Raw genomic sequence first — 203,144 nt, forward strand, 5'->3', positions numbered from 1 at the left:
CCAGTACAAACGCCTACGCACCCGCTGGGAACGACGAGCAGACCTGCATCAGGGATTACTGTCCCTGGGCTGCGCGATGATCTGCTACCGACGCCTCTACTCATTCTGACAGGAGCTCTAAAGGAGGGGGCGCTTACCTGCAGGCGATCTCGACTGGAGCGGGCGCAGCGATCGAGAACGGCCGCACAGCCAAAGATGTACTCGGATGGATAGTCGCTGGAGTCACTGGTGCCGCTGTTACTGGCGTTATTGGTAACCGAGTCGACGCTCTCGTTGTGAGCACGTGGACCTGGCTGACTTCCTCATCATCTGGCCAATCTCTCCTCGACTCTCAGATTGATTCGATCATGAGCGCCGGGTCGGGGAATGGGGGATTTCTGGACTCAGTTGTCGATGTGACAGGCCTTAATATCGACTAACGAACAGGTGATCACGTGCTGGGTATCGTGCTCGGCGGAGTTATCTTCACAACATTGCTGAGTGGCCACACCTGGTACGTGGCGGTCCTTCTAGCGATACCTCTGTACCTAGGTGTGAACTTGCTTCTCATTGTCCTATGTAGGGGAGGGCTTCGCCGGCTAATCTTTCTTAGCAGGCTTCGGCGGATGATCGCCGACAGACTTCCTGATGACTCGATCCTGGTGTGCAGCAAAGCCGACGAGGGCAAGAGGGTGCAATTGGTCCACTTCGATCGCACAAAGCAGGCCGAGGTCTTGCTCGATGCATGGAGTGGGCGGATTCTCGTGTGGAACGGCGGCCCTCGCTCAGGGCGGAGAGTCAAGGATAGCGCTCGACGCCAGTTTCGTTTTGGCGTGGCGGTGTTCATCGTGCTCATGATCCCGGCGTTCGCCTTTAGTATTTGGTTCGGGTTTCAGCAGCACTGGGGAGGATTTATATTCGGCGCTTTTGTCCTGCTCACAAACTTCGTCACATATCTTTTACTCCTGCCAGACTATCTAGCCGAGCCGGTTGTCGAAGTTGTCGAGGCAATCCTCGACTGATCATCGTCGCCCAGCGCGCCGTCAGCGCGATCTCCACCGGTGCCCCTGCTGGCAGGTCGGTCTTGGATAAGCGATGATTTGACGCCTTACCGTGTCGTGACCAACGTACGAACATCGGCAAGAGCGGACATTGAGACGCGCGGATCGCGGCAGAAGAGTGCGTTCCCGTTGACGAAGGAACGTCGTTGCAGGTGTGGGCCGGTCGGTCCTAATCGCGCGGTGGAACTCGACCCGGGATACTTCGGTCATCTGTACGAAGGCTTGCTCGCTCACGATGACGGCGTCTGCAGGCGTCGGGCGTATGAAGCCGGGCCGGTGTGCGGGCGCGAGCGCCACAGCACTTTACGACGCCACCGTGGCCACGACCTCGACGCCGTACTTCACCTTCCGTGGCGGGCCCGACCACTGCCGAACGTGGAAGTCTGGGCAGCCCCTGGCGCGGGCGGGACGGGTGAGCGAGACTGCTTCGATGGTTTCCGAATACGTCCAGAGCGACCAATTCCGCGGTGCTCGCATCCACCTGTGCAACCTCGCCGGCCTCGAGATCCGCGATTGCGAGGTGAACGGTCTGAAGATCGTCGACTGCTACGGCAGCGACGTCTACCTCGGTGGGTACTTCGAGCGCCTCGTCGTCAACGACGTCGATGTGACCGCCTATGTCGAGGCCGAGCTCGACCGCAGGCACCCCGCGCGGGTGCTGGCGCGGGATGCGGCTTCTCCCGAGGACTACCGGGCTGCTTGGGACGCCATCGAGGCTTTGTGGGGCGCGACGCTCGATCGGGCGAGGCTGTTGCCCGGGGCCACACTGCACGAGCAGGTCGACGGCGAGTGGTCATTCGTCGAGACACAACGGCATCTGCTGTTCGCCTGCGATGCCTGGCTCGGCAACGCGGTGCTCGAGGAGGAAGCGCCGTACCACCCGTTGGGTTTCCCCGCCGGGGGGACGCCGCCCGAGGAGGCGGTGAAGCTCGGCCTTACTCTCGAAGCCACCCCGACGCTCGAGGAGGTGCTCGCGCCGCGGCTCGCCCGCATGGCCGCGATGCGGCGTGTCGTCGACGGGCTCACCGCGGCCGAGCTCGACCGGGTAAGCGGTCGCAAACCAGCGGACATGTATCCCGAGCAGGAGTACGTCGTGCGCCGCTGCCTCAAGGTGGTGCTGAAGGAAGAAGCCGAGCACCACCGATACGCCGTGCGCGACCTAGCGGTGCTCGAGGCAGGTGTGCCTGAACCGCAGTAGTTCCGCGTGGACCCGACCAAGTGGCGACGCGGTGTAGCCGCGAATGACCGCACACTCATCGGCAAGAGCGGACGTTGGCGGCATGACAATCTGGGCCATGGGGCAATGAGTTAGTCCAGCCGAGTGACATCGGGAAGCCACCTGATAGTCGCCATGCGGCACTCTTGGCTATGTCGCGTCACAGTGCGAGTTGTGTGTCCTCTACCAGGGTGCCAACGTGATCCGCTGGTGAGTCCCGTTCCCATCCTTGGTACTCCGCCGGTGAACCGGACACTCTCGGCGGGTCGATGTGATCGCCGATGTCGGGTCATGGAAGTCGGTGCAGCAAAACGGTTGTAGCGACCGAACGGCCGGTGACCGGCACGGTGCCCTCGGAGGTGCGATGGTGTCGATGGAGTGGGCACAGACAGCGCGGACACCACGAGCGCGGACCCGGTTGACGCAGGCGGTCTGGTGCCGGATTGGTACGCGGATCCGCTGTCACAGGTTGTGTGGATGTGGTGGGGCGGAGTTTGGCGCGTGGCAGTGGTGTGCTGATGCGGCCGCGGCGGTGTTGAGGATGGTGAGGTCGGCGTGGCGGTCGCGGTACCCGGATTCCAGTTGCTCGTAGCGGGCGAAGCGGGCGAGATGCACGTGGAGGGCATGGAGCCAGTGGGCCTGTCCGGCGCGTACACAGGTCGGAACGAAACAGTGTCTGGACCACGGCGCGCCGCACCTGCGTGTCGGCCTGGTGACGCGGCGGCGCTTTCTGAGACTCATGCAGCCAAGAAGAGGGGCCCGCGTGACGTTGCAGATGGGGACCGAGCGCGAGGTCGACGCGGTACGGTTCCCGCAGTGGGGCCGTCTCGGCAGCGACCATGCCACCTGAGCAACGGCCCAAAACTCGCTCTCGGCGGCCAACGCGGCCGCATCGAACACCGCGGCCTGATGCTCGACCTCATGCCTGGCGCGGTAACCACGCTTTCGAACGTACCGAGTCCGTGTTTCGTGCGCTCACAGTCAAGCCGGGACCGGCCCAACCGACCGATAATTGTGGGGTTCCGGCGATTTCGAGTCAGAGGGGCGGCCATGCAGATGAAGATGCTGTACGACACCAGAAACGTTCATCCGCTCGACCGGTACGACTACTACCAGGCGGCCTCCGCCACCGAAGTGGCCCCGGTGGCCGTCAACGGGCGGGCACCCGGCCGCCTTCTCGCCGTGATGTCGATGGCCAGGATCGGCGACCTCGAACTCGAACACGTCACCGTGTCAGCCGACGCCCAGCTCGTGTGCAGGCGGACCCAACGCCTCATCCAGGCCCGCGACCCGGAGTGCTACCGCGTCTTCCTGTGCGCCAGCGGCCTGATTCTCGGTAAACAGGAAGACAGACCGGTCCCGCTCAGAGCCAACGACATGACCCTGTTCGACCTGTCCAAACCCTGCGACAGCACGCATGGCACAGAACCCACGCCGATGCAGGCAATCATGCTCTCCATCCCCCGATCCCAGGTGCCCGTCCCCCGCGCCGCCGTCCGTCCCCTGACCAGCACCCACGTCCCGAGGTCCCTGCCAGGACGAAGCCTGATCACACAGTTCCTCCTGGGGCTCGACCCCACCCTGCCGGCGCCCGATCCCGCACTTGAGGACGTCCTGCGCGAGAGCATCACCGGCCTGATCCAGGTATGGCTGGGCCTGCCGAGCGGAATCAGCCCTCACACGCGCCAGACCCTGCGGATCGCCTACCTCAGCAACCTCATCCGCCGCCACCTCGGCGATCCCGGTCTGAACCTCGAACAGCTCGCCAGGGCCGCACACCTGTCACCGCGGTCCCTGAACCAGCTGTTCCACGACAGCGACCTCACGCCCATGCGCCTGGTCAAACAGCTGCGCCTGCACGAATGCCACCGCAGCCTCATGGACCCGACCACGGCCAACACCCCCATCAAGGACCTCATCACCGCGCACGGCTACCTGCGACCGGACCAGTTCGCCCGCGACTTCAAGCAGCAGTTCGGTATCACCGCAAGCCAAGCCCGCGTCCGGCACACACGGTGAGCGGCATGTGGCCCGTTCTGTTCGGCGACGCCGTCCCATGGGTGGCCGTGATAGCGACCCTGCTCCTGGTTCTCGCCACCACACTGCTGATCATCCACCAAGTCCGCACCAGCGACGGCGACATGTCCGTCCGGCTGCGCTGGCTGGGTCTACACGTGCAGCGCAACACACCATCCCGAACACCACAGACCCCGCTGCTGGCTCCAACTCCGACGGGCCGTGACATCCAGCCCCGGCCCGCCGCACGACGGCGCCAGCCACCCATGTGAGCACACCGATCACATCGTGACCGTGAGCCTAACGACCTCGTGCATGGTTGAGTTGGGCGGAAGGTGGGATGGTTTGGGTGCGTCGGTCTATCGTGTTGCTTGTTCGGCGCGGTCTTGGTGTTGGTGGCCGGACTGCTCTCCGACCACCAACACCAAGACCGCATCGAACCAACAGCGCGGTAGCCCGGCACGCTCGACACACCACCGTCTGCCCGCCCCAACCATGCACGAGGTCTTTAGCGCAGGTTCTCGAAGTATGGCTTCATTGCTGGGTAGTAGTCGTCGAAGGATGGTTGGGGTGTGTTGTTGCGGGAGGCGACGAGCAGGTCTAGGTAGTACTCCCAGCCTGGGCCGACTTCGCCGACGGAGTTGAGGTTTTCCAGGTGGTGTACCAGTTTCAGTTCCGTTGTGCCGTCGGTTTCGGCGAGCAGCAGTTCCAGGTGCCAGTTTCCGGCTTCGTCGTTCATGGACAGTGAGAGCCTGTTGGGGGCGTCGCACGTGTTGATCTGGGCTTCGCACCATGGCTCGCCGTCTTCGAAGCCGAGTTGGACCTTGATTGTGCCGCCGGGTCGGGCGTCGCCCTCCCAGGCGCCGAACCAGCGCGCTGTCCGTTCGGGCTCGGTGACGCTGGCCCACACGTCCTGGGCGGATGCGCGGAAACTGCGGGTGAGAACCAGGTCGGTGCCGTGCAACCTGCCGGTGGGGGTCATGCCGTGTGCTCCTCGGGAAGTTCTGGACTGGTGCGCCGGTCTCGGCGCGTGCGGTGGACCTCGGTCTCCAGGGCGTCGAGGCGTCGTTCCCATGCCGATGGCGTGCCGAACCGTGCGATCCAGTTCGCGATGTCGGCCAGTGGGGCGGTGTCGAGGGCGTAGAGGCGCTGTCTGCCGACAGCGTCGTCGCGCACCAGCCCGCTCTCCCTGAGCACCCGCAGGTGCCGCGACACCGCGGGCCTGCTGATCGCGAAGCGCTCGGCGATCACGCCCGCGGGCATGGGGCCGTGCCGCAACATCTCCAAGATGTTCCGGCGCACGGGGTCGGCGATCGCGCTCGCCACGAGGTCCACGACAGAAGCGTAACTTAGTGGTTACGCTTCATCAAGGGTCCTCTTTGCCGCGCCCGTCACTGCCGAGTTCTGACAGAGGTGTCAGGTCGCGACGAGGATTTGTGCGCCTGCTGCGCGTGAGCGGTCCAGGGCGGGTTTGTTCTGGGCGGAGCCGGTGATCAGGGCGTCGCAATCACCGAGTGTCAGCCATGGGCTGCCGCCCGTTGCCTCGAAGGCGTCTCCGGGGGACACCAGGACGATCCTGCGCGGGTCGGTTGACGCCAGGGTGGCGGTCGCGGCTCGTTGGCGATCCGTCAGGTGGACGCGGCCTCGCGAATCGATTCGGTGGCACGGTAGGAACGCGATGTCGACGGCTTTGGGCGGTCGCTCTGACTCGGCGTCTTCGGGGGGCACTAGCGAACCGTGCTGGAGGACGCCGCCGGGGACGCGGACCGTGAAGCGGTCGACGTGGTTGGCGAACTGCTTGCACGCGGACAGGTCGCCCGTGATGACGGTCAACTCCGTGACGTCGGTCCGCTCCACCAGCGCCGCGGCGAGTCCCGCGGATGCCTCGCCGCACGCCAACAGCACGGTGTCCGAGGCGCGCACCAGCGCGGCGGCCATCAAGAACACCTGGTCCACGGCGGGGCCCGCGGCTGACCGGTCCGTGGAGCCTTCGGCGGGCTTCGCGCCGCCCCACACGCGCCGAAGGCGCCCCGCGGCCTCCAGGTCGCGGAGGTCGCCCTCGACACCTCGAGTTCGCGGCTGAGCTCATCGACGCCGACGTACGCGGAGCGGGCGACGATGTCGAGGACGCGTCCTCGCCGGGCGTTGCGGTCCAGCGGCGTCCAGCCTGACAAGGTGACCTCTTCCCGCGTCTCGACCTCCGACAACGGGCGGCGCCGACGGCCGACGTACCCTGCGGACAGTCCTGCGCCCTCCTGGTCAGGGTGCCTGAGTGGGCATTACACAATGAACAGTAGCCGTTGCGCATTCAACCTTGCTACTTTCGGAAGGATGAACGCGCTATAGGGCGGCTTGCGATTAAAGGTCAGGGATCAGGTGGGAACGGAGAGCGAACCGGATGAGCTCACCCTCGCCGCGCGCCGCGCGCGCATAGTCGAGTTCGTCCGCCGGCACGGTTTCGTGCAGGTGCGGCGCCTGGCCGAGCTGCTCCACGTCTCCGAAGTGACGATCCGCCAAGACCTGCGAGCGCTGGACGAGTCGGGCGACGTCGCGCGGGTGCGCGGCGGGGCGAGGGCCACGCGGCCCAGGTCGGACCAGCGGGAGGAGGGCGCAGGCCCCGGCTCCGCCGTGGGGTTGATGGCCGCCGCGTTCGCCGCTCCGCGTCGCAGGTCTGAGGCTGTTCACCGCGTCATGAGAACGCCGTCCGCGATCAAGACGGGAAACAGACGGCGGGCCAACGATGCCCGCAGGTGCACGGTGGCGTCCGCTGAACTGCGAGTCCCGACGGCCGCCACGACGTGGGAATGATTCTTGGCGCCTGACGCAATGCCACCTCGTCCTGCTTCGGACGAGGGCAGCGGCGAACACATCGACTTCGCGCTCGCTGAAATTGAAGCACGTCTGCAGAGAGGCGAGGCCGAGCACGCTCTGCTGGAAGCACGCGCGCTGCTTCAGCGACTGCGCGACGAGGGCGCGCCCCCGGACGTGACGGTCCGGGCGATGTGCCAACTCGGCGGAGCGGGGCCTACACGCATCTCGGCCACTGCAGTGACGCGGTCGCGTTCCTCGACGCCGCCGCGGGGGAGGCGCGCTCGGCTGGGCTGGAGGCGGAAGTCGTGCGCATGGGGGTGACGGCCGCGGCGGTGCTGGCGGCAGGCGGACAGTCCGACGAGGCGTTGGGCCGGCTGAAATCGATCAAACGCGAACTCGGAACGCTCATGGAGTCCCGGACGACACGACGATGAAGGCGGTCCACAACTTCGCGTTCGTCAGCATGGACCTGTGATTGCACACCGTCGCGGAGACGTGGTTCGAGAGGCTCATCGGGATGCGGGAACATTTCGCGTCGCCGAGGACCGGACTGCATTCCTTGTCAGCCTACGCACGGCTGCGCGTCGAGATGGATCTGGTCGATCGCCACCACCACCGCGACGAGCAGGCGCTTCTGCAGTTCCGCGAAGCCTCGCGGCTCGGCCGCCTCCTGGTCGAGCAATCCGATGACGAGGTGCGCTGAGCGAGGTGAGTGAGAGCGATTCCCCGCCGGTGCGGAAGGCGTTCAGGAGTCTGAACGCCCTTTCCAGCACCGGCTCGCCCAGCAGTTGGCGCTCGCCTTTCACGGTTCGCGACTCCACGCCACACGATCCTGGGGTTCGGGGACCACGTCGGCCCAGACCCCGACGGCGATCTGTCATGCGGCCCTGTCCGCCTCTGCGGCGGCAGTGGCCGTCATGAAGGCGCAGCCGCGCGCCTTCCTTCCGAACTCTAGATGCTTACTTTCGAAATCGTTAAGACGGGCTTCGGATTGCCATGAACCATGGGCGAGCCCACGTACGGGCCCGCGGATGGCCGGCTCGCCCGCGACGCCTGAACCACGGGGTTGCCGGCGCGTCCGACCAGGGCCGGAACTCACCTCACCGGTTGATCCTCGCCTCCAGCGCACCACGGCGGGCGGCCACGTCACCAGGGTCATCGCCGAAGACGAGCAGTTGCAGCGTGGTCCGTCGGATCGGGTTGTCCGTGCGGGTGGAGTCGTGGCCGCCGATGGCGAGCAGGTCGCCCGCCGCCAACGCCGGGCGCAGCTCGGTCAGCAGCTCGGCCATCGGCGCGGAGGTGGTGAGCTTCACCGACTCGGTGGGCTGCTCGAGCGCGTCGGGGCGGACCGAGCGCAGGGCGAGCAGGGGGATCGATCCGCTGGTGATCCGGAAGTTCAGGTCGAGCATCACCAGGCGGTCACCGCGGGTCTGCGCGCAGTCCAGGCTGCACAGACCTCGGTATCCGACGTCGCCCGCCCGCTGGGCGACGGCGAGGCACTCGGCGAGCAGTTCCGCGGGCGGCGCGCTGACCAGCCCGAAGCGCCCGCCCACGTAGACACCGGCCGCGTCGACGCGCTGTTCGGTGACGGCGAGGAGCCGGGCCGTGCCGTCGGCTCCGATGCTGAGCTGGACGCCCCAGTTGCGGACGATGTCGAGGTACTCCTCGATCACGAACTCGCTGAGCAGGCCGGTGAACGCGGGCAGCGTGATCAGCTCGTCCGCCTGGTGCAGGTACACGTCGAGGCTGCCGCCGTGGGCGTCGTCGGTCGCGGCCTTGAGGACCCAGGACTTCTCTACCGGGGTCATCTCGGCGAGGCCGTCGCGCGGCACGACGACGCGGCGGGCTTGGAAGCGCGGGTCGACGAAGGTGCTGATGCTGGCCTTGTTGTTCAGGAAGCCGACGAGCCGCGCGGTCTTGAGCGCGCGTTCGTCGGGGCACAGCGCGGCGGGCTGCGGGTACTCCATGGCGATCAGCAGGCCCTCGTCCAGCGCCTGCGCGACGTGAACGGCGAACTCCGCCTCGCCGCGGAACTCGCGCAGGTCGGTGCCGACCGGCAGGCCGCCCTCGCGCAGCTGGGCCAGCAGTTCCGGGTCCGTGCCGCCCGCGCTGCAGATCACCGGGGTGTCGGCGGCGACGGCGACCGGGCGGGCGGAGAGCGTGTCGCGGCGGTCGCGGCTGGACGACGTGGCGACCTCCAGCGCGGGGCGCGCGCAGAGCGCGACTCCGGGGCCGTACACGTCGGTGAGCGAGCGGGGTGCGCCGACGGACGGCGGCAGGGCGAGGGAAAGGCTGATGGGAACTCCCGATGGGTGGGGAAGCAGCGCGAACGGCGGTGACCGGTCACGAGTGGCGAGCAGGCCGTACTGGGCGACGTCCACTACTGGGTCGGTGCTCGCGAGCCAGATTCGGCGAACCGTGGGCGGACAGCCCGGGGTGCGGGCCGCACCCCACCAGGGTGCCACGGTTTCGCGCCACCCACGGACAGCCATCCGGCTCCGGGGCATCCGCGCAGGTCAGGCCATGGGCAGTCACACACGGTAGCGCAGATCGATGCCCAGCCGGGCTCCCGGAGCCTCGGTCGGCGCTTCCCGGTCCACCTGTTCCAACCGGGGCCGCGGTGTCCACCGCGCCGAGCGACGGTGGGTCAGCAGAGGCAGGTGGGGGTGTCCTGGTCGCTGGGGTGTTCCTTGGCGGGGTTGACCCGGCGTTCGAGGGTGATGGTGTCGTGCCAGGCGTTGTTGTGGTGGGCGATGGCTTCGCGGATGCCGACTGTGCGGTAGCCGGCGGTGTGGTGGAGGGCGATGCTGGGGTGGTTCTCCGTGATTATCGAGGTTTGCAACGTCCAGAGGGCGGGGTCGGTTTCGGCGGCGGTGATCTGTTGGCGTAACAAGGCTTTGCCGATGCCTCGGCCGCGGTGGGTGGTGGTGACGTGGACGGTGGTCTCGGCCACGCCCGAGTAGCAGTCCCGGGTGGACGTGGGGCTGGCGGCGGTCCAGCCGACCACCTCGTCGCCGGTGACGGCGACCCAGCGGTGGTGGGGGAGCCACTTGGCGTCGAGGGCGGCGCGGTTGGGGACGGTGGTCTCGAAGGCGGCCAGGCCGTTGGCGACGCCCTCGGCGTAGATGCGGCGGACGGCGGGCCAGTCGTCGGCGTGCAGGGCGCGGACGGTGACGTCGGCGGGCAGGTCGGCGGGGTGGCACGAGCGGGGGCCGAGGAGGCCCATCACGGCGTCCGCGGCGTGGGGCAGGCCGGTGCAGCACGCGCGGTTGATGGTGACGACGGTGGCGGTGCCTTCCTTGCGGAGGCGGACGAACCCGACGTCGGCGAGCTTGCGCACGTGGAACGACGTGGTGGACTGGCTGATCCCCAGCACCTGGGTGAGAGCGCCGACGGTGAGGCCCCTGGGGGTGGTGGCGACGGCGTGCAGCAGGCGCAGGCGCACCGGCTCGGCGAGGCAGGCGAACCAGTCGGCGTAGGTGGCGGCGGCTTCTGCGGGCAGCGACTGGACCCGGGGCCGTTCAACCGTCATGGCACCCACTGTATCTAGCCGGATCGATGATTGTGAACGAGCGAGATGCCGGGGGCGTGGTCACATCCAGATGTTGGCTATATAGCCGATGGCGAGGGCGCCGAAGAAGCTGACGCCGAGGTAGAGCAGGAAGACCCGGTTGGTGACGATGGCCCGGACGGCGATCATGGCCGGGATGGTGGTGACCGCGCCGCCGAGGAGGAAGGCGACCGCCGCGGCGGGGTCCATGCCCTTCATCATGAGGCCGTCGATGATGGGGATGGCGCCGACTCCGTTGACGTACAACGGAACGCTGGCGGCGGCGGCGATCAGCACGGCGAAGGGGCCTGCGCCGACGATCGCGGAGATGGCGTTCTCCGGCACGTAGTAGACGATCAGGGCGTCGAGGAACAGGGCCAGCAGGAACCACTTGCCGAGGCTGACGGTGTCCTTGCCGATGTCCTTCAGCACCCCGAGGACGCTGGCCTCGCGGAAGTTGCGCTGGACCATGGGCCACCACGGCGTTCCGTCGTCGACCACCTCGGGCACGGTGCCGCAGCTCGACTCCGCCTTCGCCTCCCCGCCGCAGGACGGCTCCGGTTCGACGGGCGCCGACCCGCACGACGGGGCCTCGACGGGGGCGCCCGCCCCCACGGTGGCGGGCTGGGCGCTGCTGCACGCGGGCACCTCGGCCTTCGCCGCCGGGACCGGCCGCAGCACGTTCTTGAGGTACCCCCGCCGCTCCAGGGCCAGCACGACGAATCCGGCCGCCAGGCTCAGCGCCAGCGCCCCGAGCAGCCGGGCCACCGCGACCGGCATGCCCAGCTGGGCTGCGGTGAGGCCGAAGATCTCCGGGTCCATGGACGGCGAGGCCACCCAGAACGCCATGACCGCCGAGAGCGGCACCCCGACCGCCAGGAACCGCCGGATCAGCGGGATGACGGTGAAGGAGCAGAACGGGCTGAAGGCGCCGATCGCCGTCGTCGCGATGATCGCGACAGCGCCTCGGCCCGCGAACGCCCGCCGGGCCAGGATGTCCAGTGCCAGGAGGCTGGCCAGGACGCCAAGGCCGACGGCGAGCATGAACCACGGGACGAGCCCGATGGCCTCGTGCCACATGAACTTCAGGATCGTGACTACGTGGTCCACAACGTCCCCCCACTCGTGCTCGCCGTCCTCACCCGCAGCAGCCCGCGCTCTCGGCGGCGTCGAGCACCGGCGCCTCGGCGGGTTTGACGGCCTGGACGATCGCGCCGTGCATGCCGTCGGCCACCGAGTGCGTCGCGGTCACGGTGACCTCGGTGAACCCGGCGGCGGCCAGCACCGAGCGGTACTCGGCGAAGGACAGCGCCCCGGCGATGCACTCGGCGTGCCCGCCGCGCTCGGCGCGGTCGGCGGGGGTCAGCGCGTCGTCGGCGACCACGTCGCTGATGCCGAGCCTGCCGCCGGGCTTGAGCACCCGGAACAGCTCGGTGAACACCGCGGGCTTGTCCAGCGACAGGTTGATCACGCAGTTGGAGATGGCGACGTCGACGGTGTCCGCGGGCAGGGGCACCGACTCGATCATGCCCCGGAGCAGCTCGACGTTGCCCACCCCGGCCGCCTGGACGTTCTTGCGGGCCAGCAGGAGCATCTCGTCGAGGAAGTCCAGGCCGTAGACCTTGCCGGTCGGGCCGACGCGGCGGGCGCTGAGGATGACGTCCGTGCCGCCGCCGGAGCCCAGGTCGAGCACGGTCTCGCCCGCGTTGAGGGCGGCCACCGCGGTGGGGTTGCCGCAGCCGAGGCTGGCCAGCAGTGCCTCGGCGGGCACCTCGTCCGGACCGATGTCGGCGTACTGGGACGCCCCGAACACCTCGGCGTCGTCCGGCGCGCAACACGCTGAACCCGCCGCGGCGGTCTGCGCCGCCGCCGTGTAGTGCTCGCGGACCTCGGCGAGCAGGTTCTCCTGCGTGCTCACAGTCGCTGTCTCCCCTTGCGTGGTGGTGTCTAGAGGGCTTCGCCGGCCGTCAGCCGGTGGACGGGCGTCGGGTAGCCGGGCTTGAAGGCGGCGCTGTCGGCGGTCTTCGAGCTGGTGCCGTGCGCGGCGTCGGCGTCGGCGACCGCGCGGGCCACGATGGCGTCCAGTTCGACGGGCTCGACGGCCACCCGGGCGTTGACGAACACCCGCGCGCCCGGCTCGGGCGACTCCACCGCCGCGTCCACGGCGGGCTCGGTCCCCGTCCCGGTGATGCTCAGCTTGGTCAGGCCGGTGCCGGAGTCCAGGGTGATCTTGGCATGGCCGACGACCGCGTCGCGCGCGGCGCACTCCTCGCCGATCTGCCGCAGCACGTCGCGTCCCCACACCAGCGGGATGACCCCGCTCGGCCCGGCGTCGAGGTCCAGCGTCAGGTTCAGCCAGCCCAGCTCGGCCTCGGCGGCCGCGTAGCGGTCGTAGTCGACGTCGAGGTCGCGGCCGACCCCAGCCTCGGAGTTCCACTCGCCCAGCACGTCGTCCAGCCCGGCGCCGGTCACCGCGGAGTACTCCACGACCCGGGCGTGCGGGAAGTGCCTGGCGATCGCGTCGCGGGTCGCGGCGAGCTTCTCGGCGGGCACGACGTCGGTCTTGCTGATCGCCACGACCTCGGCGTCCTCCAGCTGCTGGCGGAACAGGTAGGTCATGTCGCTCTCGGGCTCGCCGCGGTCCCACACCCGGCTGAAGGCCAGGAACCGCAACGGGTCCACGATCGTGGTCAGCGGCGCGACGGTGAAGGTGTCGCCGTAGAACTTGCGCAGCGGACGCACGACAGTGGCCTGCAGGTCGGTGCAGCTGCCCACGGCCTCGGCGATGACCACGTCCGGCCGGTGCCGCTCCACGAGGTCGGTGACCACGGAGACGAGGTCCTCGAACTTGCAGCAGAAGCAGCCGCCGGTGACCTCGCCGACGGAGCCGACGCGCTCCTGGGCGAGCCGGGTGTCGACCAGGTCGTCGCTCTGGTCGTTGGTGATGACGGAGACCTTCTTGCCCTCGGCCTCCCACCGCCTCGCCGCGGCGATCATCGAGGTGGTCTTGCCCGCGCCGAGGAACCCGCTCAGGGCCACGAACCGGATCACGGTGAACCTGCCTTTCAGCCGTTGCCGCAGCAGCTGTCGTCTGAGGTGTCGAGCAAATTGACCCCGGCCGCGCTGACGGGTTCCGCGCCGAACACCTCACGCCTGCGCTTGCCGAAGTCGGCCAGCCACGCCGCCGTCCTCGACCTCAGGGCCGGGTCGGTCATGACCAGGCCGGTGGTCACGCCGCGCGGCAGGCACCCGCGCAGCGCCTTGGCCTCGTGCGCGCCCGCGCCGCACTCCAAGTAGCGCAGGCCCTCGGCGTACGCCTCGCGGACGGGGGCGTCCAGGACGAGTCCGAAGTAGACCCCGCTGCGCTCGCCCAAGGAGGAGTAGTCGAACCCGGCCCACTTGATGAACAGGCGGTCGGTCTTGCGGATGGTCACGCAGCTGCCGACGGCGACGCCGTCCTTCATGGCGAGGTGGCAGCGGACGTCGACGCCCGCGTCGAGGAGGGCGTGCAGGTGGGCCTCGATGTGGCTGGGCTCCTCGCCCGCGCCGTTCTTCTCGCGGTTGAGGCAGGTCAGCTTGGCGACGCGGCCGACGTGCCCGCGCAGGTCGGCGCCGGTGACCCGCTCGATCACCACGCCCGCGGCGGCCACCCGGTCGACGTCCTCCTTGACCCGGCGGCGGCGCTTGGCGGGCAGCGCGGCGATGTGGGCGGCGTAGTCGGCGGCGTCGAGGCGCAGGTAGTCCTCGTAGCCCCAGAACGCCGTGCTGCCGCCGACGGCGGAGAACGCGTCCACCAGTTGCTCGTTGCCCGCGCGGTCGGGTATCCACGGCGCGACGACCGACTTGAAGCCCTGGGCGGCCGCGGACTTCACGGCGTGGTCGAGCAGGGCGGGGAACAGCGACTTGGTCCAGAACGTGAACGCCACCTCGCTGCGGTAGCCCAGCGGCGACCCGAGCACCAGGGCGGGGAAGAAGGCGTCAACGCCCAGGGAGTCCACTTCGGACACCGTGTCTGAGCAACTGGTGACCCCGCAGCACACCTCCTCGCCGGAGGAGCCCTGCCAGCCGAGGTAGGTGCGCGGGTCGAAGTCCACCGACGGCGGCGCGTCGAACACGAAACCCGGCAGGTAGGCGACCTCGCCGCGGGCGCGGTGGGCCACGGTGTGCCACGGGCGCGCGCCGTGCAGCGACGTCTCGGTCGCGGACAGCCAGGTCGGCCCGAGGTACGGCCACGCTTCCCTCAGGTCGCCGGACTCGTAGGCCCAGTCGCCCGCGGGCAGCGCGGCGCCCGACTCCACGGTGACGCGGTGCGCTCCACTCATCGCCGTACCCTCCCTCTCGCGGCGGTCAGCACTTCACGCAGCAGCGGACGGCGCCGACGTCCTCGGCGTTCTGCCTGCGCTCGACCCACAGCGCCTCGACCCTGGGGTCGGGGTGCTTCCACTCGACGTAGAAGCCGCGGTCGACGGTCTCGATGCCGTCCATCCACGGCGACCCCAGCAGCGGCGAACCCTTGAACAGCAGCAACCGGGTCTGCAGCGCCGTGGGGTGGGTGGTCTTGGACAGGCCGGTCTCGACCAGGAAGTCCTCGAAGGTCAGCAGTTCGTCGTAGCCGGTCCACGGGGTGAACGGGATGAACGTGGGGTTGATCTCGAACCCGATCCGCGCCGCCTCGGTGATCGCCCGCCGGGTGTCGACCATGTCGATGCCCTTGTCGAAGATCCGCAGGATGCGGTCGGACGGGAACTCCAGCGCCGAGGTCACCCGCCGCAATCCCAGCTCCACCAGGCGTTCCAGCTCGGCGGTGTAGTCGAGGATGTGATCGACGCGGGTGGTCATCTCGAAGGTGCACGGGCCGACCTCGGCCGTGACGCGCTCCACGACCTCGAGACCGAGCTTGCGGGAGTTGAAGAACTCCGCGTCGATGAAGCAGAAGTGCCGCACGCCCTCCTCGGCGAGTTGCAGCGCGTCGGCGACCACGGGCTCGATGTCGATGGGCGCGACGCCGCCGTCGTAGGCCCCGAACACCGAGCAGTAGGTGCACTTGTGGTGGCAGCCCCGGGTGGCCTCGATGTTGCCCATCAAGCCGAACGGCGTGTGGTGCGATCCGTAGTGGACGATCGACGGGAACAGCTCGCGGGCGGGCAGGCTCCACTTCATCCTGCGGTTCGGCGGCTTCGGGTTCAAGCCGTGCCTGCCGAGCAGGGCGGGGACGGCCGACAGCTCGATCGAGCCCGCGGCGGCGGCCACGAGGGCGTCGGCGACCTTCTCCGGCTCGTCGAACAGCACGCCGTCGCACACGGCGGTGAATTCCCCACTGTTCATCTGCGCGTACTGTCCGAACGTCACCACATAGGTGGCCTTGTCCTCGGCGCGCAGGCGTTTCGCCAGCGCCAGGCCGCGCTCCAGGCCCTCGTACTGCCCGACGCCGATCAGGACGAGGTCGAACCGGCCGACCGGCTCGGGCCGCGGGAAGACGTGAGCGTCCCAAGCGGACACTTCGGCGCCCGCGTCGCGCAGGGCGGCCGCGGCGCACGCCGAGACCAGCGGTTGCATCTCGGCCTCGAACGGCGAGACGACCAGGGCTTTTGGTGTCATGGTCAGGTGGCCTTCCCCTCCGACGGCGGCGATCCGCGCACGGTGACGTCAGTCTTCTCATCTTCATAGACCGATGTCAATGGAGTGGAATCACCGCACCCGAAAATGGTGATACTGGGAAGGGGAACCCACTGGTGATCCCACGTTCAGCGCAACAGCCCGGAGGCCATTCGGGTTAGCACCGGCACTTTTCCGCGTTATGCCGTCACTGGACGGCAGGCGGCGCGACGGGCGACCGGGCACTCGGCGCCTCGTGCCGCCTGCGCGCCTGGGCCACCGGGTGAGCCTATTGGACATTGACAGCACCCAATTCAGGACCGCTAATTACGTCCGACCCGCCCGAGCACCCGGCAGGAGGCCCGCATGGCCCGACAGTCGTCCCGCGCGCTCCTGGTCGAGGAAGTCGTTCTCCCGCACCAGCTCGCCCGCGCCCGGTGAACCCGGTGGCCGTTTCCCCCGCGGCGCTGACGTGGGACCAGGCCCAGGACGCGAGCGCCACCTTCAAAGCGCTGGCGCACCCGATCCGGCTGCTGATCGTCGCGCTCATCGCCCGGAGCCCCGGCGGCGAGGCGTGCGTCTGCGCGATCGCCGAGGCGTTCGAGGTCAGCGGTCCCACCGTGAGCCACCACCTCAAGACCCTCCGCGAGGCGGGCGTGCTCACCTCCCGCCGACGGGGCACCTGGCTCTTCTACCGGGTCGTGCCGGACAGCCTCGACTCGGTGATCGCCGTCCTCCCGCCCGTCGGCCCTCCGATCCAAGACCTCCGCTGGGAGTGAGGAAGTCATCGCAGCAGGAGGAAGGTGCACGCCGCGACCGCGCCGGTGATCGGCGGGGTCACCAGCCACGCGGTCGCGAACTGCCCGATCGTCTTGCGGTTGATCCTGCCGACGGACGTGCCCGCGCTGCCCGCGATCGCGCCGGTCGAGACGTGGGTCGTGGACATCGGCAGGCCCGCCGAGGCGCCCAGCCCCACCAGCAGCGCGGTGGTGAGGTTGGCGGTGAACCCCTCCCGGTGGCTCATGGTGACCACGTCCTTGGCCAGGCGTTCGGCGACCCGCATGCCGCCGACGACCGAGCCCAGCGCCATCGCGGCGGCCACGACCAGCACGATGTGCCACGGCTGGAACCCCGCCGGGATCAGGGCGAAAGCGCCGATCGCCACGATCTTCGGTGTGTCGTTGAGCCCGCGGGCGAAGCAGGCGAGGCCGCTGGTGACCCAGTGCGCGCCGCCGATCAGGCGGTCCAGCCGACGGGTGCCCGTCTCCGGGTTCCCGACGGTGTCCGCCCTGGCCGTGCCGGGGCCGTCGGCGCGGGCCTTCGCGCCCCGGCCGCGCATCGCCAGCGCCAGGAGTGCCGACAGCACGTAGGCGGCGAAGACGCTCAGGAGCAGCGGCTGCACGACTTTGAGCAGCAGGGTTTCCCAGCGCACGGACTCGGCCGCGAAAAGCACACCGGCGCCGAGAAGGGAGCCCACAAGGGCGTGCGTCGTGGAAACGGGGAGCCGCAATAACGTCGCCAACGCGACCCACGCGGACGTGCCGACCAGCACGGCGATGGTAAAGGCGGTCGTGGGGTCCGCGGAGACGATCCCTTTGGAGAACAGGGCGGTCATCCGTGAGGCCAGTTGCAGCGAGACCAGGCAGCCCACCAGCGTTGTCACGGTTCCCCAGAGGATGGCGGTCCGGAAGCGGGTGACGCCCGCGCCCGCCAGCGTGGCCACTCCTTTGGGGACGTCATTGCTCCCGTTGACGGCCGCGAGAAATGCGACCAATACCAGAACGACAGCGACGGTCATGATGCCATCCCCTCTGAATTCGAGGGAACCGTAGCATTAACGAAGGGTAAATCCGCAATAGACCGGTGAGCCTATTCTTATTTAGACGTCCGTCAAAGTTGACGCCTTCATGGGGTGTGGTCCGCCCCGACTTCGCTAGGCCGTTCGGGGAAGGGTTGGGCGGATCGGTTGACCTTCGGTGATTCGCCTGCCCCGGGGTGGCGCTGCTGCCACCATCGGCCCCCCACTGGGTCGGGGCTCACCAAGGGAGACAGATGAGACCTGTGCTGGTTAAGGCTGCCCGCGTGGCGGTCGCCCTGGTGGTGGCCGCCACCGGGGTGGTCGCCGTCGCCGCGCCCGCCCAAGCGGAGCAGCAGCCGTCGTACGCGACGGTGGCGCCTGCTGCGTGGGCGACCACGGATTCTCGGCGCCCGACCGAGACGATCACCACCGGCGACGCCGTCGTCGGCTCCTGGGTCGACGCCCGCGACAAGAAGCACACCGCCAAGTCGTACTTCACCTTCGACTTGACCCAGTTCGCGGGCAAGCGCGTCGTCGGGGCCTCCATCGTGGGGGTCGAGACGCACGTCAACAACTGCGCCAAGCCGCGCTCCACCGAGCTGTGGGTGACCAACCAGACCAGCAATCCCACCTGGACCAACCAGCCAGGGGAGACGACCAAGGTCCCCGGCGGCGTCGGCCATGGCTGCAAGTGGGATTACGTCGAGTGGGACGCGGAGCAAGCCGTGCGGCAGGCGGTCGAGGGCGGGAAGCTGACCGTGGCCCTGCGCATCGCCGAGCAGCACCAGGCCGACCCGTCCTACGGCAGGCGCTACAGCAACGAGCTGCAGCTGTTGGTCCAGTACAACACCGCCCCCGGCACGCCGACCGAGCTCACCGTGTCCGGCAAGCCGTGCGGCGACGTGCCACTTTGGGTGAGCCGGTCCTGGGACGGGACCCGGTTGACCGCTTCTGTCGCCGACCCCGACGAGTCCGGTAACCCCGACGTCCGGTTCGCGTGGTGGCCGCGGGACGCGCCTGACCAGCGCACCGAGGTCGTCGCCACCGCCTACGACGGTTCCCCGGCCGGCATGTCCCTGCCCGACGGGCTCACCGACGGCCGCACCTACGCCTTCGCCGCGCGTGGCGAGGACGGCATGGACACCTCGGCGTGGTCGACGACCTGCCTGTTCACCACCGACTACACCCGGCCCGGCCCGCCCGCGGTCGCCTCGGAGGACTTCCCGGCGGTGACCGACCCCGCGAAGGGCCACCAAGGCGTGCCCGGTGAGTTGACGTTCACCGCGGCGGGTGGCACCGACGTCGTCGCCTACAGCTGGGGCGACGGCTTCGGCGAGGAGACCGTCCCCGCCGAGTCGCCCGGCGGGCCTGCCACGGTCACCTACACCCCGGAGGATTACGGCAGGCACCGGCTGGTCGTGTACGCCGTCGACCGCGCGGGCAACCACTCGGAACCGACCTACTACGAGTTCTACGTCCACGAGACCGAGCCGCACATTTCGACCGAGTACCACCCGGAGGTCGGCTCCCCGGTCGACGTCGTGCTGTCCGCCCGACAGCCGGCCGCGGTGACCTTCACCTACACCGTGGGTGGGGGACCGGAAACCACGGTGCCCGTCGACCCGTCCGGTCCCACGACCGTCACCCTGCCGTCCATCGCGTTCCCGGGCCCGGAGATCAGGGCCTGGACCACCAACGCCGCCGGGCAGCGCTCAGGGGTCTCCTCGACCCAGGTCCACGTCAACGGCGTCGCGCCGGAGATCGAGGTGACCCCGCGTACCCAGGTCGCCGGGCTGCCGGTCGAGCTGTCCGCGCGGGCCACCCAGACCGGGGCCGTCACCCTCACGTACTGGCTGCGGGGCGGCCCGCGCACCACCGTGCCGCTCGGGTCCGACGGCACGCTCCACACCACCTTCACCACCGGCCTGACCGGCCCGCTGACGGTGTACGCGACCACGACCAACGCCGCGGGCGTCGAGTCGGCCCCGGCACAGGACTACTTCTCCTCCGACAGCGGCACGCCGACCGTCACCAGCACCGACTACCCGCAGCACCAGGAGGCGGGCGGCCCCGGCATCCCCGGCTCGTTCACCTTCACCTCGCCCCGCCCCGGCGTCACCGCGTTCCGGTACGCCCTGGGCGACGAAGAGCAGGAGGTCGCCGCGGTCGACGGCACCGCGACGGTGCGGATCACCCCGATGAGCCCGGCGCCGTACTACGTCCGAGTGTGGGGAGTTGGCGCGGAAGGGCTGATCACCGGCGAGAAGCTCTACTACATCACCGTGCGCCCGTGGCGCCCGGAGGTCTCCAGCCCGCAGTTCCCGCCGGGCGGGGCGCCCGCCGTGGGCCCCGGCGAGCAGTTCGAGATCGTGGTGACCCCGACCCTGCCGGGCAGCACCGAGGCCGTCCTCAGGTTCGACTGGGACAACCAGGTCGTGGTCCCGGTGGGCCCCGACGGCAAGGCCCGCCACACCCACACCCAGGGGCAGTGGGGGACGTCGGTCCCCATCACCACCCGAACGGCCACCGGGGCGACCTCGGGTGAGGCGCACGGCTACTTCCCGGTCGACTGAGCCGAACCGGACGTGCCCGGCGGAACGCCATCCGCCGGGCACGTCCGGTTCACGCCGCTGAGTTCGGTTTTCCGCGCTGGCTTCTACCTGCGCAGGATCTCCGCCAGTTCTCGGGCCCAGTCGTCGGTTGGCGGTTCTTGGATGTCGTTGCGGAACCGCTGGCTGAACTCGGTGTAGTGCCGGACCGCCGGGCGTGGTCGGGCGGTCGCCAGCGCGTCGCGGACCTTGTCGAGGTGACCGTCCTTGGCATCGCCCTTGGGGCGGTCGTAGACAGAGCCGCGGGTCGGTGCGAACCCACCGATCTCGGACAGGATCAGCTGGCTCTGCGCGCTGGTCAGGAACTCGATGAGCGCTTGGGCGGCGCGGGGCTTGTCGGTGTGCGCCGACACCGCGAGGTTCTGGCCGCCGAGAACGCTCGGGGTGGGTGGGACGGCGGTCTCGAAGGTGATGCCCGCCTTGTTCAGTTCTTCTTGCCGGTCGGTCAGTTGTTTGTAGGCGACCGCCCAGTTCCGCATGGCGAGCACGCGCCCTTTGAGGAACTGGTCGAGAGCTGCGTCGGAGGTCATGTCCTCGGGCCGAGGGGTACCGGGTACCACGTGGGGGTCGGCAATGGCTTCGTTCAGCGCGTCCAGCCCGGCGAGGTCGGGTTTGTCGAAGCGCACCCGGTTCTCGTCGGTGGTGAGCGAGACGTTGCCGTTCTGGTCGACCACGTTGCCCTCGGCCGCCCAGATGGCCTCCAGCAGGGTGACGGTGCCCATCTCGTCGGACATCTGGATCGCGTTCGCCGCGATGCCCGGCCCGGCCGCCTTCGCCCGTGCCGCCGCGTCCGGGCCGAAGAGGGCGTCCCAGCTCGTTGGCGGCTCAGTGATACCCGCCGCGGAGTCGGTCCTGTAGTAGATCAACCCCACGTCGGTGTTGAGCGGCAGCGCCCAGAGCTTGTCGTGCCGCCTACCGGTGCGCAGCACCTTTTCCACGAAATCGTTCAGGTCCGCGTTGGTCAGCGTGCTCCGATCCAACTCGCGGATGTAGCGGTTGTCGACGAACTGCGCCATCCACACGATGTCGAGCACGTAGATGTCGGCCTGGTGGTCGCCGTCCGGTTTCGCGTCGTTGACCATGCGCTCGTTCTGCTCGTCGGTCTCGCCGTGGGCGGTGACGAACTCGGCCTGGTTGTCCGGGTGGATCTTGTTCCACTGCTCGATGAGCGTTGTCCGCGGATCGTCCTGGCCCACGTCCTTGGCCGACATGATGGAGATCCGGCCGGGTTCCCACCGATCGGAGGAGGGCAGCAGGAGATAGCTGCCCACGCCGAGGACCAGGACCGTGACCATGACGCCGGCGATTCTCAACGGACGGCGCACCGCGTCGACGAACCGCGTCGCCCCGCGGGCGAACGGGCCCGTCCAGCGCCAGAGCTCGGTCACCACCCGGGGCAGCGCGTTGACCAGCACACCGGACAGCACGAGCATCACCGCGGTGGCCGACAGGTGGAAGATCCCGCCGGGCCGCCACCACAGGTCCACGTCCGAGGCCAGGCGCGCGGCCACCGAGGTGACCACGGCGGTCACGACCAGGAACACGATGATCAGCGGAACTCGGTACCCGGGCCGCCGCGGACTCGGCGAGTCAGTCATGTCAACCCCCAGCCGATGATCTTAGAGAGATAACAGCGGCCGGGAGGTATGTCAATCAATCCGGGGAACGACGGGGTTTCAGGCTTGCAGTCGGGTGGCGCTGAGGGCTGGGTGGGGTGTGGGGGCCGGGGTGAAACCGGCCTGTCGCAGTTCGTCGGTGAGGAGCGTGGACGGGGTTGGCCAGATGGTGAAGTCCTCGTGTTCTTCGCGGATGAGGGTGCTCGCGCGGTGGACGCGGTAGGTGAAGCGCAGCTGCTGCGTCTGGTCGTGAGGTGTGGAGGTGACGTGGGCGCTGTAGAGGTCGGGCCCGAGCTGGGTGGAGGGCAGGCTCCAGTGCACCTGTCGTCGGGTGGGGTGCTCCGGTGGCGGGTCGAAGAGCAGGAGGCCGCCGGGGGTGAGGGCTTCGGCGAGTGCTCGCCAGGTGGCTTGGCGGTGTTCGGGGGGCAGGCAGGGGATCATGTTGGCGGCGACGGCGAGGTCGGCGGCATCCTGGTGGCCAGGGGCGCGGCGTGCAGGGCCTGCAGAACGGCTCCATCAGCTGCATCGGCCTGCCGGGCGCCGTCCCGGGGGACTGCGCGCGGTGGTGGCCGAGAACCTGATCGCCACCATGGCCGACCTGGAGTGCTCGGCGGGCAACGACCAGGCGTTCTCCCATTCCAAGATGCGCGCCACCGCCCGGTTCCTGCCGCAGCTGCTGGCCGGGGCGGACCTGGTCTGCGGCGGCTACTCCAGCGTCCCCAACGAGGACAACATGTTCGCCGGGTCCAACCTGGACGTGACCGACTACGACGACTGGAACACCGTCCAGCGCCGAGGGATACGGCCAGTGAGTGCCGACGCGTTGTCGGCGGGTCGATCGCAACCGCGTCCTTGCCCGCCGGGCGCACTGATGCGCGATGCGGCGCATGGGACCGTCGCCGCGGTGGTACCCGTGGAGGAGACCGGAAGCGGGAGGGTGGCCATGCGCATCGGCAACAGCAGGGTGGAGTTCCTGGGGGGCCGGGTCGGGTGCCTGACGATGGTGGTGGTCTCGATCGTCTTGTCGGTGCTGCTGACCGTGTTGTTGAACGTGGTGCTCTGACGGTCACTTCCTGGTGTCGAGAGGCCGACTCCCATTCCCAGGCGGCGATCTCGACGCGGTTGCGGGCGTTCAGCCTGCCTGGACCGCGGCCAGGTGCGTTTGACCCGCTGGTCAGGTCCCTCCCCGCGCTGCCCGGTCCGTGGCCCGCCTGAGCCCGACCGGCGCGGTCAGGGCTGCTCGGGGGTGGGGCTGTGTCGGATGGCCAGCAGGGCGATGTCGTCGTTGGCAGGCTGGTCGCCGACCAGGGTCGCCATGATCCGGGCGCAGGCCGTTTCCGGGGCGGCTGGGGCCACGACCTGGCGGAGTTTCTCCAGCTGGCCGTCCAGGTCCTGCCCGCGGCGCTCCACCAGGCCGTCGGTGAACAGGGCGAGCAGCGCGCCGGGGGGCAGGTCGACGCCCGTGCTCTGCCTGCCCTCGCTGCCCAGGTGGTAGCCGATCGGCGGGTCGAGCGCGACGTCGACGAAAACGGTCTCCCGACCCGGCACGGCGAGCGCGGGCGGCGGGTGGCCCGCCAGGGCGATCTCCATGCGCGAGGTCGCCAGGTCGATGACCGCGTAGGCGACGGTGGCCATGGTGTGGGCCTCGAAGTGGCTGGCCTTGCGGCCGAGCTTGAGGAGCACCTCCGCCGGGTCGGGGAACTCCAGGGCGTAGGCGCGCAGCGCGCTGCGCAGCCGCCCCATGACGATCGCGGCGGGCAGCCCGTTGCCCACCACGTCGCCGATCACCAGGCCGATGCGCTGCTCGGGGAGGGGGAACACGTCGTACCAGTCGCCGCCGACACCGCTGTCGGTGCCGGGGACGTAGCGGGCGGCCATCTCCCACCCGTCCGCGGTGGGCAGGTGCCCTGGCAGGAGGCTGTCCTGCAGCATGGTGGCGGCGGCCCGTTCCGAGCGCGACCGGTGCGCGTGGGTCGCTATCGCCAGCCGGTCGGCCACCAGTTGCAGCAGGTCGGCCTCCTCGTCGGTGAACCGGCGGGGCGTGGTGCTGCCGATGTGCAGCACCCCGGTCAGGCCGCCCTGGGCCACCATCGGGACGCCCAACAGCGTTCGCAGACCCCGTTGCCACAGCAGGGGGTTGATCACAGTGGACTCGTCGACCTGGGCGATTTGCATCGGTTCGCGGCGGTACGCCACCTGCCCGGCGAAGCCGGTGCCCACGGGTACCCGCACGCCCTGGAAGACCTCTTCCTCCAGGCCGGAGGCCGCCCTGGCGACCAGGTGCTCGCCCCCCGGCTCGGCCAGCAGGACCGTGACGGTGTCCACCCCGAACAGATTGCGCACCCGCCACAGCAGCACTTCGAAGACCTTGTCCAGGTCGAGCTCGTGGAGCGTGCTGTCGGTGACGGCCTCCAGCACCCGAAGCCGCGTCTCCAGGCCCTCCGGGTCGCTCATCCGTCAATCCCGTCCATGTCCTGCTCACCTACACCGGGCGGACAGCGCGAGCGCGACGGACGCCTTGTGAGTCGGTGTCACCCTAGCCAGGATACCTGGAGCGACCGCGACGCTCGGTCGAGGCAGTCCCAGATCCCGGGACGCGAGCCCGCCGCGGGCAACCGGCTGGACACGATGTCGTGAGTGCCAGACCAGACCTGTGAGCACAGCTCAATTTCGCCGTGCTGGTCGAATTGGATAAACCCGTGGCTTTGGAAGAATCGGCGAGTGGCGAACCCTGAATGGCTCAGCGGCGTCACTCATCCGGCCCTACGTTGACGCACGTCACCTGGCAGAATGTGTCCCCACAGGTGTCATTGAACTCTCGCAGGCGGGCTCCGGAGGGCGGAATGGCGAAAGAGACCTCGTTCATGGATTTCCCGGTCGAGATCCGCGAACGCGCGATGAGCTACCTCAGCCTGCTGCCCCAAGGCAGGCTCCCGGAAGCGTCCACGTTCGGCACCGAGGGCAGCGAGACGTCCGAGCGTTCCGAGAGCAGCGAGAACAGCGAGAGCAGTGAGAACACCGAGCGCAAGGAAGCGGTGGAGAGACCGGTGGGCCTGCTCCGCGGTCCACGCTGACGGGTCGACGGCATGAGCCCGGCGCTGCCGGTGGACGGCGATCCCGGCGATCCCGGCGATCCCGGCGATTTCGGCGAGGAGGGCCCGTTCATCCCCGCCGAGGCGAGGCCCGCGGTCGTCGAGGACCTCGGCAGGGCCGCCTGGCAGGTCGCTGAGGCCCTGCTCCACCTGGAGAACCCGCCGACATGACGATCCTGGTCATCGCCCCGGACGCCGACGAGACGGCGCGGCGCTTTGCCGAGTTCGCCACCGGGAACGGCGTTGCGACGGTGGTGGCGAACGGGTTCGGCCGGGTCGGGATCACGGTGCGCGCGACCCGCGACCGGGCCTGTCGCACGCGGATCACCCTCGACGGTGTCGAGGTGACCGGGGTCCTGGTCCGCGGGGTGGGGGACTGGGGGCGGGAGCCGGACGCCGAGCGGGCGTTCGCCTCCGCCGAGACCTGCGCCGCCTTCTGGTCGGCCCTCGCCCTGTGGCCGGGGCCGGTCGTCAACCGGCCATCCGCCCAGGGGTTCTTCCCGCGCCTGGACCCCCTGGAGCTCGTCGGGTCCGGTGCCGTCGCCCCGCCGCGCACGGTGATCGTCAACGACGGGTCCGCACCGGGCCACGAGGTGTTCCGCCTCCCCGACTGGACGGAGGTGGACCCCGACGCCCCTCGAAGCAGGTTCGACGTCGTGCAGATCACCGACAGCGATCCGACCCGCGCTCGCCGAGTCCTGGTCGCCGGGTCCGAGGTGTTCGAGGTGAGCGGTACCGGGGAGCGGCTCGGCGCGGACCTGGCCTGCCTGGTGGGGCCCGTGCTCGCCTGGCTCCGGCGCAGCGGGATGGAGTTCGCCGCCTTCACCGTGGAGCGGGAGCGCGGCATCCCCCGGCTGTGCGACGTGTCGTGCTGGCCAGGCCACCACCTCTTCCCGCACGTCGAGGACCAGGTCTACGCGGCGCTGCTGGACAGGCTCCGCCCGTGATCCTCTGCCTTGGCCTCGCCGCCGACCCGACCTTCACCGCCGGGGTGCGGGCGCTGAGGCGGGCGGGCGTCGGGTTCCGGTCGGTCGACCTGCCGTCGCTGGCGATGCGCGGCAGTGTGCGGGTCCCCTTGGAGAGCCCCCGTGACACCGAGCTGTCGCTCTCCGGCGAGAGCCACCGCCTCGGCGACTTCTCGGCCGTCTGGTGCCGCCTCGCCGATGTCTCCGCGGCCGCGCCGACGCCGGAGCTGGCCGCGGCCGCGGCGGGCCAGTCCGAGGCGCTGGCGCGAATCCTGGAGTCGGCCCCCCTCAAGGTGATGAGCCCCCCGCTGCGCGAGGCTTCCGGCTCCACCAAGCTCCTGCACGCGGTCACCCTCGGCGAGGTCGGCGGCTGGCGGATTCCCGAGACCTGTCTCACCTCGGACCCCGAGGAGGCGAAGCGGTTCGTCCGGAGCTGCCGCAACGGCGCGATCTTCAAGGGCGCCAGCGCGTGGAAGACCTGGGCGACGGTCTTCGAGGCCCGGCACGAACCCCGGCTGCCCCGCCTCAGGCGCCTGCCGGTGCTCTTCCAGGAGCGCGTCATCGGCCCCGACGTGCGAATCCACGTGGTCGGCGACCAGTCGTTCGGCGAGCTGATCGACTCGCCTGCGCTCGACTACAGGACTGTCCCCGGCGTCAACACCTACAGCCCGCAGGTTCCGCCCCGGGAAGTCGCCGACGGGTGCGCCCGCCTCACCGAGCACTGCGGAGTGCCCCTCCTGGGCGTGGACTTCAAGATCGAGCGCGCGACGGGGGAGTGGTTCTTCCTGGAGGCCAACTCGATGCCGTGCTTCGAGGGGTACGACGAACGCGCGGGCGGCGCCATCTCCCGTGCGATCGTCGACTGGCTCGGCTCGCCGGTTTGAGGACAGGCCCTGGGTCAGGATGAGCTGGGTTTGTCGCGGTCCTGGCGCCGGGACCTGCCGCGGTGGGCGCGCAGGGAGCCGGGGCGGGCCTTGGCGGTGGGGTCGTTCCGGGTCTTGACCAGGCTGGCGATGGTGACGACGGCCAGCACGGAGACGATGACGACGAGGCTGAGCGGGGTGGGGATCTTCGGGATGCTTTCGCTGATGTCGTCGTGCGCCCAGTGGAGGATGAGCTTGACGCCGATGAACGCCAGGATCAGGGCCAGGCCGGTGGAGAGGTAGACCAGGCGGTCGAGCAGGCCCTTGACGAGGAAGAACAGGGCGCGCAGGCCGAGCAGGGCGAAGGCGTTGGCGGTGAAGACGATGTAGGGCTCGTTGGTGACGCCGAAGACCGCGGGGATGGAGTCGAGGGCGAACAGCAGGTCGATGCTGCCGATGGCGAGCAGGACGATGAACAGCGGGGTGACCACGCGCTTGCCGTCGAGGCGGGTGGAGAGCTTCCCGTCGACGTAGTCGTCGGTGATCGGCAGGATTCGGCGGGCCGACTTGACCACCACGTTGTCCTCGACGTCGGGGTCCTCGTCGCGGTGCCGGAACAGCTGCACCGCTGTGTAGATCAGCAGCAGCCCGAACAGCAGGAACATGAAGGAGAACACCGCGATCAACGTCGCGCCGAGCGCGATGAAGGCCGCGCGCATGATCAGGGCGAGCACGATGCCGAAGGTGAGCACCTTGTGCTGGTGCTCCTCCGGCACGGCGAAGGTGGTCATGATGATGACGAAGACGAACAGGTTGTCGACCGACAGGCTCTTCTCGACGATGTAACCGGCGAAGTACTCGGTGCCGAACTCGCTGCCGTGCCGCAGGGTGAGCCAGGCGCCGAACCCGACCGCCACGAGGATGTAGAACACCGACCACGCCGTGGCCTCGCGGAAGCCGACCCGGTGCGGGCGGAGGGAGGCGATGACCAGGTCGGCGGCGAGCAGGGCGACGATCAGGCCGATCGTGACGGTCCACGTCAGTGCGTTGAGGTCGAGCACCGGGTCCCCCTCCGTCGCGGTCCAGCGGTGTCCGTGGCCATGGTCAGCGGGGCGGGTCCGGGTCGCCGCACCCTGGCGCCTCCCACCCGTCGACTGCCTGGGCGGCGGGCGGCGCTCCCACGGCATCATGCCCCGAACACGCGCGTCCCGCCGGTTCCGCGGCACAGGCGGGACTCCGGCCCCGGACGTGACTGCGCCGGTGAACGGCGACAGGGTCGCCGTTCACCGGCATGTCAGGCAGCCGCGGGATCAGCCGATGCGCTTGGTCCACTCGGCGACCGCCCGGTGGTAGCCCGGCGCGTTCGGGGAGAAGTTGAGCGAGTGGCCGTAGCCCGGGACGACGTAGGTGTGCAGGCGGGCCTCGGGGGCGTAGAAGCGGCCCTCCGACCTCCGCAGCGCCTCGCTGGACGAGCAGTCCGCGCCCAGCGGCGGGCCGCAGAAGTTGCTGTCGCCGCCGCCCATGACGACCATGACCGGCACGGTGATCCGCCGCGACACCGGGATGAGCTGGCTGATTAGCACGGTGCCCAGGGTCTCCGTCAGGGTGACCACGTCCTTTGTGGCCTCGTCGAAGTCGAGGGCGCTCCGCTGCGTCGGGCCGGGGGTGTGGAACGAGGAGTACCGCGACCCCGTGACGGTCGTCAGGTAGCCGGGGTCGATGCCGCGCCCCTTCAGCCCGGGGTCGAGCACGGCCGGGATCAGGGTGGTGAACACGGGCACGGCGCCCGGGAGGTTGATCTGGTGGCTGAGCCCGGTGAGCACCACGCCGTCGACGTCGCGGTACCTGGTCGCCTCGATCGTGGCCACCGCCGAGCCGACCGAGTGGCCGACGAGCACGATCTCGTCGAACCGCGGGCGCATCGACGTGACCACCGCGTGCACGGCCTTGGCCTGTAGGGGCACGGTGAGCAGGATGCTGGCGGGCTTGGAGCTGCGCCCGCTGCCGAGCCGGTCGACGGCGATGGTGGCGATCCCGGCCCTGTTCATGGCCTGCCGGTACGACCGGCTCTCCGGGGCGTCGCCGATGTCCCAGTACGCGCCGTTGTACGTGCCGCCGGGCACCAGCACCTGGAGCGTCGTCGCTCCCTGTGGCACGCACAGCCTGCCGTACATCGTGTGCGCCGTCAGGGCGACCCTGACCGGCACCCGCACGTCCTCGCACGTGATCTGCGCGGCGCCCGCCGTGCCTGGCGTGAGGGATATCCCGGCAATCAGCAGCACGAGGGCGGAGAACCGGCGGAAACGCGACCAACCCACGGAGAACAACCTCCAACTCAGTTTCGGGGAACCGCCGTCATCAGCATCCCGCTGGGGTATGCGGCGGAGGTGAACTTGACGCGCACGGGCCTGCCGGGCGCGGGAACCAGCCGCCACCGCGCCGCGACGGTGGCCACGGCGGTGATGATCTCGGTCTGGGCGAATAGGTTCCCGACGCACTGGCGCGCGCCCGCTCCGAACGGGACGAACGCGCCCTTGGGAATCCTGGCGGCGCGTTCCGGCGACCAGCGGTCGGGGTCGAAGCGGTGCGGGTCCTCGAACGACACCGGATCGTGGTGCAGGGCGTGCGGGCTGAAGATCACCTCGGCGCCTTCGGGCAGCGCCGCCTCGCCCAGCTCCACGGGCGCCAGCGCGCGCCGCATCAGGAACCAGACCGGGTACATCCGCAGCACTTCGGTGACGACCTGGTTGAGGTAGAGCAGCCTGCTCACGTCGGCGAAGGTGGGCGTCCGCCCGCCCAGCACCTCGTCGACCTCGGCGTGGACGCGGCGTTCGACCTCCGGGTGCCGGGCGATCTCGTGGAACGTCCAGGCCAGCGCCAGCGCGGTGGTCTCGATGCCGCCGATGAGCAGCGTCATGACCTCGTCGTGGACCTGCTCGTCGGACATGCTCGCGCCGGTGTCGGAGTCCTGGGCCATCAGCAGCACCGACAGCAGGTCGCCGCGGTCGACGCCGTGCTCCCGCCACCCGCGCACGACGTCGAGGACGATCGCGCGCATGCGGGCGATGGCCTCGTCGAACTCGCGGCTGCCGGGTAAGTGCTTCTCGACGAACGACGGCGACAGCGCGCGGACCATGCCGTGCTTGAGCACGGTGAACACCGACCGGCGCACCTCCTCGATCGCGTGCCTGCCCAGCTCGGTCGAGAACAGCGCCTCGCCCACGATGGTGACGGCGAGCGCCTGGGTGTCCTCCTCGACCACGCGCACCTGGCCGGGGCGCCAGGTGGCGGTCAGGTCGGCGGCCGCCCGCGCCATGGTGTTGGCGTACCCGCTGACGCGCCCGCGGTGGAAGGCGGGCTGCACCATCCGGCGCTGGCGCTGGTGGAAAGCGCCGTCAGAGGTGGCCAGGCCGTTGCCAAAGACCGGGCGGAACCTGTCGAACAATGCTCCCTTTTTGAATAACGCCCCCTTCGTGACCAGCAGCTCGTGCACGAGTCGAGGATTTGTCACAAAATAGGTGGGCATCCTTCCGAGGTCGATCCGGACGATGTCGCCGCAATTCCGCAAGGACGCGGTGAACCTGTGCCGCCGGTGCAGCATCGACACGGTGTGACCAAGCAGGGGAAGGCGACCCGGGGCCACCGGGACGGACATATCCGCTCCTCGCCTAGTTATGGGGATGGATCACAATAGAAGCCGTTCGGGTGAGCACGACAGTGCCTGATCGGGTGATCCCGTGTACTCAGGTGGCCTAACAGGGGCACTCGGACGAGTGGTTAGGATGATGCCCCTATGGAAGGGGTGCAGCAGTGACGCAATCGGAGTGGATTCCCCAGAGCGTCGACGTTTCCGTGCCGAGCATGGCTCGCACCTATGATTTCCTGCTCGGCGGCGCCCACAATTTCGCCGTCGACCGCGAACTGGCGGTGCACGTCGAGCGCATCATGCCCGACGCCCGTTCCGCTGCCCGCGTGAACAGGGCTTTCCTCGGCCGGGCCGTCCGGCACATGATCGGGCAGGGCATCACCCAGTTCCTGGACATCGGCTCCGGCATCCCGACCGTGGCCAACGTGCACGAGGTCGCGCAGGCCGAGGACCCGCGGTGCCGGGTGGTGTACGTGGACAAGGACCCGATCGCGGTGGCGCACAGCGAGCTGATGCTGGCCGACAACGACCGCGCCGCCATCGTGCACGCCGACATGCGCGACCCCGACGCGATCCTGGGCCACCCGGAGACCCGCAGGCTGCTCGACTTCGACCAGCCCGTCGGCCTGCTGGTGCTGATGATGCTGCACTGGCTGCCCGACGAGTCCGACCCGTGGCGGCTGGTGGCGACCTACCGCGACGCGCTGGCACCCGGCAGCCACCTGGCGATCACCCACGTCACCGCCGACCACCAGGACCAGCGCCTGAGCGACGTGACCGAGCTGATCAAGGACAGCCGCAGCGCCGACCAGCTCAACGAGCGCTCGCACGAGCAGGTGCTGGCGCTGTTCAGCGGCTTCGACATGGTCGAGCCGGGCCTGGTCGGGTGCGCGGCGTGGCGGACCACGGGGCCGGGCGACATGTCCGAAACCCCGGAGATGAACATGGTGATCTGCGGTGGTGTCGGCCGGAAGCCATGACCTCGCACAGCCCGTCCCGCGGAGTGCTCGACCGCGCGGCGGGCCCTCCCGGTCGAGCCCGCCTCCCGTCGGCGGGCTTCCGCGCACCTGAGCCACCGCAGGACTGAACCGATGTCGCAGCCATGCCCCGCACCCGGCCCCCGGCCGGACTCCCGCGCGCGGGCACTCCTCGCGCGCAAGTGGGCCTACCTCCTGAGCGGCGCCGCCGCCATCCCACTGCCCAAAGAGGACCTGGAACGGGAACTGGGCGGTCAGCTCGACGCGCTGTGCTCGATCGTGGCCCGCGATCCGTTCGACGCCGCGGCGGTCGAGAGGATCGGCGAGCACGTCGTGGCGACCGGGTACGTCGGCGAGGACGGTCTGCGCCGCACGGTCGAGGTGATCGGCAGGGGGCTCACGGCGCTGCCCGAGTTCCAGCCGGTCGACGCGCACGCGGACCGGATCGCCCGCGCGGTCGGCGCGCTGGCCACCGGCTTCTTCACCGCGAACCGGCGGGCGGTGCTGGAGCAGCAGGAGCGGATGCAGCTGTCGCTACTCAAGGCCGTCCGCGATGCCAAGTGGAACCTGAAGGAGAGCGAGGCGCGGTTCGACGAGGTGGTGACGTCGTCGGCGAGCGGCGTCATGATCGTCGGCCTGGACGGGCGGCTCGTCCGGACCAACGGCGCGGTCGCCGACATCCTCGGCCGCACCGCCGCCGAGCTGACCGGCGCGACGCTGTTCGACCTCGTGCACCCCGACACGGTCCAGATGCTGCGCGAGGCCATGAGCGCGGTGGTCGAGGGCACGCAGGACCGCGTCCGGCAGTCGCAGCGCTTGCTGCGCAAGGACGGTGACATCGCGCGGATCTCGCTGACCGCGTCGCTGGTGGGCGACGCGGGCGACGCGTCGAGCCACTTCGTCGTGGTCGTCGAGGACGGCACCGAGCTGATGCTGCTGCAGAGCGAGCTGAACCGCCAAGCGCTGCACGACGTGCTCACCGGCCTGCCGAACCGCCAGTTCTTCAGCACGCACCTGGAAGGCGTGGTCCGGCGGGCCGACCCGGCGCACGGCGTGACGCTGCTGCACCTCGACCTCGACGCGTTCGGCATGGTGTGCGACAGCCTCGGGCGCCGCGCGGGCGAACGGCTCCTCGTGCACGTGGCGCAGCGGCTGAAGTCCGTGCTGGCGCGGGAGAAGGCGATGGTCGCCCGGTTCGACGGCGACGAGTTCGGCGTCCTCGTGGAGAACACGGCCACCACACCGGGCATCGCCACGATCGCCGCCGCCATCAACCGCGAGCTGGTCGAGCCCGTGTACGTCGACGGGCACGGCCTGGCGTTGTCCGCCTCGATCGGCGTGGTGCGCAGCGTCTCGCGCGACCAGGACCCGACCGAGCTGCTGCGCGCGGCCGACCAGGCGTTGCGCCGGGCCAAGGACAAGCGGCGCGGGCAGTGGGAGGTGTTCGACCCGATCCGCGACGTCATGGATCGCTCGGCGCAGGTGCTGGCCGTCGGCATGCCGGGGGCGTGGGAGCGGGGCGAGATCACCGCCCACTACCGGCCCGTGGTGCGGCTGGCGGATGGTGGCGTGGTGGGAGCGGAGGCGGTGCTGCACTGGGAACGGCCGGAGGAGACCGTCGCGCACGAGCGGTGCGTGGAACTCGCCGAGAAGACGGGCCTCATCCTGCCGCTGGGGGAGTGGCTGCTCAGCACCGCCTGCGGCCAGGTCGGCTGGTGGAAGCAGCGCAACGGCTTCGCCTCCACGCTGACCGTGGCCCTGACCGCGCACCAGGCGTCCGACGCCGACCTCGTGCCCCGGGTGGTGCGGGTCCTGAACAGCACCGGCCTGCGGGCGGACAGCGTGGTCATCGGCATGCCGATGGGCGCGGTGGCGGTGCCCGAGGCGGCGGACAACCTCGGCGTGCTGGGCGAGATGGGTGTGCGGACGGCGCTGGAGGACTTCGCCCTGGGCCCGGACGACCTCGCCGCCGCGGCGGACCTCGGGGTGCACTCGGTCCGCGTGGCCAGGCGCCTGGTGGACCTGCGGACCACGTCCGGCTACGCGGGCGCCCTGCTCTCCGCGCTGCGCGAGACCGTCACCGCCATCACCGTCGACGGCATCACCACCGCGGATCAGCTGGCCTGGTGGCGGGACGCGGGCGCGGACCTGGCCACCGGCCCGCACTTCGGGCCCGCCCAGTCGGCCGCGGACTTCCACCCCCGCCTCACGCCGTAGGCCGCGAACCAGCGCTGCGACACCGGCTTTCCCGCCACGGCAACACAGGCGGGCTCGGCGTTGGCCGCGATGATCGTGGTGAGCAGGCGGTGGCGGCACATCAGGGCAGGGCTTTCAGCGAGGTGACAACGGGTTCGCGCGTTGTCACCTCGCTCGTGGGGCCGTGTCGCTACTTGGGGTCGAGCACGAACACCGGGATCTGCCTGGTGGTCTTCTTCTGGTACTCGGCGTAGGACGGGAAGGCGTCGACGGCCCGCTCCCACCACTCGGCCCGTTCGATGCCCTCGACCTCGCGCGCGACGTAGTCCTTCGCCTCGGCGCCGTCCTGCAGCCGGAACTCGGGGTGCGCCTTGATGTTGTGGTACCAGGTGGGGTGCTCGGCGTCGCCGCCCTTGGACGCCACGACGGCGTAGCTGCCGTTGTGCTCCACCCGCATCACCGGGGTGTAGCGCAGCTTGCCGCTCTTGGCGCCGCGCAGCGTCAGCAGCACGACCGGCATCCCCATGACCTCGACGCCCTCGGTGGTCCCGGCGTCCAGGATCTGCTTCGTCTGGTCCCGCACCCACTCCGAGGGGCTGAACTCTACGGTCTCGTGTGACATGTCCAGGCTCAACGCCGCGGTGTCCCGTTTTATTCCCGTTCTCACCCCTTCGTGTCGGTCATCTCCACTCGATCGGGGAAATCGGTCACGCAGCCGGACATCGGTGGCGATAACCGTTACCACTGCCGTGTTCCGGCACCGGTGTTCCTACACTCTCGCGCCATCCGGCTTCTGTGGTTTGCGGCATCGAGCGCGTCGGGAGGATGTGCGCATGCTCGGCTATCTCGAGCTCGTCGCGTGCACGGTCATGTACGGCGCGGGGATCGTGGCGCAGAGCGCGGCGGCCCGGCGGGCGCCGGGCGGGCCGGGCGCCGACCTCGGCCTGCTCGCCCGGCTGGCCGTCGACCGGCTCTACCTGCTGGGCTTCCTCGGCCAGGTGCTCGGCTTCCTGCTCGCCTTCCACGCGCGGGCCTCGCTGCCGCTCTACGTGGTCCAGGCGGGCGCTTCCGCCGCCGTCGGCGTCGCCGTCGTGCTCGGGGCGGTCCTGTTCGGCTGGCGGACCCGGCCCGCGGAGATCGGCGTCCTGCTCGTGATGGCGGCGGGGCTCGTGCTCCTGGTGGGCGCCTCGACCCCGTCGGTCGCCCGGGACCTGTCGGTGGAGCTCGCCGCCGTGCTGGCCGGGGTTGTCGTCGTGGCCGCCCTGCTGGTCCCGGCCGTGGCGCGGGCGGGCAAGGCCGTGCCCCTCGCCGTGCTCGCGGGCGTGCAGTTCTCCGTCGTGGCGATCACGGCGCGATCGATAGCCGACGGGCCGCTGCACCGGCTCCCGCTGGAACCGCTGGCATGGCTGCTGCTCCTCGCCGCGGTCGCGGGCCAGGCATCGCTGATCTTCGCCTTCCGCCGGGGCACCCCGGCGTCCACAGTGGCCTCGATGGACGCCACCACCGCTGTCCTCGCCGCGGTCGCGGGCCTGACGCTGATGGGCGACCAGATCGCGGGCGGGCGGCAGTGGTGGGTGGCGGCCGGGCTCGTCCTCGTCGTCGCCAGCATCCTGGCGTTCGGCGCGCTGGCCAGGAAGACCGCCCTGAACACGATGTCCACCCCGGCCGTGCGGAGTTCGGTGTGAGTGACCTTCCCCCCGCCAGCGTGTCGCTCGACCTGGACAACCTCTGGGCATACCTGCGCACGCACGGCGACTCGTCGTGGACGCGCCAGCCGAGTTTCCTCGACACCGCGGTGCCGCGGCTGCTCGACCTGTTCGGCGAGCACGCGGTGACCACGACCGTCTTCGTCGTCGGCGCCGACGTCGAACGCGAGGACGGGGCGAAAGCGGTGGCCGGGTTCGCCGCCGCCGGGCACGAGATCGCCAACCACTCCTACCGGCACGAGCCGTGGCTGCACGGCTACACCCGCACCCGGCTGGAGGAGGAGCTGGCCAGGACCGAGGAGGCGATCACGGCCGCGGGCGCGCCCCGGCCGACCGGCTTCCGCGGTCCCGGCTTCGGGGTGTCGCGGCCGCTGCTGGAACTGCTCATCGAGCGCGGCTACACCTACGACGCGAGCACCCTGCCCACCTGGGTCGGCCCCCTCGCCCGCGCCTACCACGACCGGGGCAAGCGCTCGCGCACGGAACTGTTCGGCGGCGTCGGCGCGGTGCGCGCGCCCCTGCGCCCGTACTTCTGGGGCGACAGCGACCTCGTCGAGCTGCCGGTCACCACGATGCCGCTGCTGCGCACGCCCATCCACGGTTCCTACCTGCTGTGGCTGGACACGATCTCGCCCTGCGTGGCCCGCGCGTACTTCAGCACCGCGCTGCGCCTCTGCCGCGCTTTCGGCGTCGAACCGTCGCTGCTGCTGCACCCGACCGACGTGCTCGACCGCGCCGAGGCCCCCGGCATGGACTTCTTCCCCGGCATGGCGGTCCCGGGAGCCCGCAAGGCGGCCCTGATCGGCTGGGCGCTCAGGGCCCTGCGCCGCGACCACGAGGTGGTCAACACCGGGGAGCACGTGCGCCGGACCCAGGCGAGCGGACGGCGGCACACCCGCGACCTCGACCGGGCATGACCGATCCGTCCACTCACGACCCCGGCGGCACGCTCCTGAGAGTCTGGGCGTGCCTCACGGTCGCGTCGGCGCCGGTCGAGGGCTACCTGACGGCCGTGCACCCCCACCTGGCCAAGGCGCCCGCGCTCATCCTCGGGATCACCTGGACCGTCGTCCGGGCAGGGCAGCGCCGACCGCCGACACCGCACCCGCTGCACGTGGTGCTCGCGCTGCTGGCCGTCGTCCTGCTCATGACCTCCGCGGCGCACGCGGGCGAGCCGTTCACCGCGCAGTACCTGGTGCGGTGGCTGCCGTTCCTCGCCGTGACCGTGGTCATCGCCGACCTGGCCGCCCGCGAGGTCCCCCTGCGGGACCTGCTCGCCGCGGCGGTGGGCGGCGCGGTGATCGCGGCCGTCGGCGGGCTGGTCGGCATGGTCGAGCAGGGGTGGACGCGGGCGAGCGGCCCCCTGGAAGACCCGAACGACCTGGCCTACTTCCTGGTCGCCGCGCTGCCCCTGGTGATCACGCTGCTGCCCGGGGCGACACCGTCGCGGGGCAGGCGCCTGCTGGTCGGCCTGGCCGCGGGCGTCCTCGTCCTGGGCACCGTCGCGACGCTCTCGCGCGGCGGCGCCCTGGCGCTGGGCGCGGCGGTGCTCTGGCTGCTGCTGCGGCGGGTGCTCCGGGTCCGGGTGCTCGCGGGCGCGGTGCTGGCCTGCGGGGTCCTCGTCGCGGGGCTCGCCATGGACGAGCGCGCCATCGAGGCGCTGCGGGAGAAGGCGTTCATCGCCGGGACCAATGTGGACACCCGCGAGCTGCGGTGGGCGGCGGCGGGCCGGATGCTCGCCGACAGCCCGGTGCTCGGGGTCGGGCCGGGCGGCTTCCGCGGCGCGTACGCGGCCACCTCGCACAACGCGGAGCTGGACGAGCAGGTCCCCGTCGCGCACGAGATGTACCTGGAAGTCGGGGCCGAGTTGGGCGTGGTGGGGCTGGCGCTGTTCCTCGTGCTGATCGGGCTGACCGCCGTGCTGAGCGAACGGGTCCTCCGCGCGGGCGGTGACCGCCGCCTCGTTGTCGCGGTGCAGGCGAGCCTGCTGGCGGTCCTGGTCGCCTCGACGTTCCTGTCCCAGCAGTACTACCTGCCGCTGTGGTTCCTGGCCGCGCTGGTCTGCGCCGCCGACCTGCGTGTCCGGAGTGGACGGAAAGGGGAGGGCCCGTGCGTGTCCTTCAGGTGATCAGCGAGATGGGCACCGGCGGCGCCGAGGCGCTGGTGGTGGAGATGGCCCGCCGCGGCGGCGACTTCGGCTGGACGTCGGCGGTCGCCAGCGCGGGCGGGCACCGCGCCGCCCTGCTGCGCGCCGACGGCGTGCCGACCTACGACGTCCCGGCCGCGCGGCGCAGCGCGGCCGGGGTGGCGACGGCGACGGTGAGGGCGAGGTCGGCGCTGCGGCGGTTCCGGCCGGACGTCGTCGTGGCGCACAACGTGTCCGCGACCGCGGTGGCCCGGCTGGCCGCGGGCCTGACCCGCCGCCCCCGCGTGGTCACCGTCTTCCACGGCGTCGCCGAGGCGGAGTACGCCAAGGCGGCGCGGCTGCTGTCGCTGATGTCGGACCGGCTCGTCGCGGTGGCGGGCACGACCGCGGACCGCCTGCGCGCCGCCGGGGCGGGCGAGGTGCTGGTCATCCCCAACGGGATCACGCCGGTCGAGTCCTCGGGCGACGGCGAGAAGGCACGGGCGGCGCTGGGCCTGCCCGCCGACGTCCCGGTGGCGCTGTGCCTGGCGCGGCTCGAACCGCAGAAGCGGCACGACGTCCTGCTCGACGCGTGGGCACGCGTCGGCGGCGGCGCCGTGCTGCTGCTGGCCGGTGACGGCAGCCTGCGCGCCGAGCTGGAGGGCCGGTGCGCGGCGCTCGGCCTGGCCGACCGCGTCCGCTTCCTCGGCGACCGGACCGACGTCGCCGCCCTGCTGGCCGCCGCGGACCTGACCGTGCTCGCCAGCGACTGGGAGGGCATGCCGATCGCGGTGCTGGAATCCCTGGCCGCCGCCCGCCCGGTCGTGGCGACCGATGTGGACGGTCTCAGGGAGGTCATCGGCCACGGCGGGGGCACCCTGGTGCCCCGGCGGGACCCGGCGGCACTCGCCGCCGCCCTGGACGCGCTGCTGTCCGACGCGGGGGCCCGCTCGGCGGCCGCCGCCGCGGGACTGGCGCACGTGCGGGCCGAGCACGACCCCCACACGCTGATGAAGCGCTACGACCAGCTGCTGCGCGCCGAGCTGACGGGCGAGCGCCGATGATCCGGGCGAGCGCGGTCGTCGCCTTCATCGTCGGGGTGATGACGCTGGTGCTGGTCGGCGTGCGGCCGCCGGTCTACCAGGCCCGCGTCGGCCTGGTCGCGACGGCGGCGCCCGAGGGGGTGTCGGCCGCGCAGTTCGGCGAGGTGGTCTCGCTGACCCTGCCCGCGCTCGCCGAACTCGCGCGCAGCCCCTCGGTGCTGGCCGCGACGGCGGAGAAGGTCGCGGGCGCCCCGCGGGCGGACGAGCTGGCCGGGTGGATCTCGGTGGAGCTGGTGCCCGCCTCGGGGGTGGCCAGGCTCTCCGTGCGCGCCTCGTCCCCGGAGCTGGCGGGCGGGCTGGTTTCCGCGCTGGTCACGACCCTGCGGGAAAGCGACCTGCTCAGCCCGGTCGGCACCCTGCGACCGCTCGACACCAGGCCCGACACCGTGCGGCTGGCGCCGGACTGGCCGCTGGCCATCGGGTTCGCCATCGCCGCCGCCGTGGCCGCCGCGGTGGCGACGGCGACCGGCTGGCGGCTGACCCGGTCCCGGCCGGAGACCGCGGCGGGTGAGGCGCTGGCGTCGGCGGGCGTGCGGGCGGCCGTCCTGCGCGACGGCGACCCCGGTCTGCTCGGGCGGCTCGCCGTGCTGGCGGCGGCGGCCGCGCGGGAGGTCCGCGTCGTCGCCGTGCACCCCGACCTCACCGAGCGGGCGGAGTCCCTCGCCGTGGAACTGGACAAGGAAGGCGTGGGCGACACGACGGCGGGCGTCGGGATCGTGGCGGTGAGCAGGCGGGGCGAGCCCCGGGAGCTGACCGAGGCGGCGGGCGTCCTGCCCGCGACGGCCAAGCTGATCGCGGTGGTGCTGGCATGACGACCCGCCCGCGCCCACTGCGCACCGGGCACGTGGTGGCGGCGGTGGTCGCCGTGCTCGGCCTGGCCGGCGCCTGGCACGCGCTCCAGCCCGCTCTCGGCGTGCCACTGCCGACGGAGGCGAACCAGCCGGAAGAGCGCATGCAGGACTTCCGGGACGCGCTGTACTACCCGATCCGCGAGTTCCTGGCAGGCGGAATCCCGTACGACCCGGCGGCGATGTTCGCCAACTGGCCGGTGCGCCAGGACTTCAACCTCTACCAGCCCTACCACCTGGTCCTGCACCTGCCGTTCGCGCTACCCGGCTACCGGGTGGGCGCCATCGCGTTCGCGGCGGCCTCGCTGGCCCTGCTGGTGGCGCTGGCCGCCATGGCGGGCCGGGAAGTGCGGGTCCGGGTCCCGGGCTCCGCGGTGGTCGCGACGGTGGTGCTCGCGGCCCTGCTGGTGATAAGTCAGGTCGGCAAGGCCCAGCTGTTCGTCGGCCAGGTGAACCCCCTGGTCGCGGTCGGGGCTGCGGCGGCGGTGGCGCTGCGGGTGCGCAACCCGCGCTGGGCGGCCGTGGCGCTCGCGGTGGCCTGGCTCAAACCGCAGTTCGGGCTGCCCCTGGCCGTCCTGCTGGCGGCCCGCGGTTCGCGCGGGGTGGCGCTGCGGGGGACGGCGATCGCGGCGGCGGCGAGCCTGCCGGTGGTCGTCCTGCTGGTGGTGAGGGCGGGCGGGGTCGGGGCGTTCCTCGACATCGTGGCCGCCAACCTCACCCACGCCCGCGGGACCGACTACGGGGCGGTCGACTCCATGACGGCGCAGCGGGTCGACGTCGCCGCCGTGTTCTACCGGGTCACCGGCTGGCTGCCGCCCGCGGCCGAACTGGCCGCCGTGCTCGCCGTCCTCACCGTCACCGCGCTGCTCGCGCGTCGCCTGGACCGCGGCGGCGATCCGGACCGGGCTGATTCGGCCAAGGTTGATTCGGGCCGGCTTGATTCGGACAGGGCCGCGCTCGGCGACCTGCTCGTGCTGGTGGGTGTGGTGGTCGCCGTGGTCCACCAGCCCGGTGACGTGCTGATCGCCTTCCCGGCGATGGCCGCCGCGGCGGCGGTGTGGTGGCGCAACCGGCGTGAGCCGACGGGGCGACCACTGGGGCGGCTACTGGGATGGGCACTGCTCGCGCTCTCCGTCCCGTACGCCCACTTGTACTTTGTGGACAGAGCGGTGGCCGGTCTGCTCGGGGAGCGCTGGGCGGTCACCGTCGACGGGGTGGCCGTCGTCGTGTGCTGGGTCCTGCTCGCCGTGCTCGCCAGGCGCGAGACGGCCTCCGCGGTGGCGCGTTCGTGAGCGGGCTGGCGACCGCGGCGACGCGGGGCTCGGTGTGGCTCGCCGTGGTGAACCTGGTGAGCAAGGGCTGCCAGGCGGTGGTCACGCTGGTGCTCGCCGCGCTGTTCACCGAGGCCGAGTTGGGTGTCGTCGCCCTCGTCGTGGCCGTGGTCAACGTCGGCCAGGTCGTCCAGGCGATGGGTGTCTACGACGTGATCAGCCGGACGGCGCGCGATCCCCGGCGGATGGCGGGCACGGTGCTCGTGCTCAGCGTGGGCGTGGGCGTGGGCATGACCGCGGTGGTCGTGGTCTTCGCCCCGGCGATCGCCGCGCTGCTCGGCGTGCCGTCGGCCGCGTCGCTGCTGCGGCTCGCCGCGCTCAGCCTCCCGTTCACGGCGGTGGGCGGCGTGCAGATGGGCCTGATGCACCGTGACCTCGACTTCCGCAGGCGGCTGGTGCCGGACGCGGGCAGCGCGCTGTTCGGGGCCGCGGTGACGGTTGTGGCCGCGGCGGCGGGTGTCGGTCCTGCCGCGCTGGTGCTGGGGCTGCTGTGCACCGCGGTGGCCCAGCCGCTGCTGGGTGTGTGCGTCGGGACGCGGGTGCGCCCGTGCTGGGACCGGACGGCGGTGGGGGAGGCGACGCGGTGGATCGCGGTCGTCGGTCCGGCCGCGGTGATCGGCACGCTGCTGGTCGTGGTGGGCTACCCGGTGATCGGGCACGTCCTCGGGCCGGACGCCGCCGGGATCTACGCGCTGGCCTACCGGATCGCCTGGATGCCCTACATCATGGCCGCGGTCGTGCTCGGCGCGGTCGCGTTCCCGGTCTTCACCAGGATGCTGCGGGACGGCCAGGGCGAGCGCCTGCCCGCGGTGGTCGCGCGGTTCACCCGGGTGACCGCCCTGGTCGCCGGGGGCGCGTACGTCGGGGCAGCCGTGCTCGCCGACCGCGTGGTGCTGCTCGGCCAGCGCTGGGCGCCCGCGGCGGGGGTGCTCGTCCTGCTGTGCGGCTACGGACTGGCCCTGAGCCTGAACCACATCTGGTGCGAGGCCATCCGGGCGACCGGGCACACCGGCCGGTTCCTGGCGCTGCAGGCGGCGCACCTCGGTGTCCTGGCCGTCGCCCTGCTGGCGCTGACCCCGCACGGTGTCACCGCGGCGGCGGGCGGGCAGGCGGCCGTCGGCGCGGTGATGGTCGTGCTCACCTGGTGCACGCTGGCCGGGCTCGGCCTCGCGCCGGGCGCCCGCGAGACGCTCGGGCTGGTGGCCGGTGTCGGCGTCGTGCTCGTCGGGTCCGCCCTGCCGGTGCTCGCGCTGGACCGGTTCGGGTTCCTGGGCCATCCGCGCTCGTTGTGGGGCGCGGGCGCCGCCGCGGCCGTGTTCCTGGTGTGCCTGGCGGCGGCGACCGCGCTCATCCACCGTCCCCTGCTGACCGAGCTGCGGCGGGCCCTCGCCGGGATCGGAGCGCCTCGATGAGGGTCGTGCACGTCTCCCAGCCCGTCGAGGCGGGGGTGGCGGCGGTGGTGCTGGCGCTGGTGGACGACCAGCGCGCCCGCGGCTGGCAGGTGGACGTCGTGTGCCCCGGCCGGGGGCTTTTGGCCGAGCGGGCCATGGCGGCGGGTGTCGGCGTGCACCCCTGGGAGGCGACCAGGGAACCGGGCGTGCGGTCGCTGCCTGAGACCGTGCGCCTGGCCAGGGTGCTGCGGCGGCTGTCGCCCGACGTCATCCACCTGCACAGCTCCAAGGCGGGCCTCGCGGGGCGGCTGGCGGTGCGCGGGCGCACGGCGACGATCTTCCAGCCGCACCTGTGGTCCTTCCAGTCGGTCGACGGGCTCGCCGGGCGGCTCTGCCGCGGCTGGGAGCGGATCGCCGCCCGGTGGACGCACCACCTGGTGTGCGTCAGCGAGGACGAGCTGGTCGACGGCCGCGCCGCCGGGGTCGCCGCGCCCGCGGAGGTGGTGTGCAACGGCGTGGACACGAGCGTCTTCCGCCCCGCCGACCCGCGCGCGGCACGCCGCCGTCTCGGCCTGCCGACCGACGTCCCCCTCGCCGTGTGCGTGGGCAGGCTCGCCCCGCTCAAGGGGCAGGACCAACTGCTGCGGGCGTGGCCCTCCGTCCTGGCCGAGCTGCCCCGGGCGCACCTCGTCCTGGTCGGCGACGGCCCGATGGGCGCGCTCTGGCGGGCGGACCCGGTCGCGGGCGCGGCGTCGGTGACCTGGCGCGGCCACTCGGCCTCCACAATGGACTACTACGCCGCCGCGGACGTGGTGGTGCTGCCCTCGCGGGCCGAGGGGATGGCGCTGGTGCCGCTGGAGGCGATGGCCTGCGGCAGGCCCGTCGTCGCGTTCGACGTCGGCGGGGTCCGCCAGAGCGTCGGCGACGCGGGCGCGGTCGTGCCCCCGGGCGACCTCGACGCGCTCGCGGCCGCCATCACCGCCCGCCTGTCCGCCCCCGGCCTCGCCGCGCGCGAAGGGCTGCGGGCCCGCAGGCGCGCGGTCGACCTGTTCGACACCAGGCGGGTGGGCGAGCAGATCGCCACGCTCGTCGACAAACTTCACGGCGAAGGACGAGCATGAGGATCGCCTACCTCCTCACCCAGGACCGCGGCGGACCGGTCGACGTCACCCTCCGGCTCGCCGAGGCGCTGCTCGGCACCGGTGAGGCCGACATCCGCGTCTACGGCCCCGAGCCCGCCCGGCCCCGGCCCGCCCTGGCCGGTCGCCACGAGGTGGTGGCGGTGCCCGCCAAGTCCGACGTCCAGGCCGCGCGCCGGATGCGGGCCGCGGTGCGGGCGTGGCGACCCGACGTCGTCCACGCCCAGGACCGCCGCGCTGGGCTGGTGAGCGTCGGTCTCGGCAGCGTCGTGCACACCTACCACGGCGTGCCCGACGACGTCGCCGAGCCGTGGTTCCGCGGCGCCCGAGACGCGAAAGCGCCGTCGGCCTACACCAGGACCGTGCTCGCCGCCGACGCCCTGGTCGCCCGGTCGATCCGCCGCACGGTCGTCCCGGCGGCGTCGATGGGCCGGTTCCTGCGCACCCGGCTGCGCGTTCCCGCCCACAAGGTGACGCACGTGGACAACTGCGTCGACCTGCCTGCCGCCCGGCCGCCCGCGGGGCCGGTGCGCGACCTCATGTTCGTCGGCCTCCTGGTGGAGCGCAAAGGGATTCTGAACCTGCTGGCCGCCCTGGCCGAGCCCGGCGTGCTTCCCCCCGGCGCGACGCTGACCATCGTCGGCGACGGGCCGCAGCGGCCCGCGGCGGAACGGCTGGCGGCACAGCCCTCGCTCGCAGGCCGCGTGCGGCTCCTGGGCTTCCGCCCCGACGCGGCGACCCTGCTCCTGACCGCCGACGCGCTGGTGCTGCCCTCGTCGATGGAGCAGCAGCCGCTGGTGGTCATGGAGGCGATGGCCGCGGGCAAGCCGGTGCTCGCCACCGACACCGGCGGGGTGGCCGACCTGCTCGACGTCCCCGGCGCCCGCCGCCACCTCGCCGCGCCCGGCGACCACGCCGGGCTGGTCGCCGGACTGCGCGCGCTGTTCGCCGACCCCGACCCGGCCGCCACCGGCGCCGCGCTCGCCCGCCACGCCCACGAGCGGTTCGGCCCGGCGGCGTGCGCGGCGCGGCACCTCGACCTGTACCGAGCCCTGCTCAGGTCCCCGGCTTGATCAGGTCCCAGCTTGGTCAGGACAGCGGCTTGATCAGGACCCGGGCTTGTCAGGACCCGACTGATCAGGACCCGACTTGATCAGGACTCTGGCTTGATCAGGACGGCGCCGTCGGCGTTCTCCAGCGTCACCTCGGTCACCGGCGTGCCGTCGAGCGTCGTGAGGCCCGCGGGCGGGATCACCGTCACCGGCACCCCGGTCGGGTTGACCGCCACCCAGCCCTTGGTGAACGGCCGCGTCCACACGCCGTCCGGCCGCTGGAGCGCGACGTCGGTGGCCTCGCCGAGGTCGGTGTCCTGCAGCGGTGACCACTCCGGGTGGAGGTAGGTGTCGGTGGTGGCCGGGGTCCAGCACGACATCGGCCCGGCCAGCAGCGCGGCGCTGGCGTAGCCCGCGCGCTCCTGTTTCGGTTCGGTGACTCGGGTGAGCAGCAGCAGCCACGACTCACCGAGCGCGGCCTGGGCGCGCAGTTCCTTCCACGCGTTGCCCCGGAACGTCAGGAGTTCGCCGTCGCCCTCGTCGCGGAAGCCGAAGATCTCCTCCATGGCCCCGCCGAACCGCTCGTGCGCCGTCCACCGGCCGGGGACCAGCCGGGATTCGGACAGGTTCGGGATCAGCAGCTTGTCCTTCTTCCGCAGCGCCTCACCCGCCTCGGTCAGCAGGCTGTCGAGCCCCTCGCGCAGCAGGCGGTCCGTCTCGGCCGCGTTCTCCGTGCCCTCGATGACGGCCTGGGAGTAGAACCGCAGGGTGTTGAAGTCGTTGTCGGCCAGCACGCCGTCCCAGCCCTGCTCGACGACTTCCTTGGTGACGGCGTCGGTCCAGGCCTGCTGGTAGGCCGGGTCCCACACGGCCATCTGCCAGTGCTTGGGGTAGCCCCGCCACTCGATGCGCGCGCCCGCGGTGTCCACCGCGAACCACCTCGGGTTCTGCCGCTGCGCGGCGTTGTAGCCGATCCCCGAGGGCAGCCACTGCCCGTCCTGGTCGCCGACCACCGCGCCCGGGTAGTTGCGGGTGCTGGCCAGGTCTTTGTAGACGAGCACGGTGATCTCGGGGTTGAGCTGGTGCAGCCGCTTCATCGCCGGGATTTCCTGCGCGTTGAGGACCACCACCCGGTAGCGGTTGGCGGCCTTCTCCAGCTCGGTGTCGGTGGGGGAGTCGCCGATGGCGTACCACCACGCGCACGGGGGCAGGGGTTTCGGCGGGGTCGTCGCGGTGCTGTGCGCGCAGGACACCTGCAGCAGCAGGATGGCCACCAGGGTGAGCCTGCCGACCACGCGGAACCTCATCGCCTGCCACCGCGGACGAGTTCGCCGATGGTCAGCAGGAGGATGCGCAGGTCCAGCCAGAGCGACCAGTTGGCGATGTAGTAATTGTCATAGCGGGCCCGGTCGGCGATCGAGGTGTCGCCGCGCAGCCCGTGCACCTGCGCCAGCCCGGTCAGGCCCGTCGGCACGCGGTGCCGCGCCCAGTACAGCTCGTGGGTCGCGGAGAACTCGCGCACGAACCCGGGCCGCTCCGGCCGCGGGCCGACGAAGGACATGTCGCCGCGCACGATGTTCCACAGCTGCGGCAGCTCGTCCAGGGAGGTGCGCCGCAGGAACCGCCCGACTCGGCCGACCCGCGGGTCAGCGGCCACCGACCAGCAGGTCTGCTCGTCGTTCACGCCGCCGGGCCGCAGGCTGCGCAGCTTGTAGAGGTGGAACGTGCGGCCGTCCATGCCCACCCTGAGCTGGCGGAAGAACACCGGCCTGCCGCTCTCCAGCAGCACCGCGAGCGCGCCCACCGCGATCACCGGCGCGAGCGCGAGCAGCGCCAGCAGCGCGACCACGCGGTCGATCACCAGCTTGAGCCGCCAGCTCGGCCGCATCGTGGGCGTGTTCCGCAGCCGCACCAGCGGGAAGCTGCGAATCCGGTCGATGTCCGGGCCGTCCTGGTACAGCTCGTGCATGCGCGGCACGATCATCGTGGTGCAGCCCGTGCGGTGCGCGGTGACCGCCGCGCTGGCGACGAGCGCGTCGGGGGCGTGGGAGAAGGCGAGGACGACGATGCCGACGCGCAAGCGTTTGATCGCCGAGGCGAGGTCGTCCTCGATCAGGCCGACCGGCAGGGACGCGGGCTGCGGGTGCGGGGTCGGGTCGACGAACCCGAGCGGCCGCAGCCCGAACTCGGGGTGGTCGAGCATGGCGTCGACCAGGCAGACGCCGACCGAGCCCGCGCCGACGACGATCGAGCGCTCACACCGCCCCAGCCGCCGCCGGGCCCACCGGCCGAAGGCGAAGACGAGGAGCCGGGCGGTCTCGGAGGCGACGGTGAACACGAGGAGGGCCCGCTGGGCGGGGGCGAGCACCGAGTCGGCCCCGGCGACCAGGAGCGTCATCGTGATCAGTCCGAACGCGACAGCCGTGGCGCCCAGCGACCTGGGCAGCTCGGCGAGCCACGAGAGCCAGAGCCGCCTGCGGTAGAGCCGGGCGGCTGCCCGCACGCCCAGCAGGGTCGTGACGAAGACGGCGCTCCACAGCAAGGGAAACCCGCCCAGGCGCACCGCCGCGAGCCCGATGGCGATGTCGGTGGCGGTCAGCAGCACCGAGACGCCGTTGATCCGGGCCAGCGCGTCCTCGACCGCCGACACCGCGACCGCGGGCGCGGCGTGCCGCCGCGGGCCGGGCAGGGTGGCCAGCGGTTCGGTGGTGTCCAGGCTAGTCACGGGGTCCTTCCGATCACGCGTTCCGGACGCTGGCTTCGCGAAACCCCGAGGGCAGACAAGGACCTCGGGGAATCTCGACCGGGGAAGCATATCGAAAGGCGGGCAGCCGGAATCGGCGGAACAACGTCCACGATGGAGTTCGCTCGATGTGGTGATCGAGTCGAATTTCCTTTTGCCGAAAGGACTTTTGGGTGCTGTCAACGTGTGCGCGAGTGACATCGTCACCCGATCCGGTACATGACCATGCCGCTCCGCACATATTGGTCGTGATGCCGGATTCGGCGCACTCGCGGCGGGGGCGAGGATTCGCGCAGGACGCTGGCCTGCCCGCGGTACCTCTCGATCGCTGACGAATGGAGTGGCCTTGTCGCTTAAGGAAACCGCGGTGACAGCGGCGCCCGCACAGGCAGCCGACCGCGCGGAGGTGAGCGTCGTCGGGCACGTGGTGCTGCCCGCGTACAACGAGGCCGCGTCGCTCCCCGCGCTGCTCGACCGCATCGCCGCCGTCGCCAAGACCGAGCGGCTCGTGGTCTGGGTGGTCGACGACGGCTCCACCGACGGCACCGCGGACGTCACGCGCGAGGTCACCGGCCTCGACGTGCGCCTGGTGCGCCACCCGGTGAACCTGGGCCTGGGCCACGCGCTGCAGTCCGGCCTGCGGGCGGTGCTGGAGGTGGCCTCGCCTGACGACGTCGTGGTCGTGATGGACGCCGACGACACCCATGACCCGGCCCTGATCCACCGGCTGCGCGCGGCGATCGCCGACGGCGCGGACGTCGCCATCTGTTCGAGGTTCGTGGCGGGCGGCGACGACAGCACGGCCCCACCGCTGCGGCGGCTGCTGTCTCTCGGCGCGTCGACGCTGTTCCACCGCACCCTGCGGGTGGAGGGCGTCCGCGACTTCACCAGCGGCTTCCGCGCCTACCGGGTGAGCCTGCTCGCGCGGGCGAGCACGCACTGGGGCGAGCGGCTGATCGAGGAGCAGGGCTTCGCCTGTATGGTCGAACTCCTGCTGAAACTGCGGCACTGCCGACCGGTGATCACCGAGATCCCGCTGCGGCTGCACTACGACCGCAAGCAGGGCCCGAGCAAGCTGCGGTTGGGGCGGACCATCGCGCAGTACATGAAACTCCTGGCCCGCGACCGCCTTTCCCCTGCCCCGCGCAGGCCGCTCTGAGGACACTGTGGACACCCTCGCACCCCGGCACGTCGCCGTGCTCGGCGGCGGGATCTGCGGACTCGCCGCCGCGCACCGCCTCACCCGCGCCGGGGTCCAGGTCACGCTGCTGGAGGCGACCTCCCAGCTCGGCGGTCTCGGCACCTTCTTCTCCTGGGACGACCGGTGGGTCGAGCGCTTCTACCACTGCGTCATGCCCTCTGACGACCACCTGCTCGCCGTCCTGGGAGAACTCGGGCTGCGCGAGAGCGTGCGGTGGAACAAGACGTCGATGGGGATGGTCGTCGAGGGGGTGCGCTACCCGTTCAACTCGCCGCTCGACCTGCTCCGGTTCAGCGCGCTCGCGCTGCCCCACCGGGTCCGGCTCGGCCTCGGGTCGCTGCTGCTGCGCAGGCACGGGCTGCGCAGGGACCTGGACAACACCCGCACCGAGGACTGGCTCCGCGGCCTCTACGGCGACACGGTGTGGGACCGGGTCCTCGCGCCGATGTTCGGCTCCAAGTTCGGCCCGTCGTGCGGGAACGTCCCGGCGCTGTACCTGTGGCAGCGGCTCGGGCGCGAGAGCAACGTGGCCACCCGCGGGTACCCCGATGGCGGGTACCGGGCGATCATCGAGGCCCTGCGCGAGTCGATCGAGGCGCACGGCGGTGTCATCCGCACCTCGGCGCCGGTGCGGTCGCTGCGCCGCACCCGGCACGGGATGGCCGTGGGCCTGGGCGGTCACGACGTGTACGTCGACCAGGTGATCTCGACGATGCCCCTGGCGCAGCTGTCGCGGGTCGCCGACGCCGACCTCGGCGCCCGGCTGCCCGATCCCGGCCTGGACTACCAGGGCGTGGTCAACGTGCTGTTCTTCCTCCGCAGGCCGCTCACCGGCCACTACTGGACCCCGGTACTGCACTCGGAGACCGAGTTCGACGGCGTGATCGAGATGTCCGCGCTGGCCGGGACCGAGCGGTACGGCGGACACCACCTCGCCTACGTCATGCACTACACCGACCGCGAGTCCTCGCTGTTCAAGGAGGACGACGAGGACATCGCCGCGCGGTGGACCCAGCAGTTGCTGCGCCTGTACGCCGACCTGCCCCTCACCCCCGACGACATCGCCGCGGTCCGCGTGTTCCGGGCGCCGTTCGTGGAGCCGGTCTACCCCCTGGGCTATCTGGAGCGCCGCCCGCCGGTCGCCGTCGAGGGGGCGGCGCTGATGCTGGCGACGACCGCCCACGTGTACCCGGACGTGACCAGCTGGAACTCCAGCGTCCGGCTGGCGGAGGACGTCGTCGCGCGCCTGCTCGCCCGATGAGTGCGTGATCTTCCGATTTGCCCGATCGGTTGATACGCCATTCGAGTTGTCCCCGGGATCGAAAAACGAGTCATCCTCGCCGACGCTTCGTGACTGAATCAAGTGACGTTCAGTAGTAGTCAGGGCGCGTTTGTCCAGTTGACCCGGCGTATTGCGCTGACGGCGGGCGCAGCGGATGAGACCAAAAGGCCACTGTTCCTTGATCTGTTTAGTCGAACTGTGGGCGGGACTCTAACGCGGGCACGGGCCGCTGACGACTATGTGCTTGATGGGGGCCCAGTTGGTGATCGGTCCCCGTCGACGGGAGTTGCGACCACTCGGGGAGGAGTGACGTGCTTGTCGGCCGACAGTCGGGTCGTGGTCAGTGGGGCGGGTCGTCGTGAGCGGGATGGGGCCGGTGGGCGAGACGAGCGAGGATGATCAGGCGCGGTCGCGGTTACCGCAGCTGCCCGCGCGGCTGGTGGACCGGCCCGCGCTCACCCGGGTGCTCGACGACGCCGTCGCGCGGCACCGGCTCGTGGTGGTGGAGGCGGGCGCGGGCTGGGGGAAGACCACCGCGGTCGCCTCGTGGGCGATGCGCAGGCGGGCGTGCTGGTTCGGCGTCGGCGACGGCGAGGTCTCCGTCGCCCGGCTCTCCCGCGACCTGCTGCGGGCGCTGCGCCACCGGGTGCCGCGGCTGCCCGCCGAGCTGTTCACCACCGCCTACGGCGAGGGCGACGACACCACCGCGCGGGTCGAGGCGCTGGTGGCGCTCATCTGCGGCCTGCTCGACGCCCACCTCGACGAGCCGCTGACGCTCGTCGTCGACGACGTCGGCCTGCTCGCCCGCGGCGGCGATGGCGCCCGGCTGCTGGCGGGGCTGTGCGAGCGCAGTCCCGCGCTGCTGCACCTGGTGCTGCTCACCAACGACGCGCTGCCCTTCGCCCTCACGGGCGCGCCGCACCGGATCGACCCGGCCGACCTGGCCTTCAGCCGCGCGGAGATCGCCGCGCTCGCCGGGCCGGACGCCGCGGAGTCCATCTGGCCGCGCACCGCGGGCTGGCCCGCCGCGGTCCTGCTGCACCTGGCGGCGGGCGACCCGGAGCCGCCGCCCGCCCACGGCGGCCCGGTGCTGGCCGAGCTGGCCGCGCGGGTGCTGGCCCGCGAGCCCGAGCCCACCCGGGCCCTGCTGCGCGCGATAGCCACCCTCGGCCGCAGCAGCGCCGCCCTGGTCGCCGCCCTCGGCCATCCCGACGCCGCGCTGCCCGAGCTGGCCCGCCGCGGCCTGCTCGCCTGCGAGAACCGCGACGAGCCGTCGTGGACGGTGCCCGAGGCGATCCGCGACCTGCTCACCGCGGGCCAGGACCCGGCCGCCGCCGCCGAGCTGCACCGGCGGGCCGCGGTGTTCCGCGAGCGGGAAGGCGACTACGCCGAGGCCCTGCTGCACCTGATGGCGGCGGGCCGCTGGGACGAGGTCGCCCGGCTCCTGCTCACCCGCGACGAGCAGATCATCGCCGCGGGCCACGCGGGCGCGGTGCTGGCGGCGCTGGAGAAGCTGCCCGCCGAGGACAGCGCCGACCCCCGCATGTTCCTGGTGTGGGGCTACGCCAAGCAGCACCAGGGCGACTGGCTGGCCGCCCTGCACTTCTACCGCCGCGCCGTGGGGACCGGCCCGGTGCGGGCGGGCCTGGCCTGGCGGATGGGCCACCTCTACGACCTGACCGGGCAGGCCGAGCAGGGCCTGGAGCTGTTCCGCCGCACCACCTTCGACCGCGTGCCCAGCCTGGGCGAGGTCCGGATGCTGTTCCTGGCGGCGCGCTGGTTCCGCGAGCGCGGCGACCACGTCGAGGCCCGGCGGCTGGCCGTGCGCTGCGCCAACGCCGCCCAGCGCTGCGGCACGCACGCCGCGCAGGCGTGGGGCAACCGGGCGCTGGCTCTGCTCGCGGCCTACGACGGCGACCGGGTGACCGCCGAGATGCACTACGACCGCGCCCTGGACTACGCCCGGCGCGGCGGCGTCGGCCTGCTCGAGGTCAACATCCGGGCCGAGCGGGCCTGGTTCCTGGCCGAGGAGGCCGACCCGGCCGAGGCGCTGGCCGAGATCGACGACGTGCTGGCGCTGGGCCGCGCCGCCGGGCGGACCGGGTACGAGCCGTTCTGCCTGAGCGTGCGGGCCAGGGCGGCGGCCAAGCTCGGCAGGCTCGACGACGCCCTCGCCGACGCCACGCAGAGCCAGGCCCTGTGCAGCGGGATGGGCGCGTCCCGCGAGGTCGTCTACAACCTCGTCGTCCTCGGCGACGTGCACCGCAGGCGCGGTGAGCCCGGCCAGGCGCAGGCGTTCCTCGACGAGGCGCTGTACCTGACCGGCTGCGCCGAGTCGCACCCGCTGCGGGTGCCCGCGCTGGCGACCCTGGCCCGGATCAGGGCCGCCGACGACCTGGCGAGCGCCATGGAACTGGCCGACCAGGCCGTCGACGGGGCCGAGCGGCTGCGGGTCTGGCGCTCGCAGGCGCTGCTGGCCCGCGGCTGGGTGAACCTGCTCGCGGGCGACCGCGAGTCCGCCCGCGCGGACGCGGCCGTGGCCAGGGCGCTGACCGGCAGCCGCCGCGACCGGCCCGGCCTGGCCGACGCGCTGCAACTGGCCGCGGTGGCGGCGTCCTGCCCCAAGACCGAGATCGCGCTGCTCGAGGAGGCGGGCGCCCTGTGGCGGGTGGTCGGCGACCCGGTCGGGGTCGCGGCGGCCCGGCTGGCCGTGGCCAGGGCGCGGGGTGACGACGGCGCCGAGGCCGACGCGGTGCTGCGCCGCCACGGGGTGCGCCCCGACGCGGGCATGGCCGACCTCCTCGGCATCGGCCTGCCCAGGGCGCCCCGGCTCGCGGTGCGCACCCTGGGCACCTTCCAGGTGCTGCGCGACGGCGTGCCGGTGCCCACCGCGGAGTGGCAGTCGAAGAAGGCCCGCGACCTGCTGAAAATCCTCATCGCGCACCGGGGGAGACCGGCGCCGCGGCACCGGCTGGTCGAGCTGCTGTGGCCGGACGACCTGTCCGACCGCACGCACAACCGGCTCTCGGTGCTGCTGTCCACCCTGCGCGCGGTGCTCGGCGGCGAGGCCGACGCCGTGGTCGCCGACCGGGACACCGTCTCGCTCGACCTGTCCATGGTGGAGGTCGACGTCGAGCGGTTCCTGCGGGCGGTGGCCGCGGCCCGCGCCGCCGACCGCCGCGACGACCCGGCCGCCCACGCGCTCTACACCGCGGCCGAGGAACTGCACCACGGCGAGTTCCTGACCGAGAACCTGTACGAGGACTGGGCGGTCCAGGTCCGAGAGGAGGTGCGCGAGGCGCACGCGGTGGTGCTGCGCGCCCTGGTGCGCCTGGTCCGCGACCCCGACCAGCGCATCGGCTACCTCGGCGGGCTGCTCGAGCAGGACTGCTACGACGAGGGCGCGCACCTGCGCCTGGTGCGGACCCTGTACGAGGCGGGCCGGTACGGGGAGGCCCGCCGCCGCTACGAGCTGTACCTGGAGCGGATGGCGGAGATCGGGGTGCAGACCTCCCCGGAAGGGCTGCCGCCGACGCTGCTCAGAATCCCCGACATGGCCCGTTAGATCCCTGACATGGCCCGCTAGCCGGAAAAGCGGAACGGCCCGCCGATGTGGGTGTCCACATCGGCGGGCCGTTCCGCTTTTCCGGCTAGCGGGCCTTCGGGTGCGGTTCAGGTTGCCTTAGCGCCGCTTTAGCGTGGGCCGGCTTTTCGGTGTGACCTGTCCTGTCGCGCGCGGATTTCTCGGTCCGAGCGGTATCGAAGGCCGCCATCACCTTTCCCAGAGGGCATCGGAAGAGCGGTTTCGTAGCTTTTGCCCTGCGACGAGGGAGGCGAACCGTGGGAACCAACTGGCTTTTCCGGCCGAGGCCGCGACCGGGCGCGGCACTGCGCCTGGTGTGCGTGCCCTACGCCGGGGGCGGCGCGGCGGCGGCGTACGGGGCGTGGGCCGAGCTGCTGGACGACAGCGTCGAGCTGGTGCTCGCCCAGCTGCCCGGCCGGGAGCGGCGCTTCGGCGAGCCCGCCCGCGCCGACATGGCCGCCGTCGCCGGACCGCTGGCCGAGGCCGTCGCCGCGCACCTGCGCCCACCGGTCGCCCTGTTCGGGCACAGCATGGGCGCGCTGGTCGCCTTCGAGACCGCCCGCGGGCTGCCCGAGGTGGAGCGGCTGCTCGTGTCCTCGTCGAAGGCGCCCGCGCTGCCGTTCGGGGACGCGCCGCACCGGCTCGACGACGCCGGGCTCACCGCCTGGGTCACCCGCCTCGGCGGCGCGCCCGCCGACCTGCTGGCGAACCAGGAGATGCTGGCGCTTCTGCTGCCCACGGTCCGCGCCGACCTGCGGCTGTGCTTCGACTACCTGGGCTCCACAAACTCCACTGTGGACTGTCCGGTGACCGCGTTCGGCGCGGTCGCCGACCCGCTGGCCGCACCTGCCGACGTCGCGGCGTGGGCCGCGCACACCACGGCCGGGTTCGACCTGGTCGAGCGGCCCGGCGGCCACTTCCACCTCAACCACGACCCGTCCCCGGTCATCGCGGCCGCGCACGACACCGCCCGCCGCGCCGTCAAGGAAGGTGCGCTGTGACAGTGCAAGGAACCCAGCAGGGCCGCGTCGAACAGGCCGCGGCGACCGCGGGCCAGGAGCAGGTGTGGTTCTTCGACCACCTCGTCCACGGCGCGACCGTCCACACCGTACCGGTGTACGTCGACATCACCGGACCGCTGGACACCGCCGCGCTCGCCACGGCGCTGACCTCGGTGGTGGCCCGGCACGAGCCGCTGCGGACCTCCTACACCAGCGGCCCCGGCGGCCTGGTCGCCCGGATCGCGGCCGACGCGGCCGTGGCCATCGAGGAGGTCGTCGACACCGCGGCGGTCCACGCCGAGCTGGCCCGCCCGATCGACATTGCCAGCGGCCTGCCACTGCGCGCGCTTCTGCTGCGCCACAACGAGAACAGCCACCGGTTGGTGCTGCTCATCCACCACATCGCCGTGGACGGCGCGTCCGTCGCGATCATCCAGGACGAGCTGCTGACCTGCTACCAGGCCGCCGTCGAGGGCCGCGAGCCCGCGCTGCCCGCGCTCTCCGGCCGCTACCGCGACGCCGTCCCCGCGCGGGACCACGCAGCCGCGGTGGAGCGCTGGCGCGGCGTGCTCGCCGACCTGCCCGACCCGATCGAGCTGCCGAACGCCCGCAGCAGGCCCGCCGTCGCGGACTTCGGCGCCGAGGCGCTGCCGCTGGTGGTGCCCGCGCCGCTGGCCGAGAAGGTCAGGACGCTGGCCCGCGCCAGGCGGTCCTCGCCGTTCATGGTGCTGCTGACGGCGTTCTCCGTGCTGCTGCACCGGGTGACCGGGGCCCGCGACCTGGTGGTCGGGACCCCGTCTGCGGGCCGGGACGACGCCGAGGACCTGGTCGGCTACTTCGTCAACATGCTGGCCCTGCGGCTGCGCCTGGACGGCGACCCGACGCCCGCCGAGGCGATGGACCGGGCCCGTGACGCGGTGATCACCGCCCTGGAGCTGCGGGACGCGCCGTTCCACCAGGTGGTGCGCGCCGTCGGCGCCGAGCGCGAGGTCGACCGGCACCCGGTCTTCCAGGTGGTGTTCGCCTGCCCGCCGCCGCTGGCCGGGCCGCGCGCCGCCGGAGGCTGCGAGTTCGCCTTCACCCAGGGCACCAGCCTGGAAGGGCTCTACGACCTCGAAGTGCAGCTGCCCGACTCCGGCGCGGGCGAGCTGCGCGGGTGGGTCAAGTTCCGCACCGCCCGGCACGGCCGCGCCGACATCGCCGAGCTGGCCGACCGCTTCCTGCTGGTGCTCGACCAGCTGACCGGGTCCGGCGAGCGGATGTCGAACCTGTCGCCGCTGCGCGCGGACGAGCGCGAGCACATCGTCACCGCGCTCAACGACAACGCCACCGCCTACCCGGCCGACGCCACCCTGGTCGAGCTGTTCGCCGACGCCGTCGCCCGGCACGCCGGTGACGTCGCCGTCGAGTACGGCGACCGCCGCCTCACCTACGCCGAGCTGGACCGGGCCGCGGAAAGCCTGGCGCAGCGCCTGATCCACGCGGGAGCCGCCGTCGGCGCCCCGGTGGGCATCCACCTGGAGCGCGGCCTGGACTGGGTGGTGGCCGCGCTGGCCGCGCTCAAGGCCGGGGCCGCGTACCTCCCGCTGGACCCGGACTACCCGGCCGACCGGCTCGCCACGCTGTGCGCCGACTCCGGGACCGCGGTCGTGATCGCCGACGGCCGTGCCCGGACCTCCCTCCCGGGCACGACCGTCGTCGACATCGCAGTTGCCGAGACGGTTCCATCAATGAGTCCACAGCGGACGTCCACTCCGGACGACCTGGCGTACGTCATGTACACCTCGGGTTCGACCGGCACGCCGAAGGGCGTGTGCGTGACCCACCGCAACGTGGCCCGGCTGGTGCTGGAGACCAGCTACGTCACCTTCGCCCCCGGCGACCGGGTGGCGCAGGCCAGCACCACCACCTTCGACGCGGCCACCTTCGAGCTGTGGGGCGCCCTGCTGACCGGCGGCCGACTGGTCGGGATGCCCAAGGACGTGGCCATCGACCCGACCCGACTCGGCCCGTGGCTGCGCGCCAACGAGATCGACACCCTGTTCCTCACCACGTCCCTGGCGATGCACGTCGCCAGGACCGCGCCCGAGGCCCTGGCCGGGCTGCGCCACTTCGTCTTCGGCGGGGAGCAGCCCGACACCGCCGCGGTCGCCGCGCTGGCCGCCCGCGCCGACCGGCCCGCGCACGTCGTCAACGGCTACGGCCCCACCGAGACCACCACCTTCGCGAGCTGGCACGAGTGCTCGGAGGTGCGCGCCGACGACGGCCGCGTCCCGATCGGGCGCCCGCTGAACAACACCCAGCTCTATGTCTTGGACGAGTACCTGGAGCCGGTCCCGGTCGGCGTGGTGGGGGAGCTGTGCGTCGGCGGCGACGGGGTCGCCCGCGGCTACGCGGGCCGCCCCGGGCTGACCGCGGAGAAGTTCGTCCCCGACCACCTCGGCGGCAGGTCCGGCGCCCGGCTCTACCGGACCGGCGACCTGGCCCGGCTGCGGCCTGACGGCGCGGTGGAGTACCTGGGCCGGGTCGACCGGCAGGTCAAGATCCGCGGGTTCCGCGTCGAGCCCGGCGAGGTCGAGGCCGCGCTGCTGGCCGCGGGCCCGGTGACCGCCGCGGTGGTGACCCCGAGGGTGGACGGCGGCGGCGACCCGGTGCTGGTCGGCTACGTCACCCCCGCGGACGTGGACACCGCGGCCCTCATGGCGCGGCTGCGCGCGGAGCTGCCCGCCTTCCTCGTGCCCGCCGCGCTGGTCGCGCTCGACGCCTTCCCGGTCACCCGCAACGGCAAGCTCGACCCGCGCGCCCTGCCCGAGCCCGGCCCGACCGCCGCCACCGCCGGCACCGCCGACGCCGAGCCGCGCACCCCGACCGAGCGCCGGGTGGCCGAGGTGTGGGCCGCGGTGCTGGGCACCGGCCCGGTCGGCCGCGACGCCAACTTCTTCGACCTGGGCGGCCACTCGCTCAAGGCGACCCGGCTGGTGTCGAGGATCGCCGGGGAGCTGCGGGTGGAGGTGCCGCTGCGGCTGCTGTTCGACCACCCCACCGTCGCCGGGCTGGCCGCCAAAGTGGACGCCGAGGTGGAGCGCCTCGGCGCCGCGCCCGCCACACCCGCGCCCGCCACACCCGCGCCCGCCACACCCGCGCCCGCCACACCCGCGCCCGCCACACCCGCGCTCACCGCGGGCGACCGCGCCGCCCTGTCCGTCGCCGACCTGATCGCCGGGCTCGACGAGCCCGCCGACGCCTGACCCGGAGACCACCCATGTCTGAGGTACTGAAGCGCCTGCGGGCGCTGACCCCCGAGCGCCGCGCCGCCTTCGCCGCGCGGATCGCGGAGCGGGGCGCGGAGTTCGACGTCCACCCGGTGTCCTCCGGGCAGCGCAGGCTCTGGCTGCTGGAGCAGCTGCACCCCGGCCGACCCGCGCACAACGTGCCGTACGCCTTCCGGCTGCGTGGCGGGCTCGACGTCACCGCGCTCGCCGAGGCCCTGCGCCTGCTCGGCACGCGGCACGAGTCGCTGCGCACGGTGTTCCTGGACCTGCGCGGCGAGCCCCGGCAGATGATCCTGCCCGAGCCGCCCTTCGCCCTGGAGACCGCCGGCGGGCCCGCCGACCCGCGCGCCCTGGCCGACGCCGAGGCCCGCACGCCGTTCGACCTGGCCACCGAGGCGCCCGTTCGCGCCCGCCTGGTCCGGCTCGGCGCCGACGACCACCTGCTGCTGGTCACCCTGCACCACATCGTCTGCGACGGCTGGAGCACCAAGCTCCTGTTCGCCGAGCTGGCCGCCGCCTATGAGTCGCTTGTGGACGGACAGGAACCGGACCTCGGCCCGGAGCCGCTGCGCTACCAGGACTTCAGCCGCTGGCAGACCGAGTGGTTGGCGGGCCCTGCGGGCGACGAGCTGCGCGCGCACTGGGTCGCCGCCCTCGACGGCGCGCCCCCGGTGCTGGAGCTGCCCACCGACCACGCCCGGCCCGCGGTGCTGTCCATGGCGGGCGGCATCCAGCGGTTCACCTGGCCCGGCGAGCTGGCCGAGCGGCTGGCGGCGTTCGCCCGCGCCGAGCGGGTCACCCCGTTCATGGTGCTGGTGGCCGCCTGGAACGTCCTGCTGCACCGCCGCACCGGGCAGACCGACCTGGTCGTCGGCACCAACGTGGCCAACCGGGGCCGGGAGGAGACCGAGGGCACCGTCGGCTTCTTCGTCAACACCCTGGCCCTGCGCACCCGGATCGACCCGGCCGCCGGGTTCCGGGCGCTGCTGGCGGCGGTGCGGGAGACCGTCCTGGCCGCCCAGGCCCACCAGGACCTGCCGTTCGAGGCCGTGGTCGACGCCGTCCGCCCGCCGCGCAGCACCGCCCACCACCCGGTGGTGCAGACGCTGGTCGGCGTGGAGGACAGCGAGTCCGACATCCTCACCCTGCCCGGCCTGGCCGTCGAGCGGGTGGAGTCGCACTCGGGGACCGCCAAGTGGGACCTCGAACTGGCGCTGACCGCCACCGCCGGGCGGATCGCCGGGTCGCTGGAGTACGACAGCGCGCTCTACGAGCCCGCCACCGCCCAGGCGCTGCTCGGGAACCTGCGGACCCTGCTCACCGCGGGCATCGCCGACCCGGAGCGGCCCGTCGACCGGCTCCCGATCCTCACCGACGCCGAGCGCGAGCGCGTGCTGCGGACCTGGAACCCGCCGACGCGGGCCCGCCAGGCAGGCCGCCTGGTGCACGAGCTGGCCGAGGCCACCGCCGACCGCACCTCGGACGCCACGGCGCTGGTGTTCGAGTCGGGCGCCATGACCTACGCCGAGCTGGAGGCCCGCGCCAACCAGCTCGCCCACCACCTGCGCGCCGCGGGCGTCGGGCGGGGGAGCCTGGTCGGGATCTGCCTGCCCCGCTCGCTGGAACTGGTCGTCGCGATGCAGGGCGTGCTGAAGTCCGGCGCGGCCTACGTGCCGCTCGACCCGGTGCACCCGGCCCAGCGGATCGCCTACATGCTCGGCGACTCCGGCGCCCGGATCGTCCTCACCACCCCGGAGCTGGCGGGCACCCTGCCCGCCGACGTCCCCACCCTTTTCCTGACAGAGGTCTCCGGCCCCGCGCACCGTCCACAGCGGATCACCGAACCCGACGACCTGGCCTACGTGATCTACACCTCCGGCTCGACCGGCAAGCCCAAGGGCGTCATGGTCCCGCACGCCGGGGTCTGCAACCTCGTCGACGAACTGGTCCGGCTCGCGGGCATCACCGCGGCCGACCGGGTGCTGCAGTTCGCCTCCTTCGGCTTCGACGTCTCCGTCGCCGACATCATGTCCAGCCTCACCGCGGGCGCGACGCTCGTCCTGGCCGCCCGCGCGGACCTGCAGCCCGGCCCCGACCTGGCCCGCACCATCAACGACAACGGCGTCACCGTGGCCGGGCTGCCGCCGACCGTGCTGCGCCTGATGGACCCGGCCGCCGTGCCCGGCCTGCGGACCGTCATGGCGGGCGGGGAGGCGTGCCCGGCCGAGGTCGCCGCCCGCTGGGCGCCGGGCCGGGAGTTCACCAACATCTACGGCCCCACCGAGACCAGCATCTGGGTCACCTCGACCCCCTGCGACGGCACGGAGAACCCGCTGCCGATCGGCCACCCGGTCGCCGCGAACGAGTGCCACATCCTCGACGCGCACCTGGAGCCGGTGCCGGTGGGCGTGCCGGGGGAGCTGTGCGTCGGCGGGGTCGGGGTCGTCCGGGGCTACCTGGGCAAGCCCGCGCTGACCGCCGACCGGTTCGTGCCGGACCCGTTCAGCGGCCGCCCCGGCGCCCGGCTCTACCGCACCGGCGACCTGGCCCGGTTCCGGGCCGACGGGAGGATCGAGTTCCTGCGCCGGATGGACGACCAGGTCAAGGTGCGCGGCTACCGCGTCGAACTCGGTGAGGTCCAGGCCGCGATCGGCGCCTGCGACGGCGTGCGGGCCGCGGTCGTGGTGACCCGCGAGGACGTGCCCGGGGACGTGCGGCTGGTGGCCTACGTCGTCGCCGAGGACGGGCGGGCGGTGGACGCGGCCGCGCTGCGCGCCGCGCTGCGCCAGAGCCTGCCGGAGTACATGGTGCCCTCGGCGTTCGTGCCGGTGGACACCATTCCGCGCAACGCCAGCGGCAAGCTCGACCGCGCCGCCCTGCCCGCGCCCGAGGCCGCGGCGGGCGAGCGGGCGCTCGTCCCGGCGGGCACCCCGCTGGAGCGGGCGATCGTCGAGGTCTGGCGCGAGGTGCTGCGGGTCGAGCGCATCGGCGCCGACGACAACTTCTTCGACGTCGGCGGCAACTCCCTGCTGCTGGCCAAGACCCGCGCCCGGCTCGCCGAGACCCTCGGCCGCGACATCCCCGCGGTCACCCTGTTCACCTTCCCCACCGTTCACGCCCTCGCCGCGCACTTCGAGGGCGCCGACACCGCGATCGAGACCGGCCGCGACCTGGCCACGGGGCGCCGCGCCCTGCTGGCCCGCCGCGCCGCGTCGGCCCGGGAGGCATGAGATGAGCGAGCTGAGCGGACTGGAGATCGCCGTCGTCGGCCTGGCCGGGCGCTTCCCCGGAGCATCCACTGTGGATGAGTTCTGGCGGGCGGCGCTGGACGGGACCGTCGGGCTGCGGCGGTTCACCGACGAGGAGATGACCGCGGCGGGCGTTCCCGACGCGCTGCGGGCCGACCCCCGGCACGTGCCCGTCGGCGGCGCGCTCGACGGCGTGGCGCACTTCGACGCGCGGTTCTTCGGCTACAGCCCGCGCGACGCCGCCGTGCTCGACCCGCAGCACCGGCTGTTCCTGGAGTGCGCGTGGCACGCCCTCGAGCACGCCGGGCACCTCGGCGGCGGCGGCGTCACCGGGGTGTACGCCTCGGCGAGCTTCAACACCTACCTGCTGCGCAACCTGCTCGACAACCCGGCCGTGCCCGGCGGGCTCAGCGCCATGGACCTGATCCTGGCCAACGACAAGGACACCCTCGCCGGCCGGGTCGCCTACCACCTCGACCTGACCGGCCCGGCGATCACCGTGCAGACCGCCTGCTCGTCGTCGCTGGTGGCCGTGCACCTGGCCTGCCAGGCGCTGCTGAGCGGCGACTGCGACACCGCGGTGGCGGGCGGGGTGTCGGTGCGGCCGCCACTGCACGAGGGCTACCTGCACACCGAGGGCGGCATCCTGTCCCCGGACGGGCGCTGCCTGCCCTTCGACGCCGCCGCGGGTGGCGCGGTGGCGGGCAACGGCCTGGCCGCGGTCGTGCTGCGCCCGCTGGCCGCGGCGCTGGCCGACGGCGACACCGTCCACGCCGTCGTCAAGGGCACCGCGGTCAACAACGACGGCGCCGACAAGGTCGGCTTCACCGCGCCGAGCGTGGCGGGCCAGGCCCGGGTGATCAGGGCGGCGCACGAGGTGTCCGGTGTGGACTCGGCGACCATTGGGTACGTCGAGGCGCACGGCACCGGGACCGCCATGGGCGACCCGATCGAGGTCGCCGCCCTCACCCGCGCCTTCACCACCCCGCCCGCCGCGTGCGGCCTCGGCTCGGTGAAGGCGCAGATCGGGCACCTCGACGCCGCGGCCGGGATCGCCGGGTTCGTCAAGGCGGCGCTCGCGGTCCGCGACGGTGTGATCCCGCCCAGCCCGTACTTCGAGACCGCCAACCCGGAGACCGGCATCGACGCGGGCCCGTTCTTCCTCCCCACCGAGCCCGCCGGGTGGCCGGTCGACGGCCCGCGCCGGGCCGGGGTGAGCGGGTTCGCCATGGGCGGCACCAACGCGCACGCCGTGCTGGAGCAGCCGCCCACCCCCGTCCCGTCCGGGCAGGCCCGGCCGCGCCAGCTCCTGGTGCTCAGCGCGGCGACCGCCGACGCCCTCGCCGAGAGCCGGACCCGGCTGGCCACTGCCCTGCGCGCCCCGGACGCGCCCGACCTCGCCGACGCCGCGCACACCCTGCGCGTGGGCAGGCGCACCACGCTGCCGCACCGGATGGCGCTGGTGTGCGCCGACCGGGCCGAGGCCGCCGCCCTGCTCGACGGCACGGACGGTCCGGTGTGGACGAACGAGCAGCGCGAGCACCGGCGTGGCGTGGTCCTGCTGTTCCCCGGACAGGGCAGCCAGTACCCCGGCATGGCCCGCGACCTGTACGCCGCCGAGGCGGTGTTCCGCGCCGCCCTGGACGAGTGCGCCGAGCTGCTGCGCCCGCACTTGGACGTCGACCTGATCGCCCTGCTGCACGGCGAGCACACCGACCGCCTCGACCGCACCCGCTACACCCAGCCCGCCCTGTTCGCCGTGCAGCACTCCCTGGCGCGGCTGTGGGCGCACTGGGGTGTCACGCCCACGGCGATGCTCGGCCACAGCGTCGGCGAGTACACCGCCGCCTGCCTGGCGGGGGTGCTGTCCCTACCGGACGCGCTCGCCCTGGTCGCCGCCCGCGGCGCCCTGATGGACGCCCTGCCCGGCGGCTCGATGCTGGCCGTCCCGCTCGGCGCGGACGACCTGGAGCTCGACGGCGAGGTGTGCCTGGCCGCGGGCAACGCACCGGACATGTCCACCGTGGCCGGACCGGGCGCGGCGATCGAGCGGTTCGCCGCCCGGCTCGCCGAGGCGGGGGTCGCCGCCAAGCCGCTGCGCACCTCGCACGCGTTCCACTCGGCGATGATCGAGCCGATGCTGCCCGAGTTCGCCGAGCGGGTGGCCGGGGTGACCCTGTCCGCGCCCCGGATTCCCTTCGTCTCCAACGTGACCGGCCACTGGATCACCGCGGGCCAGGCCACCGACCCCGGCTACTGGGCGGGCCAGGCCCGGCAGGCGGTCCGGTTCAGCGACGGCCTGCGGACCCTGCTGGCCGACGGCCCCGCGCTGCTGCTGGAGACCGGCCCCGGCACGACCCTGGCGACGCTGGCCCGCAGGCACCGCCTCGCCGAGGGCGGCCACGCGGTGTTCTCCTCGCTGCGCCACCCGCGAGAAGACCGCCACGACCTCGACACCGTGCTGGCCGCGGCGGGCAGGCTGTGGGCGGCGGGCGCGCGGGTCGACCTGACCGCGCTGACCGCCGACGAGCGCCGCCACCGCGTCCCGCTGCCCGGCTACCCGTTCGCCCGCGACCGGCACTGGGTCGACATGCCCGGCGCCGCGCCCGTCGAGCAGCCCACGCGCGCGCCCGCGGTGGTCGTGGCCGCCGCCGCGCCCGACGACGAGCTGGCCGTGGTCACCGGGATCTGGCGGGAACTGCTCGGGGTCGACCGGATCGCCCCCGGCGACGACTTCTTCGAGCTGGGCGGGCACTCCCTGCTGGCCACCCAGATCCTGGCCAGGATCGGCGACGCCCTCGGCGTCACCCTCCCGGCGGGCGCGATCTTCACCGCGTCCACCCCCGCCCGCCTCGCCGAGCTGGCCAGGACCACCCGGCCCACCGAGACGGCCGACCCAGCCGAGTCGGCCGAGATCGCCCGGCTGCTCGCCGAGATCCGCGACATGTCACCGGAAACGCTGCGGGCCGAGCTGGACCGCGCACACGCCCAGGAGACCCCTCAGCCATGACCGACACCCAGCTGTCCGACCTCACCCCGGAGCAGCGCAGGCTCCTCGAGCTGCGGCTGCGCGAGCGCGCCGCCGACCAGCCGCTCTCCTTCACCCAGGAGCAGCTCTGGTTCCTCGACCGGCTCGACCCCGGCAACCCCGCCTACGCCATCGCCTTCGGCCTGCGCCTCACCGGCGCGCTCGACCGGTCCGCCCTGGCGCGGGCGCTGGCCGAGACCGTCCGCCGCCACCCCGCGCTGCGCACCTCGTTCACCGAGCGCGGCGGTGAGCTGCGCCAGCGCGTCCACGACACCGCGCCGCTGCCGCTGCCGGTCACCGACCTCACCGGCCTGCCCGCCGGAGAGCGCGAGGCCGCCGCCGAGCGAGTGGCCGCCGAGCACGCCCGCCACGGCTTCGACCTGTCCACCGCGCCGCTGGTCGCGGTCCGGCTGGTGGTTCTCGCCGAGCGCGAGCACCTGCTGCTGGTCGCCGCGCACCACATCGTGTTCGACGCCGCGTCCTCGGAGGTCTTCGGCCGCGACCTGGCCGCGCTGTACGGGGGCCAGGACCTCCCGGCGCCCACCACGTCCTTCGGCGCGCACGCGGCCGCCGAGCGGCGCAGGCTCACCGCCGCCACCCTCGGCGCGCACCTGGACTACTGGCGCGCCAAGCTCGCCGACTGCCCCACCAGCTCCACCCTGCCCACCGACCGGCCCCGCCCGGCGGTGCGGACCCACCGGGGCGGCAAACGCCGGATCACCGTCGGCGCCGAGCTGACCGCCGCCCTCGCCGAGCGGGCCCGCCGCACCGGGGTGACCCTCAACGCGCTGGTGCTGACCGCGTTCGCCGCGATGGTCCGGCAGGCGAGCGGCCAGGAGAGCGTCCTGCTGGGCATGCCGGTGGCGGGCAGGCCGCGCACCGAGCTGGAGCCGGTGGTCGGCTCCTTCGCGAACATGCTGGTGCTGCGGGTGGACGTGCCCGGCGAGGCGACCGTCACCGACGTGCTGCGCGGCACCCACCGCGCGATCAGCGAGGCGCACGCGCACCAGGACGCGCCGTACGCCCGCGTGGTCGAGGCGGTCGACCCGCCGCGCGACCCGAGCCGCAACCCGCTGTTCCAGGTCATGGTCAGCATCACCGACGCCCCGTCCGGGCCGCGCGCCGCCGGGGGAGTGGAGTTCCGCCCGGTCGAGGTCGACAGCGGGCTGACCGACTTCGACCTGTTCGTCGTGCTGTCCAGAGTGGACGGCGAGCTGCGCGGCGAGATCGGCTACAACGCCGACCTCTACTTCGACTCCACTGTGGACCGAATCGCCGAGCGGCTGCCCGAGGTGCTCGCCGCCATCGCCGACGGCCAAGACCGCGCCCTGGACGAGGCGCCCGCGCTGCGCAGGCACACCGTGTCGGTGGCCTCGACCTTCACCGCCGACCCGCTCCGCGACCCGATGGACACCCTCACCGGTGTCCTCGGCGTGCCGCTCGGCCTGGAACTGGCCCCGTACCAGCAGCTCGTGCAGCACCTGATCGGCGGCCCGTCCGGCAGCCTCGCCGACGTGGCGCTGGTGCGCTGGGAGGACTGGCTGCGCCACGCCGAGGCCACCCCGGCCGCCCTGGACGCCGCGTGGGCGGACTTCGCCGCCGCGATCCGCGCGCACCGCGCCCGCGCCGCCGTGCCGCTGCTGGTCGTGGTGTGCCCGGCCTCCCCGGCGTTCGCCGGGTGGGCGCCCGTGCTGGGCGGGCTCGACGACCGCCTGGCCGAGCTGGCCGACACCCTCGACGGCGTGCACCCGGTCTGGTTCGCCGACTGGGCCCGCGAGTACCCCGTGGGCACCCCGCACGACGCCCAGGCCGACAAGCTCGCCCACGTCCCGTACACCGCCGAGATGTTCGCCGCCCTGGCCACCCTGGTCACCGCCCGGCTGCACGACCTCGGCGCGGTGGCCGCCCACCCGGGCGCCCGTCCCGACCTGGCCCCGCCGGTCGCCCTCGCCGAGCGCGCCGCCCCCGCCAGGACCGCCACCGCCGCGCTGGACAGCCCGCCGGTCGCGCCGCGCAACCCCACCGAGGAGCGGCTGGCCGCGCTGTGGCGGCAGGTCCTCGGGCTCGACGAGGTCGGCGTCACGCACGACTTCTTCGCGCTGGGCGGGCACTCCCTGCTCGCCACCCAGCTGCTGTCCCGCGTGCACGCCGAGTTCGGCGCCGACGTCTCCCTGCACGCCCTGTTCGCCGCGCCCACCATCGCCGCCATCGCCGAGCTGGTCGCCGAGTCCGCCGAGCAGAGCGCGCATGAACTGGTCCCGGTACCCCGCGACGGCGGCCTCGGCCTGTCGGCCATCCAGCAGCGGCTGTGGGCGGTCGGGCAGCTCGACGGCGACCCCACCCGGCACAACACCACCGTCGCGGTGCTGCTGCGCGGGGACCTCGACGTCGAGGCGCTGCGCGCGGCGCTGGCCGCCGTGGTGGCCAGGCATGAGATCCTGCGCACCGGTTTCACCGAGGTCGACGGCGTCCCGGTGATGACCGTCCGCGAGCACGCCGACTGCTGGCTCCCGCCGCTGGACCTGCGCGGGCAGTCCGATGTGGACGAGCACATCCAGGCGCACACCGCCCACCACTACGACCTCGCCCGCGGCCCGCTGCTGCGGGTGCGGCTGCTGCGCACCGCCGAGGACGAGCACCACCTGCTCCTCGGGATGCACCACATCATCTGTGACAACAGCTCCTGGGGCGTGCTGCTCGCCGAGCTGTCCGCGGGCTACGCCGGGCGCGGCGCCGACCTGCCGCCGCTGCCCGTGCAGTTCGCCGACTACGCGGCCTGGCAGCGGGAGCTGCTGACCGAGTCGGCGATGGCCCCGCACGTGGCGTACTGGCGGGAGCGGCTCAGCGACGCCCCCGCCCTGTTCACCACCCGGCGCGGCCCGAACCGCACCGAGCGGGTCACCGCGCACGTCCCCGACACCGTCGCCACCGCCGTGCGCGGGCTCGCCATGGCCGAGGGGGTCACCCCGTTCACCGCGCTGCTCGCCGCCTACGCGCTGCTGCTGACCCGCCAGTCCGGCCAGTCCGACGTGACGCTGAGCGTGCCGCAGGCGGGCAGGCCCCGCCCGGAGCTGGAGCACCTGATCGGCTGCTTCACCGACCTGCTGCCGGTCCGGGTCGACCTGGCCGGGCGGCCCACCTTCCGGCAGGCCGTGCAGCGCGTGCACCGCGCGGTCGTCGCCGGGTACCAGCACCTCGACCTGCCGTTCTCCAGCCTGGTCGACGCCATGCGGCTGCCGAGGGGCAACGGCCGCCACCCGGTGTTCCAGTGCGCGTTCAACGTCGCCGACCTGCCCGAGGACGCCCTGAGCTGGCCCGGCCTCGACCTGGTCCCGGTGGACACCCCGGTCACCGCGCTGGACTTCGACCTGTTCCTCACCCTCACCGCGGAGGACGGCGGCCTGGCCGCGGTCATGGAGCACACCGCGGGCCTGTTCGACGACGCCCGCGCGGTGCTCGCCGAGTTCACCGGCCTGCTCGCCGACCTCTCCGCCCGCCCGGACGAGCCGGTCGCCGCCGAAACCACCACTGAAAGCACCACTGAAAGCACTACTGGGACCACCGCTGGGGCCACCGCCGAAACCAGCGCCGGGACCGCGGCGCTGGCGGTCGCGTCGTCGTTCGCGGTGGACTCCGCGCTGCCGGTGCTCGCCTGGTGGGGGGACAAGCTCGGGCTGCCCGCGGCGGCGGGGACCGCGCCGGCCGGGCAGATCCTGCGGCCCCTGCTCGCGCCGTTCGGCGGGCGCGAGATCGACGCCCTGGTGCTGCGCTGGGCCGACCTGCTGCCCGCCGACCCGAACCCGGGCGCGGTTGGGGAGTTCGAACGCGGCCTCACCCGGCTCTGCCGGGCGCTGCGCCGCAGGCGGGAGCGCACCGACGCGCCGCTGACCGTGCTCGTCGCGCCGTCCCCCGGCCTGGACCGCACCCCGTGGCCCGGCGTCTTCGGGCACGCCGCCGACCGCCTCGCGCGCCTGGCCACCGTGGTCGACCTCGGCGACGGCGACCCAGGGGTGCTGGTCGGCACCGCGCTGGCCCGGCTCCTGCACCGGCACGCCGCCGTCCCGGTGCGCACCGTGCTCGTCGACCCCGACCGGTTCCCCACGCCGGGGCACCTGGCCGCGTTCACCCACGCGCAGGCCCGCCTCGGCCGCCGCGTCACGACCTCGCCGAGCGCGGGGACCGGCAGCGCCGACGGGGTCCTGGCCATCGGCGTCGACGGCCACCGGCGGGCCGACCTGCCCGCCGAGCCCGCCGCGCTGGCGCACCTCTGGCCGCTCGACCCGCCCGGCGCGGGCGGCGACTACGCCATGCCCGCCGAACTGGCCGCCGAGATCGCCGGACTGCGCACCCCGGAGGACATCGCCGCCGCCATCGCGGGCGTCGGGACCGGCGCCGCGCGGCAGGCCCCGCGCACCGAGCGGGAGAAGGCGCTCGCCGCGATCTGGCAGGACGTGCTGCGGGTGCCCGAGGTCGGGGTCCACGACGACTTCTACGCCCTGGGCGGGGACTCGATGACCGCGATCCAGGTCGTCTGGCTGGCCACCCAGGCCGGGATCAAGCTCGTCCCCAGCCAACTCGCCGCCCGCCCCACCATCGCCCAGCTCTGCGCCGAGGACACCGCCGAGCAGGCCGCCACCGCCGAGCAGGGCCGCGTCGACGGGACCTTCCCGGCGACCGGCGCGCAGCTGTGGTTCTTCGAGGCCCTCGCCCCGAGCATGGCCGACCCCGCGCACTTCAACCACCCGTACTACCTGCGGCTGCGCAGGCCCGTCCCGGTGGCGCACCTGGCGAAGGCGGTCGGCGTCCTCGCCGAGCACCACGACGGGCTGCGGCTGCGCTTCCGCCGCGACTGCGCGGGCTGGCAGGCCGAGCACACCGCCCCCGAGACCGCCGTCCCCTTCCACAGCCACGACCTGTCCCACGTGCCCGCCGCCGAGCGCGAGCGGGCCGTCCTCGCCGTGCTCAACGAGCGCCACCCCCAGCTGAGCCTGGACGGCCCGCTGGCCCAGGTGCTCCACTTCGGACTCGGCGACGAGCCCGACCGGCTCATGGTGGTCTGCCACCACCTGGTCACCGACGGCGTCTCCCGCACCCTGATCCTGGAAGACCTCCAGACCCTGCTGCTGAAGCTGGAAGCGGGGGAGGAGCCCGAACTGCCCGCCAAGACCACCGCCTACCGCGACTGGGCGCGGCTGCTCGCCGACCACACCCGCGGCGAGGAGCTGCTGGCCGAGCTGCCCTTCTGGGAGGCGCAGCGCCCCGGCGCCGAGGACTTCCCCGTCGACCTGCCCGGCGACAACCGGTTCGGGGTCATGGACTCCCTGTCCCGCACCCTCGACGCCGACCTCACCCGGCGCTTGCGGGTCGCGGCGAAGACCGCCAGGGTCGGCATCCACGACCTGCTCGTGTGGGCGACCGTCGCGCTGGCCGCCGACCGCACGGGCAGTCCGGAGTGGACGATCGCCACCACCGGCCACGGCCGCGAGGCCCTGTTCGACGGCGTCGACCTCACCCGGACCATGGGCTGGTTCCAGGTGCTCTACCCGATCCGCGTCGCGCTGCCGCCGCGGACCGACGACATCACCGCGGTCAAGGCGGTCGCGCGGACGCTCAAGACCGTGCCTGCCAACGGAATCGGCTACAGCCTGCTCCGCCACGCCCACCCGGACCCGGCCGTCCGCGCCCGGCTGGACGCGCCGAACGTCCAGCTCACCGTCAACTTCGTCGGCACGTTCGGCTTCGACGACATCTCCGCGGCCGACGAGCTGTTCGACCTCTGCGCCGAGGACCTCGGCGTGCTCCAGGACCCCGCCACGCTGTGGCCGGGACGGCTCGACCTCGTCGGCGCCGAAGTCGGCGACGAGCTGCGCCTGGAGATGAACTTCGGCACCGAGGTCCACCGGCGGGAGACCGTCGAGGCGCTGCTCGCCGACATCGAGGGGCTGCTCCGGCGGCTCGTCACCGCCGCCAACTCGTAAAGGACACCAGGAAATGACGAAACGCCCCTCCGGATTCGGCGCCTTCACCATCATGTGGTTCGGGCAGATACTGTCCGCGCTCGGCACCCGCATGACCAACTTCGTCCTCGGCATCTGGGTGTGGCAGCAGACCGGCTCCGCCACCGAGATGGCCCTGATGATGTTCTTCGGCCTCGGCGCGACCGTGCTGTTCAGCCCCATCGCGGGCAGCATCGTCGACCGCTGGGACCGCAGGCTCACCATCGTCCTGAGCGACGTCGGGTCCATCGTGGTCACCTTCGGGCTGCTCGCGCTGTTCATGGCGGGCGACGCCCAGATGTGGCACCTGTACCTGGTGAACGCCGTCACCGGCGCGCTGCTGGCCATCCAGGTCCCGGCCTACTCCGCCGCCATCACCGTGATGATGGAAAAAGGTCAGTACACCAAGGCCAACGCCATGATGTGGGCCGTCCGCACGCTGCCGGTGATCTTCGCCCCGGCGCTGGCCGCCGCCTTCCTCTCCGCCACCGACATCACCGTCATCCTGCTCGTGGACGGCCTGACCTACGTCGTCGCGGTCATCGCGGTCTACCTGGTCGTGCTGCCGCCCAAGGTCCACTCCGACGAGCCGAGGACGGGCATGTGGCGCGACTCCCTCTACGGCTTCCAGTACATCCTGCGCCGCCCGCCGCTGCTGGCCCTGCAGGGCGTGCTGTTCGGGATCAGCCTGCTCGCCGCCGTCGGCTGGGCGCTGCTGGTGCCGCTGGTGCTGGCCCGCAGCGGCGGCGACGAGGGCACGCTCGGCCTGGTCCAGACCCTCGGCGCGGTCGGCGGTGTGCTGGGCGGGGTGCTGCTCGGGGTGCTCAAGTTCCCGCGCCGCAAGATGACCGTCGTGCTGGGCGCGATCCTCGGGTTCAGCATCCTCGGCCGCATCCTCTACGGCGTCGGGGACGGCTGGGTCGCCTGGTCGGCGGGGCTGTTCTTCGTGCAGCTGTTCATCCCGTTCATCGACGGCCTCGCCCAGACCATCTGGCAGGAGAAGGTCGAGCCCGCCGTGCAGGGCCGGGTGTTCGCCGCCCGGCTGTTCATCGAGAACCTGTCCATCCCCATCGGCATGCTGGCCGCGGGCCCGCTGGCCGACCACGTCTTCGAGCCCGCGATGACCGAGGGCGGCGCGCTCGCGGGCACCTTCGGCTGGCTGGTCGGCACCGGTCCCGGCGCGGGCATCGGCCTGATGTTCGTGATCGTCGGCGTGCTCGGGGTGGCCGTCGGCGCCGCGGGCTGGTTCGCCAAGTCCGTCCGCGAGGTCGAGACCCTCGTGCCCGACCACGACGCCGAACCCGCCGCCGAACCCGCTTCTGGGCCCGCCAAGCCCGCGCCCGCGCTCGTCGACTGACCACTCCAGGGAGGAGAAACCACCATGAGCACCGAGTTCCACTACCGGGTCGTCGTCAACGACGAGCAGCAGTACGCGCTCTGGCCCGCCCACAAGGCCGCCGCCACCGGCTGGCGCGACGCCGGGTTCGCCGGGGACAAGGCCGCCTGCCTCGACCACGTCGGTCGCGTGTGGACGGACATGCGGCCGCTGAGCCTGCGGGGGCGGTCATGACCGTCGAGTTCGCCCGCGTGGTCGCGGGCGCCCTGGACGTCGACCCTGCCCTGGTCGTCGACACCGCGGGGCCCGACACCCTGGCCACCTGGACCAGCATGCGGCACATCCAGCTGATCGTGTCCCTTGAGGAGGCCTACGGGCTGTCCTTCGACTACCAGCAGATCGCGGGCGTGCGCACCATCGGCGACGTGCGCGGCGTGCTGCGCGCCAACGGGGCGGAGGTGTAGCGATGACCGAGACCACCGACCTGGCCGCGGTCCGCACCCGCTGGCAGGACATCGCCAAGGTGCCCGCCGCCCCCGTGCTGCGGATCGCGCTGCTGGCCAGTTACACCGCCGACCCGCTGACGCCCTACCTGGGCGTGGCGCTCACCGACGCCGGGCTCGCGCCGCAGGTGCGGGTGGCGCCGTTCAACCAGATCGTCCAGCAGTGCCTGGACGACGACTCCGCCACCGCCCGGCACCGCCCGGACGTGCTCGTCGTGGCCCCCCGGCTCGAGGAGCTGGCGGCCGACCCGGCCGACTACGCCGCCGAGCTGGCGCACGCGGTGGACGCCGCGGCCGCCGCGGCCCGGCGGTGGCGGGCCTGCCTGGTCGTGGTGCTCCCCGCGGTCCCGGAGCACCGCGCCCGCGGCGCGCTCGACGACAGCCTGCCCGGCTCCGTCCCCGCCGCCGCGGTGGCGGCAAGGGAGCTGGTGCGGGCCCGGCTGGCCGAGCGCCCGGACGCCTGGGTGGTCGACGCCGAGCAGGCGGTGCGGGCGGTGGGCGCCCGCGCCGCGCACCACCCGGCGCTGTTCCGCTTCGCCCGCATCCCCTACACCGAGTCCGTGTTCGCCGAGCTGGCCGCCCAGATCGCGGGCGTGCTGCGCGCGGTCTTCGGCGCCACGCCCCGCGCGGTGGCCCTGGCCGGGACCGCCGACGCCGGGCTGATCGCGGCGCTGCGGGCGGCGGGCGCCCGGATCGGCGGCTGGGGCCCGGTCGGCGACGCCGCCGACCTGCTGGACGCGTGGACGCCCGCCGCGGACCCGGCGGGACTCGCCGCCGCGCTCGGCGTGCCACCGGACTCCCTCGCCCTGATCGACGCGACCCCCGCGGCAGGCGCCCCCGCGGCGCCCGGCCACCCGGCCGGGCTTGCCGGCGACGCGGCCGTGGTGCCGGGCCGCTCGGTTGGGCCCGCCGGTGACGCGGTCGAGACACAGGGCCACCCGGTCGGGCTTGCCGGTGACACGGCCGTGGTGGCGTGGCCGGGTCCGGTCGTGCGGCTTGGCCCCGTGGCCGAGGCGTGGCCCGGCGAGCTGCGCCGGGCCGGGCTGCTGGACCGGCTGCCCGTCCCTGCGCCCCCGCCCCCGGCGGTCGCGGCGGTCACCGAGGCCGCGACGCCGTCGCTGGCCGACTTCGTGGCCGGGCTGCGGCTGGAGGTCGAGTGCGAGCCGGTGCGGCCGGACACCGCGGCGAAGGTCGCCGAGGTGGTCAGCCGGGCCAAGGACTTCACCCTCGGCCACGACGGCCAGGACCTGGCCGACCCCGGCCGCGAGCTGATCGCGGTACGGGTGCGCGACCGGTTCGGCGACTACGGCATCAGCGGCGCCGTCGGCGTCCGCAGGGTCGGTGGGGAGCGCGTCGTCGACGTGTTCTCACTGTCCTGTGTGGTCCTCGGCAAGGGTGTGCAGGACCGGGTGCTGGCCGCGCTGCGCGACGGCGGACCGCTGGCCGTGCGCTACCGGCGCACCCCGCACAACCAGGTGGCCACCGCGTTCCTCGCGGCGGCCGACGAGCTGAGGATGGAGGAAGTCCGGTGACCGACTTCGGGATCGTGGCGTTCGGGCACGTGCTCGGTGAGCCCGTGGCCGTGGCCGACGCCGCTGCCGACTACACCGACGACGTGGAGCGCGTGCTCAGCTGGGGCTACCGCGGCTTCCACCGCGCCGCCGACGGGGTCGGCCTGACCGACCTGGCCGCGCGCGCCGCCGACCTCGCCCTGGCGAACGCCGGGGTGAGCGCCGACGAGGTGGACCTGGTCGTGCTGGCCATGTCCGACATCGCCGAGTACCTCTACTGGGACCCGGCGGGGGCCACCCAGGCCCGGATCGGCGCCTCCCGCGCCGAGGCCGTGCTGCTGACCCAGGCGTGCGGCGGGGGAGTGGCCGCGTTCGACACGGTGGCGGGCAAGTTCGCCACCCACCCGGACTACCGCACCGCGCTGATCATCGGCGCCAACCGGGTCGCCGAGCCGTACTGGAACCGAATGGAGATCAACACCAGCGTCTTCTCCGACGGCGCGGCCGCCGCCGTGGTCCGCCGCGGCCATCCCCGGCTGCGCTGGCTGGCCACCGAGGTGATCAGCGACGGCCGCTACGCCGACTTCATGCGCATGGACATCGGCGCGGCCGCCCGCCCGTTCACCGGGCAGGACCCGTCCGAGGTCGCGGTGAAGAGCCCGACCGCGCGGCTGGAGGAGTTCTTCGCCGGGGACATCCGCCGGATGTTCGAGTTCGTCTCCACGATCCGCGCCAACAACCACGAGGTCGTCCGCCGGGCGTGCGCCCGCGTCGGCATCGCCCCGGCCGAGCTGGCCCGGCTCATCCACCTCCACGACAACGTCCAGGCGCTGACCCTGATGGCCAAGGACCTGGACATGACCCTGGAGTGGACGAACTCGGAGGTGGCCGTCACCCACGGCCACGTCGGCTGCGCCGACCAGCTGCTCTCCCTGGAGCACTACGCCACCGGGCTCGCCGCTGGCGACGTGGTGGCCCTGACCAGCACCGCCAGCGGCATGCACTGGCTGTGCACGCTGCTCTCGATCTGAGGACACGATGCGACCCCAAACGCTGCTCGCCCGGGTGCGCGGACTCGCCGCCCCCGGCGCCGCGCCCGACCCGACCCTGCTCGCCGACCTCGGCGCGCTCACCGACATCCCCACCCTGCTGGAGGCCGGGCGGCTGCTGGCCACGGTGCCCGGCGAGCTGCTGGGCGCCCGCCGCGCGCTGCGGGTGGCGGTCACCGGCACCTTCACCGCGGCGGGCGTCGCCCCGCTGCTGCGGATCGCGCTGCTGCGCGGCGGCATCGCCCCGCAGATCCACGTCTCCGGCTTCGACCAGCTCGCGGTGGACCTGACCAGCCCGGACTCGGCGCTCGCCGCGTTCGACCCGCAGGTCACCCTGTGCCTGACCCACGACGACTGGTACCTGCCCGCCGACTGGGACCCCACCGACATCGCCGGGCTCGCCGACGCGCTGCGGCTGCGGGTGTCCAGCCTGGAGCACGCCGTCGGCTCCTACACCGGGCGCGCGGGCTCGGCCGTGCTCGTGCACACCGTGCCGCTCTCGCCCGCGCACTACCGAAGCGTCATCGCCTTCGACGCGCGGGCCGCACTCGGGCGGGCCTGGCGGGAGCTGAACAGCGACCTGCTGGGCCTGGCCGAGCGGCACGGGCGGGTGCACGCCCTCGACCTGGAGGCCGTGCTGGTCGACACGCCCGCCGCCCCGCGCGACGAGCGCCTCTACCGCTTCGCCAGCGCCGCGTGGTCCCCGGAGGCGGAGCTGCGCTACGCCGAGGAGGCCGCCGCGTTCTGCCGGGCGGTGCTCGGCGTCGGCAAGAAGGTGCTGGCGCTGGACCTGGACAACACCGTGTGGGGCGGGGTCGTCGGCGACGACGGCCCGACCGGCATCCAGGTCGGCCCGCTGTACCCCGGAAACTGCTTCACCGCCGTGCAGCGGCGGGCGGTGGCGCTGCGCAAGCAGGGCGTGATTCTCGCGCTGTGCAGCAAGAACGAGGCCACCGTGGTGGACGCGGTGCTGAACGAGCACCCGGACCTGGTGCTGCGCCCGGCCGACATCGCCGCCCGCGCGGTGAACTGGCACCCGAAGGACCAGAACCTCCGCCACCTCGCCACCCAGCTGAACCTCGGCCTCGACAGCTTCGTCTTCGCCGACGACAGCCGCTTCGAGACCGAGCTGGTCCGCGGCGCCATCCCCGAGGTCACCGTCCTGCACCTCGACGGCGACCCCGCCGACCACCTCGGCGCGCTGTCGCGGCCCGGCCTGTTCGAGGTCCTGACCATCACCGACACCGACCGCGAGCGCACCACCCTCTACCAGGCCCGCGCCGAGCGCACCCAGGCCGAGACAGAGTTCGGCTCGGCCGAGGACTACCTGCGCAGCCTGGACCTGCGGGTCGCGGTGCGCCCCGCCGACGAGTTCAGCCTGCCCCGCCTGGTGCAGCTCGGCGGGCGCACCAACCAGTTCACCATGGTCGGCGCCGCCCACCCGGAGGCCCGCACCCGCGAGATGGCCGCGGCCGACGACGCCGTCATCCTGGTCTTCGAGGTGTCCGACCGGTTCGGCCGCGAGGGCGTCGTCGGCGGTGTCTGGGTGTCGCGGCACCCGGACCACTGGCTCATCGAGAACTTCGTGATGAGCTGCCGCGTCTTCACCCGCGGCGTGGAGCAGACCGTGCTCCAGCACGTCCTGGACCTGGCGCTGGCCGACGGGGTGTCCCGGGTGGAGGCGGACTTCCGCGCCACCGGCCGCAACCTGCCCGCCGCCGCGTTCTACCCGTCGGTCGGCTTCGGCGCCCTCGCGCTGGACGACGACCGCACCCGCTACACCCTGCCCCTGAACCCGCGCCCGCACGTCCGTCCTGACTGGACGACACTGGAGGTAGTCACCCATGCCTGAGGTCACCACGGTCCTCACCGAGGTCGCCGACCTGCTCAGCCAGGTCACCGACCACCCGGCCGCCGACATCGCCGCCGACTCCCGCTTCGACGCCCTCCCCGACTGGAGCAGCTACGCGGCCCTGCGGCTGCTGACCGGCATCGAGCAGCACTTCGGGGTCCGGCTGAACCTCCAGCGGTACTTCGCCATCAAGGACGTGGGCGCCCTCGCCGCCGCGATCACCGCCGCGAGGGCAGCGGCGTGATCCTGCGCATGGACCACATCGGCCTGGTCACCGCCGACCTGCCCGGCGCGGCCGCCGCGCTGGGGCTGCTGGACATGAAGCTCACCTACGACGGGCACGTGGAGACCTTCGGCGTCGACACCCAGTTCTGGCAGCGGCCCGGCGACCAGGCGTCCATCGAGCTGGTCTGCCCGAGCACCCCGAGCGCCGCCGTCAGCGGCCACCTCAAGCGCAGCGGCCCCGGCCTGCACCACGTCGCCTACGAGGTCGACGACATCGACGCCGACCTCCCGGCCCTGCTGGCCCGCGGCGCCGTCCCGGTGGACGAACACCCCTGCCGCGGCGGCAGACCGGGCCTGCGGGTGGCGTTCGTCCACTTGGGACCGGCCAGCAACCTCCTGGTGGAACTGGTGGACTACGGCAACGCGTGACCCCCACCGGGGTGGCGGCCCGCTCGACGGCCACCACCCCGACGGGGCGCCGGGCCGGTCGGGCAGGATGCGGGGGTGGCTTCTGCTGAGCTGCGGGTCGTCGCGGCCACCCGCTATGTGACCCCGCTGCGCGAGGGCGGGTCGCTGCCCGGCCTGGTCGAGGCCGACGACCTCGGCATGTACGTGGTGAAGTTCCGCGGTGCGGGCCAGGGCCTCAAGGCGCTGGTGGCCGAACTGGTGGTGGGGGAGCTGGCGCGGGCGCTGGGGTTCCGCGTGCCGGAGATCGTGCTGGTCGACCTCGACCCCGAGCTGGGGCGCGTCGAGCCGGACGAGGAGGTCCAGGAGCTGCTCAACGCCTCCGGGGGCCGCAACCTCGGGCTGGACTACCTGCCGGGTTCCTTCGACTTCACCCCGCTGGTCCGCGACCCCGGGCCGGACCTGGCCGCGCGGCTGCTGTGGCTGGACGCGCTCACCCTCAACGTCGACCGCAGCTGGCGCAACCCGAACCTGCTGCTCTGGCACCGCGACGTCTGGCTCATCGACCACGGCGCCGCGCTGTACTTCCACCACCGCTGGGGTCCGGGCTGGGCGCCCGCCGCGCACTACCGCTATGAGGCCGCCGACCACGTCATGCTCCCGGTCGCCGGTCCCGTCACCGAGGCCGACCGCGACCTCGCGCCCCAGGTCACCCCGGCCCTGCTGGCCGAGGTGCTCGCCCTGGTCCCCGACGACTGGCTGACCGCCGACGGCGCGTTCCCCGACGCCGCGGCCGCGCGCGCCGCGTACACCGCCTACTTCTCCGCCCGCGTGGCGGATTCGGCGACCTGGGTCGAGACGCTGGAGGCCACCCGTGCCGCACGTGTTTGAGTACGCGCTGCTGCGCGCCGTCCCCCGCCAGGACCGCGGCGAGGCCATGAACGTCGGCGTGGTCCTCTACTGCGCCGCCCTGGACTACCTGCGCTGCCGCACGCACGTCGACCCCGACCGCCTGCGCGCCCTCGACCCGGCGATCGACCTGGACACCCTGACCGACACCCTGGACCACCTCGGCGCCACCTGCCGCGGCGGCGCGGGCCCGGTCACCGCCATCCCCACGGGCAAACGCTTCCGCTGGCTCACCGCCCCCCGCAGCACCCTGCTCCAGACCTCCCCCACCCACTCCGGCCTCACCGACGACCCCGACACCGAGCTGACCCGGATGTTCGAGCACCTGGTCCTGCCGATCAAGCACTGACCCCCGGGACGATCCGACGCCATTGCCCGCTTGGTGAGAGCACCACCCCCGCGGCGAGAACCGCGACCAGCACGGCGACGACGGCGATGGCCCACTGTGGAGTACCCGGACAGCGCGCGCCTTGGACGGGCTCGGTCGATCACGCTCACCCCGCCACCGTGGCGAACCAGGCAGGCCGCCGAGGGTGTGAAGCGATAATCGTTTCCATATAGCCTGACCTGCGAGGGCGCGTCGAGAACAGGGGTCGCTGCTGCCCAGGGAATGACAATGATTATCATTCCCTGGTCGTGACCGTTCCGCGCCAGGAGGACATGTGGCTCACCTGTTGATGATCGAGAGCTGGGTCGGCGCCATGAGCTCGCTGCTGCCCAGGGCGGTCGGCGAGAGCGGGCACCGGTTCACCTTCCTGACCCGCGACCTGCACCACTACCTGCGGTCGGCGCCCGCGAACCCGCACCCGCTGCTGGCCGCGGCCAACGTGCTCACCGCGGAGACCAACGACCTGCCCGGCCTGCTCGACCACGTCGAGCGCCTGCACGGCGTCCTCGGGTTCGACGGGGTGGTGTCCTCCTGCGACTACTACCTGCCGACCGTCGCGCGGGTCGCCGCGCGGCTCGGGCTGCCAGGGTCGGCGCCGGAGGCCGTCGAACGGGCCTGCCGCAAGGACCTCACCCGCGCCGCCTTACGCGAGGCCGGGGTGCCCGGCCCGCGGTTCGCCCTGGCGCACGACTGGCCCGCGACCCGCGAGGCCGCCGCCGGGCTCGGCTACCCGCTGGTGGTCAAGCCCGTCGACCTCTGCGCCGGGATGCACGTGCGCGAGGTCGCCGACGAGGCCGGGCTGCGCGAGGCGTTCGCCGCGCTGGAGGCGTTCCCGGTCAACGCGCGCGACCAGCCCAGGGTGCGGGCCGTGCTGCTGGAGGAACTGCTGACCGGCCCCGAGGTGAGCGTGGAGAGCGTCACGGTGGACGGCGTCACCCACGTCGTCGGCGTCACCGACAAGAGCGTCGGGGGCAGGCCGTGGTTCGTGGAGAGCGGGCACATGTTCCCCGCCGACCTGCCCACCGCCGAGGCGGAAGCCGTCGCGGTGGCGGCGATCGGGGCGCTCGGGCTGGACCGCGCCGTCGCGCACACCGAGCTCAAGCTGACCCCGGGCGGCCCACGGGTCGTCGAGGTCAACCCCCGGCCCGCGGGCAACCAGATCACCGAGCTCGTCCGCCGCGTCACCGGCATCGACCTGCCCGCCGCCCACGCCCGGCTGGCCATCGGCGAACACCCCGACCTCACCCCCGCCGACACCGGCGTGCGCAGCGCGGCGATCTCGTTCCTGCTGCCGCCGCGCGCGGGCGTGGTGGCCGGTGTCCGGGGCGCCGACGCCCTCGCGGCGGCGCCGGGCGTGGCCGAGTGGTCGGTGAAGCAGCCGGGGCACCGCGCGGGCGACCCGACGAGCAACAACAGCTACCTCGGCCACGTGCTGGTGACCGACCGGGCCGGGCTGGGCGCGCGGGCGCGGGCCGAGGCGCTCGTCGGCGGCCTGTCGGTCGACTACGCCGGGGAGCAGGCGTGACCATGGCCGACCTGCTGGACCTGGTCCGCGGCGGCGCCTGGGGACCGGACCCGGCCGCGTGCCCGGTGAGCGTCGGGTTCACCACCCGCCAAGGCGTCCGGCACGCCACCCGAGGGCGGTCCTACCGCAACACCGTGGTCAGCCTGCGCGTGGCGGAGGCCGTCGGCTCCTGCGCGGTCGAGCGCATCGACGACGACGAGGTGTACGACTGCGTCGGCCGCACGGTGCTCGACCTGCTCGATCACTCGAACCCCGCGCTGCGCACGGCGGCGCTGGACGCCTACCTCATGCACGTCCGCCCGCCCGCGCTCTCCGGCGCGAAGCCGGTGACCGTCGGGCCGGGCACGTCGCTGGAGAAGTCCCTGGCGCGCGCCGGGGCCGTGGTCGACCTGCTCGACCCGGCTCCCGGTGACCGGGTGCTGGTGGTCGGCGTCGTCAACTCGCTGCTGCACCACCTGCGCGAGCGCGGCGTCGGCTACGTGCCGTGCGACCTCAAGGGCGGCCGCACGGAGTGGGACGAGCCGATCCTGGCCGACGCCGAGAGCGCCGTCGACGGCTGCGACCTGGTGCTCGCCTCGGGGATGACCGTCGGCAACGGCACGTTCGAACCGCTGCTGCGGCGGGCATCGGCGGCGGGCGTCCCCGTGGTGATGTTCGCGCAGACGGCCTGCGCGGTGCTGCCGTGGTTCATCGGGCACGGCGTGCGGGCGGTGTCGGCCGAGCCGTACCCGTTCTTCTGGCTCGACGGCGGCCCCACGACGATCCACCAGCACACGGAGCGCCCCTCGTGAACCCGCGCCTGCTCGACCTGCTCGGCCACAGCCCCGTGGTCCGCGTGGACATCCCGCTGCCGCACCGGCACGGCGGCTTCTGGGCGAAGCTGGAGTGCCTGAGCGCGGGCGGCATGAAGGCCCGCCCGGCGGTGTCCATGCTGCTCGCGGCCAGGGAGCGCGGCGAGCTGCGGCCCGGCGCCGTGGTGGTGGAGTCGACCAGCGGCACGCTCGGCCTCGGCCTCGCCTTCGCGGGCCAGGCGCTCGGGCACCCGGTCGTGCTGGTGGTCGACTCCGAGCTGGAACCGTCGATGCGCGCCCTGCTGCGCGCCCACGGCGCCCGCCTGGAGGTGGTGGACCGCCCGCACCCGGTCGGCGGCTGGCAGCAGGCCCGGCTGGACCGGCTGCGCGCGGTGCTGGCCGAGCACCCCGGCGCCTACTGGCCCGACCAGTACAACAACCCCGACAACCCGGCGGGCTACGCCGGGCTGGCGCGGGAGCTGGTCGCGCAGCTGGACCCGGTCGACGTGCTCGTGTGCAGCGTCGGCACCGGCGGGCACAGCGCGGGCGTGATCGCCGAGTTGCGCAGGCACTGGCCGCGGGTGCGGCTGATCGGCGTGGACGCGGTCGGCTCCGCCATCTTCGGCCAGCCCGCGCGGGCCCGGGTGATGCGGGGGCTGGGCAGCAGCATCCACCCGGGCAACGTCGCCCACGCCGAGTTCGACGAGGTGCACTGGCTCGGCCCGGTGGAGGTGGTGAACGCGTGCCGCCTGCTGGCCCGCGGCGCGTTCGTCAGCGGCGGGTGGAGCACCGGCGCGGTCGCGCTGGTCGCGGCCTGGGTGGCCAGGGTCGAGCCGGGCGCCGTGGTGGCGACGGTGTTCCCCGACGGCCCGCACCGGTACCTCGGCACGATCTTCGACGACGACTTCTGCCGCGGCCGCGGGCTGCTGGGCCCGGCCGCGGACCGGCCGGTGGAGATCGGCGAACCAGATTCGGTCGAGGCGGTGGCGTGGACGCGGTGCCGATCCGTCGCCGCGCCCAGGGTGGCGGTGCCCGCGTGAGGCTCGACTGGGAGGTCTACGGCCTCGACCTCAGCGCACCGCTGCGCATCTCCAGGTCGGTGATGGCCCGCCGGGACGCCGTCCGGGTCGTGGTGGAGCACGACGGTCTGCGCGGTCACGGCGAGGTCGTGACAAGTGTCTACTACGGACTGGACTTGGCCGGGATCGCCGCGGTGCTGGAGAACCTGCGCCCGGTCCTCGCCGACGCGGCCGAACCCGAGACCGCGCTCGACGCGCTGCACGGGGGAACCTGGCCTGCCGGGGTGCGGGCGGCGGTCGACGCCGCGCTGCACGACCTGATCGCGCGGCGGCGCGGTGTCCCGGTGCACGCGCTCGCGGGTGTGCCGCGATGGCAGGACACCCCCACCGCCCACACCATCGGCATCACCACGCCGGAGGACGCCGCCGCACAAGCGGAATCGCTGGCGCGGCGCGGTTTCTCGGTGCTCAAGGTGAAGGCCGGGACCGAGTGCGACCTCGCCGCGGTGGCCGCCGTCCACGCCGCCGCGCCGCACGCCCGGCTGCTGCTCGACCCCAACGGCGGCTGGAGCGCGGAGGAGACGGTGCGGACCGTCGAGCGCCTCACCGCGTCCGGGGTCGTGCTGGACGCGGTGGAGCAGCCCATCCCGCCGGGCGACCCGGGCGCCCTGGCCTGGGTGCGCCAGCGGTGCCCCGTGCCGCTCATCGCCGACGAGGACGCCGCCACCCCGGCCGACGTCCGGCGGCTGGCGGGCGCGGTGGACGGGGTCAACGTCAAGCTCGCCAAGTGCGGCGGCATCCGGCCCGCCCTGGCGGTCATCTCCGCCGCCCGCGCCGCGGGCCTGGACGTGATGCTCGGCTGCCTGGTCGCCAGCACGCTGGGCATCGCGCCCGCCGTCCACCTCACCGGCCACGCCCGCTGGGTCGACCTCGACGGGCACCTGCTGCTCGCCGACGACCCGTGGACGGGCATCGGCGGCGAGGACGGCACGCTGCGGCTCGCGGGCGCGGCCGGACTCGGCGTGGCACGGCGATGACCCGGTTACCTCTGGCGGTGCGGCTGCTGCTGGTCAACCAGTTCGCCGTGAACACCGGCTTCTTCCTGCTCATCCCGCACCTCGCCGCGCACCTGGGCGCGCTGGGCATGTCGGCGGCGGTGATCGGCGTGGTGCTGGGCGTGCGCACGCTGAGCCAGCAGGGCCTGTTCCTGGTGGGCGGCACGGTGTCCGACCGGCTCGGGCCGCGCGCGGCGATCCTGGCGGGCTGCGGTCTGCGCGCGGTCGGGTTCGGCCTGTTCGCCGTGGGCGACTCGCTCCCGGTGGTGCTCGGCGCTTCCGCGCTCAGCGGCGTCGCGGGCGCGTTGTTCAACCCGGCGGTGCGCTCCTACGTGGCCCTGGAGTCCGGCGCCGCGCGCACCGAGGCGTTCGCCCGGTTCAACGTCTACGGCCAGGCGGGCGCCCTGGTCGGGCCGGTGCTGGGCGGCGTGCTGCTGCTGTGGGACTTCCGGCTCGCCGCCGTGGTGGCGGCCGGGATCTTCGCGGCGCTGACCGTCGCGCAGGCCGTGGCGCTGCCCGCGCGCGCGGCCACCCGCCGGGACGGGACGGTCCTGGGCGACTGGCGCGAGTGCCTGGCCAACCGCCGGTTCATCGCGTTCACCTGCGTGCTGAGCGGGGTGTTCGCCCTGCAGAACCAGCTCTACCTGCTGCTCCCGCTGCGCGCGCAGGAGGCCGTCGGGCCGTCGGGCGTGGTGGCCCTGTTCCTGGTGTCCACCACCGCCACCCTGCTGTTCCAGGTCCGGGTCACCCGCGCGCTGTCGCGGTGGGCGCGCGGACCGGCGATCGCCACGGGCGTGGCCGTGATGGGGGCGGGGTTCCTGGTGCCCGCCGCGTGGCCGGGGTTCGTGCCGGTGCTGCTGGCGGCGCTGGGACTGGCGGTCGGGGTGATGATCGCCCACCCGTTCGTCTACGACCTGATCCCGTCGTTCGGGCCGTCGAGCCTGTCCGGCACCTACTTCGGCATGTTCTACCTGGGGTCGGGGATCGCCGCGACGCTCGGCAACGCCCTCATCGGGTGGGTGCTCGGGTCAGGCGACCGGCCGGCGGCGCTGCTGTGCGCCGCGATCGGGCTCGTCACCGCCGGGGGCGTGCTGTGCCTGCACCGCCGCGGCGCCCTCGCGGAGGTCACCGGATGAACCTGCTCACCGACAACCCGGAACTCTACGAGCACCAGTTCCCCGACCCGGGGCACCTCGCGGCGCGGTTCGCGCACGACATCGTGACGCGGTTCGGCGGCGGCGGGGACCTGCTCGACGTCGGCTGCGGCACCGGCCGCGACGCGGGATGGCTGGCCCGCAACGGATACCGCGTGTCCGCGGTGGACAGTTCAGCGCGGATGGTGGCGCACGTGCGCGAGCACCACCCGATGGTCGACGCCGTCGTCGGCGACATGCGCGCCTTCGCCCTCGGCCGCCGGTTCGACGTCGTCACCTGCCTGGACAGCGCGCTGCTGTACTGCCACACCAACGCCGACCTCGACGCGTTCCTCGGCCGCTGCCGGGAGCACCTCGTGCCCGGCGGGCTGCTCGTCGCGGAGATGCGCAACGGCGCGTTCTTCCTCGGCAGCACCGAGCTGCTCGACGCCCCGCGCACCCGCTCGGTGACCTGGCGCGGCACCGAGTACACCTCGCGCACCGAGCTGTGGGTCGACCACGCCGCCCAGCTGCTGCGCCGCCGCCGCGAGTGGACCTGGGCCGGGCTCGGCGAGCCGCTGGCGCAGACCTCCGCGTGGCGGCTGCTGTTCCCCCAGGAGCTGCGCCACCTGCTCGACCTCGCCGGGTTCGACGTCCTGGCCCTGTTCGACACCCCCGGCCCGCGCACCGACCCGCCGTGGCACGCGGGCGCCCCGCTGGGCGCGGCCCTCTCCGGCGACCGGCTCCACGTCGTGGCGCGTCTGCGTCCCCACCGAAAGGAACGACCATGAACCTGAACCGCCGCGGTTTCCTCGGCCTCACCGCGGGCCTGTCCGCCGCCACCCTCGCCGGGTGCGGCACCTCGACCGCCTCCCGCGGCGGCGGCAGGCTGCGCGCCGCGTTCGCGGGCGGCGGCGCCAAGGAGGTCCTCGACCCGCACCTGGCCAACCTGTTCGTGGAAGCCGCGCGGTCCAAGGCGATGTTCGACAAGCTCGCCGACCTCGGCGACGACGTGTCCCCGCGGCCCCGGCTGGCCGAGAAGTGGGAGCCCAGCGCGGACCTGACCCGCTGGCGGATCACCCTGCGCCAGGCGGTGTTCCACAACGGCGCGCCCGTGCGGTCCCAGGACGTGCTCGCCAGCTACGCGCGCGTCCTCGACCCGGCCCGCGCCTTCCGCGCCAAGTCCAGCCTCGCGCTGGTCGACCTGCCGAACAGCCGCGCGGTCGATGACCGGACCGTGGAGTTCGCGCTCAAACGGCCGTTCGTGGAGTTCCCCAACGCCCTGGCCGCGTTCGGCGCGTACATCGTGCCCGAGGGCGCCGAGGACTTCACCCGCCCGGTCGGCTCGGGCCCGTTCAGCTTCGTGTCGTTCCAGCCGGGCCGCTCCACGCTGCTCAAGGCCAACCCCGACTACTGGGAGTCCGCGCCGCTGCTGGACGAGCTGGAGTTCGTCATCGCCAACGACGAGTCCGCGCGCGCCAACGCCCTGCTGGGCGGGCAGGTCGAGTACGCCCACGACCTGACCCCGACCACGGCCCGCAGCCACGGCGGCGGCGACCGGGTGGCGATCCACCGCTCCCCGAACAGCGCGGCGCAGGCGTTCGCCATGAAGCTGGACCGCCCGCCGTTCGACAACCGCGACCTGCGGGAGGCGATGTTCCTGCTCGCCGACCGCGGTCAGCTCGTGGAGTCGGTGCTGGCGGGCAGCGGGCAGGTCGGCAACGACCTGTTCGGCAAGGGCTACCAGCACTACGCCGAGGACATCCCGCAGCGCGAGCGCGACCTCGACCGGGCGCGGCACCTCATCCGCAAGGCAGGCGCCGAGGGCCTGACCGTCACGCTGGACACCTCCGCCGCGGCGGCCGGGATGGTCGAGGCCGCCACGGTCTTCGCCGACCAGGTGAAGGGGTCCGGGCTGACCATCGAGGTGGGCATGGGCAACAAGGACAGCTACTGGTCCGACACCCTCAAGAACGGCTCGCTGTCCAGCTTCCGCTCCGGCGCCATGCCGATCGAGACCCACATCGCGCAGCGCCTGCTCAGCGGGTCGGGCACCAACGTGACGAAGTGGGCGCGGCCGGACTTCGACGCGCTGTACGAGAAGGTGGTGTCCACTTCGGACGCCGCGCAGCGCGCCGACGCCTACCGGCAGATGCAGCGCACCCTGCACGCCGAGGGCGGCTACCTCATGTGGGGCTTCGCCGACTGGATCGTCGGGACGGCCCCGAAGGTCGGCGGCATCGCCACCGCGCCCGCCAACACCCTGGACTGGGCCCGGTTCGACCGGGTGTGGCTGGGGTGAGCCTGGGCGCCTACGCGGCGCGGCGGCTCGCGCTGGGCACCGTCCAGGTGCTCGCCGTCGTCACCGCCGTCTTCCTGCTCGTGCAGGCGCTGCCCGGCGACGCGGCGGTCGCGCTGGCCGGGGACAACCCGGACCCGGAGCGGGTCGCGCAGATCCGGGCGGCGATGGGCCTCGACCGGCCCGCGCCGGAGCGGTTCGCCGAGTGGCTGTCCGGGCTGGCCCGGCTGGACTTCGGCGTCTCGCTGGTCTCCGGGCGGCCGGTCGGGGAGTTCCTGCTCGACGGCGTCGGCCCAACAGTGGTGCTGGCGGCGCTCACCCTGGTGCTGCTGCTGCCGATCGCCGTGCTGGTCGGGGTGCTGGCGGCGCTGCGCGAGGGCAGCGTCGCCGACCGGGTGCTGACCACGATCAGCGTGGGGCTGCACTCGATCCCGGAGTTCGCCTTGGCGGTGGTGCTGATCGCGCTGTTCGGCGTGCACCTGGGGTGGCTGCCGCCGACGGCGGTCGGCGCGGACCTGGCCGCGCAGCCCGAGGTGCTCGTGCTGCCGCTGCTGGTCCTGCTGGCCCGCCCGATCTGCTCCATCAGCCGACTCGTCCGCGCGGGCATGCTCGACGCGCTCGCCTCGGACTACGTGCGCCACGCCCGCAGGCTGGGCCTCAACCTCACCCGGGTCCGCCTCACCCACGCCCTGCCGAACGCGCTCGCGCCTGCCGTGCAGCAGGTCGCCCGCACCACGGACTGGCTGCTGGGCGGCGTGATCGTGGTGGAGGCGGTGTTCGTGATCCCCGGCCTGGGCACCACCCTGGTCGACGCCGTCGCCGGGCGCGACCTGCCGGTGGTGCAAGGACTGGCCGTCGTCTTCGCCGTCACCACGATCACCGTGAACCTCCTCGCCGACCTGGTCGCGTTCCGCCTGGCACCCCGGACGGAAGTCGCGCTGTGAGGCGGGTGGGTGTCGGTGGGCTGCTGATCCTGGGTCCTTTGGCGCTGGCCTTGTTGGGGCCGTTGTTCGTGCCTGACGAGCAGGTCCGGCATGGTCCGTTCGTGTCGGTGGGGGTGTTGGGCACCGACTTCGTCGGCCGGGACGTGTGGCACCAGATCCTCGCGGGTGGGCAGACCGTGGTGCTGGTCGCGCTGCTGGCCACCGTGTGTTCCTACGCGGTGGGGGTGCCTTATGGGGTGGTGGCGGCGACGGCGCGGTCGCGGTTGGTGGACGAGGGGTTGATGCGTCCGCTGGACCTGGTGCTGGCGGTGCCGTCGCTGCTGGTGCTGATCCTCGTGGCGGCCATCTCCGGACCGGGGCTGGGAGTCCTGATCGGCGTCGTCACGCTCGTCAACTTCCCCGACGTGGCCAGGATCGCGCGCGCCGCGGCCCTGGAGATCGCCGGGCGGCAGGCAGTGGAGGCCATGCGGATGCAGGGCGAGTCGTGGTGGCGGGTGTCGATCGTCTACACGGGACGGTCGATGGCGCGCACGCTGGCGGCCGATCTCGGCACGAGGATGACCGGGGCGCTCTACCTGGTCGCCTCGGCCAGCTTCCTCGGGGTCGGTGTCGCGCCCGACGCGGCCGACTGGGCGGTGATGGTGGACCGCAACCGGGGCGGGCTGTTCCTGCAGCCGTGGGCCGTGGTGGTGCCCGCGCTGCTGATCGTGGCGCTGTCGGTCGGGGTGAACCTGGTGTTCGACCGGGCGCTGAAGCGGGTGCGGACGTGAGCCCGGTGGTGCGCGTCGAGGACCTGCGCGCCCGCGTGGGGGAGCGGCTGCTGCTCGACGGCGTCAGCTTCGCGCTGTCCGCCGGTCGGGTCTTGGCGCTGGTGGGGGCGTCGGGCAGCGGGAAGACGACCACCGGCCTCGCCCTGCTGGGCGAGCACGGGACCGGGGTGGAGCTCGGCGGGCGCGTCGAGGTGCGCGGGCGCGTCGGGTTCGTGCCGCAGCAGCCGTCGTCCGCGCTGAACCCGGTGCGGCGGCTCGGCGCGGTGTTCCGGGAGATCGCCGCCGTGCACGACGGCGACCCGGACGAGCTGGTCGCCACGGCGCTGCGCCGCGCGCGGGTGCCGGTGGACCTGCTGCGCCGCTACCCCCACCAGCTCTCCGGCGGCCAGCAGCAGCGGGTGGTGCTGGCGCAGGCGCTGGTGGGCGACCCGGCGGTGCTCGTGGCCGACGAGCCCACCACCGGCCAGGACGCGCTCACCCGCGCCGAGGTCGTCGCCGAGCTGGCGGCGGTCGTGGCGCAGGGCGTCGCTCTGGTCCTGCTGACCCACGACCTCGCGGTGGTGCGGGCGCTGGCCGACGAGGTCGTGGTGCTGCGCGCGGGCCGGGTGGTCGAGGCGGGGCCCGCGTCCGAGCTGCTGAGCACCCCGCGCAGGCCGTACACCAGGGCACTGCTCGCCCCGCCCGCCCCGGCCCCGGTCGCGGCGTCAGGACAGGCGCCCCGGCTGCGGGTCCGGGGCTTGGCGGCCAGGCACCGGAACACCACCGTCCTGCACGGCGTGGACCTGGAGGTCGGCGAGCGCCTGGCGATCGTGGGCCGCTCCGGCAGCGGCAAGACGACCCTGGGCCGCTGCCTGGCCGGGCTGCACCAGCCCGCCGCGGGCGAGGTGCTGCTGCACGACCGCCCGCTGCCCCGGTCCCTGCGCCGCCGCTCCCGCGCCGACCTCGCGGCCGTCCAGTACGTGTTCCAGGACGCCCGCGCCTCCTTCGACGAGTACCGGCCCGTCCTCGACCAGGTCGCCCGCACGGCGGTCCGGCTGCGCGGCGTGCCCCAGCCCCAGGCCCGCGCCGACGCCCTGGCCGCCCTCGACCGGGTGGGCGTGGACCCGGCGGCGGCGTCCCGCCTGCCCGCTGGCTTGTCCGGCGGCGAACTCCAGCGCGCCGCCCTGGTGCGCGCCCTGCTCGCCGCACCCGAGGTGCTGGTGTGCGACGAGATCACCTCCGGCCTCGACGCGGTGGCCCGCGCGGGCCTGCTCGACCTGCTCGCGGGCGTGCCGTGCGCGCTCGTCCTGATCAGCCACGACCTGGACGTCGCGGCCCACCTCGCCGACCACGTCGCCGTGCTCCACGAAGGACGTGTCGTGGCACAGGGCCCGGCGGCCACCACCCTGGAGATGATGAAGTGACCCCCTACGAAATCCGGCAGGCGACTCCCGCCGACCTGCCCGGCGCCCGCAGCGTCATGCTGGACACGTTCTACCGCGAGTTCGGCCACGGCTACCGCCCCCAGTGGCACGCCGACGTGGTGGACCTGGAGGGCACCTACCTCCTCCCCGCCAGGCACACCCTGCTCGTCGCCGCCACCGGCGACGAGGTCGTGGGCACCACCGCCGTCCGCGCGCAGGGCCCAGCCAGCCCACCCCACCCACGCTGGCTCGCCGAGCACTACTCCGGCGACACCACCGCCCAACTCTTCCGCGTCTACGTCCGCCCGGAACACCGCCGCCACGGCCTGGCCCGCGCCCTGGTGGAGGCCGCCGTCCACTTCATCGCCTCAACCCCGGGCTACGACCGCGTCTACCTCCACACCGACACCAGAATCCCCGGCGCGGAACCCTTCTGGCGCTCACTGGCCCTCGAAGTCCACGACGCCCGCACCGGCGACCCGGCCGTGCACCAGACCATCCACTTCGAAATCCCCCTCCCAGCCCTCATCACCGCCGACCCACCTCGCCACTCCCACCACCGAACCTGACCGGCGCTCAAGCCAAGGACCACCCCGGCCGATACCCGACGAAGGAGACCGCTCGTTCCGGGGGGTGACAACGGGTCGTGTCCATCTCAGATGTGGCGGCCGAGTTGGACCGGGTGACGACTCTGCTGTCCGCCGAGCCGGTGATGGCTGCCCGTACCTGTCTGACCGAGGCTCGCGGACTACTGGCCAACGCCACCCACGGCACCAGCCGTCCCGAGGCGCGCGAAGCGTTGGCACTCCTCGACCAAGCCCTCGCCAAGCTGACCCAGGTGGCGACTGTCGCGGCGAGCGCGAAGGAGACCATTAAGGCCTACCGCACCCATTTGGCAGGCCCACGCGGCGAATCGCAGAGGCCTTCGGTCGTCAAGCCAAACGATCAGGACAAGCGCGCGGCGCTTTTGCTGGCCAGGCTGCCCGAGCGTGCCGGAACTGGTCAGAAGACATCGGGCTACTGGATTGACGAAGACGGCCTCGAAGACGGTCCGCTTGTCAGTGGCCAAGGGGACGACTACGAACTCGCCAAGGCGACACTGCGCGGGCTGGATATCGGTCCAGCCCGAGGTGAGCTTTTCGCGGCCACACATGTGGAAACCAAGTTCGCTGCCCGCATGCGCGGGAGCGATTGCAAGCGGGCGATCTTGGTGATCAACAACCCTCCTTGCGACGATGGCCGCTATTCCTGTGACCGACTTCTACCCAAGATCTTGCGGCCGGACCAAGAGGTTACGGTGTACTGGCCAGGCGGCAAGGGCACATACCGAGGACGGAGGCCTTGACGGTGGGGTTCGTGTTGGAGGCTACGTTCAAGCATGGCGCGGGCGTGCGGTTTCTTCGCTCAGCCGAGGATGTCGACGGCTTCGTTGACGAGCTGCTACGCGCGGGTCCCGACTACCGTTCGGCCACGGTCTACGCCATTGACGAGGCCACCGACGCTGATCCCAAGCACGAACTGGTGGTGGGGGTGAACCCGGAACGGGGCTTGGGCGGGGTGCGATACGCCGGTGATGACGGCGAGTCCTACAGCCAGGGTGAGCAGGTCAATCCACACGGTGTGGTCTATGCCTATTTCGGCACTGGTCACGATTTCCCGGCTGACTCGGAGGTTCCGCTGACGGTTGTGCGCCAAGCGCTGTCGGAACTTCTCGCGTCAGGCGGCCTGCGGCCTGGGTGCGTTGCCTGGCAGAAGTGGGACACTGCTCAGCGCTGAAGTGCGACGGCCTTCAGGTCCTCGCGCCTGGCCAACAGCTCACCGTCCATTGGCCTGATGGTGGTTCCCGGACGTACCGAGGAAAGGGGCATGGCCGTGGGGTTTGTCTTGCAGGTGGCTTACCGCGACGATGTGCCGGTGCGGACCCTGCGCACGGCGGCTGATATCGACGAGTTCGTGGCCGAGCTGTTGGACGCGGGCTGGGAGTACACCTCCGCCTCGGTGTACGCGCTTCCCGAAGGCAGCGACGCCAAGCCGGACCACCAGATGATCATTGGCGCGGACAGGGCGTCCGGTCTGGGGGCGGTGCGGTACTCGGGTGGTTCGGCGATCCCCGGTGAGGATGCGACCGAGTGGTTCAGCGTCGGCGATCGCGCCAATCCTGACGTGTCGAGTTCGCCTACTTCGGGACCGGCCACGATTTTCCGGGCAACTCCGAGGTGCCCATCGACGTGGTCAAGGCCGCGATGGTCGAATTGATGGACCGCGGTGGCGAGCGGCCGACGCGGGTGCTTTGGCAGACCTGGGCGTAGAAGAGCCCCGGTGACCGAGGTGGTCACCGGGGCTCTTGGGTTAGTGCTTTACCGGAAGGGGTACTGGGTCTGGGGGTTGAACTCGGTCATCTTGACGCCGCGCGCCGAGTTGGTGCGGGGGTCGTTGAGCTCGAGGACGTCGAAGCCCTTGCCCAGGTCGTTGGAGAAGATGTAGCCGTTGTAGTAATAGGCGGACCAGGAGCCGCCGCTGGTGGCGGGGTTGGCCGCTGGGCCGCGCTCGAAGAAGCCGATTTCCTTGGGGTTGGCGGAGTCGGTGAAGTCGATCACCTGGACGCCGCCCATGTACCAGGCCTGGACGAAGATGTCGCGGCCCTTGACCGGGATCAGCGAGCCGTTGTGGGCCACGCAGTTCTCCGAGGGGGCCTGGTGCCGGTCGATCTTGTACAGGCTGCGGAACTCCATGAGGCGGTTGTTGCCGCGGCCGGTGATGTCGTAGATGGCGTTGGCGCCGCGGTTCGGCCCGATCTGCGCGTTGCAGGTGGCCGCGCTGCCGCCACCCAGCTCGTCGGTGAACAGGACCTTGGTGCCCTCGTTGTTGAACGTCGCCGAGTGCCAGAACGCGAAGTTCTCGTTGTCCTGGACGCGGTTGATGACGCGGGGGTTCTCCCGGTCGGCGATGTCCATGAGGATGCCGTCACCCATGCACGCGCCCGCCGCGATGTTCTTCGTCGGGAACACGGTGATGTCGTGGCAGCCGGAGGTCTCGCGGACGTAGCCGGTCTCCACGGTGCCAGTCCGGCCCGGGTTGCCGCCGTCGGGGAACAGGTTCGGCGTGGCGACCAGCGCGGCCGACGCCGGGTTGTCCAGCGGGATCTTCACGATGGAGATCGAGTCGTGCGGGGGCTGGCACTTCGACAGCGACGCGGCGGGGCTGTAGGAGGACACGTAGACGTACATGTCACGGCCGCGCTTGTCCGGCACCGCCGTGTGCGTGTGCGCGCCGCACGCGGTCTCGACGGCGGTGACGTACACGGGGTTGCGCTTGTCGCTGATGTCGAAGACCTTGATGCCCTCCCAGTACGGCTTGGTGCCGTCGTTCTGGGCGACCGAGGAGCACGAGTCGTCACTGCGGCGGGCGTCGGTCGAGAGCACGACCAGGTCGCCGGTGACCGACACGTCGTTCTGCGAGCCGGGGCACAGCACCTGGCTCACGATGGTGGGCTTCTTGGGGTTCTTGATGTCGTAGATCGTGAAGCCCAGGTAGTTGCCCGCGATGGCGTAGTCGCCGGTGAAGGCGAGGTCGGAGCCGGTCCCGGTCAGCGGCGCGGTGGCCGGGATGTTGGCGACGTGGGACATGTTCGGGCTGGTGACGATCTGGTCCGGAGCGGGGAACTCGCTCTGCGCGCTCGCGGAGGTGGTGGCCCCCAGCGTGGCCGCGGCGAAGGCCACCGCTCCCATGATCGCAACTGGTGTTCGACGTCGCCGGTCGCGTCGGGATGAAGTCACGTGCACCCCTCTCGGGTTGGTTGCCCGCAGTATCGCCGTTGTTAGCCATTCAAACCACCCTCACTTTTCGGCTGGTTTTACCAGTTGAACGGTTGTTACCAGTTTGCGGGCGCTCGGGGTACGGTCGTCGTCATCGCAGATGGGAGGCCATGTTGACGCGTTGGATGGTGGGCCTGGTGCTCGTGCTGGGACTCGCGGGGTGCACCGCTGAAGCTCCCGTCATCGACCACCCGATCGTGCAGCCCGGCAAGCCGGGTGAGGCCAATCGGACGCTGTCGGCGGAGGAGGCGGAGTCCGCCGTCCCCGTCGTCAAGCCCAACGACGCCGACATCGCCTACGTGCGCGACATGGTCATCCACCACCAGCAGGCCGTGCGGATGACCGCGCTCGTCCCCGACCGCGCCGCCGACGCCCAGCTCAAGGGCCTGGCCTCGCGGATCGCCGACGTGCAGGGCCCGGAGATCGGCGTGATGAACCGCTGGCTCGCCGACAACGACCTGCCCGCGGTCAACCCGGAGCAGGCCCACGCCCACGGCGACATGCCGGGGATGGCCACCGCCGCGGAGATGTCCGCGCTCACCGCGGCCAAGGGCGCGGCGTTCGACACGCTGTTCCTCGAGCTGATGATCCGCCACCACGAGGGCGCGATCGCCATGGCCAACCAGGTGCAGCAGCGCGGCATGGACGTCCAGGTCCAGGAGATGGCCGACCACGTCATCGCCGAGCAGTCCGACGAGATCAACCGGATGAGGGGCATGCTCGGCTGATCCGCAACCGAATCGGGCCGCTGGGGTTCCCTATCGGTATGGATGTCCCTGACGCGGAACTGGCCGCGGTGCTCGCGATGGTCCGCGGGCGCGCCCCGGCCCTGGTCGCCGTCGGACACGGGCGCGACCCCGCGAGCACGGCCCGCGGCACGGGGTTCGCCCAGGTCTGGGTGGCGGGCGGCGGCGTGGTGACCGACGTGGTGTCCTGGCCCGCCCAGGCGGCGTCCTGGCTGCGGCAGGCGAACCGGCTGGTCGCGGGCGCGCCGGACCTCTGGGTGGTGGCCGACCAGCCGCCGGGGTGGAGCGGGTTCGGGCCGCGGCTGGCCGCCACCGGCCGGTGGCGGGCGGAGCGGACGGTCGCGTTCGGCGGGCTGGCCCACCCGGACCTGCCCGCGCTCGCGGGCTGGTCCGCGACCGAGGCGCTGGCGGGTGCGACCGAGAGCGGCCACGAGTGGTGGATCCGGGACGGGGAGCTGCGGACGGGGGCGCTGTGGAGCTGATCCCGCGGCCGCGCCGCTCGCTCGGCCCGGGCGCCGAGCACGTGCCGGACTGGCTCACCGCCGACCAGCAGCGCGACCTCGTCGCCGCCTGCCTGGACTGGATGGCCGGACCGGCGGGGGCCCGGCACACCCGCATGCCCAGCGGCGGGGTCATGTCGGTGCGCACGGTGTGCCTGGGCTGGCACTGGTACCCGTACCACTACTCGCGCACGCTCGACGACCGCGACGGCCGCCCCGTCCAGCCGTTCCCCCGGTGGCTGGGCGACCTGGGCAGGCTCGCCCACCGCTCGGTGTACGGGACCGACGACTACCGGCCGGACATCGCCCTGGTCAACTTCTACGACGACACCGCCAGGATGGGCCAGCACCAGGACAAGGACGAGCGCAGCCTCGCCCCGGTGGTCTCGCTCAGCCTCGGCGACACGGCCGTCTTCCGCTTCGGCAACACCGAGCACCGCAACAAGCCCTACACCGACGTCGAGCTGCGCTCCGGCGACCTGGTGGTCTTCGGCGGCGAGTCCCGCATGGCCTACCACGGCGTCCCCCGCGTCCTGCCCGGCACGGCCGACCCGGCCCTGGGCCTGCCGCCCGGCCGAATCAACATCACCCTGCGCGAGTCGGGGCTGGAGTGACCCCGCCCTACCGCCTGACCGGGCCGGACGGCGCCGAGTACGCCTCGGCGTCGCCCGGCGGGTTCGGCGGGCACCGGCGGCTGCGGATCTACGGCAGGCTCGACTGCCCCAGTGCCCGGCGCTGGTTGGCCCGCGGGCACTACGCCCGCCACCGGGTGTTCTTCGCCGACGAGCCGAGCGCGCGCGCCGCCGGGTACCGCCCCTGCGCGGTGTGCCTGCCCGCCGCCCACCGGGCGTGGACCCGTCAGACGGCCAGGCCGCGGTAGTCCCAGGGCCTGCGGCGCTCGACCGCGGCGCAGGCCGCCACCACGCTCGCCTCCTCGAACCGGCGGCCCGCCACCTGCAGGCCCACCGGCATCCCCGCGGCGGTCCGGCCCGCGGGCACGGACGCGGCGGGGTTGCCGGTGAGGTTGAACGCGTAGGTCAGGCACCAGCCGACCAGCGGGTTGACGGCCTGGCCGCGCACCTCGCTCGGCCCGAAGCCGCCGGGGTTGTTCGGGATGGCCGCGATGGAGGTGACCGGGCTGATGAGCAGGTCGTAGCGGTCGAACACGTCGGCGATCGCGTCGTAGAGCCGGGTGCGCAGGGCGTCGTCGACGCGGTAGTCGACGGCCGACTGGGCGGCGCCGAGCTTGATCACCTCCACGTACTCGGGGGTGATCCGGTCCCGGTGCTCGCCGAGCAGGTCCAGGCCGGAGGCGAGGGCGTGGTGGGCGAACTCGGCCTGCCGCACGGCGGTGAGCCTGCGCCACAGGTCGGTCAGCTCGCCGTGGGACCGGGGGAGGACCAGGTCGATCTCCTCGACCTCCGCGCCGTCCTCGACCAGGGCCGGGATGACGTCGCGCACGACCGCGGCGACGTCGTCCTCGACCGGGAAGCCGCCGAAGTCCGGGGTGTAGGCCACGCGCAGCCCGCGCAGCGAGCGGGTCAGGCCCTCGCGGGGGCTCGGCCCGCCGGGCGGCAGCGAGTACGGGTCGCGCGGGTGCGGCCCGGACATCACCTCCAGCATCACCGCCACGTCCTCGACGGTGCGCCCGAGCGGGCAGAAGAAGACCGACGGGGTCAGCAGGCCGAAGGCGTTGGGCCGGGCCGGTTCGGGCACCCGCCCGAACGTGCCCATCATCCCGACCACCCCGCACATCGCGGCGGGGACCCGGATCGATCCGCCGCCGTCGGAGCCCTGGGCGATCGGCACCAGGCCCGCCGCCACCGCCGCGGCGCTCCCGCCGGAGGACCCGCCGGTGTTCGCCGCGAGGTCGAAGGGGTTGTGGGTCGGCCCGACGAGGAGGTTGTCCACGACGGCCTTGTGGCCGAACTCGGAGGTGTTGGTCTTGCCCACCACGATGGCGCCCGCGGCCTTGAGCCGGGTGACGAACGCGGCGTCCCGGTCGGGCACGTGGTCGGCGAACAGCGTGGAGCCCAGCGTCATCCGCACCCCGGCGACCGCGTCGAGGTCCTTGACCGCGACGGGTATGCCGTGCAGGGGCGGCAGCACCTCCCCGGCGCTCACCGCCCGCTCCGCCGCGCGGGCGGCGTCGAGCGCCTCGTCCCCGCACACGGTGATGAAGGCGTTGAGCGCCGGGTTGTGCTTCTCGATCCGCTCAAGGCAGTGGGTCACCAGCTCCACCGGGGACAGCGCGCGGCGGCGGATGAGGTGGGCCAGCTCGGTGGCGGTGTACTCGGTCAGGTCGTCCATCGGCAGTCCTTCACGGTCGGTTGGGCGACTCAGAGCGGCCAGGGCAGGTCGCGGGGGCGCACGCCCGCGAAGTCCACGGGCATCCGGGTGAGCCCGCGCAGGGCCACCTGCTCGCGGTAGTCCACCGAGTCCTCGTCCAGCACCGGATCGATGAGGCGCTGGAAGAACCGGGGCAGCAGCAGCGCCAGCTCCATCCGGGACAGCGCGGCGCCGAGGCAGAAGTGCAGGCCGAACCCGAAGCCCAGGTGCCTGCCGTCGGTGCGGTCCGGCCGGAACGCGTCGGGCTCGTCGAAGGCGGCCGGGTCGCGCTGGGCCGCGGCGGTGAGCAGCACGACGATGTCGCCCGCGCGCAGGTCGACCTCGCCGAGGCGAAGGTCGGCGGGCACGAACCGCTGCAGGATCTGCACCGGCGAGTCCCACCGCATGGTCTCCTCGGTGACGGCGACGCCGCGGTCGGGGTCATCGAGCAGCCGCCGCACCTCGTCGGGGTGGCGCAGCAGGGCCAGGATCGAGTTGTCGATCAGGTTGACGGTGGTCTCGTGGCCCGCGTTCAGCAGCAGGCGGGAGTTGTCGGCCAGCTCCCGCTCGGAGAGTCGGTCGCCGTCCGCGCTGGCCAGCGCCAGCTCGCTGACCAGGTCGTCGCCGGGGGAGCGGCGGCGCTGCCTGCCCAGGTCCAGGAAGTAGGCGTTCAGCTCGGCCTCGGCGGTCATCCGCCGCGCGTGCCCGGGCGGCGGGGTGCCGAAGGCCGCCATCGCCGGGTCGAACGCGCGGGGCAGCACCGTGGACCGGGCCCGCAGCCACTCCACGTCGGTGTCGGGGACGCCGAGCATGTGGCAGATCACCGACAGCGGCAGCGGGTAGGCCAGGCCGCCGACGACATCGATGCGGCCCTCGGGCGCCGCGGCGTCGATGAGGTCGTCGATGCGGGTGCGGACGAAGTCCCGCAGCCGGTCGACCACCCCGGGGGTGAACGCGTGCGAGATGAGCCTGCGCAGCCGGGTGTGGTCGGGCGGGTCGGAGAACAGCAGGGACTGGATCTCCGGGCGGGAGGTGGCGGTCGCGGCGGCGTCGGTGGGCGCGGTGTAGGCCCACGACACGGTCCGGTCGCTGCTGAGGCGCCGGTCCCGCAGCGCGTCCAGGCAGGCGTCGAAGGTGCCGAGCACGACGCCGCGCCCGGTGCTCAGCGGCACCGGCTCGCGCTCGCGCAGGGCGGCGTAGCACGGGTACGGGTCCGGCCTGGTGCGCTGGTCGAACAGCGTCACGAGCAGGTCGTCTACTGCCTGCATGGCTCTCCTTGGATGAGCGGGCGGGGCGCGCCGTCGAGCACCCAGGCCAGGGCGGCCTCGCGGTGCGCCGGGTCGGTCAGCGGGTACTCCTGGGTCCGCTCGCCGCGCACGGTCAGGCGGTCGCCGCTGATCAGCGCCCACCCGTCGGACGTGAGCCGCACGCAGTGCGGCACGGAGTTGAACGGCGACTCCGGGGACAGCTCGTGGAAGTCGGTGGTGGCGGCGAAGTCGTCGATGTGGCGGTCGCCGGGCACGACCCGGTACATCGGCTCCGCGACGTCGCCGCGCAGGCGCGAGACCACGAGCCGCTCGCCGTCGGCCTCGACCAGGTACGCGCCGGTGGGCTGGCGGTGGACGCCGGGGCGGGCGGGCAGCGGGCGCGGGTAGCCGCCGTGCCCGAAGCCGACGTCGGCGAGGTACTCGGCGCCCTGCGCCCGCACCCGCAGCAGGAGGTGGCTCAGGTCGTGCTTGAACCCGCCGCGCGCGGCCACGCCCGCCCCGACGAAGCGCACGCCGAACCCGAGTTCGGCCAGCACGTGCCCCAGCAGCCAGTTGGTCTCCAGGCACCAGCCGCCCCGGCGGCGGACGACGATCTTGTCGACCAGGGGGCCCAGCCGGTAGTCGAGCCTGCGGCGGGCCACCACGTCGAGGTTCTCGAAGGGCACCGCGCGCAGGTGGCGCTCGTGCAGCAGCGCCAGCGCCGCCGCCGTCGGGGCGGGGGGCGTGGTCGGGAGCCCGAGCCGTTCGAGGTACCGGGCCACGGGCAGGGTCACAGCCGGACCTCCACCCGCGCGTCGAGTTCGTCCACAGCGGACAGTCCTGGTCGCGGGCCGTGCACCACCTCGGCCAGGCCGCGCACCAGGCCCCGCGGCGCGGGGTGGCCGAAGACCCGGCGGCCGACCGCGAGCCCCTGGCAGCCCGCCGCCATCATCTGCCTGGCGAAGCCGAGCAGGTCGGTGCCCTCGTCGGAGCCGCCCGCGACCACCACCGGGATCGGCGCGTCCGCCACCACCTCGGCCATCCGGGCGCTCGCCCGCGGCGCCGCGGTCTTGACGATGTCGGCGCCGAGGTCGGCGGCGATGTTGACGATGTGCGCGACCAGTGCCGCGTCCGCGGGCTCGGTGATCGCCGGGCCGCGGGCGTAGACCATCGCCACCAGCGGCAGCCCCCAGCGGTCCGCCGCGGCGGCGACCGCGCCGAGGTCGGCGAGCTGGCGCGCCTCGGTCGGCGAGCCGATGTTGACGTGCGCGCTCACCGCGTCCGCGCCCAGGCTGACGGCCTCCTCGACGCTGCCGACCAAGGTCTTGGCGTTGGGGTCGGGCGAGTGCGCTGTGCCCGCGCTGAGGTGGACGACCAGCGCGGCGTGGCGCAGGACGCGCGGGTCCAGCAGCCGGACACGTCCCTTGTGGACGATCACGGCGTCCGCGCCGCCGGTCACCACGTCGCGCACGAGGCCGTCGAACCGGGCCGCGGGGACGATGGGGCCGTCGGAGACGGAGTGGTCCATCGGGACGAACAGGAACCGGCTGTCGCCGCGCCGGGACAGGCGGGCGAGCCGGAGGGCCTTGCCGGTCATCGCGGCGGGCATGTCTCCCCCTTCGAATGGTCGGGTGGCACGCGGTCGAACCGCAGGCGGGCCTCGATCTCGCGCACCGCCCGGTAGTCGGACTCGACCTGCTCGGGGCGCTCGTGGGCGAGGATCACGAACCCCAGTGCGTGGCTGGTGGCCAGGTCCCGGGTCACGGGCACCTGGTCGCCGCTGCGCACGTTGACGACGGACTCGTGGTGGCTGGGCAGGTCGCGGACCCGGTGGTACTCCTCGGCGTTGCGCAGGACGCCCGACTCGGCCGCCATGAACAGCACCCCGCGCACCGTGCGGCGCAAGGTGAAACCGGACGGGATGCCGCGCTCGCCCGCGAGGTGGCGGACCAGCCGGTCCACCTGGCTGTCGCCGGTGGCCTCCCGGCAGTACCGGGGCACGCCGCCGCCCGCCAGCCGGGCGTTGACCTCGATGAGGCGCGGCCCGTCGGCGGTCAGCATGACCTCGGTGTGCGCCGCGCCGAAGCGCACGCCGACCGCGTCGAGCACAGCGCGGGCGAATTCCGTCAGGCGCTCGTGGCCCGGCGTCCGCTCGGGCAGCCACTCCATGTAGTCGTAGACGGCCATGTGCCCGGCGTTGCGGCGCTTGCGGTACCGGCAGATGTCGACCAGCGTGTGCACGCCGTCGACGGTGCAGGTGTCCACGACGTACTCCTCGCCCACCAGGTACTCCTGGACGAGCACGTCGGTGTTGACCACGCCGAGCTGGTTGCGCTTGCCCAGCACGCGGTGGAAGGCCGGGCGCCAGTCGCCGCCCGCGGGGACGTGCGTGACGTCGTCGGTGCCGCCGCTCTTGGCGGGCTTGACGACCAGGTCCCGCCCGGCCAGGCCCACCCGCTCGATCCCGGCGGCGATCTCGTCGGGATCGGCGCCGCAGACCTGCCGGACGGCGGGCAGGCCCGCGGCGGCCACCGCCGCCGCCATCGCGCCCTTGTGCCTGCGGGCGGCCACCAGCGCCGGGTCGTTCGCCCGGCCGGGCGTGAGGGTCGCGGCCAGCCGGTCGGCCAGCTCCACCCCGCTCTCGGTGCCCGGCACCACCGCGAGCGGCGCCAGCGCGCGCAGCTGGGCGGCGGTCTGCGCCACGTCGCCGGTGTGGACGAGGACGGTGTCGAAGTCCTCGGGCCGGTAGGTGCCCGTGTAGATCGGCGGGACCCGGTCGCTCACGGTCACCGCCACCGGGACGAGACCGGCGTGCCGCAGCGCGGGCGCCAGCTGGTTGCCCGAGGAGTACGGGTCCACGACGACAACCGTTCGCGCGGTCGCGCCGGTGGTGTCGACGTCGGTCATGCCAGGCCCCCTGCCTGCCACGGGATCAACTCTCGATGATCGACTCGGTGACCTTGATCCCGACGTGCCTGCCGGGCTCGCACACGTGCGCCAGCAGCTTCGTCCCCGGCGTCACGGACGTGCAGTTGGTGGGCTTGCCGTCCGCGTCGAACACCCGGACGTGCCAGTCGTCCTGCAGGAAGATGTTCAGCGCGACGCCGTCGGCCTCGGCCTGGATGAGGCGCAGCGGGCGCAGCTCGGTCTTGACCCGCCCGACCCGGACCGGGTAGCCGGACCCGGCGGTGTCGACCGCCAGCACGGTGCCGCCCGCGGCCAGGTCGGTGATGTACTCGGTGCCGCCGTCGGCCCACACGTAGGAGTGCACGCCGCCCGCGTTGACCCGGAACGGGCGCAGGTTCATGTACGGCAGGTGGTGCACCTCGGCGCAGACGAGCAGCCCGCCGCTGGAGGTGGAGCCGACGACCATGCCCTCGTCCGGGCCGAACAGCCAGGTGGTGTCCACGCAGCCGCGGTAGCCCATGCCCGCGTGCCGCACGGCGGTGACGGTGGCCTCGACGAGCGGGACATCGACCCGCCGCGCCCGCAGCAGGCCCTCGGTCAGCCCGCCCGCCTGGGCGAGGTCGGCGACGGCGAACATCAGCCCGGCGGGGCCGGTCTCCAGGACGCCGCTGGAGACCTCGGCGTCGCCGCGGTCGGCCACCCGCTTCACCACCCGGGTCCTGGTGCCCTGCGCCGCGGCGAGCAGCAGCTCCAGCGGGATGTTCGTCGGGTCGGTGAAGTCGACGATCAGGTGGTCGACGTGGCCGATCAGGGCCCGGCAGCGGTCCAGGGACGGGCCGTCGTCCACGGTGACCCGCACGCCGACGTCGCGCCCGGTGCCGCGCGCGGCGCCGATCAGGTCCGGGTTGGTGAGCACCACCGTGGTGCCCGCCTCCGCCGCGGCGCTCAAGTCCACTTCGGACCGGGCCAGGCAGGCGACGCGCACCCGGTCGTGCAGCGCCATCCCGGCCAGCGCGGCCGCCCCGGCCGGGTCCACCAGGACGTGGTCCACCGGCGCGTGGTTGACCAGCGCGCCGATGGCGGTCACGTCCGGCGCCCCGCTGATGTCGCACCACATCTCGGGCATTGCGTGATTCCCCCTTGTTGACGGTCATCGGTCCCAGGGCTCTCCCTCGGCCTCGGGAACATCAGCCCGGCGAGGCCGCCGGGCGCCACGGCGATCAGCGCGGCGGCGGCCCTGGCCGCCACGCGCGTGCACGGACCCGGGCGATCCAGGCCAGCGGCCACCAGACCCAGGCCGACGGCAGGCACGGTCAAGCCCGCCGCGTCCTGCGTGGACAGCCCGACCTAGTAGTTGATCCCGGTGCGTCCCGCGTGGGAACCCCTGGCCCACAGACGAGTCGCTTGCTGCGCAGCCGCGGCCGCGGGGGAGCGCGGCGCCTGCGGCGGGCGAGCAGCACCATGCCGAGCGGCACGATCACACCCGCCCGCCGCCGTCGATCACTCCCTCAGCCGACCACTCCCTCAGCCGACCACTTCCCAGCCGACCACTTCCCAGCCGACCACTTCCCAGCCGACCACTTCCCAGCCGACCACTTCCCAGCCGACCACTTCCCAGCCGACCACTTCTCAGCCGACCGGCGCGACCCGGTCGGACTCGATCACCAGCGACCGCTCCAGCTCGCGGACCACCGCGGCGTCCCGCTCGACCTGGGCCCTGTCCGGGTGGGACAGGATGACGAAGCCGAACTCCAGGCTGTCCACCAGGCTGCGGGTCACCTGGATGGGGCCGCCCTCGGTCAGGTGGTGCACCGAGAAGTGGTGGCTCGGCAGGTCCCGGACCGCGTCCAGGGCCGCCACCCCGCGCACCACGCCCGAGGCGGGCGCGATGTGGAACACGCACTGCTGGTGGTTGACCAGCTGGTAGCCGTCGGGGACCGGCTCGCCGACGAGGCTGCGGACCGTGCGGGCGATCTGGTTGTCCCCGGTAGCCTGCTGGTTGAACCGGGGCTGCCCGCCGCCGTGCGGCCGGGCCCCGAGCTCGATGAGCACCGGGCCGGAGTCGGTGCTCATGATCTCCACGTGCGCGGCGCCGAACCGCATGCCCACCGCGTCCAGCACGTCCCTGGCGTAGTCGAACAGCGCGGGGATCTCCGGGTCGGACGGCGGGACCCAGTGCATCGCGTCGTACACCGCCATGTGCGGGCCGTTGTCGACCTTCTGGTAGCGGCACACGTCGACCAGGCTGTGCCCGCCCCCGTGGCTGAACGTGTCGATCACGTACTCGGTGCCGGACACGAACTTCTGCACCAGCAGGCGCTCGTCCACCTCGCCGAACTGGTTGACCCGGCCCAGGTTCGCGGCGAACACCTCGGCCCAGCCGACCCCGCCGGGCACCTTGACCACGCCGTCGGTGCTGGCGCTCTTGGGCGGCTTCACCACCAGGTCCTGGCCCCGCAGGCCGCTGCGCTCGATCCAGTCGGCGACCTCGGCGGGGTCGTCGGTGCAGATCTGCGGGATGACGGCCAGCCCGGCGGCGGCCACCGCCTCGGCCATCCGCCACTTGTCCCGGCGGGCCTGCGCCAGCTCGGGCGCGTTGCAGCGCTCGGGCAGGACCAGCGGCGCGAGCCGCTCGGCCAGTTCCACCCCCGACTCGCAGCCCGCGACCACGCACCGCGGGTTCAGCGCCCGCACCCGCGCCGCGAGCGCGGCCAGGTCGCCGCGGAAGACGATCGGGTCGTCGAAGTCCTCCGGGCGGTAGGAGGACGCGAAGGCGTCCGGGGGCCGCTCGTCGCTGAGCACGGCGACGACCTCCACGCCGTGCTCAGCGAACGCTGCGGTGAACAGGGCGCCCGAGGAGTACGGGTCGACGACGACGGCGGGTCCGGTGCTGTCACTGCGCACCGGCGACCTCCTTGCCCTCGGCCAGTGCCGCCGCCGCGGCGCAGAACCGGGCCACCATGTCCGCGGCGGGCTCGCTGACGCCCCGGGCGCGGACCGGGGCGTGCACCATGCCCGGCTCCAGCACGTAGTGGACCGGGGTCCCGTTGGCGCGCAGCAGCTCGGTGTACTTCTCCGCGTCCACGCGCAGCGAGTCCTTCTCGCACCCGACCACGTAGGCGGGCGGCAGGTCGTGGAACTTGCCGTTGAGCAGCGGCGAGACGTACTGGTCCGCGGCCATGTCCGGGTCCGGGCAGTAGCAGGCGGTGAAGTACTCCATCTCCCCGCCGGACAGCAGCGGCGCGTCCTCGCCGCCGTGGCGCCAGCGGGTGAAGTCCAGCACCGGGCTGATCAGCGCCTGCCCGCGCAGCCGGGGGCCGCCCCGGTCGCGGGTCACCATCGACACGACCACGGCCATGTTCGCCCCGGAGCTCTCGCCCGCGATCACCGCCGCGGCCGGGTCGATCGCCAGGCCGAACGCGGCCGGGTCGGCCAGCACCGCGCAGAGCCCGGCGTAGCAGTCCTCGACCGGGCCGGGGGCCGGGTTCTCCGGCGCCATCGCGAAGTCGAGGGCGATGGCGGTCAGCCCGGTCCGGTGGGCGATCTCGGCGACCAGGCTGTGGTGGCTGTGCAGCGAGCCGATGACGAACCCGCCGCCGCGCACGTAGAACACGACGCCGTCGCCGGTCCTGTCCGCGGGCTCGTAGATCCGCACCCGCACCGGCCTGCCCAGGTGCTCGCCGGTGGCGTCGCGCCAGGTGACGTCCGCGGGCACGGGGATGGGCAGGGCGTCCACGAGCGAGTCGTACAGCGCGCGCTGGCGCTCGACGGGGAAGGTGTAGTAATCCGGGGGCAGCGCGGCGTTCACCGTGTCCACGAACTGCTCTATGCCGGCTGCATAGGACATGGGTGGGTACCTCGTCTTCCAAAGTCGGGATGGCCACTGGCCGGTTCGGCGTTCACCAGTTGTGAACACCGAACCGCCCGGTGGGGTTGCGATCAGCCCGCGGCCTTCGCCCGGCACAGGTCAGGGGACAGCGGCAGGTGCCCGGTGCGCGTCGAGGCGTCGGCCGGGCTGGGGAACACGGCGGTGACCCTGCCCCCGCTGCGGACCGCCGGGATGCCCTTGCTGATCAGCCGGGTCGTCGCGGTCGCCTGCTCGTGCCACGGGCACACCATGCGGGTGTCGCCGGGGGCGATCGTCGCCAGGTGCAGCGGACCGCCGCGGTGCGCGCACCGCGCGGGGGACACGAAGGCCCCCAGCGCGGTGCGGGCGTAGATGTACGGCATTCCGTCGATCTCGGCGCAGTTGCCCACGCCCTCGACGGCGAAGCTCAGGACAAGCATGCGCGGTAGTCCCCCACCGAGTGGATCTCGTAGACGCACTCGTCGGACTCGATGATCGCGCCGTGCAGCCGGTTGCGCCAGATCACGGTGCCCTGACCCGCCTCCAGGATCTGGTGGGAGTCGTAGCCGCTGACGAACTTCATGGTGCCCGAGACGATGTGGCACAGCTCGTCGCCGTCGTGCTGGTGGGTGTTGGACAGCTCGCCGTGCGGCTCGACGATGTGCGCGACCGGCGCCTGCACCTCGCCCTTCTCCACCTTGCCCCACACCGGGTCGTGGAGCTGCTTGTTCTCCGGGCCCGCGTCCATCCACGCGACCTGCGCGGCGAAGTCCTCGTCGGCGATCCGGTTGACGAGCTGGAACTCCTCGTAGCCGCGCACGATCTCCGGGATCACCGACTCGCCGCAGTAGTCGACGATCGGCATGATCAGCTTTTCCAGGGCCATGCGGCCGTGGTGGGTGTCGATGTGCACGTGCTCGGTGAAGTACTCGACGTCCGCGTCCTCGCCGAAGATCTCGGTGAGCATGTCGGCCGAGCGCTTGCAGAAGTCCACGAGCGTGGACTCGGTGTAATAGAGGGCGCCGAGGTAGCGGAAGAACAGCTCGTGGTTCTTGCCGAGGTAGTGGAAGTAGTTGCTCATCATGAGGCTGCTGGTCAGGTAGTACTGCCAGTAGCGGTGCAGGTCCGCGCTGAGCCCGACCGAGGTCATGGTGTTCTCGAACAGCGTGCTGTGCTTGGTGTCGTGCACGCCGTAGCCGTACTCGTCAATAATGATCTTGAACCACTCGGACTGGACGGGACCGTAGTAGCCCATGACGTTGCGGATCATCGGCGAGGCCTCGGAGAGGAAGTCCGGGGCGAACTGGATCAGCCAGTTGCGCGCGGCCCGCTTCGGGTTCGACGACGCGCGGATCGCCTTCTCGCCCGCCGTGGCGCCGCCGGGCTCGTCCTGGAGTTTGCCCAGGTAGGCGGCCAGCGACTCCTTGGTCCAGTTGCCGGTGACCTCGACCTCGTCATCCAGGAAGCCGAAGATGTGCTTCTCCAGATAAGGGCGGATCATCTCGCCGCGGGTGCGGTTCGTCGGGCCGTAGAAGTTCTTGAAGTCCGCCCACGCCGATTCCGTCATCCCGCGCTTGGGCAGGAACATCATGTCGGCTTCGTAAACCGTCGCGAGCAGGCGGTTGGCGGCCAGCGCGGAGTAGTCCAAGACCTGGTCGGCGGCCAGCGGCTTGCTGAAGTCCAGGTACTTGATGATCTGCGGACGTAACTGCCTGCGGTACGGGTTGTCGTTGTTCTCCCATTCCTCGTTGTCGAGGTAGATGGGATTGCTGGAGTAATCGAGCGCCAACTCGGTCAGCTGCTGCGGGTCCAACTCGAACGGGGTGTGATTGGGGGTGAAGCTCACTTCTGTCCTTCCGCCTGCTTCGAAAAGTTGACCTCGCGTGCCGACAGCCGTCCGCGCTGCCAGCGGAAATCGATCAGGACCTGTTCGCCCGCGGTCACGGTGAGCGGCTCGCCGAATGGCACGAAAGCCTGCATCCAATGCGACGCGGCGTTGTCGGGTGAGTTGCGGAGAACAACTCCCCCGCCCAGGACCATCTCGAACCACACCGCCAGCCCGTGCGCGGTCCCGCTCTCGGTGGCGGCCATCTCCACGGCGTTCGCCCCGTCGCCCATGGGGCCGGAGACGAAATCGAAGGCGCACAGCTCGTGGGTGCCCGAGACCAGGCGGTGCGGCCACGTCGGCAGGCGCACCGGGAAGTGGCCGGGGGTGGCCAGGCCGTTGAGCAGGCCGACGTTGAACCCGCCCGCGTACTTGACGCGGTTGAGGCCGTCCACCGCGGCGCTGTCGAGCAGGGCGCCGAACACCCTCGCCGACTCCGGCAGCAGCGTGCCGCCGGGGGCGAGCAGGTGCTCACGGGCGTGGGCGACCGTGGGCAGCACGCCCTCGCCGATCAGCCCGCAGTCCACGATCTCGGAGACGATGACGTCCGCGCGCCGCGGCAGGTCGACGCCCATGACGAGTTCGTCGGACCGCTTCGCCACGACGGTGATGACGTCGGAGAGGCCGTGCTGGGCGATGATCTGGGTCGCCATCTCGGCGAGCATCGGGCTCTGCTCGCAGGTCGTGACCGAGGCGGCGCCCGCCTTGGCGGCCATCATGGCCAGCAGTCCGGTGCCCGACCCGATGTCGAGGACGTGGGCGCCGGGGGGCAGCACGCGCTCCAGCGCCGTGGCGAAGGCGTCGTTGCGCTCGAGGTCGTTGAGCATCGAGAAGTGCCAGCGCGGAACCGCGCGGATGGCCGTGGACACGACGGTCTCGTCGAAGACGTCGAGGGTCCCGCCATGGGCGGTCTTGGCGTTCAGTATCGAGCGGATCGTGTCCACCGACTGCTGCGCCGTGTCCAGGGCGGCTTGCATTGTCGCCACGAGAAGGCGATCTCTCATATCGTTGTTCGTCCCAACTTGACCTTCGTCGGAGGTAGCCGAATCGGTCACATCGGATAATTCGGTCGCAGCCTCGGGCGCCGGTTCAATCGGCGTCGATCTGACTGCGGGCAACAAAACCGTGGATTCCCCCAGCACTTAATACTCCCTTTGGGTGAACTGGATTGCCTTTGGCAGTCAAACAAAACGACTGGCCATGCGTCAATCAAGATCAAATATTCCCGCTCACGCGAACTCGGCTCATCTTCCGCCCGCAATGGTCCGATCAGGTGACCACTGGTCACTCGCCTGGGTGTGACCTCGGCGAACGCCACCCGGGCGACGTTCCCCGGTAGGCCGTTCGGCCCTTCCCGGCCACTCACTTGCACTTTCGACTGCTCCGAAATCAACCGGCTAGGGAGAATGGGTGAACTTCGGAAACGCCGGATCGGCGGTCGACTCGAAAGTGTCACGGGGGACGGGTAGGGTCGGACATGTCAACCAAGTCGGAACTTCTGGGAAGTCCTTTATGAACAGCTCACGGCTCGGTCAGCTCGCGATGCCGGGCCTCGCGGAAAACGCCCCACCCGAACGGCCCACCGGAGCCGAGCCGGTCGCCGGCGCCGCCTCCCTGGACTGGGGCGCGCTCGCCGCCGAGCTCGACCGCAACGGCTACGCCCTGACGCCGCCCCTGCTGACCCGGGAGGAATGCGCCAGGGTCCGCGAGTTGTTCGACGAGACCGACCGGTTCCGCAGCACCGTGGTCATGGCGCGCCACCAGTTCGGCGAAGGGGTCTACCGGTACTTCGCCCACCCGCTGCCCGACCCGGTGACCAGGCTGCGCGAGGAGTTCTACCCGCCGCTGGCCCGCATCGCCAATGACTGGGCCGGGCGCCTCGGCCTGCCCGAGCACCCGTCGGACCTGGCCGGGCTGCGCGAGCGGTGCGCCGAGGCCGGTCAGACGCGGCCCACCCCGCTGCTGCTGCGGTACGAGGCGGGCGGCTACAACTGCCTGCACCAGGACCTCTACGGCGACGTGGTGTTCCCGCTCCAGCTGGCGGTGATGCTCAGCGAGCCGGACGAGGACTTCACCGGCGGGGAGAACGTGTTCGTCGAGCAGCGGCCCCGCGCGCAGTCACGTCCGCTGGTGGCGCGCCCGCGCATGGGCCAGGGCATGATCTTCACCGTCAGCGAGCGGCCGGTGCCCTCGGCGACCAGGGGCTGGCGCCGGGTGGTGCTCCGGCACGGGGTCAGCGAGATCCACAGTGGACTGCGCTACACGCTCGGGATCATCTTCCACGACGCCGCCTGACCCCGTCAGAACACTGGCGCCCCAGAACATCTGCACTCAGAACACTGGTGCCCCAGAACATTGGCATCTCAGAACACTGGCGCCTCAGAACAGGCGCAGGTCCTCGGCCTCGCCGTGGTCGGTCTCCAGGTCGAGCAGGGTCCGCTTGGCCTGGAGGCCGCCCGCGTAGCCGGTGAGCGCGCCGGACGCGCCCAGCACCCGGTGGCAGGGGATGACCAGCAGGGCCGGGTTGCTCCCCAGTGCCCGGCCCACGGCCCGCGCGGCCGTCACCGGCAGCCCGATGTCCCGCGCCAGCTGCCCGTAGCTGGTGGTCCGTCCATAGCCGACGGTCTCGTTCAGCGTGGTGAGCACCGTGCGGTCGAACGTCGGCACCTCGATGTCCACCGGCACGGTGAACTCCCGCAGCTCGCCCGCCAGGTAGGCGGTCAGCTCCTCGGCCGCCTGGTCGAGGACGCGGCCGTTGTCCGCGGTGCGCGGCCCGGCCCGGAACCGCTCGGCGAGCTTCGCGGGCGGGACGAACTGGCACGCGCGCAGCCCGTCCGGGCCCGCGGCCACCGCCAGCTCGCCCAACTCCGTCTCCAGGCCCACCACCGCGACCGTCACGACGCCACCGCTCCCGGCTTGCAGTGCTTGCACGGCCGGTAGCCCGCCTGCCGGGCCTGGTCGACGGTGCGGAAGGGCTTGCGGTGCGCGGCGGTGATGCGCCGGGCGTGGTGGCAGCTCGGGAAGCAGACGATGTTGGTGGTGTCGCTGCCCAGGAAGTGGATGTTGTCCACCGCCAGGCTGCGCATCTCGTCCAGGTTGGTGTTCTCCATGCGCAGCAGCCGGTCCTTCAGCTCGGAGCCGAACACGTAGCCGCCGATGTCGCCGTTGGCCCGGGTCACCCGGTGGCACGGGATCAGCAGGGGCACCGGGTTGCGCCCCAGCGCCAGCCCGACCGCGCGGACCGCCCTCGGGTTGCCGATCTGCTCGGCGACCCAGCCGTAGGGCCGGGTCTCGCCGACCGGGATGCGCGCGGTGGCGTCCAGCACCGCGCGCTCGAAGTCGGTGAGCGGCCGCAGGTCGAAGGAGAGCCTGCCCGGCCTGCCCGAGCGCAGCGCGGGCAGGACCCCGCCGGGCGGGCGCGGGCTGTGCTCCACGGGTTTGCCCAGCCGCTCGCGCAGCAGCTCGGTGAACCGGTCGGCGCTGCCGCCGACGGAGTCACCGGTCCGCAGGTAGCACACGCCCCGATCGGTCGCGCCGACGAACACCTCCCCGACCGGCGCCTCGACCCGGCTCCACCTGACGAACACCTTCGGCGTCAGGTCGACCGGATCGGGCGCCAGCGCGTGCAGGATGCCCGCCATGAGGTTGTCCTCAACCGTGGCCATCGCGTACCTCCTTCGGTCGCACTGGAGAAACATGCCCGGGGGCTGCCTGGGCGACCAGGGTGGGATGGTGCTCGCCCAGCAGCGCGCGGAGCCTGGCCAGTCCCCGTGAGACATGTGAGCGCACCGTCCCTTCCGGACATCCCATGACCTCGGCGACCTCCGCGCTCGACAGCTCGCAGAGGTGCCGCAGCAGTACCGCCACGCGCTGCGGCTCGGGCAGGCGCGCGGTCAGCCCGGCCAGCACGTGCCGCTGGTCGAGCCGGTCGGCGATCTCGTCGAACGCGTCCGAGCGCGGTGCCCGCTCCACGTACTCCTCGAGCGGGACCTGCAGGGGCCGCCGCCCGCGGTCGCGCGCGGTGTTGCGCCCGATGTTGAGCGCGATCGTCACCAACCATGGCCGGGGCCGCAGCTCGGCCGTGCGGTCCGCGGAGTAGCCGCGCAGCGCCCGGTAGGCCCGGAGGAACACCTCCGCAGCCAGGTCCTCCGCGTCGGTCCGGTGCCCGCAGACCCGCAGCACGGTGGTGTACACGAGTTGCTGGTACTCCCGCACCAGCAGCGCGAACCCGGTGTCGAGGTCGTCGAGCAGGGCCGCGCGCAGCCGCTCGGCCGTCGGGTCCTCCACCGTCCGCACCACCGATTCCGTCATGTCCGCCGCCTACGCCGGGTCCCGGACCTCGGCGTCCACCGCGGCCCGGTCCCCGGTGTCCGCCGGTGCCCGGTCCTCGGTGTCCGCCGCGCGCGCCCGCGGCTTGACGACGCCGATCAGGGTGGCCACCACGGCGACCGCGGTGATGATGCTCGACGCCCACCACACGCCGTCCTGCCACACCACCCACAGTGCCACGCCCAGCACCGGTCCGACCGCGTAGCCGATCTGCATCGAGAACGCCGACGCCGCGATGTAGCGCCCGCGCAGGCCCGCGGGCGCCACCTGGCCGGGGTAGGCCGACGCGGTCGGGGTTCCGATGATCTCCCCGAGGGTCCAGACCACGGTGGCCACCACGAACATCGCCACGGCCGGGCCCGCGATGTAGAGGTTCATGCCGACGCCGACCAGGCCGATGCCGACCGCCACCGCCAGTTTCGCGGGCATCCGCTGGACGTACTTGGTGAACGGCAGCTCCAGGCCGATCACCAGCGCCGCGTTGAGCGACAGCAGCAGCGCGTAGAGGCCCGGCTGGTGCCCGTCGGCGGTGATCTGCAGCGGCAGCACCGCGATGTGCTGGATGTAGACGACGGCGTTGAGGAACAGGGCCAGCATGAACAGGGTGAACTTGCGGTCCCTCAGCACCAGCAGGTAGGACTTCCGCTCCTCCTGCTCGGCGCCGTCGGCGTGCTCCTCGCTGCCCCTGTGCGGCAGCCGCATCGCGAAGGCGGCGAACACGACCGAGGTCAGCGCGTCGATGTAGAACATCAGGTCGTAGGAGTAGACGATCAGCAGGGCGCCGAGCAGCGGCCCGGCGGTGGTGCCCAGGTTGAACGCGAGCCGGTAGACCGCGAACACCATGACGTGCTGTTTCTCCGGGGTGAGCTCCACCAGCAGCGCCGAGGACGCGGGCCGGTACGCCTGGGCGAGCAGCCCGATGACGGCCGCGACCAGGATGACCATCCACAGGGCGGGCAGGTGCACCAGCAGCGCGGTCAGCAGACCCGCGCCCGCCATCGACACGACGATCGTCCAGCGGTAGCCGAAGCGGTCGGCGATGGTGCCGCCGAGGATCACCCCGATCACCGAGCCGAGGCCGTAGGCGCCCAGGGCGATGCCCGCCGCCGACTCGCTGAAGCCCTTCTGCGTCAGGTAGAGCACCAGGTAGATCTGCAGGAAGTTGCCCAGCCGGTTGATCAGCATGCCGACGAGCAGCAGCCACACCGGGTGGGAGATGTTCCGCAGGGTGTGCAGGACAGAGGGGTGGTCGTTCTCCTGGTCCTTCACGACTTCGCCGCCGCGGGTTTGCCGGTGACCTCGACGATCGCGCGCGCGTCGGCCAGGGCGGCCTCCGCCTGCTCGGGGGTGTCGGCCAGGGTGATCACGCGGCCGTAGCGGGCGATGTAGCCGCGCGGCGGCAGCCGCAGCACCGCGCCCGCGTCGGCCAGGGCGGTGGCGCTGTGCACGTGCGGGGTGAACCGGTCCTCGCGCACCGTCACCGACTCGATCTCGGTGTCCTGCTCGGGGTAGAGGAAGGCGACCGCGGCGGCCTTGCGGTGGCGGACCCCGGTGTCGGGCGCCCGGCCCGCGGCCACGTCGGCGGCGGCCATGGCGATGTCGACGCCGGTGGCGAGGTGGCCGAGCAGCGGGATCATGTCGCCGCCCACCCGGGCGTTGACCTCCAGCAGCCGGGGCCCGCGGCTGCCCAGCCGGAACTCCGTGTGGGTGACCCCGGTGTGGAAGCCGAGGGCGGTGTGCGCGCGGCGCAGGGCGTCGAGCAGCTCCTCGTCGGCGAGCAGGGGGTCCGACGCGTCGACGACGTGCCCGGTCTCCTCGAAGAACGGCGCGAACCCGACCTGCTTGCGGGCCAGGGCCAGGGGGACGCACTGGCCGTCGAAGAAGACGGCGTCGACGCTGATCTCGGGGCCGTCGACGTACTCCTCCACGAGCACCGACATCTCGAAGACCGGCACGCCGGGGTAGGAGATCGCGGTCGCCGCGGCGTAGGCGTCGGTGACCGCGGCCTCGTCCTGGGCCAGCTTGACGCCCATGCTGCCCGCCAGGCCGCGCGGCTTGAGCACGACCGGGTAGCCGATCTTCTCGGCCGCGGCGAGGGCCTCGCCCAGGTTGTGCACGCCGATCGAGACCGGCTGCGGCACGCCCGCCTCTTCCAGGGCGACGCGGGTGGCGTTCTTGTCCCGGCAGGCGGCGATGGTCTCGGGCGGGTTGCCCGGCAGGCCCAGCGCGGTGCTGACCATCGCGGAGGGCCAGACCAGGCCCTCGTCGTAGCAGAAGACGCCTGCCACGGTGTGCTGCTCCGCGACCTCGGTGGCGGCGGCGATGAGCTTGGCGGCGTCCATGTTGTCGACCACGGTGTTGCCGACGATGTAGGGGGCTTCCCAGGTCACGTCGGCGGGCTGCAGGAGCCAGAGGCGATACCGGGTGGTGACCGACTGGAGGATGAACTCGCGGCTTCGCCGCACGCTGCTGCCGACCAGCAGCAACAGCGGCTTGTCCTCGACCTGGCCGTTCGACCCCATCTGTACTTCCCATCATGTCCGGCGCGCGGGCGCGGCGTCTGGTGGTCGCCGCTCTCACTGGGGGCAAACCCCAGGCGGGGCGGGGGCGTTGCAGGCGGCTCGCGGACGCGGTGGAAACCGGGGGGCAGGCCCGCGACCGGCCTCGATAGCATCCTCGTGTTCCGCTATCGAACCGACAGGAGCCGTCGTGTCTCAGCCGCAGCCCGTGCCCGCCGCCCCCACGAGCGTGGTGGTGCCCGCGGGGACTACTGCGGGCGCCGCCGTCCGCGAGGCCGGGCTGCCCGGCAAGGGCCCCGACGCGGTCGTCGTGGTCCGCGACGCCGACGGCAGGCTGCGCGACCTCACCTGGACCCCTGAGGCCGACAGCGCCGTCGAGCCGGTCGCCGCCGACTCCGACGACGGCCGCGCCGTCATCCGCCACTCCTGCGCCCACGTGCTCGCCCAGGCGGTGCAGCAGCAGTTCCCCGAGGCCAAGCTGGGGATCGGGCCGCCGGTCAAGGACGGCTTCTACTACGACTTCGACGTCGAGCGCCCCTTCACCCCCGAGGACCTGCAGGCGCTGGAGAAGCGCATGAAGCAGATCATCAAGGGGGCGCAGCGGTTCTCCCGCCGCGTGGTGGACTCCGTCGAGGCCGCCAAGGCCGAGCTGGCCGACGAGCCGTACAAGCTGGAGCTGGTCGACATCAAGAGCGACGTCGACACCAGCGAGGTGATGGAGGTCGGCGGCGGCGAGCTGACCGTCTACGACAACCTCGACCCCCGCTCCGGTGAGCGCGTCTGGGGCGACCTGTGCCGTGGCCCGCACGTGCCGACCACCAAGCACATCCCCGCCTTCAAGCTGATGCGGGTCGCCGCGGCGTACTGGCGGGGCAGCGAGAAGAACCCGCAGCTGCAGCGCATCTACGGCACCGCGTGGGAGTCGACGGAGGCGCTGGACCGCCACCTGGAGCTGATCGCCGAGGCCGAGCGCCGCGACCACCGCAAGCTCGGCTCGGAGCTGGACCTGTTCAGCTTCCCCGACGAGATCGGCTCCGGCCTGGCCGTCTTCCACCCCAAGGGCGGCATCGTGCGCCGGGTGATGGAGGACTACTCGCGCAAGCGGCACGAGGAGGAGGACTACGAGTTCGTCTACTCCCCGCACATCACCAAGGGCACGCTGTTCGAGACCTCCGGGCACCTGGACTGGTACCGCGACGGCATGTACCCGGCGATGCACCTCGACGCCGAGCTGAACGCCGACGGGACCGTGCGCAAGCCGGGGCAGGACTACTACCTCAAGCCGATGAACTGCCCCTTCCACGACCTGATCTTCCGCTCCCGCGGCCGGTCGTACCGGGAGCTGCCGCTGCGGATGTTCGAGTTCGGCTCGGTCTACCGCTACGAGAAGTCCGGCGTGATCCACGGCCTGACCCGGGTGCGCGGCATGACGCAGGACGACGCGCACATCTTCTGCGCGCCCGAGCAGGTGCAGGACGAGCTGAAGTCGCTGCTGTCGTTCGTGCTCGGCCTGCTGCGCGACTACGGCCTGGACGACTTCTACCTGGAGCTGTCGACCCGCAACGACGAGAAGTACATCGGCTCCGACGAGGTCTGGGAGAAGGCCACCGAGGCCCTGCGCGAGGCCGCCGAGGACTCCGGCCTTGACCTGGTGCCCGACCCGGGCGGCGCGGCCTTCTACGGCCCGAAGATCTCGGTGCAGGCCAAGGACGCCCTCGGCCGCACCTGGCAGATGTCCACGATCCAGGTCGACTTCATGCTGCCCGAGCGCTTCGAGCTGGAGTACACCGCCGGTGACGGCTCCCGCCAGCGCCCGGTCATGATCCACCGCGCGCTGTTCGGCTCCATCGAGCGCTTCTTCGGCGTCCTGACCGAGCACTACGCGGGCGCCTTCCCGGCCTGGCTGGCCCCGGTCCAGGTCATGGGCATCCCGGTGGCGGACGAGCACGTCGACCACCTCGCGGCGGTGGCCAAGGAGCTGAAGGCCCGCGGCCTGCGCGTCGAGGTGGACGCCTCCGACGAGCGGATGCAGAAGAAGATCCGCAACCACACCCTGCAGAAGGTCCCGTTCCTGCTGCTCGCGGGCGCCAAGGACGTCGAAGCGGGCGCGGTGTCGTTCCGCTTCCGCGACGGCACCCAGGTCAACGGCGTCCCGACCGACAAGGCCGCCGCCGCGATCGAGTCCTGGGTGGCCCGCCGCGAGAACACCTCCCCCACCGCGGAGACGTTCTCGGTCTGAGGTCTAGCGGTCCACCCAGAACAGGTGGGCGCTGGCCTGCTCGTACTCAAGGAAGGCACGGGCACGCTCGGCGCTGCTGAGGCGCATCCGGCACGAGCCGTCCACGTCGGCGACCTCGACGTGGTCGTCAAAGGCCAACCCCCAAGCAGCGATCCGAGCGTGTTCCCGATGCCCGAACTCGTGGAGCACCGCGAACAACCGAGGCGCCGAGGCGCGGAGGACCGCTTCCACCGCCTCCGCGAACACCGGGGCATCGCCGAACACGATGGCCGGATCGCCGACCTCTGCCCCGTCGATCCCGGGCTGCCCTGCTTCGACTGACATGTGCGCCTCCCACGGCGTGTCCCCATGCGATTACTCGCTGTGGGGCTAGACTGTCCCACGAATCTCGACTCCGAAAGTGCAACTCCTGATTTTCACTAGATCGGAGGTTCGTGGTGAGCGTGGACAACAGTCCCGTGAACGCGACCGTGCGCCACTGGCAGTTGATCGAGACCCTGCGTGAGCTGAGGGACAAGTCGGGTCTGACGATGGAACAGGCCGTGGAACGGCTGCAACCATTGGGCGGCACGTGGTCTCGGTCGAAGATCAGCCGGATCGAGAACCGGGAGACCGGCGTCAAACCGCCCGACGTGGAGCGGCTCCTGACTGTCTACGGCGTGACCGACAAGAGAACGCGTTCGTGGGTGAAGGGACTCGCCGCGAAGCCCGCTGAGCGGGGTTACTGGGTGCCGATCCGGCAAGACTTGCCGGAAGACTTCCACCTCCTGCTCAATGTCGAGGCAGCGTTGCTGGCGGTACGGCAGTTGGAGACCGTCGTGGTTCCAGGGCTCCTGCAGACGCCGGAATACACGCGGGCGATGATCTCCGGAGCCAATCCTGGGATGGATCACGAGGTAGTAGAGCGGCGGGTGCTGGCGCGGGCTGCTCGTCAGCGGGTCCTGAACAGGCCCGATCCGATGAGGTATCACGTGATCCTCGACGAGGGCGTCCTGCGTCGGAGCATTGGTGGTGCGGAAACCATGTCGGGCCAGTGCAGTCGCCTGTTGTCCGCCGCCAAGGCGGAGAACGTCACCATTCAAGTGCTGCCCCTGTCCGCTGGAGCGACACCGCTGGTCGACGGGCCGTTCTCACTCCTGACCCTGCCCGAGCCGATTCCGGATTTCGGGTATGCGGAAGGCCCCGGCGGCGCGGTCTACATCGAGGACAGGGCGATGGTGCGGACCTGTACGGAGCGGTGGGGCATCCTCACCGACTGCGCACTCTCACCCGCAGAGTCGGTGCGACTGATCAAGGAGGCTGGTAAGACATACGGGTGATCCCCACCGAGAGGAACATCCCATGGGCGACGAGGGTGTGACCTGGCGCAAGAGCACCTTCTCCGGCAGTGGCGGCACTGGCGGCGGCAACTGCGTTGAAGCGGCCCGGCTGTCTGCTGGTCGGTTCGGTCTGCGGGACAGCAAGGCTCCGACAGGGGGAGTGCTCGTGCTTCCCGGGTCCGGGATGGCGGCTCTGTTGAGCGCCATCGCCTCCCAGGGCTAGGCCCTCGTCAGGACGCGGCGCGCTGAAACGCCCTACCCCACGCTCTCCCAGGCGTCGGCCAGCAGGGTCCGGGTTTCCCCGAGCAGCTGCGGCAGGACCTTGGTGTGGCCGATCACCGGCATGAAGTTGGCGTCGCCGCCCCACCTCGGCACCACGTGCTGGTGCAGGTGGGCGGCGATGCCCGCGCCCGCGATCACGCCCTGGTTCATGCCGATGTTGAACCCGTGCGGCGCGGCCACCTTCCTGGCGACCCGCATCGCGCGCTGGGTGAACCCGGCCAGCTCGGCGGTCTCCTCCGGCGTCAGGTCGGTGTAGTCGGCGACGTGGCGGAACGGGACGACCATGAGGTGCCCGGGGTTGTACGGGTACAGGTTCAGCACCACGTACACCACCTGACCCCTGGCGATGATCAGCGCGTCGGGGTCGGACAGCTCCACCAGCGTGCAGAACGGGCACAGCTCGCGGGTGTCGGCGACCGGCTTGTTCTCCCCGCGGATGTAGGCCATGCGGTGCGGGGTCCACAGTCGCTGCAGGGCGTCGGGAATTCCGACCCCTTCCTGGGCGACGAGCTCAGGCTCCTCCGAGCGCACACCTGCGGCCATGACGCCGATCCTAGTGCCGAGCGCCCGAGCGGCCCGACCACGCGGCACAGATGCGCACGGTCGCGGCGTGAACTGAGCACGAACCTGCCAGGTCCACGGCAGGCGGCCTGCGGTTAGGCTGCCCGGGCCGAATGTCCAACTCCGCCGGTTAGGCACCATGCTGAACATCTTCGCCAGAGCCTCGGTGTCCCGGGTCACCGATCCCGTCGGCGCGTGGCTCGTCCGGACCGGGCTGACGCCGAACGCGGTCACCGTGTTCGGCACGGCGGGCGTCGTGGCGGGCGCGCTGTGGCTGTTCTCGACCGGCCACCTGCTCGCGGGCACGTTCGTGGTGTGGGGTTTCGCCATGTTCGACCTGCTCGACGGCGCCATGGCGCGGGCGAGGGGCGGTGGCACCCGCTACGGGGCCGTGCTGGACGCCAGCTGCGACCGCATCGCCGACGGCGCCCTGTTCAGCGCGCTGGTCTGGTACGCCTTCGCCCAGGGGGACCGGGTGCTGGCCGCCGCCGGGCTCGTCTGCCTGGTGACCGCGCAGGTGATCTCCTACGTCAAGGCCCGCGCCGAGGCCAGCGGCCTGGTCGCCGACGGCGGGCTGGTGGAGCGGGCCGAGCGCCTGATCATCACGCTGGCCGGGGCCGGGTTCGCCGGGCTCGGCGTGCCCTACGCGCTGCACGTCGCGCTGCTGGTGCTCGCGGCCGGGTCCGTGGTGACGGTCGCGCAGCGGCTCGTCGCGGTGCGCAGGAGCGCGGAGGGAAAGACACCATGACGCTGCGGGAATTGATGATGCTGCGGGAATTGATGATGCTGCGGGAATTGATGACGCGGGAGATGTCGCCGCGGGAGGTCGCCCTTCGGGGGATCGCGCTGCGGGAGATTGCGTTGCGGGGGATGACATGGGCGAGCTGACGCTGCGGGACCGGCTGGTCGCGGCCGGGTACGGCGCGGGCTGGCGCGTGGTCAGGATGCTGCCGCCAGGGGCGGCGCGGAGCCTGTTCACCGCGGGGGCCGACTTCGCCGCCCGCCGCAACGGCCCGGGGGCCCAGCGGCTGCGCCGCAACCTGGCCCGCGTCGTGCCGCAAGCGGGCCAGGAGGAGCTGGACGACCTCGTCCGAGCCGGACTGCGGTCCTACGCCCGCTACTGGATGGAGGCGTTCCGGCTGCCGTCGATGGACCACGCCGAGGTGGCGCGCAACGTCGAGGCGAACACGACCGGCGTGGAGTACCTGGAGGCCGCGCTGGCCGAGGGCAACGGCGTGGTCATGGCCATCCCGCACTCGGCCAACTGGGACGCGGTCGGCCTGTGGCTGGCCCGCAGGCACGGCCGCTTCACCACCGTCGCCGAGCGGCTCAAGCCCGAGGCGCTGTACGAGAAGTTCGTCGCCTACCGCGAGTCGCTGGGCTTCGAGGTCGTCCCGGTCACCGGCGGCGAGCGCAGCCCGGCGGTCGTGCTGGCCGAGCGGCTGCGCGAGAACAAGGTCGTCTGCCTGCTCGCCGACCGGGACCTGACCCCCAGCGGCAAGCCGGTGACCTTCTTCGGCGCCGAGACCAAGATGCCCGCGGGCCCGGCCTACCTCGCCGCGCGCACCGGGGCCGTCCTGCTGCCGTGCGGGTCCTGGTTCACCGAGGACGGCTGGGCGCTGCGCATCCACCCGCCGCTGCCGGTGGCCGGGGTGCGGCAGGTGCCCGCCGCCACCCAGGCGCTCGCCGACGTGCTGGCCGCCGACATCGCCGCGCACCCCGCCGACTGGCACATGCTCCAGGACCTGTGGCTGGCCGACCGCGCGCCCGTCGGGCAGGACGTGTCGTGAGCCTGCGCGTCGGGATCGTCTGCCCGTACTCCTTCGACGTCCCCGGCGGCGTCCAGGCGCACGTGGTCGACCTGGCGCGGGCGCTGGGCGGGCTCGGCCACCAGGTCGAGGTGCTGGCGCCCGCCGACGACGACACCCCGGTGCCCGACTTCGTCCAGCCCGCCGGGCGCGCGGTGGGCATCCCGTACAACGGGTCGGTGGCGCGGCTGTCGTTCGGGCCGCTGTCCTTCGCCCGCGTGCGGCGCTGGATTCGCGAGCACGAGTTCGACGTGCTGCACCTGCACGAGCCGACCGCGCCGAGCCTGTCGATGCTGGCGCTGATGGTCGCCGACGGCCCGATCGTGGCCACCTTCCACACCTCCACCCCGCGCTCGCGGACGCTGAGCGCGTTCCAGCTGATCCTGCAGCCGTTCCTGGAGAAGGTGACCGCGCGCATCGCGGTGTCCGCGCTGGCCCGGCGGGTGCAGGTGGAGCACCTGGGCGGCGACGCCGTGGAGATCCCCAACGGCGTGGACGTGGGCTTCTTCCGGGACGCCGAGCCGCTGCCGGATTACCCGCGCGGCTGCTCGGTGGGGTTCGTCGGCCGCTACGACGAGCCCCGCAAGGGCATGGCGGTGCTGCTGAAGGCGCTGCGACCGCTTGTCGAGGAGCTGCCCGAGCTGCGGCTGGTGGTCGTCGGCCGGGGTGATGAGGACGAGCTGCGCAAGGCCGCCGGCCCCATCCCGCTGGAGCTGCTCGGCCAGGTCGACGACGCCACGAAGGCCAGGATGCTGCGCAGCGTCGACGTCTACTGCGCGCCCAACACCGGCGGGGAGAGCTTCGGCATCATCCTGACCGAGGCCATGGCCGCGGGCACCGCGGTCGCCGCCAGCGACCTCGACGCCTTCCGCCGCGTGCTCGATGACGGCCGCGCGGGCGTGCTGACCCCGGTCGGCGACGCCGCCGCGCTGACCGACGCCCTGCGCGGCCTGCTGGCCGACGACTCCCGGCGCGCCGCGCTGGCCGCCGAGGGGGAGCGCCGGGTGGCCGCCTACGACTGGTCGGTCGTGGCCGCGCAGGTGCTGCGGGTCTACGAGCAGGCCGTCGCCGCGTGCCCGCGCCGGGTGGCGGAGGCGCCGTGACCTGGTGGCTGATCGCCCTCGTCGCCGTGGTGGTCCTGATGGGCGTGTACCTGGTGGGCACGGCCAACCGCCTGGACCGGCTGCACGTGCGCACCGACGCGGCGTGGGCTGCGCTGGAGGCGGCGCTGGCCCGGCGGGCCGTGGTCGCGCGGGCGGTGTGCGGGGTGCTCGACCTCGAGGAGGCCGACCGGCTGCGGGTGGTGGCCGAGCGGGCCGAGCGCGCGGGCCGGGTGGGCCGCGAGCACGCGGAGAACGCCCTGACCCGCGTGCTGTCCGAAGTGGACCGCCGGGCGCTGCCGCTGGCCCTGGCCGCCGAGCTGGTCGACGCCGAGCACCGCATGGTCATCGCCCGCCGCGTCCACGGCGACGCCGTCCGCGACACGCTGGTGCAGCGCCGCCGCCGGGTGGTGCGCTGGTTCAAGCTGGCGGGCCTGGCCCCGCGCCCGGAGTACTTCGAGATGGCCGAGCCGGACCTCGACCAGGACGTGCCCAGCCCGCGGCCCTCCGCCCGCGTGGTGCTCCTCGACCCCGAGCGCCGCGTGCTGCTGTTCCTCGGCAGCGACCCGGCCGCGCCCGGCACGCGGTTCTGGTTCACCCCCGGCGGCGGCGTGGAGCCCGGCGAGGACCTCCGCTCCGCCGCGGTCCGGGAGCTGGCCGAGGAGACCGGCGTCACCGTCCCCGCCGCCGAGCTGGTCGGGCCGGTGTGGCGGCGGCGCGTGGAGTTCAGCTTCGGCGGCCGCGGCTACGACGGCGAGGAGTGGTTCTTCGTCGCCGACCTGCCGGACGGGGCGACGGTGGACACCGCGGGCTTCACCGAGGAGGAAGCGGCCACGATCACCGAGCACCGCTGGTGGAGCGCCGCGGAGCTGGCCGCGACGGCGGAGACGGTGTACCCGGTGCAGTTCGCCGACCTGCTGTCCGGGGCCGTGTCGTGGGACGGGGCGCTGAAGTCGGTCAGGTGACCTGGGCGGGCATGGCGTCGAAGCGGGTGAAGGCGCGGCTGAACGTCGCCGAGCCGGAGGTCAGGGACCGCAGGTCGATCAGGTAGCGGATCAGGTTCGCCGCGGGGACCTCGGCGGTGACGACGGTGGACCCCGCGCCCTCGGCCTCGGTGCCCAGGACCCTGCCGCGGCGGGCGGACAGGTCGCCGAGGACCGCGCCGAGGTGGTCGTTGGGCAGGCGGACGGTGACCAGGTCGACGGGTTCCAGCAGGGACACCGAGGTCTTGGCCGCCGCGTCCCTCAGCGCCAGCGCGCCCGCTGCCTGGAAGGCGGCGTCGGAGGAGTCGACGCTGTGCGCCTTGCCGTCGACCAGGGTCACGCGCACGTCGACCACCGGGTTCCCGCTCGCCAGCCCCCGGGCCAGCTGCGCGCGCACGCCCTTCTCCACGCTCGGGATGTAGTTGTGGGGCACCGCGCCGCCGACCACCCGGTCCACGAACTCGAAGCCCGACCCGGTGGGCAGGGGCTCGACCTCGATGTCGCACACCGCGTACTGGCCGTGGCCGCCGGACTGCTTGACGTGCCTGCCGTGCCCGTGCGCCGGGCCGCTGAAGGTCTCCCGCATCGGCACCCTCACCGGCTCGGTGTCGATCTCCGCGCCGCCCGCGCGCAGCCGCGCCAGCACCACGTCCGCGTGGGCCTCGCCCATGCACCACAGGACCAGCTGGTGGGTCTCGGAATCGCGGTCCATGCGCAGTGTCGGGTCGCCCGCGACGAGCCGGGCCAGGTTGCGGGCCAGGGCGTCCTCGTCGCTGCGGGTGCGGGCGGTGACGGCCACCGGCAGCAGCGGCTCCGGCATCGTCCACGGCGCCATCAGCAGCGGGTCCTCCGGTGCGGACAGGGTGTCGCCGGTCTCGGCGGTGCCGACCTTGGTCAGCGCGCACACGTCACCGGCGACGCAGTAGGGGACCTCGCGCAGCGAGGCCCCCAGCGGGGAGTAGACGTGGGCCACCCGCTCGTCGGCGTCGTGGTCCTCGTGGCCGCGGTCGGCCAGGCCGTGGCCGGAGACGTGGACCGATCGCTCCGGGCGCAGCGTCCCGGAGAACACGCGCACCAGGGACACCCGGCCCACGTAGGAGTCCACCGCCGTGCGGACGACCTCGGCGGCCAGCGGGCCACGGGGGTCGGGGACCAGGCTCGCGTGCGGGCGGCCCCGCGGGTCGGTCACCAGGGGCAGCGGGTGCTCCAGGGGCGACGGGAAGCCCCGGGTCAGCACCTCCAGCAGCTCCGCGAGCCCGAGCCCGCTCAGCGCGCAGACCGGGATCACCGGGTGGAAGGCGCCGCGGGCGACGGCGGTCTCCAGGTCGGCGACGACGGTGTCGGTGTCGATGTCCTCGCCCGCGAGGTAGCGCTCCATCAGGGTCTCGTCCTCGCTCTCGGCGATGATCCCCTCCAGCAGCTCCGCGCGGGCCTCCGCGACGCGCTCGCGGCCCGCGTCGTCCAGGTCGGTCACGACGGGGTCGCCGCCGGAGTGGTCGAAGCGCCGCTGGGTGATCAGGCTGTCCAGGACGGACTCGCCGACCGGCAGGTACAGCGGCAGGACGTTGGCGCCGAAGGCGTCCCGGCAGGCGGCCAGCTCGGCGTCGAAGTCCGCGCGCGGGTGGTCGAGGCGGGCCACGACGAGCGCGCGCGGCATCCCGACGTCGGCGCACTCGCGCCACAGCGCGGTGGTCGAGGGGTCGACGCCCTCGGCGGCGCACACCACGAACAGCGCGGCGTCCGCCGCCCGCAGCCCGGCCCGCAGCTCCCCGACGAAGTCGGCGTAGCCGGGGGTGTCGATGAGGTTGACCTTGACGCCGCCGTGCACCAGCGGGGCCACCGAGAGCCCCACCGAGCGCTGCTGGCGCACCGCGGCCGGGTCGTGGTCGCAGACGGTGGTCCCCTCGGTGACCGACCCGGCCCTGCCCAGCACGCCGGTGGCCGCGAGCAGCGCCTCGGCGAGGGTCGTCTTGCCGGAGCCGGAGGGTCCGACGAGGGCCACGTTCCGTATGCGCGCCGGGTCGTCCACCACCACGGTGGACCCGGATTGACCGTTGTCGGAGTGCTTGTTCCCCATCTCCCGCACCTCCCGCTCGTCCTGCACTGTGTGCGATATCACATCTTGGCACCGTCGGCGACCAATGCGCTGCCCCGAGCCGGGAAGTGGCCTGCCGAGATCGGTCCGGATTGGCCGCCATCAGCGGTCCACCTCGCACGTAAGCTGTGGTCAGGCGGCTTCTGCCCGCCCCGCACGCACCCGACTTCGAGAGGCGAACCGTGTCCGACGCACAGACCCCCACCCCCCAGCCCGAGACCGGCACGACCCGGGTCAAGCGCGGTATGGCGGAGATGCTCAAGGGCGGCGTGATCATGGACGTCGTCGACGCCACGCAGGCGAAGATCGCCGAGGACGCGGGCGCCGTCGCGGTCATGGCCCTGGAGCGGGTGCCCGCCGACATCCGCGCGCAGGGCGGCGTGGCCAGGATGAGCGACCCCGACCTGATCCAGGGGATCATCGAGGCCGTCTCCATCCCGGTCATGGCCAAGGCCCGCATCGGCCACTTCGTCGAGGCGCGGGTCCTGCAGTCCCTCGGCGTGGACTACGTCGACGAGTCCGAGGTGCTGACCCCGGCCGACTACGCCAACCACATCGACAAGTGGGCCTTCACCGTGCCCTTCGTCTGCGGCGCGACGAACCTGGGCGAGGCGCTGCGGCGCATCACCGAGGGCGCGGCGATGATCCGCTCCAAGGGCGAGGCGGGCACCGGCGACGTCTCCAACGCCACCACCCACATGCGCAAGATCCGCGGCGAGATCAACCGGCTGAAGAACCTGCCCGCCGACGAGCTGTACGTCGCGGCCAAGGAGCTGCAGGCGCCCTACGACCTGGTCGTCGAGGTGGCCCGCGCGGGCAAGCTGCCGGTCGTGCTGTTCACCGCGGGCGGCATCGCCACCCCGGCCGACGCGGCGATGATGATGCAGCTCGGCGCCGAGGGCGTCTTCGTCGGCTCGGGCATCTTCAAGTCCGGCGACCCGGCCAAGCGCGCCGACGCCATCGTCAAGGCCACCACCTTCCACGACGACCCGGACATGGTCGCCAAGGTCTCCCGCGGCCTGGGCGAGGCCATGGTCGGCATCAACGTCGAGGACGTCCCGGAGCCGCACCGCCTCGCCGAGCGCGGCTGGTAGGTCTAGGCCGTGTTTCAGGTGTGGAGCACGGCATGGCCGCGCCAGTCCGGCCGCAGGCGGCACGGCCGGATGCGCCCGAATACGACACCGGTATGAGGACGATCCGTCCGCACCGCCTGCGGGCGGACTGATCACGACTCTCCCGCACCCCACACCTGAGACACGACCTAAACGTGCTCGGAGACCAGGCACGCGGTCGTGCCCGGCTCCAGCGCCTCGAAGACGTGCGGGGCGTCGCCGGGGTAGGCGATGTAGTCGCCCGGCCCGAGTTCCACCGGCTCGTCGGTGGGGCCGAGCCGGGCCCGCCCGGTGGCGATGACCACGTGCTCGACCACGCCGGGGGAGTGCGGGTCGGACTCGCGGCGGCCCCCGGGCGCCGCGGTGATCAGGTAGATGTCGCGGCGGGCGTTGGGCGGGCACGAGGCGAGCAGGGTCGCGGCGTAGTCGGCGCGCTCGGAGTGCACCACCGGGCCCTCGCCCGCGCGGATCACCCGCACGCGCGGCGCCGCGGGCTCCACCAGCCTGCTGAAGGGCACGTTCAGCGCGACGCTGAGCGCCCACAGGGTCTCCACGCTGGGATTGCCCGAGGCGGACTCCAGCTGCGACAGCGTCGACTTGGCGATGCCCGCGCGCTTGGCGAGTTCGCTGAGGGACAGGGCGGCGCGCTCGCGCTCACGGCGCAGCGACCGGGCGATGACCTCCAGTGGGGCGCCCACCAGTTCTCCCGTTCGGTGTGACGGAACAGTCGTTCGGCTTGACGAACGACTCGGCTTTGTTCATCGTAGGACACCATGCGTTCGATCTGGCGAACACTCGATGCCGAGCTGTGGCGCGGCGTGCTGGCCATCGCCGCCGCCGCGGCGGTCAACGGCGCCTCCTTCGGGGCCATCTCGGTGGCCTCCGGCCTGCCGCTCTGGGTGCCGGTTGCCATGTCCGTGCTGATCTTCGCGGGCGGGTCGCAGTACCTGGTGGTGGGCGTGACCGCGGCGGGCGGCAGCCCGATCGCCGCGGTGCTCGGCGGCCTGCTGCTCAACGCCCGCCACCTGCCGTTCGGCCTGGCGGTCGGCGACCTGGTCGGCCGCGGCTGGGCGGCCAGGATCGTCGGCAGCCACCTGCTCATCGACGAGTCGGTCGCCTTCGCCCTGGCCCAGCGGGACGCGACCAGGGCCCGCGCGGCGTACTGGGCGTGCGGGGCGACGCTGTTCGCGGCGTGGAACCTCGGCGTGCTCGGCGGGGCGCTGGCCGGTCAGCTCGTCGGCGACGCCGAGGCGCTGGGCCTGGACGCGGTCTTCCCCGCGGCGATGCTGGCGCTGGTGCTCCCCGCGCTCAAAGACGTCAAGGTCCGCACCCCGGCGCTGGCGGGCGCGGCGATCGCGCTGGCCGCGACCCCGTTCCTGCCGACCGGGATGCCCGTGCTGCTGGCCCTGCTCGGCCTGCTCGTCACCCCGCGCCGCGTCCCCGAGGTGGTCCGATGACCCTGCTGCCCATCCTGGTGCTCGCCGCGGGCACCTTCGCCTTCCGCGTCGGCGGGATGCTGCTGCGCGAGCGGCTCACGCTCTCCGCGCGGGTCCGCGAGCTGATGTCCACCGCCGCCGTCGTCCTGCTCGTCGCCCTGGTGGCCACCTCCGCGCTGGCCAAGGGCCCGGAGTTCGCGGGCTGGTCGCTGCCCGCCGGGGTGCTCGTCGGCGGCGTGCTCGCCTGGCGCAAGGCGCCGTTCGTGGTGGTCGTCGTGGCCGCCGCGCTGACCACCGCCCTGCTGAGGCTGGCCGGGCTGTCCTGACTAGGCTCGACCGCCATACCGAAAGGACTCACCACCGGTGCCCACCGACCGACCCCTGATCGGGGTGCTCGCCCTGCAGGGCGATGTGCGCGAGCACGTCGCCGCGCTCACCGCGGCGGGCGCCGCGACCCGGAGCGTGCGCAGGCCGACCGAGCTGTCCGAAGTGGACGGCCTGGTGCTGCCGGGCGGGGAGTCGACCACCATCTCCCGCCTGCTGGCCACCTTCGAGCTGCTGGAGCCGCTGCGCGCCCGGATCGCCGACGGCATGCCCGTCTACGGCTCGTGCGCCGGGATGATCCTGCTGGCCGGGAAGGTCCTCGACGGGCGCCCCGACCAGCACCAGCTCGGCGGGATCGACATGGTCGTGCGGCGCAACGCCTTCGGCAGGCAGGTCGACTCCTTCGAGGAGGACTTGGACTTCACCGGCCTCGACGACGGCCCCGTGCACGCGGTCTTCATCCGCGCGCCGTGGGTCGAGTCGGTCTCCGCTGAGGTGCGGGTGCTCGCCGCCGTGCCCGAGACCCCCGTGGCGGGCGCGGCCGGCGGTAGGATCGTCGCTGTTCGGCAGGGCCGGGTGCTGGCGACCGCGTTCCACCCCGAGCTCACCGGCGACCACCGCGTGCACCGCCTGTTCGCGGACATCGTCCGCGAAGCATGAGATAAGACGGAGGAGAGATGAGCGGCCACTCCAAGTGGGCGACGACCAAGCACAAGAAGGCCGCCCTCGACGCCAAGCGTGGCAAGCTCTTCGCGAAGCTGATCAAGAACATCGAGGTGGCCGCGCGCACCGGCGGCGGCGACCCCGAGGGCAACCCGACGCTCTACGACGCCATCCAGAAGGCGAAGAAGAGCTCCGTGCCGATGGACAACATCGAGCGCGCCCGCAAGCGCGGCGGCGGTGAGGAGGCGGGCGGCGCCGACTGGCAGACGATCATGTACGAGGGCTACGGCCCCAACGGCGTGGCCGTGCTGGTCGAGTGCCTGACCGACAACCGCAACCGGGCCGCCACCGAGGTCCGCACCGCGATGACCCGCAACGGCGGCTCGATGGCCGACCCCGGCTCGGTGGCCTACATGTTCAACCGCAAGGGCGTGGTGATCGTCCCCAAGGGCGAGCTGTCCGAGGACGACGTGCTCATGGCCGTGCTGGACGCGGGCGCCGAGGAGGTCAACGACCACGGCGAGAACTTCGAGGTGGTCTCCGAGGCGGGCGACATGGTCGCCGTGCGCAAGGCCCTGCAGGACGCGGGCTACGACTACGAGTCCGCCGACGCGGGCTTCCTGCCGAGCACCACGATCCCCTTGGACGCCGACGGCGCGCGCAAGATCTTCAAGCTGATCGACGCGCTGGAGGACTCCGACGACGTCCAGAACGTCTACGCCAACTTCGACATCACCGACGATGTGATGGCCGAGGTCGACGCCTAGTGTCCTTACCCGACCTCTCCGACGACGAGGCCCGCCTGCGCCAGTGGCTGCTGAGCACCGCTGACCAGGACGGGCACGCCGTGGTCGAGGTCGCGGGTGACGCCGACGGGGCGCCCTACGCCTTCTCCGTAGGCATGTGGCGCCGCTTCGGCGTCCCCGAGGCGGTGGTCATCGGCCTGCCGGTGAACATGACCCGCCCGCTGATCGATCTCTACGCCCGGCGCGCCGCCGAGGGGGAGCGGTTCTACCCCGGCCTGCCGTACCTGGACTTCTTCGAGGGCACCCCGGTGGTCGTGGAACGCGTGCACAAGGCGCACTACCTGGAGTACTTCGGCACCGCGCTCCTGGTGTACCCCCAGGGCGACTTCCCGGCGCTGCAGCTCATCGTGGCCACGCCGCAGGGCAAGTGGCCGTGGAGCCCGGACGCGCCGGAGGGGTTCGACACCTGGCAGCCCGTGCTCACCTACACCGGGCGGCCGGAGACCTGGCGGCCCGGCGTCGACGGACCCTGAGTCGGCGGACCCTGAGACGACGGACCCTGAACGGACCTGCCGGACGCGTCCGAACGCCGGGTAGGATCTTGGTCCGGTTGGGCGGAAGGGGCGCTGTGATGTCCGCTGAGACACCCATCGATATGTCCCCCGAACGGTCCCGGCCCAGCGACTGCACCGAGGTCGAGCTGGGCTTCCACCCGCAGCCCGCGGTCCGCTGGCTCGCGCCGAAGGTGCTCGTCAGCACCGGCGTCCAGTCGGCGATCGCCGCGGTCTTCGGCTCCTACGCCGACAAGCGGGAGCTGCAGGGCAGCCTCCCCTCGACCATCCACCGCCACCTCGGCGACGAGCTGTGGCTGGACTACGCCGCCGACATCGGCGACGGCTTCGACGCGACCTACTCGGTGGCCTCCCTGCTGGCCGCGGAGTCCCTGACCGTCGAGGACGCCGAGCTGCCCCGCGGCAAGCTGCTGGTCCTGGGCGGCGACCAGGTGTACCCCGGCGCGTCGACGCGGGCCTACGAGGACCGCGCCAAGGGCCCGTACCGCGCCGCCCTGCCCGCGGCGCGGGGGGAGCGGCCGGTGCTGTTCGCCCTGCCCGGCAACCACGACTGGTACGACGGGCTGACCTCCTTCCTGCGGGTGTTCGCCCAGCGCAGGCCGATCGGCGGCTGGGACACCGAGCAGACCCGGTCGTACTTCGCCGTGCAGCTGCCGCAGCGCTGGTGGCTGCTGGCCATCGACACCCAGTTCGACGACTACGTCGACGCTCCGCAGCTGGAGTACTTCCGCGAGGTGTCCCGCGACATCGACGAGGGCGACGGGGTCATCCTCTGCACGCCGAGCCCGGCCTGGGTGGCGGCGGGCTCGGACGGCTCGACCAAGTGCCACGACACCATCGAGTTCTTCAACCGCGAGATCGTCCGCGCGCGCGGCGCCCAGATCCGGGTGATGCTCTCCGGCGACGCCCACCACTACGCCCGCTTCACCGAGCGCGACGGCGGCAGGCACCTGATCACCTGCGGCCTGGGCGGGGCGTACCTGGCCGCGACCCACGAACTGCCCGAGTCGCTGCACCTGCCCCCGGAGGCGTCCCGGGTGCGCGACCCGTCCCCGCCCGCCGACTACGACCTCGCCGCGCGCTACCCGGACGTGCGGACCTCGCGGCGCTTCGCCACCGGCATCTTCTCGCTGCCCTGGCGCAACCCCGGTTTCTGGGCGCTGACGGCCACCTTCCAGACCCTGATGACGGTGGCCGTGCTGTACGGCCTGGTCAACACCCTGACCGACGACGACCGGCAGGACTTCTTCGGCAAGGTGGCGGGCTGGGTGCCCGCGGTCACGGTGGCCATCGTGCTGGTCCTGGGCGGCTTGGCCTTCGCCCAGATCCAGCGGTTCCGGCAGGGGACCAAGCCCACCGTGGCCGGGCTCCTGCACGCCTTCGCCCACATAGGACTCAGCGTCGGCTGGGCGCTGCTGGTGACCTGGCTGCACACCTCGGTGCTGCCCGACAGCTCCGTCGGCGACTGGTCCACGCTGGCGATCGTCTCGCTCGGCACGCCGCTGGTCGTGGGGTTCATCGACGCCGAACTGGTCGCGGTCTACCTGCTGCTCGCCTCCCGCGCGGGCATCAACCTCAACGAGGTGATGGCGGGGCAGAGCATCGAGGACCACAAGGGCTTCCTGCGCCTGCACATCGACCGCGCCGGGACCCTGACGATCCACCCGATCCGGCTCGACACCATCTGCCGGTCGTGGACCGCCCGGCCCGGCGCCCCGGCCCACGAGCCCTGGCTGGCCCCCACCGAAGCGCTGCTCCCGGCCCGCATGGACACCCCCATCACGATCACCAGGGCGGCCCCGGGCCCGCCGCGCTGATCAGGCGTGTCGACAACCGGCGGCGGCCGGGTCTCCCCTAAGCTCTCGAACGAGTGTTCTGCGAAGGGAGCCGGGGTGCGCGTGCTGGGAGTCGACCCCGGCCTGACCCGCTGCGGCATCGCCGTGGTCGACGGGGGCGCCGGGCAGAAGGTCACGGCCGTGGCCGTGGACGTCATCCGCACGCCGGTCGAGGACACCCTCGCCGTGCGCCTGCTCAAGGTCTCCGACGGCGTCGAGGAGTGGCTGGAGCGCCACAAGCCCGACGTCGTGGCCATCGAGCGGGTGTTCAGCCAGCACAACGTGCGCACCGCGATGGGCACCGCCCAGGCCGCCGGGGTCACGGCGCTGGCCGCCGCCCGGCGCGGGATTCCCGTCGAGTTCCACACCCCCAGCGAGGTCAAGGCCGCCGTCTCCGGGTCGGGCCGCGCGGACAAGGCGCAGGTGACCGCGATGGTCACCCGGCTGCTCGGCCTCGCCGAGGCGCCCAAGCCCGCCGACGCCGCCGACGCGCTCGCGCTGGCCATCTGCCACATCTGGCGGGCGCCGGTGCGCGCGCGCCTCGCCGAGGCCGAGGCGAGGGCGGCCGAGCTGGCCAGGAAGCACCGTGCCAGGCTGGCCGCCGCGGCTCGGCAAACCCAGCGATAGAGAGTGATGCGGTGATCTCCTCGGTACGCGGACAGGTGGCCTCGGTCGGACTCGACCACGTGGTGGTCGACGTCGGCGGCGTCGGCCTGGCCGTGCAGGCCACCCCGCACACGCTGGCCGGGCTGCGCCGCGGCGAGGAGGCCGCGCTGGCCACCGCGCTGGTCGTGCGGGAGGACTCGCTGACCCTGTTCGGCTTCGCCGACGCCGAGGCGCGCGACCTGTTCCGCCTCCTGCAGACCGTCTCCGGCATCGGCCCCCGGCTGGCCCTGGCCACCCTCGCCGTGCTGGAGCCCGACCAGCTGCGCCACGCCCTGGCCGAGGGCAACATCACCGCGCTGACCCAGGTCCCCGGCATCGGCCGCAAGGGCGCCGAGCGGCTGATCATCGAGCTGCGCGACAAGGTCGGCGCGCTGCCCACCGAGGCGCCCGCCGCGCAGAGCCCGAGCCGCGTGCGCGGCGCGGTCGTCGAGGCGCTGGTGGGCCTCGGGTTCCCGGCCAAGCAGGCCGAGCAGACCGTCGACAGCGTCCTGGCGGCCAACGGCGCCGCCGACATGTCCACCGCCCTCCGGGAGGCGCTGGCCACCCTCGGGCGCAAGCGGTGACCGAGCCCGAGGAGTGGGAGGACTCGACCGTCTCCGCCCACGCCGACCCGACCGAGCGCGACGACGAGTCCACCCTGCGCCCCCGCAACCTGGCCGAGTTCGTCGGCCAGCCCCGCGTGCGCGAGCAGCTCGAACTCGTCCTCAAGGGCGCCACCGGGCGCGGCGCGCCGCCGGACCACGTGCTGCTGTCCGGGCCGCCCGGCCTCGGCAAGACCAGCCTCGCCATGATCATCGCCGCCGAGCTGGGCCGACCCATCCGGATCACCTCCGGCCCGGCCCTGGAGCGCGCGGGCGACCTCGCCGCGATGCTGTCCAACCTCGGCGAGGGCGAGGTCATGTTCATCGACGAGATCCACCGCATCGCCCGCCCCGCCGAGGAGATGCTGTACCTGGCGATGGAGGACTTCCGGGTCGACGTCGTCGTCGGCAAGGGCCCCGGCGCCACGTCCATCCCGCTGGAGATCGCGCCCTTCACCCTGGTCGGGGCCACCACCCGCTCCGGCGCGCTGACCGGCCCGCTGCGCGACCGCTTCGGCTTCACCGCGCACATGGAGTTCTACACCGCCGAGGACCTGGAGCGGGTCCTGCGCCGCTCGGCGACGATCCTCGGCGTCGACCTGCGCCCCGACGGCGGCGCCGAGATCGCCTCGCGCTCCCGGGGCACCCCGCGCATCGCCAACCGGCTGCTGCGCCGGGTCCGCGACTACGCCGAGGTGCGCGCCGACGGCGCGGTCACCCTGGAGGTCGCCAAGGCCGCGCTCGCCGTCTACGACGTCGACGACCTCGGCCTCGACCGGCTCGACCGGGCCGTGCTCGGCGCCCTGGTCCGCTCCTTCGGCGGCGGCCCGGTCGGCGTCTCCACGCTGGCCGTTGCGGTCGGCGAGGAGCCGACTACGGTGGAGGAGGTGTGCGAGCCGTACCTCGTGCGCGCGGGGATGCTGGCCAGGACTCCGCGCGGCCGGGTCGCCACCGCGGCGGCGTGGGCGCACCTGGGCCTGTCCGCCCCGGTAGACGCTCCCGGACGCGGCGCGCCTACGCTGTTCGACGAGTGACGGCCCGACACGCGCGCCGCACCGGATTCGTCAATATCGGACTTTTCCCCGGGCTCCACCGAGGGGGAACGGTTCCGGCGAACGGAGAGACATGGAACAGGCCCTGCTTCCGCTGCTGCTGATCGCCGTGCTGGCGATCCCGCTGATCCTCGGTTCGCGCAGGCAGAAGAAGATGGTGGCTCAGCAGCAGGAGCTGCAGAGCTCGCTGACCGTCGGCGACCGCGTGATGACCACCTCGGGCCTCTACGGCACCGTCTCGGACATCTCCGACGACGCCTCCATCGGCCTGGAGATCGCGCCCGGCGTGGAGACGACGTGGCTGCGCCAGGCCGTCCGCGAGAAGGTCGGCCCGGACCTCATCGACGACGACGAGGACGACAGCGAGGACGAGCTCACCGAGTCGAGCGCCGAGATCGCCGCGCCGCTGGAGCACGACAAGCGCAACTGACCACCCCAGCGGAAGTGACCCACGCAACACCGGGTTCACGTCGCAACGGATACGCTGCGCCCTCACCCTGTGCACACGGGTGTGGGCGCAGCAGCATGGTGAGACCCCGACGCCATGCGCCCCCAGCGCGCCCCGCACCCGCCCGATTCGAGGAGAACGACCGACCGTGGCACCACCGGCCGGGCAGATCCGCCCAGGACGCTATCTGGCGTTCTTCGTGGCGATCGTCGCCTTCCTTTATCTGCTGGTGTTCTTCACCGGCGACCGGAAACTCTCCCCCAAGCTGGGAATCGACCTGCAGGGCGGTACGCGCGTCGCGCTGACCGCCCGCACGGAGTCCGGTGAGCCGCCATCGCGGGAATCGCTGGAGATCTCCCGGCAGATCATCGAGACCCGGGTCAACGGCATCGGCGTCAGCGGCACCGAGGTCATCCTCGAAGGCGACACCCTCGTCATCACGGTGCCCGGCGAGAACGGCGAGCGCGCCAAGGAGCTGGGCCAGACCGCGCAGCTGCGCTTCCGGCCGGTGCTGAACTCCGCGGGCGTCGCCCCGCCGGAGCAGCCCGCCCAGCCGCCCGCCACCTCGAACCCGGCGACGACCACGCCCGCCCCACCGGCGGCCTCCGGCGCGCCCACGACCACGGCCAACCCCCAGGGCCGCCCCGCGCCCGCCGCGCAGCAGCCGACGAGCCCGTCGGCGCCCCCGGCGCTGCCGCCGGAGCTGGTCGCGTGTGAGAACTACGCCAAGCTCCTGGCCGACGACAAGGCCGAGGACAGCGCGCTGATCACCGCGGGCAAGGCGTGCCGCCAGAACCCCAAGCTCGCCCCGAGCGCGGGCCCCGACGGCGCCGAGGTCGCGCCCGACCCGACCATCCAGCAGGCCGCCATGGCGGTGCTGAAGTGCGGGGCGGGCGAGATCGACCCGCTGGTCGGCAACGACGACCCGAAGCTGCCGCTGGCCGCCTGCGACCAGGACGGGATCGAGAAGTTCATCCTCGGCCCCTCGTTCCTGGAGGGCACCGAGATCAGCACCGCGACCGCGACCCTCGACCCCCAGGGCGTCGGCTACGTGGTCTCGGTCAGCTTCAAGCCCAACGGCGCCGACATCTGGTCGAAGTACACCGCCGCGCACGTGCAGGAGCGGGCCGCGTTCGTCCTCGACACCGAGGTCGTCTCCGCCCCGACGATCCAGGGCGCCATCAACGGCGACACCCAGATCACCGGCGGCGAGGGCGGGTTCAGCCAGTCCGAGGCGACCAAGCTGACCAACGTGCTCAAGTACGGCTCGCTGCCGCTGTCGTTCGAGTCCTCCGAGGCCGAGACCGTCTCGGCGACGCTGGGCCTGGCCTCGCTCCAGGCGGGCCTGATCGCGGGCGGCATCGGCCTGGCGCTGGTCTTCATCTACTGCCTGTTCTACTACCGCTTCCTCGGCCTGCTGACGATCCTGTCGCTGGTCCTCTCCGGGGGGATCGTCTACGCGGTGCTGATCCTGCTGGGCCGCTGGATCGGGTTCACCCTGGACCTGGCAGGCATCGCGGGCTTCATCATCGCCATCGGCATCACGGCGGACTCGTTCGTCATCTTCTTCGAACGACTGAAAGACGAAGTGCGCGACGGGCGGACGTTCCGCTCGTCGGTGCCGAGGGCCTGGGTCCGCGCGCGGCGCACCATCCTGTCCGCCGACGCGGTCAGCTTCCTGGCCGCCGCGGTGCTCTACCTGCTGGCCGTCGGCCAGGTGCGGGGCTTCGCGTTCACCCTGGGCATGTCCACCGTGCTCGACCTCATCGTCGTGTTCCTGGTGACGCACCCGCTGGTGGCGCTGGCGTCGAAGTCGAAGTTCCTGTCCAACCCCAAGTTCTCCGGCCTCGGCGGCGCGCAGCGCTCCGCCACGATCCAGCGCTCGGCGCGGGTCGCGGCCCCGGCCGTGAAGGAAGTGTGACGTGTCCGGCGGAGACAAGCGGCATAATTTTCTCGAGCGGCTCTACCTCGGCAACGGCGCGCTCGACATCATCGGCAAGCGCAAGCGCTTCTACATGTTCTTCAGCGTGCTGTTCCTCGCGTGCATCGCCTCGATGGTCTTCAAGGGCTTCAACCTGGGCATCGACTTCGAGGGCGGCACCCGGGTGCAGCTGCCCGCGGCCAGCGCGGCGGGCCCGATCCAGCCCGAGGCGGCCGAGGACGTCTTCAGCGAGACCCTGGGCCGCGAGGCCGCCACGGTGCAGACCGTGGGCGCGGGTGACACCGCCAGCATCCAGATCCGCTCCGAGACGCTGACCACCGAGGAGGTCCGCAAGCTCAAGGCGGCCCTGTTCGAGGAGTTGGCCCCGGTCGCCCCGAACGGCACCTCCAGCGAGGCGCTGATCAGCGACAGCGCGGTGTCGGGCTCGTGGGGCGGGGAGATCTCGTCCAAGGCGTTCTGGGCGCTGCTGGTGTTCCTCGGCCTGGTGACCATCTTCCTGGCGCTCTACTTCGAGAAGTGGATGGCCGTGGCCGCGCTCGTCGGCCTCGCCCACGACCTCATCATCACCGCGGGCATCTACTCGCTGGTCGGCTTCGAGGTCACGCCGGGCACGGTGATCGGTCTGCTGACCATCCTCGGCTTCTCCCTGTACGACACGGTCGTCGTGTTCGACAAGGTCAAGGAGAACACCCGGGGGCTGCTCGGCCTCACCAGGCGCACCTACGGCGAGGCGGCCAACCTGGCGGTCAACCAGACCTTCATGCGCTCGATCAACACCACGCTGATCGCGCTGCTGCCGGTGACCGGCCTGCTGGTGATCGGCGTCGGCCTGCTCGGCGTCGGCACGCTGGCCGACCTCGCGCTCGTGCAGGCGACCGGCATGTTCGCGGGCGCGGTCTCCTCGATCTTCCTGTGCACCCCGATCCTGGTGGACCTGAAGATGACCGACCCGAAGTACAAGCTGCAGGCCCAGCGGGTCGCGCAGCGGCGCAACAACATCACCCGCAAGCACGATGCCGCCGCCGTCACCGCGGGCACCGACGCCGACGTGGACGTCTCCGACGACGACGCGCTGTCCGCCGAGCTGCGCCGCGAGCGGGCGATGGCGGTCGCGGGCGGCGTCCCGACGCGCAACCCGAAGGCCGTCGACCAGCGGCGCAGGCCCGGCGCGAAGCCGCAGGGCAAGAAGCGCCGGTGACCGACGCGGCACTGGACAGGGCGCTCGCGCTCATCAGGGAAGTCCCCGACTTCCCCGAGCCGGGCGTCCTGTTCCGCGACCTGAGCCCGATGCTGTCCGACGGGCCCGCGCTGCGGGCGGTGGCCGACGCGCTGGCCGCCCACCTCGACCCCGCGGTCACGACGGTGGTGGCGGTGGAGGCCCGCGGCTTCCTGTTCGGGGCCGCGCTCGCCGCCGTGCACGGCCTGGGCGTGGTGCCGGTGCGCAAGGCGGGCAAGCTGCCCATCGTGGCCGACCGGCAGACCTACGAGCTGGAGTACGGCTCGGCGACGCTGGAGCTGCCCGGCGGGGTGCTGTCGCCGGATGAGCCGGTGGCCGTCATCGACGACGTCCTGGCCACCGGCGGCACGCTGGCCGCGGCCTGCGACCTGGCGGAGCGGGCGGGCGCGCGCGTGCTCTGCGTCGGCGTGGTGCTGGAAATCGCCGCGCTGGGCGGTCGGGGCCGACTCCCCGGGCGTAACCTCTCGGCGCTGCTCACCTTGTGAACATGCCCTTCGTCGTGTCCAGGGCGGTTCGGCTGTCCGGGGGGCGTTATCCTCGGTATCCGGGTCACGCTCGTGATCCGGAGGGCCGAGCGCCACTGGGCGCCGAGCTTGCCGGGAGCATGGGTGACACACGACGTGGGAGCCGCAGCGGCGGCAGAGGCGGAGCTCTCGCCCGCCGGTCGCGAACCGTCGGCCACCCGGCGGGTGCGGGCCCGGCTGGCCAGGCGGATCACCGCCCAGCGCCCGGCCGCCGTCAAACAGGTCCTGGAGCCGCTGGCCGCGGTGCACCGGGAGCTGCACCCCAAGGCTGACCTGGCACTGCTGCAGCGCGCCTACGACGTCGCCGAGGAGATGCACCGCTCCCAGCGGCGCAAGTCCGGCGACCCCTACATCACCCACCCGCTCGCCGTCGCCACGATCCTGGCCGAGCTGGGCATGGACACCACCACGCTCGTCGCCGCCCTGCTCCACGACACCGTGGAGGACACCGAGTACTCCATCGAGGGCCTGCGCGGCGACTTCGGCGACGAGGTCGGGCACCTGGTCGACGGCGTCACCAAGCTGGACAAGGTGCAGTTGGGCTCGGCGGCGGAGGCCGAGACCATCCGCAAGATGGTCATCGCCATGGCCCGCGACCCCAGGGTGCTGGTCATCAAGCTGGCCGACCGGCTGCACAACATGCGCACCATGCGGTTCCTGCCGCCGGAGAAGCAGGCCAAGAAGGCCCGCGAGACCCTGGAGGTGCTGGCCCCGCTGGCCCACCGCCTCGGCATGGCGACGGTCAAGTGGGAGCTGGAGGACCTGGCGTTCGCCATCCTGCAGCCCAAGAAGTACGACGAGATCGTCCGGCTGGTCGCCAACCGCGCCCCCTCGCGCGACACCTACCTGAAGAAGGTCGTCACCGAGCTGGGCGCGAACCTGGAGGACGCCAGGATCAGCGCGCGGGTCGAGGGCAGGCCGAAGCACTACTACTCGATCCACCAGAAGATGATCGTCCGCGGCCGCGACTTCGACGACATCCACGACCTGGTCGGCGTGCGCATCCTGGTCGACGACGTGCGCGACTGCTACGCCGCGATGGGCGTCGTGCACGCGCTGTGGCAGCCGATGCCGGGGCGGTTCAAGGACTACATCGCCCAGCCGCGGTTCGGGGTCTACCAGTCGCTGCACACCACCGTCATCGGGCCGGACGGCAAGCCGCTGGAAGTGCAGATCCGCACGCACGAGATGCACAGGACCGCCGAGTACGGCATCGCCGCGCACTGGCGCTACAAGGAGACCAAGGGCACCCACTCGGGCATGGACGTCGACGAGATGGCCTGGATGCGCCAGCTCCTCGACTGGCAGCGCGAGGCCGCCGACCCGGGCGAGTTCCTGGAGTCCCTGCGCTACGACCTCGCCGCCCGCGAGATCTTCGTCTTCACCCCCAAGGGCGACGTGGTGACGCTGCCCGCCGGGTCGACGCCGATCGACTTCGCCTACGCCGTGCACACCGAGGTCGGGCACCGCTGCATCGGCGCCAGGGTCAACTCCCGCCTGGTCGCGCTGGAGCGCAAGCTGGAGAACGGCGAGGTCGTGGAGATCTTCACCTCCAAGGCCGAGGGCGCGGGGCCCAGCCGCGACTGGCTCGAGCTCGCCGCGTCGCCGCGGGCCAAGGCGAAGATCAAGCAGTGGTTCGCCAAGGAGCGCAAGGACGAGGCGATGGAGTCCGGCAAGGACGCCATCACCAAGGAGGTCCGCCGCGTCGGCCTGCCCATGCAGCGCCTGGTCTCCTCGGACTCGGTGGCCGCGCTGTCGCGCGAGCTGCGCTACCCCGACGTGGGGACGCTGTACGCGGCGGTGGGGGAGGGCCACATCTCCGCCCGCCACGTCGTCCAGCGGCTGGTGGCCCTGCTGGGCGGCGTCGAGCAGGCCGAGGAGGAGCTGGCCGAGCGGGCGACCCCGTCGACCATCGTCCGGCGCCGCAGCTCCGGCGACGCGGGCGTGATCGTCAAGGGCGCCTCGGACGTGTGGATCAAACTGGCCCGCTGCTGCACCCCGGTGCCCGGCGACGAGATCCTCGGGTTCGTCACCCGCGGCGGCGGCGTCAGCGTCCACCGGACGGACTGCACCAACGCGGGCGACCTGCTGGGCGCCCCGGAGCGGCTGCTGGAGGTGGAGTGGGCGCCCTCGGAGACGTCGGTCTTCCTGGTGGCCATCCAGGTGGAGGCGCTCGACCGGCACCGGCTGCTCTCGGACGTGACGAAGGTGCTGGCGGATGAGAAGGTCAACATCCTCTCCGCCTCGGTGACGACGTCGCGCGACCGGGTGGCGGTGAGCCGCTTCTCCTTCGAGATGGGCGACCCCAAGCACCTGGGCCACGTCCTCAAGGCGGTCCGCAACGTCGAGGGCGTCTACGACGTCTACCGGGTCACCTCGTCGTCCTGAGTAGAGTCCGCCGAGTGTCGATCACCGCGGCTGAGACGTTCATCCTGACCCACGCCCGCCTCCTGGACCGCCGCCGGTTCGCGTTCCTGTTCGGCTCCGGCGACCCCGCGGCGGTGGTCCGCGCGCTGGACGCGTACCGCAATCCGGACGGCGGTTACGGGCACGCCCTGGAGCCCGACGGCCGGGGCCCGGACAGCCAGCCGCTGGCCACCCTGACCGCCCTGGAGATCCTGCGGGAGACCGGGGCACTGGCGGAGCGGGCGGCCTCGGTGGCGGGATTCCTGGCGTCGGTGAGCGACGCGGAGTCGGCGGTGCCGTTCGCGGTCGCGGCGGGGGAGTACCCGCACTCGCCGTGGTGGCAGGCATCGGAGGTGGGCGGGCTGCTGCCGACGGCGAACCTGGTGGGGGCGCTGGCGGGGGTCGAGCACCCGTGGGTCGAGCGGGCGGCCGAGTACTGCTGGACCCGGATCGAGGGGCTGACGTCGTCGCACCCCTACGAGGTCCGCGGGAGCATGGCCTTCCTGGACCGCGCGGCGGACCGGGCCCGCGCCCAGGCCGCCGCCGACCGGCTGGGCGAGCTGGTGCGCTCCTCGCGGCTGGTGCGGGTGGAGTCCGACGCCGGGGTGGCGCCCGAGGGCTACGTGGCCGCCGAGCTGCCGTACCCGCACGAGTACGCCGCGTCCCCCGACAGCCTCGCCGCGTCGTGGTTCACCGCGGGGGAGATGACGGCGAGCCTGGACGCGCTGCTGGCCGAGCGCGCCGACGGCGGCTGGAAGCCCCGCTGGCTGATCTGGACCCCGGTCGTGGAGCACGAGTGGTCGGGCCCGGTGACGATCGAGGCCATCACGACGCTGCGGGCATGGGGCCGGGACCTGTGAGGCGTTCGCCCGCGACGTGACGCGGTGCGGCGGTCGCGCGTGGCGCTAGCAGCTGCCGCAGCAGCCGCAGCCGGAGCCCGAGCAGTTGCTGCAGCCGCAGCCGCAGCCCCCGGCCCGGGGGTTGCGGGGAGGCTTGGGCCGAGGAGTCCTCATCGCAGTCACCTCTCGTGGGTGGGCGGTGACTCATAGGCTACTCGCTATATGTGGCCGCGGACTCCGGCGAGCGGGGGACCCGGGGCGGGTGTCAGCCCTCCGCCTTCGCCTGCGTGATGAGGACCATCTCCGCCGGGGCGCCGTCCTGGGCGCCCGCGCCGCCGCTGATGCCGCCCTTGGCGATCTTGTCCAGCACCGCGAGCCCGGCGTCGTCGACCGTGGCGAACACCGCGTACGTCGGCGGCAGGGCGGAGTCGGCGTAGACCAGGAAGAACTGGCTGCCCCCGGTGTGCGGCTGGCCGGTGTTGGCCATCGCGACGGTGCCGCGGGGGTACTTGGCGTACTGGCCCACGGTTGGCAGGTTCTTGGGGTTCTCGTCCGGCACCGTGTAGCCGGGCCCGCCGCTGCCGGTGCCGCTCGGGTCGCCGCACTGCAGGACCGACAGGGAGTCCGCCTTCGTCAGGCGGTGGCAGGGGGAGGAGTCGTAGAAACCCGACTTCGCCAGATGGCCGATGCTCAAGGTGGTGCACGGGGCGATGCCGGTGTCCAGGCGCATGGTGATCTCGCCGTGGTTGGTCACCAGGGTGACCGAGGCGGGCGGGTCGTCCCCGGTCGGCAGGCCGACGTCCCTGCCCGCGGGCGGGTCACCGGGCGTCTCCTGGAAGTCGCACCCGCTCGGGGAACCCTCGGCGGTGGCTGACGCCCCCGAGGTGGGCGCCTGCGAGGTGGGGGCCTGGGAGGCGCCTGCCTCCGAGGGCACCGCCTGCGAGGGCGCCGGGGAGGCCGCCACCGGGCTGCCCGCGGTGGAGGACCCGCAGGCGGTCAGCGCCGCCGCGCCTGCGAGCAGCGCGGCGGCGATGGCGGTCCGGCGCACGGTCACGCCGCGACGGTGACGCCGGTGATCTTGACCTCGGTCTTGGGCTTGCCGTCGCCGGGCGAGCCCTGCGAGATGGTGCCCGCCTTGGCGATCTCGTCGATGACCGCCATGCTCTCGGCGTCGATGCTGCCGAAGACGGTGTAGTTCGGGGGCAGCATGTCGGCGGTGCCGTAGACGATGAAGAACTGGCTGCCGTTGGTGCCCTTCTGCGTCTCCGGGTTCTTGCCCGCGTTGGCCATGGCCAGGATGCCGCGGCCGTACTTCAGCTCGGGGAAGACCTCGTCGTCGAAGGTGTAGCCGGGGCCGCCGCTGCCGCTGCCGCTCGGGTCGCCGCACTGCAGGACCTGCAGGCCCTCGGTGGTGAGGCGGTGGCACGGCACGTCGTCGTAGTAGCCCTGCTTGGCCAGGCTCACGAAGCTGTTCACCGTGCACGGCGCCAGGGCGCGGTCCAGGGTGACCTTCACCTCGCCGGTCGAGAGCTTCAGCGTGGTCGCGACGGTGCCCTGCGAGGACACGCCGGACGTCGGCGGGGCCTGCGCGGGCTTGGCGGCCTCGGCGCCCTCCTCCTTCGGGTAGGCGCAGTCCACCTTGGCGGGCAGGGCCTTGGGCCGCTTGGGCACCGGGGCCATCTCCGTCGGGATGCTGGCGGGCACGTCCGGGGTCGCCTCGGGGGCCGTGGTCTCGCTCTGGGCCGCCGGGTCGGTCGGGGTGTCGTCGCCACCGATGGTGGTCAGCCAATAGATGAGGCCCACGACCACCACCACACCGATGATGGTGGACGCGACACCGAAGACGCGTCGCCTGCGGGCGCGCTCAGCCCGGCGGACAAGCTGGCGCTCCAGCTTGCGCTTCGCGGCTTCCCGGCGCTGCTCGTTAGTCGGCACCTGGCACCCTCCCGTGACCGTGATCTCTCTGGCAGGCGCGCAGTCTATGGGGAACCGGGGTAAGAACCGCGTGGAGGCCACCCCCACTAGGCTGGGAACACCCTGTGAATCGGCGCCCCGGAGGTTCCGCGTGCTCGTCGTCGGCTTCCCCGCCGGTGCTTTCCAGACCAACTGCTACCTCATCGCCGCTGGCGAGGGGGAGCCCTGCGTGATCGTCGACCCTGGTCAGGACGCCGGTGACGGGGTCGCGGAGGCCGTGCGCAAGTACGCGCTGTCACCCGTCGCGGTCGTGCTCACCCACGGCCACCTCGACCACACCTTCTCGGTCACCCCGGTCTGCGACGGCAACGACATCCCGGCCTGGATCCACCCGGAGGACCGGGCGCTGCTCACCGACCCGATGGCCGCGCTGAGCGCGGAGTCGGCCGCCTTCTTCGGCGACCTCACGATGCGCGAGCCCGCCGAGGTGCGCGAGATGACCGACGGCGCGGTGCTGGACCTGGCCGGGCTCACGCTGACCGTCGACCACACCCCGGGCCACACCCGCGGCTCGGTGATCTTCCGGACCGCCACCGAGGAGGGCGGCGAGCTGATGTTCGCGGGCGACACCCTGTTCGCCGGGTCCATCGGCCGCACCGACCTGCCCGGCGGCTCGATGGCGGAGATGACCGAGTCGCTGTACAACAAGATCCTCCCGCTGCCCGACGACACCGTCGTCCTTCCCGGCCACGGCCCGACCACGACGATCGGGCGCGAGCGGGTCAGCAACCCGTTCCTCACCGGCATGGTCGACCTGACCGACCCCGCTTCGGGGCACCGGGGCCGCGGCCGGGGCATCTGATGGAGTCGACCCCGCTCAGCGTCGCGCCCGGCCAGACCCGGCGGCGCGGCTGCGCGACGGTGATCGTCGCGGTGCTGCTGGGCGCCGCCGTCGGCGGGATCGTCGGGCTGCTGAGCAGCCGGGTGCCCGCGCTGATCGGCGCGGCGCTCGTGGCCGGGTTCTTCCTGTTCGTCGCGTGGGCGGCGGCCCGCAGGCGGCTCAGCCTGCGGGGCACCACGGTCGTGGCCCGCACCATCGGCACCAAGACCGTCGACCTGCGCCACGCCGACCGCATCGAGCTGATGGTCAGCGACGTGCGCGGGATGCGCACTGTCAGCGTGCTGGTCGGGCAGGGCAGGCGCACCGTCAACATCGCGCTGGCGGTGTACGCCGGGACGGGGGGACGCGAGCTGGGCATCCTGGCGCTGCGCCGCCTCGCCGACGCGCTGGCGGGCAGCGAGCACACCGCGGGCCTGGTGTTCTCCCAGCTCCTGGTGGCCCAGCTGCGCGCGGAGGCCAAGGGCGAGGCCGCCGCCGACCGCCCGCTCTACCGGCTGGCCGCCGCGGCCCCGACGGGCAAGCTCGCCCAGCGGCTGACCGCCGAGGCCGTCACCCGGTTCGTGGCGACGCTGGACTGACCTCGCGCACGGCCACCAGCGCCGCCAGCGCGGTCGTCACCGGCACCGCGGCCACCAGGCCGATGCTGCCCACCAGCGTCCGCACGATCTCCTGGGCGATCGCCTGCGACCCGAGGATGTCGGCGGCGCCGACCCCGGAGACCGACGAGTACAGCAGCAGCGGCAGCGCCGCGCCCGCGTACGCCAGGACCAGGGTGTTCACCGCGGAGGCGACGTGGTCGCGGCCGATGCGCAGGGCGGCGGCGTAGAGCCGGCGCCAGCCGAGTGCCGGGTTCGCCGCGCGCAGCTCCCACACCGCGCTGGTCTGGGTCACGGTCACGTCGTCGAGCACGCCGAGCGCGCCGATCACGATGCCCGCCAGCAGCAGCCCCCGGGTGTCGATCTCGCGGCCGAGCACCCCCACCAGCGTCGCGGTCTCCTCATCCAGCCCGGTCAGCGCGGCGGCGGCGGAGAACAGCGCGCTCAGCGCCCCGATCAGGCCCAGGCTGACCATCGTGCCCAGCACGGCCGTCGACGTGCGCGCGGAGAAGCCGTGGGTCAGGTAGAGGGCCGCGAACATGATCACGCCCGCCGCGGTGATGCCGACCAGCAGCGGGTTCTCCCCGCGCACGATCGCGGGCAGCACGAAGACGATCAGCACCCCGACGCTCACCCCGAGCGAGGACAGCGCGGCGAGCCCCTTCCAGCGTCCCAACGCGAGCACGGCCAGGACGAACACCGCGGCCAGCAGCACCAGCGGCACGCCGCGCTGGAAGTCGACGACCTGGTAGGACTGCCCGCTCAGCGGCTCGCCGCCGTTGTAGGCCAGCACGACGTCATCGCCCACGGCGAAGCGCGGCGTGCTGGGCTCCAGCGGCACGGTCGCGCGGATGTCGCTGCCCTCGGCCGCCCCCTCGGTGAGCTGGACGGTGAGGGCCAGGCACTGCTCGTCGCCGCCGGTGTCGCCTGCCGCGCAGGGCGTGGACTGGGCGGCGGTGACGGTCCCGTCGACCGGGGTCAGGCCCGCGCTGGCGACGGCCGGGGTGTCGCCGGTGGGGAACAGCACCACCAGGCCGGTGAGGGCGGCCAGGGCGAACGGGATGAGCAGCGCGGCCAGCAGCTGCCGCACCTGCCGGGAGGCGGGCGCCGCGGGTCCGTGCCCATGGCCATGACCGTGCCCATGCCTGGGCCCGTGTTTGGCCGCGGCCTTGGGTGTGTCGGGCGCTTTCTTCGCTCTCGGCCCGGGGTCCGGCGGGGTGGGACGGGGCCGCGGGCGCGCGGGCGGGGTGTCCCGCACGCGCGGGATGGGTTGGGTCGGCCAGTCGTCCACAGTGCAATCCTTCCCCAGGAGCGCGGGGTCCCACACGCGGAGCCCGCGCGCCCTTGCGGCGCTCTCGAACATGTGTTCGACTACGATCATGCGATGGGACGGGCGGCGCGTGGACCGGGGCGACGAGCCCGCCCTGCCGGGTATGTCCGGTCTGGTGGCCGGATCGGCGTCTGACCGGGTCCCGAGTGGAGCGTCGCCCGCGGTCGACCCCACCCGCGGCCGCGCCTCCGCGTGCGGCTACTGCCTGCACGGCGACACCCCGGTCCTGATGGCCGACGGCACCGTGAAGCCGATCTCCAGGCTCGTCGTCGGCGACCGCGTCCACGGCACCGAGCGCCGCGAGAGCTACCGCCACTACGTGCCCACCGAGGTGCTCGCCCACTGGTCGACGGTCAAGCCCGCCTACCGGGTGACCCTCGCCGACGGCACCGCCCTCATCGCGGGCGGCGACCACCGCTTCCTCACCGAGCGCGGCTGGAAGCACGTCATCGGCGACATGGTCGGCGGCAACCGCCGCCCGCACCTGACCACCGGCAACAAGCTCATGGGCACCGGCCGCTTCGCCGTGCCGCCCAAGGAGACCGCCGACTACCGCCGCGGCTACCTGGCGGGCGTGGCCCGGGGCGACGGCGGACCGGCCCCGTTGGAGCAGACCGCGGCCCGCGTCCGGGACTACCTCGACAGCGAGCTGGGCATGACCCTGCCCGTCCCGTGGCCGCGCACCCCGACCGACGAATGGCGCAAGGGCCTGCTCGCCGGGGTGTTCGACGTCGACGGCACCTACGCCAACCGCATCGTGCGCATGCCCAACCTCGGCGCCCGCACCCTCGTCGCGGTCACCGAAGCCTTGGCCGCGCTGGGTTTCCGGCACGCGGTGGAGCTGCGCCGCGCCCCCGACGGCAAGGCGTGCGCGCGCGTCGACGGCGGGCTGGCCGAGCACCTGCGGCTGTTCCACACCACCGACCCGGCGGTCACCGCCAAACGCGCCATCGACGGCGCGGCCGTCAAGTCCGCCGCCGACCTCGGCGTGCTCTCGGTCGCCCCGCTGGGCCTGGACCTGCCGCTGTACGACATCACCACCGGCACCGGCGACTTCATCGCCAACGGCGTCATCAGCCACAACTGCTCGCGGCGTTCACCCGAGCCCCAAGGTGATACTCCGGGTCGCTGACTTCTGTGCGTAGTCCGCCGGGCGTTGATTGCGTACCTCTACGGCCACTCGTACGGATTGTTCGGCGCATCCGGGGCCGCGATGGTGAGCCCACCATGGCTATCGCGCAGGAGGCCCAGCCGTCGTGGTCTACGCCTTTGACCCGTTCCTCGACAAGGACCCGCCGCACGGCGACTTCGGTATCGCCGTGCTCCCGCTGGCGGTGAGCCTCGGCAGGCTCACCGCGGCCAGCGCCCTCGTGCGCACCTGGGCGGGCGCGCTGCGGCTGCCGCTGCGGCTGACCGTGTCCGGCCTGCCCGACGCCGTGCTGGCCCGGTTCGACCCGCACAGCGTCGAGGCGGGGGCCGACAGCCAACTCACCATGTCCGTGGACGCGGCGCTGGGGGAGAGCAGGCACGCCATCACCGTCACCGCGACCTGCCCGAGGGGCCGCACGGCGCGCGCGTACCTGACGCTGACGGTCGGACCGGTGTCCCTTGGACCGGCACCCATCGGACCGGCGCTCTGAGGGGCGCCGGTCCGATTCGGGTCAGTCCGGCCACTCCCAGCGCACGCACATGATCCCGGGACCGAAGTCCAGGGCGACGGCGTGCGCCTTGCCGTCGGCGGAGACCTCCAGCTTGCGCCTGCTGGTCACCACGTCGTCGGCGTCGGTCGTGTACTGCTCCAGGTAGACCGGCAGCGCCCCGCGCGGGTCGAAGCGCAGCTCCAGCACGAACTCCCGCACCGGGCTGGTGAACTTGCGGCAGTAGCTGTCGTCGCCGCGCGAGTACGGCGGCCCGGGGTGGTGCAGGGCGTAGTCGACGATCGTCGTGTCGCCGCGGCCCAGCGGCCGGTCCAGCATGATCTCCGCGGCGATGAGGCCCGCGTCCTCGTCGCGGGCCACCCGGCCGATGCGGCAGGTGTCGCCCGCGACCACCAGCGGGAACGGCCTGCCCGGCAGTTCCAGGTCGTAGACCATCAGCGCGCGGTCGACGCCGTCGCGCTCAGCGCGGTACACCTGCCGGACGGTGATCGACTTCTCGCCGCGGTCGGCGCCGATCTCCATCCGGTCGTGCTGGCTGAGCTTGGTCAGCGCGGCGTCGGTGGTGAACTCGATGCGCTTGAGCAGGTGCGCGATGGGCTCGCTGTGGCCCCAGAGCGCCTCGATGGGCAGTCGGGAGGACTCGCGGTTGACCCGTCCGCGCGGCCGTGGCGGGCCGAGCAGGGCGATCAGCGCGCCGGTGGGCACCCCGAGGACGTCCTCGAGGTGGCCGAGCGCCGCGAGCGACTCCGCCCGCTCCGGCCTGCGTCTGCCCGACTGCCAGTAGCTCAGTGCCGTCACGCTGATCGAGACACCGCGCGCCCGCAGCCGATACTGGATACGGTCTAGGCTGAGCCCGCTCGCCTGGATCGCGGCGCGCAGCGCGGTCGGAAACGCGTCGGCCGCCATGGAATCCGGCTGTTCTGCCGTCATCGCGTGGCGGACCCTCCCGTTCTGGTGAAGTTCACGAACTGGCTCGCGGGTGATACCGCTACCCATGTTCACTCCCTGGGTTACCCCTTACGCCCTGCGGGTCACATTACGTCTTGGATGCCCCGCTGGGTAGCGGCAGTGTTAATTAATGGGTAACCAAAGCACTGCCAGCGGTGACCAGATAGTGCAGTTGGCGGCAAAACTATACGTCCAGTCAGCGGTATAGCACCGTCCGGGTGAACCACCCGGGAGGGGGAGTCGGCTTCTTCGGGCCCCGCCAAACCTGCTGGACGCCTGCCGCCCCCCGTTGGCTAGCCTGACCCCATCCATCACCTCATCTAGGAGTACGCGACACCGTGATCCGCACGCATGAGGCCGGGACCCTCCGCGCCGAGCACGCCGGGCAGACCGTCACGCTAAGCGGCTGGGTTGCCCGCAGGCGCGATCACGGCGGCGTCATCTTCATCGACCTGCGCGACGCCTCCGGGGTGGCGCAGGTGGTCTTCCGCGAGGGTGAGATGGCCGAGCGCGCCCACCGGCTGCGCGCGGAGTTCTGCGTGCGGGTGGTCGGCGACGTCGCCGCCCGGCCCGCGGGCAACGACAACCCCGAGATCGCCACCGGCGCCATCGAGGTGCTCGTCACCGAGCTGGAGGTGCTCAGCGAGGCCGCCCCGCTGCCCTTCCCGCTGGACGGGCACCTGAGCGTCGGCGAGGAGACCCGGCTGCGCCACCGCTACCTCGACCTGCGCCGCAGCGGCCCGGCGAAGGCGCTGCGCATGCGCAGCGAGGCCAACCGCATCGCCAGGACCGTGCTGCACGGCGAGCGCTTCGTCGAGGTCGAGACCCCGACCCTGACCCGCTCCACGCCCGAGGGCGCCCGCGACTTCCTGGTGCCCGCGCGGCTGCAGCCCGGCTCCTGGTACGCGCTGCCGCAGTCCCCGCAGCTGTTCAAGCAGCTGCTGATGGTCGGCGGCCTGGAGCGCTACTACCAAATCGCCCGCTGCTACCGCGACGAGGACTTCCGCGCCGACCGGCAGCCGGAGTTCACCCAGCTCGACATCGAGATGAGCTTCGTCGAGCAGGACGACGTGATCGCCCTCGGCGAGCGCATCGTCGGCGCGCTGTGGCGTGAGCTGGCGGACTACGAGATCACCGCCCCGATCCCGCGCATCACCTACCACGACGCGATGGCGCGCTACGGCACCGACAAGCCCGACCTGCGCTTCGACCTCGAGCTGACCGAGCTGACCGACTACTTCTCCGAGACCCCGTTCCGGGTGTTCCAGGCGCCCTACGTCGGCGCCGTGGTCATGCCGGGCGGGGCGTCGCAGCCGCGCAAGCAGCTCGACGCCTGGCAGGAGTGGGCCAAGCAGCGCGGCCACAAGGGCCTGGCGTACGTGCTGGTCGGCGAGGACGGCACCCTCGGCGGGCCGGTCGCCAAGAACCTCTCCGAGACCGAGCGCGACGGCCTGGCCAAGGCCGCGGGCGCCGAGCCCGGCGACTGCGTCTTCTTCGCCGCGGGCGAGCGGGGCCCGGCGCGCGGCCTGCTCGGCGCGGCCCGCCTGGAGATCGGGCGCCGCCGCGGGCTGATCGACGAGTCCGCCTGGTCGTTCGTGTGGGTCGTCGACGCCCCGCTGTTCGAGGAGGCCGACGCCGCCGTGGGCGCGGGCGACGTCGCCGTCGGCTCGGGCCGCTGGACCGCGGTGCACCACGCCTTCACCTCGCCGACCCCGGAGTGGGTCGACCGGTTCGAGGAGGACCCGGCCTCCGCGCTGGCCTACGCCTACGACCTGGTCTGCAACGGCAACGAGATCGGCGGCGGGTCCATCCGTATCCACCGCAAGGACGTGCAGGAGCGGGTGTTCGCCCTCATGGGCATCGGCCAGGAGGAGGCCCAGGAGAAGTTCGGCTTCCTGCTCGACGCCTTCGCCTACGGCCCGCCCCCGCACGGCGGCATCGCCTTCGGCTGGGACCGCATCGTCATGCTGCTGGCGGGCGAGCCCTCGATCCGCGACGTCATCGCCTTCCCCAAGAGCGGCGGCGGCTACGACCCGCTGACCGCCGCGCCCGCGCCGATCACCGCCGCCCAGCGCAAGGAAGCTGGAGTGGACGCCAAGCCCAAGGCGCCCTGAGTGCTCCACCTGCGAGTGGTGTGCCCGGCCGACGTGGCGCCCAAGGCGCTGGCGGTCCTCGAGGAGCACCCCGGCGCGGCGCACCTCGTGCACCTGCCCGGCGTCGCCCTGCACCCGCCGGGCGACGTCATCGATGCCACGATCGCCCGGGAGGCCACCGACGACCTCCTGGGCGCCCTGTGCGAGCTGGGCATCGACCGCAGCGGCGGCCTGACCCTCGAACAGCTCGACACCGTGCTGTCCGACGAGGCCGACCGGGCCGAGGAGCGCGCGCCCGGCGAGGCGGCCGACGCCGTGGTGTGGGAGGAACTGGTCTCCCGCACGGGCGAGGAGTCCCGGCTCAACGCGACGTTCCTGGCGTTCCTCATCATCGCCTGCCTGCTGGCCGCCGTCGGGGTGATCACCGACTCGCCGGTGACGATCGTCGGGGCGATGGTCGTCGGCCCGGAGTTCGGGCCGCTGGCCGCGGTGGCCGTCGGCCTCGTCCGCGGGCGCCGCGACCTGCTCAAGCGGGCCGTCCTGGCGCTGGCCGTCGGGTTCCCGCTGGCCATCGTCGTCACCGCGCTGGGCGCCTGGCTGGGCAACGCCGTCGGCCTGTTCGACGCCTCGGCCATCGGGGGCGACGACCACCAGGTCGACTTCGTCTACAACGTGGGGCCGTGGTCGCTGATCGTGGCCATGCTGGCCGGGGCGGCCGGGATGCTGTCGATGACCTCGGCGAAGTCCGCGGCGCTGGTCGGGGTGTTCATCTCGGTCACCACCGTGCCCGCGGCCGGGTACGTGGCGGTTGCGGCCATCGTGGGAGAGTGGGCCAAGATGGGGGAGTCGGCCGCGCAGCTGGCCGTCAACCTGGTCGGCATCGTGGCGGCCGCGTCGGTGGTGCTCCTCGTGCGCCACCGCAGCAGGGGAGACCTGCGCAGGCCGCTCGCGCCGGGGTGAGCGCTTGAGGGACTGGTCCGACCTCGCTATTTCCGGGGAAGACTATCCCTCTTGATCGATGGCCGGCACTACGGTCACGGCTGGGCGATGAGGACTTTCCGGCCTCCGCGCCCAGCGGGGGTAGGGTCAAAGGAGATGACTGTGGAGATCACCGCCGACCCGCCCGACGCCGAGGGCAGCCGGGACATGGCCGAAGGCAACCAGGACACCCCCGAGGCGGAGGTGCTGGCCACCGTCGTCGCCGCCGAGTCCGTGCTCAGCAAGCGCTTCGGCGCCCGCATCCGGCTCGGCGAACCCGAGGACCTCGGCGGCAGCGACCGCTCGGTGGTCCTGCGCGTGCGCGTCGCCGCCAGCCCGTTCTCGCTGCCCCGCACCCTCGCCGTCAAGCGCTACGTGCCGACGGGCACGGCCCCGCGCGACTCCTGGGTCCGCGAGGCGGTCAGCTACCAGATGTTCAACGCGCTGCCCGCCGAGGACCGCATGTGCCCGGAGCTGTTCGCCCACGACGGCGAAGCGGGCCTGCTGGTGATGGAAGACCTCGGCCGCGCCCCCACCTTGGCCGACAAGCTGCACGGCACCGACTCCCGCGCCGCCGAGGCCGCCCTGCTCTCCTGGGCCCGCTCCCTCGGCCGCCTGCACGCCACCACGGCGGGCCGCGAGGCCGACTTCGACGCCCTGCTGCGCAGGCTGAGCCCGCCCACCAACAAGGACCCCCTGGCCGAGGACGGCCCCATCGCCATCGCCGACCTCCCCCGCCTGCTGCAGACCGACTTCGGCGTGAGCACCCCCGACGAGGTGATCGGCACCGCGGCCAGCACCCTGGGCCTGCTCGACACCGCCCGCCACCGCGCCTTCAGCCCGTCGGACACCTGCCCGGACAACAACCTGATCACCAGCCGCGGCGTCCGCTTCCTGGACTTCGAGGGCGGCTGCGTCCGCAACATGATGTTCGACGCCGCCGCGATCGCCGTCCCCTTCCCCTCCTGCTGGTGCGCCTTCGCGCTGCCCCCGGGCATGGTCGACGCCATGATCGCCGCCTGGCGCGCCGAAGTCCGCGCCATGTGGCCCGACCTGGCCGAGGACTCGGTCCTGCTGCCCCGCCTCCTGGACGCTCACCTGTTCTGGGTCTGGCTGGCCACCTGGCACCACCTCACCAGCCCTCACGCCGAGCGCGTCGGCTCCCGCCACTCCGGCCCCATCCCCGACCAGGGCCCCCTCCTGTCGGCCCGCTGGACCGGCCTGGCCACCGCCGCCCACCGCCAGGGCGCTGACCACATCACCGAACACGCCATCGCCGTGGCCCACGCCCTGCGAGCCCACTTCGGCGACGACCCCCTCCCCCTGTACCCCGCCTTCGTCACCCGCTGACCCCCCTTCCCGCCGTCCACAGGGCCGCGCGGGGTCGTCGCCGTCCTCGACGCCGAATAGGGTGGCCATCCGGCGCGATCGTCCGACGGGCGCGGAGTGCTCACCCCAGTCGCCGGACCATGGTGCTCAGTCCGAAAAGCCGTCTCCAGCCGGACAGGACAACAGACCCGCCACGAGGCAGGCGCCGGCATGGGAAACCCCCACAGGACACACCCCGCCACTCCCAGGAGGCGGGCCCCTCGGCCAGTCTAGTCGCCGAAACCCCCAGGCCAGAGGGGTTTCTCGGCGGGCTGTGGATAACCGGAGTTGTCCACAGTCGGCGGTGCGGGCGGTGGCGGGGAAGGGGCGTTCGGGTGTACACGGTGACGGGCACGGATTCTTCGCCAGGCCGTCCACCGGCGGACACCGCGATCTCACCGGTGGTGAGCCCGGGCCCCGGATCGTGTGGTGCGTGACCGCGCTGGGCATGACCGCGACCCCGCTGGCCTGGACCGCCGCCCGCTTGGCCGTGTTGGGGGATTCGACCTGCGCCGGGCTCGGCGATCCGCTGCCCGGTGGCGGCTGGCGGGGCGTCGGGCCGCTGCTGGCCGCCGCGCTGGGGGCGGTGGAGCACAACGTGTCCTTCGCCGGGGCGCGCATGGCGTGCGTCCGGGAGCGCCAGCTGCCCGCGGTGTTGGCGGGCAGGCCGGATGCCGCCATCGTGATCGCGGGCATGAACGACACCCTGCGCTCGGACTTCGACCCCGAGCGCCTGCGGGCGGACCTCAACCACGTCGTCAGCTCCCTGCACGCGATAGGCGCCCGTGTGGTCCTGGCGCGCTACCACGACCACGGCAAGGTCTTCCGGATGCCCGCCTCCCTCCGCCAGGCGTTGGCGACGCGGATCGGGCGCCTCAACTCGGTGATCGACCGCGTGGTCGCCGACACCGGCGCGGGCCTGCTCGACCTGGACGCGATCCCCGGCGCCTATGAGCACGCGGTGTGGAGCGTCGACCGGCTGCACCCCTCCGAACTCGGGCACCGGCTGCTGGCGGAGGGCTTCGCCGCGTGTCTCGCCGAGACCGGGTGCGTGGTGTCCCGCCCGGTCAGCCTGGTCTGTGAGGGCGGGCGCCAGATCCGCACGGCGCACCACATCGCGTGGCTGATCGTCAAAGGCATCCCGTGGTTGTGGCGCCGCGGCCAGGACCTGGTCCCGTACGCGCTGGGCGTCATGGTGCGCGCGGCGGTCGAACGCCGCCCGTAGGGTGCTGGGTATGCCTCTGGTCGACCGCACGCTGCTGGGCCCCGGCCCGTCCAACCCCTACCCCGAGGCCACGGCGGCCCTCGCCGCCCCGCTGCTCGGCCACCTGGACCCGGAGTTCCTGCGCGTCCTGGACGAGACGTGCGAACGGCTGCGGACGGTGTGGGGCACGGCCAACGCCCGCACGCTGCCGCTGTCCGGGACCGGGTCGATCGGCATGGAGGCGGCGTTCGCCAACTTCGTCCACCCGGGTGACGTCGTGGTGGTCGCCGTCAACGGCCTGTTCGGCGAGCGGATGACCGATGTCGCGGACCGCTACGGCGCCACCGTCGTCCGCGTAGACCACGAGTGGGGCCAGCCGGTCGACGTCGACCGCGTCCTCGCCGCCCACCCGGCCCCGGCGATCGTGGCCGCCGTCCACGCCGAGACCTCCACCGGTGTGCGCAGCGACATCGCCGCCCTCGCCGCCGCCGTGCACGCCCGCGGCCCTGCCCTGGTCCTGGCCGACTGCGTCACGTCGCTGGCGGGAATCCCGGTCCTGATCGATGACTGGGGCGTCGACATCGCCTACGCCGGAACCCAGAAGTGCCTGGGCGTCTCCCCGGGCCTGGCCCCGTTCACCGTCTCCGAGCGCGCCTGGGACCGCCGTGTCCCGCGCCCGCCCACGTGGTACCTGGACCTGAACCTCATCGGCGCCTACGTCGACGGCTCCCAGGGCGGGCGCACCTACCACCACACCGCGCCGGTCGCCCTCATCGCCTCCCTGCACGCCGCCCTCGGCCGCATCCTCGACGAGGGCTTGGAGTCCGTCTACGAACGCCACCACGCCGCGGGCGCCCACCTCCAGGCGGGCCTGGTCGACCTCGGCCTGACCCTCTTCGCCGCCGAGGGCCACCGCCTCCCGGAACTCACCGCGGTCAACGTCCCCGACGGCGTCGATTCCGCCAAGGTCCGCCACACCCTCCTGACCGAGCACAACATCGAGATCGGCGCGGGCGCGGGCAAACACGCCGCGACGGTCTGGCGGATCGGCCTCATGGGCCACAACGCCCGCGTGGAGCGCGCGGACCTGATCCTGGCCACCCTCGCCCGGCTCCTGTCCCGCTGAGACCGCGGGCCCGACCGGTTCCGACGCGTGAGACAATGGCGTCTCGTGACGTTGATCCCGGTCATCCTGCTGTCCGGCCCGTCGGGGTCCGGCAAGTCCACCCTCGCCGCCCAGCTCGGCCTGCCGGTCCTGCGGCTCGACGACTTCTACCGCGAGGGCGCCGACCCGCTCCTGCCCCGCGACGCCGCCGGACAGGCCGACTGGGACGCCCCGCAGTCCTGGCACGCCGAGGACGCGCTGGCAGCCGTGGTGGCCCTGGCCACGACCGGAACGGTCGAGGCGCCCCGCTACGACATCGCCTCCGACAGCCGGGTCGGCACCAGCCGGGTGATCGCCGCGGGCGCGCCCGCGTTCATCGCCGAGGGCCTCTTCGCCGACCAGATCGTCGCGGGCTGCCAGGCCGCGGGCGTACTGGGAGACGCGCTGGTGCTGGCACCAAGCGGAACCAGGACGTTCATCCGACGCTTCGCCCGCGACGTCGCCGAATCACGCAAGGGACTCCCGCTCCTGGTCCGTCGCGGCCTGCGCCTGTGGCGCGAACACAGCGACGTGGTCCGCCGCTGCGAGACAGCCGGAATGCGCCGCTGCGAGCCCACCGACGCCCTGAGCCTGCTCGGCCGCTGGACCCTCCCCGAGAGCCTCGTCGACCGCCAGTCCCTCTCCGCCTGACCAATCTGGCCAACTCCACCAGCCGATGACCTCTACTCGCGGCTCGCGCATCCTCGGCGGCAAGTCGGTTGACTGTGTTTCTGGCTTACGTCCGGTCTGTTCCCCGGCTTTTCTGCCCGCTGCGGTTCGCGGTCGGCTTGGCGGCTGATCCGCTCCGAGAGTGGGGCCCTCCCCCTCCCCTCCCTCCTCGCCCTGTGCCTCCGGGGTGCCGCGTCGTCGGTAGCGGGTAGCGTCGGCTCCTGTGGAACAGGAGTTCGACCTCGACCTCTACGGCGACCCGCCCGCGGTGGGCAAGCGGCCAGAGCAGGGCGCGCCGCTGGCCGTGCGGATGCGGCCTGCCACCCTCAACGAGGTGGTCGGCCAGGACCACCTGCTTGGACCCGGTGCGCCGCTGCGCAGGCTGGTGGAGGGCGCGGCGCCCGCCTCGCTGCTGCTCTACGGCCCGCCCGGGACCGGGAAGACGACGTTGGCCACCCTGGTCTCCTCCGCCATCGGCAGGCGCTTCGTCGCGCTCTCGGCGCTGTCCGCGGGCGTGAAGGAGGTTCGGGCGGTCATCGACGACGCCCGGCGCAGGCTCGGTCGTTCCGGGGAGACCACCGTCTTGTTCATCGACGAGGTCCACCGCTTCTCCCGCACCCAGCAGGACGCCCTGCTCGGGGCGGTCGAGGACCGGACCGTGCTGTTGGTCGCGGCGACCACCGAGAACCCGTTCTTCTCCGTCGTCTCACCACTCCTTTCCCGTTCGCTCGTGCTCCAGCTGAAATCCCTTGAAGACGCCGACGTGCGCGCCCTCGTCCGCCGCGCCGTGGCCGACGAGCGCGGCCTCAACGGGGCCGTCACCCTCGACGCGGACGCCGAGGACCACATCGTCCGGCTCGCGGGCGGCGATGCCCGCCGGGCGCTCACCGCGTTGGAAGCCGCGGCCGACTCCGCCGCGGCCACCCGTGCGGGCGCCATCGACCTGCCCACTGTCGAGGCCACAGTGGACAAAGCCGCGGTCCGCTACGACCGCCAGGGCGACCAGCACTACGACGTCATCAGCGCCTTCATCAAGTCCATCCGCGGCTCCGACGTCGACGCCGCGCTGCACTACCTGGCGCGCATGATCGAGGCGGGGGAGGACCCGAGGTTCATCGCCCGCCGCCTGGTCGTGCACGCCAGCGAGGACGTGGGCATGGCCGACCCGACCGCGCTGCAGACCGCCGTCGCCGCCGCCACCGCCGTGCAGCTGATCGGCATGCCCGAGGGCAGGCTCGCGCTGGCGCAGGCCACCGTGCACCTGGCCACCGCCCCCAAGTCCAACGCCGTCATCACCGCCATCGACGCGGCCATGTCCGACGTCCGGGCGGGCGCGGTGGGGACCGTCCCCGCGCACCTGCGGGACGGGCACTACGCGGGCGCGAAGAAACTCGGCAACGCCACCGGCTACCGCTACCCGCACGACGTGCCCGAGGGCGTCCTCGCCCAGCAGCACGTGCCGGACGACCTCGTCGGTCGCGATTACTACAACCCCACGAACCGGGGTTCAGAACGTCCATTGGCCGAACGCCTCCCGAAATTGCGGCGAGTGATCCGAGGCCAGTGAATCGCGTCTTGGCCGCCCGTGTCGGACGTTGTCCACAGGCGCGGGAGTTGTCCACATCGCCGAAATTTGGGTGGCCGAATGGCTGGGCCGCGCGGACACTGGTCCGGCAACGTCGACCGCCGGACCGCGCGGTAGCCTGACGCGGATCATTCCCGGCGCGCTCCCGCCGGGGAGCCACGACGAGGAGGGCGCGTGAGCGCAGGGGATATTGCCTGGCTGGTCGGCGTCGGCGCGTTCGCGGTGCTCGTGGTCGTGCTGTGCGTCGTGCTGATCAAGCTCGGCCGCACCCTTGACGAGGCCACCATCGCCTTTCGCAAGGCGCACCAGAACAGCGACCCGATCTTCCAGGGCGCCAACACGACGATCACGCACGTCAACGCCCAGCTGGAGCGGGTCGACGGCATCACCGCCAACGCCCAGGCCGTCACCGGCAACGTCTCCGCGCTGACCTCGGTGTTCACCGCCACGCTCGGCGGCCCGCTGGTCAAGGCCGCCGCCCTGTCCTACGGCGTCAGCAAGGCCATCAAGGCCCGCCGCCGCGCCAAGGGCGAGATCGAGGGCAAGCACGCCCGCAGGCGTCGGGGAGCGCGGTCGTGAGCCGGATCTTCTGGATCGGGGTGGGCCTCGCGACCGGTGTCGCGCTGTCCCGCAAGGCCCGCCGCACCGCCCACGCGGTGACACCCGCCGGGGTTGCCGAGAACGTCGGCGACGCCGTGCGCGAGCTGGCCGGGGCCCTCGGCGCGTTCGGCGCCGACGTGCGCGCGGGCATGACCGAGCGCGAGGGCGAGCTGGCCGACATGGTCGAGCGCCGCAGTGGCGTCGAGTCCCGGCGCCCGGCTGAGCGCCGCGGCACCGCGCGAGCGCGCCGGGCGGACGACCGCGCCTGACGCTGCCGTCCGCCGCGCCGCAGCCCGCCGACCGCACGACCCACTCAAGGACCACGACAGTGCAGACCCATGAGATCTCCCGCCGTTTCCTGACGCACTTCACCAGCGCGGGCCACACCGAGGTGCCCAGCGCCTCGCTCATCCTGGACGACCCCAACCTGCTGTTCGTCAACGCCGGGATGGTGCAGTTCAAGCCGTACTTCCTGGGTGAGGCCCCGCCGCCCTACCCGCGCGCGACCAGCGTGCAGAAGTGCGTGCGCACCGGCGACATCGACGAGGTGGGCAAGACCACCCGCCACAACACGTTCTTCCAGATGGCGGGCAACTTCTCCTTCGGCGACTACTTCAAGGCCGAGGCGATCGAGCACGCCTGGAACCTGATCACCTCCAGCCAGGACGCGGGCGGCTACGGCTTCGACCCCGAGCGCATCTGGGCCACGGTCTACCTCGATGACGACGAGGCCGCCGACCTCTGGCAGAAGATCGCCGGGCTGCCCGCCGAACGCATCCAGCGCCGCGGGATCGAGGACAACTACTGGTCGATGGGCGTTCCGGGCCCGTGCGGTCCCTGTTCGGAGATCTACTACGACCGCGGGCCCGAGCACGGCCGTGAAGGCGGTCCCGTCGTTGACGAAGACAGGTACCTGGAGATCTGGAACCTCGTCTTCATGCAGAACGAGCGCGGTGAAGGCGGCGGCAAGAAGGACTACCCGATTCTCGGTGAGCTGCCCGCGAAGAACATCGATACCGGAATGGGTATCGAGCGCGTCGCGTATTTGCTCCAGGGTGTCGAGAACGTCTACGAGACCGATTTGGTCCGCCCGGTCATCACCAAGGCCGAGGAGATGTCGGGGCGCCGCTATGGCGCGGGCAACCCGGTGGACGACGTCCGTTTCCGCGTGATCGCCGACCACGCCCGCAGCGGCGTCATGCTGGTCGGCGACGGCGTCAACCCCGGCAACGAGGCCCGCGGCTACGTGCTGCGCCGCCTGCTGCGCCGCATCGTCCGCTCGGTGCGCCTGCTCGGCGTGAACGAGCCGGTGCTGGGCGAGTTCGCCGCCGTGGTGCGCGACACGATGGGCTCGGTGTACCCGGAGCTGGTGAAGGACTTCGCCCGCATCGAGTCCGTGGTGCGCAAGGAGGAGGAGACCTTCCTCGGGACCCTGGCCAGCGGCATGAAGATCTTCGACGTCGCCGCCGGCGACATCAAGTCCGCGGGCGGCTCGCAGCTGCCCGGCGACAAGGCGTTCCAGCTGCACGACACCTACGGCTTCCCCATCGATCTCACGCTGGAAATGGCCGCGGAGAAGGGCCTGTCGGTCGACGAGCAGGGCTTCCGCGACCTGATGGGCGAGCAGCGCGCCCGCGCCAAGGCCGACGCCGCGGCCCGCAAGACCGGCCATGGCGACCAGAGCGTGTACCGCGACCTGCTCGCCCTCGGCGCCACCGAGTTCACCGGCTACCAGGAACTCGACACCGAGGCCACCATCCGCGGCCTGGTTCGTGAGGGTGCCCGGGTGCCTTCCGCGAGCGAAGGCGACATCGTCGAGGTCGTTGTCGACCGCACGTCCCTCTACGCGGAGTCGGGCGGGCAGGAGTCCGACGCGGGCCTGATCGTCGGCGAGGGCTTCGAGCTGGAGGTCCTCGACGTCCAGAAGGTCGCCCGCAAGCTGTGGGTGCACCAGGCCCGCGTGCGCCGCGGCGAGGTGACCGAGGGCGTGGCCGCGCAGACGCGCGTGGACCCGGAGTGGCGCATCGGCGCTCGGCAGGGCCACTCGGGCACGCACGTCGTCCACGCCGCGCTGCGTGAGGTGCTCGGCCCGACGGCGCTGCAGAGCGGTTCCTACAACAAGCCCGGCTACTTGCGCCTGGACTTCGCGTGGTCCGGCGGGCTGTCGGCGGAGACCCGCAGCGAGATCGAGGAGGTCTCCAACCTCGCCGTGCGCAACGACCTGCCGGTCCGGGTCGTCTACACCGACATGGGCGGGGCCCAGGACATGGGCGCCGTCGCGCTGTTCGGCGAGACCTACGACGAGAAGGTGCGCGTCATCGAGATCGGCGGCCCGTGGTCGCGCGAGCTCTGCGGTGGCACGCACGTGGAGCGCTCGGCGCAGATCGGCCCGCTCACGCTGATCGGCGAGTCGTCGGTCGGGTCGGGTAGCCGCCGCCTTGAGGCGTACGTCGGTATGGACGCGATGCGCTACCTCGCCAAGGAGCGCGCGCTCGTCCAGAACCTCGCGACCATGCTGCGCGTGCCCGACGAGGAGGTGCCCGGTCGCGTCGAGGCCCTGATCGAGCGCCTGCGCCAGGCCGAGAAGGAGCTGGACAAGCTGCGCGCCGCCCAGCTGCTCTCCTCGGCGGGGGAGCTGGCGGGCGCCGCCGAGGACATCGGCGGCACCGCGCTGGTCGCGCTGCGCACCCCGGACGGCATCGGCGGCAACGACCTGCGCACGCTCGCCATCGAGGTGCGCAACCGGCTCGGCTCCAGGCCCGGCGTCGTCGCGCTGTTCTCCGCCGACGGCGGCAAGGTCGCCTTCGTCGTGGCCACCACGGCCGCGGGCCGCGACGCCGGACTGGCCGCGGGCAAGCTCGTGCCCGCCTTCGCCCCCGCCATCGGCGGTCGCGGCGGCGGCAAGCCCGACCTCGCCCAGGGCGGCGGCACCGACGCCGCGGGCATCGACGCGGCCATCACCGCGCTGCGCGGCGCGCTCGGCTCGTGAGCCGTCCCGACCGGCCCGGGGCCGACGATCCCGGCCGCGGGCGCAGGCTCGCGGTGGACGTCGGCTCCGTGCGGGTCGGGGTCGCGTTGAGCGATCCGGCTCCGGTGCTCGCCACGCCGCTGGTTACCCTGTCCCGCGACGAGCGCTCACGCAAGGACCTGGACCAGCTCGCCGCGCTCGTCACCGAGCACGAGGTGGTGGAAGTGGTGGTCGGTTTACCCCGCACCCTCGCCGCGCGGCACGGCGCCGCCGCGGAGGCGGCGGTCGCCTACGCGGCTGACCTCGCCGACCGGATCGCCCCGGTGCCCGTCCGGCTCGTGGACGAACGCCTCACCACCGTCTCGGCTTCCCGCATGCTCAGTCAGCGCGGTGTGCGCGGCAAGAAACAGCGCGCCGTGGTTGACCAGGCAGCGGCGGTGGAGATCCTTCAGGGCTGGCTGGACGCAAGGGCAGCGGCGCTCGCACGATCCGCGGAGGACACATGAGCGACGAACTCGACTTGTTCGACGACCAAACCGACCGGGACGCCGCGTCGCGGCGCGGCAGCCGCCGGATCAAGCTGGCGGTGTTCGGCCTGCTGGTGGTGATGCTCATCGGCACGGGCGTCTGGTACGGCTGGCGGCAGCTCTCCGACATCGGCGGCTACGAGGACTTCGCCGGGTCGGGGGAGACCGACGTCGTCATCGAGGTCAAAGGCGGCGACTCGACCGGCACGATCGCCGGGACGCTCGTCGAGCAGGGCGTCGTGGCCAGCTCGCGGGCCTTCGTGACCGCCGCGGAGTCCGACACGCGGGTGCGGGCGGTGCAGCCGGGCTTCTACGTGATGCGGACGAAGATCTCCGGGCAGGACGCGGTGAAGCGCATCGTCGACCCGGAGTCGAAGGTGGGCAACCTGCAGATCAAGCCCGGGACGCAGTTCGACGACATCGAGAGGCCCGACGGGGCCAAGGTGCCGGGGATCGCCACGCTGCTGTCGAAGGCGTCGTGCGCGGAGCTGAACGGCAAGAGCACCTGCGTGCCTGCCGCGAAGCTGCGCGAGACGGTCGCGAAGGCCGACCTGGCCTCGTTAGGCGTGCCGGAGTGGGCGATCGCCGACGCCGAGAAGGCTGAGCCCACCCGGCGCTTGGAGGGCTTGGTCGCCCCGGCGGTCTACGACGTCAAGCCGGGGGCGACGGCGGAGGAGCTGTGGAAGAAGCTCATCACCGACTCCTCCGCGCTGATGCAGAGTTTCGGGATGCCGACGCTGGCCGATTCGACCGGGTTCACCCCGTACCAGCTGCTGATCATGGCCTCGCTCGTGCAGCGGGAGGCCATCGCCTCGGACTTCGGCAAGGTCGCGCGCGTGACGTACAACCGGCTCGCCGCCGGGGACAGGCTGGAGTACGACTCCACGGTCAACTACGTGCTGGACCGCCCGGATGTCGCCACCAGCGACAACGACCGCAACCGGGCCGGGCCGTACAACACCTACAAGAACACCGGGCTCCCGCCGACGCCGATCTCCGCGCCGAGCAAGGAAGCCATCGCGGCGGCGGCCGAGCCGGAGCCGGGGGACTGGATGTTCTTCGTCCTGTGCGAGAAGGACGGCACGTCCTGCTTCGCCAAGACCTACGACCAGCACTTGGCGAACATCGACATCGCCAAGGCCAACGGCGCGTTCTGATGGCGGGTCGCCGGGCGGCGGTGCTGGGCTCGCCGGTGGCGCACTCCCTGTCGCCGGTGCTGCACGCCGCCGCGTACGAGGCGCTGGGCCTGGACTGGACGTACGACCGGGTCGAGTGCGACGAGGACCGACTGCCCGGGCTGGTCGCTTCGCTGGGGCCGGAATGGGTCGGGCTGTCGGTGACGATGCCGGGCAAGCGGGCGGCGCTGGCCGTCGCGGCCTCGGCGACGGCGCGCGCTGAGGCGGTCGGCGCGGCGAACACGCTGGCGCGGGGCGCCGACGGGGCGTGGCGGGCGGACTGCACGGACATCGACGGCATCACCGGCGCGCTCCGGGTGACGGGGTTCTCGGCCCGGGCGGGCGACGCGGTGATCCTGGGAGCGGGCGGGACGGCGTGCGCGGCGTTGGCCGCCGCCGCCGAGCTGGGCATTTCCGGTGTGGTGGTGGTCGTGCGGGAGCCTGCGCGGGCCGGTGACGCGGTCGAGTGCGCCCGCAGGCTCGGGCTGTCGCTGCGGGTGCGGAAATGGGCCGAGTCGGACTTCGACGCGCTCGCCGAGTCGGCCGCGGTGCTGGTGAACACGGCCCCCGCGGCGGCGACGGCCGGGCTAGCGTCCTCGCTGGCGCGGGCCGAGCACGTCCTCGACGTCATCTACCACCCGTGGCCGACGCCGCTGGCCGAGGCTCGCGGCGGCTCGCTGGCCACGGGCCTGGACATGTTGCTGCACCAGGCTTTCGGGCAGGTCGAGCAGTTCACCGGCAAGGAGGCGCCGCGCCGCGAGATGCGCGATGCGCTGCACGCGGCGACCGGCGGAGTGCTGCCCCTTCCGCTCTGAGTGAACACCGGCCACCCCGCCCGGACTCGAACGCCTGTTCGTGTACCGTGAAATCGGAGCGATCGCTCCGTCTTGATTTCCCGGACAAGGACAGTGCCGATGCGAACTCCCGGACTCTTCCCCGCCCTGCTCGCCGTCACGGCCTTGGGTGCTGCCATGGCCGTCGCCGACCCGGCTCCCGCCGTGGCGCTGGCCGCAGTGGGCGGCCTGGCCGCCGGTGCTTCCGCGCGGATACTGCTCAACGCCCTGCCACGGGGAACGCCCTCTCCGCCGGGATTGTGCGAGATCTCGACGGCCGCGCTGTGGGGCTTGATCGCCCACCAGTGGGTGGGTGGCGCCTTACCGGCCTGGTGGGTGCCGACGGTCTGCCTGGTGACGTGGGTGGCGGTGCCACTGGTGATCGTCGACCTGCGGCACCGACGTCTTCCCGACGCCTTGACCTTGGGTATGTGCCCGCTGCTCGCGGTGGCGCTGGCGGTCGCCGTCGTCGGGGGTGGGGCTGAGGTCGCGGTCGGCGCTCTGCTGGGTGCGGCGGGGTTCTTCGCGCTGCACGCGCTCGTGGCGGTGGCACGGCCTGGCGCGCTCGGGGGCGGGGACGTCAAGTTGGCGCTGCCGTTGGGCGCGGTGCTGGGTGTGCTCGGGTTCGAGGCATTACTCGGGGCCGTGTTCCTCGCCGCCGTCGTGACGCTGCTGCTGATCGCGGTGAACCCGCGCTGGCGGGCGGGTGCGCCACACGGTCCCGGGATGCTCGGCGCGGTGTGTGCCGTGGCGATCTCGGGAGCCGGACTCGGGTGACGGACTCGGGTGACAGCGCCGGGTTTCGCGTGGTGGTTGGAGTATCAGTCGATTCGGAGTGGAGGTGGTGCGGTGTCCGCTGATCGGACACTGTTGGTCTGAGCTGCGGGTTCGCGGCGGTTGTCGCGGTATGCCGGTCCGATCCCGGCGACCGGGCACTGGGCGGGCATGGAAGTATTTCGGCGTGCTGCGTTGGATGACCGCTGGAGAGTCGCACGGGCCCGCGTTGGTCGCCGTGCTCGAAGGGATGGTGGCCGGAGTCGAGGTCACCACCGCCGACCTGGGCGAGCAGATGGCCCGCAGGCGGCTGGGGTTCGGGCGCAGTCCGCGCATGGGCTTCGAGACCGACAAAGTCGAGTTCCTCGGGGGGGTGCGCCACGGGCTCACCCAGGGTGGGCCGATCGCGGTGCGGATCGAGAACGCCGAGTGGCCCAAGTGGGAGACCGTCATGTCGGCCGACCCGGTGGACCCGGCGGTGCTGGCCGAGCAGGCCCGCAACGAGCCGCTGACCAGGCCGCGGCCAGGCCACGCCGACCTTCCCGGCATGCAGAAGTACGGGTTCGACGAGGCGCGTCCCGTGCTTGAGCGGGCCAGCGCCCGGGAGACCGCGGCGCGGACGGCGGCGGGCACGGTGGCGCGCAACTTCCTGCGCCAGCTGCTCGGGGCCGAGGTCATCAGCCATGTGGTGTCCATCGGGGCCGCGGAGGCGCCGGAGGGGCCGCTGCCCGGGCCCGGCGACCTCGCGGCGATCGACGACAGCCCGGTGCGGGCGTTCGACGCGGCGGGGACCGAGGCGATGGTCGCCGAGGTGGAGGCCGTCAAGAAGGCGGGCGACACCGTCGGCGGGGTCATCGAGGTCATCGTCTACGGGCTGCCGCCGGGGCTGGGGTCGCACGTGCACTGGGACCGCAGGCTCGACGCCCGGCTGGCCGGGGCGCTGATGGGCGTGCAGGCCATGAAGGGCGTCGAGGTCGGCGACGGGTTCACCACCGCGCGGCGGTGGGGCAGCCAGGCCCACGACGAGATCGACCGCGCCGAGGGCACCGTCACCGGGGTCAGCAGGCGGTCCAACCGCGCGGGCGGGCTGGAGGGCGGCATCACCAACGGCGAGCCGCTGCGGGTGCGGGTGGCGATGAAGCCGATCTCCACCGTGCCCCGGGCCCTGGCCACCGTCGACGTCGTCACCGGCGAGCCCGCCGTGGCCATCCACCAGCGCTCGGACGTGTGCGCGGTGCCGCGCGCCGGGGTCGTGCTGGAGTCGGTCGTGGCGCTGGTGCTGGCGGACGCGGCGCTGGAGAAGTTCGGCGGCGACTCGCTGCCGGAGTCCCGGCGCAACGTCGAGGGCTACCTCGCGAGCCTGCGGGAGCGCTGGTGACCCGGCCGGTCGCGGTGGTCGTGGGGCCGCCGGGGGCGGGCAAGACGACCGTCGGCCAGGCGCTGGCCGCCGCGCTGGGAGTCGGGTTCCGGGACACCGACGCCGACATCGTGGCGGCTCTCGGGAAGTCGGTGGGGGAGATCTTCACCGAGGACGGTGAGCAGGCGTTCCGCGCGGCCGAGGAGGACGCGGTCACGTGTGCCCTGGCCGAGCACGACGGCGTGCTGTCGCTGGGCGGGGGAGCGGTGCTCTCCGCGCGGACGCGCGCACGCCTGGCCGGGCACACCGTCGTGTTCCTGAACATCGGGCTGGCCGAGGGCGTGCGGCGGACCGGGCTGTCCACGGCGCGGCCGCTGTTGGCCGGGGTCAACCCGAGGGCGAAGTTCAAGGAGCTGCTGGACGCGCGGTTGCCGCTGTACCGGGAGGTGGCCACCGTGGAGATGGGCACCGACCACACCGGGGCCGAGGACGTGGTGGCGCGGTTGGTCGCCGCGCTGACCCCCGAGCTGAGCTGAGGCGAGAACGTGGAGGACACGACCATGGGGTCCGAGCAGCCCGTGCGCATCAGGGTGGCCACCGCCCAGCCGTACGACGTGGTGATCGGCAAGGGGCTGCTCGGCGAGCTCGTCGAGGTGGTGCGGGGGTCGTCCAAGGCGGCGATCGTGCACCAGCCCACGCTGACGGCCACCGCCGAGCAGATCCGCGAGGAGCTGGCCGAGGCGGGGGTCGAGGCGCACCGCATCGAGATCCCCGACGCCGAGGACGGCAAGGCGCTGTCGGTGGCCGGGTTCTGCTGGGAGGTGCTGGGCCGCATCGGGCTCGACCGGCAGGGCACGGTGATCGCCCTCGGCGGTGGGGCGGTGACCGACCTGGCCGGGTTCGTCGCGGCGACCTGGATGCGCGGGGTGCGGCTGGTCAACGTGCCGACCACGCTGCTGGGCATGGTCGACGCGGCGGTCGGGGGCAAGACCGGGATCAACACCGACGCGGGCAAGAACCTCGTCGGGGCGTTCCACGAGCCCGCCGCCGTGCTGGTCGACCTGGCGACCCTGGCGACCCTGCCGCGCAACGAGTTGGTCGCGGGCATGGCCGAGGTGGTCAAGGGCGGCTTCATCGCCGACCCGGTCATCCTCGACCTGATCGAGGCCGACCCGGCGGCGGCGGTCGACCCCGAGGGCGACACCATCGCCGAGCTGGTGCGGCGCAAGATCCAGGTCAAGGCCGACGTGGTGGCCAGCGACCTGCGGGAGTCGAGCCTGCGCGAGATCCTGAACTACGGCCACACCCTGGGCCACGCCATCGAGCGCCGCGAGCGCTACCGCTGGCGCCACGGCGCGGCGATCAGCGTCGGCATGGTCTTCGCCGCCGAGCTGGCCCGGCTGGCGGGCAGGCTCGACGACGCGACCGCCGACCGGCACCGCGCCGTCCTCACCGCGCTCGGCCTGCCGGTCAGCTACGACGCCGACGCGCTGCCGGAACTCGTCGAGGGCATGCTCGGGGACAAGAAGACCAAGTCCGGTGTGCTGCGCTTCGTCGTCCTCGACGGCCTGGCCAAGCCCACCCGGCTGGAGGGCCCCGACCCGGCGCTGCTCGCCGCCGCCTACTCCACGGTGGCCGCCGAGCCCGCGGGCGGCGGGGTGCTGCTGTGAGCATCCTCGTCCTCAACGGCCCCAACCTGGGCAGGCTCGGCACCCGGGAGCCCGAGGTCTACGGCAGCACCACCCACGCCGACCTCGTCGAGCTGTGCGAGGCGACCGGGCGCGGGCTGGGCGTCGAGGTCGAGGTCCGCCAGAGCGACCACGAGGGCGAGATGGTCGGCTGGCTGCACGAGGCCGCCGACCGCGAGCTGCCCGTGGTGCTCAACGCAGGCGCGTGGACGCACTACTCCATCGCCGTGCGCGACGCGTGCGCGCAGCTCAGGGCGCCGCTGGTGGAGGTGCACATCTCCAACGTGCACAAGCGCGAGGAGTTCCGCAGGCACAGCGTGCTCTCCGACATCGCCGCCGGGGTGATCGTAGGACTCGGCGTCGACGGCTACGTCCTGGCCCTGCGCTGGCTGGCGGGCGCGGCCCGGGTGTGATCCGTTCCGAATCGCGTTACAGGGCGATCAACGCTGCCTAGACTCGGGTTGAACGCGTCATCGGAGTCGAGCGCGTAGTCGGCACGGAAGGTCTTCACCGCTCATGCCCAGCCGGGTCCGGCGATCGCGCCTCGCCTTGGTCCTGGCCGCGTTCGCCGTGGTCGGGTGCACGACCGCACCCGAGGAGACCACCCCGCCGCCTGCCACCAGCAAGCGGGTCACCACGACCCCGCCCGCCGCCCAGCCGCGACCGGCCGCGCCGATGGCGCTGGGCGCCGACAAGGCCAGGCGCGGCGCCGGGGTCATCGCCTCGGGCGGCCACGGGGCGCCGTACAACTACGGGCCGACCCTGATGCGCGAGAACGGCAAGTACCGCATGTGGTGGTGCAGCCAGCTCGCCGCCGCCGCCCCACCCGGCGACGACCTGCTGCTCGCCGAGACCACCGACCTCGCCACCCCCTTCCGCGACCCCGGCGGCAGCGACGGCACATCGGTGTTCTCCGGCAGCCGCACCGGCTTCGACGGGATGCACACCTGCGACCCGTCGGTCATCCGCGTCGGTGCCATCTACTACCTCTACTACACCGGCGCCGCGGGCGACCACGCCCTCGGCAACGCCATCGGCCTGGCCACCAGCACCGACGGCAGGCACTGGACCAGGGCCAACGCCGGGGCCCCCATCGTCACCGCCGCCCACGACGTGCGGCGCGACAACGTCTACGGCGCGGGCCAGCCCGCCGCGGTCCACCTCGACGGCTACTTCCACCTGATGTTCACCGACACCACCGGCCAGGGCACCGGCCAGAACGGCGCGGGCCAGTTCGTGCTGCGCTCGCCCGACCCGTCCTTCCGCACCCAGGTCGAGGCCCTGGGGCCGGGCGGCTTCGCCCCCGGCCAGACCGACGGCCTCCGCGAGCGCTCGGTGCTCGACGCCTTCAGCGTGGACTTCATGTGGGTCGACGCCCTCGGCGCCTTCGTCATCGCCCACCAGACCGAGGGCGGCACCTCGCTGACCTTCTTCGACCGCGAGTTCCGCACCCAGCCCTACCGCCCGGTCCTGGTCCCCGGGCCGTGGGCCGAGGGCCCCGGGCTGGTCCGCAACGCCCTCGGGCACGCCCTGTCCTCCCACACCGACCCGTGCGAGCGCGTGCCGATCGACCTCGTCCGCGCCACCCGGGTCCGCGCCGCGCCCACCGACCTGACCCACTTCGGCCTGGACCTGCACGGCACCGGCGCCTGCGACGACCCGGACCGCCTGCTCGCCGCCCTCGACGGCTTCGCCGTGCCGTCGCCCCAGCGCACCGTCGACGTCATCCGCGACGGCCAGGTGCTGCGGGTGGAGCGCCGCGCCGTCGCCGAACGCGTCTCGCTGCGCGTGCTGGACCGCCGCGTCCCCGCCCTCGACGCCATCCCGGTCACCGCGCACCTGCCCGCGGGCGCGCCCGCGGCCCGCAACGGCGACCTGGTGGGGTTCGTCCTGGACGACGGCAGGCTGTGGCCGCTCGCCGACCCCACGCTGGCCGAGGTCAACGGCTCGCGGGTCCATCCGGTCCAACCCGACCACTGGGCTCGTCACCAGCTCGGCCCCCGGCTGGGCTGAGCCCCGGCGGCCTGCCCAGGCGAGGGCCGACGAGCAGGCCGAGGGCGGCGGGCACCAAGACCAGCAGGGCGGTGAACGCCGCGCCGCCGGTCAGGGCCGAACCCAGGGCGCTCGCGCCGGTCTCGTCGACGAACAGGGCCCGGCCCAGGACGGCGAGCACGGCGGAGCCCCAGCCCGCGATGAGGCAGGCGATCACCCAGGCGCGGCCGCGGTCCGGCACGTCCTTCCAGGCGTCCACCGCGGCCCACACGGCCGCGGTGCCCGTCAGTACGCCCAGCACCAAGGCGGCCACCGTGCTCTGCCCCGTGGGGTCCCCGGCGCGCAGCAGGGCGACCAGCACCGCCGCCGCCGCGTGGACGACAGCCATGACCAGCCCCCGTACCAGCCACGTTCGCATAACCTGAGAGTAGGACACGGCGGCCTTAGGCTCTGGGGTATGCCTCATCCTCCCCGCCGGGACGCCCTGCGCGCGTTGCTGCGAGACCGCGGCCTGGACGCGCTGCTTGTCGTCGACCTGCTCAACGTCCGCTACCTGACCGGGTTCACCGGGTCCAACGCCGCGCTGCTCATCAGCAGCGACGGCGAGGACGTCTTCTGCACCGATGGGCGTTACACGACCCAGGCCCAGCGCCAGGTGCCCGATCTGCGCCACATCATCGACCGGGCCAGCGCGGCCGCCGTCGCCAAGGTCGCCACCGGGCGGGTCGGGTTCGAGAGCCAGCACGTCACCGTCGACGGCCTCGACGAGCTGGTCACCGAGGCCGAGCTGACCAAGGCGCCGAACCTGGTCGAGGAGCTGCGGCTGGTCAAGGACGACGGCGAGGTCGAGGCCCTGCGCATGGCGTGCGCCGCGGCCGACCGGGCGCTGGCCGACCTGGTCGAGCACGGCGGGCTGCGGCCCGGGCGCACCGAGCGGGAGGTGGCCAGGGAACTGGAGTCCCGGATGCTCGACCACGGCGCCGACGCCCCCAGCTTCTCCTCGATCGTCGCCGCGGGGGCCAACTCCGCCGTCCCGCACCACCGGCCGACCGACGCGGTCCTGGCCGACGGCGACCTGGTCAAGCTGGACTTCGGCGCCCTGGTCGACGGCTACCACTCCGACATGACCCGCACCGTTGTCCTCGGCGAGCCCGCCGACTGGCAGCGCGAGCTGTACGAGCTGGTCGCGCTCGCCCAGAAGGCGGGCCGCGCGGCGTTGCGGCCCGGCGCGGCGACCAAGGACGTCGACGCCGCCGCCCGCCAGGTGATCGAGGCCGCCGGGCGCGGGGAGAACTTCCCGCACGGGCTCGGCCACGGCGTCGGCCTGCGAATCCACGAGGCCCCGAGCCTGGCCAAGACCAGCGGCGGTACACTCGCCGCTGGCATGGCGGTCACCGTCGAGCCGGGCGTCTACCTGCCCGGCAGGGGCGGCGTCCGCATCGAGGACACGCTCGTCGTGCGGGACGCCGGTCCCGAGCTCCTCACGCTGACCACCAAGCAGCTCATGGTTGTCTGACCGGCCGGTCGGGCGCCAGCCGGGCGCGCGGAAACACAGGAGAACAACCCCGTGGCCTCGACCAACGACCTGAAGAACGGCCTGGTGCTCAACCTGGAGGGCCAGCTCTGGTCCGTCGTGGAGTTCCAGCACGTCAAGCCCGGCAAGGGCCCGGCGTTCGTGCGCACCAAGCTCAAGCACGTGCTGACCGGCAAGGTGGTGGACAAGACCTTCAACGCGGGCGTCAAGGTCGAGACCGCCACGGTCGACCGCCGCGACATGACCTACCTCTACAACGACGGCTCGGACTTCGTGTTCATGGACTCCGAGAACTACGAGCAGATCAGCATCGACCCCGCCGTCGTCAGCGACAACGCGCGGTTCCTGCTGGAGAACAGCACCGCCACGGTGAACTCCCACGAGGGTGTCCCGCTGTTCATCGAGCTGCCCACCTCGGTCGAGCTCGTCATCGAGCACACCGACCCCGGCCTGCAGGGCGACCGCTCCACCGGCGGCACCAAGCCCGCGCGGCTGGAGACGGGCGCGGAGATCCAGGTCCCGCTGTTCGTCACCACGGGCGAGAAGGTCAAGGTCGACACCCGCGACGGGCGCTACCTCGGCCGGGTCAGCGGCTGACGTGGGTGCCAGGAGCAAGGCCCGCAAACGGGCGGTGGACCTGCTGTTCGAGGCCGCCGTCCGCGGCGTCGACCCGGTCACGCTGCTCGCCGACCGGGTCGGCTCGCCCGATGTCCCCCCGGTGAACGACTACACCGTCGCCCTCGTCGAAGGCGTCTCCGCGCACCGGGCGCGGATCGATGAGCTGCTGACGGAGCACGCGCAGGGCTGGACGCTGGACCGGATGCCCGCCGTGGACCTCGCGGTGCTGCGCCTGGGGCTCTACGAGCTGCTGTGGGCCGGTGACGTGCCCGACCCGGTGGCCATCGATGAGGCCGTCGCGCTGGCCCGCTCGCTGTCCACCGATGACTCCCCCCGGTTCGTCAACGGCGTCTTGGGCCGCATCGGCGGGATCGCCGACCGGCTCAGGGCCACGCTCTAGAGGCGGGCGCACCCGATCGGCACGTCGGGTGCGCCCCCTGCTTCAGTCTTCTTTGGACGGACGGGCTTCCGGGGGCAGCACGCCCCAGTCGATGAGCTGCTCGGTCAGCTCGCCGGGGGTCATGTCGTAGATGATCGCCAGCGAGCGCAGGTCCTCGGTCCGGATGGACAGGACCTTGCCGTTGTAGTCCCCGCGCTGGCTCTGGATGGTCGCCGCGTAGCGGGCCAGCGGTCCGACCTTCTCGGCGGGCAGCTGCTGCAAACGTTCTAGGTTTATCACGATTTTGGTGGCCGGTTCCGCTCCGGACGGCACCCGCCCCTCGGGCAGCAGCTCCACCACCGGCACGCCGTAGAAGTCCGCCAGCTCGGCCAGCTTCTGCACGGTGACCGCCCGGTCGCCGCGCTCGTAGGAGCCGACCACGACCGCCTTCCACCGGCCCCCGGACTTCTGCTCGACGCCGTGCAGGGACAAGCCCTGCTGCTGGCGGATCGCGCGGAGCTTGGCTCCTAGCGCCTTGGCGTAGTCGCCCATGCGGCGGTTCTCCATTCGTTCGCCCCGTCGGCGCTATGGACTGCCGCGGGTAGCTTCAAATCGACACGCAGAGTAATGGTTACCCAGAGTTGTCACCAGGTCAAGCTGGTGCCCCTGGGAGAACCTGGGCAAATGGCGGACACCACCTGGTCGGGGTGCTCCGCGCGCCTGGTACCGTCGCGGAGGCCCCAGCTCAGGGGCAGGTACCGACATCCTTTAAGGACCCGTCCAGTGAGGCGGGGAAGGAGTCCAGCGTGGCGCCGCGAGACCGTGGCGCGACGGAACCGGCGGAGCGGCGCGAGCTGCTCGGGCCCGGCGACGTCGCGCGCACCATCGCCCGGATGGCCCATCAGGTCATCGAGAAGACCTCGCTCGACGCGAGCGGGTCCCGCCCGGTCGTGCTCCTCGGCATCCCGACCAGGGGCGTGCCGCTGGCCGCCCGGCTGGCCGCCAAGATCGCCGAGTTCGCCGACGTCCACGTGCCCACCGGCACCCTCGACGTCACCCTCTACCGCGACGACCTGCGCAGGCGCCCCACCCGCCCGCTCGGCGCGACCGACCTGCCCGCATCCGGGGTGGACGACGCGCTGGTCATCCTCGTCGACGACGTGCTGTTCTCCGGCCGCACCATCCGCGCCGCCCTCGACGCCCTCAGGGACGCCGGGCGCCCGCGCGCCGTGCAGCTGGCCGTGCTGGTCGACCGCGGCCACCGGGAGCTGCCGATCCGCGCCGACTACGTCGGCAAGAACGTGCCCACCGCCCGGACCGAGGAGGTCTCCGTCCTGTTCACCGAGACCGACGGCCGCGACGCCGTGCTGCTCAACCGCGAGGCCGCCGAATGAGGCACCTGCTGGGCGTCGACGGCCTCGACGCCGACGCCGCCCTGGCCATCCTGGACACCGCCGACGGTCTCAAGCGGACACTGCTGGGCCGCGAGGTCCGCAAGCTGCCCACGCTGCGCGGGCGCACCGTGATCACCATGTTCTACGAGAACTCCACCCGCACCCGCGTGTCCTTCGAGATCGCCGGGAAGTGGATGAGCGCCGACGTGGTCAACGTCTCCGCGGCCAGTTCCTCGGCGGGCAAGGGCGAGTCCCTGCGCGACACCGCGCTGACCCTGGCCGCCGCGGGCGCCGACTGCGTCGTCGTCCGCCACCCGGCCTCCGGCGCCCCGCACCGGCTGGCGGGCTGGCTGTCCGAAGTGGGCACCAGCGTCGTCAACGCCGGTGACGGCACCCACGAGCACCCCACCCAGGCGCTGCTGGACGCGGCCACCCTCCGGGACCGCCTCGGCGGCATCGACGGGCGCCGCGTCGGCATCGTCGGCGACGTCCTGCACAGCCGCGTCGCCCGGTCCAACGTGCACCTGCTCACCAAGCTGGGCGCCGAGGTGGTCGTGGTCGCCCCGCCGACGCTGCTGCCCACCGCGCTGGCCGACTGGCCCGTCGACGGGCTCACCGTCTCCTACGACCTCGACGCCGAGCTGCCCACCCTCGACGCGGTGATGCTGCTGCGCGTGCAGGCCGAGCGGATGCACGGCGGGTTCTTCCCGTCCGCCCGCGAGTACGCCATCAGCTACGGGCTCAGCGCCGCGCGCCTGGCGATGCTGCCCGAGCACGCCGTCGTCCTGCACCCGGGGCCGATGCTGCGCGGCATGGAGATCGCGCACGCGGTGGCCGACTCCCCGCGCGCGGCGATCACCGAGCAGGTCGCCAACGGCGTGCACGTGCGGATGGCCGTCCTGTACCACCTGCTGGCCGGAGAGGAGGACCACGCGTGAGCACGCTGGTGATCAAGGGGGTCCGCCCCTACGGCGAGGACGCCGTCGACATCAGGGTCGAGAACGGCGTCATCACCGCGATCGGCGCGGACCTCGACGGCGACGAGACCTTCGACGCCCGCAACGCCGTCGCCCTGCCCGGGTTCGTCGACCTGCACACCCACCTGCGCGAGCCGGGCCGCGAGGACGCCGAGACCATCGAGACGGGGTCGCGGGCCGCGGCGCTGGGCGGCTACACCGCCGTGTTCGCCATGGCCAACACCGACCCGGTCGCCGACAACGCCGTCGTCGTCGAGCACGTCTGGCGGCGCGGGCGCGAGGTCGGCCTGGTCGACGTGCACCCGGTCGGCGCGGTCACCGTCGGCCTCAAGGGCGAGAAGCTGGCCGAACTGGGCACGATGGCCCGCTCCAAGGCCCAGGTCCGGCTGTTCTCCGACGACGGCGTCTGCGTCGCCGACCCGCTGATCATGCGCCGGGCCCTGGAGTACACCAAGGCCCTCGACGCGGTGATCGCCCAGCACGCCGAGGAGCCCCGGCTGACCGTCGGCGCGCAGGCGCACGAGGGCGAGGCCGCCGCCCGCCTCGGCCTGGCGGGCTGGCCCGCGGTCGCCGAGGAGGCGATCGTGGCCCGCGACTGCCTGCTGGCCCGCCACGTCGGCGCCCGCCTGCACGTCTGCCACGTCTCGACCGCGGGCACCGTCGACGTGCTGGCCTGGGCCAAGGCCCGGGGCACCGAGGTCTCCGCCGAGGTCACCCCGCACCACCTGCTCCTCGACGACGCCCGCCTGGCCACCTACGACCCGGTGAACAAGGTCAACCCCCCGCTGCGCGCGCAGAGCGACGCCGCGGCCCTGCGCCAGGCCCTGGCCGACGGGACCGTCGACTGCGTGGCCACCGACCACGCCCCGCACGCCCCGCAGGACAAGGACTGCGAGTGGTCCGCGGCGCGCCCGGGGATGCTCGGCCTGCAGACCGCGCTGTCCATCGTCGTCAAGACGATGGTCGAGCCGGGCCTGCTGGACTGGCGCGGCGTCGCCAGGGTGCTGAGCGAGCGGCCCGCCGAGATCGCCGGGCTGCCCGACCACGGCCGCCCGATCGCCGTCGGCGAGCCCGCCACCCTCGCCCTGGTCGACCCGGCCGCGCGCTGGACGGTCACCGGCGCGGCCCTGGCCAGCCTCGCGGGCAACACCCCGTACGAGGGCATGGAGCTGCCCGGCGCGGTCGTCGCCACCCTGCTGCGCGGGCGGTTCACCGCCAGGGACGGAAAGGTGTCCTGATGAACCCTGTCGACTCCGGGGAGGCGGAATGAGGGTGCTGCTCACGTTGGCCACCCTTGCGGTGCTGGTCGCGCTCGTCGCCCTGATGTGGTGGGGCTACCGCAACCGGCGCAGGCGCCAAGCGGCGCTGCCCGCCTTCCCGACCGCTCCGGCCGAGCTGCTGGCCGCGGTCCGCGCGGGCACGGCCGAACCGCTGCTGCCGCCCAGCACCGGCGTCTACGCCAGCACCGTCACCGACGCGAGCTGGCAGGACCGGGTCGCCGTCGGCGACGTCGGCTTCCGCGCCGAGGCCACCGCGCACCTGCTCACCGACGGCGTGCTGTTCGACCGGACCGGCGCCGAGCCGGTCTGGATTCCCAGGGACACCGTGCTCGACGCCCGCACGGCCCCCGGCATCGCCGGGAAGGTGATGGGCCGCGACGGCCTGCTGGTCGTGCGCTGGCGCCTGGACGGGCACGAGTTCGACACCGGCTTCCGCGCCGATGACAAGGACGACTACCAGACGTGGGTGCCAGCACTGCGCTCGCTCACCGGAGGGACCGCATGACCACGACACACACACCCGCGGCGCTGGTGCTGGAGGACGGCCGGGTCTTCCGCGGCGCGGCCTTCGGCGCGCACGGCGCCACCTTCGGGGAGGTGGTGTTCTGCACCGCCATGACCGGCTACCAGGAGACCCTGACCGACCCGTCCTACCACCGCCAGATCGTGGTGGCCACGGCCCCGCAGATCGGCAACACCGGCTGGAACGACGAGGACGACGAGTCGGCCCGCATCTGGGTCTCCGGCTACGTCGTGCGCGACCCGGCCCGCGTGCCGTCCAACTGGCGCTCGCGGCGCCCGCTCGACACCGAGCTGGCCAACCAGGGCGTGGTCGGCATCAGCGGTGTCGACACCCGCTCGCTGACCCGCCACATCCGCGAGCGCGGGGCCATGCGCGCCGGGGTCTTCTCCGGCGAGGCGGTCACCAGCCCCGACGCGATGGTCGTGCGGGTGCTGGAAAGCCCCACGATGCTCGGCGCCGCCCTGGCCGACGAGGTCACCACGGCCGCGCCCTACGTCGTCCCCGCGGCCGGCGAGACCCGCTTCCGGGTGGCCGCGCTCGACCTGGGCATCAAGTCCAACACCCCGCGGATGATGGCCGCCCGCGGCGTCGAGACCCACGTGCTGCCCTCCACCAGCTCCCTCGACGAGCTGCTGGCGGTCGAGCCCGACGGCGTCTTCCTCTCCAACGGCCCCGGCGACCCGGCCACCATGGACCACGCCGTCGAGCTGGCGAAGGCCGCCATGGAGCGCCGCATCCCGCTGTTCGGCATCTGCTTCGGCAACCAGATCCTCGGCCGCGCGCTGGGCCGGGGCACCTACAAGATGCGCTACGGCCACCGCGGCATCAACATCCCGGTGATCGACCTGGCGACCGGCGCGGTGGCGATCACCGCGCAGAACCACGGGTTCGCGCTGGAGGGCGAGGCGGGTGAGGAGTTCGACACCCCCTACGGCCGCGCCGCGGTCAGCCACGTCTGCCCCAACGACGGGACCGTCGAGGGCGTCCGCGCCCTGGAGGTGCCCGCCTTCTCCGTGCAGTACCACCCCGAGGCCGCCGCGGGCCCGCACGACGCCGCGGACCTGTTCGACCGGTTCGTGACCCTGATGGAGGGCGGTCGCTGATGCCCAAGCGCGATGACATCCACCACGTGCTGGTGATCGGCTCCGGGCCCATCGTCATCGGCCAGGCGTGCGAGTTCGACTACTCCGGCACCCAGGCCTGCCGCGTGCTGCGGGCCGAGGGCATCCGGGTCAGCCTGGTGAACTCCAACCCGGCCACGATCATGACCGACCCGGAGTTCGCCGACGCCACCTACATCGAGCCGATCACCCCGGAGTTCGTGGAGAAGGTGATCGCCAGGGAGCGCCCGGACGCGATCCTGGCCACGCTCGGCGGGCAGACCGCGCTCAACACCGCCGTCGCCCTGCACGAGCGCGGTGTGCTGCAGAAGTACGGCGTCGAGCTGATCGGCGCCGACATCGACGCCATCCAGCGCGGCGAGGACCGGCAGAAGTTCAAGGACATCGTGGCCCAGGTCGGCGGGGAGACCCCGCGCAGCCGGGTGTGCCACTCGATGGACGAGGTCCGCGAGACCGTCGCCGACCTGGGCCTGCCGGTGGTCATCCGGCCCTCCTTCACCATGGGCGGGCTGGGCTCGGGCATGGCGCACACGCCCGAGGAGCTGGAGCGGCTGGCCACCTCCGGCCTCACCGAGAGCCCGGTCACCGAGGTGCTCATCGAGGAGAGCGTGCTCGGCTGGAAGGAGTACGAGCTCGAGCTGATGCGCGACCGCCGCGACAACGTGGTCGTCATCTGCTCCATCGAGAACATCGACCCGATGGGCGTGCACACCGGCGACTCGGTGACCGTCGCCCCGGCGATGACCCTGACCGACCGCGAGTACCAGGCCATGCGCGACATGGGCATCGCGGTGCTGCGCGCGGTCGGCGTGGACACCGGCGGCTGCAACATCCAGTTCGCCGTCCACCCGCAGACCGGGCGCATGGTCGTCATCGAGATGAACCCGCGGGTCTCGCGCTCCAGCGCGCTGGCCTCGAAGGCCACCGGCTTCCCGATCGCCAAGATCGCCGCGAGGCTGGCCATCGGCTACACCCTCGACGAGATCACCAACGACATCACCGGCGAGACCCCGGCCTCCTTCGAGCCGTCGCTGGACTACGTCGTGGTCAAGGTGCCCCGGTTCGCCTTCGAGAAGTTCCCCGGGGCCGACCCGACGCTGACCACGACGATGAAATCCGTCGGCGAGGCCATGTCGATCGGCCGCAACTTCGCCGAGGCGCTGGGCAAGGCGCTGCGCTCGATGGAGACCAAGGCCGCCGGGTTCTGGACCACGCCCGACCCCGACACCCTGACCCGGCAGTCCGCGCTGGAGGCCATCCGCACCGGGCACGACGGGCGCCTCTACACCGTCGAGCAGGCCCTGCGGATGGGCGCCTCCGTCGCCGAGGTGCACGACGCCTCCGGCATCGACCCGTGGTTCATCGACCAGGTCGCCATGCTCGTCGAGCTGCGCGGGGAGGTCGAGGACGCGCCGGTGCTCGACGAGGCGCTGCTGCGCAGGGCCAAGCACCACGGCCTGTCCGACCGGCAGATCGCCGCGCTGCGCCCGGAGCTGGCCGGTGAGGACGGCGTGCGCACCCTGCGCCACCGCCTGGGCGTGCGGCCGGTGTTCAAGACCGTGGACACCTGTGCCGCGGAGTTCGCCGCGCACACCCCGTACCACTACTCGGCCTACGAGCTCGACCCCGACGCCGAGACCGAGGTGACCTCGCAGCCCGACCGGCCCAAGGTGCTGATCCTGGGCTCGGGCCCCAACCGCATCGGGCAGGGCATCGAGTTTGACTACTCCTGCGTGCACGCGGCGATGGCGCTGCGCGAGGCCGGGTACGAGACCGTCATGGTCAACTGCAACCCGGAGACCGTCTCCACCGACTACGACACCTCCGACCGGCTCTACTTCGAGCCGCTGACCTTCGAGGACGTCCTGGAGGTCGTGCACGCCGAGCGCGTGTCCGGCACGGTCGTGGGAGTGGTCGTGCAGCTGGGCGGGCAGACCCCGCTCGGCCTGGCGCAGCGGCTCTCCGACGCGGGCGTGCCCGTGGTGGGCACCTCCCCGCAGGCCATCCACCTGGCCGAGGACCGCGGCTCGTTCGGCGAGGTGCTGACCGGCGCCGGGCTGCCCGCGCCGAAGTACGGCACCGCGACCTCCTTCGCCGCGGCCAAGCGGATCGCCGACGAGATCGGCTACCCGGTGCTCGTGCGCCCGTCCTACGTGCTCGGCGGCCGGGGCATGGAGATCGTCTACGACGAGGAGAACCTGGCCGGGTACATCCAGCGGGCCACCGAGATCACCCCGGAGCACCCGGTGCTGGTCGACCGGTTCCTCGACGACGCCATCGAGATCGACGTCGACGCCCTCTGCGACGGCGACGAGGTCTACCTCGGCGGCGTCATGGAGCACATCGAGGAGGCGGGCATCCACTCGGGGGACTCCTCCTGCGCGCTGCCGCCGATCACGCTGGGCCGCACCGACCTGGAGGCCGTGCGCCGCTCCACCGAGGCCATCGCCAAGGGGATCGGCGTGCGCGGGCTGCTCAACGTGCAGTACGCGCTCAAGGACGACGTGCTCTACGTCCTGGAGGCCAACCCGAGGGCCAGCCGGACGGTGCCGTTCGTGTCCAAGGCGACCGCGGTGCCGCTGGCCAAGGCCGCCGCCCGGATCATGCTCGGCGCGACCATCGGCGAGCTGCGCGCCGAGGGCATGCTGCCCGAGACCGGCGACGCGGCGGAGCTGGCCGAGGGCGCGCCGGTCGCGGTCAAGGAGGCGGTGCTGCCCTTCCACCGCTTCCGCACGCCCGAGGGCCATGGCGTCGACTCGCTGCTGGGCCCGGAGATGAAGTCCACCGGCGAGGTCATGGGCATCGACGTGTCCTTCGGCAAGGCGTTCGCCAAGTCGCAGACCGCCTCCTACGGCTCGCTGCCCGTCTCCGGCCGGGTCTTCGTCTCGGTGGCCAACCGCGACAAGCGGGCGATGGTCTTCCCGGTGAAGCGCCTGGCCGACCTCGGTTTCGAGGTGCTGGCCACCTCGGGCACCGCGGGAGTGCTGCGCCGCAACGGAATCCCGTGCACCGTGGTGCGCAAGCACTTCGAGGGCAAGGACAACATCGTCGACCTGATCCGCTCCGGCGGGGTCGACATGGTGATCAACACCCCGTACGGCAACCACGGGCCCCGCGTGGACGGCTACGAGATCCGCACCGCGGCGGTGGCCCGCGACATCCCGTGCGTCACCACGATCCAGGGCGCGGCGGCGGCGGTGCACGGCATCGAGGCGCTGATCCGCGACGAGATCGGGGTGCAGCCGCTGCAGGAGATGCAGACCGCGCTGCGGGCCAAGCGGTGACCGCCGGGTTCGGCGCGCGGCTGGCCGCCTCGGTCGGCGAGCGCGGGTCGCTGTGCGTGGGGATCGACCCGCACCCCGGGCTGCTCGACGCCTGGGGCCTGCCGCGCGACGTCACCGGGCTGGAGCGGTTCGCCCTGACCTGCGTCGAGGCGCTGGCGGGGGAGGTCGCCGTGCTCAAGCCGCAGTCGGCCTTCTTCGAGGCCCACGGCTCGCGGGGCGTCGCGGTGCTGGAGCGCGTCATCGCCGAGGCCCGCGCGGCAGGCGCGCTGGTGCTCGTCGACGCCAAGCGCGGCGACATCGGCTCCACCATGGCCGCCTACGCGCAGGCGTACCTCGCCGAGGGCTCCCCGCTGGCGGGCGACGCCGTCACGCTCTCGCCGTACCTCGGCTTCGGCTCGCTGGAGCCCGCGCTCGCCGCCGCCGAGGCGAGCGGGCGGGGGGTGTTCGTGCTGGCCCTGACGTCCAACCCGGAGGGCGCCTCCGTGCAGCGGGCCGAGGCGGGCGGTCGGTCGGTCGCGCAGGCGGTGGTGGACGCCGCCGCCGCCCGCAACGCGGGCGCGGTCCCGCTGGGCCCGGTCGGCCTGGTCGTCGGCGCCACCCTGGCCGAGACCGGGATCGACCTCGGCGCGCTCAACGGGCCGATCCTGGCCCCCGGTGTGGGGGCCCAGGGAGCGGGAGCGGCGGACCTCGCGCGCCTGTTCGGGGACGCCCGATATGTCCTGCCCACCAGTTCCCGGGACGTGCTCAGGCACGGCCCGGACACCGCCGCCGTGCGGACCGCCGCGCTGCGGCTGCGCGACGAACTGGCGGCCGCCAGGCCCTGACCCGATTTTCCCACGACCCGGACGGCCCGCTGCGGCCGTTCGGGTCGTTCTGCTGTCCGTTTTCGGCGTTATCGCAGGTCGCGGCGTTGCTCTGTCCGGGTGTAGTCGGGCAGCCGAGCGAGTGGCGCACGACTCACTGTGCGCGTGCCGTGGGCGGCCGAGCGCACTGCGTGACCGACCTCCGGAAGTGCGAGGTTTGTGGTGTTTTCCCAGGTCACCAAGGTTTCGATGGCTGGGCAGTTGATCAACTTTTCCAGGCCCGTCACCGACGGCACAACCCGGCCCCCGCGTTGTCCCCGCAGGCCAGGGCTCGGTAACGTCGCGGCACCGATCCGGAAATCCCACCCCACGGAGGAAATCGTGGCCCTTCCCCAGCTGACCGACGAGCAGCGGGCCGCAGCGCTGGAGAAGGCGGCTGCCGCCCGACGCGCCCGCGCCGAACTCAAAGAGCGCCTGAAGCGAGGCGGCACCACCCTCAAGGACGTCCTGGCCCAGTCCGACAACGACGAGGTGCTGGGCAAGATGAAGGTCACCGCGTTGCTCGAGGCCCTACCGGGCGTCGGCAAGGTGCGTGCCCAGCAGATCATCGAGCGCCTGGAGATCGCGCCCAGCCGCAGGCTGCGCGGTCTCGGCGACCGTCAGCGCAAGGCGCTGCTGGCCGAGTTCAGCGGCGAGTGACCAAGCACCACAGCGGCCGCGGGCCGGGGTCGGGCGAGTCTCTCGCCCGGCCCCGGCTCACTGTCGTGTCAGGCCCGTCCGGGGTCGGGAAGTCCAGCGTGGTCGCGGAACTCCGCCGCCTCCACCCGGACTTGTACTTCAGCGTGTCGGTGACCACCCGGGCCGCCCGGCCCGGGGAGGTCGACGGCGCGCACTACCGGTTCATCGACCGGCCCGAGTTCGACCGGCTCGTCGCCACGGGCGACCTGCTGGAGCACGCCGAGTACGCGGGCAACTGCTACGGCACCCCGCGCGGGCCGGTCATGGCCGCGCTGGCTGCGGGCAGGCCCGCGGTGCTGGAGATCGAGCTGCAGGGGGCGCGCCAGGTGCGCGAGGCGATGCCCGAGGCGCAGCTGGTCATGCTCATGCCGCCCAGCTGGGAAGTGCTGGTGTCGCGGCTCACCGGCCGCGGGACCGAGCCCGAGGCCGTGGTCGCGCGTAGGCTGGCGGTGGCCAAGCAGGAGCTGGCCGCCGCAGAGGAGTTCGACGCCGTCGTCGTGAACGCCGACGTGCTGACCGCCGCCCGCGAGTTGCTAACCTTGGTGCTCACGGATTCATCTGACAAGCTGGAGCGTTGCGAGTGATCACCCCCACTGAGCTGGGCATTGGCGAGCAGGCTGGCGCGCCGCTGGAAGGCATCACCAACCCCCCCATCGACGACCTGCTCGAGAAGGTCAGCTCGAAGTACGCGCTGGTGATCTACGCGGCCAAGCGCGCCCGCCAGATCAACGACTACTACGCCCAGCTCGGCGAGGGCCTGCTGGAGTACGTCGGCCCGCTGGTCGAACCCGGCCCGCGCGAGAAGCCGCTGTCCATCGCCCTGCGCGAGATCCACTCCGGACTTCTCGAGCACACCGAGGGCGAGTGACCGCCCGCCGTCCCCGGGTCGTCCTCGGCGTCGGCGGCGGCATCGCCGCGTACAAGGCGTGCGAGGTGCTGCGCGGCCTGACCGAGACCGGCCACGACGTGCGCGTCGTGCCGACCGAGGCGGCCCTGCGGTTCGTGGGGGCGGCGACGTTCGAGGCCCTGTCCGGCCAGAAGGTGGCCACCGGCGTGTTCACCGACGTGCCGGAGGTGCCGCACGTGCGGCTCGGGCAGGAGGCCGACCTGGTCGTGGTCGTGCCCGCGACGGCCGACCTGCTGGCCAAGGCCGCCCACGGCCTGGCCGACGACCTGCTGACCAGCACGCTGCTGACCGCCCGGTGCCCGGTGCTGATGGCCCCGGCGATGCACACCGAGATGTGGGAGCACCCCGCCACCCAGGCCAACGTGGCCACGCTGCGCGCGCGCGGCGTCGTGGTGCCCGACCCGGCCGCGGGCAGGCTGACCGGCGCCGACACCGGCAAGGGCAGGCTGGCCGACCCGGCGGAGATCACCGACCTGGCCCGGCTGCTGCTGAGCCGCCCGGACGCGCTGCCCCGCGACCTGGTGGGCCTGCGCGTGGTCGTCTCGGCGGGCGGCACCCGCGAGCCGCTGGACCCCGTCCGCTACCTGGGCAACCGCTCCTCCGGCAAGCAGGGCTACGCGCTGGCGCGCACCGCCGCCGCGCGCGGCGCCGAGGTCACCCTGGTCTCGGCGTACACGCTGCCGCTGCCGGAGCCCGCGGGCGTCGCGCTGGTCAGGGTGGACACCGCCGAGCAGCTGCGCGAGGCCGTGCACACCGCGGCCGCGGGCGCCGACATCGTCGTCATGGCCGCCGCGGTGGCCGACTTCCGGCCCGCGGAACGCGCCGAGTACAAGATCAAGAAGACCGGCCGGGACCCCGAACCAGTCGCGCTCGTGCGCAATCGCGACGTCCTGGCCGAGCTCGTGGAGGCCCGCAGGGGCAGTGCGGACCGCAAGGCGCAGGTGATCGTCGGGTTCGCGGCGGAGACCGGGGACACCGGCGCCGACGTCCTCGACCACGCCCGCGCCAAGCTCGCCCGCAAGGGTTGTGACCTGCTGGTCGTCAACGCGGTGGGGGAGGGAAAGGCATTCGGAACTGAGGACAACTCCGGATGGCTGCTCTCCTCCGACGGCACTGAACAACCGATCGAGCTTGGCTCGAAGTCGCAAATGGCGACCGAAGTCTGGGACGCAGTCGCGAATATGCTCAGTTCCGCCCGGGTCTGACGCCAGGCCCAATAATGGGCGTCAAACCAGCAACCTCTGTGGATGAGTGGGGTACTCAGTGACTGAAACAGGCAGCCGCCGACTGTTCACTTCGGAGTCGGTCACGGAGGGGCATCCGGACAAGATCTGCGACGCCATCAGCGACTCGATCCTGGACGCCCTGCTCGCCCAGGACCCCCGCTCGCGTGTCGCGGTGGAGACGATGGTGACCACCGGCCAGGTGCACGTCGCGGGCGAGGTGACCACCGAGGCCTACGCCGACATCCCGGGCATCGTGCGCGGCAAGATCCTGGAGATCGGCTACGACTCCTCGGCCAAGGGCTTCGACGGCAACTCCTGTGGCGTCAACATCGCCATCGGCGCGCAGTCCCCGGACATCGCCCAGGGTGTCGACACCGCGTATGAGTCGCGGGTCGAGAACGAGGAAGACGAGATCGCTCGTCAGGGCGCGGGCGACCAGGGCCTGATGTTCGGCTACGCCTGCAACGACACCCCCGAGCTGATGCCGCTGCCGATCGCCCTGGCGCACCGCCTGGCCCGGCGCCTGACCAAGGTCCGCAAGGACGGCGTGCTGCCGTACCTGCGCCCGGACGGCAAGACCCAGGTCACCATCGAGTACGCCGGTGACAAGGCCGTGCGCCTGGACACCGTGGTGGTGTCCTCCCAGCACGCCGACGGCATCGACCTGGAGAAGCTGCTCGGCGCCGACGTCCGCGAGCAGGTCGTGCTGCCCGAGCTGGCCCACCTCGACCTGGACACCGAGGGCGTGCGCCTGCTGGTCAACCCCACCGGCCGCTTCGTCATCGGCGGCCCCATGGGTGACGCGGGCCTGACCGGCCGCAAGATCATCGTCGACACCTACGGCGGCATGGCCCGCCACGGTGGCGGCGCGTTCTCCGGCAAGGACCCGTCGAAGGTGGACCGCTCGGCCGCCTACGCCATGCGGTGGGTCGCGAAGAACGCCGTCGCCGCCGGTCTGGCCGCGCGCATCGAGGTCCAGATCGCCTACGCGATCGGCAAGGCGGCGCCGGTCGGCCTGTTCGTGGAGACCTTCGGCACCGAGAACGCCGACCCGGTCAAGATCCAGAAGGCCATCCAGGAGGTCTTCGACCTCCGCCCGGCCGCGATCATCCGCGACCTCGACCTGCTGCGCCCGATCTACGCCCCCACGGCGGCCTACGGCCACTTCGGCCGCACGGACGTCGACCTCCCGTGGGAGCGCACCGACCGCGCCGACGACCTCAAGCAGGCGGTCGGCGCCTGATCTGCCCCGTCGAAGCGGGCCGTCCCCTGGTTGGCGGCCCGCTTTCGCGTGCCCAGGCGCGGTAGAGGAGCAGGTAGCGCCAGAACAGCAGGGGCCGGACCGTGCGACCGGGCAGCAGCCGGGCCGAGTCGCGGCGGATCTCGGCCATCAAGGCCCAGTCCTCCGGATGGGCGGCCCGGCGACCGGGTCGACACCTCCGTTGACCCGCTCCGCGGCGGCGCCGAGGGCGCGGGCGGCGTCGATCATCGGGCCGTGCTCATCGATCCCTCGACGAGCAGCCCGCGGGCGGCCGGCCTGCGGGCGAACCGACCGGAGCCGCATCCCGACATCGAGTGCGCGCTTGGCGTTCGGCGGCACTTGGCGCAAGAGCAGCGGGTGGTTGTGGTTGAAAGGCACCCGACCGATAGTGCCCACGTTTCGCCGGGCGCGTCGCGGGCTAACCACAGAGGTGGATGCGAACCGGCCTAGCATCGAGTTCGTGGAACGCGTGCGACCTGGACCCTTGCGATGGCTCCGGTACGCGGTCGGCGGGACCCTGCCCGACCGCTACCGGCCCTGGGTGCTGTGGGACCTCACCGCGCCGACCTGGGTGCTGCGGCACTTCGCCAGGGTGCTGGTGCTGTTCCTGCCGCTCTGGCTGATCCTGCTCGTCCCCGGCCCGCTGAGCCTGCGCCTGTCCATGATCGCCGCGGGCTACGTGACCGGGCTGTACTTCTCACTGTCCTTCATGGAGGACGCGAGCGAGCGCAGGCTCATCAAGCACGGCTACCCCGTGGGCCTCAACCGGCGCATCCGCGAGGAGGCGGGCCCGCACGACCGGGCCGAGGTCGCCGCCATGTACGCCGCCTATCACGACGACCCCCGACCAGGGTGAGTGTCGCCGGGGTCTGATAGACCAACCGCCATGCCAGCACCCGACCCCGACGCGCTCTTCGCCGTCGAGGTCCCCGTGCCGCCCGCGCCGCCCGCGCCCAAGGGCAGGCCGGAGCCCGCGGCGGTCCTGCCGGTGGCCAAGGTCTACGTCGACGTCCCGCTGGCCCACCTCGACCAGGTCTTCGACTACCTCGTCCCGGCCCGCCTCGACGCCGAGGCCGTGCCCGGCGCGCGGGTCAGGGTCCGCTTCTCCGGACAGCTCGTCGACGCCTTCCTCATCGAGCGGGTGGCGACCTCCGAGCACAGGAAGCCGTCCTTCCTGGACAAGGTGATCTCCCCGGAGCCGGTGCTGGCCCCGGAGATCGCCCAACTCTGCCGCGCGGTCGCCGACCGGTACGCGGGCGCCATGATCGACGTCCTGCGCCTGGCCATCCCGCCCCGCCACGCCCGCGTCGAGGCCGAGGCGGCCCCCGAGCCCGCGCCCACCCCCGCCGCGCCGGGCTCCGAGCACTGGGCGCGGTACCCGCGCGGTCGGGCGTTCCTCGACGCGGTGAAGGCGGGCAGGCAGGCCAACGCGGTGTGGCAGGCACTGCCCGGCGAGGACTGGCCCGCCCGGCTGGCCGAGGTCGCCGTCACCGCGGCGTCGGCGGGCCGCGGCGCGGTCCTCGTCGTGCCCGACCACCGCGACGTCACCCGGCTGCACGCGGCCTGCGTCGCCCTCGCGGGCGAGGACGCCGTCGTCGCGCTGGCCGCCGACCTCGGCCCCGCCAAGCGGTACCGGGCCTGGCTGCGCCTGCGCCGTGGGGCCGCCCGCATCGTCGTCGGCACGCGGGCGGCGGCCTACGCCCCGGTCCACGACCCCGGGGTGCTCGTCATCTGGGACGACGGCGACGACCAGCACGCCGACCAGCGCTCGCCGTACCCGCACGTGCGGGAGGTCCTCATCGAGCGCGCCCGCCTCGGCAGCGCGGGCGTCCTGGTCGCCGGGTTCGCCCGCACGGCGGAGGCGCACCTGCTGACCGAGTCCGGCTGGGCGCCGCAGATCATCGCCGCGCGCGAGCAGCTGCGCGCGAGCGCGCCCCGGGTCAGCGCCGTCGGCGAGCACGACTCCCAGCTCGCCCGCGACCCGGCCGCGCGCACCGCGCGCATCCCCTCACTGGCCTTCGAGGCCGCCCGCGCCGCGATCAAAGCGGGCGCCCCGGTGCTGGTCCAGGTTCCCCGACGGGGCTATGTGCCCGCCCTGACCTGCCAGGACTGCCGCACGCCCGCCCGGTGCAGGCACTGCGCGGGCCCGCTGAGCCTGGCGCCGCAGCGCCCGCCGACCTGCCGGTGGTGCGCCACCGCCGCGGCCGACTTCCGCTGCGGCTCGTGCGGGTCGCAGCGGCTGCGGGCGGTCGTCGTCGGGGCCAAGCGCACCGCCGAGGAGCTGGGCCGGGCCTTCTCCGATGTGCCGGTGCGCACCTCCGGGGCCGCCGAGGTGCTCGCCCGCGTCGACGGCACGCCGGCGCTGGTCGTGGCCACCCCCGGCGCCGAGCCGGTGGCCGATGGCGGCTACGGGGCGGCGCTGCTGCTCGACGGCTGGGCCCTGCTGGCCCGCGCCGACCTGCGCTCGGGCGAGGAGGCGCTGCGCCGCTGGATGACCGCCGCCGCCCTGGTCCGCCCCGGCGTCGACGGCGGCAGGGTGGTGGTGGTCGCCGACTCGGCCGTGCCCGCCGTGCAGGCCCTCGTCCGCTGGGACCCGGCATGGCACGCCGACCTGGAGCTCTCCGGGCGCGTCGAGCTGGGCTTCCCCCCCGCGGTGCGGATGGCCTCCGTCGAGGGCAGCGTCGACGGCGTCGCCTCGCTCATGGCCGAGCTGCGCCTGCCCGCCGACGCCGACGTCCTGGGCCCGGTCCCGGTCGGCGAGCGCGAGCGCATGCTGATCCGCGTCCCCCGCGCCCACGGCCGCGCGCTGACCGAGGCGCTCAACCACGCCCAGCGCGGGCGCACGATGCGCAAGGAGCAGGAGCCGGTGCGGGTGCGGGTCGACCCACTGGACCTCATCTGAGCCCGCATAGACTGCCGCTGCCGACCACGACACGAGGGAGAAGGCGTGACCGTCCAGCCGATCAGGCTCTTCGGCGACCCGGTGCTGCGCACACCGGCTGCGGAGGTCGTCGACTTCGACCGCGAGCTGCGCGCGCTGGTGAGCGACCTCTGGGACACCATGACCGCCCAGGGCGGCGCGGGGCTGGCCGCCCCCCAGATCGGCGTGGGGCTGCGGGTGTTCACCTACAACTGCGACGGTTCCATGGGGCACCTGGTGAACCCGGTCTGGACCGCGGTGGGGGAGGAGCACCAGGAGGGGCAGGAGGGCTGCCTCTCGATCCCCGGGCTGTACTGGGACTGCGTGCGCGCCAAGAACGTGGTCGCCCGCGGCTGGGACATGCACGGCGAACCCGTCCAGATCGAGGGCAGCGACCTGCTCGCCCGCGCGATCCAGCACGAGACCGACCACCTCGACGGCGTGCTGTTCCTCGACCGGCTCGACGAGGCCACCCGCAAGCGCGCGATGGCCGAGATCCGCTCGGCGCCGTGGTTCGACGGCGCGGTGCCCACCATGAAGCAGAGCCCGCACCCGCTGTTCGGGACGCGCTGATGCGGCTGGTGTTCGCCGGTACACCCGAGGTCGCCCTGCCCGCGCTGCGGGCGCTGATCGAGTCCGGCCGCCACGACGTGGTCGCCGTCGTCACCCGGCCCGACGCCCCCGCGGGCCGGGGGCGCGGGCTCGTGCGCTCCCCGGTCGGCGCGCTGGCCGACGAGCACGGCATCGAGGTGCTGACCCCGGCCAAGGCGGGCGACCCGGACTTCCGCGCCCGGCTGGTCGAGCTGGCCCCGGACTGCTGCCCCGTCGTCGCCTACGGCAACCTCCTCCCGCGCTCGGTGCTCGACATCCCCGCGCACGGCTGGGTGAACCTGCACTTCTCGATCCTGCCCGCCTGGCGCGGCGCCGGGCCGGTGCAGGCCGCGGTCAAGCACGGCGACGAGATCACCGGCGCGAGCACGTTCCGCATCGTCAAGGAGATGGACGCGGGCCCGGTGTTCGGCGTGCTCACCGAGGCCATCCGCCCCGACGACACCGCGGGCGACCTGCTCGACCGCCTGGCCGTGGCGGGGGCGGGACTGCTGTTGTCTACTCTGGACGGCCTGGAGGACGGCAGGGTCGTTGCCGTCGACCAGCCTGCCGACGGCGTCAGTCACGCCCCCAAAGTCTCTGTCGAGGACGCCAAAGTGGACTTCACCCTCCCCGCCCGCGCCGTGGACCGCCTGGTCCGCTCGGTCACCCCTGATCCGGGCGCCTGGGCCCAGTTCCGCGGCGAACGCCTGAAACTCGGCCCGGTGACCCCCGTCCCCGACGCCACCCTCCCCGCGGGGGAGCTGGGCGTTGAGCGCAAGCGCGTGCTCGTCGGCACGGCCACCCACGCCGTCGCCCTCGGCGAGGTGCAGGCCCAGGGCAAGAAGCGGATGGCCGCCACCGACTGGGCCCGCGGCGTCCGCCCCGAGGCCGGGGAGGCGCTGGCATGAGCCACCCGCAGCAGCCCCAGCGCCGCCGTCCGTCGCGGCCGCAGCGCTCGCACCCGCCGCGCCGCGCCGACGGCCCGGCCCGCCCGCCGAGCGACGACCCGGCCCGCCGCGCCGCGCTGGACACCATCCGCGCCGTCCGCGCCGACGACGCCTACGCCAACCTCGTCCTCCCCAAGCTCCTGCGCGAGCGCAGGCTGTCCGGCCGCGACGCCGCGCTGGCCACGGAGCTGACCTACGGCACCTGCCGCGCCTGGGGCCTGCTCGAGGAAGTGGTCGCGGCCTGCTCGGACCGCCCACTGTCCAAAATAGAGCCGCTGATCCTGGACGCCCTGCTGCTGGGCACCTACCAGTTGCTGCGCACCAGGATTCCCGCGCACGCCGCCGTCGCCGCCACCGTCGACCTGGTCCGCCAGGACGTCGGCTCCCGCGCGACCGGCTTCACCAACGCCGTGCTGCGCCGGGTGTCCGAGCACGACGAGACCGCCTGGCTCGACCGGCTCGCCCCGCAGGACCCGGTCGGCAACCTGGCCGCGCGCACCGCGCACCCGCAGTGGATCGCGCGGGCCTTCGCCGACGCCCTGGGCAGCACCGGCGACGAGCTGGCCGACGCCCTGCGCGCCGACGACCAGCGCCCCGCCGTGCACCTGGTGGCCCGGCCCGGCGAGCTGAGCGCCGAGGAGCTGGCCGCCCTGACCGGCGGCGACCCGGCCCCGTACTCGCCTTACGGCGTGCGCCTGGAGTCGGGCGCGGGTGACCCCGGCGACCTGGCCGTGATCCGCGAGCACCTCGCGGGCGTGCAGGACGAGGGCAGCCAGCTGTGCGCCCTGGCGCTGTCCCGCGTCCCCCTCGACGGGGCCGACTCCCGCTGGCTCGACCTCTGCGCGGGGCCCGGCGGCAAGGCGGCCCTGCTCGGCGCCCTGGCGGCGATCAACGGCGGCACCCTCGACGCCGTCGAGCAGGCCCCGCACCGGGCCCGCTTGGTCGAGCAGAGCACCGCGGGCATGCCGGTCACCGTGCACGTGGCCGACGGCCGCGACTGCGGCCTCCCCGCGGGCGCCTTCGACCGCGTCCTGGTCGACGCCCCCTGCACCGGCCTCGGCGCCCTGCGCCGCAGGCCGGAAGCCCGGTGGCGCCGCCAGCCCAGCGACGTCGGCGACCTGACCAAGCTGCAGCGCGAGCTGTTCACCGCCGCCCTCGACCTGGTCCGCCCCGGCGGCGTCGTGGCCTACGTCGTGTGCTCCCCGCACCTGGCCGAGACCGAGGGCGTGGTCTCCGACGTCGTCCGCCGGTCGGGCGCGACCCAGCTCGACGCCCGCGACTTCTTCCCCGGCGTCCCTGACCTGGGCGAGGGTCCCGGCGTCCAGCTGTGGCCCCACCGCCACGGCACCGACGCCATGTTCTGCGCGGTGGTGCGCCGATGACCAGCGGCGCCGTGGGCCGCGGGTGAACCGCCGCGTCCTGGGCCTGGTCGCGGCGGCAGGCGGGGGTGTCGAGCACCGGCTGCGGCTGGAGGTCGCCGTGCCCGCCGCCCGCCGGGGGTGGCGCCTGGCGATCACCTTCACCCCGGCCGCGGCGCGGTGGATGGAGGCGGCGGGGGAGAGCGCCCGGCTGCAGTCGCTGACCGACCTGCCGGTGCGCTCGCAGCCGCGGCTGCCCGACGAGCCCAAGCCCTACCCGATCCCGGACGCCTTCCTGTTCGTCCCCGCGACGGCGAACTCCGTGGCCAAGCTCGCGCTGGGCATCGCCGACAACCAGGCGCTGACCTCCCTCGGCGAGGCGGTCGGCACCCCGGGCGTCCCGGTCGTCGTCCGCCCGCAGGCCGATCCGGCCCAGCGCGCGCACCCGCGCTGGGAGTCGCACCTGGAGACGCTGCTGTCCTACGGCGTGCACATCGCCGACGGTCCCGTGGCCGACCCGTGGGGGCCCCTGCTCGACCTGGTCGAGGTCCTGTGACCCGGGTGGCCATCCTCGCCATGGGCGGCACCATCGCGATGGTGCCCGCGGCGGGCGGCGGCGTCATCCCCTCCCTGGGCGCCGACGACCTCGTCGCCGCCGTGCCCGCGCTCGGCGAGCTGGACCTGGAGATCACCGCCCGCACGGTCCGCACCCTGCCCAGCCCGTCGGTCGGGTTCGCCGACCTGGTCGCCCTGTCCGAGGCGGTGCGCGCGGAGATCGCCGCGGGCGCCGACGGCATCGTGGTCACCCACGGCACCGACACCATCGAGGAGACCACCCTGTTCCTCGACCTGACCGTCCCCGACGACACCCCGGTCGTGGTCACCGGCGCCATGCGCCCGCCCGCGTCGCCCGGCGCGGACGGCCCGGCGAACCTCTACGCCGCGGTGAAGGTCGCCGCGTCCGAGGCGGCCCGGGGCCTCGGCGCGCTGGTGGTCATGTCCGACGAGGTGCACGGCGCCCGGTTCGTCCGCAAAGGGCACACCAGCAGCACCGGCGCGTTCGCCTCGCCCGGGTTCGGGCCGCTCGGCCTGGTCGTGGAGGGCGAGCCCCGGCTGCGCGGCACCCCCAGGGTGGACCTGTGCCTGCCGGTGGGTCCCACGATCGAGGCCATCAGGGTCGGCCTGGTCACCGTGGTCCTCGGCGACGACGGCGAACTCCTGCGCCGCACCGAGGACGCCTTCGACGGCGTCGTCCTCGCGGGCCTCGGCGCGGGCCACGTCCCCGCGGGCATGGTCTCGCTGGTCGCCGAGGTCGCCGACCGGGTCCCCGTCGTGCTGGCCTCGCGCACGGGCTCGGGCTCGGTGCTGCGCCAGACCTACGGCTACCCGGGCTCCGAGCGCGACCTGCTCGACCGCGGCCTGATCCACGCGGGCTTCCTCGACCCGGCCAAGGCCCGCGTCCTGCTGCACCTGCTCCTGGCCGACGGCGCAGGCCGCGACCGCGTCGCCGCCGCTTTCGAGCTCTACCGCTGACCCGAGGGGGAACCGTGGACATCCTGTCCGACGAGCTGTCCGACTACCTGCTGGCCCACTCCAGCCCCGCCGACGCGCTGCTGCGCGAGCTGGCCGAGGAGACCGCGAGGGACTTCCCGGACCTGCTGAGCATGCAGATCTCCCACGACGAGGGCGAGTTCCTGACCATGCTGGTCCGGATCGCGGGCGCCCGGCGGGCCGTCGAGGTCGGCGTGTTCACCGGCTACTCGTCGCTGTGCATCGCCCGCGGCCTGCCCACCGACGGCACCCTGCTCGCCTGCGACGTCAGCGAGGAGTGGACCGCGGTGGCCCGCCGCTACTGGGAGCGCGCGGGCGTGGCCGACCGCATCGATCTGCGCATCGCCCCCGCGATCGAGACCCTGCGCGCCCTGCCGAGCGCGCCGGAACTCGACATCGCCTTCATCGACGCGGACAAGGTGTCCTACCCGGACTACTACGAGGAGATCGTCCCGCGCCTGCGCCCCGGCGGCCTGGTCCTGCTCGACAACGTCCTGCGCGGGGGACGGGTGCTCGACCCCGACCCGGCCGACGAGGCGACCGCCGCGATCATGCGCACCAACGACCTGGTCGTCGCCGATCCGCGCGTCGACTGCGTGATGCTCCCCCTGCGCGACGGCGTGACCATCGCCCGCAAGCGCTGAGCGAGTCCACGGCGGGCGACCTCACGTCGGGCAACCTCACGGCGGGCAGGCCGCGAACCCGGTTTGATTGACTTTGCATCGTCCTGCATAATCATTCGCATGACGGTGCGGGCAGCGGTGGCGGGGGCGAGCGGGTACGCCGGGGGCGAGGTCCTGCGGCTGCTGCTCGGCCACCCCGAGGTGCAGATCGGCGCGCTCACGGCGGGCGGCAACGCGGGCACCCGGCTGGGCGAGCACCAGCCGCACCTGCTGCCCCTGGCCGCCCGCGTGCTCGACGAGACCACCCCCGAGGTGCTGGCGGACCACGACGTCGTCTTCCTCGCCCTCCCGCACGGCCACTCCGCCGCCCTGGCCGCCCAGCTCGACGCCGACGTCCTCGTCGTCGACTGCGGGGCCGACCACCGCCTCGACAGCCCCGCCGACTGGGACCGCTGGTACGGCGGGGAGCACGCGGGCACCTGGCCCTACGGCCTGCCCGAACTCCCCGGTGCCCGCGAGACCCTGGTCGGCGCCCGCCGCGTCGCCGTCCCCGGCTGCTACCCGACGGTCAGCTCCCTGGCCGTCGCCCCCGCCCTGGCCGCCGGGCTCATCGAGCCCGAGGTCGTCGTGGTCGCCGTGTCCGGCACCTCCGGCGCGGGCAAGTCCCTCAAGCCGCACCTGCTCGGCTCGGAGGTCATGGGCTCGCTGAGCGTCTACGGCGTCGGCGGCGCCCACCGGCACACCCCGGAGATCGCCCAGAACCTCCGCAAGGCCGCGGGCCGCTCCGTCAAGGTCTCCTTCACCCCCGTGCTCGCCCCGTTGCCGCGCGGCATCCTCGCCACCTGCAGCGCCCAGCTCGCCGGGGCGGGAGACGTTCGCGAGACCTACGCGAAGGCCTACGCCGATGAGCCGTTCGTTCACCTGTTGCCCGAAGGGCAGTGGCCCACCACGGCCGCCGTCCTCGGCTCCAACGCCGTCCAGCTCCAGGTCGCCGTCGACCCCGACCTCAACCGCCTGGTCGCCGTCGCCGCCGTCGACAACCTGACCAAGGGCACGGCGGGCGCCGCCGTGCAGTCCATGAACATCGCGCTCGGCCTGCCGGAGACCACCGGCCTGTCCACCGTGGGAGTCGCACCGTGACCGCACTCGACCGCACCACCGGCGTCGCCGCCGCCCAGGGCTTCCGCGCCGCGGGCGTCGCCGCCGGGATCAAGGTCTCCGGCAACCCGGACCTGGCCCTGGTCGTCAACGACGGTCCCAACCAGGCCGCCGCGGGTGTGTTCACCACCAACAAGGTCCAGGCCGCCCCCGTCCTGTGGTCGCGCCAGGTCCTCACCACCGGCACCCTGCGCGCCGTGGTCCTCAACTCCGGCGGGGCCAACGCCTGCACCGGGCCGGAGGGCTTCCAGGACACCCACGCCACCGCGGAGAAGGTCGCCGACGTGCTCGGCATCGGCGCGATCGATGTCGCCGTCTGCTCGACCGGCCTCATCGGCGAGCGCCTGCCGATGGACGCGGTCACCTCCGGGGTGGACATCGCGGTCAAGGAGCTGGCCGAGGGCGGGCAGGCGAGCCTCGCCGCGGCGACCGCGGTCATGACCACCGACAGCGTGCCCAAGCAGGTCGCCCTGACCCACCCCGACGGCTGGACCGTCGGCGGCTTCGCCAAGGGCGCGGGCATGTGCGCGCCCAACATGGCCACCATGCTCTCGGTCATCACCACCGACGCCGACGTCGATCCCTCCACAGTGGACTCCGCCTTGACGGCCGCCGTCGCCGCCACCTTCAACCGCCTCGACGTCGACGGCGGCACCTCCACCAACGACACCGTCCTGCTGCTGGCCTCCGGCGCCTCGAACACCACGCCCGAGCCCGCCGAGTTCGCCGCCGCCCTCGAAACGGTGTGCGCCGACCTAGTCGCCCAGCTCCAGGCCGACGCCGAGGGCGCCACCAAGCACGTGTCGATCACCGTGCGCGGCGCGGCCACCGACGCCGAGGCCGTCGCCGCCGCCCGCGTCGTCGCCCGCGACCCGCTGTGCAAGACCGCGTTCTTCGGCAGCGACCCCAACTGGGGCCGCATCGCCATGGCCGTCGGCAACGCGCCCACCGAGTTCGACCAGCAGGCCCTCGACATCACCATCAACGGTGTCACCGTGTGCCGCGGCGGCGGGCGCGGCGACGACCGCTCGCTGGCCGACCTGTCCGGCCGCGACATCACCGTCGAGATCGACCTGCGCGCCGGGACCGGCACGGGGACGGTCCTGACCACCGACCTCTCGCACGGTTACGTCGAGGAGAACAGCGCGTACAGCTCATGACCACCCCCGCGGAGAAGGCCGGAATCCTCATCGAGGCGCTGCCCTGGCTGCGCCGCTCCCACGGCGCGCTCATCGTCGTCAAGTACGGCGGCAACGCCATGATCGACGACACGCTCAAGCGCGCCTTCGCCGAGGACATGGTGTTCCTGCGCCTGGCCGGGCTGCGCCCGGTCGTCGTGCACGGCGGCGGCCCGCAGATCTCGGCCATGCTCGACCGGCTCGGCATCCCCACCCGCCGCGCCGCGGGCCTGCGGATCACCACCCCGGAGACCATGGACGTCGTGCGGATGGTCCTCACCGGCCAGGTCAGCCGCGAACTCGTCGGCCTGCTGAACCAGCACGGCCCGCACGCGGTCGGCATCTCCGGGGAGGACGCGCGGCTGTTCACCGCCGAGAAGCGCACCGCGGTGGTCGACGGCCACGAGGTCGACCTCGGCCAGGTCGGCGACGTCGTCGCGGTCAACCCCGCCGCCGTCCTGGACATCCTCGACGCGGGCCGCATCCCGGTGGTGTCCACCGTGGCCCCGGACGCCAACGGCGTGCCGCACAACGTCAACGCCGACACCGCGGCCGCCGCCCTGGCCGTCGCGCTCAAGGCGGAGAAGCTGGTCGTGCTCACCGACGTCGACGGCCTCTACGCCGACTGGCCCGACCGCTCCTCGCTCCTGCACGAGATCCGGGCGGGGGAGCTGGAGAAGCTGCTGCCCAGCCTGGAGAGCGGGATGGCGCCCAAGATGGAGGCGTGCCTGCGCGCCGTCCAGGGCGGCGTCCCGCGCGCGCACGTCATCGACGGGCGCCTGGCCCACTCCGTGCTGCTGGAGGTCTTCACCAGCACCGGCGTGGGCACCATGGTTCTGCCGGACAAGGGGGACAAGTGATCGGGTCCAACGCCGAGGGTCGGCAGCGCTGGCAAGGCGCGATGATGGACAACTACGGCACGCCCGCGCTCACGCTGGTCCGCGGCGAGGGCGCGCACGTGTGGGACGCCGACGGCACCCGCTACACCGACCTCGTCGCGGGCATCGCCACCAACGTCCTCGGCCACGCCCACCCGGCCGTCGTCGAGGCCGTCACCGCGCAGATCGCCACCCTGGGCCACACCTCCAACCTCTACGTCAACCCGGTCGCGGTCGACCTGGCCGAGGCGCTCCTCGACGTGGCCGGTCTCAGCGGCCAGGCGAAGGTCGCTTTCAGCAACTCAGGCGCCGAGGCCGTCGAGGCGGCCCTGAAGCTGACCCGGCTCACCGGCCGCACCAAGGTCGTCGCCTGCGCCGGCGCCTTCCACGGCCGCACGATGGGCGCGCTGACCCTCACCGGACAGCCGCCCAAGCGCACCCCGTTCGAGCCGCTGGTCCCCGGCGTCGCGCACGTGCCCTTCGGCGACACCGACGCCCTGCGCGCCGCCGTCGACACCGACACCGCGGCGGTCTTCATCGAGCCCGTCCTCGGCGAGGGCGGCGTCATCCCCGCACCGGACGGCTACCTGCACGCCGCCCGCGAGATCACCACCGCCGCGGGCGCGCTGCTCGTCCTCGACGAGGTGCAGACCGGCATCGGCCGCCTCGGCACCTGGTTCGCCTTCCAGCAGGCGGGCATCGTCCCGGACGTCTTCACCCTGGCGAAGGGCCTGGGCGGCGGCCTGCCGCTGGGCGCGTGCGTCGCCGTCGGCGCGGCGGCCGAGCTGTTCGGCCCCGGCCACCACGGCACCACCTTCGGCGGCAACCCGGTCGCCTGCGCCGCCGGGCTGGCCGTGCTGCGCACCATCGCCGCCGACGGCCTGCTCGACCACACCGCCGCGCTGGGCAAGGACATCGCCGCGGGCGTGGAGGCCGTCGGCCACCCGCTCGTGGCGGGCGTGCGCGGCACCGGCCTGCTGCTGGGCATCGAACTGACCGCCCCGGCGTCCGCCGCGATCGCCAAAGCCGCCCTGGCGCACGGGTTCCTGGTGAACAACGTGCAGCCGGACGCGATCCGGCTGGCCCCGCCGCTGGTCCTCACCGACGAGCAGGCCGCCGAGTTCGTCACCGCCCTGCCCGCCATCCTCGACGCGACGGAGGTGTGAGCGTGGTCCGCCACTTCCTGCGCGACGACGACCTGAACCCGGCCGAGCAGCGCGAAGTCCTCGACCTGGCGAAGACCCTCAAGGCCGACCCGCTGGGCACGAGATCGCTCGCGGGCAAGGCCGTCGCGGCGATCTTCGAGAAGAACTCCACCCGCACCCGGCTCAGCTTCGAGGTCGGCATCGCCCAACTCGGCGGCCAGCCCGTGGTGATAGACGGCCGCACCATGCAGCTGGGCCGCGAGGAGACCATCGAGGACACCTCCAGGGTCCTGTCGCGCTACGTCGACATCGTCGTCTGGCGCACCTTCGCCCAGAAGCGCATGGAGGCCATGGCCTCGGCGTCCACCATCCCGGTGGTCAACGCCCTGACCGACGAGTTCCACCCCTGCCAGGTCCTTGCCGACCTGCAGACCATCGAGGAGCGCCACGGCGGGCTCGCGGGCGTCACCGCCACCTACCTCGGCGACGGCGCCAACAACATGTCCCACTCGCTGCTGCTCGGCGGCGCCACCGCGGGGATGCACGTGCGGGTCGTGGCCCCCGAGGGCTTCCAGCCGCACCCCGAGGTCATCGCGGCCGCCGAGCAGCGCGCCGCCGAGACCGGCGGCAGCCTCGCCGTGCTCGCCGACCCGCACGCGGCGATCGACGGCACCGACGTGGTGGTCACCGACGCCTGGACCTCGATGGGCCAGGAGAACGACGGCCGCGACCGGGTCAGCCCGTTCCGCAAGCTCCAGGTCAACTCGGAGCTGATGTCCCGGGCCGCCCCGAACGCGATCGTCCTGCACTGCCTGCCCGCCCACCGCGGCTGGGAGATCACCGACGAGGTGCTCGACGGCCCGGCCAGCGCGGTCTGGGACGAGGCGGAGAACCGGCTGCACGCGCAGAAGGCCCTGCTCACCTGGCTGGTGGCCCGCTTATGACCACCCGGACCGCCCGCCACGCGCGCATCGCCGCCATCGTCGCCAACCAGACCATCCGCAGCCAGACCGAGCTGGCCCGGCTGCTCGCCGCCGAAGGCGTCGAGGTCACCCAGGCGACGCTGTCGCGCGACCTCGACGAGCTCGGCGCTGTCAAGCTGCGCGGCGTCGACGGCGGCGCGCCGGTGTACGTCATCCCCGAGGACGGCAGCCCGGTGCGCGGCGTGCAGGGCGGCACCTCCCGGCTGGCCCGCCTGCTCGGCGAGCTGCTGGTCTCCGCCGACGCCTCGGGCAACCTCGCCGTCCTGCGCACCCCGCCCGGGGCGGCGCAGTTCCTGGCCAGCGCCATCGACCGCGCCGCGCTGGACGACGTCGTCGGCACCATCGCCGGGGACGACACCCTCGCGGTCATCTGCCGCGAACCCGTGACCGGCCGCGAGCTGGCCGACCGATTCACCGCCATGGCCGCCCGGCCCAACGGTCCAGATCAAGGAGAGAGCAATGAGTGACAGGGTGGTGCTGGCCTATTCCGGCGGCCTCGACACCTCGGTCGGCATCGGCTGGATCGCCGAGGAGACCGGCGCGGAGGTCGTCGCGGTGGCCGTCGACGTCGGCCAGGGCGGCGAGGACATGGACACGATCCGCAAGCGGGCCCTGGAGTGCGGGGCGGTCGAGGCCGTCGTCGCCGACGCCCGCGACGAGTTCGCCGAGCAGTACTGCCTGCCCGCGCTGCAGGCCAACGCCCTCTACATGGACCGCTACCCGCTGGTCTCGGCCCTGTCCCGCCCGGTGATCGTCAAGCACCTGGTCGAGGCCGCGAAGTACCACGGCGCCACCACCGTCTCCCACGGCTGCACCGGCAAGGGCAACGACCAGGTCCGCTTCGAGGTCGGCATCGGCGCGCTCGCCCCCGACCTCAGGGTCATCGCCCCGGTCCGCGACTTCGCCTGGACCAGGGAGAAGGCCATCGCCTGGGCCGAGGACCGCAACCTGCCCATCGACGTGTCGAAGAAGTCCCCGTACTCCATCGACCAGAACGTCTGGGGCCGCGCGGTCGAGACCGGCTTCCTGGAAGACATCTGGAACGCCCCCATCGAGGACGTCTACTCCTACACCTCGAACCCGGCCGAGACCCGCGACGCCGACGAGCTGGTCATCACCTTCGACAAGGGCGTCCCGGTCGCCATCGACGGCGAGACCGTCACCGTGCTGCAGGCCATCCAGGAGCTCAACCGCCGCGCGGGCGCCCAGGGCGTCGGACGGCTGGACATCGTCGAGGACCGGCTGGTCGGCATCAAGAGCCGCGAGGTCTACGAGGCCCCCGGCGCCATCGCGCTGATCACCGCGCACCAGGAGCTGGAGAACGTCACCGTCGAGCGCGACCTGGCCCGGTTCAAGCGGACCGTCGAGCAGCGCTGGGGCGAGCTGGTCTACGACGGCCTGTGGTTCTCGCCGCTGAAGGATTCCCTGGACGCCTTCATCGTCAAGACCCAGGAGTACGTCACCGGCGACGTCCGGCTGAACCTGCACGGCGGCCGCGCGGTGGTCACCGGGCGGCGCTCGGAGCAGTCGCTGTACGACTTCAACCTCGCCACCTACGACGAGGGCGACTCGTTCGACCAGTCCCTGGCCAAGGGCTTCGTCCAGCTCTGGGGCCTGCCGAGCAAGATCGCCGCCAAGCGCGCGCAGCAGCACTGACACAGCAGCACCGATTAGGAGAATCGTGACCGAGCACGGCCTGTGGGGCGGACGGTTCCAGAGCGGACCCGCCGAGGCGATGGCGGCGCTGAGCGCGTCGACCCACTTCGACTGGCGACTGGCCCGCTACGACATCGCGGGCTCCCGGGCCCACGCCCGGGTCCTGCGCCGCGCGGACCTGCTGACCGACGCGGAGCTCTCCGCCATGCTCGCCGCGCTGGACGCCCTGGAGGCCGACGTGGTCTCCGGGGCGTTCACCCCGACGCTCGCCGACGAGGACGTGCACACGGCGCTGGAGCGCGGCCTCATCGAGCGCGCCGGGGTCGACCTCGGCGGCAAGCTGCGCGCGGGCCGCTCCCGCAACGACCAGGTCGCCACGCTGTTCCGGATGTGGCTGCGCGACGCGGCCCGCCAGGTGGCGCACGGGGTGCTCGACGTCGCCGACGCGCTGACCGACCAGGCCCGGCGGCACGCCGACGCGGTGATGCCCGGTCGCACGCACCTGCAGCACGCGCAGCCGGTGCTGCTGGCCCACCACCTGCTCGCCCACACGCAGTCGCTGCTGCGCGACGTGGAGCGGCTGCGTGACTGGGACGTGCGGGCGGCGGTCTCGCCGTACGGCTCGGGGGCGCTGGCGGGCTCCTCGCTGGGGCTGGACCCGGCCGCGGTCGCTGAGGAACTGGGCTTCACCGGCCCGGTGGAGAACTCCATCGACGGCACCGCCTCGCGCGACTTCGCCGCCGAGATCGGGTTCGTCCTGGCCATGCTCGGGGTCAACCTGTCCAGGATCGCCGAGGAGGTGGTCATCTGGACGACCGCCGAGTTCGGCTACGCGACCCTGGACGACGCCTGGGCCACGGGCAGCTCGATCATGCCGCAGAAGAAGAACCCGGACGTCGCCGAGCTGACCCGGGGCAAGTCCGGGCGCCTCATCGGCAACCTGACCGGCCTGCTCGCCACTCTGAAGGCCCAGCCGCTGGCCTACAACCGCGACCTGCAGGAGGACAAGGAGCCGCTGTTCGACTCCGTCGAGCAGCTGGGTCTGTTGTTGCCCGCGATCGCCGGGATGGTGCGCACCCTGACCTTCCACACCGACCGGCTCGCCGCGCTCGCCCCCGCGGGCTTCACGCTGGCGACCGACATCGCCGAGTGGCTGGTCCGCCAGGGCGTGCCGTTCCGCGTCGCGCACGAGGCCGCTGGGGGGTGCGTGCGCGTCGCCGAGGCGCGCGGGGTCGGGCTGGAGGACCTGACCGACGCCGAGTTCGCCTCGGTCGACCCCGCCCTGACCCCCGCGGTGCGCGACGTGCTCACGGTCACGGGCTCGATCGCCTCGCGCGACGCGTACGGTGGCACCGCGCCGCCTCGGGTCGCCGAGCAGCGCGAGCGCGTGGAACGGCGGATCGAGGAGCACCGGACGTGGGCCGAGGAGATCGTGCGCAAGTAGCCGAGCAGTTCACCCGGGCGGAGTTGGCCGTCGACCCGGTCGACGCCGCCCGGGTGTTGCTCGGCTCGCTGGTGGTCTCCGACGGACCCGGCGGTTCGGTGTCCGTGCGCGTGGTGGAGGTCGAGGCGTACCGAGGGGAAGACGACCCCGCCTCGCACTGCTACCGCGGACGCACACCGCGCAACGAGGTCATGTTCGGGCCCGCGGGGCACCTGTACGTGTACTTCGTCTACGGGATGCACTTCTGCGCAAACGTTGTCTCCCTTACTGACGGGGTTCCCGGGGCGGTACTGCTACGCGCGGGCGAGGTGGTGTCCGGAGAGGACGTCGCGCGGTCCCGGCGCCCGGCCGCGCGGTCGACCGCCGACCTGGCGCGGGGACCCGCGAAACTGACCGGCGTGCTCGGTCTGGACCGCTCCGACAACGGCCTGGACTTGACCGACCCGTCATCACCGGTGCGGCTGTACAAGGGAGAACCGGTCGCCGAGGTGTCGGTGGGCCCGAGGGTCGGGGTGGCCGTCGCGGTGGACGTGCCGTGGCGGTTCTGGGTCACCGGGTCGAGCGCGGTGAGCACCTACCGCCGGGGCGGGAAGAACGGCGTCCTGCGGAAATGAGGTGGCGCCGGGCCTGCACAATGGCCCGGTGAGCGAACACATCCTCGACGAGCTGTCCTGGCGCGGCCTGATCGCGCAGTCCACCGACCTCGACGCCCTGCGCAGAGACCTCGACGGTGGCCCGCTCACCCTCTACTGCGGGTTCGACCCGACCGCCCCCAGCCTGCACGCGGGCAACCTCGTCCCGCTGCTGATGCTCACCCGCTTCCAGCGCGCCGGGCACCGCCCGATCGTCCTGGCGGGCGGCGCGACCGGCACGATCGGCGACCCGCGCGACACCAGCGAGCGCGCGCTCAACTCCCTGGACACCGTCGCCGAGTGGGCGGGCCGCATCCGAGGCCAACTGGAGCGCTTCGTCTCCTTCGACGACACGCACGGCCCCGGCACGGGCGCGGTCATCGTCAACAACCTGGACTGGACCGGCGAGCTCTCGGTCCTGGAGTTCCTGCGCGACGTCGGCAAGCACTTCTCCGTCAACGTCATGCTCGGCCGCGAGACGGTCAAGCGGCGGCTGGAGTCCGACGGCATGTCGTACACGGAGTTCAGCTACCTGCTGCTCCAGTCCAACGACTACCTGCACCTGCACCGGGAACTCGGCTGCTCCCTGCAGGTCGGCGGGTCCGACCAGTGGGGCAACATCATCGGCGGCGTCGAGCTGACCCGCCGGGTCACCGGGGACTCCGTGCACGCGCTGACCGCGCCGCTGGTGACCGACGCCGAGGGCCGCAAGTTCGGCAAGTCCACCGGCGGCGGCAACGTCTGGCTCGACCCCGCCATGACCTCGCCGTACGCCTGGTACCAGTACTTCGTGAACGTGGGCGACGCCGACGTCATCCGCTACCTGCGGCTGTTCACCTTCCTGGACCGGGAGGAGATCGACGCCCTGGCCGCCGACACCGCCGAGCGCCCCCACCTGCGCGCCGCCCAGAAGCGGCTGGCCGAGGAGTTCACCAGGCTCGTCCACGGCGAGCACGAGACGGCACAGGTGATCGCGGCCAGCCAGGCCCTGTTCGGCCGGGGCGAGCTGGCCGGGCTCGACCTGAGCACGCTGGAGGCCACGATGGCCGAGGCGCCCACCGGCACCGTCCGCCTGGCCGACGGGCCGACCATCGTCGACCTGCTCCTGGCCTGCGGCCTGGCCGACAGCCGGGGCGCCGCTCGACGCACGGTCAACGAAGGTGGCGCGTACGTGAACAACGCGAAGGTCGCCGAGGAGACCTGGCAGCCGTCCACGGAGGACCTGCTGCACGGGAAGTGGCTGGTCGTACGGCGTGGCAAGCGGAACACGGCCGGTGTCGAAGTCGGGCTTTAGAGGTTCAACCAAAGAAGTTGTTGTGACGGCCGTCACATTCACACCGTGCTGGGCCTGGGTTACCTTGTCATCAGACCTGACACAGGGCTGATGACCTGCGGTTTCGCTCTGGGTCGGGCGCTGGGGGGTGCGATTTGACCTCCAGTTGGCGGCCGTGTAACTTTCTTCCTGTCAGCGCGGAACGGGCCGGATCAAACGGACCGGGCGCGGCAGATCAAGACAAAGCCTGAAGAAAACAGCCTCCTTCAGTTGTCGCCTGGCGGCGCTGAGGATGTGCGTGTGTTGTTTGAGAACTCAACAGTGTGCCGATAAAAGCCAGTAGAGCTTTTATGAAGTGAACCCGTTCAATTGGGTTCCTTTGAGTATATTTTTGACCAGATTTCGATTCTG

Annotated in this window: 189 protein-coding genes and 1 pseudogene; 142 read left to right on the forward strand and 48 right to left on the reverse strand. The window is 72.7% G+C overall.

All coding sequences use genetic code 11. The annotated features are described in order from the left end of the window. From ACTG9Q_RS28845 to ACTG9Q_RS28860, 4 genes and pseudogenes are all read left to right on the forward strand, one after another. Positions 1-109, forward strand: a pseudogene (locus ACTG9Q_RS28845) (IS5/IS1182 family transposase); the annotation flags it as partial. Between the two features lie 496 nt (positions 110-605). Continuing rightward, positions 606-1,001, forward strand: a complete 396-nt coding sequence (locus ACTG9Q_RS28850) for a hypothetical protein (protein ID WP_455576075.1) — start codon at positions 606-608, stop codon at positions 999-1,001. A gap of 469 nt (positions 1,002-1,470) precedes the next feature. After that, complete coding sequence (locus tag ACTG9Q_RS28855) at positions 1,471-2,238, forward strand: DinB family protein (RefSeq protein ID WP_455576076.1); 768 nt, start codon at positions 1,471-1,473, stop codon at positions 2,236-2,238. 1,068 nt (positions 2,239-3,306) lie between these two features. Then, the gene (locus ACTG9Q_RS28860; protein WP_455576077.1) at positions 3,307-4,275 is read left to right on the forward strand and encodes a helix-turn-helix domain-containing protein; all 969 of its coding nucleotides are present in this window, start codon (positions 3,307-3,309) and stop codon (positions 4,273-4,275) included. Between the two features lie 505 nt (positions 4,276-4,780). Here the strand turns inward: ACTG9Q_RS28860 and ACTG9Q_RS28865 are convergent. The 3 genes from ACTG9Q_RS28865 to ACTG9Q_RS28875 form a co-directional block, all read right to left on the reverse strand. Further along, positions 4,781-5,254, reverse strand: a complete 474-nt coding sequence (locus tag ACTG9Q_RS28865) for an SRPBCC family protein (protein ID WP_455576078.1) — start codon at positions 5,252-5,254, stop codon at positions 4,781-4,783. Beyond that, positions 5,251-5,607, reverse strand: a complete 357-nt coding sequence (locus tag ACTG9Q_RS28870; protein ID WP_455576079.1) for a metalloregulator ArsR/SmtB family transcription factor — start codon at positions 5,605-5,607, stop codon at positions 5,251-5,253. Before ACTG9Q_RS28870 ends, ACTG9Q_RS28865 begins: the two co-directional genes overlap by 4 nt. A gap of 81 nt (positions 5,608-5,688) precedes the next feature. Next, the gene (locus tag ACTG9Q_RS28875; protein ID WP_455576080.1) at positions 5,689-6,210 is read right to left on the reverse strand and encodes a hypothetical protein; all 522 of its coding nucleotides are present in this window, start codon (positions 6,208-6,210) and stop codon (positions 5,689-5,691) included. A 438-nt stretch (positions 6,211-6,648) separates the two neighbouring features. Between ACTG9Q_RS28875 and ACTG9Q_RS28880 the strand changes: the two genes are divergently transcribed. Together ACTG9Q_RS28880 and ACTG9Q_RS28885 are read left to right on the forward strand one after the other, a co-directional pair. Continuing rightward, positions 6,649-7,080: a DeoR family transcriptional regulator gene (locus ACTG9Q_RS28880; protein WP_455576081.1), complete on the forward strand. Its 432-nt coding sequence runs from the start codon at positions 6,649-6,651 to the stop codon at positions 7,078-7,080. Between the two features lie 478 nt (positions 7,081-7,558). Beyond that, positions 7,559-7,786 carry a hypothetical protein gene (locus tag ACTG9Q_RS28885; protein ID WP_455576082.1) on the forward strand — a complete coding sequence of 76 codons (228 nt, stop codon included), beginning with the start codon at positions 7,559-7,561 and terminating at the stop codon, positions 7,784-7,786. Positions 7,787-8,183: 397 nt separating this feature from the next. Here the strand turns inward: ACTG9Q_RS28885 and ACTG9Q_RS28890 are convergent, their stop codons facing one another. From ACTG9Q_RS28890 to arsL, 7 genes are all read right to left on the reverse strand, one after another. Continuing rightward, positions 8,184-9,464, reverse strand: coding sequence for a hypothetical protein (locus ACTG9Q_RS28890; RefSeq protein ID WP_455576083.1), 1,281 nt, complete (start codon positions 9,462-9,464; stop codon positions 8,184-8,186). A 266-nt stretch (positions 9,465-9,730) separates the two neighbouring features. After that, positions 9,731-10,615: a helix-turn-helix domain-containing GNAT family N-acetyltransferase gene (locus ACTG9Q_RS28895; RefSeq protein ID WP_455576084.1), complete on the reverse strand. Its 885-nt coding sequence runs from the start codon at positions 10,613-10,615 to the stop codon at positions 9,731-9,733. Positions 10,616-10,675: 60 nt separating this feature from the next. Next, positions 10,676-11,743, reverse strand: a complete 1,068-nt coding sequence (locus ACTG9Q_RS28900; RefSeq protein WP_455576085.1) for a permease — start codon at positions 11,741-11,743, stop codon at positions 10,676-10,678. Between the two features lie 28 nt (positions 11,744-11,771). Then, positions 11,772-12,551, reverse strand: a complete 780-nt coding sequence (gene arsM, locus ACTG9Q_RS28905; protein ID WP_455576086.1) for an arsenite methyltransferase — start codon at positions 12,549-12,551, stop codon at positions 11,772-11,774. Between the two features lie 29 nt (positions 12,552-12,580). Continuing rightward, positions 12,581-13,684, reverse strand: coding sequence for a GTP-binding protein (locus ACTG9Q_RS28910; protein ID WP_455576087.1), 1,104 nt, complete (start codon positions 13,682-13,684; stop codon positions 12,581-12,583). Between the two features lie 14 nt (positions 13,685-13,698). Next, entirely contained in the window at positions 13,699-14,955 is a 1,257-nt protein-coding gene (locus ACTG9Q_RS28915) for a GNAT family N-acetyltransferase (protein WP_455576088.1), read from the reverse strand. Positions 14,956-14,980: 25 nt separating this feature from the next. Continuing rightward, a complete protein-coding gene (gene arsL / locus ACTG9Q_RS28920) occupies positions 14,981-16,231 on the reverse strand; it encodes an arsinothricin biosynthesis radical SAM protein ArsL (RefSeq protein ID WP_455576089.1) in 1,251 nt (416 codons plus the stop codon). A 443-nt stretch (positions 16,232-16,674) separates the two neighbouring features. Between arsL and ACTG9Q_RS28925 the strand changes: the two genes are divergently transcribed. Continuing rightward, complete coding sequence (locus tag ACTG9Q_RS28925) at positions 16,675-17,007, forward strand: ArsR/SmtB family transcription factor (RefSeq protein WP_455576090.1); 333 nt, start codon at positions 16,675-16,677, stop codon at positions 17,005-17,007. Positions 17,008-17,012: 5 nt separating this feature from the next. On the opposite strand, the gene ACTG9Q_RS28930 is transcribed toward ACTG9Q_RS28925, so the two are convergent. Next, entirely contained in the window at positions 17,013-18,026 is a 1,014-nt protein-coding gene (locus ACTG9Q_RS28930) for an anion permease (RefSeq protein ID WP_455576091.1), read from the reverse strand. Positions 18,027-18,310: 284 nt separating this feature from the next. Here ACTG9Q_RS28930 and ACTG9Q_RS28935 point away from each other — a divergent pair, with 284 nt between their 5' ends. After that, positions 18,311-20,599: a CBM96 family carbohydrate-binding protein gene (locus ACTG9Q_RS28935; protein ID WP_455576092.1), complete on the forward strand. Its 2,289-nt coding sequence runs from the start codon at positions 18,311-18,313 to the stop codon at positions 20,597-20,599. A gap of 83 nt (positions 20,600-20,682) precedes the next feature. Here the strand turns inward: ACTG9Q_RS28935 and ACTG9Q_RS28940 are convergent, their stop codons facing one another. Together ACTG9Q_RS28940 and ACTG9Q_RS28945 are read right to left on the reverse strand one after the other, a co-directional pair. Beyond that, a complete protein-coding gene (locus ACTG9Q_RS28940; RefSeq protein WP_455576093.1) occupies positions 20,683-22,179 on the reverse strand; it encodes an extracellular solute-binding protein in 1,497 nt (498 codons plus the stop codon). 132 nt (positions 22,180-22,311) lie between these two features. Then, a complete protein-coding gene (locus ACTG9Q_RS28945) occupies positions 22,312-22,692 on the reverse strand; it encodes a hypothetical protein (protein ID WP_455576094.1) in 381 nt (126 codons plus the stop codon). Between ACTG9Q_RS28945 and ACTG9Q_RS28950 the strand changes: the two genes are divergently transcribed. After that, positions 22,691-23,314 carry a propanediol/glycerol family dehydratase large subunit gene (locus tag ACTG9Q_RS28950; protein WP_455576095.1) on the forward strand — a complete coding sequence of 208 codons (624 nt, stop codon included), beginning with the start codon at positions 22,691-22,693 and terminating at the stop codon, positions 23,312-23,314. The genes ACTG9Q_RS28945 and ACTG9Q_RS28950 overlap by 2 nt on opposite strands. Before the next feature lie 167 nt (positions 23,315-23,481). Here the strand turns inward: ACTG9Q_RS28950 and ACTG9Q_RS28955 are convergent, their stop codons facing one another. Further along, entirely contained in the window at positions 23,482-24,705 is a 1,224-nt protein-coding gene (locus ACTG9Q_RS28955; RefSeq protein ID WP_455576096.1) for a PP2C family protein-serine/threonine phosphatase, read from the reverse strand. A 389-nt stretch (positions 24,706-25,094) separates the two neighbouring features. Here ACTG9Q_RS28955 and ACTG9Q_RS28960 point away from each other — a divergent pair, with 389 nt between their 5' ends. The 4 genes from ACTG9Q_RS28960 to ACTG9Q_RS28975 are packed head-to-tail and all read left to right on the forward strand — an operon-like array spanning position 25,095 to position 27,192. Next, positions 25,095-25,325, forward strand: a complete 231-nt coding sequence (locus ACTG9Q_RS28960; RefSeq protein ID WP_455576097.1) for a hypothetical protein — start codon at positions 25,095-25,097, stop codon at positions 25,323-25,325. Between the two features lie 12 nt (positions 25,326-25,337). After that, entirely contained in the window at positions 25,338-25,514 is a 177-nt protein-coding gene (locus ACTG9Q_RS28965; RefSeq protein ID WP_455576098.1) for a hypothetical protein, read from the forward strand. Then, positions 25,511-26,290 carry a hypothetical protein gene (locus tag ACTG9Q_RS28970; protein ID WP_455576099.1) on the forward strand — a complete coding sequence of 260 codons (780 nt, stop codon included), beginning with the start codon at positions 25,511-25,513 and terminating at the stop codon, positions 26,288-26,290. Before ACTG9Q_RS28965 ends, ACTG9Q_RS28970 begins: the two co-directional genes overlap by 4 nt. Continuing rightward, positions 26,287-27,192 (forward strand): ATP-grasp domain-containing protein, encoded by a 906-nt coding sequence (locus tag ACTG9Q_RS28975; RefSeq protein WP_455576100.1) that lies wholly within the window; start codon positions 26,287-26,289, stop codon positions 27,190-27,192. The genes ACTG9Q_RS28970 and ACTG9Q_RS28975 overlap by 4 nt, the downstream gene beginning before the upstream one ends. Positions 27,193-27,206: 14 nt before the next feature. Here ACTG9Q_RS28975 and ACTG9Q_RS28980 read toward each other — a convergent pair whose 3' ends face one another. From ACTG9Q_RS28980 to ACTG9Q_RS28990, 3 genes are all read right to left on the reverse strand, one after another. Next, a complete protein-coding gene (locus ACTG9Q_RS28980; protein ID WP_455576101.1) occupies positions 27,207-28,232 on the reverse strand; it encodes a TerC family protein in 1,026 nt (341 codons plus the stop codon). Between the two features lie 249 nt (positions 28,233-28,481). Beyond that, positions 28,482-29,489, reverse strand: coding sequence for an alpha/beta hydrolase (locus ACTG9Q_RS28985; protein ID WP_455576102.1), 1,008 nt, complete (start codon positions 29,487-29,489; stop codon positions 28,482-28,484). Positions 29,490-29,506: 17 nt separating this feature from the next. Next, positions 29,507-30,826, reverse strand: a complete 1,320-nt coding sequence (locus tag ACTG9Q_RS28990; protein WP_455576103.1) for a cytochrome P450 — start codon at positions 30,824-30,826, stop codon at positions 29,507-29,509. 173 nt (positions 30,827-30,999) lie between these two features. Between ACTG9Q_RS28990 and ACTG9Q_RS28995 the strand changes: the two genes are divergently transcribed. Continuing rightward, entirely contained in the window at positions 31,000-31,797 is a 798-nt protein-coding gene (locus ACTG9Q_RS28995) for an SAM-dependent methyltransferase (protein WP_455576253.1), read from the forward strand. Positions 31,798-31,908: 111 nt separating this feature from the next. After that, a complete protein-coding gene (locus ACTG9Q_RS29000) occupies positions 31,909-34,011 on the forward strand; it encodes a putative bifunctional diguanylate cyclase/phosphodiesterase (protein WP_455576104.1) in 2,103 nt (700 codons plus the stop codon). A gap of 169 nt (positions 34,012-34,180) precedes the next feature. Here ACTG9Q_RS29000 and ACTG9Q_RS29005 read toward each other — a convergent pair whose 3' ends face one another. Next, positions 34,181-34,612, reverse strand: a complete 432-nt coding sequence (locus tag ACTG9Q_RS29005; RefSeq protein WP_455576105.1) for a nitroreductase family deazaflavin-dependent oxidoreductase — start codon at positions 34,610-34,612, stop codon at positions 34,181-34,183. Positions 34,613-34,823: 211 nt separating this feature from the next. Here ACTG9Q_RS29005 and ACTG9Q_RS29010 point away from each other — a divergent pair, with 211 nt between their 5' ends. The 9 genes from ACTG9Q_RS29010 to ACTG9Q_RS29050 are packed head-to-tail and all read left to right on the forward strand — an operon-like array spanning position 34,824 to position 44,706. Next, positions 34,824-35,675: a hypothetical protein gene (locus ACTG9Q_RS29010; protein ID WP_455576106.1), complete on the forward strand. Its 852-nt coding sequence runs from the start codon at positions 34,824-34,826 to the stop codon at positions 35,673-35,675. After that, positions 35,672-36,613 carry a polysaccharide deacetylase family protein gene (locus ACTG9Q_RS29015; RefSeq protein ID WP_455576107.1) on the forward strand — a complete coding sequence of 314 codons (942 nt, stop codon included), beginning with the start codon at positions 35,672-35,674 and terminating at the stop codon, positions 36,611-36,613. The genes ACTG9Q_RS29010 and ACTG9Q_RS29015 overlap by 4 nt, the downstream gene beginning before the upstream one ends. Continuing rightward, the gene (locus ACTG9Q_RS29020; protein ID WP_455576108.1) at positions 36,610-37,824 is read left to right on the forward strand and encodes an O-antigen ligase family protein; all 1,215 of its coding nucleotides are present in this window, start codon (positions 36,610-36,612) and stop codon (positions 37,822-37,824) included. Before ACTG9Q_RS29015 ends, ACTG9Q_RS29020 begins: the two co-directional genes overlap by 4 nt. Continuing rightward, positions 37,806-38,885 carry a glycosyltransferase gene (locus ACTG9Q_RS29025; protein ID WP_455576109.1) on the forward strand — a complete coding sequence of 360 codons (1,080 nt, stop codon included), beginning with the start codon at positions 37,806-37,808 and terminating at the stop codon, positions 38,883-38,885. Before ACTG9Q_RS29020 ends, ACTG9Q_RS29025 begins: the two co-directional genes overlap by 19 nt. Continuing rightward, positions 38,882-39,736, forward strand: a complete 855-nt coding sequence (locus ACTG9Q_RS29030) for a hypothetical protein (protein WP_455576110.1) — start codon at positions 38,882-38,884, stop codon at positions 39,734-39,736. The genes ACTG9Q_RS29025 and ACTG9Q_RS29030 overlap by 4 nt, the downstream gene beginning before the upstream one ends. Next, positions 39,733-41,064 carry a glycosyltransferase 87 family protein gene (locus ACTG9Q_RS29035; protein WP_455576111.1) on the forward strand — a complete coding sequence of 444 codons (1,332 nt, stop codon included), beginning with the start codon at positions 39,733-39,735 and terminating at the stop codon, positions 41,062-41,064. Before ACTG9Q_RS29030 ends, ACTG9Q_RS29035 begins: the two co-directional genes overlap by 4 nt. Then, positions 41,061-42,515, forward strand: a complete 1,455-nt coding sequence (locus tag ACTG9Q_RS29040) for an oligosaccharide flippase family protein (protein WP_455576112.1) — start codon at positions 41,061-41,063, stop codon at positions 42,513-42,515. Before ACTG9Q_RS29035 ends, ACTG9Q_RS29040 begins: the two co-directional genes overlap by 4 nt. After that, positions 42,512-43,615 (forward strand): glycosyltransferase, encoded by a 1,104-nt coding sequence (locus ACTG9Q_RS29045; protein ID WP_455576113.1) that lies wholly within the window; start codon positions 42,512-42,514, stop codon positions 43,613-43,615. The genes ACTG9Q_RS29040 and ACTG9Q_RS29045 overlap by 4 nt, the downstream gene beginning before the upstream one ends. Continuing rightward, positions 43,612-44,706 (forward strand): glycosyltransferase family 4 protein, encoded by a 1,095-nt coding sequence (locus ACTG9Q_RS29050; protein WP_455576114.1) that lies wholly within the window; start codon positions 43,612-43,614, stop codon positions 44,704-44,706. Before ACTG9Q_RS29045 ends, ACTG9Q_RS29050 begins: the two co-directional genes overlap by 4 nt. Positions 44,707-44,786: 80 nt before the next feature. On the opposite strand, the gene ACTG9Q_RS29055 is transcribed toward ACTG9Q_RS29050, so the two are convergent. Both ACTG9Q_RS29055 and ACTG9Q_RS29060 read right to left on the reverse strand, forming a co-directional pair. Further along, the gene (locus ACTG9Q_RS29055) at positions 44,787-45,992 is read right to left on the reverse strand and encodes a putative glycoside hydrolase family 15 protein (RefSeq protein WP_455576115.1); all 1,206 of its coding nucleotides are present in this window, start codon (positions 45,990-45,992) and stop codon (positions 44,787-44,789) included. Further along, complete coding sequence (locus ACTG9Q_RS29060) at positions 45,989-47,410, reverse strand: exopolysaccharide biosynthesis polyprenyl glycosylphosphotransferase (protein WP_455576116.1); 1,422 nt, start codon at positions 47,408-47,410, stop codon at positions 45,989-45,991. Before ACTG9Q_RS29060 ends, ACTG9Q_RS29055 begins: the two co-directional genes overlap by 4 nt. 385 nt (positions 47,411-47,795) lie before the next feature. Here ACTG9Q_RS29060 and ACTG9Q_RS29065 point away from each other — a divergent pair, with 385 nt between their 5' ends. The 33 genes from ACTG9Q_RS29065 (at position 47,796) to ACTG9Q_RS29225 (ending at position 91,465) form a co-directional block, all read left to right on the forward strand. Further along, on the forward strand, positions 47,796-48,587 hold the full coding sequence (locus tag ACTG9Q_RS29065) for a glycosyltransferase (protein WP_455576117.1): 792 nt from the start codon (positions 47,796-47,798) through the stop codon (positions 48,585-48,587). Positions 48,588-48,594: 7 nt separating this feature from the next. Next, positions 48,595-49,890 (forward strand): NAD(P)/FAD-dependent oxidoreductase, encoded by a 1,296-nt coding sequence (locus tag ACTG9Q_RS29070; protein WP_455576118.1) that lies wholly within the window; start codon positions 48,595-48,597, stop codon positions 49,888-49,890. 397 nt (positions 49,891-50,287) lie between these two features. Further along, positions 50,288-53,476 (forward strand): BTAD domain-containing putative transcriptional regulator, encoded by a 3,189-nt coding sequence (locus ACTG9Q_RS29075; protein WP_455576119.1) that lies wholly within the window; start codon positions 50,288-50,290, stop codon positions 53,474-53,476. Positions 53,477-53,751: 275 nt separating this feature from the next. Continuing rightward, positions 53,752-54,495, forward strand: a complete 744-nt coding sequence (locus ACTG9Q_RS29080) for a thioesterase II family protein (protein ID WP_455576120.1) — start codon at positions 53,752-53,754, stop codon at positions 54,493-54,495. Then, positions 54,492-57,743 (forward strand): non-ribosomal peptide synthetase, encoded by a 3,252-nt coding sequence (locus tag ACTG9Q_RS29085; RefSeq protein ID WP_455576121.1) that lies wholly within the window; start codon positions 54,492-54,494, stop codon positions 57,741-57,743. The genes ACTG9Q_RS29080 and ACTG9Q_RS29085 overlap by 4 nt, the downstream gene beginning before the upstream one ends. Before the next feature lie 14 nt (positions 57,744-57,757). Beyond that, entirely contained in the window at positions 57,758-60,997 is a 3,240-nt protein-coding gene (locus ACTG9Q_RS29090) for a non-ribosomal peptide synthetase (RefSeq protein ID WP_455576122.1), read from the forward strand. Position 60,998: 1 nt separating this feature from the next. Further along, entirely contained in the window at positions 60,999-64,025 is a 3,027-nt protein-coding gene (locus ACTG9Q_RS29095) for a type I polyketide synthase (RefSeq protein ID WP_455576123.1), read from the forward strand. After that, positions 64,022-70,021: a condensation domain-containing protein gene (locus tag ACTG9Q_RS29100; RefSeq protein ID WP_455576124.1), complete on the forward strand. Its 6,000-nt coding sequence runs from the start codon at positions 64,022-64,024 to the stop codon at positions 70,019-70,021. The genes ACTG9Q_RS29095 and ACTG9Q_RS29100 overlap by 4 nt, the downstream gene beginning before the upstream one ends. A 13-nt stretch (positions 70,022-70,034) precedes the next feature. Then, positions 70,035-71,396 carry an MFS transporter gene (locus ACTG9Q_RS29105; protein ID WP_455576125.1) on the forward strand — a complete coding sequence of 454 codons (1,362 nt, stop codon included), beginning with the start codon at positions 70,035-70,037 and terminating at the stop codon, positions 71,394-71,396. A gap of 24 nt (positions 71,397-71,420) precedes the next feature. Further along, complete coding sequence (locus ACTG9Q_RS29110; RefSeq protein ID WP_455576126.1) at positions 71,421-71,609, forward strand: MbtH family protein; 189 nt, start codon at positions 71,421-71,423, stop codon at positions 71,607-71,609. Then, complete coding sequence (locus tag ACTG9Q_RS29115) at positions 71,606-71,839, forward strand: acyl carrier protein (RefSeq protein WP_455576127.1); 234 nt, start codon at positions 71,606-71,608, stop codon at positions 71,837-71,839. The genes ACTG9Q_RS29110 and ACTG9Q_RS29115 overlap by 4 nt, the downstream gene beginning before the upstream one ends. Positions 71,840-71,841: 2 nt before the next feature. Continuing rightward, complete coding sequence (locus tag ACTG9Q_RS29120) at positions 71,842-73,410, forward strand: hypothetical protein (RefSeq protein WP_455576128.1); 1,569 nt, start codon at positions 71,842-71,844, stop codon at positions 73,408-73,410. After that, complete coding sequence (locus ACTG9Q_RS29125; protein WP_455576129.1) at positions 73,407-74,420, forward strand: 3-oxoacyl-ACP synthase III family protein; 1,014 nt, start codon at positions 73,407-73,409, stop codon at positions 74,418-74,420. The genes ACTG9Q_RS29120 and ACTG9Q_RS29125 overlap by 4 nt, the downstream gene beginning before the upstream one ends. A 7-nt stretch (positions 74,421-74,427) precedes the next feature. Further along, positions 74,428-76,290: an HAD-IIIC family phosphatase gene (locus tag ACTG9Q_RS29130; protein WP_455576130.1), complete on the forward strand. Its 1,863-nt coding sequence runs from the start codon at positions 74,428-74,430 to the stop codon at positions 76,288-76,290. Then, positions 76,283-76,534 (forward strand): acyl carrier protein, encoded by a 252-nt coding sequence (locus ACTG9Q_RS29135; RefSeq protein WP_455576131.1) that lies wholly within the window; start codon positions 76,283-76,285, stop codon positions 76,532-76,534. Before ACTG9Q_RS29130 ends, ACTG9Q_RS29135 begins: the two co-directional genes overlap by 8 nt. After that, positions 76,531-76,944, forward strand: a complete 414-nt coding sequence (locus ACTG9Q_RS29140; RefSeq protein ID WP_455576132.1) for a VOC family protein — start codon at positions 76,531-76,533, stop codon at positions 76,942-76,944. Before ACTG9Q_RS29135 ends, ACTG9Q_RS29140 begins: the two co-directional genes overlap by 4 nt. 75 nt (positions 76,945-77,019) lie before the next feature. Beyond that, complete coding sequence (locus tag ACTG9Q_RS29145; protein WP_455576133.1) at positions 77,020-77,811, forward strand: HipA family kinase; 792 nt, start codon at positions 77,020-77,022, stop codon at positions 77,809-77,811. After that, entirely contained in the window at positions 77,795-78,178 is a 384-nt protein-coding gene (locus ACTG9Q_RS29150) for a DUF3037 domain-containing protein (RefSeq protein WP_455576134.1), read from the forward strand. Before ACTG9Q_RS29145 ends, ACTG9Q_RS29150 begins: the two co-directional genes overlap by 17 nt. A gap of 313 nt (positions 78,179-78,491) precedes the next feature. Next, positions 78,492-79,742, forward strand: coding sequence for an ATP-grasp domain-containing protein (locus tag ACTG9Q_RS29155; RefSeq protein WP_455576135.1), 1,251 nt, complete (start codon positions 78,492-78,494; stop codon positions 79,740-79,742). Between the two features lie 2 nt (positions 79,743-79,744). After that, positions 79,745-80,533: a Rossmann-like domain-containing protein gene (locus tag ACTG9Q_RS29160; RefSeq protein WP_455576254.1), complete on the forward strand. Its 789-nt coding sequence runs from the start codon at positions 79,745-79,747 to the stop codon at positions 80,531-80,533. Continuing rightward, positions 80,530-81,573 carry a PLP-dependent cysteine synthase family protein gene (locus ACTG9Q_RS29165; RefSeq protein WP_455576136.1) on the forward strand — a complete coding sequence of 348 codons (1,044 nt, stop codon included), beginning with the start codon at positions 80,530-80,532 and terminating at the stop codon, positions 81,571-81,573. Before ACTG9Q_RS29160 ends, ACTG9Q_RS29165 begins: the two co-directional genes overlap by 4 nt. After that, positions 81,570-82,589, forward strand: coding sequence for a dipeptide epimerase (locus ACTG9Q_RS29170; protein ID WP_455576137.1), 1,020 nt, complete (start codon positions 81,570-81,572; stop codon positions 82,587-82,589). The genes ACTG9Q_RS29165 and ACTG9Q_RS29170 overlap by 4 nt, the downstream gene beginning before the upstream one ends. Next, complete coding sequence (locus ACTG9Q_RS29175) at positions 82,586-83,743, forward strand: MFS transporter (protein ID WP_455576138.1); 1,158 nt, start codon at positions 82,586-82,588, stop codon at positions 83,741-83,743. Before ACTG9Q_RS29170 ends, ACTG9Q_RS29175 begins: the two co-directional genes overlap by 4 nt. Continuing rightward, on the forward strand, positions 83,740-84,531 hold the full coding sequence (locus ACTG9Q_RS29180) for a class I SAM-dependent methyltransferase (protein WP_455576139.1): 792 nt from the start codon (positions 83,740-83,742) through the stop codon (positions 84,529-84,531). The genes ACTG9Q_RS29175 and ACTG9Q_RS29180 overlap by 4 nt, the downstream gene beginning before the upstream one ends. Continuing rightward, positions 84,528-86,042 carry an ABC transporter substrate-binding protein gene (locus ACTG9Q_RS29185; protein WP_455576140.1) on the forward strand — a complete coding sequence of 505 codons (1,515 nt, stop codon included), beginning with the start codon at positions 84,528-84,530 and terminating at the stop codon, positions 86,040-86,042. Before ACTG9Q_RS29180 ends, ACTG9Q_RS29185 begins: the two co-directional genes overlap by 4 nt. Then, entirely contained in the window at positions 86,039-86,983 is a 945-nt protein-coding gene (locus tag ACTG9Q_RS29190) for an ABC transporter permease (protein ID WP_455576141.1), read from the forward strand. The genes ACTG9Q_RS29185 and ACTG9Q_RS29190 overlap by 4 nt, the downstream gene beginning before the upstream one ends. Before the next feature lie 5 nt (positions 86,984-86,988). Continuing rightward, complete coding sequence (locus ACTG9Q_RS29195) at positions 86,989-87,753, forward strand: ABC transporter permease (RefSeq protein ID WP_455576142.1); 765 nt, start codon at positions 86,989-86,991, stop codon at positions 87,751-87,753. Continuing rightward, positions 87,750-89,156, forward strand: a complete 1,407-nt coding sequence (locus tag ACTG9Q_RS29200; RefSeq protein ID WP_455576143.1) for an ABC transporter ATP-binding protein — start codon at positions 87,750-87,752, stop codon at positions 89,154-89,156. Before ACTG9Q_RS29195 ends, ACTG9Q_RS29200 begins: the two co-directional genes overlap by 4 nt. Then, positions 89,153-89,725 (forward strand): GNAT family N-acetyltransferase, encoded by a 573-nt coding sequence (locus ACTG9Q_RS29205; RefSeq protein ID WP_455576144.1) that lies wholly within the window; start codon positions 89,153-89,155, stop codon positions 89,723-89,725. Before ACTG9Q_RS29200 ends, ACTG9Q_RS29205 begins: the two co-directional genes overlap by 4 nt. Positions 89,726-89,802: 77 nt before the next feature. After that, positions 89,803-90,501, forward strand: coding sequence for a DddA-like double-stranded DNA deaminase toxin (locus ACTG9Q_RS29210; RefSeq protein WP_455576145.1), 699 nt, complete (start codon positions 89,803-89,805; stop codon positions 90,499-90,501). A gap of 2 nt (positions 90,502-90,503) precedes the next feature. Further along, the gene (locus ACTG9Q_RS29215) at positions 90,504-90,932 is read left to right on the forward strand and encodes an Imm1 family immunity protein (protein WP_455576255.1); all 429 of its coding nucleotides are present in this window, start codon (positions 90,504-90,506) and stop codon (positions 90,930-90,932) included. Positions 90,933-91,022: 90 nt separating this feature from the next. Continuing rightward, positions 91,023-91,412, forward strand: coding sequence for a hypothetical protein (locus ACTG9Q_RS29220; protein WP_455576261.1), 390 nt, complete (start codon positions 91,023-91,025; stop codon positions 91,410-91,412). Beyond that, on the forward strand, positions 91,373-91,465 hold the full coding sequence (locus tag ACTG9Q_RS29225) for a hypothetical protein (RefSeq protein WP_455576146.1): 93 nt from the start codon (positions 91,373-91,375) through the stop codon (positions 91,463-91,465). The genes ACTG9Q_RS29220 and ACTG9Q_RS29225 overlap by 40 nt, the downstream gene beginning before the upstream one ends. 48 nt (positions 91,466-91,513) lie before the next feature. Here ACTG9Q_RS29225 and ACTG9Q_RS29230 read toward each other — a convergent pair whose 3' ends face one another. Further along, entirely contained in the window at positions 91,514-92,884 is a 1,371-nt protein-coding gene (locus tag ACTG9Q_RS29230; protein ID WP_455576147.1) for an LVIVD repeat-containing protein, read from the reverse strand. A gap of 197 nt (positions 92,885-93,081) precedes the next feature. On the opposite strand from ACTG9Q_RS29230, the gene ACTG9Q_RS29235 reads away from it, so the two are divergent. From ACTG9Q_RS29235 to ACTG9Q_RS29250, 4 genes are read left to right on the forward strand one after another with little or no spacing between them, the layout of a single operon-like run. Beyond that, positions 93,082-93,699 carry a DUF305 domain-containing protein gene (locus ACTG9Q_RS29235; protein WP_455576148.1) on the forward strand — a complete coding sequence of 206 codons (618 nt, stop codon included), beginning with the start codon at positions 93,082-93,084 and terminating at the stop codon, positions 93,697-93,699. A gap of 38 nt (positions 93,700-93,737) precedes the next feature. Continuing rightward, the gene (locus ACTG9Q_RS29240; protein ID WP_455576149.1) at positions 93,738-94,199 is read left to right on the forward strand and encodes a hypothetical protein; all 462 of its coding nucleotides are present in this window, start codon (positions 93,738-93,740) and stop codon (positions 94,197-94,199) included. Continuing rightward, entirely contained in the window at positions 94,190-94,831 is a 642-nt protein-coding gene (locus ACTG9Q_RS29245; protein WP_455576150.1) for an alpha-ketoglutarate-dependent dioxygenase AlkB, read from the forward strand. The genes ACTG9Q_RS29240 and ACTG9Q_RS29245 overlap by 10 nt, the downstream gene beginning before the upstream one ends. Next, complete coding sequence (locus ACTG9Q_RS29250; protein WP_455576151.1) at positions 94,828-95,097, forward strand: Ada metal-binding domain-containing protein; 270 nt, start codon at positions 94,828-94,830, stop codon at positions 95,095-95,097. Before ACTG9Q_RS29245 ends, ACTG9Q_RS29250 begins: the two co-directional genes overlap by 4 nt. Here the strand turns inward: ACTG9Q_RS29250 and ACTG9Q_RS29255 are convergent. The 11 genes from ACTG9Q_RS29255 to ACTG9Q_RS29305 all read right to left on the reverse strand — a co-directional run bounded on the left by ACTG9Q_RS29255 (position 95,076) and on the right by ACTG9Q_RS29305 (position 107,408). Then, positions 95,076-96,527 carry an amidase gene (locus ACTG9Q_RS29255; RefSeq protein ID WP_455576152.1) on the reverse strand — a complete coding sequence of 484 codons (1,452 nt, stop codon included), beginning with the start codon at positions 96,525-96,527 and terminating at the stop codon, positions 95,076-95,078. The two genes, ACTG9Q_RS29250 and ACTG9Q_RS29255, sit on opposite strands and share 22 nt — an antisense overlap. A 29-nt stretch (positions 96,528-96,556) precedes the next feature. Continuing rightward, positions 96,557-97,813, reverse strand: a complete 1,257-nt coding sequence (locus tag ACTG9Q_RS29260) for a cytochrome P450 (RefSeq protein ID WP_455576153.1) — start codon at positions 97,811-97,813, stop codon at positions 96,557-96,559. After that, on the reverse strand, positions 97,801-98,586 hold the full coding sequence (locus ACTG9Q_RS29265; RefSeq protein ID WP_455576154.1) for an arylamine N-acetyltransferase family protein: 786 nt from the start codon (positions 98,584-98,586) through the stop codon (positions 97,801-97,803). The genes ACTG9Q_RS29260 and ACTG9Q_RS29265 overlap by 13 nt, the downstream gene beginning before the upstream one ends. After that, positions 98,583-99,401 (reverse strand): 2-amino-3,7-dideoxy-D-threo-hept-6-ulosonate synthase, encoded by an 819-nt coding sequence (locus ACTG9Q_RS29270; RefSeq protein ID WP_455576155.1) that lies wholly within the window; start codon positions 99,399-99,401, stop codon positions 98,583-98,585. Before ACTG9Q_RS29270 ends, ACTG9Q_RS29265 begins: the two co-directional genes overlap by 4 nt. Continuing rightward, the gene (locus ACTG9Q_RS29275; RefSeq protein ID WP_455576156.1) at positions 99,386-100,699 is read right to left on the reverse strand and encodes an ATP-grasp domain-containing protein; all 1,314 of its coding nucleotides are present in this window, start codon (positions 100,697-100,699) and stop codon (positions 99,386-99,388) included. The genes ACTG9Q_RS29270 and ACTG9Q_RS29275 overlap by 16 nt, the downstream gene beginning before the upstream one ends. A gap of 25 nt (positions 100,700-100,724) precedes the next feature. Next, positions 100,725-101,825: a 3-dehydroquinate synthase II gene (locus tag ACTG9Q_RS29280; RefSeq protein WP_455576157.1), complete on the reverse strand. Its 1,101-nt coding sequence runs from the start codon at positions 101,823-101,825 to the stop codon at positions 100,725-100,727. A gap of 503 nt (positions 101,826-102,328) precedes the next feature. Beyond that, entirely contained in the window at positions 102,329-103,603 is a 1,275-nt protein-coding gene (locus tag ACTG9Q_RS29285) for an ATP-grasp domain-containing protein (protein ID WP_455576158.1), read from the reverse strand. After that, positions 103,593-104,546: an alpha/beta hydrolase gene (locus ACTG9Q_RS29290; protein ID WP_455576159.1), complete on the reverse strand. Its 954-nt coding sequence runs from the start codon at positions 104,544-104,546 to the stop codon at positions 103,593-103,595. The genes ACTG9Q_RS29285 and ACTG9Q_RS29290 overlap by 11 nt, the downstream gene beginning before the upstream one ends. Before the next feature lie 92 nt (positions 104,547-104,638). Continuing rightward, positions 104,639-104,986 carry a Rieske 2Fe-2S domain-containing protein gene (locus tag ACTG9Q_RS29295; RefSeq protein WP_455576160.1) on the reverse strand — a complete coding sequence of 116 codons (348 nt, stop codon included), beginning with the start codon at positions 104,984-104,986 and terminating at the stop codon, positions 104,639-104,641. Beyond that, positions 104,974-106,392, reverse strand: coding sequence for an iron-containing redox enzyme family protein (locus ACTG9Q_RS29300; protein WP_455576161.1), 1,419 nt, complete (start codon positions 106,390-106,392; stop codon positions 104,974-104,976). The genes ACTG9Q_RS29295 and ACTG9Q_RS29300 overlap by 13 nt, the downstream gene beginning before the upstream one ends. Further along, entirely contained in the window at positions 106,389-107,408 is a 1,020-nt protein-coding gene (locus ACTG9Q_RS29305) for a 50S ribosomal protein L11 methyltransferase (RefSeq protein WP_455576256.1), read from the reverse strand. The genes ACTG9Q_RS29300 and ACTG9Q_RS29305 overlap by 4 nt, the downstream gene beginning before the upstream one ends. 535 nt (positions 107,409-107,943) lie before the next feature. Between ACTG9Q_RS29305 and ACTG9Q_RS29310 the strand changes: the two genes are divergently transcribed. Then, positions 107,944-108,726 (forward strand): 2OG-Fe(II) oxygenase, encoded by a 783-nt coding sequence (locus ACTG9Q_RS29310; RefSeq protein WP_455576162.1) that lies wholly within the window; start codon positions 107,944-107,946, stop codon positions 108,724-108,726. 84 nt (positions 108,727-108,810) lie between these two features. Here the strand turns inward: ACTG9Q_RS29310 and ACTG9Q_RS29315 are convergent, their stop codons facing one another. The 5 genes from ACTG9Q_RS29315 to ACTG9Q_RS29335 are packed head-to-tail and all read right to left on the reverse strand — an operon-like array spanning position 108,811 to position 113,282. Continuing rightward, entirely contained in the window at positions 108,811-109,329 is a 519-nt protein-coding gene (locus ACTG9Q_RS29315) for a methylated-DNA--[protein]-cysteine S-methyltransferase (RefSeq protein WP_455576163.1), read from the reverse strand. Then, positions 109,326-110,096 carry a methylated-DNA--[protein]-cysteine S-methyltransferase gene (locus tag ACTG9Q_RS29320; protein WP_455576164.1) on the reverse strand — a complete coding sequence of 257 codons (771 nt, stop codon included), beginning with the start codon at positions 110,094-110,096 and terminating at the stop codon, positions 109,326-109,328. Before ACTG9Q_RS29320 ends, ACTG9Q_RS29315 begins: the two co-directional genes overlap by 4 nt. Further along, complete coding sequence (locus tag ACTG9Q_RS29325; RefSeq protein WP_455576165.1) at positions 110,083-110,742, reverse strand: RNA polymerase sigma factor; 660 nt, start codon at positions 110,740-110,742, stop codon at positions 110,083-110,085. The genes ACTG9Q_RS29320 and ACTG9Q_RS29325 overlap by 14 nt, the downstream gene beginning before the upstream one ends. A gap of 9 nt (positions 110,743-110,751) precedes the next feature. Further along, the gene (locus ACTG9Q_RS29330; protein WP_455576166.1) at positions 110,752-112,029 is read right to left on the reverse strand and encodes an MDR family MFS transporter; all 1,278 of its coding nucleotides are present in this window, start codon (positions 112,027-112,029) and stop codon (positions 110,752-110,754) included. Then, on the reverse strand, positions 112,026-113,282 hold the full coding sequence (locus ACTG9Q_RS29335) for an ATP-grasp domain-containing protein (RefSeq protein WP_455576167.1): 1,257 nt from the start codon (positions 113,280-113,282) through the stop codon (positions 112,026-112,028). Before ACTG9Q_RS29335 ends, ACTG9Q_RS29330 begins: the two co-directional genes overlap by 4 nt. A 226-nt stretch (positions 113,283-113,508) precedes the next feature. Here ACTG9Q_RS29335 and thrS point away from each other — a divergent pair, with 226 nt between their 5' ends. Further along, positions 113,509-115,518 carry a threonine--tRNA ligase gene (gene thrS, locus ACTG9Q_RS29340; protein WP_455576257.1) on the forward strand — a complete coding sequence of 670 codons (2,010 nt, stop codon included), beginning with the start codon at positions 113,509-113,511 and terminating at the stop codon, positions 115,516-115,518. A 3-nt stretch (positions 115,519-115,521) separates the two neighbouring features. Here the strand turns inward: thrS and ACTG9Q_RS29345 are convergent, their stop codons facing one another. Beyond that, positions 115,522-115,842, reverse strand: coding sequence for a hypothetical protein (locus tag ACTG9Q_RS29345; protein WP_455576168.1), 321 nt, complete (start codon positions 115,840-115,842; stop codon positions 115,522-115,524). A gap of 134 nt (positions 115,843-115,976) precedes the next feature. Between ACTG9Q_RS29345 and ACTG9Q_RS29350 the strand changes: the two genes are divergently transcribed. Further along, positions 115,977-116,837 carry a helix-turn-helix domain-containing protein gene (locus ACTG9Q_RS29350; RefSeq protein WP_455576169.1) on the forward strand — a complete coding sequence of 287 codons (861 nt, stop codon included), beginning with the start codon at positions 115,977-115,979 and terminating at the stop codon, positions 116,835-116,837. A gap of 22 nt (positions 116,838-116,859) precedes the next feature. Beyond that, positions 116,860-117,060 (forward strand): DUF397 domain-containing protein, encoded by a 201-nt coding sequence (locus ACTG9Q_RS29355; protein ID WP_455576170.1) that lies wholly within the window; start codon positions 116,860-116,862, stop codon positions 117,058-117,060. Positions 117,061-117,092: 32 nt separating this feature from the next. Here the strand turns inward: ACTG9Q_RS29355 and ACTG9Q_RS29360 are convergent, their stop codons facing one another. Next, positions 117,093-117,662 carry an HIT family protein gene (locus tag ACTG9Q_RS29360; protein WP_455576171.1) on the reverse strand — a complete coding sequence of 190 codons (570 nt, stop codon included), beginning with the start codon at positions 117,660-117,662 and terminating at the stop codon, positions 117,093-117,095. Between the two features lie 157 nt (positions 117,663-117,819). Between ACTG9Q_RS29360 and pgsA the strand changes: the two genes are divergently transcribed. The 5 genes from pgsA to ACTG9Q_RS29385 are packed head-to-tail and all read left to right on the forward strand — an operon-like array spanning position 117,820 to position 121,553. Beyond that, complete coding sequence (pgsA, locus tag ACTG9Q_RS29365; RefSeq protein WP_455576172.1) at positions 117,820-118,428, forward strand: phosphatidylinositol phosphate synthase; 609 nt, start codon at positions 117,820-117,822, stop codon at positions 118,426-118,428. Then, complete coding sequence (locus ACTG9Q_RS29370; RefSeq protein ID WP_455576173.1) at positions 118,425-118,568, forward strand: hypothetical protein; 144 nt, start codon at positions 118,425-118,427, stop codon at positions 118,566-118,568. Before pgsA ends, ACTG9Q_RS29370 begins: the two co-directional genes overlap by 4 nt. Then, entirely contained in the window at positions 118,556-119,470 is a 915-nt protein-coding gene (locus ACTG9Q_RS29375) for a phosphatidylinositol mannoside acyltransferase (protein ID WP_455576174.1), read from the forward strand. Before ACTG9Q_RS29370 ends, ACTG9Q_RS29375 begins: the two co-directional genes overlap by 13 nt. A 2-nt stretch (positions 119,471-119,472) precedes the next feature. Beyond that, positions 119,473-120,591: a glycosyltransferase family 4 protein gene (locus ACTG9Q_RS29380; RefSeq protein WP_455576258.1), complete on the forward strand. Its 1,119-nt coding sequence runs from the start codon at positions 119,473-119,475 to the stop codon at positions 120,589-120,591. Then, a complete protein-coding gene (locus ACTG9Q_RS29385) occupies positions 120,588-121,553 on the forward strand; it encodes an NUDIX hydrolase (protein WP_455576175.1) in 966 nt (321 codons plus the stop codon). The genes ACTG9Q_RS29380 and ACTG9Q_RS29385 overlap by 4 nt, the downstream gene beginning before the upstream one ends. On the opposite strand, the gene ACTG9Q_RS29390 is transcribed toward ACTG9Q_RS29385, so the two are convergent. Next, entirely contained in the window at positions 121,546-123,648 is a 2,103-nt protein-coding gene (locus tag ACTG9Q_RS29390; protein WP_455576176.1) for an elongation factor G-like protein EF-G2, read from the reverse strand. The two genes, ACTG9Q_RS29385 and ACTG9Q_RS29390, sit on opposite strands and share 8 nt — an antisense overlap. Positions 123,649-123,848: 200 nt before the next feature. Here ACTG9Q_RS29390 and pdxS point away from each other — a divergent pair, with 200 nt between their 5' ends. Then, the gene (pdxS, locus tag ACTG9Q_RS29395; protein WP_455576177.1) at positions 123,849-124,760 is read left to right on the forward strand and encodes a pyridoxal 5'-phosphate synthase lyase subunit PdxS; all 912 of its coding nucleotides are present in this window, start codon (positions 123,849-123,851) and stop codon (positions 124,758-124,760) included. Positions 124,761-124,927: 167 nt separating this feature from the next. On the opposite strand, the gene ACTG9Q_RS29400 is transcribed toward pdxS, so the two are convergent. Beyond that, positions 124,928-125,476 (reverse strand): helix-turn-helix domain-containing protein, encoded by a 549-nt coding sequence (locus ACTG9Q_RS29400; protein WP_455576178.1) that lies wholly within the window; start codon positions 125,474-125,476, stop codon positions 124,928-124,930. Positions 125,477-125,551: 75 nt separating this feature from the next. Here ACTG9Q_RS29400 and ACTG9Q_RS29405 point away from each other — a divergent pair, with 75 nt between their 5' ends. From ACTG9Q_RS29405 to ACTG9Q_RS29475, 15 genes are all read left to right on the forward strand, one after another. Then, on the forward strand, positions 125,552-126,235 hold the full coding sequence (locus ACTG9Q_RS29405) for an AzlC family ABC transporter permease (RefSeq protein WP_455576179.1): 684 nt from the start codon (positions 125,552-125,554) through the stop codon (positions 126,233-126,235). Next, positions 126,232-126,540 carry an AzlD domain-containing protein gene (locus ACTG9Q_RS29410; RefSeq protein WP_455576180.1) on the forward strand — a complete coding sequence of 103 codons (309 nt, stop codon included), beginning with the start codon at positions 126,232-126,234 and terminating at the stop codon, positions 126,538-126,540. Before ACTG9Q_RS29405 ends, ACTG9Q_RS29410 begins: the two co-directional genes overlap by 4 nt. A 37-nt stretch (positions 126,541-126,577) precedes the next feature. Beyond that, positions 126,578-127,198 (forward strand): pyridoxal 5'-phosphate synthase glutaminase subunit PdxT, encoded by a 621-nt coding sequence (pdxT, locus tag ACTG9Q_RS29415; protein ID WP_455576181.1) that lies wholly within the window; start codon positions 126,578-126,580, stop codon positions 127,196-127,198. A 17-nt stretch (positions 127,199-127,215) separates the two neighbouring features. Further along, the gene (locus ACTG9Q_RS29420) at positions 127,216-127,968 is read left to right on the forward strand and encodes a YebC/PmpR family DNA-binding transcriptional regulator (protein ID WP_455576182.1); all 753 of its coding nucleotides are present in this window, start codon (positions 127,216-127,218) and stop codon (positions 127,966-127,968) included. Further along, positions 127,968-128,480 carry a DUF4262 domain-containing protein gene (locus ACTG9Q_RS29425; protein WP_455576183.1) on the forward strand — a complete coding sequence of 171 codons (513 nt, stop codon included), beginning with the start codon at positions 127,968-127,970 and terminating at the stop codon, positions 128,478-128,480. The genes ACTG9Q_RS29420 and ACTG9Q_RS29425 overlap by 1 nt, the downstream gene beginning before the upstream one ends. A gap of 98 nt (positions 128,481-128,578) precedes the next feature. Further along, positions 128,579-130,336: a metallophosphoesterase family protein gene (locus ACTG9Q_RS29430; protein ID WP_455576184.1), complete on the forward strand. Its 1,758-nt coding sequence runs from the start codon at positions 128,579-128,581 to the stop codon at positions 130,334-130,336. Positions 130,337-130,411: 75 nt separating this feature from the next. Then, on the forward strand, positions 130,412-130,981 hold the full coding sequence (ruvC, locus tag ACTG9Q_RS29435) for a crossover junction endodeoxyribonuclease RuvC (RefSeq protein WP_455576185.1): 570 nt from the start codon (positions 130,412-130,414) through the stop codon (positions 130,979-130,981). An 11-nt stretch (positions 130,982-130,992) separates the two neighbouring features. Further along, positions 130,993-131,583 (forward strand): Holliday junction branch migration protein RuvA, encoded by a 591-nt coding sequence (gene ruvA, locus ACTG9Q_RS29440; protein ID WP_455576186.1) that lies wholly within the window; start codon positions 130,993-130,995, stop codon positions 131,581-131,583. Beyond that, positions 131,580-132,635 (forward strand): Holliday junction branch migration DNA helicase RuvB, encoded by a 1,056-nt coding sequence (ruvB, locus tag ACTG9Q_RS29445; RefSeq protein ID WP_455576187.1) that lies wholly within the window; start codon positions 131,580-131,582, stop codon positions 132,633-132,635. The genes ruvA and ruvB overlap by 4 nt, the downstream gene beginning before the upstream one ends. Before the next feature lie 91 nt (positions 132,636-132,726). After that, positions 132,727-133,083 carry a preprotein translocase subunit YajC gene (gene yajC / locus ACTG9Q_RS29450; RefSeq protein WP_455576188.1) on the forward strand — a complete coding sequence of 119 codons (357 nt, stop codon included), beginning with the start codon at positions 132,727-132,729 and terminating at the stop codon, positions 133,081-133,083. A gap of 166 nt (positions 133,084-133,249) precedes the next feature. Further along, complete coding sequence (gene secD / locus ACTG9Q_RS29455) at positions 133,250-135,022, forward strand: protein translocase subunit SecD (protein WP_455576189.1); 1,773 nt, start codon at positions 133,250-133,252, stop codon at positions 135,020-135,022. Between the two features lies 1 nt (position 135,023). Continuing rightward, the gene (gene secF / locus ACTG9Q_RS29460; RefSeq protein ID WP_455576190.1) at positions 135,024-136,241 is read left to right on the forward strand and encodes a protein translocase subunit SecF; all 1,218 of its coding nucleotides are present in this window, start codon (positions 135,024-135,026) and stop codon (positions 136,239-136,241) included. Further along, a complete protein-coding gene (locus ACTG9Q_RS29465) occupies positions 136,238-136,765 on the forward strand; it encodes an adenine phosphoribosyltransferase (RefSeq protein WP_455576191.1) in 528 nt (175 codons plus the stop codon). The genes secF and ACTG9Q_RS29465 overlap by 4 nt, the downstream gene beginning before the upstream one ends. Positions 136,766-136,888: 123 nt before the next feature. Continuing rightward, positions 136,889-139,192, forward strand: a complete 2,304-nt coding sequence (locus tag ACTG9Q_RS29470; protein WP_455576192.1) for a RelA/SpoT family protein — start codon at positions 136,889-136,891, stop codon at positions 139,190-139,192. A 14-nt stretch (positions 139,193-139,206) separates the two neighbouring features. Then, positions 139,207-140,070 (forward strand): hypothetical protein, encoded by an 864-nt coding sequence (locus ACTG9Q_RS29475; protein WP_455576193.1) that lies wholly within the window; start codon positions 139,207-139,209, stop codon positions 140,068-140,070. Positions 140,071-140,314: 244 nt separating this feature from the next. On the opposite strand, the gene ACTG9Q_RS29480 is transcribed toward ACTG9Q_RS29475, so the two are convergent. After that, a complete protein-coding gene (locus ACTG9Q_RS29480; protein WP_455576194.1) occupies positions 140,315-141,103 on the reverse strand; it encodes a peptidylprolyl isomerase in 789 nt (262 codons plus the stop codon). After that, the gene (locus ACTG9Q_RS29485; protein WP_455576195.1) at positions 141,100-141,984 is read right to left on the reverse strand and encodes a peptidylprolyl isomerase; all 885 of its coding nucleotides are present in this window, start codon (positions 141,982-141,984) and stop codon (positions 141,100-141,102) included. The genes ACTG9Q_RS29480 and ACTG9Q_RS29485 overlap by 4 nt, the downstream gene beginning before the upstream one ends. 130 nt (positions 141,985-142,114) lie before the next feature. On the opposite strand from ACTG9Q_RS29485, the gene ACTG9Q_RS29490 reads away from it, so the two are divergent. Further along, positions 142,115-142,825, forward strand: coding sequence for an MBL fold metallo-hydrolase (locus ACTG9Q_RS29490; protein ID WP_455576196.1), 711 nt, complete (start codon positions 142,115-142,117; stop codon positions 142,823-142,825). Further along, on the forward strand, positions 142,825-143,442 hold the full coding sequence (locus ACTG9Q_RS29495; RefSeq protein WP_455576197.1) for a hypothetical protein: 618 nt from the start codon (positions 142,825-142,827) through the stop codon (positions 143,440-143,442). The genes ACTG9Q_RS29490 and ACTG9Q_RS29495 overlap by 1 nt, the downstream gene beginning before the upstream one ends. On the opposite strand, the gene ACTG9Q_RS29500 is transcribed toward ACTG9Q_RS29495, so the two are convergent. After that, a complete protein-coding gene (locus ACTG9Q_RS29500) occupies positions 143,414-144,550 on the reverse strand; it encodes a YibE/F family protein (protein ID WP_455576198.1) in 1,137 nt (378 codons plus the stop codon). The two genes, ACTG9Q_RS29495 and ACTG9Q_RS29500, sit on opposite strands and share 29 nt — an antisense overlap. A gap of 289 nt (positions 144,551-144,839) precedes the next feature. On the opposite strand from ACTG9Q_RS29500, the gene ACTG9Q_RS29505 reads away from it, so the two are divergent. Then, the gene (locus ACTG9Q_RS29505; RefSeq protein ID WP_455576199.1) at positions 144,840-145,922 is read left to right on the forward strand and encodes a hypothetical protein; all 1,083 of its coding nucleotides are present in this window, start codon (positions 144,840-144,842) and stop codon (positions 145,920-145,922) included. A 124-nt stretch (positions 145,923-146,046) separates the two neighbouring features. Then, positions 146,047-146,430, forward strand: coding sequence for a hypothetical protein (locus ACTG9Q_RS29510; protein ID WP_455576200.1), 384 nt, complete (start codon positions 146,047-146,049; stop codon positions 146,428-146,430). A gap of 21 nt (positions 146,431-146,451) precedes the next feature. On the opposite strand, the gene ACTG9Q_RS29515 is transcribed toward ACTG9Q_RS29510, so the two are convergent. Beyond that, on the reverse strand, positions 146,452-147,378 hold the full coding sequence (locus ACTG9Q_RS29515; RefSeq protein WP_455576201.1) for a helix-turn-helix domain-containing protein: 927 nt from the start codon (positions 147,376-147,378) through the stop codon (positions 146,452-146,454). A gap of 356 nt (positions 147,379-147,734) precedes the next feature. Between ACTG9Q_RS29515 and aspS the strand changes: the two genes are divergently transcribed. The 19 genes from aspS (at position 147,735) to ACTG9Q_RS29610 (ending at position 168,372) form a co-directional block, all read left to right on the forward strand. Then, complete coding sequence (gene aspS, locus ACTG9Q_RS29520; protein WP_455576202.1) at positions 147,735-149,510, forward strand: aspartate--tRNA ligase; 1,776 nt, start codon at positions 147,735-147,737, stop codon at positions 149,508-149,510. Then, positions 149,511-150,449, forward strand: coding sequence for a DUF389 domain-containing protein (locus ACTG9Q_RS29525; protein WP_455576203.1), 939 nt, complete (start codon positions 149,511-149,513; stop codon positions 150,447-150,449). It begins immediately after the preceding gene. 135 nt (positions 150,450-150,584) lie between these two features. Then, a complete protein-coding gene (locus ACTG9Q_RS29530) occupies positions 150,585-151,817 on the forward strand; it encodes a hypothetical protein (protein ID WP_455576204.1) in 1,233 nt (410 codons plus the stop codon). Between the two features lie 451 nt (positions 151,818-152,268). Beyond that, on the forward strand, positions 152,269-153,060 hold the full coding sequence (locus ACTG9Q_RS29535) for an SGNH/GDSL hydrolase family protein (RefSeq protein WP_455576205.1): 792 nt from the start codon (positions 152,269-152,271) through the stop codon (positions 153,058-153,060). Between the two features lie 10 nt (positions 153,061-153,070). Further along, on the forward strand, positions 153,071-154,165 hold the full coding sequence (locus ACTG9Q_RS29540) for a pyridoxal-phosphate-dependent aminotransferase family protein (RefSeq protein WP_455576206.1): 1,095 nt from the start codon (positions 153,071-153,073) through the stop codon (positions 154,163-154,165). Positions 154,166-154,210: 45 nt separating this feature from the next. Further along, on the forward strand, positions 154,211-154,834 hold the full coding sequence (locus ACTG9Q_RS29545; RefSeq protein WP_455576207.1) for a uridine kinase family protein: 624 nt from the start codon (positions 154,211-154,213) through the stop codon (positions 154,832-154,834). A gap of 286 nt (positions 154,835-155,120) precedes the next feature. Then, positions 155,121-156,419 carry a replication-associated recombination protein A gene (locus ACTG9Q_RS29550; protein ID WP_455576259.1) on the forward strand — a complete coding sequence of 433 codons (1,299 nt, stop codon included), beginning with the start codon at positions 155,121-155,123 and terminating at the stop codon, positions 156,417-156,419. A 192-nt stretch (positions 156,420-156,611) separates the two neighbouring features. After that, on the forward strand, positions 156,612-157,016 hold the full coding sequence (locus tag ACTG9Q_RS29555; RefSeq protein ID WP_455576208.1) for a DUF948 domain-containing protein: 405 nt from the start codon (positions 156,612-156,614) through the stop codon (positions 157,014-157,016). Next, entirely contained in the window at positions 157,013-157,306 is a 294-nt protein-coding gene (locus ACTG9Q_RS29560; RefSeq protein ID WP_455576209.1) for a hypothetical protein, read from the forward strand. The genes ACTG9Q_RS29555 and ACTG9Q_RS29560 overlap by 4 nt, the downstream gene beginning before the upstream one ends. Positions 157,307-157,365: 59 nt before the next feature. Beyond that, positions 157,366-160,026: an alanine--tRNA ligase gene (gene alaS / locus ACTG9Q_RS29565; RefSeq protein WP_455576210.1), complete on the forward strand. Its 2,661-nt coding sequence runs from the start codon at positions 157,366-157,368 to the stop codon at positions 160,024-160,026. Beyond that, entirely contained in the window at positions 160,023-160,511 is a 489-nt protein-coding gene (gene ruvX / locus ACTG9Q_RS29570) for a Holliday junction resolvase RuvX (RefSeq protein WP_455576211.1), read from the forward strand. The genes alaS and ruvX overlap by 4 nt, the downstream gene beginning before the upstream one ends. Further along, positions 160,508-161,689, forward strand: coding sequence for an endolytic transglycosylase MltG (gene mltG / locus ACTG9Q_RS29575; RefSeq protein ID WP_455576212.1), 1,182 nt, complete (start codon positions 160,508-160,510; stop codon positions 161,687-161,689). The genes ruvX and mltG overlap by 4 nt, the downstream gene beginning before the upstream one ends. After that, positions 161,689-162,522 (forward strand): shikimate dehydrogenase, encoded by an 834-nt coding sequence (locus ACTG9Q_RS29580; protein WP_455576213.1) that lies wholly within the window; start codon positions 161,689-161,691, stop codon positions 162,520-162,522. The genes mltG and ACTG9Q_RS29580 overlap by 1 nt, the downstream gene beginning before the upstream one ends. Positions 162,523-162,621: 99 nt before the next feature. Next, positions 162,622-163,317: a prepilin peptidase gene (locus ACTG9Q_RS29585; RefSeq protein ID WP_455576214.1), complete on the forward strand. Its 696-nt coding sequence runs from the start codon at positions 162,622-162,624 to the stop codon at positions 163,315-163,317. Positions 163,318-163,501: 184 nt separating this feature from the next. Next, positions 163,502-164,692, forward strand: coding sequence for a chorismate synthase (gene aroC / locus ACTG9Q_RS29590; RefSeq protein WP_455576215.1), 1,191 nt, complete (start codon positions 163,502-163,504; stop codon positions 164,690-164,692). After that, positions 164,689-165,207, forward strand: coding sequence for a shikimate kinase (locus ACTG9Q_RS29595; RefSeq protein WP_455576216.1), 519 nt, complete (start codon positions 164,689-164,691; stop codon positions 165,205-165,207). Before aroC ends, ACTG9Q_RS29595 begins: the two co-directional genes overlap by 4 nt. Positions 165,208-165,231: 24 nt before the next feature. Then, positions 165,232-166,341 (forward strand): 3-dehydroquinate synthase, encoded by a 1,110-nt coding sequence (gene aroB / locus ACTG9Q_RS29600; protein WP_455576217.1) that lies wholly within the window; start codon positions 165,232-165,234, stop codon positions 166,339-166,341. After that, the gene (aroQ, locus tag ACTG9Q_RS29605) at positions 166,338-166,772 is read left to right on the forward strand and encodes a type II 3-dehydroquinate dehydratase (protein ID WP_455576218.1); all 435 of its coding nucleotides are present in this window, start codon (positions 166,338-166,340) and stop codon (positions 166,770-166,772) included. The genes aroB and aroQ overlap by 4 nt, the downstream gene beginning before the upstream one ends. Before the next feature lie 103 nt (positions 166,773-166,875). Beyond that, on the forward strand, positions 166,876-168,372 hold the full coding sequence (locus ACTG9Q_RS29610; protein WP_455576219.1) for a beta-xylosidase: 1,497 nt from the start codon (positions 166,876-166,878) through the stop codon (positions 168,370-168,372). Here ACTG9Q_RS29610 and ACTG9Q_RS29615 read toward each other — a convergent pair. Then, a complete protein-coding gene (locus ACTG9Q_RS29615) occupies positions 168,299-168,769 on the reverse strand; it encodes a B-4DMT family transporter (RefSeq protein WP_455576220.1) in 471 nt (156 codons plus the stop codon). The genes ACTG9Q_RS29610 and ACTG9Q_RS29615 overlap by 74 nt on opposite strands. A gap of 39 nt (positions 168,770-168,808) precedes the next feature. Between ACTG9Q_RS29615 and ACTG9Q_RS29620 the strand changes: the two genes are divergently transcribed. Genes ACTG9Q_RS29620 through nusB form a run of 3 tightly spaced genes read left to right on the forward strand, consistent with a single transcriptional unit; the run spans position 168,809 to position 170,903 of the window. Continuing rightward, positions 168,809-169,867, forward strand: a complete 1,059-nt coding sequence (locus tag ACTG9Q_RS29620; RefSeq protein ID WP_455576221.1) for a M24 family metallopeptidase — start codon at positions 168,809-168,811, stop codon at positions 169,865-169,867. Positions 169,868-169,918: 51 nt separating this feature from the next. Next, positions 169,919-170,482, forward strand: a complete 564-nt coding sequence (efp, locus tag ACTG9Q_RS29625; RefSeq protein ID WP_455576222.1) for an elongation factor P — start codon at positions 169,919-169,921, stop codon at positions 170,480-170,482. A gap of 1 nt (position 170,483) precedes the next feature. Then, positions 170,484-170,903, forward strand: a complete 420-nt coding sequence (gene nusB, locus ACTG9Q_RS29630) for a transcription antitermination factor NusB (RefSeq protein ID WP_455576223.1) — start codon at positions 170,484-170,486, stop codon at positions 170,901-170,903. A 42-nt stretch (positions 170,904-170,945) separates the two neighbouring features. Here nusB and bldD read toward each other — a convergent pair whose 3' ends face one another. Continuing rightward, positions 170,946-171,434, reverse strand: a complete 489-nt coding sequence (gene bldD, locus ACTG9Q_RS29635) for a transcriptional regulator BldD (protein WP_018686187.1) — start codon at positions 171,432-171,434, stop codon at positions 170,946-170,948. A gap of 254 nt (positions 171,435-171,688) precedes the next feature. Between bldD and pyrR the strand changes: the two genes are divergently transcribed. From pyrR to metK, 12 genes are all read left to right on the forward strand, one after another. Beyond that, the gene (gene pyrR / locus ACTG9Q_RS29640; protein ID WP_455576224.1) at positions 171,689-172,276 is read left to right on the forward strand and encodes a bifunctional pyr operon transcriptional regulator/uracil phosphoribosyltransferase PyrR; all 588 of its coding nucleotides are present in this window, start codon (positions 171,689-171,691) and stop codon (positions 172,274-172,276) included. After that, a complete protein-coding gene (locus ACTG9Q_RS29645; RefSeq protein ID WP_455576225.1) occupies positions 172,273-173,214 on the forward strand; it encodes an aspartate carbamoyltransferase catalytic subunit in 942 nt (313 codons plus the stop codon). The genes pyrR and ACTG9Q_RS29645 overlap by 4 nt, the downstream gene beginning before the upstream one ends. Next, positions 173,211-174,491: a dihydroorotase gene (locus ACTG9Q_RS29650; RefSeq protein WP_455576226.1), complete on the forward strand. Its 1,281-nt coding sequence runs from the start codon at positions 173,211-173,213 to the stop codon at positions 174,489-174,491. Before ACTG9Q_RS29645 ends, ACTG9Q_RS29650 begins: the two co-directional genes overlap by 4 nt. A 28-nt stretch (positions 174,492-174,519) precedes the next feature. Next, the gene (locus tag ACTG9Q_RS29655; RefSeq protein WP_455576227.1) at positions 174,520-175,038 is read left to right on the forward strand and encodes a PH-like domain-containing protein; all 519 of its coding nucleotides are present in this window, start codon (positions 174,520-174,522) and stop codon (positions 175,036-175,038) included. Next, positions 175,035-176,159 carry a glutamine-hydrolyzing carbamoyl-phosphate synthase small subunit gene (gene carA, locus ACTG9Q_RS29660; protein WP_455576228.1) on the forward strand — a complete coding sequence of 375 codons (1,125 nt, stop codon included), beginning with the start codon at positions 175,035-175,037 and terminating at the stop codon, positions 176,157-176,159. Before ACTG9Q_RS29655 ends, carA begins: the two co-directional genes overlap by 4 nt. Continuing rightward, positions 176,159-179,461, forward strand: a complete 3,303-nt coding sequence (gene carB / locus ACTG9Q_RS29665; protein ID WP_455576229.1) for a carbamoyl-phosphate synthase large subunit — start codon at positions 176,159-176,161, stop codon at positions 179,459-179,461. Before carA ends, carB begins: the two co-directional genes overlap by 1 nt. Beyond that, complete coding sequence (gene pyrF, locus ACTG9Q_RS29670) at positions 179,458-180,285, forward strand: orotidine-5'-phosphate decarboxylase (protein ID WP_455576230.1); 828 nt, start codon at positions 179,458-179,460, stop codon at positions 180,283-180,285. The genes carB and pyrF overlap by 4 nt, the downstream gene beginning before the upstream one ends. A gap of 360 nt (positions 180,286-180,645) precedes the next feature. Further along, positions 180,646-180,963 (forward strand): integration host factor, actinobacterial type, encoded by a 318-nt coding sequence (gene mihF, locus ACTG9Q_RS29675; RefSeq protein WP_189214409.1) that lies wholly within the window; start codon positions 180,646-180,648, stop codon positions 180,961-180,963. Continuing rightward, complete coding sequence (gmk, locus tag ACTG9Q_RS29680) at positions 180,960-181,586, forward strand: guanylate kinase (RefSeq protein WP_455576231.1); 627 nt, start codon at positions 180,960-180,962, stop codon at positions 181,584-181,586. Before mihF ends, gmk begins: the two co-directional genes overlap by 4 nt. After that, the gene (gene rpoZ / locus ACTG9Q_RS29685; RefSeq protein ID WP_455576232.1) at positions 181,583-181,870 is read left to right on the forward strand and encodes a DNA-directed RNA polymerase subunit omega; all 288 of its coding nucleotides are present in this window, start codon (positions 181,583-181,585) and stop codon (positions 181,868-181,870) included. Before gmk ends, rpoZ begins: the two co-directional genes overlap by 4 nt. Then, complete coding sequence (gene coaBC, locus ACTG9Q_RS29690; RefSeq protein WP_455576233.1) at positions 181,867-183,114, forward strand: bifunctional phosphopantothenoylcysteine decarboxylase/phosphopantothenate--cysteine ligase CoaBC; 1,248 nt, start codon at positions 181,867-181,869, stop codon at positions 183,112-183,114. Before rpoZ ends, coaBC begins: the two co-directional genes overlap by 4 nt. Positions 183,115-183,196: 82 nt before the next feature. Next, the gene (gene metK, locus ACTG9Q_RS29695; protein WP_455576260.1) at positions 183,197-184,378 is read left to right on the forward strand and encodes a methionine adenosyltransferase; all 1,182 of its coding nucleotides are present in this window, start codon (positions 183,197-183,199) and stop codon (positions 184,376-184,378) included. 147 nt (positions 184,379-184,525) lie between these two features. Here the strand turns inward: metK and ACTG9Q_RS29700 are convergent, their stop codons facing one another. Continuing rightward, on the reverse strand, positions 184,526-184,774 hold the full coding sequence (locus tag ACTG9Q_RS29700; RefSeq protein WP_455576234.1) for a hypothetical protein: 249 nt from the start codon (positions 184,772-184,774) through the stop codon (positions 184,526-184,528). Between the two features lie 106 nt (positions 184,775-184,880). Between ACTG9Q_RS29700 and ACTG9Q_RS29705 the strand changes: the two genes are divergently transcribed. The 18 genes from ACTG9Q_RS29705 to tyrS all read left to right on the forward strand — a co-directional run bounded on the left by ACTG9Q_RS29705 (position 184,881) and on the right by tyrS (position 202,754). Then, a complete protein-coding gene (locus ACTG9Q_RS29705) occupies positions 184,881-185,252 on the forward strand; it encodes a DUF5313 family protein (RefSeq protein ID WP_455576235.1) in 372 nt (123 codons plus the stop codon). A 30-nt stretch (positions 185,253-185,282) separates the two neighbouring features. Further along, positions 185,283-187,298 (forward strand): primosomal protein N', encoded by a 2,016-nt coding sequence (locus ACTG9Q_RS29710; RefSeq protein WP_455576236.1) that lies wholly within the window; start codon positions 185,283-185,285, stop codon positions 187,296-187,298. A 45-nt stretch (positions 187,299-187,343) separates the two neighbouring features. Next, on the forward strand, positions 187,344-187,889 hold the full coding sequence (def, locus tag ACTG9Q_RS29715) for a peptide deformylase (RefSeq protein WP_455576237.1): 546 nt from the start codon (positions 187,344-187,346) through the stop codon (positions 187,887-187,889). Continuing rightward, positions 187,889-188,815 (forward strand): methionyl-tRNA formyltransferase, encoded by a 927-nt coding sequence (gene fmt, locus ACTG9Q_RS29720; protein ID WP_455576238.1) that lies wholly within the window; start codon positions 187,889-187,891, stop codon positions 188,813-188,815. Before def ends, fmt begins: the two co-directional genes overlap by 1 nt. After that, positions 188,812-190,236 (forward strand): RsmB/NOP family class I SAM-dependent RNA methyltransferase, encoded by a 1,425-nt coding sequence (locus ACTG9Q_RS29725; protein ID WP_455576239.1) that lies wholly within the window; start codon positions 188,812-188,814, stop codon positions 190,234-190,236. Before fmt ends, ACTG9Q_RS29725 begins: the two co-directional genes overlap by 4 nt. A gap of 22 nt (positions 190,237-190,258) precedes the next feature. Then, complete coding sequence (locus ACTG9Q_RS29730; RefSeq protein WP_455576240.1) at positions 190,259-190,768, forward strand: flavoprotein; 510 nt, start codon at positions 190,259-190,261, stop codon at positions 190,766-190,768. 5 nt (positions 190,769-190,773) lie between these two features. After that, positions 190,774-191,745 carry an asparaginase gene (locus tag ACTG9Q_RS29735; RefSeq protein WP_455576241.1) on the forward strand — a complete coding sequence of 324 codons (972 nt, stop codon included), beginning with the start codon at positions 190,774-190,776 and terminating at the stop codon, positions 191,743-191,745. A 14-nt stretch (positions 191,746-191,759) separates the two neighbouring features. Continuing rightward, positions 191,760-192,407 carry an O-methyltransferase gene (locus ACTG9Q_RS29740; protein WP_455576242.1) on the forward strand — a complete coding sequence of 216 codons (648 nt, stop codon included), beginning with the start codon at positions 191,760-191,762 and terminating at the stop codon, positions 192,405-192,407. A 99-nt stretch (positions 192,408-192,506) separates the two neighbouring features. Further along, entirely contained in the window at positions 192,507-193,526 is a 1,020-nt protein-coding gene (gene argC, locus ACTG9Q_RS29745; RefSeq protein WP_455576243.1) for an N-acetyl-gamma-glutamyl-phosphate reductase, read from the forward strand. After that, on the forward strand, positions 193,523-194,704 hold the full coding sequence (argJ, locus tag ACTG9Q_RS29750; RefSeq protein WP_455576244.1) for a bifunctional glutamate N-acetyltransferase/amino-acid acetyltransferase ArgJ: 1,182 nt from the start codon (positions 193,523-193,525) through the stop codon (positions 194,702-194,704). Before argC ends, argJ begins: the two co-directional genes overlap by 4 nt. Continuing rightward, the gene (gene argB, locus ACTG9Q_RS29755; protein ID WP_455576245.1) at positions 194,701-195,582 is read left to right on the forward strand and encodes an acetylglutamate kinase; all 882 of its coding nucleotides are present in this window, start codon (positions 194,701-194,703) and stop codon (positions 195,580-195,582) included. Before argJ ends, argB begins: the two co-directional genes overlap by 4 nt. Beyond that, positions 195,579-196,766, forward strand: coding sequence for an acetylornithine transaminase (locus tag ACTG9Q_RS29760; protein ID WP_455576246.1), 1,188 nt, complete (start codon positions 195,579-195,581; stop codon positions 196,764-196,766). The genes argB and ACTG9Q_RS29760 overlap by 4 nt, the downstream gene beginning before the upstream one ends. A gap of 2 nt (positions 196,767-196,768) precedes the next feature. Beyond that, on the forward strand, positions 196,769-197,689 hold the full coding sequence (gene argF / locus ACTG9Q_RS29765; RefSeq protein ID WP_455576247.1) for an ornithine carbamoyltransferase: 921 nt from the start codon (positions 196,769-196,771) through the stop codon (positions 197,687-197,689). Then, a complete protein-coding gene (locus ACTG9Q_RS29770) occupies positions 197,686-198,195 on the forward strand; it encodes an arginine repressor (protein ID WP_455576248.1) in 510 nt (169 codons plus the stop codon). Before argF ends, ACTG9Q_RS29770 begins: the two co-directional genes overlap by 4 nt. Next, positions 198,188-199,384, forward strand: coding sequence for an argininosuccinate synthase (locus ACTG9Q_RS29775; protein ID WP_455576249.1), 1,197 nt, complete (start codon positions 198,188-198,190; stop codon positions 199,382-199,384). Before ACTG9Q_RS29770 ends, ACTG9Q_RS29775 begins: the two co-directional genes overlap by 8 nt. A 25-nt stretch (positions 199,385-199,409) precedes the next feature. Continuing rightward, positions 199,410-200,828, forward strand: coding sequence for an argininosuccinate lyase (argH, locus tag ACTG9Q_RS29780; protein WP_455576250.1), 1,419 nt, complete (start codon positions 199,410-199,412; stop codon positions 200,826-200,828). Continuing rightward, positions 200,801-201,442 (forward strand): DNA-3-methyladenine glycosylase, encoded by a 642-nt coding sequence (locus tag ACTG9Q_RS29785; RefSeq protein WP_455576251.1) that lies wholly within the window; start codon positions 200,801-200,803, stop codon positions 201,440-201,442. Before argH ends, ACTG9Q_RS29785 begins: the two co-directional genes overlap by 28 nt. A 28-nt stretch (positions 201,443-201,470) precedes the next feature. Beyond that, positions 201,471-202,754 (forward strand): tyrosine--tRNA ligase, encoded by a 1,284-nt coding sequence (gene tyrS / locus ACTG9Q_RS29790; RefSeq protein ID WP_455576252.1) that lies wholly within the window; start codon positions 201,471-201,473, stop codon positions 202,752-202,754. Positions 202,755-203,144: the final 390 nt, after the last annotated feature.

The organism is Actinokineospora lacus (genome assembly GCF_053813445.1).

What these genes read in the sequence shown, in the direction of transcription:
- ACTG9Q_RS28850 (WP_455576075.1), top strand. Translation starts at nt 606, where the DNA reads ATGATCGCCGACAGACTTCCTGATGACTCGATCCTGGTGTGCAGCAAA.
- ACTG9Q_RS28855 (WP_455576076.1), top strand. Translation starts at nt 1,471, where the DNA reads ATGGTTTCCGAATACGTCCAGAGCGACCAATTCCGCGGTGCTCGCATC.
- ACTG9Q_RS28860 (WP_455576077.1), top strand. Translation starts at nt 3,307, where the DNA reads ATGCAGATGAAGATGCTGTACGACACCAGAAACGTTCATCCGCTCGAC.
- ACTG9Q_RS28865 (WP_455576078.1), bottom strand. Translation starts at nt 5,254, where the DNA reads ATGACCCCCACCGGCAGGTTGCACGGCACCGACCTGGTTCTCACCCGC.
- ACTG9Q_RS28875 (WP_455576080.1), bottom strand. Translation starts at nt 6,210, where the DNA reads ATGGCCGCCGCGCTGGTGCGCGCCTCGGACACCGTGCTGTTGGCGTGC.
- ACTG9Q_RS28895 (WP_455576084.1), bottom strand. Translation starts at nt 10,615, where the DNA reads ATGACGGTTGAACGGCCCCGGGTCCAGTCGCTGCCCGCAGAAGCCGCC.
- ACTG9Q_RS28915 (WP_455576088.1), bottom strand. Translation starts at nt 14,955, where the DNA reads ATGAGTGGAGCGCACCGCGTCACCGTGGAGTCGGGCGCCGCGCTGCCC.
- arsL (WP_455576089.1), bottom strand. Translation starts at nt 16,231, where the DNA reads ATGACACCAAAAGCCCTGGTCGTCTCGCCGTTCGAGGCCGAGATGCAA.
- ACTG9Q_RS28930 (WP_455576091.1), bottom strand. Translation starts at nt 18,026, where the DNA reads ATGACCGTCGCTGTCGTTCTGGTATTGGTCGCATTTCTCGCGGCCGTC.
- ACTG9Q_RS28950 (WP_455576095.1), top strand. Translation starts at nt 22,691, where the DNA reads ATGTTGGCGGCGACGGCGAGGTCGGCGGCATCCTGGTGGCCAGGGGCG.
- ACTG9Q_RS28945 (WP_455576094.1), bottom strand. Translation starts at nt 22,692, where the DNA reads ATGATCCCCTGCCTGCCCCCCGAACACCGCCAAGCCACCTGGCGAGCA.
- ACTG9Q_RS28955 (WP_455576096.1), bottom strand. Translation starts at nt 24,705, where the DNA reads ATGAGCGACCCGGAGGGCCTGGAGACGCGGCTTCGGGTGCTGGAGGCC.
- ACTG9Q_RS28960 (WP_455576097.1), top strand. Translation starts at nt 25,095, where the DNA reads ATGGCGAAAGAGACCTCGTTCATGGATTTCCCGGTCGAGATCCGCGAA.
- ACTG9Q_RS28965 (WP_455576098.1), top strand. Translation starts at nt 25,338, where the DNA reads ATGAGCCCGGCGCTGCCGGTGGACGGCGATCCCGGCGATCCCGGCGAT.
- ACTG9Q_RS28970 (WP_455576099.1), top strand. Translation starts at nt 25,511, where the DNA reads ATGACGATCCTGGTCATCGCCCCGGACGCCGACGAGACGGCGCGGCGC.
- ACTG9Q_RS28990 (WP_455576103.1), bottom strand. Translation starts at nt 30,826, where the DNA reads ATGTCCGTCCCGGTGGCCCCGGGTCGCCTTCCCCTGCTTGGTCACACC.
- ACTG9Q_RS29000 (WP_455576104.1), top strand. Translation starts at nt 31,909, where the DNA reads ATGTCGCAGCCATGCCCCGCACCCGGCCCCCGGCCGGACTCCCGCGCG.
- ACTG9Q_RS29005 (WP_455576105.1), bottom strand. Translation starts at nt 34,612, where the DNA reads ATGTCACACGAGACCGTAGAGTTCAGCCCCTCGGAGTGGGTGCGGGAC.
- ACTG9Q_RS29010 (WP_455576106.1), top strand. Translation starts at nt 34,824, where the DNA reads ATGCTCGGCTATCTCGAGCTCGTCGCGTGCACGGTCATGTACGGCGCG.
- ACTG9Q_RS29020 (WP_455576108.1), top strand. Translation starts at nt 36,610, where the DNA reads ATGACCGATCCGTCCACTCACGACCCCGGCGGCACGCTCCTGAGAGTC.
- ACTG9Q_RS29030 (WP_455576110.1), top strand. Translation starts at nt 38,882, where the DNA reads ATGATCCGGGCGAGCGCGGTCGTCGCCTTCATCGTCGGGGTGATGACG.
- ACTG9Q_RS29035 (WP_455576111.1), top strand. Translation starts at nt 39,733, where the DNA reads ATGACGACCCGCCCGCGCCCACTGCGCACCGGGCACGTGGTGGCGGCG.
- ACTG9Q_RS29045 (WP_455576113.1), top strand. Translation starts at nt 42,512, where the DNA reads ATGAGGGTCGTGCACGTCTCCCAGCCCGTCGAGGCGGGGGTGGCGGCG.
- ACTG9Q_RS29050 (WP_455576114.1), top strand. Translation starts at nt 43,612, where the DNA reads ATGAGGATCGCCTACCTCCTCACCCAGGACCGCGGCGGACCGGTCGAC.
- ACTG9Q_RS29055 (WP_455576115.1), bottom strand. Translation starts at nt 45,992, where the DNA reads ATGAGGTTCCGCGTGGTCGGCAGGCTCACCCTGGTGGCCATCCTGCTG.
- ACTG9Q_RS29090 (WP_455576122.1), top strand. Translation starts at nt 57,758, where the DNA reads ATGTCTGAGGTACTGAAGCGCCTGCGGGCGCTGACCCCCGAGCGCCGC.
- ACTG9Q_RS29095 (WP_455576123.1), top strand. Translation starts at nt 60,999, where the DNA reads ATGAGCGAGCTGAGCGGACTGGAGATCGCCGTCGTCGGCCTGGCCGGG.
- ACTG9Q_RS29100 (WP_455576124.1), top strand. Translation starts at nt 64,022, where the DNA reads ATGACCGACACCCAGCTGTCCGACCTCACCCCGGAGCAGCGCAGGCTC.
- ACTG9Q_RS29105 (WP_455576125.1), top strand. Translation starts at nt 70,035, where the DNA reads ATGACGAAACGCCCCTCCGGATTCGGCGCCTTCACCATCATGTGGTTC.
- ACTG9Q_RS29110 (WP_455576126.1), top strand. Translation starts at nt 71,421, where the DNA reads ATGAGCACCGAGTTCCACTACCGGGTCGTCGTCAACGACGAGCAGCAG.
- ACTG9Q_RS29115 (WP_455576127.1), top strand. Translation starts at nt 71,606, where the DNA reads ATGACCGTCGAGTTCGCCCGCGTGGTCGCGGGCGCCCTGGACGTCGAC.
- ACTG9Q_RS29120 (WP_455576128.1), top strand. Translation starts at nt 71,842, where the DNA reads ATGACCGAGACCACCGACCTGGCCGCGGTCCGCACCCGCTGGCAGGAC.
- ACTG9Q_RS29130 (WP_455576130.1), top strand. Translation starts at nt 74,428, where the DNA reads ATGCGACCCCAAACGCTGCTCGCCCGGGTGCGCGGACTCGCCGCCCCC.
- ACTG9Q_RS29135 (WP_455576131.1), top strand. Translation starts at nt 76,283, where the DNA reads ATGCCTGAGGTCACCACGGTCCTCACCGAGGTCGCCGACCTGCTCAGC.
- ACTG9Q_RS29160 (WP_455576254.1), top strand. Translation starts at nt 79,745, where the DNA reads ATGGCCGACCTGCTGGACCTGGTCCGCGGCGGCGCCTGGGGACCGGAC.
- ACTG9Q_RS29175 (WP_455576138.1), top strand. Translation starts at nt 82,586, where the DNA reads ATGACCCGGTTACCTCTGGCGGTGCGGCTGCTGCTGGTCAACCAGTTC.
- ACTG9Q_RS29180 (WP_455576139.1), top strand. Translation starts at nt 83,740, where the DNA reads ATGAACCTGCTCACCGACAACCCGGAACTCTACGAGCACCAGTTCCCC.
- ACTG9Q_RS29185 (WP_455576140.1), top strand. Translation starts at nt 84,528, where the DNA reads ATGAACCTGAACCGCCGCGGTTTCCTCGGCCTCACCGCGGGCCTGTCC.
- ACTG9Q_RS29220 (WP_455576261.1), top strand. Translation starts at nt 91,023, where the DNA reads ATGGCCGTGGGGTTTGTCTTGCAGGTGGCTTACCGCGACGATGTGCCG.
- ACTG9Q_RS29230 (WP_455576147.1), bottom strand. Translation starts at nt 92,884, where the DNA reads ATGGGAGCGGTGGCCTTCGCCGCGGCCACGCTGGGGGCCACCACCTCC.
- ACTG9Q_RS29235 (WP_455576148.1), top strand. Translation starts at nt 93,082, where the DNA reads ATGTTGACGCGTTGGATGGTGGGCCTGGTGCTCGTGCTGGGACTCGCG.
- ACTG9Q_RS29240 (WP_455576149.1), top strand. Translation starts at nt 93,738, where the DNA reads ATGGATGTCCCTGACGCGGAACTGGCCGCGGTGCTCGCGATGGTCCGC.
- ACTG9Q_RS29255 (WP_455576152.1), bottom strand. Translation starts at nt 96,527, where the DNA reads ATGGACGACCTGACCGAGTACACCGCCACCGAGCTGGCCCACCTCATC.
- ACTG9Q_RS29260 (WP_455576153.1), bottom strand. Translation starts at nt 97,813, where the DNA reads ATGCAGGCAGTAGACGACCTGCTCGTGACGCTGTTCGACCAGCGCACC.
- ACTG9Q_RS29270 (WP_455576155.1), bottom strand. Translation starts at nt 99,401, where the DNA reads ATGCCCGCCGCGATGACCGGCAAGGCCCTCCGGCTCGCCCGCCTGTCC.
- ACTG9Q_RS29275 (WP_455576156.1), bottom strand. Translation starts at nt 100,699, where the DNA reads ATGACCGACGTCGACACCACCGGCGCGACCGCGCGAACGGTTGTCGTC.
- ACTG9Q_RS29280 (WP_455576157.1), bottom strand. Translation starts at nt 101,825, where the DNA reads ATGCCCGAGATGTGGTGCGACATCAGCGGGGCGCCGGACGTGACCGCC.
- ACTG9Q_RS29290 (WP_455576159.1), bottom strand. Translation starts at nt 104,546, where the DNA reads ATGTCCTATGCAGCCGGCATAGAGCAGTTCGTGGACACGGTGAACGCC.
- ACTG9Q_RS29295 (WP_455576160.1), bottom strand. Translation starts at nt 104,986, where the DNA reads ATGCTTGTCCTGAGCTTCGCCGTCGAGGGCGTGGGCAACTGCGCCGAG.
- ACTG9Q_RS29305 (WP_455576256.1), bottom strand. Translation starts at nt 107,408, where the DNA reads ATGCAAGCCGCCCTGGACACGGCGCAGCAGTCGGTGGACACGATCCGC.
- ACTG9Q_RS29310 (WP_455576162.1), top strand. Translation starts at nt 107,944, where the DNA reads ATGAACAGCTCACGGCTCGGTCAGCTCGCGATGCCGGGCCTCGCGGAA.
- ACTG9Q_RS29320 (WP_455576164.1), bottom strand. Translation starts at nt 110,096, where the DNA reads ATGGCCACGGTTGAGGACAACCTCATGGCGGGCATCCTGCACGCGCTG.
- ACTG9Q_RS29325 (WP_455576165.1), bottom strand. Translation starts at nt 110,742, where the DNA reads ATGACGGAATCGGTGGTGCGGACGGTGGAGGACCCGACGGCCGAGCGG.
- ACTG9Q_RS29335 (WP_455576167.1), bottom strand. Translation starts at nt 113,282, where the DNA reads ATGGGGTCGAACGGCCAGGTCGAGGACAAGCCGCTGTTGCTGCTGGTC.
- ACTG9Q_RS29345 (WP_455576168.1), bottom strand. Translation starts at nt 115,842, where the DNA reads ATGTCAGTCGAAGCAGGGCAGCCCGGGATCGACGGGGCAGAGGTCGGC.
- ACTG9Q_RS29355 (WP_455576170.1), top strand. Translation starts at nt 116,860, where the DNA reads ATGGGCGACGAGGGTGTGACCTGGCGCAAGAGCACCTTCTCCGGCAGT.
- ACTG9Q_RS29360 (WP_455576171.1), bottom strand. Translation starts at nt 117,662, where the DNA reads ATGGCCGCAGGTGTGCGCTCGGAGGAGCCTGAGCTCGTCGCCCAGGAA.
- pgsA (WP_455576172.1), top strand. Translation starts at nt 117,820, where the DNA reads ATGCTGAACATCTTCGCCAGAGCCTCGGTGTCCCGGGTCACCGATCCC.
- ACTG9Q_RS29370 (WP_455576173.1), top strand. Translation starts at nt 118,425, where the DNA reads ATGACGCTGCGGGAATTGATGATGCTGCGGGAATTGATGATGCTGCGG.
- ACTG9Q_RS29375 (WP_455576174.1), top strand. Translation starts at nt 118,556, where the DNA reads ATGGGCGAGCTGACGCTGCGGGACCGGCTGGTCGCGGCCGGGTACGGC.
- ACTG9Q_RS29390 (WP_455576176.1), bottom strand. Translation starts at nt 123,648, where the DNA reads ATGGGGAACAAGCACTCCGACAACGGTCAATCCGGGTCCACCGTGGTG.
- ACTG9Q_RS29405 (WP_455576179.1), top strand. Translation starts at nt 125,552, where the DNA reads ATGCGTTCGATCTGGCGAACACTCGATGCCGAGCTGTGGCGCGGCGTG.
- ACTG9Q_RS29410 (WP_455576180.1), top strand. Translation starts at nt 126,232, where the DNA reads ATGACCCTGCTGCCCATCCTGGTGCTCGCCGCGGGCACCTTCGCCTTC.
- ACTG9Q_RS29420 (WP_455576182.1), top strand. Translation starts at nt 127,216, where the DNA reads ATGAGCGGCCACTCCAAGTGGGCGACGACCAAGCACAAGAAGGCCGCC.
- ACTG9Q_RS29430 (WP_455576184.1), top strand. Translation starts at nt 128,579, where the DNA reads ATGTCCGCTGAGACACCCATCGATATGTCCCCCGAACGGTCCCGGCCC.
- yajC (WP_455576188.1), top strand. Translation starts at nt 132,727, where the DNA reads ATGGAACAGGCCCTGCTTCCGCTGCTGCTGATCGCCGTGCTGGCGATC.
- ACTG9Q_RS29495 (WP_455576197.1), top strand. Translation starts at nt 142,825, where the DNA reads ATGGAGTCGACCCCGCTCAGCGTCGCGCCCGGCCAGACCCGGCGGCGC.
- ACTG9Q_RS29505 (WP_455576199.1), top strand. Translation starts at nt 144,840, where the DNA reads ATGCGATGGGACGGGCGGCGCGTGGACCGGGGCGACGAGCCCGCCCTG.
- ACTG9Q_RS29515 (WP_455576201.1), bottom strand. Translation starts at nt 147,378, where the DNA reads ATGACGGCAGAACAGCCGGATTCCATGGCGGCCGACGCGTTTCCGACC.
- ACTG9Q_RS29530 (WP_455576204.1), top strand. Translation starts at nt 150,585, where the DNA reads ATGACTGTGGAGATCACCGCCGACCCGCCCGACGCCGAGGGCAGCCGG.
- ACTG9Q_RS29540 (WP_455576206.1), top strand. Translation starts at nt 153,071, where the DNA reads ATGCCTCTGGTCGACCGCACGCTGCTGGGCCCCGGCCCGTCCAACCCC.
- mltG (WP_455576212.1), top strand. Translation starts at nt 160,508, where the DNA reads ATGAGCGACGAACTCGACTTGTTCGACGACCAAACCGACCGGGACGCC.
- ACTG9Q_RS29580 (WP_455576213.1), top strand. Translation starts at nt 161,689, where the DNA reads ATGGCGGGTCGCCGGGCGGCGGTGCTGGGCTCGCCGGTGGCGCACTCC.
- ACTG9Q_RS29585 (WP_455576214.1), top strand. Translation starts at nt 162,622, where the DNA reads ATGCGAACTCCCGGACTCTTCCCCGCCCTGCTCGCCGTCACGGCCTTG.
- aroB (WP_455576217.1), top strand. Translation starts at nt 165,232, where the DNA reads ATGGGGTCCGAGCAGCCCGTGCGCATCAGGGTGGCCACCGCCCAGCCG.
- ACTG9Q_RS29610 (WP_455576219.1), top strand. Translation starts at nt 166,876, where the DNA reads ATGCCCAGCCGGGTCCGGCGATCGCGCCTCGCCTTGGTCCTGGCCGCG.
- ACTG9Q_RS29615 (WP_455576220.1), bottom strand. Translation starts at nt 168,769, where the DNA reads ATGCGAACGTGGCTGGTACGGGGGCTGGTCATGGCTGTCGTCCACGCG.
- ACTG9Q_RS29620 (WP_455576221.1), top strand. Translation starts at nt 168,809, where the DNA reads ATGCCTCATCCTCCCCGCCGGGACGCCCTGCGCGCGTTGCTGCGAGAC.
- bldD (WP_018686187.1), bottom strand. Translation starts at nt 171,434, where the DNA reads ATGGGCGACTACGCCAAGGCGCTAGGAGCCAAGCTCCGCGCGATCCGC.
- ACTG9Q_RS29645 (WP_455576225.1), top strand. Translation starts at nt 172,273, where the DNA reads ATGAGGCACCTGCTGGGCGTCGACGGCCTCGACGCCGACGCCGCCCTG.
- ACTG9Q_RS29655 (WP_455576227.1), top strand. Translation starts at nt 174,520, where the DNA reads ATGAGGGTGCTGCTCACGTTGGCCACCCTTGCGGTGCTGGTCGCGCTC.
- carA (WP_455576228.1), top strand. Translation starts at nt 175,035, where the DNA reads ATGACCACGACACACACACCCGCGGCGCTGGTGCTGGAGGACGGCCGG.
- carB (WP_455576229.1), top strand. Translation starts at nt 176,159, where the DNA reads ATGCCCAAGCGCGATGACATCCACCACGTGCTGGTGATCGGCTCCGGG.
- ACTG9Q_RS29710 (WP_455576236.1), top strand. Translation starts at nt 185,283, where the DNA reads ATGCCAGCACCCGACCCCGACGCGCTCTTCGCCGTCGAGGTCCCCGTG.
- fmt (WP_455576238.1), top strand. Translation starts at nt 187,889, where the DNA reads ATGCGGCTGGTGTTCGCCGGTACACCCGAGGTCGCCCTGCCCGCGCTG.
- ACTG9Q_RS29725 (WP_455576239.1), top strand. Translation starts at nt 188,812, where the DNA reads ATGAGCCACCCGCAGCAGCCCCAGCGCCGCCGTCCGTCGCGGCCGCAG.
- argC (WP_455576243.1), top strand. Translation starts at nt 192,507, where the DNA reads ATGACGGTGCGGGCAGCGGTGGCGGGGGCGAGCGGGTACGCCGGGGGC.
- argB (WP_455576245.1), top strand. Translation starts at nt 194,701, where the DNA reads ATGACCACCCCCGCGGAGAAGGCCGGAATCCTCATCGAGGCGCTGCCC.
- ACTG9Q_RS29770 (WP_455576248.1), top strand. Translation starts at nt 197,686, where the DNA reads ATGACCACCCGGACCGCCCGCCACGCGCGCATCGCCGCCATCGTCGCC.
- ACTG9Q_RS29775 (WP_455576249.1), top strand. Translation starts at nt 198,188, where the DNA reads ATGAGTGACAGGGTGGTGCTGGCCTATTCCGGCGGCCTCGACACCTCG.